General features: G+C 73.0%; 209 protein-coding genes, 1 tRNA gene, 1 other RNA gene, 3 pseudogenes and 1 riboswitch (1 of these 215 cut by a window edge). Of the genes and pseudogenes, 105 read left to right on the plus strand and 109 right to left on the minus strand.

Annotated features, from left to right (window positions below):
• The 5 genes from OG470_RS35230 to OG470_RS35250 form a co-directional block, all read left to right on the plus strand.
• On the plus strand, window positions 1–1188 hold the 3' portion of the coding sequence (locus tag OG470_RS35230; RefSeq protein WP_328418948.1) for a DEDD exonuclease domain-containing protein. 567 nt of this gene lie to the left of the window's left edge; the window shows 1188 of its 1755 coding nt (coding positions 568–1755); the start codon falls outside the window, past its left edge; it ends in the stop codon at window positions 1186–1188.
• Window positions 1189–1317: 129 nt separating this feature from the next.
• Window positions 1318–3111, plus strand: coding sequence for a RelA/SpoT family protein (locus OG470_RS35235; protein WP_328426810.1), 1794 nt, complete (start codon window positions 1318–1320; stop codon window positions 3109–3111).
• A 53-nt stretch (window positions 3112–3164) separates the two neighbouring features.
• Window positions 3165–3707: an NUDIX hydrolase gene (locus tag OG470_RS35240; protein WP_328418949.1), complete on the plus strand. Its 543-nt coding sequence runs from the start codon at window positions 3165–3167 to the stop codon at window positions 3705–3707.
• The gene (locus tag OG470_RS35245) at window positions 3704–4603 is read left to right on the plus strand and encodes a sugar phosphate nucleotidyltransferase (RefSeq protein ID WP_442931018.1); all 900 of its coding nucleotides are present in this window, start codon (window positions 3704–3706) and stop codon (window positions 4601–4603) included. Before OG470_RS35240 ends, OG470_RS35245 begins: the two co-directional genes overlap by 4 nt.
• A gap of 79 nt (window positions 4604–4682) precedes the next feature.
• Window positions 4683–4970, plus strand: a complete 288-nt coding sequence (locus OG470_RS35250) for an Lrp/AsnC family transcriptional regulator (protein ID WP_074313163.1) — start codon at window positions 4683–4685, stop codon at window positions 4968–4970.
• 93 nt (window positions 4971–5063) lie between these two features.
• Here the strand turns inward: OG470_RS35250 and OG470_RS35255 are convergent, their stop codons facing one another.
• From OG470_RS35255 to ctaE, 5 genes are all read right to left on the minus strand, one after another.
• A complete protein-coding gene (locus tag OG470_RS35255) occupies window positions 5064–5744 on the minus strand; it encodes a DUF4142 domain-containing protein (RefSeq protein WP_328418950.1) in 681 nt (226 codons plus the stop codon).
• A gap of 193 nt (window positions 5745–5937) precedes the next feature.
• Window positions 5938–7566, minus strand: a complete 1629-nt coding sequence (gene qcrB, locus OG470_RS35260) for a cytochrome bc1 complex cytochrome b subunit (RefSeq protein ID WP_328418951.1) — start codon at window positions 7564–7566, stop codon at window positions 5938–5940.
• On the minus strand, window positions 7563–8651 hold the full coding sequence (qcrA, locus tag OG470_RS35265) for a cytochrome bc1 complex Rieske iron-sulfur subunit (protein WP_328418952.1): 1089 nt from the start codon (window positions 8649–8651) through the stop codon (window positions 7563–7565). Before qcrA ends, qcrB begins: the two co-directional genes overlap by 4 nt.
• A gap of 64 nt (window positions 8652–8715) precedes the next feature.
• Window positions 8716–9549, minus strand: a complete 834-nt coding sequence (qcrC, locus tag OG470_RS35270; protein ID WP_328418953.1) for a cytochrome bc1 complex diheme cytochrome c subunit — start codon at window positions 9547–9549, stop codon at window positions 8716–8718.
• A 72-nt stretch (window positions 9550–9621) separates the two neighbouring features.
• Window positions 9622–10221: an aa3-type cytochrome oxidase subunit III gene (gene ctaE, locus OG470_RS35275; protein WP_328418954.1), complete on the minus strand. Its 600-nt coding sequence runs from the start codon at window positions 10219–10221 to the stop codon at window positions 9622–9624.
• Between the two features lie 108 nt (window positions 10222–10329).
• On the opposite strand from ctaE, the gene OG470_RS35280 reads away from it, so the two are divergent.
• From OG470_RS35280 to OG470_RS35295, 4 genes are all read left to right on the plus strand, one after another.
• Window positions 10330–11313 (plus strand): cytochrome c oxidase assembly protein, encoded by a 984-nt coding sequence (locus OG470_RS35280; protein ID WP_328418955.1) that lies wholly within the window; start codon window positions 10330–10332, stop codon window positions 11311–11313.
• Between the two features lie 160 nt (window positions 11314–11473).
• Window positions 11474–11869, plus strand: coding sequence for a hypothetical protein (locus tag OG470_RS35285; protein ID WP_328418956.1), 396 nt, complete (start codon window positions 11474–11476; stop codon window positions 11867–11869).
• An 88-nt stretch (window positions 11870–11957) separates the two neighbouring features.
• Entirely contained in the window at window positions 11958–13004 is a 1047-nt protein-coding gene (gene trpD, locus OG470_RS35290; RefSeq protein WP_328418957.1) for an anthranilate phosphoribosyltransferase, read from the plus strand.
• A gap of 122 nt (window positions 13005–13126) precedes the next feature.
• On the plus strand, window positions 13127–13333 hold the full coding sequence (locus tag OG470_RS35295; RefSeq protein ID WP_328418958.1) for a hypothetical protein: 207 nt from the start codon (window positions 13127–13129) through the stop codon (window positions 13331–13333).
• A gap of 187 nt (window positions 13334–13520) precedes the next feature.
• On the opposite strand, the gene OG470_RS35300 is transcribed toward OG470_RS35295, so the two are convergent.
• Both OG470_RS35300 and ctaC read right to left on the minus strand, forming a co-directional pair.
• Window positions 13521–13946, minus strand: a complete 426-nt coding sequence (locus OG470_RS35300) for a cytochrome c oxidase subunit 4 (protein WP_328418959.1) — start codon at window positions 13944–13946, stop codon at window positions 13521–13523.
• 9 nt (window positions 13947–13955) lie between these two features.
• Window positions 13956–14927 (minus strand): aa3-type cytochrome oxidase subunit II, encoded by a 972-nt coding sequence (gene ctaC, locus OG470_RS35305; protein WP_328418960.1) that lies wholly within the window; start codon window positions 14925–14927, stop codon window positions 13956–13958.
• Here ctaC and OG470_RS35310 point away from each other — a divergent pair.
• Window positions 14918–16309 carry a cysteine desulfurase family protein gene (locus tag OG470_RS35310; protein ID WP_442931019.1) on the plus strand — a complete coding sequence of 464 codons (1392 nt, stop codon included), beginning with the start codon at window positions 14918–14920 and terminating at the stop codon, window positions 16307–16309. The genes ctaC and OG470_RS35310 overlap by 10 nt on opposite strands.
• A gap of 91 nt (window positions 16310–16400) precedes the next feature.
• The gene (locus tag OG470_RS35315; protein ID WP_328418962.1) at window positions 16401–16634 is read left to right on the plus strand and encodes a sulfurtransferase TusA family protein; all 234 of its coding nucleotides are present in this window, start codon (window positions 16401–16403) and stop codon (window positions 16632–16634) included.
• A 100-nt stretch (window positions 16635–16734) separates the two neighbouring features.
• Here OG470_RS35315 and OG470_RS35320 read toward each other — a convergent pair whose 3' ends face one another.
• From OG470_RS35320 to OG470_RS35330, 3 genes are all read right to left on the minus strand, one after another.
• Window positions 16735–17712 carry a carbohydrate kinase family protein gene (locus tag OG470_RS35320; protein ID WP_328418963.1) on the minus strand — a complete coding sequence of 326 codons (978 nt, stop codon included), beginning with the start codon at window positions 17710–17712 and terminating at the stop codon, window positions 16735–16737.
• Window positions 17713–17922: 210 nt separating this feature from the next.
• Window positions 17923–18294 carry an iron-sulfur cluster insertion protein ErpA gene (gene erpA, locus OG470_RS35325; RefSeq protein ID WP_328418964.1) on the minus strand — a complete coding sequence of 124 codons (372 nt, stop codon included), beginning with the start codon at window positions 18292–18294 and terminating at the stop codon, window positions 17923–17925.
• Between the two features lie 181 nt (window positions 18295–18475).
• A complete protein-coding gene (locus tag OG470_RS35330) occupies window positions 18476–19615 on the minus strand; it encodes a glycerate kinase family protein (protein ID WP_328418965.1) in 1140 nt (379 codons plus the stop codon).
• Window positions 19616–19683: 68 nt separating this feature from the next.
• Here OG470_RS35330 and nadA point away from each other — a divergent pair, with 68 nt between their 5' ends.
• The 3 genes from nadA (at window position 19684) to OG470_RS35345 (ending at window position 23119) form a co-directional block, all read left to right on the plus strand.
• A complete protein-coding gene (gene nadA, locus OG470_RS35335) occupies window positions 19684–20883 on the plus strand; it encodes a quinolinate synthase NadA (protein WP_328418966.1) in 1200 nt (399 codons plus the stop codon).
• A gap of 212 nt (window positions 20884–21095) precedes the next feature.
• The gene (gene murA, locus OG470_RS35340; RefSeq protein WP_328418967.1) at window positions 21096–22451 is read left to right on the plus strand and encodes a UDP-N-acetylglucosamine 1-carboxyvinyltransferase; all 1356 of its coding nucleotides are present in this window, start codon (window positions 21096–21098) and stop codon (window positions 22449–22451) included.
• A gap of 74 nt (window positions 22452–22525) precedes the next feature.
• Window positions 22526–23119: a DUF3043 domain-containing protein gene (locus OG470_RS35345; RefSeq protein ID WP_328418968.1), complete on the plus strand. Its 594-nt coding sequence runs from the start codon at window positions 22526–22528 to the stop codon at window positions 23117–23119.
• A gap of 7 nt (window positions 23120–23126) precedes the next feature.
• Here OG470_RS35345 and OG470_RS35350 read toward each other — a convergent pair whose 3' ends face one another.
• Together OG470_RS35350 and OG470_RS35355 are read right to left on the minus strand one after the other, a co-directional pair.
• On the minus strand, window positions 23127–23435 hold the full coding sequence (locus OG470_RS35350) for an AzlD domain-containing protein (protein WP_328418969.1): 309 nt from the start codon (window positions 23433–23435) through the stop codon (window positions 23127–23129).
• Window positions 23429–24301, minus strand: a complete 873-nt coding sequence (locus tag OG470_RS35355; protein WP_328418970.1) for an AzlC family ABC transporter permease — start codon at window positions 24299–24301, stop codon at window positions 23429–23431. The genes OG470_RS35350 and OG470_RS35355 overlap by 7 nt, the downstream gene beginning before the upstream one ends.
• Window positions 24302–24367: 66 nt before the next feature.
• Here OG470_RS35355 and OG470_RS35360 point away from each other — a divergent pair, with 66 nt between their 5' ends.
• From OG470_RS35360 to OG470_RS35370, 3 genes are all read left to right on the plus strand, one after another.
• Complete coding sequence (locus OG470_RS35360; RefSeq protein ID WP_328418971.1) at window positions 24368–24928, plus strand: helix-turn-helix domain-containing protein; 561 nt, start codon at window positions 24368–24370, stop codon at window positions 24926–24928.
• A gap of 385 nt (window positions 24929–25313) precedes the next feature.
• Window positions 25314–30038 carry a WG repeat-containing protein gene (locus OG470_RS35365; RefSeq protein WP_328418972.1) on the plus strand — a complete coding sequence of 1575 codons (4725 nt, stop codon included), beginning with the start codon at window positions 25314–25316 and terminating at the stop codon, window positions 30036–30038.
• 45 nt (window positions 30039–30083) lie between these two features.
• Complete coding sequence (locus OG470_RS35370) at window positions 30084–31082, plus strand: aldo/keto reductase family protein (protein WP_328418973.1); 999 nt, start codon at window positions 30084–30086, stop codon at window positions 31080–31082.
• 64 nt (window positions 31083–31146) lie between these two features.
• Here the strand turns inward: OG470_RS35370 and OG470_RS35375 are convergent, their stop codons facing one another.
• Window positions 31147–31944, minus strand: a complete 798-nt coding sequence (locus OG470_RS35375; RefSeq protein WP_328418974.1) for a site-2 protease family protein — start codon at window positions 31942–31944, stop codon at window positions 31147–31149.
• Window positions 31944–32144 carry a hypothetical protein gene (locus OG470_RS35380; protein WP_007463228.1) on the minus strand — a complete coding sequence of 67 codons (201 nt, stop codon included), beginning with the start codon at window positions 32142–32144 and terminating at the stop codon, window positions 31944–31946. The genes OG470_RS35375 and OG470_RS35380 overlap by 1 nt, the downstream gene beginning before the upstream one ends.
• A 146-nt stretch (window positions 32145–32290) precedes the next feature.
• Between OG470_RS35380 and OG470_RS37450 the strand changes: the two genes are divergently transcribed.
• The 4 genes from OG470_RS37450 (at window position 32291) to OG470_RS35400 (ending at window position 38275) form a co-directional block, all read left to right on the plus strand.
• Window positions 32291–34132 carry a protein kinase domain-containing protein gene (locus tag OG470_RS37450; protein ID WP_442931020.1) on the plus strand — a complete coding sequence of 614 codons (1842 nt, stop codon included), beginning with the start codon at window positions 32291–32293 and terminating at the stop codon, window positions 34130–34132.
• A 59-nt stretch (window positions 34133–34191) separates the two neighbouring features.
• Window positions 34192–36150 (plus strand): bifunctional adenosylcobinamide kinase/adenosylcobinamide-phosphate guanylyltransferase, encoded by a 1959-nt coding sequence (locus OG470_RS35390; RefSeq protein WP_328418975.1) that lies wholly within the window; start codon window positions 34192–34194, stop codon window positions 36148–36150.
• Window positions 36140–36913, plus strand: coding sequence for an adenosylcobinamide-GDP ribazoletransferase (locus OG470_RS35395; protein WP_328418976.1), 774 nt, complete (start codon window positions 36140–36142; stop codon window positions 36911–36913). Before OG470_RS35390 ends, OG470_RS35395 begins: the two co-directional genes overlap by 11 nt.
• A gap of 66 nt (window positions 36914–36979) precedes the next feature.
• Entirely contained in the window at window positions 36980–38275 is a 1296-nt protein-coding gene (locus OG470_RS35400) for a DUF2314 domain-containing protein (RefSeq protein WP_328418977.1), read from the plus strand.
• A gap of 30 nt (window positions 38276–38305) precedes the next feature.
• Here OG470_RS35400 and gcvT read toward each other — a convergent pair whose 3' ends face one another.
• Window positions 38306–39436: a glycine cleavage system aminomethyltransferase GcvT gene (gene gcvT / locus OG470_RS35405; protein WP_328418978.1), complete on the minus strand. Its 1131-nt coding sequence runs from the start codon at window positions 39434–39436 to the stop codon at window positions 38306–38308.
• A 162-nt stretch (window positions 39437–39598) separates the two neighbouring features.
• Between gcvT and OG470_RS35410 the strand changes: the two genes are divergently transcribed.
• Window positions 39599–41173 (plus strand): leucyl aminopeptidase, encoded by a 1575-nt coding sequence (locus OG470_RS35410; RefSeq protein WP_328418979.1) that lies wholly within the window; start codon window positions 39599–39601, stop codon window positions 41171–41173.
• Between the two features lie 54 nt (window positions 41174–41227).
• Here OG470_RS35410 and OG470_RS35415 read toward each other — a convergent pair whose 3' ends face one another.
• Window positions 41228–41557, minus strand: coding sequence for a hypothetical protein (locus OG470_RS35415; protein WP_328418980.1), 330 nt, complete (start codon window positions 41555–41557; stop codon window positions 41228–41230).
• A 177-nt stretch (window positions 41558–41734) separates the two neighbouring features.
• Between OG470_RS35415 and lpdA the strand changes: the two genes are divergently transcribed.
• Entirely contained in the window at window positions 41735–43126 is a 1392-nt protein-coding gene (gene lpdA / locus OG470_RS35420) for a dihydrolipoyl dehydrogenase (RefSeq protein ID WP_328418981.1), read from the plus strand.
• A 67-nt stretch (window positions 43127–43193) separates the two neighbouring features.
• Window positions 43194–45014 (plus strand): 2-oxoglutarate dehydrogenase, E2 component, dihydrolipoamide succinyltransferase, encoded by a 1821-nt coding sequence (gene sucB / locus OG470_RS35425; protein ID WP_328418982.1) that lies wholly within the window; start codon window positions 43194–43196, stop codon window positions 45012–45014.
• A gap of 107 nt (window positions 45015–45121) precedes the next feature.
• Here the strand turns inward: sucB and OG470_RS35430 are convergent, their stop codons facing one another.
• A complete protein-coding gene (locus OG470_RS35430; RefSeq protein ID WP_328418983.1) occupies window positions 45122–46057 on the minus strand; it encodes an SDR family NAD(P)-dependent oxidoreductase in 936 nt (311 codons plus the stop codon).
• A gap of 148 nt (window positions 46058–46205) precedes the next feature.
• On the opposite strand from OG470_RS35430, the gene OG470_RS35435 reads away from it, so the two are divergent.
• From OG470_RS35435 to OG470_RS35445, 3 genes are all read left to right on the plus strand, one after another.
• Window positions 46206–46775 (plus strand): TetR/AcrR family transcriptional regulator, encoded by a 570-nt coding sequence (locus OG470_RS35435; RefSeq protein ID WP_328418984.1) that lies wholly within the window; start codon window positions 46206–46208, stop codon window positions 46773–46775.
• Window positions 46776–46820: 45 nt separating this feature from the next.
• Window positions 46821–48158 carry a low temperature requirement protein A gene (locus tag OG470_RS35440; protein ID WP_328418985.1) on the plus strand — a complete coding sequence of 446 codons (1338 nt, stop codon included), beginning with the start codon at window positions 46821–46823 and terminating at the stop codon, window positions 48156–48158.
• A gap of 91 nt (window positions 48159–48249) precedes the next feature.
• Entirely contained in the window at window positions 48250–48756 is a 507-nt protein-coding gene (locus OG470_RS35445) for a hemerythrin domain-containing protein (protein ID WP_328418986.1), read from the plus strand.
• A gap of 23 nt (window positions 48757–48779) precedes the next feature.
• Here OG470_RS35445 and OG470_RS35450 read toward each other — a convergent pair whose 3' ends face one another.
• Window positions 48780–49190 carry a MerR family transcriptional regulator gene (locus OG470_RS35450; RefSeq protein WP_328418987.1) on the minus strand — a complete coding sequence of 137 codons (411 nt, stop codon included), beginning with the start codon at window positions 49188–49190 and terminating at the stop codon, window positions 48780–48782.
• A 56-nt stretch (window positions 49191–49246) separates the two neighbouring features.
• On the opposite strand from OG470_RS35450, the gene OG470_RS35455 reads away from it, so the two are divergent.
• Window positions 49247–50245: an aldo/keto reductase gene (locus OG470_RS35455; RefSeq protein ID WP_328418988.1), complete on the plus strand. Its 999-nt coding sequence runs from the start codon at window positions 49247–49249 to the stop codon at window positions 50243–50245.
• A 26-nt stretch (window positions 50246–50271) separates the two neighbouring features.
• Here the strand turns inward: OG470_RS35455 and OG470_RS35460 are convergent, their stop codons facing one another.
• A complete protein-coding gene (locus OG470_RS35460; RefSeq protein ID WP_328418989.1) occupies window positions 50272–51123 on the minus strand; it encodes an NmrA family NAD(P)-binding protein in 852 nt (283 codons plus the stop codon).
• A 321-nt stretch (window positions 51124–51444) separates the two neighbouring features.
• Between OG470_RS35460 and OG470_RS35465 the strand changes: the two genes are divergently transcribed.
• Window positions 51445–52344 carry a TIGR01777 family oxidoreductase gene (locus tag OG470_RS35465; RefSeq protein ID WP_328418990.1) on the plus strand — a complete coding sequence of 300 codons (900 nt, stop codon included), beginning with the start codon at window positions 51445–51447 and terminating at the stop codon, window positions 52342–52344.
• A 103-nt stretch (window positions 52345–52447) separates the two neighbouring features.
• Here the strand turns inward: OG470_RS35465 and OG470_RS35470 are convergent, their stop codons facing one another.
• Complete coding sequence (locus tag OG470_RS35470) at window positions 52448–53665, minus strand: extracellular catalytic domain type 1 short-chain-length polyhydroxyalkanoate depolymerase (RefSeq protein WP_328418991.1); 1218 nt, start codon at window positions 53663–53665, stop codon at window positions 52448–52450.
• Between the two features lie 207 nt (window positions 53666–53872).
• On the opposite strand from OG470_RS35470, the gene OG470_RS35475 reads away from it, so the two are divergent.
• Complete coding sequence (locus OG470_RS35475; protein ID WP_328418992.1) at window positions 53873–55699, plus strand: DUF2079 domain-containing protein; 1827 nt, start codon at window positions 53873–53875, stop codon at window positions 55697–55699.
• Window positions 55700–55760: 61 nt separating this feature from the next.
• Window positions 55761–56402 carry a lipoyl(octanoyl) transferase LipB gene (gene lipB, locus OG470_RS35480; protein ID WP_328418993.1) on the plus strand — a complete coding sequence of 214 codons (642 nt, stop codon included), beginning with the start codon at window positions 55761–55763 and terminating at the stop codon, window positions 56400–56402.
• 97 nt (window positions 56403–56499) lie between these two features.
• On the opposite strand, the gene aspS is transcribed toward lipB, so the two are convergent.
• The gene (aspS, locus tag OG470_RS35485) at window positions 56500–57816 is read right to left on the minus strand and encodes an aspartate--tRNA(Asn) ligase (protein WP_328426813.1); all 1317 of its coding nucleotides are present in this window, start codon (window positions 57814–57816) and stop codon (window positions 56500–56502) included.
• 456 nt (window positions 57817–58272) lie between these two features.
• On the opposite strand from aspS, the gene lipA reads away from it, so the two are divergent.
• Window positions 58273–59268 (plus strand): lipoyl synthase, encoded by a 996-nt coding sequence (gene lipA / locus OG470_RS35490; protein ID WP_328418994.1) that lies wholly within the window; start codon window positions 58273–58275, stop codon window positions 59266–59268.
• A gap of 99 nt (window positions 59269–59367) precedes the next feature.
• A complete protein-coding gene (locus OG470_RS35495) occupies window positions 59368–60975 on the plus strand; it encodes a hypothetical protein (protein ID WP_328418995.1) in 1608 nt (535 codons plus the stop codon).
• Window positions 60976–61036: 61 nt separating this feature from the next.
• Here OG470_RS35495 and OG470_RS35500 read toward each other — a convergent pair whose 3' ends face one another.
• Window positions 61037–63934 carry a helix-turn-helix transcriptional regulator gene (locus OG470_RS35500; protein WP_328418996.1) on the minus strand — a complete coding sequence of 966 codons (2898 nt, stop codon included), beginning with the start codon at window positions 63932–63934 and terminating at the stop codon, window positions 61037–61039.
• 107 nt (window positions 63935–64041) lie between these two features.
• Window positions 64042–64209: a hypothetical protein gene (locus OG470_RS35505; protein WP_328418997.1), complete on the minus strand. Its 168-nt coding sequence runs from the start codon at window positions 64207–64209 to the stop codon at window positions 64042–64044.
• A 207-nt stretch (window positions 64210–64416) separates the two neighbouring features.
• Here OG470_RS35505 and OG470_RS35510 point away from each other — a divergent pair, with 207 nt between their 5' ends.
• Window positions 64417–65103 carry a DUF4191 domain-containing protein gene (locus tag OG470_RS35510; RefSeq protein WP_328418998.1) on the plus strand — a complete coding sequence of 229 codons (687 nt, stop codon included), beginning with the start codon at window positions 64417–64419 and terminating at the stop codon, window positions 65101–65103.
• Between the two features lie 235 nt (window positions 65104–65338).
• Here the strand turns inward: OG470_RS35510 and OG470_RS35515 are convergent, their stop codons facing one another.
• Window positions 65339–65737, minus strand: a complete 399-nt coding sequence (locus tag OG470_RS35515) for an RDD family protein (protein ID WP_328418999.1) — start codon at window positions 65735–65737, stop codon at window positions 65339–65341.
• A 262-nt stretch (window positions 65738–65999) separates the two neighbouring features.
• On the opposite strand from OG470_RS35515, the gene glnA (OG470_RS35520) reads away from it, so the two are divergent.
• From glnA (OG470_RS35520) to OG470_RS35530, 3 genes are all read left to right on the plus strand, one after another.
• Complete coding sequence (gene glnA / locus OG470_RS35520) at window positions 66000–67424, plus strand: type I glutamate--ammonia ligase (RefSeq protein ID WP_328419000.1); 1425 nt, start codon at window positions 66000–66002, stop codon at window positions 67422–67424.
• A 121-nt stretch (window positions 67425–67545) separates the two neighbouring features.
• A complete protein-coding gene (locus tag OG470_RS35525; protein WP_328419001.1) occupies window positions 67546–67911 on the plus strand; it encodes a PadR family transcriptional regulator in 366 nt (121 codons plus the stop codon).
• Complete coding sequence (locus tag OG470_RS35530; RefSeq protein WP_328419002.1) at window positions 67908–68882, plus strand: hypothetical protein; 975 nt, start codon at window positions 67908–67910, stop codon at window positions 68880–68882. The genes OG470_RS35525 and OG470_RS35530 overlap by 4 nt, the downstream gene beginning before the upstream one ends.
• A gap of 51 nt (window positions 68883–68933) precedes the next feature.
• On the opposite strand, the gene mptB (OG470_RS35535) is transcribed toward OG470_RS35530, so the two are convergent.
• On the minus strand, window positions 68934–70454 hold the full coding sequence (mptB, locus tag OG470_RS35535; protein WP_442931021.1) for a polyprenol phosphomannose-dependent alpha 1,6 mannosyltransferase MptB: 1521 nt from the start codon (window positions 70452–70454) through the stop codon (window positions 68934–68936).
• 14 nt (window positions 70455–70468) lie between these two features.
• The gene (mptB, locus tag OG470_RS35540) at window positions 70469–71869 is read right to left on the minus strand and encodes a polyprenol phosphomannose-dependent alpha 1,6 mannosyltransferase MptB (protein ID WP_328419003.1); all 1401 of its coding nucleotides are present in this window, start codon (window positions 71867–71869) and stop codon (window positions 70469–70471) included.
• 44 nt (window positions 71870–71913) lie between these two features.
• Between mptB (OG470_RS35540) and OG470_RS35545 the strand changes: the two genes are divergently transcribed.
• Window positions 71914–73536: a hypothetical protein gene (locus OG470_RS35545; protein WP_328419004.1), complete on the plus strand. Its 1623-nt coding sequence runs from the start codon at window positions 71914–71916 to the stop codon at window positions 73534–73536.
• 5 nt (window positions 73537–73541) lie between these two features.
• On the opposite strand, the gene OG470_RS35550 is transcribed toward OG470_RS35545, so the two are convergent.
• Both OG470_RS35550 and OG470_RS35555 read right to left on the minus strand, forming a co-directional pair.
• The gene (locus tag OG470_RS35550; RefSeq protein ID WP_328419005.1) at window positions 73542–76607 is read right to left on the minus strand and encodes a bifunctional [glutamine synthetase] adenylyltransferase/[glutamine synthetase]-adenylyl-L-tyrosine phosphorylase; all 3066 of its coding nucleotides are present in this window, start codon (window positions 76605–76607) and stop codon (window positions 73542–73544) included.
• Window positions 76607–77374, minus strand: coding sequence for a type 1 glutamine amidotransferase (locus OG470_RS35555; protein ID WP_328419006.1), 768 nt, complete (start codon window positions 77372–77374; stop codon window positions 76607–76609). Before OG470_RS35555 ends, OG470_RS35550 begins: the two co-directional genes overlap by 1 nt.
• A 122-nt stretch (window positions 77375–77496) precedes the next feature.
• Here OG470_RS35555 and OG470_RS35560 point away from each other — a divergent pair, with 122 nt between their 5' ends.
• A complete protein-coding gene (locus OG470_RS35560) occupies window positions 77497–78432 on the plus strand; it encodes a S66 peptidase family protein (RefSeq protein ID WP_328419007.1) in 936 nt (311 codons plus the stop codon).
• A 30-nt stretch (window positions 78433–78462) separates the two neighbouring features.
• Here OG470_RS35560 and OG470_RS35565 read toward each other — a convergent pair whose 3' ends face one another.
• Window positions 78463–79347, minus strand: coding sequence for a Vgb family protein (locus tag OG470_RS35565; protein ID WP_328419008.1), 885 nt, complete (start codon window positions 79345–79347; stop codon window positions 78463–78465).
• A gap of 229 nt (window positions 79348–79576) precedes the next feature.
• Here OG470_RS35565 and OG470_RS35570 point away from each other — a divergent pair, with 229 nt between their 5' ends.
• On the plus strand, window positions 79577–80116 hold the full coding sequence (locus OG470_RS35570) for a hypothetical protein (RefSeq protein WP_328419009.1): 540 nt from the start codon (window positions 79577–79579) through the stop codon (window positions 80114–80116).
• A gap of 122 nt (window positions 80117–80238) precedes the next feature.
• Here OG470_RS35570 and OG470_RS35575 read toward each other — a convergent pair whose 3' ends face one another.
• The 4 genes from OG470_RS35575 to glnA (OG470_RS35590) form a co-directional block, all read right to left on the minus strand.
• Window positions 80239–80622 (minus strand): VOC family protein, encoded by a 384-nt coding sequence (locus tag OG470_RS35575; RefSeq protein WP_328419010.1) that lies wholly within the window; start codon window positions 80620–80622, stop codon window positions 80239–80241.
• Between the two features lie 124 nt (window positions 80623–80746).
• Complete coding sequence (locus OG470_RS35580; RefSeq protein WP_328419011.1) at window positions 80747–81442, minus strand: helix-turn-helix transcriptional regulator; 696 nt, start codon at window positions 81440–81442, stop codon at window positions 80747–80749.
• A gap of 36 nt (window positions 81443–81478) precedes the next feature.
• Window positions 81479–81904, minus strand: a complete 426-nt coding sequence (locus OG470_RS35585; protein ID WP_328419012.1) for a DUF350 domain-containing protein — start codon at window positions 81902–81904, stop codon at window positions 81479–81481.
• Window positions 81905–81993: 89 nt separating this feature from the next.
• The gene (gene glnA / locus OG470_RS35590; protein WP_328419013.1) at window positions 81994–83343 is read right to left on the minus strand and encodes a type I glutamate--ammonia ligase; all 1350 of its coding nucleotides are present in this window, start codon (window positions 83341–83343) and stop codon (window positions 81994–81996) included.
• A gap of 372 nt (window positions 83344–83715) precedes the next feature.
• On the opposite strand from glnA (OG470_RS35590), the gene OG470_RS35595 reads away from it, so the two are divergent.
• The 3 genes from OG470_RS35595 (at window position 83716) to OG470_RS35605 (ending at window position 87987) form a co-directional block, all read left to right on the plus strand.
• Window positions 83716–85473 (plus strand): NAD+ synthase, encoded by a 1758-nt coding sequence (locus tag OG470_RS35595; protein WP_328419014.1) that lies wholly within the window; start codon window positions 83716–83718, stop codon window positions 85471–85473.
• Between the two features lie 158 nt (window positions 85474–85631).
• Window positions 85632–86477 carry a 3-methyl-2-oxobutanoate hydroxymethyltransferase gene (gene panB / locus OG470_RS35600; protein ID WP_328419015.1) on the plus strand — a complete coding sequence of 282 codons (846 nt, stop codon included), beginning with the start codon at window positions 85632–85634 and terminating at the stop codon, window positions 86475–86477.
• A gap of 259 nt (window positions 86478–86736) precedes the next feature.
• The gene (locus OG470_RS35605) at window positions 86737–87987 is read left to right on the plus strand and encodes an HNH endonuclease signature motif containing protein (RefSeq protein ID WP_328419016.1); all 1251 of its coding nucleotides are present in this window, start codon (window positions 86737–86739) and stop codon (window positions 87985–87987) included.
• A gap of 170 nt (window positions 87988–88157) precedes the next feature.
• Here the strand turns inward: OG470_RS35605 and npdG are convergent, their stop codons facing one another.
• From npdG to OG470_RS35625, 4 genes are all read right to left on the minus strand, one after another.
• Window positions 88158–88856 carry an NADPH-dependent F420 reductase gene (gene npdG / locus OG470_RS35610; protein ID WP_328419017.1) on the minus strand — a complete coding sequence of 233 codons (699 nt, stop codon included), beginning with the start codon at window positions 88854–88856 and terminating at the stop codon, window positions 88158–88160.
• Between the two features lie 288 nt (window positions 88857–89144).
• Window positions 89145–90575 (minus strand): RNB domain-containing ribonuclease, encoded by a 1431-nt coding sequence (locus OG470_RS35615; protein WP_328419018.1) that lies wholly within the window; start codon window positions 90573–90575, stop codon window positions 89145–89147.
• A gap of 163 nt (window positions 90576–90738) precedes the next feature.
• Window positions 90739–91605 carry a histone gene (locus OG470_RS35620; protein ID WP_328419019.1) on the minus strand — a complete coding sequence of 289 codons (867 nt, stop codon included), beginning with the start codon at window positions 91603–91605 and terminating at the stop codon, window positions 90739–90741.
• 82 nt (window positions 91606–91687) lie between these two features.
• Complete coding sequence (locus tag OG470_RS35625; protein WP_252417750.1) at window positions 91688–91891, minus strand: hypothetical protein; 204 nt, start codon at window positions 91889–91891, stop codon at window positions 91688–91690.
• Between the two features lie 198 nt (window positions 91892–92089).
• On the opposite strand from OG470_RS35625, the gene OG470_RS35630 reads away from it, so the two are divergent.
• On the plus strand, window positions 92090–93364 hold the full coding sequence (locus OG470_RS35630; protein WP_328419020.1) for a M48 family metalloprotease: 1275 nt from the start codon (window positions 92090–92092) through the stop codon (window positions 93362–93364).
• Between the two features lie 59 nt (window positions 93365–93423).
• On the plus strand, window positions 93424–93921 hold the full coding sequence (locus OG470_RS35635; protein WP_328419021.1) for an NUDIX hydrolase: 498 nt from the start codon (window positions 93424–93426) through the stop codon (window positions 93919–93921).
• Between the two features lie 11 nt (window positions 93922–93932).
• Here the strand turns inward: OG470_RS35635 and OG470_RS35640 are convergent, their stop codons facing one another.
• The 4 genes from OG470_RS35640 to OG470_RS35655 form a co-directional block, all read right to left on the minus strand.
• On the minus strand, window positions 93933–94910 hold the full coding sequence (locus OG470_RS35640) for a hypothetical protein (RefSeq protein ID WP_328419022.1): 978 nt from the start codon (window positions 94908–94910) through the stop codon (window positions 93933–93935).
• Entirely contained in the window at window positions 94904–95236 is a 333-nt protein-coding gene (locus tag OG470_RS35645) for a PadR family transcriptional regulator (protein ID WP_328419023.1), read from the minus strand. The genes OG470_RS35640 and OG470_RS35645 overlap by 7 nt, the downstream gene beginning before the upstream one ends.
• A gap of 20 nt (window positions 95237–95256) precedes the next feature.
• The gene (locus OG470_RS35650) at window positions 95257–96129 is read right to left on the minus strand and encodes an AraC family transcriptional regulator (protein WP_328419024.1); all 873 of its coding nucleotides are present in this window, start codon (window positions 96127–96129) and stop codon (window positions 95257–95259) included.
• Between the two features lie 103 nt (window positions 96130–96232).
• Window positions 96233–96805, minus strand: a complete 573-nt coding sequence (locus OG470_RS35655) for a GNAT family N-acetyltransferase (protein ID WP_328419025.1) — start codon at window positions 96803–96805, stop codon at window positions 96233–96235.
• A gap of 66 nt (window positions 96806–96871) precedes the next feature.
• Between OG470_RS35655 and OG470_RS35660 the strand changes: the two genes are divergently transcribed.
• Window positions 96872–97747, plus strand: coding sequence for a transglutaminase domain-containing protein (locus OG470_RS35660; RefSeq protein ID WP_328419026.1), 876 nt, complete (start codon window positions 96872–96874; stop codon window positions 97745–97747).
• Window positions 97748–97753: 6 nt separating this feature from the next.
• Here OG470_RS35660 and OG470_RS35665 read toward each other — a convergent pair whose 3' ends face one another.
• Together OG470_RS35665 and OG470_RS35670 are read right to left on the minus strand one after the other, a co-directional pair.
• Complete coding sequence (locus OG470_RS35665) at window positions 97754–98701, minus strand: redoxin family protein (RefSeq protein ID WP_442931022.1); 948 nt, start codon at window positions 98699–98701, stop codon at window positions 97754–97756.
• Window positions 98702–98707: 6 nt separating this feature from the next.
• A complete protein-coding gene (locus OG470_RS35670) occupies window positions 98708–99934 on the minus strand; it encodes an epoxide hydrolase family protein (RefSeq protein WP_328419028.1) in 1227 nt (408 codons plus the stop codon).
• An 856-nt stretch (window positions 99935–100790) separates the two neighbouring features.
• Between OG470_RS35670 and OG470_RS35675 the strand changes: the two genes are divergently transcribed.
• Window positions 100791–101636: an MOSC domain-containing protein gene (locus OG470_RS35675; protein ID WP_328419029.1), complete on the plus strand. Its 846-nt coding sequence runs from the start codon at window positions 100791–100793 to the stop codon at window positions 101634–101636.
• A gap of 65 nt (window positions 101637–101701) precedes the next feature.
• Here OG470_RS35675 and rnpB read toward each other — a convergent pair.
• Window positions 101702–102117, minus strand: an RNA gene (rnpB, locus tag OG470_RS35680) — RNase P RNA component class A.
• 152 nt (window positions 102118–102269) lie between these two features.
• On the opposite strand from rnpB, the gene OG470_RS35685 reads away from it, so the two are divergent.
• Window positions 102270–103031, plus strand: coding sequence for a sulfite exporter TauE/SafE family protein (locus OG470_RS35685; protein WP_328419030.1), 762 nt, complete (start codon window positions 102270–102272; stop codon window positions 103029–103031).
• Between the two features lie 35 nt (window positions 103032–103066).
• Here OG470_RS35685 and OG470_RS35690 read toward each other — a convergent pair whose 3' ends face one another.
• The gene (locus tag OG470_RS35690; RefSeq protein WP_328419031.1) at window positions 103067–104299 is read right to left on the minus strand and encodes an MFS transporter; all 1233 of its coding nucleotides are present in this window, start codon (window positions 104297–104299) and stop codon (window positions 103067–103069) included.
• Window positions 104300–104353: 54 nt separating this feature from the next.
• Between OG470_RS35690 and OG470_RS35695 the strand changes: the two genes are divergently transcribed.
• Window positions 104354–104839 (plus strand): MarR family winged helix-turn-helix transcriptional regulator, encoded by a 486-nt coding sequence (locus tag OG470_RS35695; protein WP_328419032.1) that lies wholly within the window; start codon window positions 104354–104356, stop codon window positions 104837–104839.
• A gap of 118 nt (window positions 104840–104957) precedes the next feature.
• On the opposite strand, the gene mctP is transcribed toward OG470_RS35695, so the two are convergent.
• The 9 genes from mctP to OG470_RS35735 form a co-directional block, all read right to left on the minus strand.
• The gene (gene mctP, locus OG470_RS35700) at window positions 104958–106607 is read right to left on the minus strand and encodes a monocarboxylate uptake permease MctP (RefSeq protein WP_328419033.1); all 1650 of its coding nucleotides are present in this window, start codon (window positions 106605–106607) and stop codon (window positions 104958–104960) included.
• Window positions 106607–106849: a DUF3311 domain-containing protein gene (locus OG470_RS35705; RefSeq protein ID WP_328419034.1), complete on the minus strand. Its 243-nt coding sequence runs from the start codon at window positions 106847–106849 to the stop codon at window positions 106607–106609. The genes mctP and OG470_RS35705 overlap by 1 nt, the downstream gene beginning before the upstream one ends.
• Before the next feature lie 241 nt (window positions 106850–107090).
• A complete protein-coding gene (locus tag OG470_RS35710) occupies window positions 107091–109547 on the minus strand; it encodes a M14 family zinc carboxypeptidase (protein WP_328419035.1) in 2457 nt (818 codons plus the stop codon).
• A 107-nt stretch (window positions 109548–109654) separates the two neighbouring features.
• Complete coding sequence (locus OG470_RS37455; protein ID WP_386984225.1) at window positions 109655–109783, minus strand: putative leader peptide; 129 nt, start codon at window positions 109781–109783, stop codon at window positions 109655–109657.
• Between the two features lie 42 nt (window positions 109784–109825).
• On the minus strand, window positions 109826–110950 hold the full coding sequence (locus OG470_RS35715) for a bifunctional RNase H/acid phosphatase (protein ID WP_328419036.1): 1125 nt from the start codon (window positions 110948–110950) through the stop codon (window positions 109826–109828).
• Window positions 110951–110953: 3 nt separating this feature from the next.
• Window positions 110954–111691 carry a zinc ribbon domain-containing protein gene (locus tag OG470_RS35720; RefSeq protein WP_328419037.1) on the minus strand — a complete coding sequence of 246 codons (738 nt, stop codon included), beginning with the start codon at window positions 111689–111691 and terminating at the stop codon, window positions 110954–110956.
• Complete coding sequence (locus OG470_RS35725) at window positions 111681–112517, minus strand: Nif3-like dinuclear metal center hexameric protein (RefSeq protein WP_328426817.1); 837 nt, start codon at window positions 112515–112517, stop codon at window positions 111681–111683. The genes OG470_RS35720 and OG470_RS35725 overlap by 11 nt, the downstream gene beginning before the upstream one ends.
• 129 nt (window positions 112518–112646) lie before the next feature.
• Window positions 112647–113219 (minus strand): flavoprotein, encoded by a 573-nt coding sequence (locus OG470_RS35730; RefSeq protein WP_328419038.1) that lies wholly within the window; start codon window positions 113217–113219, stop codon window positions 112647–112649.
• A gap of 16 nt (window positions 113220–113235) precedes the next feature.
• Window positions 113236–114465 (minus strand): helix-turn-helix domain-containing protein, encoded by a 1230-nt coding sequence (locus OG470_RS35735; protein WP_328419039.1) that lies wholly within the window; start codon window positions 114463–114465, stop codon window positions 113236–113238.
• Window positions 114466–114714: 249 nt separating this feature from the next.
• Here OG470_RS35735 and OG470_RS35740 point away from each other — a divergent pair, with 249 nt between their 5' ends.
• Complete coding sequence (locus tag OG470_RS35740; RefSeq protein WP_328426819.1) at window positions 114715–115386, plus strand: bifunctional DNA primase/polymerase; 672 nt, start codon at window positions 114715–114717, stop codon at window positions 115384–115386.
• A 263-nt stretch (window positions 115387–115649) separates the two neighbouring features.
• On the opposite strand, the gene OG470_RS35745 is transcribed toward OG470_RS35740, so the two are convergent.
• Genes OG470_RS35745 through OG470_RS35765 form a run of 5 tightly spaced genes read right to left on the minus strand, consistent with a single transcriptional unit; the run spans window position 115650 to window position 121914 of the window.
• Window positions 115650–116372 carry an FAD:protein FMN transferase gene (locus tag OG470_RS35745; RefSeq protein WP_328426821.1) on the minus strand — a complete coding sequence of 241 codons (723 nt, stop codon included), beginning with the start codon at window positions 116370–116372 and terminating at the stop codon, window positions 115650–115652.
• Window positions 116373–116421: 49 nt separating this feature from the next.
• Window positions 116422–117006: an FMN-binding protein gene (locus OG470_RS35750; protein WP_328419040.1), complete on the minus strand. Its 585-nt coding sequence runs from the start codon at window positions 117004–117006 to the stop codon at window positions 116422–116424.
• A gap of 11 nt (window positions 117007–117017) precedes the next feature.
• Window positions 117018–118436: a ferredoxin reductase family protein gene (locus tag OG470_RS35755; protein ID WP_328419041.1), complete on the minus strand. Its 1419-nt coding sequence runs from the start codon at window positions 118434–118436 to the stop codon at window positions 117018–117020.
• A complete protein-coding gene (locus tag OG470_RS35760; protein ID WP_328419042.1) occupies window positions 118433–119815 on the minus strand; it encodes a DUF1501 domain-containing protein in 1383 nt (460 codons plus the stop codon). Before OG470_RS35760 ends, OG470_RS35755 begins: the two co-directional genes overlap by 4 nt.
• Before the next feature lie 8 nt (window positions 119816–119823).
• Window positions 119824–121914, minus strand: coding sequence for a DUF1800 domain-containing protein (locus OG470_RS35765; RefSeq protein ID WP_328419043.1), 2091 nt, complete (start codon window positions 121912–121914; stop codon window positions 119824–119826).
• A gap of 430 nt (window positions 121915–122344) precedes the next feature.
• Between OG470_RS35765 and OG470_RS35770 the strand changes: the two genes are divergently transcribed.
• Window positions 122345–122602 (plus strand): DUF3040 domain-containing protein, encoded by a 258-nt coding sequence (locus OG470_RS35770; RefSeq protein ID WP_074313327.1) that lies wholly within the window; start codon window positions 122345–122347, stop codon window positions 122600–122602.
• 4 nt (window positions 122603–122606) lie between these two features.
• Here OG470_RS35770 and OG470_RS35775 read toward each other — a convergent pair whose 3' ends face one another.
• The 4 genes and pseudogenes from OG470_RS35775 to OG470_RS35785 all read right to left on the minus strand — a co-directional run bounded on the left by OG470_RS35775 (window position 122607) and on the right by OG470_RS35785 (window position 127507).
• Window positions 122607–123545 carry an SWIM zinc finger family protein gene (locus tag OG470_RS35775; protein ID WP_328419044.1) on the minus strand — a complete coding sequence of 313 codons (939 nt, stop codon included), beginning with the start codon at window positions 123543–123545 and terminating at the stop codon, window positions 122607–122609.
• A pseudogene (locus OG470_RS35780) lies at window positions 123542–126109 on the minus strand (SNF2-related protein); the annotation flags it as partial. The gene OG470_RS35775 and the pseudogene OG470_RS35780, both read right to left, overlap by 4 nt.
• Window positions 126110–126216: 107 nt before the next feature.
• Window positions 126217–126892, minus strand: a pseudogene (locus OG470_RS37460) (ATP-dependent helicase); the annotation flags it as partial.
• Window positions 126893–126985: 93 nt separating this feature from the next.
• On the minus strand, window positions 126986–127507 hold the full coding sequence (locus OG470_RS35785; protein WP_328419046.1) for a DinB family protein: 522 nt from the start codon (window positions 127505–127507) through the stop codon (window positions 126986–126988).
• 82 nt (window positions 127508–127589) lie between these two features.
• Between OG470_RS35785 and OG470_RS35790 the strand changes: the two genes are divergently transcribed.
• Window positions 127590–127796, plus strand: a complete 207-nt coding sequence (locus OG470_RS35790; RefSeq protein ID WP_328419047.1) for a hypothetical protein — start codon at window positions 127590–127592, stop codon at window positions 127794–127796.
• Window positions 127797–127804: 8 nt separating this feature from the next.
• Here OG470_RS35790 and OG470_RS35795 read toward each other — a convergent pair whose 3' ends face one another.
• Window positions 127805–128947: a polysaccharide pyruvyl transferase family protein gene (locus OG470_RS35795; protein WP_328419048.1), complete on the minus strand. Its 1143-nt coding sequence runs from the start codon at window positions 128945–128947 to the stop codon at window positions 127805–127807.
• A 234-nt stretch (window positions 128948–129181) separates the two neighbouring features.
• Here OG470_RS35795 and OG470_RS35800 point away from each other — a divergent pair, with 234 nt between their 5' ends.
• Window positions 129182–130477 (plus strand): glycosyltransferase, encoded by a 1296-nt coding sequence (locus OG470_RS35800; RefSeq protein WP_328419049.1) that lies wholly within the window; start codon window positions 129182–129184, stop codon window positions 130475–130477.
• Here the strand turns inward: OG470_RS35800 and OG470_RS35805 are convergent.
• On the minus strand, window positions 130362–131294 hold the full coding sequence (locus OG470_RS35805; protein WP_328419050.1) for a phosphatidylglycerol lysyltransferase domain-containing protein: 933 nt from the start codon (window positions 131292–131294) through the stop codon (window positions 130362–130364). The genes OG470_RS35800 and OG470_RS35805 overlap by 116 nt on opposite strands.
• Window positions 131295–131350: 56 nt before the next feature.
• On the opposite strand from OG470_RS35805, the gene OG470_RS35810 reads away from it, so the two are divergent.
• On the plus strand, window positions 131351–131983 hold the full coding sequence (locus OG470_RS35810) for a Pr6Pr family membrane protein (RefSeq protein WP_328419051.1): 633 nt from the start codon (window positions 131351–131353) through the stop codon (window positions 131981–131983).
• A gap of 153 nt (window positions 131984–132136) precedes the next feature.
• A complete protein-coding gene (locus OG470_RS35815) occupies window positions 132137–133072 on the plus strand; it encodes a phosphotransferase family protein (protein WP_328419052.1) in 936 nt (311 codons plus the stop codon).
• A gap of 70 nt (window positions 133073–133142) precedes the next feature.
• Here the strand turns inward: OG470_RS35815 and OG470_RS35820 are convergent, their stop codons facing one another.
• Complete coding sequence (locus OG470_RS35820) at window positions 133143–133772, minus strand: HAD-IA family hydrolase (protein WP_328419053.1); 630 nt, start codon at window positions 133770–133772, stop codon at window positions 133143–133145.
• A 192-nt stretch (window positions 133773–133964) separates the two neighbouring features.
• Between OG470_RS35820 and OG470_RS35825 the strand changes: the two genes are divergently transcribed.
• Complete coding sequence (locus tag OG470_RS35825; protein WP_328419054.1) at window positions 133965–134711, plus strand: SDR family NAD(P)-dependent oxidoreductase; 747 nt, start codon at window positions 133965–133967, stop codon at window positions 134709–134711.
• 65 nt (window positions 134712–134776) lie between these two features.
• On the opposite strand, the gene OG470_RS35830 is transcribed toward OG470_RS35825, so the two are convergent.
• The 3 genes from OG470_RS35830 to OG470_RS35840 are packed head-to-tail and all read right to left on the minus strand — an operon-like array spanning window position 134777 to window position 136431.
• Window positions 134777–135574, minus strand: coding sequence for an alpha/beta fold hydrolase (locus tag OG470_RS35830; protein ID WP_328419055.1), 798 nt, complete (start codon window positions 135572–135574; stop codon window positions 134777–134779).
• A 22-nt stretch (window positions 135575–135596) separates the two neighbouring features.
• A complete protein-coding gene (locus OG470_RS35835; protein WP_328419056.1) occupies window positions 135597–136145 on the minus strand; it encodes a hypothetical protein in 549 nt (182 codons plus the stop codon).
• 34 nt (window positions 136146–136179) lie between these two features.
• Entirely contained in the window at window positions 136180–136431 is a 252-nt protein-coding gene (locus OG470_RS35840; RefSeq protein WP_328419057.1) for a hypothetical protein, read from the minus strand.
• Between the two features lie 80 nt (window positions 136432–136511).
• On the opposite strand from OG470_RS35840, the gene OG470_RS35845 reads away from it, so the two are divergent.
• Both OG470_RS35845 and OG470_RS35850 read left to right on the plus strand, forming a co-directional pair.
• Window positions 136512–136928, plus strand: a complete 417-nt coding sequence (locus tag OG470_RS35845) for a tetratricopeptide repeat protein (protein WP_328419058.1) — start codon at window positions 136512–136514, stop codon at window positions 136926–136928.
• Window positions 136929–137018: 90 nt separating this feature from the next.
• Window positions 137019–137915 carry a hypothetical protein gene (locus OG470_RS35850; RefSeq protein ID WP_328419059.1) on the plus strand — a complete coding sequence of 299 codons (897 nt, stop codon included), beginning with the start codon at window positions 137019–137021 and terminating at the stop codon, window positions 137913–137915.
• Between the two features lie 88 nt (window positions 137916–138003).
• Here OG470_RS35850 and OG470_RS35855 read toward each other — a convergent pair.
• From OG470_RS35855 to OG470_RS35875, 5 genes are all read right to left on the minus strand, one after another.
• Window positions 138004–138075 (minus strand) — tRNA-Val (locus OG470_RS35855).
• Between the two features lie 81 nt (window positions 138076–138156).
• Complete coding sequence (locus OG470_RS35860; RefSeq protein ID WP_328419060.1) at window positions 138157–138621, minus strand: peroxiredoxin; 465 nt, start codon at window positions 138619–138621, stop codon at window positions 138157–138159.
• Window positions 138622–138709: 88 nt separating this feature from the next.
• Window positions 138710–139147 carry a DUF3052 domain-containing protein gene (locus OG470_RS35865; protein ID WP_328419061.1) on the minus strand — a complete coding sequence of 146 codons (438 nt, stop codon included), beginning with the start codon at window positions 139145–139147 and terminating at the stop codon, window positions 138710–138712.
• A 112-nt stretch (window positions 139148–139259) separates the two neighbouring features.
• Window positions 139260–141758 carry a thiamine pyrophosphate-dependent enzyme gene (locus tag OG470_RS35870; protein WP_328419062.1) on the minus strand — a complete coding sequence of 833 codons (2499 nt, stop codon included), beginning with the start codon at window positions 141756–141758 and terminating at the stop codon, window positions 139260–139262.
• A gap of 51 nt (window positions 141759–141809) precedes the next feature.
• On the minus strand, window positions 141810–142298 hold the full coding sequence (locus tag OG470_RS35875) for a MarR family winged helix-turn-helix transcriptional regulator (RefSeq protein WP_386984692.1): 489 nt from the start codon (window positions 142296–142298) through the stop codon (window positions 141810–141812).
• A 229-nt stretch (window positions 142299–142527) separates the two neighbouring features.
• Here OG470_RS35875 and OG470_RS35880 point away from each other — a divergent pair, with 229 nt between their 5' ends.
• Window positions 142528–144180, plus strand: coding sequence for an alkaline phosphatase D family protein (locus tag OG470_RS35880; RefSeq protein ID WP_328419063.1), 1653 nt, complete (start codon window positions 142528–142530; stop codon window positions 144178–144180).
• 52 nt (window positions 144181–144232) lie between these two features.
• Here the strand turns inward: OG470_RS35880 and OG470_RS35885 are convergent, their stop codons facing one another.
• Window positions 144233–144637 (minus strand): YjbQ family protein, encoded by a 405-nt coding sequence (locus OG470_RS35885; RefSeq protein WP_328419064.1) that lies wholly within the window; start codon window positions 144635–144637, stop codon window positions 144233–144235.
• Between the two features lie 224 nt (window positions 144638–144861).
• Here OG470_RS35885 and aceE point away from each other — a divergent pair, with 224 nt between their 5' ends.
• Window positions 144862–147600 (plus strand): pyruvate dehydrogenase (acetyl-transferring), homodimeric type, encoded by a 2739-nt coding sequence (aceE, locus tag OG470_RS35890; RefSeq protein WP_328419065.1) that lies wholly within the window; start codon window positions 144862–144864, stop codon window positions 147598–147600.
• Window positions 147601–147783: 183 nt separating this feature from the next.
• On the opposite strand, the gene OG470_RS35895 is transcribed toward aceE, so the two are convergent.
• Window positions 147784–148233 (minus strand): SRPBCC domain-containing protein, encoded by a 450-nt coding sequence (locus tag OG470_RS35895; RefSeq protein WP_328419066.1) that lies wholly within the window; start codon window positions 148231–148233, stop codon window positions 147784–147786.
• Window positions 148234–148420: 187 nt separating this feature from the next.
• On the opposite strand from OG470_RS35895, the gene OG470_RS35900 reads away from it, so the two are divergent.
• The 3 genes from OG470_RS35900 to gltX are packed head-to-tail and all read left to right on the plus strand — an operon-like array spanning window position 148421 to window position 152503.
• A complete protein-coding gene (locus tag OG470_RS35900) occupies window positions 148421–149770 on the plus strand; it encodes a GH1 family beta-glucosidase (protein WP_328419067.1) in 1350 nt (449 codons plus the stop codon).
• On the plus strand, window positions 149767–151044 hold the full coding sequence (locus OG470_RS35905) for an MFS transporter (protein WP_328419068.1): 1278 nt from the start codon (window positions 149767–149769) through the stop codon (window positions 151042–151044). The genes OG470_RS35900 and OG470_RS35905 overlap by 4 nt, the downstream gene beginning before the upstream one ends.
• 49 nt (window positions 151045–151093) lie before the next feature.
• Window positions 151094–152503 (plus strand): glutamate--tRNA ligase, encoded by a 1410-nt coding sequence (gene gltX, locus OG470_RS35910; RefSeq protein ID WP_328419069.1) that lies wholly within the window; start codon window positions 151094–151096, stop codon window positions 152501–152503.
• A 65-nt stretch (window positions 152504–152568) separates the two neighbouring features.
• Here the strand turns inward: gltX and OG470_RS35915 are convergent, their stop codons facing one another.
• Complete coding sequence (locus OG470_RS35915; RefSeq protein ID WP_328419070.1) at window positions 152569–153186, minus strand: copper resistance CopC family protein; 618 nt, start codon at window positions 153184–153186, stop codon at window positions 152569–152571.
• A 240-nt stretch (window positions 153187–153426) separates the two neighbouring features.
• Here OG470_RS35915 and OG470_RS35920 point away from each other — a divergent pair, with 240 nt between their 5' ends.
• Window positions 153427–154077, plus strand: coding sequence for a hypothetical protein (locus OG470_RS35920; protein ID WP_328419071.1), 651 nt, complete (start codon window positions 153427–153429; stop codon window positions 154075–154077).
• A 144-nt stretch (window positions 154078–154221) separates the two neighbouring features.
• On the opposite strand, the gene OG470_RS35925 is transcribed toward OG470_RS35920, so the two are convergent.
• The 3 genes and pseudogenes from OG470_RS35925 to pyrE form a co-directional block, all read right to left on the minus strand.
• The gene (locus OG470_RS35925) at window positions 154222–154548 is read right to left on the minus strand and encodes a hypothetical protein (RefSeq protein ID WP_328419072.1); all 327 of its coding nucleotides are present in this window, start codon (window positions 154546–154548) and stop codon (window positions 154222–154224) included.
• Window positions 154549–154650: 102 nt separating this feature from the next.
• Window positions 154651–155189, minus strand: a pseudogene (locus OG470_RS35930) (hypothetical protein).
• Between the two features lie 137 nt (window positions 155190–155326).
• Window positions 155327–155869, minus strand: a complete 543-nt coding sequence (gene pyrE, locus OG470_RS35935) for an orotate phosphoribosyltransferase (RefSeq protein WP_328419073.1) — start codon at window positions 155867–155869, stop codon at window positions 155327–155329.
• Window positions 155870–155989: 120 nt separating this feature from the next.
• On the opposite strand from pyrE, the gene OG470_RS35940 reads away from it, so the two are divergent.
• From OG470_RS35940 to OG470_RS35975, 8 genes are all read left to right on the plus strand, one after another.
• Window positions 155990–157195, plus strand: coding sequence for a sensor histidine kinase (locus OG470_RS35940; RefSeq protein ID WP_328419074.1), 1206 nt, complete (start codon window positions 155990–155992; stop codon window positions 157193–157195).
• Entirely contained in the window at window positions 157192–157902 is a 711-nt protein-coding gene (locus OG470_RS35945; RefSeq protein WP_328419075.1) for a response regulator transcription factor, read from the plus strand. The genes OG470_RS35940 and OG470_RS35945 overlap by 4 nt, the downstream gene beginning before the upstream one ends.
• 21 nt (window positions 157903–157923) lie before the next feature.
• Window positions 157924–159228: a PucR family transcriptional regulator gene (locus OG470_RS35950; protein ID WP_386984281.1), complete on the plus strand. Its 1305-nt coding sequence runs from the start codon at window positions 157924–157926 to the stop codon at window positions 159226–159228.
• Window positions 159229–159306: 78 nt separating this feature from the next.
• On the plus strand, window positions 159307–160476 hold the full coding sequence (locus OG470_RS35955) for an acyltransferase domain-containing protein (protein WP_328419077.1): 1170 nt from the start codon (window positions 159307–159309) through the stop codon (window positions 160474–160476).
• Complete coding sequence (locus tag OG470_RS35960; RefSeq protein ID WP_328419078.1) at window positions 160473–161417, plus strand: beta-ketoacyl-ACP synthase III; 945 nt, start codon at window positions 160473–160475, stop codon at window positions 161415–161417. Before OG470_RS35955 ends, OG470_RS35960 begins: the two co-directional genes overlap by 4 nt.
• An 86-nt stretch (window positions 161418–161503) precedes the next feature.
• Complete coding sequence (locus OG470_RS35965; RefSeq protein ID WP_053653162.1) at window positions 161504–161743, plus strand: acyl carrier protein; 240 nt, start codon at window positions 161504–161506, stop codon at window positions 161741–161743.
• Window positions 161744–161745: 2 nt separating this feature from the next.
• Window positions 161746–162972 carry a beta-ketoacyl-ACP synthase II gene (gene fabF, locus OG470_RS35970; protein ID WP_328419079.1) on the plus strand — a complete coding sequence of 409 codons (1227 nt, stop codon included), beginning with the start codon at window positions 161746–161748 and terminating at the stop codon, window positions 162970–162972.
• 59 nt (window positions 162973–163031) lie between these two features.
• Window positions 163032–164420 (plus strand): acyl-CoA carboxylase subunit beta, encoded by a 1389-nt coding sequence (locus tag OG470_RS35975; protein WP_442931235.1) that lies wholly within the window; start codon window positions 163032–163034, stop codon window positions 164418–164420.
• Between the two features lie 46 nt (window positions 164421–164466).
• Here the strand turns inward: OG470_RS35975 and OG470_RS35980 are convergent, their stop codons facing one another.
• Complete coding sequence (locus tag OG470_RS35980; protein ID WP_328419081.1) at window positions 164467–164685, minus strand: hypothetical protein; 219 nt, start codon at window positions 164683–164685, stop codon at window positions 164467–164469.
• A gap of 104 nt (window positions 164686–164789) precedes the next feature.
• Here OG470_RS35980 and OG470_RS35985 point away from each other — a divergent pair, with 104 nt between their 5' ends.
• Entirely contained in the window at window positions 164790–166658 is a 1869-nt protein-coding gene (locus OG470_RS35985) for an NAD-binding protein (RefSeq protein ID WP_328419082.1), read from the plus strand.
• A gap of 58 nt (window positions 166659–166716) precedes the next feature.
• Here the strand turns inward: OG470_RS35985 and OG470_RS35990 are convergent, their stop codons facing one another.
• Together OG470_RS35990 and OG470_RS35995 are read right to left on the minus strand one after the other, a co-directional pair.
• Complete coding sequence (locus OG470_RS35990) at window positions 166717–168459, minus strand: glycoside hydrolase family 3 protein (protein WP_328419083.1); 1743 nt, start codon at window positions 168457–168459, stop codon at window positions 166717–166719.
• 97 nt (window positions 168460–168556) lie between these two features.
• Window positions 168557–169048, minus strand: a complete 492-nt coding sequence (locus OG470_RS35995; RefSeq protein ID WP_328419084.1) for a DUF3145 domain-containing protein — start codon at window positions 169046–169048, stop codon at window positions 168557–168559.
• Between the two features lie 308 nt (window positions 169049–169356).
• Between OG470_RS35995 and OG470_RS36000 the strand changes: the two genes are divergently transcribed.
• Entirely contained in the window at window positions 169357–169686 is a 330-nt protein-coding gene (locus tag OG470_RS36000; protein WP_328419085.1) for a hypothetical protein, read from the plus strand.
• A gap of 87 nt (window positions 169687–169773) precedes the next feature.
• On the opposite strand, the gene OG470_RS36005 is transcribed toward OG470_RS36000, so the two are convergent.
• The gene (locus OG470_RS36005; RefSeq protein ID WP_328419086.1) at window positions 169774–170487 is read right to left on the minus strand and encodes a carbonic anhydrase; all 714 of its coding nucleotides are present in this window, start codon (window positions 170485–170487) and stop codon (window positions 169774–169776) included.
• A gap of 94 nt (window positions 170488–170581) precedes the next feature.
• Between OG470_RS36005 and OG470_RS36010 the strand changes: the two genes are divergently transcribed.
• From OG470_RS36010 to OG470_RS36030, 5 genes are all read left to right on the plus strand, one after another.
• On the plus strand, window positions 170582–171526 hold the full coding sequence (locus OG470_RS36010; RefSeq protein ID WP_328419087.1) for an alpha/beta fold hydrolase: 945 nt from the start codon (window positions 170582–170584) through the stop codon (window positions 171524–171526).
• Between the two features lie 107 nt (window positions 171527–171633).
• The gene (locus OG470_RS36015; RefSeq protein WP_328419088.1) at window positions 171634–173748 is read left to right on the plus strand and encodes a HelD family protein; all 2115 of its coding nucleotides are present in this window, start codon (window positions 171634–171636) and stop codon (window positions 173746–173748) included.
• 106 nt (window positions 173749–173854) lie between these two features.
• Window positions 173855–174772, plus strand: a complete 918-nt coding sequence (locus OG470_RS36020) for a cation diffusion facilitator family transporter (protein WP_328419090.1) — start codon at window positions 173855–173857, stop codon at window positions 174770–174772.
• A gap of 143 nt (window positions 174773–174915) precedes the next feature.
• Window positions 174916–175047: riboswitch (cyclic di-AMP (ydaO/yuaA leader) on the plus strand.
• A 5-nt stretch (window positions 175048–175052) separates the two neighbouring features.
• Window positions 175053–176117: a coiled-coil domain-containing protein gene (locus OG470_RS36025; protein WP_442931023.1), complete on the plus strand. Its 1065-nt coding sequence runs from the start codon at window positions 175053–175055 to the stop codon at window positions 176115–176117.
• Window positions 176118–176235: 118 nt separating this feature from the next.
• Entirely contained in the window at window positions 176236–176811 is a 576-nt protein-coding gene (locus OG470_RS36030) for a hypothetical protein (RefSeq protein WP_328419092.1), read from the plus strand.
• A 112-nt stretch (window positions 176812–176923) separates the two neighbouring features.
• Here OG470_RS36030 and OG470_RS36035 read toward each other — a convergent pair whose 3' ends face one another.
• The gene (locus OG470_RS36035; protein WP_328419094.1) at window positions 176924–177391 is read right to left on the minus strand and encodes an SRPBCC family protein; all 468 of its coding nucleotides are present in this window, start codon (window positions 177389–177391) and stop codon (window positions 176924–176926) included.
• A 173-nt stretch (window positions 177392–177564) separates the two neighbouring features.
• Between OG470_RS36035 and OG470_RS36040 the strand changes: the two genes are divergently transcribed.
• Window positions 177565–178542, plus strand: coding sequence for a PfkB family carbohydrate kinase (locus tag OG470_RS36040; protein ID WP_328419097.1), 978 nt, complete (start codon window positions 177565–177567; stop codon window positions 178540–178542).
• The gene (gene surE / locus OG470_RS36045; protein ID WP_328419099.1) at window positions 178539–179366 is read left to right on the plus strand and encodes a 5'/3'-nucleotidase SurE; all 828 of its coding nucleotides are present in this window, start codon (window positions 178539–178541) and stop codon (window positions 179364–179366) included. The genes OG470_RS36040 and surE overlap by 4 nt, the downstream gene beginning before the upstream one ends.
• A gap of 40 nt (window positions 179367–179406) precedes the next feature.
• Here surE and OG470_RS36050 read toward each other — a convergent pair whose 3' ends face one another.
• The gene (locus tag OG470_RS36050) at window positions 179407–179769 is read right to left on the minus strand and encodes an STAS domain-containing protein (RefSeq protein ID WP_130403378.1); all 363 of its coding nucleotides are present in this window, start codon (window positions 179767–179769) and stop codon (window positions 179407–179409) included.
• A 363-nt stretch (window positions 179770–180132) separates the two neighbouring features.
• Between OG470_RS36050 and OG470_RS36055 the strand changes: the two genes are divergently transcribed.
• Window positions 180133–180276, plus strand: coding sequence for a hypothetical protein (locus OG470_RS36055; protein WP_328419101.1), 144 nt, complete (start codon window positions 180133–180135; stop codon window positions 180274–180276).
• A 136-nt stretch (window positions 180277–180412) separates the two neighbouring features.
• Window positions 180413–180820, plus strand: coding sequence for a hypothetical protein (locus OG470_RS36060; protein WP_328419103.1), 408 nt, complete (start codon window positions 180413–180415; stop codon window positions 180818–180820).
• A gap of 174 nt (window positions 180821–180994) precedes the next feature.
• Here the strand turns inward: OG470_RS36060 and OG470_RS36065 are convergent, their stop codons facing one another.
• The gene (locus OG470_RS36065) at window positions 180995–183682 is read right to left on the minus strand and encodes a cellulose binding domain-containing protein (protein ID WP_328419105.1); all 2688 of its coding nucleotides are present in this window, start codon (window positions 183680–183682) and stop codon (window positions 180995–180997) included.
• 346 nt (window positions 183683–184028) lie between these two features.
• Here OG470_RS36065 and OG470_RS36070 point away from each other — a divergent pair, with 346 nt between their 5' ends.
• The 3 genes from OG470_RS36070 (at window position 184029) to OG470_RS36080 (ending at window position 185824) form a co-directional block, all read left to right on the plus strand.
• Entirely contained in the window at window positions 184029–184715 is a 687-nt protein-coding gene (locus tag OG470_RS36070; RefSeq protein ID WP_328419108.1) for a BON domain-containing protein, read from the plus strand.
• A 66-nt stretch (window positions 184716–184781) separates the two neighbouring features.
• Window positions 184782–185279, plus strand: coding sequence for a redoxin domain-containing protein (locus OG470_RS36075; protein WP_328419110.1), 498 nt, complete (start codon window positions 184782–184784; stop codon window positions 185277–185279).
• The gene (locus OG470_RS36080) at window positions 185276–185824 is read left to right on the plus strand and encodes a DsbA family protein (protein WP_328419112.1); all 549 of its coding nucleotides are present in this window, start codon (window positions 185276–185278) and stop codon (window positions 185822–185824) included. The genes OG470_RS36075 and OG470_RS36080 overlap by 4 nt, the downstream gene beginning before the upstream one ends.
• A 39-nt stretch (window positions 185825–185863) precedes the next feature.
• Here the strand turns inward: OG470_RS36080 and OG470_RS36085 are convergent, their stop codons facing one another.
• Complete coding sequence (locus OG470_RS36085) at window positions 185864–188662, minus strand: LuxR C-terminal-related transcriptional regulator (protein ID WP_328419114.1); 2799 nt, start codon at window positions 188660–188662, stop codon at window positions 185864–185866.
• Window positions 188663–188809: 147 nt separating this feature from the next.
• On the opposite strand from OG470_RS36085, the gene OG470_RS36090 reads away from it, so the two are divergent.
• The 4 genes from OG470_RS36090 (at window position 188810) to serS (ending at window position 193139) form a co-directional block, all read left to right on the plus strand.
• Complete coding sequence (locus OG470_RS36090) at window positions 188810–189250, plus strand: hypothetical protein (protein ID WP_328419116.1); 441 nt, start codon at window positions 188810–188812, stop codon at window positions 189248–189250.
• Window positions 189251–189316: 66 nt separating this feature from the next.
• Window positions 189317–190573 (plus strand): saccharopine dehydrogenase family protein, encoded by a 1257-nt coding sequence (locus OG470_RS36095; RefSeq protein ID WP_328419118.1) that lies wholly within the window; start codon window positions 189317–189319, stop codon window positions 190571–190573.
• 25 nt (window positions 190574–190598) lie between these two features.
• Window positions 190599–191741 carry a DNA polymerase III subunit beta family protein gene (locus tag OG470_RS36100; protein ID WP_328419120.1) on the plus strand — a complete coding sequence of 381 codons (1143 nt, stop codon included), beginning with the start codon at window positions 190599–190601 and terminating at the stop codon, window positions 191739–191741.
• A gap of 114 nt (window positions 191742–191855) precedes the next feature.
• Window positions 191856–193139 (plus strand): serine--tRNA ligase, encoded by a 1284-nt coding sequence (gene serS / locus OG470_RS36105; protein ID WP_328426828.1) that lies wholly within the window; start codon window positions 191856–191858, stop codon window positions 193137–193139.
• Between the two features lie 9 nt (window positions 193140–193148).
• Here the strand turns inward: serS and OG470_RS36110 are convergent, their stop codons facing one another.
• Genes OG470_RS36110 through OG470_RS36125 form a run of 4 tightly spaced genes read right to left on the minus strand, consistent with a single transcriptional unit; the run spans window position 193149 to window position 197880 of the window.
• Window positions 193149–194024 (minus strand): cytochrome c biogenesis CcdA family protein, encoded by an 876-nt coding sequence (locus tag OG470_RS36110; protein ID WP_442931236.1) that lies wholly within the window; start codon window positions 194022–194024, stop codon window positions 193149–193151.
• A 32-nt stretch (window positions 194025–194056) separates the two neighbouring features.
• Window positions 194057–194674, minus strand: a complete 618-nt coding sequence (locus OG470_RS36115; protein WP_328426830.1) for a TlpA family protein disulfide reductase — start codon at window positions 194672–194674, stop codon at window positions 194057–194059.
• A gap of 48 nt (window positions 194675–194722) precedes the next feature.
• Window positions 194723–196189 carry an NADH-ubiquinone oxidoreductase-F iron-sulfur binding region domain-containing protein gene (locus tag OG470_RS36120; protein ID WP_328419124.1) on the minus strand — a complete coding sequence of 489 codons (1467 nt, stop codon included), beginning with the start codon at window positions 196187–196189 and terminating at the stop codon, window positions 194723–194725.
• Window positions 196186–197880, minus strand: a complete 1695-nt coding sequence (locus OG470_RS36125) for a hypothetical protein (RefSeq protein WP_328419126.1) — start codon at window positions 197878–197880, stop codon at window positions 196186–196188. Before OG470_RS36125 ends, OG470_RS36120 begins: the two co-directional genes overlap by 4 nt.
• Window positions 197881–198168: 288 nt before the next feature.
• Between OG470_RS36125 and OG470_RS36130 the strand changes: the two genes are divergently transcribed.
• A complete protein-coding gene (locus OG470_RS36130) occupies window positions 198169–199614 on the plus strand; it encodes an alpha-amylase (RefSeq protein WP_328419128.1) in 1446 nt (481 codons plus the stop codon).
• 71 nt (window positions 199615–199685) lie between these two features.
• Window positions 199686–200597: a L,D-transpeptidase gene (locus tag OG470_RS36135; protein ID WP_328419130.1), complete on the plus strand. Its 912-nt coding sequence runs from the start codon at window positions 199686–199688 to the stop codon at window positions 200595–200597.
• Window positions 200598–200608: 11 nt separating this feature from the next.
• Here the strand turns inward: OG470_RS36135 and OG470_RS36140 are convergent, their stop codons facing one another.
• From OG470_RS36140 to OG470_RS36155, 4 genes are read right to left on the minus strand one after another with little or no spacing between them, the layout of a single operon-like run.
• The gene (locus OG470_RS36140; RefSeq protein WP_442931024.1) at window positions 200609–201253 is read right to left on the minus strand and encodes a response regulator transcription factor; all 645 of its coding nucleotides are present in this window, start codon (window positions 201251–201253) and stop codon (window positions 200609–200611) included.
• Window positions 201250–202386, minus strand: a complete 1137-nt coding sequence (locus OG470_RS36145) for a sensor histidine kinase (RefSeq protein ID WP_328419132.1) — start codon at window positions 202384–202386, stop codon at window positions 201250–201252. The genes OG470_RS36140 and OG470_RS36145 overlap by 4 nt, the downstream gene beginning before the upstream one ends.
• Window positions 202387–202412: 26 nt before the next feature.
• Window positions 202413–203219, minus strand: a complete 807-nt coding sequence (locus OG470_RS36150) for an ABC transporter permease (protein ID WP_328419134.1) — start codon at window positions 203217–203219, stop codon at window positions 202413–202415.
• A gap of 1 nt (window position 203220) precedes the next feature.
• Window positions 203221–204120, minus strand: a complete 900-nt coding sequence (locus OG470_RS36155; RefSeq protein ID WP_328419136.1) for an ABC transporter ATP-binding protein — start codon at window positions 204118–204120, stop codon at window positions 203221–203223.
• A gap of 336 nt (window positions 204121–204456) precedes the next feature.
• On the opposite strand from OG470_RS36155, the gene OG470_RS36160 reads away from it, so the two are divergent.
• Window positions 204457–205311, plus strand: coding sequence for an alpha/beta hydrolase (locus OG470_RS36160; RefSeq protein WP_328419138.1), 855 nt, complete (start codon window positions 204457–204459; stop codon window positions 205309–205311).
• 40 nt (window positions 205312–205351) lie between these two features.
• On the plus strand, window positions 205352–206503 hold the full coding sequence (locus tag OG470_RS36165; RefSeq protein WP_328419140.1) for a site-2 protease family protein: 1152 nt from the start codon (window positions 205352–205354) through the stop codon (window positions 206501–206503).
• Window positions 206504–206643: 140 nt separating this feature from the next.
• Here the strand turns inward: OG470_RS36165 and OG470_RS36170 are convergent, their stop codons facing one another.
• Together OG470_RS36170 and OG470_RS36175 are read right to left on the minus strand one after the other, a co-directional pair.
• Window positions 206644–207927, minus strand: a complete 1284-nt coding sequence (locus OG470_RS36170) for an FAD-binding protein (protein ID WP_328419142.1) — start codon at window positions 207925–207927, stop codon at window positions 206644–206646.
• Window positions 207924–208697 carry a hypothetical protein gene (locus OG470_RS36175; RefSeq protein WP_328419144.1) on the minus strand — a complete coding sequence of 258 codons (774 nt, stop codon included), beginning with the start codon at window positions 208695–208697 and terminating at the stop codon, window positions 207924–207926. Before OG470_RS36175 ends, OG470_RS36170 begins: the two co-directional genes overlap by 4 nt.
• Window positions 208698–208798: 101 nt before the next feature.
• Between OG470_RS36175 and OG470_RS36180 the strand changes: the two genes are divergently transcribed.
• Window positions 208799–209236 carry a hypothetical protein gene (locus tag OG470_RS36180; protein WP_328419146.1) on the plus strand — a complete coding sequence of 146 codons (438 nt, stop codon included), beginning with the start codon at window positions 208799–208801 and terminating at the stop codon, window positions 209234–209236.
• 34 nt (window positions 209237–209270) lie between these two features.
• On the opposite strand, the gene OG470_RS36185 is transcribed toward OG470_RS36180, so the two are convergent.
• Window positions 209271–210200, minus strand: coding sequence for an LLM class F420-dependent oxidoreductase (locus OG470_RS36185; protein ID WP_328419148.1), 930 nt, complete (start codon window positions 210198–210200; stop codon window positions 209271–209273).
• 99 nt (window positions 210201–210299) lie between these two features.
• Between OG470_RS36185 and OG470_RS36190 the strand changes: the two genes are divergently transcribed.
• Together OG470_RS36190 and OG470_RS36195 are read left to right on the plus strand one after the other, a co-directional pair.
• The gene (locus tag OG470_RS36190; protein WP_328419150.1) at window positions 210300–210611 is read left to right on the plus strand and encodes an ArsR/SmtB family transcription factor; all 312 of its coding nucleotides are present in this window, start codon (window positions 210300–210302) and stop codon (window positions 210609–210611) included.
• Window positions 210612–211142: an SRPBCC family protein gene (locus tag OG470_RS36195; RefSeq protein ID WP_328419152.1), complete on the plus strand. Its 531-nt coding sequence runs from the start codon at window positions 210612–210614 to the stop codon at window positions 211140–211142.
• A 21-nt stretch (window positions 211143–211163) separates the two neighbouring features.
• On the opposite strand, the gene OG470_RS36200 is transcribed toward OG470_RS36195, so the two are convergent.
• From OG470_RS36200 to OG470_RS36210, 3 genes are all read right to left on the minus strand, one after another.
• Window positions 211164–212195 carry a hypothetical protein gene (locus OG470_RS36200; protein ID WP_328419154.1) on the minus strand — a complete coding sequence of 344 codons (1032 nt, stop codon included), beginning with the start codon at window positions 212193–212195 and terminating at the stop codon, window positions 211164–211166.
• On the minus strand, window positions 212195–212464 hold the full coding sequence (locus OG470_RS36205) for a hypothetical protein (RefSeq protein WP_328419156.1): 270 nt from the start codon (window positions 212462–212464) through the stop codon (window positions 212195–212197). The genes OG470_RS36200 and OG470_RS36205 overlap by 1 nt, the downstream gene beginning before the upstream one ends.
• Window positions 212465–212932: 468 nt before the next feature.
• Entirely contained in the window at window positions 212933–213868 is a 936-nt protein-coding gene (locus tag OG470_RS36210) for a GHMP family kinase ATP-binding protein (RefSeq protein ID WP_328419158.1), read from the minus strand.
• 124 nt (window positions 213869–213992) lie between these two features.
• Here OG470_RS36210 and OG470_RS36215 point away from each other — a divergent pair, with 124 nt between their 5' ends.
• Entirely contained in the window at window positions 213993–214562 is a 570-nt protein-coding gene (locus OG470_RS36215) for a dihydrofolate reductase family protein (RefSeq protein ID WP_328419160.1), read from the plus strand.
• 10 nt (window positions 214563–214572) lie between these two features.
• Complete coding sequence (locus OG470_RS36220; protein WP_328419162.1) at window positions 214573–215514, plus strand: GNAT family N-acetyltransferase; 942 nt, start codon at window positions 214573–214575, stop codon at window positions 215512–215514.
• On the opposite strand, the gene OG470_RS36225 is transcribed toward OG470_RS36220, so the two are convergent.
• From OG470_RS36225 to OG470_RS36235, 3 genes are all read right to left on the minus strand, one after another.
• Window positions 215509–218166 carry a LuxR C-terminal-related transcriptional regulator gene (locus tag OG470_RS36225; RefSeq protein WP_328419164.1) on the minus strand — a complete coding sequence of 886 codons (2658 nt, stop codon included), beginning with the start codon at window positions 218164–218166 and terminating at the stop codon, window positions 215509–215511. The genes OG470_RS36220 and OG470_RS36225 overlap by 6 nt on opposite strands.
• A 237-nt stretch (window positions 218167–218403) precedes the next feature.
• Complete coding sequence (locus tag OG470_RS36230) at window positions 218404–219741, minus strand: amidohydrolase family protein (protein ID WP_328419166.1); 1338 nt, start codon at window positions 219739–219741, stop codon at window positions 218404–218406.
• A gap of 26 nt (window positions 219742–219767) precedes the next feature.
• The gene (locus OG470_RS36235) at window positions 219768–220496 is read right to left on the minus strand and encodes an Atu4866 domain-containing protein (RefSeq protein ID WP_328419168.1); all 729 of its coding nucleotides are present in this window, start codon (window positions 220494–220496) and stop codon (window positions 219768–219770) included.
• A gap of 132 nt (window positions 220497–220628) precedes the next feature.
• Between OG470_RS36235 and OG470_RS36240 the strand changes: the two genes are divergently transcribed.
• A complete protein-coding gene (locus OG470_RS36240; RefSeq protein WP_328419170.1) occupies window positions 220629–221456 on the plus strand; it encodes a helix-turn-helix domain-containing protein in 828 nt (275 codons plus the stop codon).
• 41 nt (window positions 221457–221497) lie between these two features.
• On the opposite strand, the gene OG470_RS36245 is transcribed toward OG470_RS36240, so the two are convergent.
• On the minus strand, window positions 221498–222430 hold the full coding sequence (locus OG470_RS36245) for a DMT family transporter (protein WP_328419172.1): 933 nt from the start codon (window positions 222428–222430) through the stop codon (window positions 221498–221500).
• A 104-nt stretch (window positions 222431–222534) separates the two neighbouring features.
• On the opposite strand from OG470_RS36245, the gene OG470_RS36250 reads away from it, so the two are divergent.
• Window positions 222535–223428: a LysR family transcriptional regulator gene (locus OG470_RS36250; RefSeq protein ID WP_328419174.1), complete on the plus strand. Its 894-nt coding sequence runs from the start codon at window positions 222535–222537 to the stop codon at window positions 223426–223428.
• A 30-nt stretch (window positions 223429–223458) separates the two neighbouring features.
• Here OG470_RS36250 and OG470_RS36255 read toward each other — a convergent pair whose 3' ends face one another.
• Together OG470_RS36255 and OG470_RS36260 are read right to left on the minus strand one after the other, a co-directional pair.
• Window positions 223459–224439: a hypothetical protein gene (locus OG470_RS36255; protein WP_328419176.1), complete on the minus strand. Its 981-nt coding sequence runs from the start codon at window positions 224437–224439 to the stop codon at window positions 223459–223461.
• A 172-nt stretch (window positions 224440–224611) separates the two neighbouring features.
• Window positions 224612–224842, minus strand: coding sequence for a hypothetical protein (locus OG470_RS36260; RefSeq protein WP_328419178.1), 231 nt, complete (start codon window positions 224840–224842; stop codon window positions 224612–224614).
• Window positions 224843–225006: 164 nt separating this feature from the next.
• On the opposite strand from OG470_RS36260, the gene OG470_RS36265 reads away from it, so the two are divergent.
• The 4 genes from OG470_RS36265 to OG470_RS36280 are packed head-to-tail and all read left to right on the plus strand — an operon-like array spanning window position 225007 to window position 226657.
• A complete protein-coding gene (locus OG470_RS36265) occupies window positions 225007–225348 on the plus strand; it encodes an ArsR/SmtB family transcription factor (protein ID WP_328419180.1) in 342 nt (113 codons plus the stop codon).
• Window positions 225349–225573 carry a hypothetical protein gene (locus tag OG470_RS36270; protein ID WP_328419182.1) on the plus strand — a complete coding sequence of 75 codons (225 nt, stop codon included), beginning with the start codon at window positions 225349–225351 and terminating at the stop codon, window positions 225571–225573.
• Window positions 225570–226160 carry a CDP-alcohol phosphatidyltransferase family protein gene (locus tag OG470_RS36275; protein ID WP_328419184.1) on the plus strand — a complete coding sequence of 197 codons (591 nt, stop codon included), beginning with the start codon at window positions 225570–225572 and terminating at the stop codon, window positions 226158–226160. Before OG470_RS36270 ends, OG470_RS36275 begins: the two co-directional genes overlap by 4 nt.
• The gene (locus OG470_RS36280) at window positions 226157–226657 is read left to right on the plus strand and encodes a hypothetical protein (protein ID WP_328419186.1); all 501 of its coding nucleotides are present in this window, start codon (window positions 226157–226159) and stop codon (window positions 226655–226657) included. The genes OG470_RS36275 and OG470_RS36280 overlap by 4 nt, the downstream gene beginning before the upstream one ends.
• A 77-nt stretch (window positions 226658–226734) precedes the next feature.
• On the opposite strand, the gene OG470_RS36285 is transcribed toward OG470_RS36280, so the two are convergent.
• The gene (locus OG470_RS36285; protein WP_328419188.1) at window positions 226735–227019 is read right to left on the minus strand and encodes a hypothetical protein; all 285 of its coding nucleotides are present in this window, start codon (window positions 227017–227019) and stop codon (window positions 226735–226737) included.
• Window positions 227020–227059: the final 40 nt, after the last annotated feature.

Raw genomic sequence — 227059 nt, forward strand, 5'->3', positions numbered from 1 at the left:
CTGCACGGGCTGATCGGCCGGCTCGGCGGGCACCGGGTGGACACCGTCGGCGACGCCATCGAGTTCGCCCGGGCGGTCACCCCGACCCAGCGCCGCAAGCGGCACCTGGCCGAAGGGCTGCCCAAGGTCCCCGGGGTCTACATCTTCCGGGCCGCCGACGACCGGCCGCTCTACGTCGGCACCTCCGGCGACATCGCCACCCGGGTGCGCAGCTACTTCACCGCCGGGGAGAAGCGGGCCCGGATCTCCGAGATGCTGGCGGCGGCCGAGCGGGTCGAGGCGGTCGAGTGCGCGCACTCGCTCGAGGCCGAGGTCCGCGAGCTGCGGCTGATCGCCGCGCACGCCCCGCCGTACAACCGGCGGTCGAAATACCCGGAGCGGATGGTCTGGCTCAAGCTGACCGACGGCCCGTACCCCCGATTGTCGGTGGTCCGTGGCCTCTCCCCCACCGACACCGCCTACCTCGGGCCGTTCACCTCCCGACGGGCTGCGGAGCTGGCCGCCGCGGGCTTCCACGACGCCGTTCCGCTGCGCCAGTGCACGCACCGGCTCTCGCTGCGGACCGTCACGCCGGCCTGCGCGCTGGCCGAGCTGGGTCGCTGCCCGGCACCCTGCGAGCACAAGATCACCCCCGAGGAGTACGACGACCGCGCCGCCGCGCCGTTCCGCACCGCCACCGCCAGCGACCCGCAGCCGGTGGTGGACGCGCTGCTGGCCCGGATCGACGTGCTCTCCCGCGACCAGCGCTACGAGGAGGCCGCGGTGGTGCGGTCCCGGCTGGCCGCGGTCCTGCGCGCCACCGTGCGGATGCAGCGGCTGGCCGCGCTGACCGGGATCGTCGAGCTGGCCGCGGCCCGGCCGGCCGCCCGTGGCGGCTGGGAGCTGGCCCTGGTCCGGCACGGCCGGCTGGCCGGCGCGGGGGTGTCCCCGCCGAGCGTCCACCCGCGACCCACGCTGAACGCCATCCGGGCGACCGCCGAGACGGTGCCGGGCGGGCACGGACCGGTGCCGGCGGCCACCGCCGAGGAGTCCGAGCGCATCCTGTCCTGGTTGGAACGACCGGAGACCCGGCTGGTGGAAATGTCCTCCGGTTGGTCCTCGCCGGTTGGTGGTGCGGGCCGGTTCCGCGACCTCCTGGCGAAGGCCGAAAACGGAGGGTCCCACCAACTCTCGACCGAACGCTCATGACCAAGTGACCGATCGGACTACGTCGGCTCCCTTAGGCTGTTGGAGAAGTGCAGTCCTGCCCGATTCGTGGGCCTGCTCCCGACCGCCGGGTTTCGGCGGCCGCGGAGCCGGGGTGAGGAGGTGTCCCTCGTGGACGTCGACGCCGGACACGGCGCCGCCCTGGGGGGCGCCCTGCCGACCCAGTCGGGTGAGCTGCCGCTGGCCCGCCGGCTGCGGTCGCTGCTCACCTGGCCGACCGCCGACTCCGACCCGGTCACGCAGCTTGTCCGGACCCATCGGGGCATCCACGCCGGCACCGATCCCGCGGTGCTGCGCCGGGCGTACACCATCGCGGAAAACATGCACCGCGGGCAGTTCCGCAAGAGCGGTGAGCCCTACATCACCCACCCCCTCGCGGTGGCGCAGATCTGCGCCGAGCTGGGGATGGACACCATCACCCTGGTGGCGGCGCTGCTGCACGACACGGTGGAGGACACCCGCTACACGCTCCAGGCGCTCTCCGAGGACTTCGGTGGCGAGGTGGCCCACCTGGTCGACGGGGTGACCAAGTTCGACAAGGCGTTCTACGGCAAGGCCGCCGAGGCGGAGACGATCCGCAAGATGATCGTGGCGGCTGCCAAGGACGTCCGGGTGCTGATCATCAAGCTGGCCGACCGGCTGCACAACATGCGCACCCTCGGTGTGCGCTCCGCGGCGTCGCGGGAACGGATCGCCCGCAAGACCCAGGAGGTGCTGGTCCCGCTCTGCGACCGGCTGGGCATCCAGACCCTCAAGCGCGAGCTGGACGACGTGGTGCTGCTGCACCTGGAGCCCGACGAGCACGCCCGGCTGGCCCGGCACGTGCACGATCGGCCGGGTTGGGACGCGTACCTCGAGTCGGTGGTCACCCGTGCCCGGGTGGCGTTGCGTCGCAGCCGGGTCGACGCCGAGGTGAGCCCCCGGCCCCGGCATCTCTACTCGATCTGGAAGGACACCATCGCCGGCGGCCACGCCGCGCCGTACGACCTGCCGCGCATCTCGGTGGTGGTCGACGGCCCGGCCACCGACTGTTACGCCGCGCTCGGCGCCATCCACGGCACCTGGCGACCGGTCCCCGGCCGATTCAAGGACTTCATCGCCTCGCCGAAGAACAACCTCTACCGCTCGCTGCACACCAGCGTCTGCGGCCCGCAGGACCGCACGGTGGAGGTGCTGATCCGCACCGAGGAGATGCACCGCTCGGCCGAGTACGGCATCGCCGCCGACTTCCGCTTTCCACGCACGAGCAGCGGCAGCGCGGCGGCCCGCGCCGAGCAGCTGGACTGGCTGCGGCGGGTGCTCGACTGGGAGCCGGACGCCGCCGACCCGGCGCAGTTCCTCGAGTCGCTGCGCTGCGACCTCGCCGAGGGGCAGATCCAGGTCTTCTCTGACGGGCGGCAGGTCGTACTGCCGGCCGGTGCCACGCCCGTCGACCTCGCCTACGAGCTGGGCAGCCAGCGGGGCGACCACTGCCTCGCCGCCCGGATCAACGGCCGGCTCGCGCCGCTGAGCTCCGAGCTGGACGAGGGCGACGTGGTCGAGATCTTCACCGAGAACGACGGGGACAACGGCTTCGAGGCCGGGGTGGCGCCGCGCGGCCCACGCCGGGAGTGGCTCGACTTCGTCAAGTCGCCGCACGCGCAGATGCAGATCAACCGGTGGTTCGCGGAGCACACCGAGCCGGGCATCACGATCAGCGACAAGGTCCGCCTCGGCCGGGCCACCATCGGGCTCGCCCTGCGCCAGCACAACCGTGGCCTCGCCAGTGACCTGCCGCTGCTGCGCCTCTCCGAGGAGCTGGGCTACCCCGACCTGGAGACCCTGCTGGTCGCGGTCTTCGACCGGGTGATCGAACCGGACACCGTGGTCCGCCAGCTCATCGACCTGGTCGACCATCGGCAGTGACCCGCCGGGCCCCAGCGCGTCCGAACGACATTCGTGACCACTAGCCTGGAGTCATGATCCCCCGCTCCCGCGCCACCGGTCGGGCCATCTTCTACCAGGCTTTCTACCGGCTGCCCCTGCCGGTGCGCCGCCGCCTGGTCCGGCTGGCCGTGCCCAAGTACATCGTCGGCGCGGTCACCCTGGTCCGCGACGCCGAGGCGACGGGTGCGGGGCGGTTGCTGCTGCTGCGCCAGCCGCCCGGCAAGGGGTGGTCGTTGCCCGCCGGCCTGCTGGATCGGGGCGAGGCCCCGGTGGTGGGCGCGGCCCGCGAGCTGTTCGAGGAGAGCGGCATCCGGCTCCCACCGTCCCGGCTGCGCCCCGCGGTGCCGAACGCGGTCGTGCACGCCAAGGGCTGGGTGGACGTGGTCTTCGAGACGGAGGTGCCGGCCTCCGACACCGAGCTGGTGGTCGACGGCGGTGAGGTCTTCGAGGCCGCCTGGCACCCGCTCGACGATCTGCCCAAGCTGACCTGGCCGACGGCCCGGCTGCTCGCCTACTACGACATCGGGCCGCTGGCCGGGCAGTTCCCGCCACCGGTACCCGACACGATGCCGTGACCGCAGCGGCCGGCGTGCCGGCGACCGACGGCCGGCCGGGCGACCGGCGGGCGGAGGTGTGCGCCGTGGTGCTGGCCGCGGGCGAGGGCACCCGGCTGCGACCGCTCACCGAACGGGTGCCCAAGGCGCTCTGCCCGGTGGGCAACGTGCCGCTGCTGGACCGGGCGCTGGCCCGGCTGGCCGGGCTCGGCCTGACCGGTCCCGGACGGGTCGCGGTGAACGCCTGCTACCTCGCCGACCAGGTGGTCGCGCACGTCGGCGACCGTGCTCACCTGTCGGTGGAGCCCGGCGACCCACTCGGCACGGCGGGCGGGGTGGCCAACCTGCGGGACTGGATCGACGGCCGGCCGGTGCTGGTCGGCAACGCCGACGCGTACCTCGCCGACCCGGCCGCTCCCCCGGGCACGGACGTGGCCGCCCTGCTCGACGGCTGGGACGAGCACCGGGTACGCCTGCTCGGTCAGCCCGCCGCGAACCCGGCGGCGCCGGGCACCTTCGCCGGGCACTGCTTCACCGGCTTCTCGCTGCTGCCCTGGCGGCTTGTCCGCGACCTGCCGGTGGTCTTCTCCGACCTCGTACGCGCGGTCTGGCGGCCGGCCGAGGCGGCCGGCGCGCTGGAGGTGGTGCCCTACCCGGGCACCTTCTACGACACCGGCACCCCCGCCGACTACCTCGCCGCCAACCTGCACGCGGCGGCGGGCGGCACCCTGGTCGACCCGTCGGCCACAGTGACCGGCCGTTGCGTGGAGTCGGTGGTCGGCGCCGGTGCACGGGTGCACGGCGACGTACGGCGCACGGTGGTCTGGCCGGGCGCGACGGTACGCGCCGACGAACGACTACGCGACGCGATCCGGGCCGGGGACGGCTGCACCGTGCCGGCCGGCGCGCAGGGCTGAGCCCCGACGGCTCCCGCCTCCAGGCCCGGGCGGAAACATCTAGCATGGGCGACGACGCCGACGAACGGAGAAATGCCCCGTGATCACCGCGATCGTGCTGATCGACTGCGCCACCGACGCGATCCCCGAGGTGGCGGAGAACCTGGCCAACCTCCCCGGCGTCAGCGAGGTCTACTCGGTGGCCGGGCACGTCGACCTCATCGCCATCGTCCGGGTCCGCGAGTTCGACCAGATCGCCCAGGTCATCGCGGGCAGCATCTCCAAGGTGCCGGGCGTGCTCAACACCGAGTCGCACATCGCGTTCCGGGCGTACTCCCAGCATGACCTGGAGGAGGCGTTCGCGATCGGCCTGGCCAGCGCCGACTGACCCCGCCGGCCACGCCGACCGCCGGGTCGGCCGCGCCGGACGCACGGCGGCCGGTCCACCCCGCGGGTGGACCGGCCGTCTGCTGCCGTTACGTCAGCTCTCGCTCGGAGCCGGCGTCTCGGTGGTGCCACCGCCCGGAGCCGGCGACTCGGTCGTGCCGCCCGGAGCCGGGGACTCAGTGGTGCCGCCCGGAGCCGGCGTCGAGGTGCCGCCCGGGCTGGGAGTACCGCTGGCGCTGGTTTGCGGGACCGGAATGCCCAGCTGGTTGGCGAGCTGGACCAACTCGTCGTAGTGCGTCTGCAGGATCGGCAGGGCGGTCTGGGCCAACTGGACCACCGACTGCTCGGAGCCCTGCGAAATCTCCGTCTGGGTGGCCTGGATGGCCTGGACGTGACCGGCCAGCTCACTGGTCACCCAGAGCCGGTCGAACTCCGCGCCGCTGGCGTTGTTCAGCTGGTCGATGACGGCCTGCTGATCGGCGCTGGGCTCGTTCGGCAGTTCCACCCCGAGCTGGGACGCGGTCTGCTGCACCGTCTGGTCCAGCTGGGTGTGGTCGGTCTTCAACATCGCGCCCAGGTCCTTGACCCCCTGGTCCTGGCCCTTCTGCTGGGCCAGGTCACCGGCGGTGATTTCGAACAGGTTGACCTGGTGCACCGCCTGCAGATACTGGGTGTCCTGCGTCGACGGCTGTGCCGCGGCCTGCGCGGCCGCTGCCGGCGCTACGCCGACCAGTACCAGCGCGGCCAACAGGCCGAGGCGTTTGATACCCAACATGCTTCCCCCCCTTGAGACGTTGGACCGCACGGATACCCGGCTCACCGGGGTTATTCCTGCGATCGCCCGTCGCGCGGGGTCGACCGGTCCCGCCGTGGCCGTCCGACTCCTGACCGGATGGGTGGTGGACGCCGATACGGCGTGGCGCCCGCCGGAATTCCGGCGGGCGCCACGTAACGCTGCGGTCGGGGGGTCAGCGGCGGCTCTCGCCGCTGCTGATCTCCTCGCGCTCGGGTCGGGCCTCGACCGGCGGGTGCCCCGGCGAGACCGGTGCCTCGACCGGCTTCTCGATCGGGTAGAAGAAGCCCCGGATCGCCGGGCCGAGGGCCCCGAGCCGGTTCATCTTCTTGGGCACCACCCAGCCGACGTACTCCAGCTCGCCGTGGCCGTCGTGCCCGTCCGCCGCACTGAGCGGCTGGTGCACCTCGACGAACCGGCCGTCCGGCATACGCCGGATGATGCCGGTCTCCACGCCGTGCGCGAGCACCTCCCGGTCGTGCTGCTGCAGACCCAGGCAGAGCCGGTAGGTGATGTAGTACGCCACCGGCGGGACCAGCAGCAGGCCGACCCGGCCCGCCCAGGTCATCGCGTTCAGGCTGATCTGGAGCTTGTCGGCGATAACGTCGTTGGCGCCGGAGAGCGTCAGCACGATGTAGAACGACACCGCCATGGCGCCGACCGCGGTCCGGGCCGGAACGTCACGGGGCCGCTGGAGCAGGTTGTGGCTCTTGCGGTCCTTGAGGTGCCGCGCCTCCAGGAACGGGTACATCGTCGACAGGCCCACCAGGATGCCGGGCAGCACCACCGTTGGCCAGAACAGCGGCGGGATGACGTACCCGTCACCGAGCGGGATGTTGATCTCCCACGCTGGCATGAGCCGCGTCGAGCCGTCGAGGAACATGACGTACCAGTCGGGCTGGCTGGCGGCCGAGACCACCCACGCCTCGTACGGGCCGAACAGCCAGATCGGGTTGATCTGGAACAGACCGCCCATCAGCGCGATGACGCCGAAGACGACCATGAAGAAGCCGCCCTGCTTCAGCGCGTACCGCGGGAACATCCGCTCGCCGACCACGTTGCCGTTGGTCCGACCGGGGCCGGGCCACTGGGTGTGCTTCTGCTTGAAGACCAGGCCCAGGTGGACGCTGATCAGCGCGACCAGCAGACCCGGGATGAGCAGCACGTGGGCGATGAAGAACCGGCTGATGATGATCGTGCCGGGGAACTCCCCGCCGAAGATCGACGAGGTGACCCAGGAGCCGATCACCGGGATTGACAGCATGATCGCCGAGGCGATCCGCAGGCCGGTGCCGGACAGGCCGTCGTCCGGCAGCGAGTAGCCGGTGAAGCCGGCCAGGAAGCCGACCCAGAACAGCAGCGAGCCGATGATCCAGTTGGTCTCCCGCGGCTTGCGGAAGGCACCGGTGAAGAAGACCCGCAGCATGTGCACGACGATCGCGGCCATGAACAGCAGCGCCGCCCAGTGGTGCATCTGCCGCATCACCAGACCGCCACGGACGTCGAACGAGATGTCCAGGCTGGAGGCGTACGCGGCGGACATCGGCGTGCCCTGCAACGGGGCGTAGCTGCCGTCGTAGACCACCTCGGTCATCGCCGGCTCGAAGAAGAAGGTCAGGAACACACCGGTCAGCAGCAGCACCACGAACGAGAACAGCGCGATCTCGCCGAGGAGGAAGGACCAGTGGTCCGGGAAGACCTTGTTCAGCAGCCGACGAAGCGGGGTGGCCACCTGGAAGCGGTCATCCACTCCCACCGCGGCCTTGCCCGGCGTCGCCGCAAGGTCAAGCTTTCGACGCTTCATGGCCGCTCCCAGAAATCAGGCCCGACGGTCTCGGTGTAGTCGGACTTCGCCACGAAGAAGCCCTCGGAGTCCACCTCGATCGGCAACTGCGGCAGCCGCCGGCTGGCGGGGCCGAAGACGGGCCGGGCGTTGTCGGTGATGAGGAACTGGGACTGGTGGCACGGGCAGAGCAGCCGGTTGGTCTGCTGCTCGTACAGGCTGGCCGGGCAACCGGCGTGCGTGCAGATCTTGGAGAACGCCGCGTAGTTGCCCCACATGTAGTCGCCGTGGCCGACCCGCTCGTTGGCCTGGCGCGAGGTCATCGCGTCGGAGTCCCGCAGGTGGATCAGCAGCGTCGGCGAGTCGGCGTGCTTGTTGCTCACGCCGTGGTCAATGCCCGGGAAGACGGTCAGCTGACCACCGGCGCTGATGTCGGCCGGGCGGATCGGCCGGCCGTCCTCGCGAACCAGCCGGATCCGCTGGCCACCTTCGGCCGAGGCGAACCCGGTGGTGAACATCTGGTTGTTCTTGTGCGGCTGGGAGATCAGACCGCCGACCAGCGGCGCCGCGACCACCGCGCCGACCGGCGCGAGACCGGCCAGCAGCGAGATGCCGAGCAGCGGGCGACGCTTCACGCCCAACTCGTCGGCCATGTAGAGCATGGTCTGGCCGGTGATGGTGCGGCTGTCCTCGTCCACCGCGCCCTCGTGCCGGTCCTGGATCGAGACCTCCTTGGGCAGCAACTTCTTGCCCCAGGTCAGGATGCCGAAGCCGACGGCGAGCAGGGCCACGCCGAGGGTGGCGCCGAGCAGCGGGGTGTAGAACTTGTCGCCGCCACGGCCCGGCTCGTACTGCCACGGCCACCAGATGTAGATGGCCAGGAACGCGGTCGCCGCCAGGCCGGTGATCAGGAAGAACCCTGCCACCACCCGGGTCAGCCGGCGCTCGGCCTTGGTGCCGGGCAGCACCTGCGGCTCGTAGTGGACGATCTCGATGTCGTCCCGGCGCGCGCCCTCACGGACGACGTCGAACCGGGTCACCCCGGGCGCGTTCAGGTCGAGCGGCTCCTGGCCCTGCGGGGCCTGGTGCTCGGTGTGCGTGCTCATGCCGTCACCTCGCTACGGGTGGCGCCGAGCGGCACCACAGCACTGAATCGGATGATCCGCTCGGTCACGACTTGCCCGCAATCCACAGGCTAGCGAAGACGAGCGCCACGATGCCAACCAGGAAGATCGCCAGGCCCTCGGTGGACGGCCCGTACCGGCCGAGGTTGAACCCACCCGGGTCCTGGTCGTGCTTCAGCGTCTCCTGGATGTAGGCGATGATGTCGGCCTTCTGCTCCGGACGGAGCTGGTTGTCACCGAACACCGGCATGTTCTGCGGGCCGCTCAGCATCGCCGCGTAGATCTGCCGGTCGGTCGCCGGGTGCAGGCTCGGAGCGAACTTGCCCGAGGAGAGCGCGCCACCGCCGCCGCCGAAGGCGTGGCACTGCGAGCAGTTGATCCGAAACAGCTCACCACCGGCCGCGACGTTGGCGTCCTGGGCGAGGTCACCCTCCGGCACGATCGGGCCGCCACCGAGCTCCTGGATGTACTGAGCCAGCTGGCGGGTCTGCTCGTCGGTGAAGAGCGGGGGCTTGCGGTGTGCCTGGGCCTCCTGCCGGACCATCGGCATCCGGCCGGAGCTGACCTGGAACTCGACCGAGGCGGCGCCGACGCCGACCAGGCTCGGTCCGCGGCCCTCGACGCCCTGGGCGTTGCGTCCGTGGCAGGTCACACAGCTCACGTCGAACAGCGCCTTGCCCTCGGCGGCGGCGCCGGTCATCGGCGGGTTGTCCTGCGCCTGCACACCGGGGGCGAAGACGGTGTAGGCGCCGCCGGCGAGCATCAGCGCGGCGAACAGCCGAACCGCGGCACCCAGCCGGCGGCGGCCCCTGCTGCGCGCGGCGGGCCGCCCGCGCAGGCGCGCGAGCAGACCGCCTCGGCGGTCGTTGTCAGAAGTCATGAGCTGTGTCCTTAACCGGTTGGACCTTGTCTCAGGGGACGGAGCAGCGGCGCGGTTCGTGACGCGCCAAGATCACTGAAGCCAGTAGATCATGGCGTACAGCCCGATCCACACGACGTCGACGAAGTGCCAGTAGTACGACACGACGATCGCCGAGGTCGCCTGCGCCGGTGTGAACCGGCCCATGGTCGTACGGACCATGAAGATGATGAAGGCGATCAGGCCGCCGGTCACGTGCAGGCCGTGGAAGCCGGTGGTCAGGTAGAACACCGAGCCGTAGCCGTCTCCGTTGATCTTGACGCCCTCGTGCACCAGCTCGCGGTACTCGTTCAGCTGGCCGAGCACGAAGATCAGACCCATCACGAAGGTGACGGTGAACCAGCGCCGCAGCGCGTGCACGTCACCCTTTTCCGCCGCGAAGACGCCGAGCTGGCAGGTCACCGACGAGAGCACCAGGACCACCGTGAACGTGGTCGCGTACGGGATGTTGAGGTGCTCGGTGTGCTTCTCCCACTGCTCCGGCGCAGCCGCGCGGATCGAGAAGTACATCGCGAACAGCGCCGCGAAGAACATAAGTTCGCTGGAGAGCCACACGATCGTCCCGACGCTGACCATGTTCGGTCGGGTCAGAGAGTGGATCCGGCTCTTGTCAATGGCTGGGGCCGCAGTCACGCCGTCATTATTGCCCCTGACCGGGGCCGGCGATCAGCGGGGTGGCAAACCCACGCCTTCCGTGGCCCGAGCGTCGGGGTCCGGTTCGCCTGGCCTAGCCTGAAAAGCGTGCTGCACGTCGATCCGATCTTCGCCGCCACCTCGGCCGTCCCGGCCGCAGTGCTCGCGGCCACCCCGGCGGGCCCGGCGCTGGCCGCCGGGGGCGAGGCGACCCCTCCCCCGTTCACCGTCGGCACGGTGCTGACCGAGACCCGGTTGGACAGCTGGCTGGCGCTCGGCCTGGTGCTCGCCGCCGGCCTCTACCTCTATGGGGTGCACCGGCTGCGCATCCGTGGCGACCGCTGGCCGGTCTCCCGTACCGTCTTCTTCCTCGGCCCCGGCCTGGGCGGCATCGCGCTGGTCACGGTCAGCGGGCTGCACGCGTACGACACCGCCCTGCTGTCGGTGCACATGGTCCAGCACATGGTGCTGTCCATGGTGGCGCCGATCTTCCTGGCACTCGGCGCACCGATGACGCTGGCGCTGCGGACCCTGCCGGTCGGGGCGCGCAAGCGCCTGCTGGCGATCGTGCACAGCCGCGTCGCCCGGGTCTACAGCTTCCCGCTTGTGGCGTTCGCCATCTTCGTGGTCAACCCGTTCGCGCTGTACTTCAGCGACCTGTACCGCTTCACCCTCGAACACGCCTGGGCGCACGAGCTGGTGCACGCGCACTTCATCCTGACCGGCTGCGTGTTCTTCTGGCCGCTGCTCGGCCTCGACCCGCTGCCGGGCCGCTGGCCGTACCCGGCACGGGCGCTGCTGATGCTGCTGTCCGTGCCGTTCCACACCGTGCTCGGGCTCACCATCATGCAGAGCAGCACGCTCTTCGGCGGCGACTGGTACCCGTCGCTCAACCTGAGCTGGTCCGACCCCTGGGACGACCAGGTGGTCGCCGGCGGCATCCTGTGGGCCGGCGGTGAGTTCGTCAGCGTCACCATGCTCGCGGTCCTGGTGGTGCAGTGGGTCAAGCAGTCCGAACGCGAGGCCCGCCGGATCGACCGCGACCTGGACCGCCAGGAGGCCCGCGAACGCGCCGCCGGCACCCCGGCCTGAGCTTGCACCGCCGGCACCCCGGCCTGAGCTTGCACCGCCGGCACCCCGGCCTGAGCTGCGACGACGGTACGCCAGACGGCCGGCGACGGGCGGGATGTCGACTGCGTCACGTGGACCGGTACGATCGGCGGGCAGCTACGAGGTGGGAGCCAGTCCAGCCATGAGCGATCGTCTTTGCACCGTCCTGCTCTACAGCGACGACCCGCAGGTCCGTAATCGGATGCGGATGGCCGTCGGCACCCGGCCCGCACCCGGGCTGCAGATCGAGTTCGTCGACGCGTCGACCTACGCCGAGACAATCCGGCTCGTCGACGACTACGAGATCGACCTCCTGCTGCTCGACGGTGAGGCGAGCCCGGGCGGCGGTATGGGCATCGCCCGACAGATCAAGGACGACCGGGACGACGCGCCCCCGACCTGCCTGGTGATCGCCCGCGCTGCCGACCGATGGCTCGCCGCGTACGCCGAGGTCGACGCGACGCTGGTGCACCCGCTCGACCCGGTGACCACCGGCAGCACGGTGGCTGAGCTGCTGCGGACGCACGCACCCGCCTGACGTCCCCGCTCTCCGGCACCGCCACGGCGCCGGAAGAATCGGCGCCGGTTCCAGCCCACCCGCACTTCGCATGCTCGGGAGGCCCGCCATGGGCGATCGGACCTGGCCGCACCTGCTCAACGCGCTGCTGCGCGGCGACGAGCTGTCCACCGCCGACACCGCCTGGGCGATGGGCGAGATCATGGCCGGCTCGGCGGGCGCCGCGCAGGTCGCCGGCTTCGCGGTGGCGCTGCGGGCCAAGGGCGAGACCTCGGCCGAGCTGGCCGGGCTGGTCGAGACGATGCTGAGCCGGGCGGTCCCGGTCGACCTCCCCGAGGAGCTGCGTTCCACCGCACTGGACGTGGTGGGCACCGGCGGTGACCTCGCCCACACGGTCAACATCTCCACCATGGCCGCGCTGGTGGTGGCCGGCGCCGGCGTCCGGGTGGTCAAGCACGGCAACCGTGCCGCGTCGTCCTCCTGCGGCACCGCCGACCTGTTGGAGTTCCTCGGCGTTCCGCTCGACCTCGACCCGGACGCGATTGTCCGCTGCGTTACCGAGGCGGGCATCGGGTTCTGCTTCGCGGCCCGGTTCCACCCGGGCATGCGGCACACCGGGCCGATCCGGCGAGAGCTGGGCGTGCCCACCGTGTTCAACTTCCTCGGCCCGCTGACCAACCCGGCCCGGCCCCGCGCCGGCGCCGTCGGCTGCTTCGACCCGCGGATGGCCCCGGTGATGGCCGGCGTGTTCGCCGCTCGCGGCGACTCGGTGCTGGTGATGCGCGGCGAGGACGGGCTGGACGAGTTCACCACTGCCGCACCGACCCGGGTCTGGGCGGCCCAGGGCGGCACCGTACGCGAGGCCGTGCTGGACGCGACGGACCTGGGGGTACCCCGGTCCACCCTCGCGGATCTGCGCGGCGGTGACGCCCCGTACAACGCCGGCGTGGCCCGTCGCCTGCTCGCCGGCGAGACCGGCCCGGTCCGGGACGCGGTGCTGGTCAACGCGGCGGCGGCGCTGGCCACTCAGGGCCCGCTCGACGGCGACCTGACCGAGGCGCTGCGTGCCGGCCTGGACCGCGCGGCCGAGTCGATCGACTCCGGCGCGGCGGCCGCCACCCTCGACCGGTGGATCGAGACCGCCACCACCGCCTGACTCGCCCCGCAGTGGGGATTTGTCGGACCCGCGTGGGAAACTACAGCCGAGTAGTTCTCCGCTTCCGTTTGTGCGTTGCTGTCGCGCCGGGGGCGAGCCGCCCGAAGTGAGAGGAGACGCCCGTGTCGTCGGACCGCGAGCTCTACTGCGACGTCTGCGAGGGCGTGGCGCCGTTCGAGGTGCCGCCCTGCGTCGACGGCCACGGCACCGACTGTCCCGAGCTGATCTGCACCCGCTGCGGCACCGCTGTGGTGATCGCCACCTTCACCTTCCGCGTCACCCGGCTGGCCGACCGCCGACACCGCCAGCCCACCCGCCACGCCGCCTGACCCCGCCACGGCTCGATCGACTCGGTGTCGGCGTGGGCGCGGTATCCGGCCGCGCTGTCACCCGCGGATCGGCGACGTGGAGTTGATCACCCGAGCCCGCCGGGCTCGAGCACGACGAAGGCCCGCTCCCCCACCGGGGAACGGACCTTCATGGCGCTACGGGTCGCGGCTACGGCGACCGGGTGAATCAGTGCTCAGCGGTACGCCGGGTGCCGGTGTAGTACTCGAACAGCAGCCCGCAGGCGGCGAAGATGACCGCCAGCAGACCGGCGCCGACCAGCCAGAACTGCCAGAACACCAGGCCCATGCCTGCCGTCGCGGCGGCCAGCGCCAGGCCGAACGGCCAGTAGCTGCCCGGGCTGAAGAAGCCGACCTCACCGGCGCCGTCAGCGATTTCGGCGTCCGGACGGTCCTCGGGACGCAGGTCGATCCGGCGGGAAACGAACCAGAAGAAGCCACCGCACATCGTGCAGAGCAGGAAGGACAGCAGCAGGGCCACCGTGCCCACCCACTCGACGCCACCGGCCTCACCGGCCGTCCAGGCACCGTAGAGGATGGTCGCGCCGCCCAGGAACGTGGCAATGATCAGGAAGATGCGCCACTCGGTCTTCATCCCGCTGCCTCAGCTTCCCGTGCCGGCCGGAGCGTTGTCCGGGTTGAAGTTGCTGTGCGTCCGCCGGGTGTCGAACGGCTCGGTGGTCTCCGCGTACGGCTTCTCACCGATCTGGATCAGTGCGTCCTGGGTGGACTTGCCGCCCTGCTTGGCCGCCAGGAACTGGTCGTACTGCTCCGGCGAAACCACCCGCAGCTCGAAGTTCATGAACGCGTGGTAGCTGCCGCACAGCTCGGCGCAGCGGCCGACGTAGGCGCCCTCGGTCTCCAGGCTGGAGACCTCGAACACGTTGCGGATCTTGCCCGGCATGACGTCCCGCTTGAACAGCAGCTCCGGCACCCAGAAGGAGTGGATGACGTCGCGGCTGGTCTCCTCGAACCGGATGGACCGGTTGGTCGGGAGCACCAACACCGGGATGACCTCGCTGGTGCCGAGCGTCGACGCGGTGGTCTTGGCGTCCGGGCCCTGCCCGTCGCGGTAGTTGAACTGCCAGTTCCACTTGAAGGCGACGACCTCGACCGTGACGTCGGGGTTCTTCGTCAACTTGTCCACGTCGGTCTGCACGATCGCCGTGTAGTAGAAGAGCACGGAGACGATCAGGATCGGCGCGATGGTGTAGAGGAACTCCATCGGCATGTTGTAGCGGGTCTGCACCGGCAGCGCGTTGCCACGCTTGCGGTAGCGCACGACACACCAGAAGATCAGGCCCCACACGAAGATGCCGACCGCGAGGGCTGCGATGCAGGAGGCTATCCACAGGTCGTACATCCGCCGGGACTCGGCCGAGATGCCGCCCTGCGGCCAGCCGAAGCCGTCGAACGCCCTGCCAACGTCACAGCCCGTGAGCAGGACCAGCAGCGCGACGCCACCGAGACCGAGCCCGGCCACCCGACCAGCACCACGCCGTCGGCGTCCACCGACCCCTCGGGAAGCGCTGTGCCGTACGGCCGACGGCCGTACCTCCGAACTCCTTGCGACCACCTGGTCCTGCCTCCCTAGCGCGCCGCGGTGCGTCTTTCGTCAGCACCGGCGGCAAAGGCGTCACCGACGGTCGCAGATTACTCGACCATGACGGACTCGACCGTGGTGGGGTCACTGTCCGCCCCCATCGGGGGGATCCTGGGCATACCGCCGCGATAGCGTTTGGATCCGTGAGTGCGAGGAGTGAGCCGGGGTTGCAAGCCCCGCAGTCGCGAACAAAAGGCGGATCAGTGAGTGCACCCTCGGTCTACCTGGACGCGGCGACCGCCGCGCCGCTGCACCCGGTCGCCCGGCAGGCGCTGATGGCCGCCCTCGACGACGGCTGGGCCGACCCCGGCAAGCTCTACACCCAGGCCCGTCGGGCCCGGCAACTGCTCGACGCCGCCCGCGAGGCCACCGCGCAGACGCTCGGCGTCCGCGCCGACGAACTGTCCTTCACCCCCAGCGGTACGACGGCCGCCCACGGCGCTGTGCTCGGTGGCCTGGCCGGGCGGCACCGGGTCGGGTCCACGCTGGTGCACTCGGCGATCGAGCACTCCGCCGTGCTGCACGCCGCGGAGCGGCACGTGGCAGCTGGCGGCAGCGCCAACCCGGTGCCGGTCGACCGGCTGGGCCGGCTGGACCTGACCGCCTGGTCGGACGCGGTCCAGGCCCCCGGCGTCGCGCTGGCCGCACTGATCACCGCCAGTCACGAGGTGGGCACCGTACAACCGGTGGCCGAGGCGGCCGCCGCGTGCGCCGACGCCGGGGTGCCGCTGTACGTCGACGCCGCGCAGTCGGTCGGCCGGGTACCCCTGCCGGCGGGCTGGTCGGTGCTCAGCGCCAGCGCACACAAGTGGGGCGGCCCGCCCGGGGTGGGGTTGCTGGCGGTCCGCAAGGGCACCCGCTGGGAGTCACCCTGGCCGGCCGACGAGCGGGAGGGCGGACGTACCCCCGGCTCGGTGAACCTGCCCGCGGTGGTGGCGGCGGCGGCGAGCCTGCGCGCGGCGGCGGCCGACGCCGCGGCCGAGGAGAGCCGGCTGGCGGCGCTGGTGGATCGGATCCGGGCGCGGGTGCCGGCGGAGGTGCCCGACGTCGAGGTGGTCGGTGACCCGGTGCTCCGGCTCCCCCACCTGGTGACCTTCTCCTGCCTGTACGTCGACGGCGAGGCGCTGCTGCACGCGCTGGACCGGCGCGGCTTCGCCGTGTCGTCCGGCTCGTCCTGCACCTCGTCCACGCTGCGCCCGTCGCACGTGCTGGAGGCGATGGGGGTGCTCTCGCACGGCAACGTCCGGGTCAGCCTGCACCGGGAGACGACCGAGGCGGACGTCGAGAGGTTCCTCGCCGAACTGCCCGGGATCGTCGCCGACCTACGCGCCGAGGCCGGGGTGGTGGGGCTGTGACCGCTACCGCTCCCCCGGCGCCGCGCGGGCGGGCCACGGGCGGGACGGCTACGGGCGGGACGGCACGGCGTGGGAACGGGAGAATGGGGCGGTGACGATGCCGGACGAGGTCCTCGACTGCCGGGGCCAGCGCTGTCCGCTGCCGGTGATCGCGGCGGCCCGACGGATGCCCCAGGTGCCGGTCGGCACGGTGGTCCGGGTGCTCGCCGACGATCCAGCCGCCGCGGTGGACATCCCCGCCTGGTGCCGGATGCGCGGTCAGGAGTTCCTCGCCGCCATCACCGGCCCCGACGGCCCCGCCTACGACATCCGCCGCGCCCACTGACCCGCCGCACCCCGCGATCTCGCAGTTCCGCCCGGCGAAACGCACCTGAAGCGCGGATCGGCGTCACAACGTGCAAGACCACGGAGTGCGGGGGTACGGGTCAGGGCAGGAGGTGGGGGCGGATCTCGTCGGCGGCGGTGTCGCCGTAGGACTCGGCGAGGCGCTTCACGAACAGGTCGCGGCGGACCTCGTACTCCTGGGTGCCGACGGTCTCCAGGACCAGCGTGGCCAGCAGCGAGCCGACCTGGGCGGCCCGCTCAAGGCCGAGCCCCCAGGAGAGCGCGGTGAAGAAGCCGGCGCGGAAGCCGTCGCCCACCCCGGTCGGGTCGACCGCCCGGATCTCCCGCGCGATCGGCACGTGGATCGGGTCGATGCCGCGCCCGGCGATCTCCACGCCGTGCTTGCCCAGCGTGGTGACCCGCACCTTGACCAGGTCGAGCAGTTGGTCGTCGCTCAGCCCGGCCTTGCTCTGCAGCAGCGACTTCTCGTAGTCGTTGGTCATCAGGTACTCGGCGCCCTCGATCAGCGCCACCACGTCCTCGCCCGGCATCCGGGCGAGCTGCTGGGAGGGGTCGGCGGCGAACGCGTACCCGCGGGTGCGGCACTCGGCCGAGTGGCGCAGCATCGCCTCCGGGTCGTTGGCGCTGACCAGCACCAGGTCCAGCCCGCCGAGCCGGTCGGCGACCGGGGCCAGCTCGATGTTGCGTGCCTCACTCATCGCGCCGGCGTAGAACGACGCGATCTGGCACATGTCGGTGTCGGTGGTGCAGACGAACCGTGCGGTGTGGGCCACCTCGCTGATGTGCACGGAGTCGCAGTCCACTCCGTGCCGTTCCAGCCAGGAGCGGTAGTCGGCGAAGTCGGCGCCCACCGCACCGAGCAGCACCGGGCGCAGCCCGAGCTGTCCCATGCCGAAGGAGATGTTCGCCGCCACGCCGCCGCGGCGGAGCACCAGGTCATCCACCAGGAAGGAGAGGGAAACCTTGTGCAGTTGATCGGCGAGGAGCTGGTCGGCGAAGCGACCGGGGAAGCTCATCAGGTGATCGGTGGCGATCGAGCCAGTGACGGCGATCTTCATGTCAACCCTCGGGGTCGGGAGCAGGGCGCGGTCAGCCTACCGGCCCGGCCATCCGGCGGCGTCCGCTCGGTCGGACAACGGCAACCGCCCGGTAACCGCCCGGCGGGCGCCGTCCCGAGACCGCTCCCACCCCCGCTGGTCACCACTCCCACAACGACGGCGGGGCCGTCCCGAAGGACGGCCCCGTCGTGTTGGTGCGTATGGCGCGACTCAGTTGAACGAGTCGCCGCAGGCGCAGGAGTTGCCCGCGTTGGGGTTGTCGATGGTGAAGCCCTGGGCGTCGATCCGGTCAGCGAAGTCGATCGTCGCGCCGGAAAGGTACGGGGCGCTCATCCGGTCGACGACGACCTCAACACCACCGAAATCGGTGACGACGTCACCGTCGAGCGAACGCTCGTCGAAGAAGAGCTGGTACCGCAGGCCGGAGCAGCCGCCCGGCTGCACCGCGACCCGGAGCCGCAGGTCGTCGCGGCCCTCCTGCTCGATCAGGGCCTTGACCTTCTGCGCCGCGACGTCGGTGAGGACGACGGAAGTAGGGGCGGCCTGGGCCTCGGTCGACTCGGTCTGCGCTGGCGTGGTCACGTGGAAGTCTCCCTGCGCGGTATGGGTCCGGACGCACTGGCCAACGCCGCACGCCGTCCAGTGATTCCCGGTTGTGGTCCTTTTCCGATCGTACGCCGCGCCGGCCGGACTCACCCGCGTGGCGTGACCCCCGCCGCAGGTCGTCCCGGTCGCAGCCGGGTCGGGCGCGCGGCCTGAGCGCTCAGCGGCTCCACTGCCGGGCCAGTCGGGCACCCAGCTCGCGCAGCCCATCGCTGGGCCGGCTCATCGCGGCGGCCAGCCCGCCGCCCTCCTCCCCGCCGAAGTGGTCGACCAGGCTGTACGCGTCGGTCACCCCCGCCGAGGCGGCCTCCCGCCGGCCGGTGCTCACCTGCCCGGCCACCACCACGCAGGGGACCCCCCGGTCCCGGGCGGCGCCCGCCACCCCGGCGACCACCTTCCCGCGCAGCGACTGGTGGTCGAAGGACCCCTCACCGGTGATCACGAGGTCGGCGGTGTCCAGTGCGGCGTCCAGCCCGGTGGCCCTGGTGACCAGGCCGATGCCCGACTCGCAGCCACCGCCCAGGGCGAGCAGGGCCGCGCCGATGCCGCCGGCGGCTCCGCCACCGGGCAGTCCGCCGAGCCCCGGCGGGCAGCCGGGCAGGTCCCGCTCCAGCACCGCCGCGAAGCGCTCCAGGGCGGCGTCGAGCAGCAGCACATCGGCCCGGTCGGCACCCTTCTGCGGGCCGAACACACTGCTGGCGCCGTGCAGGCCGAGCAGCGGGTTGTCCACGTCCGTGGCGGCGATCAACCGGGTGCCGCGCAGCCGGGGCGCGCCGTCCAGTGCGGCGACCGCGGCCAGCGCCGCTCCGCCGTACGGCAGGGCGCGGCCCGCCTCATCCAGCGGGGTGACGCCGAGCGCCGTGAGCATCCCGGCGCCGCCGTCGTTGGTGCCGGAGCCGCCCAGCCCGATCACCACCGTCCGGGCGCCGCTCTCCACCGCGGCGGCCACCAGCAGGCCCAGGCCGTACGACGTGGTGGCCTTCGGGTCACGTTCGGCGGTGGCGAGCAGGTGCAGCCCGCACGCCTGGGCGCTCTCCAGGTAGGCGGTCGCGCCGTCGGCGGTGAGCAGGATCTCACCGGCCGCCGGCCGGCCCAGTGGGTCGACCGTCCGCACCGGCACCCGCCGGCCACCGATGGCCTCGGCGAGCACCTCCACGAAGCCCGGCCCACCGTCGGCGAGTGGCCGGATCAGCAGGTCGTCGTCGGCGGCGACGGTGCGCCAGCCGGCGGCCACCGCGGCGGCCACCTCCGGTGCGGGCAGGGTGCCGGCGAACTTGTCCGGACAGAGCAGCACACGCATGCCGAGCAGTGTGGCAGCCCACACCGACGGAAGCCGCGTCGCGCTCGCGCTGTGGGACCATGGACCACGTGACTTCGACCTGGGTGGAACCCTCCAACACGGCGACGGCTCTGCTGCTGCTCGGTCGGGGCAGCGACCCCGACACCGAGCGCGGCGTCGAGTGTCCGGGCGACCTGCCGGCGCCCAGCGACCCCGATCTGGTGGCCCGCGCCACGGCGGCGAAGGCGAAGCTGGGCAGCAAGGTCTTCGTGCTGGGGCACCACTACCAGCGCGACGAGGTGATCCAGTTCGCGGACGTGACCGGCGACTCGTTCAAGCTGGCCCGGGAGGCCGCGGCCCGTCCGGACGCGGAGTACATCGTGTTCTGCGGCGTGCACTTCATGGCCGAGAGCGCCGACATCCTCACCACCGACGCCCAGCGGGTGATCCTGCCCGACCTGGCGGCGGGCTGCTCGATGGCGGACATGGCCGTGCTGGGCCAGGTCGAGGCCGCCTGGGACACGCTGACCGAACTGGGCATCGCCGGCGAAACCGTGGCGGTGACGTACATGAACTCCTCGGCCGACATCAAGGGCTTCGTCGGCCGAAACGGTGGCGTGGTCTGCACCTCCTCCAACGCCAAGCGCGCCCTGGACTGGGCGTACGAGCAGGGGTCGAAGGTGCTCTTCCTGCCCGACCAGCACCTGGGCCGCAACACGGCGGTGCTGGAGATGGGCCTGTCGCTGGACGACTGCGTCCTCTACGACCCGCACAAGCCGGGCGGCGGGCTCACCGCCGAGCAGCTGCGGGACGCCAAGATGATTCTCTGGCGGGGGCACTGCTCGGTGCACGGCCGCTTCACCCTGGAGAGCGTCAACGACGTACGGGAGCGGGTGCCCGGGGTCAACGTGCTGGTCCACCCGGAGTGCCGGCACGAGGTGGTCACGGCCGCCGACTACGTCGGCTCGACCGAGTACATCATCAAGACCATCGAGGCGGCTCCGACCGGCTCGGCGTGGGCGCTCGGCACCGAGCTGAACCTGGTCCGCCGGCTGGCGCTGGCGCACCCGGACAAGCAGATCATGTTCCTGGACAAGGCGGTCTGCTACTGCTCGACGATGAACCGGATCGACCTGCCGCACCTGGTCTGGGCGCTGGAGGAGCTGGTCGCGGGCCGGGTGGCCAACCAGATCACGGTGGACCCCGACACCGCGTACCACGCGCGGGTGGCGCTGGATCAGATGCTCGCCCTGCCCGGCGCGGACACCCCGCCGCCGACCGCGAGCTGATCACTATCCGTAGCGTCGTTGGTACGCAAAAGTGCCTGATCACCGATTAATGCCACACACGCCGATGTGACCGAGTCGTTTTTCGTCACCGAGGGCTATGCTGCCGGAGCGACGACGCAAGCGGGCCGTTTCGATATGGCCGCATCCGGGGTAGCGACAGTGTTCAGACTCCCCACCATCAACACGGCAGCACCGACATGCTGGAGGTTGCGTTGACCGACGACGTCCTGGTCGTGCACGGAGGCACTCCGCTTGAAGGGCGGATCCGCGTGCGAGGCGCGAAAAACCTGGTTTCGAAGGCGATGGTCGCCGCGCTGCTCGGCGACAGCCCGAGCCGGCTGTTCGACGTGCCGAAGATCCGTGACGTCGAGGTGGTCCGGGGTCTGCTCGGCCTGCACGGCGTCAAGGTGACCGACGGCGACGAGGACGGCGAGCTCGTCTTCGATCCCGCGAACGTGGAGAGCGCCAGCACCGACCAGATCAACGTGCACGCCGGCTCCAGCCGGATCCCGATCCTGTTCTGCGGCCCGCTGCTGCACCGGCTCGGGCACGCGTTCATCCCGGACCTGGGCGGCTGCCACATCGGCCCGCGCCCGATCGACTTCCACCTGCAGGCGCTGCGCGAGTTCGGCGCCACGGTCGACAAGCGGCCCGAGGGGCTGCACCTGTCCGCGCCGAACGGACTGCACGGGACGAAGTTCGCCCTGCCGTACCCGAGTGTCGGCGCCACCGAGCAGGTGCTGCTGACCGCGGTGATGGCCGAGGGCGTGACCGAGCTGCGCAACGCCGCGGTGGAGCCGGAGATCATCGACCTCATCTGCATCCTGCAGAAGATGGGCGCGATCATCAAGGTGCACACCGACCGGGTGATCGAGATCCAGGGCGTGCCGAAGCTGCACGGCTACACCCACCGGCCGATCCCGGACCGGATCGAGGCGGCGAGCTGGGCCGCGGCGGCTCTGGCCACCCGCGGTCACGTCGAGGTGCTCGGCGCGCAGCAGGCCGACATGATGACCTTCCTGAACATCTTCCGGTCGGTCGGTGGCGAGTACGAGGTCACCGACGCCCGGCCGCCGAAGCTGGGCGATCTCGGCCAGGAGGGTGGCATCCGGTTCTGGCACCCGGGCGGCGAGCTGAACGCGGTGGCGCTGGAGACCGACGTGCACCCCGGCTTCATGACCGACTGGCAGCAGCCGTTGGTCGTGGCGCTCACCCAGGCCCGCGGGCTGTCGATCGTCCACGAGACGGTCTACGAGCAGCGGTTGGGCTACACCGAGGCGCTGAACTCGATGGGCGCCAACATCCAGGTCTACCGGGACTGCCTCGGCGGCACCCCGTGCCGCTTCGGCCGGCGCAACTTCAAGCACTCGGCGGTCATCGCCGGGCCGAGCAAGCTGCACGCCGCCGACCTGGTCATCCCGGACCTGCGGGCCGGCTTCAGCCACCTGATCGCGGCGCTCGCGGCCGAGGGCACCTCCCGGGTGTACGGCGTCGACCTGATCAACCGGGGCTACGAGGACTTCGAGGCGAAGCTCGCCGACCTCGGCGCGCACGCCGAGCGTCCGTAACCTCGAACACCTTCCGTTCGCGCCCGGTGCACCGCGATGTGCACCGGGCGCGAACCGTTGGCTACCCTTGCCGCGTGCCGTCGCTCTTTCGCCGCAAGTCCACCGACCTCGTCGACGAGGCCGTCACCTCGGTGACCCCCGAGGAAACCGCCGAGCGGTCCCGGGGCTACACCCCGGCCAAGGGTCGGGAGACGCCGAAGCGGCCGACCGTCGGCCGTCGCCCGGCCGGCCCCACCCGCCCCCTGAACAAGCAGGAGGAGCGGGAGCGCCGCCGTCAGTTGCGTGCCGAGGCCGCGTCGGAGTTCCGCCGCGAGGGCGGCCCCCGCGACCGCGGCCCGGAGCGGCTGCTGGCCCGCAACGTGGTCGACTCCCGGCGTACGGTCGGCACCTGGTTCTTCGGCGGCGCACTGATCGTGCTGATCGGGTCGAACGCGGCGATGCCGCCGCTGGTCCGGCTGATCTCCAACGTGCTCTGGGGCGCGCTGGCGCTGGGCGTGGTCGTCGACTCGGTGCTCATCTGCCGCAAGATCCGCAAGCTGATCCGGGAGCGCTTCCCGAAGACCGGCCAGCGGATGGGTTCGCTCTACCTCTACGCGATCATGCGCTCGATCACCTTCCGGCGGATGCGCGCCCCGGCCCCCCAGGTCAAGCTCGGCGACAAGGTCTGACCCCGGCTCAGGCCACCCCGAGCAGACGCAGCACCGCCGTGGTGGCGGCCGCGCCGACCACCACCAGCACGAACGGCACCCGCCGCCAGGCGAGCAGCACGCCGACCAGCACCCCGGCCGGGCGCGCCCAGCCGGCGAACCGGCCGGCCTCGGTCAGCGCCGCGGTGGCGGCCAGCGCGGCCAGCAGCGCGGCGGCACCCACCGGCAACAGTCGCCGGGCCCACTCCGGAAGTTCCAGCCGGTCCCGCAGCAGCACACCGGCCAGCCGGAAGCCATAGGTTCCGGCGGCCAACGCCAGGATCACCGCGATCAGCACGGCACCTCCCCGGTGCGCTCCACGCCGAGAGGTGCGGACGCGGCCGGGCGGGCCTGTTCGACGCCCACACGTGCGGACGCGGCCGGGCGGGCCTGTTCGACGCCCACGGGTGCGGCCGCGTCCGGGCGCGGCCCCTCCACGGTCTGCTCGACCCCGCCGGGCGCGGGCGGGGCGGGGTTGGCGTCGCCGGTCGGGGGCGGCCGACGGCGGAAGGCGATGGCAGCCGGGCCGGCGAGCGCGAGCAGCACCGGCAGCCCGGCCGGCAGCACCGGCGTGGCCACGACCGCCAGCGCGGCCCCGGCCAACGCCGCCTGCCGGGTGTCCCGGTCACGCAGGGACGGCAGCAGCAGCGCGATCAATCCGGCGGGGAAGGCGGCGTCCAGGCCCAGCGCGGCCGGGTCGCCGATCGCGTCGCCGGCGAGCACGCCGAGCAGGGTGCCGACGTTCCAGGCCAGGAAGAGCAGCGTGCCGGCCAGCCAGAACGCTCGCCGCCGAGCGTGGCCGGCCGGTTGGGCCAGGGTGAGCGCGGTCGTCTCGTCGGTCATCAGGTGACTGCCGAGCAGCCGGTGCCGCAGCCGGGGGCCGAGGCTGTCACCGAGGGCGAGGCCGAACGGCAGGTGCCGGGCGTTGAGCAGCAGCCCGGCCAGCACGGCGGCCAGTGGGCTGCCGGCGGCCACCAGGCCGACCGCCATGAACTGCGCGCCGCCGGCGTAGAGGACCGCGGACATGGTCAGGGTGGCCCACACGGGTAGCCCGGCGGCGACCGCCACCGCCCCGAACGAGGCACCCACCGCGATCATGGCCGCACCGAGAGCAAGCACGTCGCGAAGCATCCGGGCGTCGGCTGTTCGTTGTACCGTACGCATGGTTCACCATGGTGAACAGATGACCGGTGTTCGTCAAACCGAACGTAGATCCGATGGAGCGAACGCATGCCTCCCGAACCGGCCGCTCCCCTGGCCACCATCGCCGCCGCTCTACGCCGGGAACGGGACCGAGTCGGCATCTCGCTGACCGAGCTCGCCCGCCGGGCGGGAGTTGCCAAGTCCACCCTCTCCCAACTGGAGTCGGGGACCGGGAACCCGAGCGTGGAGACGCTCTGGGCGCTCGGCGTGGCGCTCGGCGTGCCGTTCAGCCGGCTGGTCGAGCCGGCCGACGACGGCATCCGGGTGATCCGGGCCGGAGACGGGCCACGGGTCCGCTCCGAGCAGGCCGACTTCACCGGCACGCTGCTCAGCGCCGGAGCGGCGCACCTGCGCCGGGACATCTACCTGATCGAGTTGGAGCCGGGCGCGGTCCGGGCCGCGGAAGGGCACACCCCCCGCAGCGTCGAGCACGTGGTGGTCGCCGCCGGCCGCCTGCGGGTGGGCCCCAAGGAGGGCACGGTCGACCTCGGCCCGGGCGACTACGCGACGTTCCCCGGCGACGCCCCGCATGCCTACGAGGCGTTGGTTCCCGGCACCTTCGCCGTACTCGTCATGGAACACCCCTGATCGAACGCGGCCGGTCCCGCCCGGGCCGCTTCACCGGCGGGTGGGGTATCGTCGGAAACCAGATTCTGTTATCGGCCCAAATGTCCGAAACAGTAGGATAACGTTTGCGCCCGTGGGCAGTACCACAGTGGCGGTGAGCGAGCCCACGCCGTTACCCTCCATCCGCAGCCACGCCCTGCCGGAATGGGCGACTTGACCGGCACGCGGGGCCCCAGCGCGACAATTTGCAACGAGGTGACAACGCCGTGAGCGAGCGGACGCGAGCCGGCCACCGGGGCGTGGCAGGCGGCGACCGGACGCCCCGCGGTCACCGGGGCGCGCACGCGGACGGCCCGCCTCCTTCGGAGATCGGCCGACCGGCCGGGCTTGGCGACGGGTTCGGCGGATGAACGGCCGCTACACCGACCGGTGGCGGGACCCGAACGAACCGTCCTGGGTGGTTGAACCGACCACCGAGTGGCATCCCCAGTTTCCCGGGCAGCGCTACCCCGGCGACATCGGCCTGTCCCACCAGCCGCCCCCGCCGCCGCGCGGCCGGGCGACCGTGGTCGGCCGTACCGAGGTGCCGCCGCTCGCACCCACCCGCCCGGACGGCACCTACCTCGGCCGGTCCTGGGCGGACGAGGAGCCGGCCGAGACGCCGGCCTACGGCCGGTCCCGGGGCGACGAGCGGCCGGCCGACGCCTCCGCCTACGGCCGGCCCGAGGCGGAGGCCCCGCATTACGACCACGAGCCGTACCGCCGGCCGCTGCCCGAGCCGCCTCGGCGCGACGATCGCCGTTCCCCCGAGTCCGACCGGCGGACCGCCTGGTCCGACCGGCGCCCCAGTGACGACCGGGGACCGGCCCGGGAGGCCGCCTGGCACCGGGACCAGCCCGCCGAGCGGTACGACACCCGCCGACCCCGGCACGAGCCGGCCGACCGGGACCGGGGGCACTCGTCGGCGCCACCGGTGTCCCCCGCACCGCGGACCCAGCCCGGCTGGGTGCCGGAGCCGGAGGAGGCGCCACGTCGGCGCGGCACGCAGGAGCGACCGGCCGCCGGATACGACCGGCACCCCGACGACGGGTACGGCAACCGGCCCAACCGGGGCCGCGACGGCCGGACGGCCGACGGCTGGGCCGCCGACGGGGCCGGCCAGTGGGCGCCTGTGGACGGTCGCTCGCTCTACCGCGACGACCGGTACCCCGACCGGGCCGCCGAGGACGCCCGCCGCCCCGAGCGGAGTACGGACGACGCGCGCCGCCCCGACCGGGCTTCCGACGACGCGCGGCCGGCGGCGCGAGCCCGCACGGACGCCGGAGTCGGCGCGCCCAGCGAGCGGCGGTACCAGCCCGACGAGCGGGTCAGCGCGCCGCAGACACCCGACGGTGGACGCCGCCGCCAGCCCGAACAGGAGACGCCTGGTCAACCACGCCGGGACGACGAGCGGCGTCGACCCGACGCCGACCCGCACCGGCAGCAGCCCCGCGACGCGGCGGCCCGCGCCGAGGCGTACCCGGACCGGCGCCCCCGCGAGGAGACCCGGCCGGATGCCTACCGCGAGGAGGCCTACCGCGAGCCCCGGTCGCAGCCGGGGCACCGACCGGACGGCGGCCTGCCCTGGCCACCGCCGGGTCCGGTGCGCCCGGACCGCACCCGCGAGGCGGGCTACCGCGCCGAGCCGCACCAGACCGCCGAACCGCAGCGCACCGCCGACTCAGGCCTCGCGTCGCGGCCGGCCACCCGGCCCGAGAGGCCACCGACCGCGCCGTCCCGGTACGACGACCGGCCGGCACGGCCCGCCGCCACGGCTCCGCCCGCACCGGCCACCTCCGGCCGGGCTGCCCCGGTCTCCCCGGAGCGACCGGTGTCGCCGGCGCCCGTCTCCCCCGCCGCGCCCATCCGGGACCGGCCCATCTCGGCCGCCCCGATCTCTCCCGCGCCGACTGACCACGAGCGCCGACCGGCGGACCACACCCCGCCCGGTCGCCCGGATCGGGACCGGCCGGTGTCGGCGGCCCCGGTCTCCCCGGCGACGGACGTACCCGTCTCGGGTCCGCCGGCCGCCCGGCTGCGGCTGGAGTACCTGCCCGCGCCGGTGGACCCGCCGCTGCCCGACGAGCGCCCCGGCCCGCTGCCTCCCGAGCACAGGACGCCGACCGAACCGGCACCGACGGCCGGCGCACGGCCCACCGCGCCGCCGCGTTACCCCGGTCCGGGCACCGGCGACCGCCCGGCCGACCAGCGGCCCGGCGGGGAGCCGACCACGGACCGCCGCCCGACACCGCCGGAGCGGTCTGCCCCGTCGGGGGACGCGCGCCCGCCGGTCGCGCCGCCGCCCACCTGGCAGGCCCCGGAACCGCCGGCCACCCGGCCGACCCCGGCACCCACGGCCCAGGCATCCGCACCCGCCGACCCGGCACCCACGGCGGACGCCGATCCGGTGCTTCCGATAGCTCCCGGCCGGCCGCGCCGCTACGTGCCACCCCCGCCGTCGTCGGAACCGCCGGTGGCGCCCGCTCCGGAGCCGGTCCAGGCTCCGGTCACCGGTGGACCGGCCGCCTGGTTCAGCCCCGCCCAAGCGGCGGAGTCCGACCAGGACGAGCCGGCGACGGACCGCCGACCGACCGACGATCGGCCTGCGGCCGACGGCCCGGCCGGCTCCTCGACACCCACCAGAGCGGAGCGCGACCCGTCGACACCGGTGACCGAACCGCCCGCCGACGGCTGGGCGACCGACCCGCGCCCCGATGCGACGGTCGAGCCGGCCATCGCGGCAACGGCACCGCAGGCCCAACCGGTCTCCGCACCGCCTGCGGGACCGGTCTCCGCACCGCCGGCCGAACCGGTCTCCGGCGACCGTGACCCCTGGACCGACGACATCGGCGCCGACCGGGAGTCCGCGGTCGGGTGGATACCGACCGAGGCGCCCGGACCGGTTTCCGCGCCACCGGCCCGCCCGGTCTCCGGACCGCCGATCCACCCGGTTTCGGCACCGCCGGTCCGCCCGGTCTCCGGTGCACCCCGCACCTGGGCGGACGACCTGCTCGACGACGCACAGCCAGCCGACGAGCCGACACCGACCGATGCCTCCCGGCCGGTCTCCGCTGCTCCGAGCGACGGAACGCGGCACTTCCAGACCGAACCCGCCGCCGAGGCCGACCACCAGTTCCCCGGCACGCCGAGCACGCCCACGTCCGACACACCTGCCGACTGGGAGGGCGATCACCTCGCCGACCCCGAGCCGCTGGACCGGCCGACATCGGCGCCGCCGGCGCCGATCGACGCGCAGGTGGACCGACCCGTCTCCGCACCCCCCGGAGCGGACACCGACCCGATCGAACGCGACCCGGCAGGCGAAGCGACCGCCGCGCCGCCCGACCCGCAGTCGGACGCGCCGGGCGGTCCGAGCACCGCCGGACCGGCGGCCGGTTCACAACCCGACGACTGGGCCGCTGTCGATGCGCCGCCGGCCCGACCGGCGCCGACCGACCACGACGCGGAGCACCCCGTCTCCGCGCCGCCCGTCTCCGCGCCGCCCGTCTCCGCTCCACCCGCGACGTCCGTCTCCGACCTGCCCGCACCGCCGGTCTCGGCACCGCCCGCAGCATCCGTCTCCGCTCCGCCGGCAGCGCCGGTGTCCGCACCGCCGATCTCCGCGGTACCCGTCTCCGCGCCGCCGATGTCCGCCACGCCGGTCTCCGGGCCGCCGGTCTCCGGACCGCCGGCCACAACCGTTCCCGAGCCGCGGAACGGGTCAGCCGAGGAGAGCATGCCGGTATCCGCGCCACCCGACACGGCGCCACCAGCGGCACCCCGCCGGACGCTGGCCGACCAGGGCGACCCGGAGCAGGTCCTTGCGGCGTACCGCTGGCGACTGGACCCGGTCACCCTGCGCGAGGATCTGACGGAGCCGGACGACCTACGGGCGATCCGGCGGCGGCTGACCGAGAAGTTGGGCTCGGCCACCGACAACCGGTCCCGCGCCCGGCTGCTCAGTCTTCGGGCGGTGGCCTCCCGGATCCTCGGCGACCTGGACGACGCGCTGGCCGACGGCCGGCTCGCCCTCACCTACGCCGAGGCCACCGGCGAGCTGCGCCGGACCGCGCTGGCCCAGGCCCGGCTGGCCCACGTGCTGCGCTGGCGCGGGGACTTCCCCGAGGCCGACCAACTCTTCGCCCAGGCCAACTCCGTCGAACTGCCCGACCGGCTGCGGGCCGCGCTGCACGAACACGCCGGTCGGTCCTGCTACGACCAGGGTCGGCTGATGGAGGCCTGCCAGCACTTCGAGCAGGCGCTCGACCTGCGCGGCGCCGGCGACGCCGACCTGCTGGACCGGATCCGGGTGGGCCTCGACGCGGTCACCACCCGGGCCGCGGCGGATGGCTTCGGGCCGTACCCCCGGGGTCGGGACGAGGTACTCGACCGCGACCGGCCCCCGCTGCCGGGGCGGGACGGACCGCTGTGGGGGTACACCGACGCGGACGGTGACCTGGTCATCCCCGCCCGGTACGCCGAGGCGCAGCCGTTCCACGACGGGTTGGCCTGGGTCCGCCGGCCGGACACCGACCGGTGGTCGTTGATCAACCTGCTCGGTACGACGGTGATCCCGCCGACCTACCGCGCGGCGCGCCCGTTCAGCGACGGCCTGGCCTGGGTGGCGGACAACGCGAACGGCTGGCAGGCGATCGACGCGACCGGGGAGGTGCAGGTTCGGCCCGGTTTCGCCGACGTGCGACCGTTCCGCCGTGGGGTGGCCGCGGTACGGCGCGAGGGGTGGGGTGCGGTCGACCGGACCGGCCGGATCGTGGTGCCGACCCGGCACCACGGCTTCGCCACCGAGCTGGCCGACGGCCAGCAGGTCGACGGCTTCACCGACGAGGGCCTCGCCGTGGTCGACGTGGCCGGCAGGCGCGGTGTGGTGGACCGCAGCGGCACCGTACTGGTCCCGCCGGCGCACCCGATGCTGGTCATCCACCCGGTGGCGTTCCTGGTCGGCAGCAGCACCGGGCGGTGGGGTGCGCTCGACCGGCGTGGCGAGCCGCTGATCGACCCTGTACACCGCGATCGTGACGCGGTGCTGGCCGAGATCGACCGGCTGCTCACCGACGCCAACCCGGTGCTCTGATCGGCCGTTCAGAGTCCCGTAAACCAGCAGGGCTAGGGTCCAGTCATGGAATTCCGACACCTGGGCCGCTCCGGCCTGATGGTCAGCGAGATCTCGTACGGCAACTGGATCACCCACGGTTCGCAGGTCGAGGAGGACGCGGCGTTCGCCTGCGTCCGGGCCGCCCTCGACGCGGGCATCACCACCTTCGACACCGCCGACGTGTATGCCGGCACCCGGGCCGAGGACGTGCTCGGCCGGGCGTTGCAGAACGAGCGCCGCGAGGGCCTCGAAATCTTCACCAAGGTGTACTGGCCGACCGGACCGGGCCGCAACGACCGCGGCCTGTCCCGCAAGCACATCATGGAGTCGATCAACGGCTCGCTGCGCCGGCTGCGCACCGACTACGTGGACCTGTACCAGGCCCACCGGTACGACCACAGCACGCCGCTGGAAGAGACGATGGAGGCGTTCGCGGACGTCGTGCACTCCGGCAAGGCGCACTACATCGGCGTCTCCGAGTGGAGCGCGGAGCAGCTGCGCGCCGCTCACCCGCTCGCCCGGGAGCTGCACATCCCGCTGGTCTCCAACCAGCCGCAGTACTCGATGCTCTGGCGGGTCATCGAGGCCGAGGTCGTACCGGCCAGCGAGGAGCTGGGCATCGGCCAGATCGTCTGGTCGCCGATGGCGCAGGGCGTCCTGTCCGGCAAGTACCTGCCGGGGCAACCGCCGCCGGCCGGTTCCCGGGCCACCGACGAGAAGTCCGGTGCCGGCTTCATCTCCCGGTTCATGACCGACGAGGTGCTGACCCGGGTCCAGCAGCTCAAGCCACTGGCCGAGCAGGCCGGGCTGAGCATGGCCCAGCTCGCCGTGGCGTGGGTGTTGCAGAACCCGAACGTCTCCTCGGCGATCATCGGCGCGTCCCGCCCGGAGCAGGTTCACGACAACGTGAAGGCGGCCGGGGTGAAGCTCGACGCCGAACTGCTCAAGGCGATCGACGAGATCGTCGAGCCGGTCACCGAGCGCGACCCGGCGAAGACCGAGTCGCCCGCTCAGCGGCCCTGACGCCAGTCCGGTCCGGTCGGCGCGGGTCCGCGCCGGCCGGACCGGGTCGGTCAGCCCGAGACGATCAGCCCTGCCAGAAGCGGATCAGCTCGAGGCCGGTGGCGTAGAGCCAGGAGGGCAGGCCGAGCAGGTCCCCCACCGCGAAGACCGCGTCGAAGAACCAGCCACCGATGCGCGGGTTCCACAGCAGCGCGAAGAGCAGCAGGAAGCCGAACGGGGCGAACAGGTCGTACATCCGGCGCCACTGCGGGTTGAGCCACGGCTGGATCATGTTGCCGCCGTCCAGGCCGGGGACCGGCAGCAGGTTCAGCACGCTCGCGGTGAGCTGGAGGAACGCCAGCAGCGCCACTCCGGCCCAGAACTCCACCGGGCCGCCCGACTGGGTGCCGAACCGTATCGCCACCACCAGCACCAGCGTGAACAGCACGTTGGTCGCCGGGCCGGCGAGGCTGACCAGGGTGTGCCGCAGCCGGCCCGGGATGGCGTGCCGATCCACCCACACCGCACCGCCGGGCAGGCCGATGCCGCCGAGCAGCACCACCGCCACCGGCAGCACGATCGACAGCAACGGGTTGGTGTACTTCAACGGGTTGAGCGTCAGGTAGCCGCGGTGGGCGATGTCCCGGTCGCCGGCGCGGTAGGCCACCACCGCGTGGGCGTACTCGTGCAGGCAGAGCGAGACCAGCCACCCGGAAACCACGAAGAGGAACACGTCGAACCGGACATTGCCGTACCCGTTCCAGGTCAGCACCCCGCTGACCGCGAAGAGGGCGACCAGGCTGAGGAAAATCGGGCTGGGCCGGAACGCCTCCCGCGGCACCCCGAGCACCAGCCGCTCCCCACCCGGCCGGTCGTAGCCCATCACTCGGCCGTGGGCAGCAGGCTCATCCGGTAGTCCACCCGGTCGTCCTCCACGAGCGCGACCGAAGTGACGCCGGACGCCGCGAGCTCCCGCCAGGTCTGACCGATCCAGGATTCGGCGTCGGCCTGGCTGCCGAACGACTCCGCCGGTCCCTCGACCGTCTGGCCGTCCGTGCCCTCGTACCGCCAGCTCCACGCCATGCCGCGTCTCCCCTCGCCGCTGAAGTCCCCGTGGGACGAACCCTCGCCAGCGTAGTCGGCCCGGCGTGGAACGACCGCTCGCTCGCCTTCGACCGCGACCCATGGGTTGATCGATCCCCGTCGGGGCCGGCCGGTACGGTGGCCCAGTGCTGACACGGGGAGTGCTGCTCGGCGACCGGTACCGGCTGGGAGAGCGGGTGGCGACGGGCGGGATGGGCGCGGTCTGGCGCGGCACCGACGTGATGCTGGAGCGCGAGGTGGCGGTGAAGGTGCTGCTGCCGTCGCTGGTCGCCGACCCGGAGTTCACCGCCCGGTTCCGGGCCGAGGCGCGGATGCTGGCGGCGCTGCGGCATCCCGGCGTGGTCGCCGTGCACGACGTCGGGCAGACCGCCCTCGCCGACGGCAGCCGGGTCGACTACCTGGTGATGGAGTACGTCGAGGGCGAGCCGTTGAGCGCCCGGGTGCGCGGGGTGGGTCGACTGGACCCGGCCACCACCATGTCGGTGCTGGCGCAGGCGGCGGACGCGCTGCACACCGCCCACCTCGCCGGCATCGTGCACCGGGACGTGAAGCCGGGCAACCTGCTGGTCAAGGCCGACGGCCGGGTGGTGCTGGTCGACTTCGGCATCGCCCGCTCGAGCACGATGGCCGGGCTCACCGCCGCGAACATGGTGCTCGGCACCGCCTCGTACATGTCCCCCGAGCAGGCCACCGGGCAGCGGGTCTCCCCCGCCACCGACGTCTACGCGCTTGGCGCGGTGGCGTACTTCTGCCTGGCCGGGCAGCCGCCGTTCGACGGCGACAACCCCCTCGCGGTGGCGCTGCGGCACGCCCAGGAGGAACCGGCGCCGCTTCCGTCGGACACCCCGCCAGCGGTGGCGGCGGTGGTCGCCCGCGCGCTGGCCAAGCGCCCCGCGGACCGCTACACCAGCGCCGCCGAGCTGGCCGGCGCCGCCGCCGACGCCCGCGACGCGACCCTGGCCAGCATCCCGCTCGCCGCCCGCCCACCGTGGGCGCTGGCCGCCCCCACCCCATCCGTCCCGGGCCCGACCCCGCCGGCCGTCGCGCCGCCCGCCCCGAGCCCCACCCCGCCGGCCGTCGCGCCGCCCGTCCCGAGCCCCACCCCACCGCCCGTCCTGGGACCCACCCCGCAGGCCGTCCCGACCCCGGCGCCGACGCCATCGGCCCCGCCCACGGACCCGCGGCCCCGAGCGGCCTTCGGGACCGAACCGGTGGGGACCGGGCAGACCCGGGAGGACCCGTTCCGGACCGGGTCGGCCCGGCGGCGCGGGCCACTGCTGGTCGGGGTCGGTGCGGTCGTCCTCGTCGCGCTGGTCGCCGGGGCCGTGGCGGCACTGCGGCCCGGCTCCGACCCTGGTGGAACGGACGGTCCGCCGGCACTGGCCGGCGAATCGGTGTCGGCCGCAGAGGTCCCGCTGCCGAGCGGGGACGCGACCAGCCCGGGGCCCCTGCCCAGCGGCACGCCGGGCGCCAGCCGGACCGCGACCGCCGCACCGACCGGCGCCAGCGGCCAGCCCGGCGCGCCGGGCAGCGGTGCCCCGGCCCCACGCACCACGGCGCCGGGGACCACGCCGACCGGGGGGGCCAGCGGCCAGCCGACGTCCAGTGGCAGCCCGGCGGGCCGGCCCAACCCGTACACGGCGGCGCAGGCGTGCGGCAGCGGCTACCAGGTGATCGACTCGGCGACGCTGACCGGCGGTGACGGTCGCCGCCGGGGGCGGGTCTACCTGCTGTACCACTCGGGCAACGGCAACAACTGCGTGGTCACCCTCAAGGACACCGCGGTCGGCACGCCGTCGGCGGCGTCGGCGTACCTGGAGGTCCAGGGACGGGCCCGCAGCACCGACAGCGGGTCCTTCGACTACTACGCCGGGCCGGTGCGGGCCAGCGCCGCCGGGAAGTGTGTGAAATGGGGTGGCGCCACCGGCGGGGTCAGCTACGGCAGCGGGTTCGAACACTGCGACTGATCAACCGCGAGCGCCGGGCCGGCAGGCAGCGGGACGCCGGGCGGCCTTAAGGTACGGGCATGTCCGTAGACGGGTGGAACACGGTCCTGGTGCTCGGCGGTATCCGGTCCGGCAAGTCCGAGTTCGCCGAGTCCCTGGTCACCGACGCACCGGTGGTCCGCTACCTCGCCACCGCGCCCGAGGGTGACCCGGACGACACCGAGTGGGCGACCCGGCTCGCCGCGCACCGCGCCCGGCGGCCGGGCAGCTGGACCACCGAGGAGACGGCGGCCGAGCCACGGCGTCTGGCCGACGTGCTCGCGTCCGCACAGCCCAACGAGACGCTGCTCGTGGACGACCTGGGCGGCTGGGTGACGGTGCTGCTCGACCCGGATCACCAGCCCGCCGACGACGTGGCGACGATCGCCGAGCTGGCCGAGGCGATCCGCACCTGCTCGGCGCGGGTGGTGCTGGTCAGCCCCGAGGTGGGGCTGTCACTGGTGCCGACCACACCGCTGGGCCGGGCGTTCACCGACGCGCTCGGCGCGGCCAACCGCGCGGTCGCCGACGCCTGCGACGCGGTGGTGCTGGTGGTCGCCGGCCAGCCGGCCTGGCTGAAGCCGGCCGTCGCGCCCGCGAGCACCGCCGGGGCCGCGCCCGCGAGCACCGGAGGTGCCGAGCCCGCGAGCACCGCGACCGTGACCGAGCCGGCCGGCTCCCGGGCGGTCGTCTCCGCGCCGGTCGTCGTCAGCCTGGCCGACACCGAGCCGACCCCCGAGGTGCAGCTTCCGGACGTGCTGACCCACGCGCCGCCGGTCGCCCCCAACCAGGAGCCGGGCAACCCCTGGGCCGCGCCCACCATGGCGCTGCCGATGGTGGCCACCGGACTGGTCATCCAGCCGGGCATGGAGCTGCCGATGCCCGACGAGTACACCGGCCCGCAGGCGGTGGACCGGCTGGCCACGCTGGACGTTCCCGGTGCCGGGCTGGGTGTGCTGGACCGGGTGGTCGGCTTCGCCGCCGCCACCCAGGGCACCTCGACCCCGGTCGCCTGGGGCTCGGTGCGGGTGCTGCTGTTGCACGGCGACCACGCTGGCGGGGCGTCCGCCGGCACCGTCGCCGGCGATTCGGCACGCCGGGCCGTGCAGGCCCGCGCCGGCCGGGGCGCGTTGGCCCGGCTGGCCGCCGAGAGCGGTGCCAGCCTGCAGGTGGTGGACACTCCGGCCGCGGCGCCGATGGAGGACCAGCCGGCGCTCGCGCCGGAGCAGGTGGAGTCGGCGCTGCGCTACGGCTGGAGGTTGGCCGAGCAGGCCGCCGACGCCGGCGTACAGCTGCTCGTGCTGGGCGCGTGCGGCGCTGGCACCGAGGCGGCCGCCGCGGCGGTGCTGGCGGCCACCGCGGGCGCGGAGCCGCAGGCCGTGCTCAGCCGGGTGATCACCGACTCCGGCGAGATCGACGACGCGGCCTGGATGATCCGCTGCGCGGCGGTACGCGACGCGCTGCACCGCACCCGTCGCTCGCCGCGCACCGCCAAGGACGTGCTGGCCGAACTGGGCGGCGGCGACGTGGCCGTGGCCACCGGCGTGCTGCTCGGCGCCACCGCCCGCCGGGTGCCGGTGCTGCTGGACGGGCCGGTCGGGCTGGCCGCCGGCATGGTCAGTCGCGATCTGGCCGGGCAGGCACGGCACTGGTGCCTGCTCGCCGACCACGGCGGGCACCCGGCGGTGCGGCTGGCCGCCGACGTGCTCGGCCTCACCCCGCTGCTCGACCTGCGACTGGACCTCGGCGAGGGGGCGAACGCACTGGTCGCGCTCCCGCTGCTGCGTTCGGTGCTGGCGCTGGCCGCTGCGCTGCCGGTCCACCCGTCGCTCGGCGGCGGAGAGCCGGAGCCGGCCCCCGAGGAGCCGGAGTACACCGATCCGGAGTACGCCGACCGGGAGTACACCGATCCGGAGTTCATCGAGCCGGAGCCGGACGGACCGGGCCCGGCCAGCACCGGGGCGGACGAGCAGCCGGCGTCGGGCTGGCGTGCCGGCTGAGTCGCGGCTCGTCGCGGGGGCCCGGCTGGCGGTTACCACGTTCACCACCCTGCCGGTACGGGCCGGGCGGATCGACCGCCCGGTGGCCGGCGCCGCGATGGCGCTCGCCCCGGCGGTCGGCGCGCTGCTCGGCGTACTGCTGGCCGGCGTACTGCTGCTGGCCGGTGCGCTTGCTCCCCCGCTGGTGGCCGCCGGTGTGACCGTGGGCGCCGCAGCCCTGCTCACCCGAGGGCTGCACCTGGATGGGCTGGCCGACACCGTGGACGCGCTCGGCTCGTACCGGCGGGGCGCGGCCGCGCTGGAGATCATGAAGAAACCGGACGTCGGCCCGTTCGGGGTGGTCGCCCTGGTGGTCGTCCTGCTGGTGCAGGCGGCGGCACTCGCCGAGCTGGCCGGGCGGTCCTGGCCGGCCTGCCTCGCGGCGGTGGTCGCGGCGACCGCCGCCGGGCGGCTGGGCGTGACGGTGGCCTGCCGGCGGGGCGTGCCGGCTGCCCGGCCGGACGGGCTGGGCGCCATGGTGGCCGGCACGGTCGGCCCCGCCGCGCTGGCCGCCGGCGCGGTCGCCGTCGTGCTGCTGGCGGTGCCCGCGGTGCCGGACCGGCCCTGGCAGGGGCCGCTGGCCGTCGCCGTCGCACTCGCCGTCGCGGTGCCGCTGCTCACCCACGTGGTACGCCGGCTCGGCGGGATCACCGGCGACGTGCTCGGCGCGACTGTCGAGGCGGTCACCACGCTGGTCTACGTCGGTCTGGTGCTGTCCGGCTGAACCCGTCGAGGCGGGCCGGGTAGCGTTCGCCTCGACAGCACCGGCGCGGCCACCGGGGGACAAAGAATGCTCATCACGGACGACTTCCTGCCCGTACCGGTCCCGGAGTCGCTCAGCGCGACCTACCTGGTGCCGATGGCGGGGCTACCGAAGGTCAGCACGAAGACCGCTGTGGCGGCGCTGACCGGCCGGCTGGCCGAGCCGGTGCACGGGTTGGCCCGGCAGATGCTGGACAGCCCGCTGATGAGCGTGGACACCCGGCCGATCGCGGAGTTCCCCGAGCTACCACCGGACCTGCTCACCGCGTTCGGCGCCACCGAGGCGCAACTGGCGCGGCTCGCCGCGGCAAGTCACCTGGTGGTGGTGCAGGCCGAGTACCGGCCCGGCTGGCCGCCCGCGCACGAGTGGGCGGCCCGCGCGGTCGCGGCTGCCGTGGCGGAATCCGTCGACGGCGACGTGGTGGACGTCTTCGGCCTGCAGTTCCTCGACCCGGCGACCGCGCTGCGCTCGCTCCCCGATGAGCAGGGCCGGATCCGGTTGGTGGACTGGGTGCTGGTGCCGTACTCCTCGGATGTGGAGGGTCTGTGGTTCACCACCAAGGGGCTGCGCCGCTTCGGGCTGCTGGAGTTGCAGACCCAGGGGGTGCCCGACCACCTCACCCGGGCCTGGGGCGCGGTGATGACCGGGGCGGCGCGACGACTGCTGCGGGACTGGACCGACGGGCTCAACGGCGAGGAGGTGCCGGCGTTCGTGCAGTTGCCGGTGCTGGCCACGGTGACCGGGCATGACATCGCGGTGGCGTACGGCAACCCGGACCAGCACGGGGCGACCGCCCCGGTGCTGCTGCGCCTTGAGTTGGACCCGGCGACCGACCCGGAGGCCGACTCGTTCCTCAGCCTGCGCCCGCCGCCCGGGCATCCCGGTCCGGACGGGCGCTACTACGCGGCCGCCTGCGCGACGCTGTTCGCCGGGATCCAGCCGGACGTGCGCTACGCGCGCTCCGGCGACGCGATGAGCCGGGCGGTCGCCACTGCCCGGGCCGCGCTGGGCGACGCCCGGACCCGGTTCGTCGCCGGTCACCTGCCGACGGAGTCACAGCTGGTGGTCAAGTACGGCCTGCCCGGCGACGACGGTCCGGAGTACGTCTGGGCGGGCGTCACGTCGTGGGAAGCCCCGGAGCGGATCGTGGGCGTCAGCGCCAGCGACGCGGCCACCGACCCCTCGGTGCGAATCGGCGTCCCGGTCGTGGTGGAGGCGACCGACGTGGTCGACTGGGCGGTGCTGGACGCCACCGGCGTCATCGAGGGCGGCTGGACCCAGGCCGTCCTCGACTCCGGCGAACCCCCGACCCCCACCCCCTGACCCCTCCCGGGGCCAGAGGTGGGGCAGCGGTTATTTGACTGAGGGGTTGACGAACGGGGGGCGGGTCACCTGCATGGGGGCCCGGCGGCCGCGGATCTCGATCTCGACGAGGTCGCCGTCGGCGAGCTTGGCGTCGGTGTCCAGCAGGGCCAGCGCGATGCCCTGCTTGCGGGTCGGTGAGAAGGTGCCGCTGGTCACCGTGCCGACCTGCGCGTCGCCGACGTGCAGGGTCATCCCGGGCCGCGGAATGGCCCGGTCGACGGCCACCAGGCCGCGCAGCGTACGGCGAGGGCCGGCAGCCTTCTCGGCGAGCAGGGCGTCGCGGCCCCAGAAGGCCGGCTTGTCCCAGCCAACCGCCCACCCGGAGCGGGCCTGCACCGGGGTGATCTCCAGGGACAGGTCCTGCCCGTGCAGCGGGTAGCCCATCTCGGTACGCAGCGTGTCCCGGGCGGCCAACCCGCAGGCACGCAGCTCGAAACTCTCGCCGGCCGCGAAGAGCGCATCCCAGACCGGGACCGCGTGCTCCGCCGGCACCACCAGCTCGTAGCCCAGCTCACCGGTGTAGCCGGTGCGGCAGACCGTCAGCTCCACCCCAGCCAGGCTGGCGGCGGAGAAGCTCATGTAGCCGTGCTCGGTGGGCAGGCCGAGGGCGGCCAGCAGCTCCGCCGAGCGCGGGCCCTGCACGGCCAGCACCGCGTACGCCTGGTGCTCGTCGGTGACGGTGATCTGCTTCGGCGCGGCGGCGCGCAGCCGGCGCACGACCTCGGCGGTGTTCGCGGCGTTCGGGATGAGGAAGACGTGGTCGTCGGCGTACAGGTAGGCGATGATGTCGTCCACCACGCCGCCGGTGGCGTCGTCGCAGCAGAGCGTGTACTGCGCCCGACCCGGACCGATCCGGCCCAGGTCGTTGCTGAGGCAGGCGTCGACGAACTCGGCCGCGCCGGGGCCGCTCACCCGGGCCTTGCCCAGGTGCGACACGTCGAAGACCCCCACCGCCGTACGCACCGCGGCGTGCTCCTTGAGCACCCCACCGCCGGCGTACTCCAGCGGCATCTCCCAGCCCCCGAAGGGGGCGAACTTGGCACCGAGAGCGGTGTGCCGCTCGTGCAGCGGGGAACGGCGCAGCCGGGTCTCGGCGGCGGAGGAGGTCACGTCGGTCATGGGTGGCAACTTACCGGGGGCAACGCCGCTGGTTAGCATCGGCGGGACCCTGTCAGCGCCATCGACGGGACAGCCCTGACGTCCGGCGGGTAGGTTCCGCCGGAGACCTTCATCGCCGGTACGCGACGACGCGGCCGGCCCGGCCCGCCCGGAGTAGCTTCAGTGACATCACCCCGCACCACCACCCTGAGCCTGGTCGACACCGACCCGGCGGAACTCGCCGTCGACGCGATCGTGATCGGCGTGCACAGCCAGACCGGAGAGCAGGACGCCACCAGCGGCCGCACCGGCACCCTGCTGCTCGCCAGCGGCGCGGAGAGCATCGCCGCCGCGTTCGACGGCAAGCTGACCGAGACCCTGGCGCTGCTCGGCGCGACCGGTGGCCCGGGCGAGGTGATCAAGCTGGCCACGCTGGGCACGATCACCGCCCCGGTGGTCGCCGCGGTCGGGCTCGGCCCGGAGCCCTCGGGTGCCGCCCCGGCCCCGGAGACGCTGCGCCGGGCGACCGGCGCGGCGATCCGAGCTCTGGCCGGCGCACCGAAGGTGGCCCTGGCCATGCCGCTGCCGGACGACGCCGACGCGCCGGCCGCCCTGCGCGCGGTCGCGGAGGGCGCGCTGCTCGGCGGGTACCGGTTCGCCGGCTACAAGACCCGGCCGCAGCCGGCCCGGCGGGAGCCGGTGGCCGAGGTGCTGGTCGCGGTGCCGGACGCCGGTGACGAGGGCGCCCAGGCCGAGATCAGCCGGGCGCAGGTGGTGGCCGGCGCGGTCCGGCTCAGCCGGGACTGGGTGAACACCGCGCCGAACGAGCTGCGCCCGCCGTCGTTCGCCGACGCCGTGGCCGACGCCGCCCGTGCCGCGGGCCTCGGCGTTGAGGTGCTGGACGAGGCGGCGCTGGTCGCTGGCGGGTACGGCGGCATCGTCGCGGTCGGGCAGGGTTCGGAGGCTCCGCCGCGGCTGGTGAAGCTGACCTACACCCCGCAGGGTGGCGGCAACGGCAAGCGGGTCGCGCTGGTCGGCAAGGGGATCACGTTCGACACCGGCGGCATCTCGATCAAGCCGGCGCAGGGCATGTGGGAGATGAAGTCCGACATGGCGGGCGCCGCCGCGGTGGGCGCCGCCATGCTGGCGATCGCCGGGCTCAAGCCGGCGGTGGCGGTCAGCGCCTACCTGCCGATGGCGGAGAACATGCCGTCGGGCACCAGCTACCGGCCGGGCGACGTGATCAGCATGTACAGCGGCAAGAAGGTGGAGGTGCTCAACACCGACGCCGAGGGCCGGATGATCCTGGCCGACGCGATCGCCCGCGCCTGCGAGGACGGCACCGACTACCTGTTCGAGACCTCCACCCTGACCGGCGGCCAGGTCATCGCGCTCGGCAAGCGGATGGCCGGCGTGATGGGCACCCCCGAGCTGTGCGAGCGGGTCCGGACGGTCGGCGACGCGGTCGGCGAGCCGGCCTGGCCGATGCCGCTGCCGGACGACGTGCGCAAGGGCATGGACTCCGACGTGGCGGACATCTCGCAGGTCAACGCCGGGATGGACCGGGCCGGTCACATGCTGCAGGGCGGCGTGTTCCTGCGCGAGTTCGTGACCGACGACGTGGCGTGGGCGCACATCGACATCGCCGGGCCGGGCTACCACTCCGGCGAGCCGACCGGCTACTGGACCAAGGGCGGCACCGGCGTGCCGGTCCGCACCCTGGTGCAGCTGGTCGAGGACGTCGCCGTCAACGGCTGACCGTCAGAAGACCGACGACCGGGGCGCCCCCACACGGGGGCGCCCCGGTCGCGTTCAGTACCGCTCGGGGCGGCGCTTGCGGCGCTCGTTGAAGTCGCGCATGCGCTGCGGGTAGCCCATCAGCCGGACGTCGTACACCGGGATGCCCATCCGGTACGCGAAGCGCCGGGCGCCGTCCGGGCCGTCGACGCGTCGGCGGGTCCACTCCCCGTCGTCGGCGATCAGGATGACCGTGGTCTCGGTCACCGTCGTCCGCGGCTCGATGAACGCCTCGACGCCGCGCCGGCTCCGGACAAAGTTCTCCAGATGGTCGAGGTCGCCACGATCGGCCGCGCGGTCGTGGCTCGACACACGCGCCTGTTTACGGCGGCGGAACAATCCCACCGGACCTCTCCCCCACGTTTGTCATCGATAACGGTGCCAAGGGTACGTGTCACCGACGTGTCGTTGGGCACCTCGGTACGCACCCTGTGCCCAGTGGTGACAAGATGACCGAGGTGGGGTGTGTCCCTGTTACACCTCTGTGACCCCCGATGCAGTGACGCGACCTGGGAGTTGGACGTGAGCGAGCCGAACGACGCAACCTTCGACATCGTCATCCTCGGAGGTGGCAGCGGCGGCTACGCGACCGCCCTGCGTGCCGTCCAACTGGGCCTGACGGTCGCCCTGGTCGAGAAGGGCAAGCTCGGCGGCACCTGCCTGCACAACGGCTGCATTCCGACCAAGGCGCTGCTGCACGCGGCGGAGATCGCCGACCAGACCCGCGAGTCGGAGCAGTTCGGTGTGAAGGCCGAGCTGGTCGGGATCGACATGGCCGGGGTCAACGCGTACAAGGACGGGGTGGTCTCCCGCCTGTACAAGGGCCTGCAGGGCATGCTCAAGGGCAACAAGTCGATCACCATCGTCGAGGGGCGCGGCACGCTGGTCGCGCCGAACACCGTCGAGGTGGACGGCAAGCGCTACACCGGCCGCAACGTGGTGCTGGCCTCCGGCTCGTACGCCAAGAGCCTGCCCGGCCTGGAGGTCGACGGCGAGCGGATCCTGACCAGTGACCACGCCCTGGTTCTGGACCGGATCCCCGCCTCCGCGATCGTGCTCGGTGGCGGTGTGATCGGCGTCGAGTTCGCCAGCGTGTGGAAGTCCTTCGGGGTGGACGTGACGATCGTCGAGGCGCTGCCCCGCCTGGTGGCCGCCGAGGACGAGGAGTCGTCGAAGGCGCTGGAGCGGGCGTTCCGCAAGCGGAAGATCAACTTCAAGGTCGGCAAGCCGTTCGAGAAGGTCGAGAAGACCGAGAACGGCGTCAAGCTGACCATCCAGGGCGGCGAGACCGTCGAGGCCGAGCTGCTGCTCGTCGCCGTCGGTCGCGGCCCGAACACCGCCAACCTCGGGTACGAGGAGCAGGGCGTCAAGATGGACCGCGGCTACGTGCTGACCGACGAGCGGCTGCGCACCAGCGTGCCGAACGTCTACGCGGTCGGCGACATCGTGCCCGGCCTCCAGCTCGCGCACCGCGGCTTCCAGCAGGGCATCTTCGTCGCCGAGGAGATCGCCGGCCAGACCCCGGCCGTGATCGACGAGGTCGGCATCCCGCGGGTCACCTACTCCGACCCGGAGCTGGCGTCGGTCGGCCTGACCGAGGCGAAGGCCAAGGAGCAGTACGGCGCCGACAAGGTGAAGACGTACAACTACAACCTGGGTGGCAACGGCAAGAGCCAGATCCTCAAGACCGCCGGCTTCGTGAAGCTGGTCCGGGTGGACGACGGCCCGGTGGTCGGCGTGCACATGGTCGGCGCCCGGGTGGGTGAGCTGGTCGGCGAGGCGCAGCTCATCTACAACTGGGAGGCCTACCCGGCCGAGGTCGCCCAGCTCGTGCACGCCCACCCGACCCAGAACGAGGCCCTGGGCGAGGCGCACCTGGCCCTCGCCGGCAAGCCGCTGCACGCGCACGCCTGACCACGACAACCCGCGGCGTCCGGCGACGGGCGAAGATCCCACCAGGGGAATGAAGGAGTCTCAGAAAATGCCGGTATCGGTCACCATGCCCCGGCTCGGCGAGAGCGTCACCGAGGGCACCGTCACTCGCTGGCTCAAGCAGGAGGGCGACACGGTCGAGGTCGACGAGCCCCTGCTCGAGGTCTCGACCGACAAGGTCGACACCGAGATCCCGTCGCCTGCGGCGGGCGTGCTGAGCCGCATCGTGGTCGGCGAGGACGAGACCGCCGAGGTTGGCAGCGAGCTGGCCGTCATCGCCGGTGAGGGCGAGTCGGCGGGTGGCGGCGAGGCCGCCCCGCAGGAGCAGCAGCAGGCCCCGGCCGAGTCGGTCGAGCCGGCCGCCGAGCCGACGGCCGCCGCCGAGGGCACCACCGCCGAGGTGGCCCAGGACGAGGCGCCGGCTCCGGCCGCCGCGCGTTCGGGCGAGGGCACCGCGGTGAAGATGCCGGCCCTGGGCGAGAGCGTCACCGAGGGTACGGTCACCCGCTGGCTCAAGCAGGTCGGCGACACCATCGAGGTGGACGAGCCGCTGCTGGAGGTCTCCACCGACAAGGTGGACACGGAGATCCCGTCGCCGGTCGCCGGCACGGTGCTGGAGATCAAAGTCCCCGAGGACGAGACCGCGGCGGTCGGCGCCGACCTGGCGATCATCGGCGTTGCCGGTGCGGCCCCCGCGCCGGCGAAGCCGGAGCCGAAGCCCGAGCCGCAGGCGGAGGCCAAGCCGGCGCCCAAGGCCGAGCCGAAGGTCGAGGAGCCGACCCCCGGCACGTCGTACAACGAGCCGGCCGCGGCGGCCGAGACCTCGGCGCAGCCGGCGAAGGCCGAGCAGGCCGCGCAGCCGTCCGCGCCGACCCCGACGCCGCAGCGCCCGTCCGCTCCGGCGCAGGGTGGCGGCGAGGAGGCCGCCGGTTACGTCACTCCGCTGGTGCGCAAGCTGGCCAGCGAGCACGGCGTCGACCTGTCCTCGCTCAACGGCACCGGCGTGGGTGGTCGGATCCGCAAGCAGGACGTGCTGGAGGCGGCCGAGAAGGCGAAGGCGGCCAAGGCCGCTCCCGCCGCGCCGCAGCCGGCCGCCGCCGCCGCGGCCCCGGCCAAGCCGGTCGCGAAGCCGCAGCCGAGCGGCAAGCGGGGCACCACGGAGAAGCTCACCCGGATCCGTAAGGCCATCGCCACGCGGATGCAGGAGTCGCTGCACGAGATGGCGCAGCTCACCACGGTGATCGAGGTGGACGTCACCCGGATCGCCAAGCTGCGGACGCAGGCGAAGGACTCCTTCCAGCAGCGGCACGGCGTGAAGCTGTCCTTCCTGCCGTTCTTCGCTCTCGCCGCCGTCGAGGCGCTGCAGACGTACCCGATCGTCAACGCCCGGATGGACCTGGCGGGCGGCACGATCACCTACCCGGAGGCGGAGCACCTCGGCATCGCCGTGGACACCGAGCGGGGTCTGCTGGTGCCGGTCATCCACAACGCCGGCGACCTCAACCTGGGCGGCATCGCCAAGCGGGTCGCGGACCTGGCCGAGCGGACCCGGACCAACAAGATCAGCCCGGACGAGATCGCCGGGGCGACCTTCACGCTGACCAACACGGGCAGCCGGGGCGCTCTCTTCGACACCCCGATCGTGCCGTCGCCGCAGTCGGCGATGCTCGGCACCGGTGCCGTGGTTAAGCGGCCGGTCGTGGTCAACGACCCGGATCTGGGCGAGGTCGTGGCGGTCCGGTCGATGGTCTACCTGGCCCTGTCCTACGACCACCGGCTGATCGACGGCGCCGACGCGGCCCGCTTCCTGGCCGCGGTCAAGGAGCGGCTGGAGGCCGGCAACTTCGAGTCGGAGCTGGGCCTGGCCTGATTCCGAGCCAACCGAAAGGGCGCCCCGGTCGTCGACCGGGGCGCCCTTTCGTCGTTCGTGGTGGGCAAGACGCCGGCCGGGTCGGAACCGGGCCGGTGCCGGAGGGCTCAGCCCTTGAGCAGCTGGGTCGAGACCTCCCAGAGCCGCTCGGCGGCCTCCGGGTCCAGCGCGTACTCCGCGACGCCGCGACGATCGCCGGGCTTGGCCGGGCCGGCCTCCTGGCTGTCCTCGAAGTACCGCCCGCCGACCCCGTCGAGCAGCGGCGACGCGGCGACCAGCACCGAGGTAGCGGCACCCTGCTCGGGGGTCTTCCAGGCCGCCGCGTTGCCCGCGCGCAACCGGTCGAGTTCCTCGTCGCTGACGTAGCGCTGGAGGTTGGTCCGGATCGCCCCGGGCATCAGCGAGTTGGCCACGATGCCGTCGTCGGCCCAGCGCCGGGTCGCCTCGACGGCGAAGAGCACGTTGGCCGTCTTGGACTGCCCGTACGCCTGCCACGGCTCGTACGCCCGGCGGTCGTACTGGATGTCCTCGAAGACCACCGGCGAGCGCAGGTGCGCGGCGGAGCTGACCGAGACGATCCGGGCCCCGTCGGCGGCGGCCAGCGCCGGGCGCAGTCCGGTGGCGAGCGCGAAGTGCCCCAGGTGGTTGGTGGCGAACTGCATCTCCCAGCCCTGGGGGGTCCGGCTCAGCGGCGCGGCCATGATGCCGGCGTTGTCGACCAGGATGTGCACCGGGCCGTCCCAGTTGGCCACGAAGTCGGCGACCGAGTCCTGGTCGGCGAGGTCGAGCGGGGCGACCAGGATCCGGTCGTTGCCGGTCGTGGCGGTGATGTCGTCGGCGACGCGCTGCCCGGCGTCGGTGTTGCGGACGGCCAGGGTGACCTGCGCGCCGGCGCTGGCCAGCGCGCGGGCGGTCTCCACGCCGATGCCCGACGACCCGCCGGTGACGATCGCCCGCCGCCCGCCGAGGTCCACGCCCTGGATCACGTCCATGGCGGTGGAGTCATGGGTGAACGGTGTGGTGATCGGGGTGCTCGTCGTCATGATCCATCCTTGTCCGGGTGGGGCGGACCGACCGGCCCGCCACTACGATGGAAGCGGAGGATCCTCCGCTACGGTCGAGACTAACCGGAGTTTCCTCCGGATACCACTGCGGGGTGCACCCGTCGGCCCTACCAGCCAAGGAGGAGACGTGCCGGAGACCGGCCCCCGCCCGCTACGGGCAGACGCGTTGCGCAACCGGGAGCGGCTGCTGGAGGCCGCGGTCCAGGCGTTTTCCCGCCCCGGGCCGGAGGTAACGCTCGACGCCATCGCCCGGGAGGCCGGGGTGGGCATCGGCACCCTCTACCGCCACTTCCCCACCCGCGAGGCGCTGGTCGAGGCGGCGTACCGCAACGAGCTCGGCAAGCTCTGCGAGGCCGCGCCTGAACTGCTCGACCGGTTGCCGCCGGATCGGGCGCTACGCGACTGGATGTCCCGGTTCATCGACTACCTCGCCACCAAGCGCGGGATGGCCGACGCCCTGCGCCTGGTGATCGCCGCCGGCGCCAACCCGTACGCGCAGAGCCGGGACCGGCTGCTGGAGGCGCTGGGCCGGCTGCTGGCCGCAGGCGTCGCGGCTGGCAGCGTCCGGGCGGACGTGGAAACCGGCGACGTGCTGGTAAGCCTGAGCGGGATCTCCCTGGCCGCCGGTGAGCGTGCCCAGGCCGACCGGCTGCTCGACCTACTGATGGACGGCTTGCGGCACCGACGAGCGGGCTGACCCGTTCCGGCCTCCGCCCAGGCTGGACGCTGCCAGAGTGGGTTCGTGGGTGGCTTCCGGCGGCGTGGGCAACTGGGGCCGGCCGTCCCGATCGCCCCCGGCGCACGGGTGGACAAGTTCGAGGTCTTCTTCGACCTGGTCTTCGTCTTCTCGTTCTTCATCATCACCCGCGCGACCGCCGCGAACATCTCCGGCCGGCAACTGCTGCACGCCGGCCTGGTCCTCGCCGTGCTCTGGTGGATCTGGGTGGTGCACAGCCTGGTCGCCACCCGGGTCCGGCTCGGCGAGGGCTACGTCCCGGTGCTCATGGTGATCGCGATGGTCGCCCTGTTCGCGTTCGCGCTGGGGCTGCCGCAGGCGTTCAGCGACCCGAAGGGAAGCGCCTCCGGCCCGATGCTGGTGGCCATCAGCTACGTCGTGGTCCGGGCCGTTCACATGATCCTGTATCAGCATGTGGTGCGGGACAGCCCGCAGGAGCGGCGGCAACTGCGGCGGTTCGCCCCGGAGCTTGCGGTGAGCATCGTGCTGCTGCTGGCCGCCGCGCTCATCCCGCCGCAGATCACCGACCCCGACCGGGCCGCCATGGTTCGCGACGGGCTGTGGATCGCTGTGGTGGTGGTGCAGTACGCCACCGGCTTCATCGTCGGCACCTGGGGCTGGGGGGTGACCAGCGCCGAGCACTGGACAGAGCGCTACGACCTCATCCTGATCATCGCTCTGGGCGAATCGGTGATCTCCACAGGGGTGGGCGGCAACCTGCTCGGCAAGCCGGTCACCTGGCCGGCGGTGGCGGCCGCCGCGCTCGGCATCGTGGTCACCGCTGCCCTCTGGTGGGCGCACTTCGACTTCATCGGGCCAGCCGCCCGGATCGCCCTGCACGCGGCGGAGGGTGGCCCCCGGGTGGCGATGGCCCGCGACGCGTACGCGTACCTCTACCTGCCGATGATCGCCGGTGTGATCCTCTTCTCCATCGGCAACGAGCAGGTCCTGCACAAGATCACTGACTCGGCCGGCGGGATCGCCGAAAAGGTCGAGGGACCGGCGGTGCCGATGCTCTTCGGCGGGTTGATCTGCTACTTCGCCACCAACATCCTGTTCCAGCTCCGCACCCTGCACACCGTCAGCTGGACCCGCGTCGGCGTCATCGTGGTGTTCACGGTGGCCCTCCCGATCGGTCAGCACCTGCCGGCGCTGGGTGCGCTCACCCTCGCGACCGTGATCTGTGTCGGACTGGTGGCCGTGGAGGTGATGGTGATGGCCAGCTCCCGGCACGCGCTGCGGGCCGTCGTCTTCCAGGAGCGGACCACCCACGAGGCCAACGAGGCCGCCTGGCGGGCCCGCTGGCACGACCTCAGGGAGCCGGACGACCCCACCACGCCCTGACCCCTCGGGATAGGATCCGGCCCAGCGTCGCGGTGCACCCGGCACGAAGGCCGCCGTGGGCATGGAGGCGCGGGGACAGCATGGGACAAACGTGCACCCAACCAGTTCACCGGCCGGCCGGCTCGCCGCCGTCGGCAATCAGATGATCGAGATCCACCTCTGGCTCAGCGCGGAGCTGGCCCGCCTCCGGGCGAGCCTCGACCCCGCCTCCCCCGGCGAGGTCCGCCCATCGCGGGACCTGCGGGCCCACTGCCTCACCTTCTGCGCCGCCCTCGGCCGGCACCACACCGGGGAGGACGCCGGCGCCTTCCGGCTGCTGGCCGACCAGGTCCCCGAGCTACGCCCCGTCATCGCCAACCTGATCACCGACCACGAGGTGGTGGCCGGGATCCTGGAGCGGGTCGAGGACCTGCTGGGCGATGTTACGGCGACGCCGGCGGCCCAACTGCGCGGCGAGCTGGACGGGCTGGCCGCGCTACTGGAGTCGCACTTCCGGTACGAGGAGAAGAGGCTGGTCAACGCGCTGAACGCGCTCACCGGCCAACCCGGGACGGCCGAGGAACTCCTCGGCCTGACCGCGCCGCAACCCGCCGACTGACGGCTGTTCGCCGCCCGAGCCGCCTACGAGCCGGGGCGGGCGGCTGCCGACGGCTGCCCCGTCTCCGGCCCCGGGCCGGGCAGCCGCTCGTAGAAGCGGATCTTCTCCCGGAGGTGGTCGTACTGGCGCTGGAGCAGGCGCATCTGGTCCTCGACCCGCACCGCGTGCCGTTCCAGCAGCGCCCGCCGCTCGTCGGTGGTGTGCTCACCCTCCCGGGCCAGCTGCGCGTAGCGGCACATCTGGGCGATCGGCATCCCGGTGTCGCGCAGGCAGCGGAACAGCACCAACCAGCTCAGGTCGTCGTCGGTGAAGACCCGCCGGCCGCCCGCCGTCCGGCCCACGTCGGCGAGCAGGCCGATCTTCTCGTAGTACCGCAGGGTGTCCAGGCTGAAGCCGCTGCGGCGGGCAGCCTCCGCGGGGGCGTAACCACTCATGTCCCGAGAGGGTAGTGCTTGACCTGGAGTGCACTCCAGGTTGGAGGCTGGTCCGCATGACGACGACACGGACGCTGGGACGCAGCGGCATCGAGGTGAGCGCGATCGGGATGGGGTGCTGGGCGATCGGCGGCCCGCTCTGGGGTGACGACGGGCAGCCGTTCGGCTGGGGCGAGGTGGACGATGACGAGTCGATCCGCACCATCCACCGCGCGCTCGACCTCGGGGTGACCCTGTTCGACACGGCCAGCAACTACGGCGCCGGGCACAGCGAGCGAATCCTCGGCCGGGCTCTGGCCGGGCGGCGGGACAGTGCGGTGATCGCCACCAAGTTCGGCAACGTCAGCGACGAGGCCACCCGGCGGGCGCTCGGCACCGACGCCAGCCCCGCCTTCGCGGTACGCAGCCTGGAGGACTCGCTGCGCCGGCTCGGCACCGACCACGTCGACCTCTACCAACTGCACATCAACGAGCTGCCGGTGCCCGCCGCGCTCGACCTGGTCGGCACCCTGGAGGACCTGGTCGGCCAGGGCAAGATCCGGGCGTACGGGTGGAGCACCGACGACCCGGCCTCGGCGGAGGCTTTCGCGGCGGCGGGCGCACACTGCGCCGCCATCCAGCACGACGAGTCGGTGCTGCGGGACAACGCAGCGGTGCTGGCGGTCTGCGACAGCTACGACCTGGCCAGCCTCAACCGTGGGCCGCTGGCGATGGGGCTGCTCACCGGGTCGACCCGGGCGGTCGGCGGGGACGACGTGCGCGGCCGGGCACCGGAGTGGCTGGAGTGGTTCACCGACGGACGCCCGACGCCGCGCTGGGCGGCCCGGGTCGAACAGGTCCGGGCGGCGCTCACCGCCGACGGGCGCACCCTGGCCCAGGGGGCGCTCGGCTGGCTGCTGGCGCGCAGCCCGCGCACCGTGCCGATCCCCGGCCTGCGCACGGTGGCCCAGGCCGAGGAGAACCTGGCCACCCTGGCGCTCGGCCCGCTGAGCGCCGAGGCGTACGCCGAGGTGGAGCGACTGCTCGCCGACCTGCGTCCGGCCCACGCGGCCTGACCACCGGGTCCACGCCCCGGGCGCCGTCAGCGGAAGTCGTCCGCGTGTTCGGCGGCCCACTGCCGGAACGTGCGCCCGGGGCGTCCGGTCACCTGCTCGACGTCCGGGGCGACCCAGCCGTTGCCGTCGGGATACCGCCCCATCTCCAGGAACCACTCGATCACCTCGGCGGGGTAGTCATCCTTCCAGTGCTCCCGGGCCTGCTCCGGGGTCAGCTCGTCGAACCGCACCGGACGGCCGATCGCCTCGCCGATCATCCGGACCGCGTCCCGGCGGCGGACCGGCTCCGGCCCGGTCGGCTGGTACACCCGGCCGGCGTGGCCATCGTCGGTGAGCGCGGCCAGGATGACCGCGGCGATGTCCGCCTCGTGGACCAACGCGCTGTTCCAGTCCCCGAACGGCGCCCGCACCACCCCCTCGGTCCGGATGCCGGCCGCCCAGTCCCGGGTGTTCGCCATGAACTCGCCGGGGAAGACGTGCGTCCACTCCAGGCCAGAGTTCTCGACGGCCCGGTGCAGGGGCCGGTGGGGTGCCTCGATCGGGTCGTCGTCCGCCCGGCTCGGATCGTTGTGACCGAGGTGGGTGACCCGGCGGACGCCGGCCTGCCGGGCCAGCTCCAGGATCTCCGCACCGGTGGTCAGCGGCCCGTACCCGTCCATCGCGACCAGGTGCATGCGCGTCACGCCGCGCAGCGCCGGGGCCAGCGTGTGCGGCCTGGCGAAGTCACCCGCCACCACCTCCACCCGGCGGGGCAGGGCGGCGGCCGCCGGCGAGGCGGGGTCACGCGTCAGAGCGCGTACCTCGTGGCCGGCGGCCACCAGTTGCCGGACCAGGCTGCCTCCGACGGTCCCGGTCGCTCCGGTCACCAGGATCGGCATGGTTCCTCCTCACGGGTTGCCCGACGGCGGGCATGGTGCGCCAACCCCGCCATTCGGGGGTGCACTCGGATGGCTCATGGTCAGTCAGATCGACGCCGGAAGCAATCGCGAACATTGCATTCACGTTCGCTCTGACCTGCGGAAACACGCCGACCGCCGAATGCGCGCGACAGCCTTTTTCGGCGCCTGGAACGCCCGTTGACCTGCGTTTTCCACGCCGCCCGTTGGATCCGCGCAGATTTCTTCGCCGGGTCGCTCCGCAGCCGGTGACGTCGGCCGCCCGACGCATCCACCGACGGCGTTCTGGGCGAAGATGAGGGCATGCGGATCCTTCTGGCCGGCGCGTCCGGCTTCCTCGGCACCCGGCTGGTCGACCGGCTCTCGGCCGACGGTCACCAGGTCACCCGGCTGGTTCGCCGGCCGGCGCGCGACCCGCGGGAGCGGCGGTGGGATCCGGCCGCCGGGCAGCTCGACCCGGCGACCGTCGCCGAGTCGGACGCGGTGGTCAACCTGGCCGGCGCGGGGGTCGGCGACAAGCGCTGGAACGACGACTACCGGCGGTTGATCCGTACCAGCCGGGTGGACAGCACCAGCACCCTGGCGACCACCATCGCCGGGCTGCCGGCCGCCGACCGGCCGCGGGTGCTGTTGAACTCCTCGGCGGTGGGCTGGTACGGCAACACCGGCGACCGGGTCGTCGAGGAGGACGCCCCGGCCGGTGAGGGCTTCCTCGCCGACGTCTGCCGGGTGTGGGAGGCCGCGACCCGGCCGGCGGAGGACGCCGGGGTACGGGTGGTGCGGCTGCGCACCGGCCTGCCGCTGCACCGCGACGGTGGGCTGCTCAAGCCGCAGCTGCTGCCGTTCAAGCTGGGCATCGCCGGCCGCCTGGGCAGCGGCCGGCAGTGGCTGCCGTGGATCTCGATGGCCGACTGGCTGGACGCGATCCGCTTCCTGCTGGACCGCGCCGACATCGCCGGCCCGGTGAACGTGGTGGGGCCGAACCCGGTCACCAACGCCGAGTTCACCCGGGAGTTGGCCCGACAACTGCACCGGCCGGCGATCATCCCGATCCCCGCGCTGGCACTCAAGGTGGTCCTCGGCGGCTTCGCCCACGAGGCCCTCACCAGCACCCGCGTCCTACCCGCCGTGCTCACCCGGGCCGGCTACCCGTACCACCACCCAGACCTCCGCACCGCCCTGCACGCCGCCCTCACCGAGTAACCCCACCGCCGTCGATCATGAAGTTATTGCCAGCCACCTCGGCGTGTCGTGGCAACAACTTCATGATCGAGGGGAGTCAGCGCCCGGGGGCGGGGTGGGGGGATTAGCAGCCTATTACCCAGTGGTTGGGGGCGGTCTGCTTGAGGGCGCTGGTGTAGAAGGTGTTGTAGAGGCCCATTCGCTGGTTGGAGCCGTTCGCGTAGGCGTAGCCGCCGGAGTGGTACGCGCGGCCGGCGGCCACGTGCGCGTAGTTGCTGGCGGTCACGCAGGTCGGGGGCGTGGTGGGGGTCGGCGTGGGGGTTGGGGTGGCCGTCGGGGTGGGGGTGGGGGTCGGGGTGGTTCCGCCGCCGTTCAGGCCGAAGAAGAGCGCGTCGCGGTACGTCGAGCAGATGGTGTCCAGGAAGTACGCGGCGGCGGTGCCGCACTGATCGGCGCCGGAGCCCGGGTCGACCGGGGTGCCGTGACCCATTCCGGAAACCCGATAGAGCCGCACGTCGTCGTTGCCGTACACCTCCAGGCTGGTGCCGGCGGGCAGCGATGACGTGCTGCTCGGGGTCTGCGAGACGCCCCGCACGTTGGTCCACTGGTCGCGCGACTCGGTGCCGTTGAGCGGGGCGACCGTCGTGTCCGAGGTGCCGTGCCAGACGGCCACCCTCGGCCGCTGGCCGGTGTAGCCGGAGTACGCGCCGCGGACCAGGTCGCCCCAGGCCGCCGGGCTCTTGTCCGCGCCCGGGTTCATGCAGCTGAACGCGTTGACCATGCTGCTGGCGCAGCGGTACGGAATGCCCGCGATGATCGATCCGGCGGCGAAGACGTCCGGATACGTGGCGAGCATGACCGAGCTCATCGCCGCACCCGCGGACAGGCCGCTGACGAAGACCCGGGCACCGTCCACCCCGAAGTTCGCCTTCGCGTGGTCGACCATCTGCTTGATCGACAGCGCCTCACCCTGACCCCGGGCGGTGTCCCCCGGCTCGAACCAGTTGAAGCAGCTGTTGGCGTTGTTGCCGGACTTCTGCTCCGCCACGATCAGCGCGAACCCCCACTGGTCGGCGTACTTGCGCCAGCCGGAGTTGGTGAAGTAGCCGGACGCGTTCTGGGTGCAGCCGTGCAACAGCACCACGGCGGGCGGGTTGGCCGGCAGGTTGTCCGGCCGGTACGCGTACATGGCCAGGTTGCCGGGGTTGGAACCGAAGCTGGCAACCGCGGTGAGGGTGGCAGCCTGGGCAGGCGCGGCGAGGGCGACGACGCCGGCGGCGGCGAGGACGAGCCCGGCGACCACACCGGTCAGCCGGGTGAGGAGGGATGAGGAGCGGCGCACGGCGGCCTCCCGGGGCGAAATGTGAACTGGGTCACGGTCGAATTGCCGAGACGTTACGTCGATGTGTCGCCGCTATGACATGGGGCACACTCACACATTCACCGACGTCAAGATGTGCTCCCGGTTCGGCCGTCCCGCGACGCGATGTGTGCCCGAAGGTTCCGTGTCTGACCGGCCGGTCCAGGTCCGGTTGGTAACGTCCGCTGCGTGCCGTCCTCCCCGTCGCTGGCCACCGGGCCCGCACCCGCGTCACCGCCGCACACCGTGCGGGACCGCCGGGCCGACCTGATCGTCGTGCTGGTGGCGCTCGCGCTCGCCGTCTGGGTGACCAGTGGGCTGTGGCGGGACCCGAACCTGCGCACCATCACCGTCAACTCCAGCGACCAGGCACTCTTCGAGTGGCTGTTGGCCTTCGGCGGGCACGCGGTCACCCACGGGGACAACCCGCTCTTCACGTACCTGATCAACGTCCCGGACGGGGTCAACCTCGCGGTCAACACCTCGATCACGGTGTACGCGGTGGTCTTCGCCCCGCTCACGTACCTGATCGGGCCGCCGGCGACGTTCCTGGTGATCCTCACCCTGAACCTGCTCGCCACCGCACTGGCCTGGTACTGGCTGCTCTCCCGGCACCTGGTCCGCAGCCGGCTGGCCGCCGGGATCGGCGGCCTGTTCATCGCCTACTCCCCCGGCATGGTCTCGCACGCCAACGCCCACCTGAACTGGACCGCGGGCTGGCTGGTGCCGCTGCTGATCTGGCGGCTGTTCGCGCTGCGCCGGCCCGGGCACTGGCTCCGGGACGGGGTGATCCTCGGCGTCCTGGTCGCGGTGGCCTTCTCGATCGCCGCCGAGGGCCTGTTCTTCACCGCGCTCGCGCTCGGAGTGTTCGTCGCCGTCTGGGCGGCACACCCGGCCCACCGGGCCGAGGCGCGGGCCGTGCTGCCCACCTTCCTGCGCGGGCTCGGGGTGACCGCGGTGGTGGCCGCCGCGCTGCTGTCGTACCCGCTGTGTCTGCACTTCGCCGGACCGCAGCGGTTCCACGGCACCGGCTTCGACCCCGTGACCCACTCCGAGGACATCGCCGCGTTCGCAGCCTTCCCGCGCCGCTCGCTGGCCGGTGAGGCCGGGCTGGGCACCTCGCTGGCACCGAACCCGACCGAGGAGAACTCGTTCTTCGGCATTCCGCTGCTGGTGCTCACCGTGGTCTGCTTCGTCGCGCTCTGGCGGCGGGCCGACGCTGGCCGCCGGGCCACCCTCTGGGCTCTGGGCGCCACCGCGTTGATCTTCACGGTGCTCTCCTTCGGGCCGGTGGCGAAGATCGACGGGCGGCGCACCGACCTGCCGATGCCGTTCGACCTGCTCGGGCAGTTGCCGGTGGTGAACGCCGCGCTGCCCGCCCGGCTGGCCCTGGTGGTCGCGCCGGTGATCGGGGTGCTGCTGGCGTACACCATCGACCAGTTGCGCGCCGCGCCGCCCCGGCACCGCTCCACGGAGTTGGCCTGGTCGCTCGGGTTCGCGGTGGCCCTGCTGCCGCTCCTGCCCACCCCGCTGCTGACCCACGAGCGGGAGCCCATCCCCCGGTTCATCACGGCCGGGACCTGGCGGGAGTACGTCTCCCCGGGCGGGGTGCTCACCCCGGTGCCGCTGACCGTGGACATCTACCCGGACGGTCAGCGCTGGCAGGCGTACGCGCTGTCGCACCGGCAGGGTGAGTTCGCCATCCCGGGCGGCTTCTTCCTCGGCCCCGGCGGCCCGGACGGACGCGGCCGGATCGGGCCGGTGCCGCGCACCCTGAGCGCGCTGATGGACCAGGCGGGCCGCACCGGAACGGTGCCGATCGTCACCGACGGCACCATCCGGGAGGTCCGCTCCGACCTGCGGCACTGGCGGATCGAGACGGTGGTGCTCGCCGACCGGGTGCACGGCGCGAAGTTCGACGTTGACGAGGAGGCGGTCCGGCGTACCGCCACCGCTCTGTTCGGTGAACCGCAACGGGTCGACGACGTCTGGGTCTGGCGCGTTCCGCCGGCCTGACCGGCCGTGGTGAGGCGGCTCACCAGGGATCGGAGCCGGTGGCCGGACTAGGCTCGGTGGCGTGACAACGACGACCTCCGGCCTGACGGCCGTCCGCGCCGGCCTGCTCGAGTACCAGGCCGCCTGGGACGAGCAGCGCCGCCTGCACGAGTCGGTGGTGGCCGGCGAACGCGGCGACACCGTGCTGCTGCTGGAGCACCCGAGCGTCTACACCGCGGGCAAGCGCACCGAGCCGTGGGACCGGCCGGCGGACGGCACCCCGGTCGTCGACGTGGACCGCGGCGGCAAGATCACCTGGCACGGGCCGGGGCAGCTCGTCGGCTACCCGATCCTCCGACTGCCCGACCCGGTGGACGTGGTCGCCTACGTGCGCCGCACCGAGAAACTGCTGATCGACGTGTGCGCCGAGTTCGGGCTGGCCGCCGGCCAGGTCGAGGGCCGCAGCGGTGTCTGGGTGCCCGAGGACGACCGGGGGCCGGCCCGCAAGGTGGCCGCCATCGGCATCCGGGTCGCCCGGGGCGTCACACTGCACGGCTTCTCGATCAACTGCGACTGCGACCTGACGTCCTTCGACCGGATCGTGCCGTGCGGCATCCGGGACGCCGGCGTCACCTCGCTCACCGCCGAGTTGGGCCGCCCGATCACCGTCGCCGACGTGCTCCCGGTCGTCGAGCGCCGACTGTCCACCCTGATCGAGGTGTAGCACCCGGCCGGCGGTGCGGTGCCGTCGGCTCGATCCGCCCGAATGACGACCCAGGGGCCCCTGTTCCGCCGAAGGCGTTGACAGGGGCCCCTGTTTGTCACGGGGTCAGCCGGTGCAGGTCGCGCGGGAACGCGGTGACCTCCCGGACGTTGGCCGCGCCGACCAGGCGGGCCACGAAGCGCTCCAGGCCGATGGCGAAGCCGCCGTGCGGCGGCATGCCGTGCTGGAACGCGTCCAGATACCCGGCGTACGGCTCGACCGGCTCGCCCCGGGCCGCCAACGCCGCCAGGTAGTCGGCGTGCCGGTGCAGCCGCTGCCCGCCGGTGACCAGCTCCAGGCCACGAAAGAGCAGGTCAAAGCCGTTGGAGTACGCCGGCCGGCCCGGGTCCGGATGGGTGTAGAACGGCCGCTTCGCCATCGGGTAGCCGGTGACGAAGAGAAACTCCGACCCGTGCTCGCGGCGGGCCCACTCCCCCAGCGCCCGCTCGTGGGCGGGCGCGAGGTCCGGCTCGTCGTCGGGTGCGCCGGCGATCTGCAACGCGTCGGTGAAGTGCACCGCCGGGATCTCCGCCGGCACGGCCGGCGCCTCGACGCCGAGCGTCTCCAACGCACCCGCGGCCCGCTCGCGCACCGCGCCCAGCATCCCGGCCAGGACGTCGCACAACACGCGCATCACGTCCCGGTGGTCGGCCACGAAGCCCAGCTCCGCGTCGAGCGAGGTGTACTGCGCGAGGTGCCGGACAGTGTCGTGCGGCTCGGCCCGGAACACCGGCCCCACCTCGTAGACCCGTTCGAAGACGCCGACCATCAGCTGCTTGTAGAACTGCGGCGACTGGGCCAGGTACGCGGGCCGGCCGAACCAGTCCAGCGCGAACACGTTCACGCCGCTCTCGGTCGACGAGCTGACCACCTTCGGAGTGTGGATCTCCACGAAGTCCCGGGCGTCGAGCGCGGCCCGGAACCCGGCCACCGCGGCCGCCGAGACGCGCAGCGCGGCCGACCGGGTGGGGTGCCGCAGCGCGGTCGGCGCGTGGTCGAGCTGGGTGGGCAGGCTCGCGGTGAGCGCCGGCCGGTACAGGTCGAACGGTGGCGGCACGGCGGGCGGGCCGAGCGGGCGTACCGTCGGGTCGGTCAGCTCGACCCCGGCGGACGTCGTAGCCGCCCCGGCTGTGGGCGCGGCGTGACTGTCCCGCGCGACCACCGTGGCAATGACCTCGACGACCGTCTCCTCGGTGAGTTTCTCCAGGTCGGCGCGGACGGCCGGGTCGGTGATGACGACCTGGGCCAGGCCGGCGGCGTCCCGCACGATCAGGAAGGCCACCGACTTCAGCAGCCGGCGGCGGTGTACCCAGCCGGCGATCCGCACAGTCGTGCCGAGGTGGAGGTGCAGGTGGTGGGAAAGGACGCGTTGCATGGTGGGCTGCTCCTCGGTCAATCGCGACGCCTTCGCCACCTCCCGGGCGGCGAAGCGTCGCATCAGCCCCACGGAGGTGTGGGCGAGCGGGAACCTCGCGGTGCCACCACACCTTCGCCCCCGCCGGAGCGGGAGCCTCGTTCGTCGCCTGATGACCGGGGCCAGCCGGGCGGGCTCTACTGGGCACGGGGGCGACCCGCAACCGTTCTTCCCGCAGCTCGGGAGGGTCTTCACGCACCGGCGCCAGACCGCCTCTCAGCACCGGCGGCTCTCTGCACTGGCGGGTCGGGGCGCTACTCGGCTCCGTCGTCGCTGTTGGCGGTGACCGTAGCACCCGACGTCCGTCGGTGTGACGCCCATTTTCGGCAGGGCGGTGTCCGGCGTCACAACATCTGCGGCGTGATGCCGGTCGCCTGACGCACATAGACGACGGCCGTCGGGCGTAGGCTCGTTTTCGTGACGATCGAGCACTCCGCGCCGACGACCGGCCAGGCAGCGCGCACCGCAACGGCCGCCCCCGAGGGGCGTCGCCTGCTGCGGATCGAGGCGCGCAACGCCGAGACGCCGATCGAGCGCAAACCGCCATGGATCAAGGTCAAGGCCAAGATGGGGCCGGAGTACACCCAACTGCGCGGGCTCGTCTCGCGCGAAGGGCTGCACACCGTCTGCCAGGAGGCTGGCTGCCCCAACATCTACGAGTGCTGGGAAGACCGCGAAGCCACCTTCCTCATCGGTGGCGACCAGTGCACCCGGCGCTGTGACTTCTGCCAGATCGACACCGGAAAGCCGGCCGAGTTCGACGCCGACGAGCCCCGCCGGGTCGCCGAGTCGGTGGTCTCGATGGGGCTGCGCTACGCCACCATCACCGGCGTCGCCCGGGACGACCTGCCCGACGGCGGCGCCTGGCTGTACGCCGAGACCGTCCGGCAGATCCACGCCCTCCAGGCCGGCTGCGGCGTCGAGCTGCTGATCCCGGACTTCAACGCCGTCCCCGAGCAGCTGGCCGAGGTCTTCGGCTCCCGCCCGGAGGTGCTGGCGCACAACGTGGAGACCGTGCCGCGGATCTTCAAGCGGATCCGGCCGGCGTTCCGCTACGATCGCTCGCTGGACGTGATCCGGCAGGCCCGCGCCGACGGCCTGGTCACCAAGAGCAACCTGATCCTGGGCATGGGCGAGGAGCGGGCCGAGGTCTCCCAGGCGCTCCGCGACCTGCACGAGGCCGGCTGCGAGCTGATCACCATCACCCAGTACCTGCGGCCCTCCCCCCGGCACCACCCGGTGACCCGCTGGGTCAAGCCGGAGGAGTTCGTGGAGCTGCGCGAGGAGGCCGAGGAGATCGGCTTCGCCGGGGTGATGAGCGGGCCGCTGGTGCGCTCGTCGTACCGGGCCGGCCGGCTCTACCGGCAGGCGCTCGACGCCCGCGCCGCCACCCCGGTCGCCACCGCCGGCTGAGCCGCACCACCGGCACTCCGACTTCCACCGCCCGGCTGAGCCGCGCCCGACCCGCCGGGCGCGGCACGCCGCGCGAGCGGTCGGTGCCATGATCGTGCGATGACCGTCGGGGTACGCCAGCAGCCGCATGGGGCGGGCAACCCGCGCCTCCGGCCCGGCGCACGCCCCGGACTGGTCGGCTGGCTCACCGGGCTGGCCCTGCTCGCCGGGGTGGGCTACCGGCTCTGGTTGCTGGGCCACGCCGCGCCACCGACGAACAGCGACGAGGCCACCATGGGGTTGGCCGCGCTGCACATCGCCCGGGGCGAGAACTTCCCGGTCTGGTTCTATGGCCAGCAGTACATGGGCACGCTGGAGGCGTACCTGGCCGCGCCGGTGTTCGCTCTGGCCGGCGGGCCGTCGCTGCTCGGCCTGCGGCTGCCCACGCTGGTGCTGTACGCGGTGTTCCTGCTGCTTGCCTGGCGGTTGACGGTGCGGCTGACCGGGGACCGCTGGTTCGGGCTGCTCGTGGTGGCGCTGCTCGCCCTCGGCTCCGACCGGGTCGTCAAGAACCAACTGATCGCCGGCGGCGGCTATCCCGAGATGAACGCCGCCGGGGTGGCGCTCGCCCTGCTCGCCCTGGACCTGGCCACCGGCCGGCCGGGGCGGCGGCTGGTCCGCTGGGCGGCGTGGGGGCTCCTGTCCGGCCTGATGCTCTGGGTCGACCCGCTGGTGCTGCCGTACATCCTGGCCACCGGGGCGGTGCTGATCGGGTTCTGCCGCCGGGAACTGCGCGGGGCGGCCGGGGCGCTGCTCGGGGCGGCCGCCGCGCTGGGGGCGGCCCCGCTGCTGGTGCACAGCCTGCTGACCGGCCGGAACCCGCTGCACGCGGTACTCGCCGCCGGCGGGGCGAACGCCACCGCGGGCTGGGCGGACCGGCTGCACGGCGGGCTGCTGCTCGGCCCGCCGCTGGGCATGGGCTTCTGCGCCCCCGGGCAGTGCGCCACCTGGCAGCTCTGGTGGGCGCTCGCACTGCCGGTGCTGCTGGCCGTCGCCGCCGGGACCGTCTGGCGAACGATGCGCCGGTCGTCCACCGCCCCGGCTGACCCGTCGCCCCGGGTCACGGCGGCGATGCGGCTGGCTCTCGCGCTGGCCGCGGTGGCCACCCTCGTCGCGTACACCGCGAGCAGCGCCGCCGGGCTCACCCCGGTGGAGAGTTCCCGCTACCTGTCCTGCCTGCTCATCTCCCTGCCGGCGCTGCTCTGGCCACTGTGGATGGCGGCCCGGCACCGAGCCGGGTGGACCGTCGTCCGGCCGGTCGCGCTGGTCGTGCTCGCTGCCACGTTGGGCACCACCGCCCACGCCACGTGGCAGGCGACGCAGACCGCCCCGGCGATCCGGGCCGCCGAGGCCCGGCACGCCGAGCTGGTGACCACCCTGCGGCAGCTCGGCGTACGGCACGTACGCGCCGGCTACTGGACCTGCAACCGGCTCACCTTCGCCAGTGGGGAGGACGTGATCTGCGCGGTCGTCGACGACACGCTGCGCCCCGGCTTCGACCGCTACCCCGCGTACCGGCGGGAGGTGGAGCGCGCGGCGGCACCGGCCTGGGTCGCGCCGGCCGACTCACCGCTGGCGACCCGGCTCGACGAGCGGCTGCGCGCCGCCCCGGGCAGCCTGGACCTGGTCACCCTGGACGGCTGGCGGATCTACCTGCCGCACGCCTGAGGGTGGCCGAGCCGCCCCGGCTCGCTCGTCAGCGGGGTGCCGAGCTGCCGCGGCTCGCTCGTCAGCGGGGTACGGCGGGCTCGGTGAGCAGGCCAAGGCGGTGCGCCAGGGCGGCGGCCTCCACCCGGTTGGTCACGCCCAGCTTGGCGATGATCCGGGACACGTGCACGCTGGCCGTCTTCGGCGAGATGAACAGCCGCTCGGCGATCCGGCTGTTGCTGTGCCCCTCGGCGACCAGGAGCAGCACCTCCCGTTCCCGAGCGGTCAGCAGATCGGTGCCGGGGCCGCCCTGGCCCGCTCCGCGCAGGCCGACCCGGCGGGCCAGCGTGGCGGCCGTATCGGCCAGCGGCGTCGCGCCCAGTCGCCGGGCGATCTCGGCGGCCTCGGTGACCGCCGCCGCCACCTCGTCCCGCTCTCCGGCCGAGGCGGCCGCCTCGGCCAGCGCCAGCAGTGCCCGGCCCAGCGGGTACGGCTGCCCGTCGGCGCGCCACGCGTCCACCGCCGCACGCCACGCCGGCAGCGCCTGATCACCGGCCGCGAGCAGCGCGGTGACCTGGGCGGCATGCGCCCGCGCGCCCGGATGCAGCGCGGGCAGATCGGCCGCGAGCGCCGCGACGGCGGCGGCCAGCTCCCGGTCGCCCACCCGGGCGGCGGTACGAGCGACGGCGCTGAGCACCGGCCAGCCCTCGCGGGGCAGCTGCGGCAGGCTCCCATCGGCCAGCGCGACGCGGGCCGCCCGGACCGCCTCGACCTTGTCGTCGGCGGCCAGCGCCGACTCGATCGCCAGCTCGTGCAGGGGCAGCCGATGGTTCGGCCACAGGTAGGGCCGGCCGAGGAAGGCCAGCGCCCGGTCGACCAGCTCGTCGGCGGCCGGGTGGGCCCGGGCCAGCCGCAGCCCGGCGCCCAACTGGAGCCAGTGCAGCCCGGTGACGCCGGACAGGTCGATCCGGGCTGCCTCCGCGCACACCGCCTCGGCCTCGTCCCACCGGCCCAGCGCGATCAGCGCCTCGGCCCGGTTGGACAACAGGTACGCCCCGGTGGAGCGGCTGATTCCCACTCGCCGCGCCTCGGCCACGCCGGCTTCGGCCGCCTGCGCGGACTCGGCGTAGCGACCCAGCTCGCAGAGCAGGTCCGACCGGTACACCATTGCGAGCACCAGGGTTGGCGCGTCACCGGACGCACGGGCGGCGGCCTCGGCCCGGCTCAGCTCGGCCAGCCCTCGCTCCAGGTCCCGCTCGCCGTGGCACAGCAGGGCGATCCGCGTGGGCAGCAGGGCCACGTCCTCGCCGAGCGCCTCAGCGTCCGTGGCGGCCTCGGCGGCCACCCGGGCGGCCTGCTGAGGGTCGATCTTGACCAGGTGGGCGGCGATGTCGGCGAGCAGTTGCACCCGCTCCACACCGGCCGGGCCGCCCGCCGCCAGCCGGTACGCCTCACCCAGCTCGCTGCTGCCGTCGCTCTTGCCGAGCAGGGCCAGCAGTCGACCCCGCTGGTCCTGCAGGCGGGCGGCGCGCAGCGGCGCGGCGTCGGCGTCCACCTCGGCCAGGCCGGCCCGGGTCAGGGTGATCGCACGGCTGAAGTCGCCCGCCGTGACGGCGGCGCCCAGGGTCTGCTCCAGCAGCGCCAGGTGGTCCATGCCGAGCCGGTCGGCGGCGTCGGGCACCAGCTCCCACAGCTCCAGCGCCCGTTCCAGCAGCCGGCGCTGCTCGGCGTAGGCGTACCGGTCGGCGGCGGCGCAGGCCGCGGCCAAGGCGGCGACCAGGGCTCGCGGATGGTCGTGCGCGGCGTACCAGTGGTGGGCGATCTCGGCCGGTGCCCGGCCCTCGGCGACCAGGTGCGGCTGGGCCACGATCGCGGCGGCGAAGCGGGCGTGCAGCCGGGCGTGCTCGCCGGGCAGCAGCTCGTCGTGCACGGCTTCGCGGACCAGCGCGTGTCGGAACTCGTAGTCGCCGTCCGGGTCGGCCACCACCAGCTGGGCGGCGACGGCGGCGCGCAGCGCGTCCTCCAGCTCCGCCTCGGGCAGCGCGGCGACCTCGGCGATCAGGTGGTGGGCGAAGCGGCTGCCGCCGGCCGCGGCGATCCGCAACACCCGCTGGGCCGGCTCGGGCAGCCGGTCCACCCGGGCCAGCAGCAGATCGCGCAGCGTCTCGGGGAGCGCGGCGCAGCCGAGCGGGTCGCCGGCGACGGCCAGCTCCTCGATGAAGAAGGGATTGCCCTGGGTACGGTCGTGAATGTCGTCGACGGCGCGGGCGGTCGGCTCGGCGCCGAGCAGGTCCGCGAGGATCGCGGCGGTGCCGTCGCGGTCCAACCGGCCCAGCTCGACCCGCTCGACGCCGCGGGCGCGGTCCAGCTCGGCCAGGAACGGGCGCAACGGATGCCCACGCTGCAACTCGTCGGTGCGGTAGGTGCCGACCAGCAGCAGCCGGCCCGGCCGGGCGGCCCGGACCAGAAAGCCGATCAGGTCCCGGGTGGAGCGGTCCGCCCAGTGCAGGTCCTCGATCACCAGCACCAGCGGCCGGGCGTCGGCGAGCCGCTGGAACAGCTCGGCGACCAGGTCGAACAGGTATCCGCGCGGGGCGTCGGTGAGCGGCGCGGCGGCCGGCACGGCCAGCGCCGCCGGCACCCGACCCAGCTCCGGCAGCAGCCGGGCGAACTCCGCCTCGTAGCCGGCGAAGACCTCGGCGCCGTCGGCGCGCAGCACCGCGCGCAGGGCGGCGGCGAACGGGGCGAACGGCAGGCCGGCCTCGCCCAACTCCAGGCACTGGCCGACCAGCACCCGGGCTCCGGTGTCGGTGGCCCCGCCCGCGAACTCCTCCAGCAGCCGGGTCTTGCCCACGCCCGCCTCGCCACCGACCAGCACTGTGCTCGGCTCCCCGGTGCGGGCGCGGGCCAGCGCGCCGCGCAGCGCGGCAATCTCGCGCTGGCGGCCGACGAGGACGGAGCTGGCGGCACGTACGGTCACGGGAACGAGCATGCCATGGCGGCCCACGCCGCCGGCCCCGCCGATCGGCCGGTGACCGAGTGGCGGGGCCGGCGACGGGACGGGCGCGGCGGCTGGGGCGGGCGCCGTCACCGGTGGTCGTCACCGGTGCGGCGGACCTGGCGCCGGCCTAGCCAGCTGCGGCCGGCCGGGCGTGACACCGAGCGGGCGAGTCGTTCCGCCGCCGCCTCGGCGCGCAGCTCAGCGGCGTGGGTACGGTGCAGGGAGAGCAGAAATTCTGCGTCGTTGCCGAACATGTCGGGCTCCTTCGTGGCGTCGTCATCTTTCTGCTGATGACTCTTCGCGCGAAGGCCCCACCCGGGCATGGGCACACCGCCTGATCTTCCCCGGTGCCACCCTCCTTACCCGCCCGCCAGAGACGCCTGAGGCGACGTAAGGTACTCAGCCGGCCGGCACCCGGACGCGGATCAACGGGGCCGACGGCGCCCACTAGACTCTCCGACATGGCAAAGCCCCAGGAGAAGGTCTCGTTCGGCCAGCGGCTGAAGCAGATCGGGATGGTGTTCAAGTTCACCGCCAAGCAGGACCGGTGGTTCGCCCCGCTGGTCGCCGCCGCGGTGCTCCTCCCGCTCGCCGTCACCGTGGTCGCGGTCATCCTCTGGAGCTGGATCTGGCTGCCGGTCGGCATCCTGTTCATCCTGCTCGCGGTGCTGATCGTGCTGAACCTGCGGTCCAACAAGGCGATGATGAACGCCGCCGAGGGCCAGCCCGGGGCGGCAGCGCAGATCATGGAGAACATGCGCGGCGACTGGCGGGTCACCCCGGCGGTCAGCTCCACCACCCAGATGGACATGGTCCACCTGGTGATCGGCCGGCCGGGCGTGATCCTGCTGGCCGAGGGCAACCCGCAGCGGGTGCGCGGCCTGCTCGGGCAGGAGAAGCGGCGGCTGTCCAAGGTGATCGGCTCCGCCCCGCTGCACGACTACGTGATCGGGCAGGACGAGGGCGAGCTGCCGATCCGCAAGCTGCGGACGACGCTGCTGCGGCTGCCCCGCGCGCTCTCCGGCAAGGACGTCAACTCGCTGGACAAGCGGCTGAAGGCGCTCACCGCCCGCCCGCAGATGCCCAAGGGCGCGATCCCGAAGAACATGCGGCCGCCGGGCAACTTCCGCCAGTCGCGGGGCCGCTGACCCCCCGCCGTACACCGAACGGAGCCGGACCTACAGGTCCGGCTCCTTTCCGTTACCCCACCGCGTCCCCGACCCTGGCCCCGCCCCTGGCCCCGGTGCGGGCGCCAAGATCGCGCTGGATGTAGTGGCCTGGAACACCAGGGATGCCACTACATCCTGGATCGAGCGCGATCTTGCCGGAGGCGTTCCTGATCGAGCGCGATCTTGCGGGTCGCGGTCCCTGGCACCGGGGGGGTCAGTTGCGGGGTGCGTCGACGATGACCGAGCCGGTGAGGCGGTCGTGCAGCCCACGGCGGTGCTCGTCCATGATCAGGGCGGGGACGACCAGGGCCAGCAGCAGGCCCCGGAGCAGCCCCTGGAACAGCCCGATCCGCCCGCCGTCGGCCCAGCTCACGCAGCGGATCTTCGTGATGTACATGCCCGGCGTCTGGGCGAACAGGCCGAGGAAGAGGCCGTACTCGAGGATCAGCACCAGCACCGGCGCCCAGCCGTCGCGCACCGGGTCGGCGAAGATGTTGGCCACCAGCAGGCAGAGCACCCAGTCGATGATCAGCGCTCCGAACCGCCGACCGAGGCTCGGCGAGGTGAAGGAGGGGTCGGTGGCGGGCGCTGCCGTGGCGTGCGGGTTGGTCACAGCGGTCAAGGGTATCCGCGTCGGGATCGGGGCTTTCGGGTGCCGCCCCTCGCCGCGTGCCTAATCGGGCTAATCGCATCAGATGTCATTACAATGGCACAGCCGGTACGGCGTTCGCGGCGGGCCGAAAGCGGTGGAAGAGCGTCGCTGACGCTCCGCGAGCGACGTAACACGGCAGAAACATCGGAGACATGGCCGGGCAACCGCTTGGGAATAGCGTCGCCAGAAGCCTAGCCACCCAGTGGACGTGCCAGGAGGACGTGTGTTCGCCAATCCCGAGGAACTGCTGCGATACCTCAAGAACGAGGACGTGAAGTTCGTCGACGTACGTTTCTGTGACCTGCCCGGCGTGATGCAGCACTTCAATCTGCCGGTCGAGTCCGTCAACGACGAGCTCTTCACCGACGGCCTCGCGTTCGACGGTTCGTCGATCCGCGGTTTCCAGGCGATCCACGAGTCGGACATGCTCCTGCTCCCGGACGTCGCCACCGCGTTCATCGACCCGTTCCGGGCGCAGAAGACCCTCGCCCTGAACTTCTTCATCCACGACCCGTTCACCCGCGAGGCCTACACCCGCGACCCGCGCAACGTCGCGAAGAAGGCCGAGGCGTACCTCGCGGCCAGCGGCATCGCCGACACCGCCTACTTCGGCGCCGAGGCCGAGTTCTACATCTTCGACTCGATCCGCCACGAAACCTCGGCGCACCAGTCGTTCTACTACATCGACTCCATCGAGGGCGCCTGGAACTCCGGCCGCGAGGAGCCGGGCGGCAACCGCGGCTACAAGACCGCCTACAAGGGCGGCTACTTCCCGGTGCCCCCGGTCGACCACTACGCCGACCTGCGCGACTCGATCGTGCGCCGGCTGGTCGACACCGGCTTCACTGTGGAGCGTTCGCACCACGAGGTGGGCACCGCCGGCCAGTCCGAGATCAACTACCGGTTCTCCACCCTGCTGCACGCCGCCGACCAGCTTCAGCTCTTCAAGTACATCGTGAAGAACGAGGCCTGGGCGAACGGCAAGACCGCCACCTTCATGCCCAAGCCGCTGTTCGGCGACAACGGTTCCGGCATGCACACCCACCAGAGCCTCTGGCTGGGCGGTGAGCCGCTGTTCTACGACGAGACCGGCTACGCGGGCCTGTCCGACACCGCCCGCTGGTACATCGGCGGCCTGCTGCACCACGCCCCGTCGCTGCTGGCCTTCACCAACCCGACGGTCAACTCGTACCGCCGGCTGGTGCCGGGCTTCGAGGCGCCGGTCAACCTGGTCTACTCGCAGCGCAACCGCTCCGCCTGCACCCGCATCCCGGTCACCGGCAGCAACCCGAAGGCCAAGCGCGTCGAGTTCCGGGTGCCGGACCCGTCGGCCAACGTGTACCTCGCCTTCTCGGCCATGATGATGGCCGGCCTGGACGGCATCAAGAGCAAGATCGAGCCGCCGACGCCGATCGACAAGGACCTCTACGACCTCCCGCCGGAGGAGTGGGGCGACGTCAAGCAGGTCCCGGGCTCGCTGCCGGCGGTGCTCGACTCGCTGGAGGCCGACCACGACTACCTGCTCGACGGCGGCGTCTTCACGCCGGACCTGATCTCCACCTGGGTCGAGTGGAAGCGGGCCAACGAGGTCGACCCGGTGCGTCTGCGCCCGACCCCGCACGAGTTCGCCATGTATTACGACTGCTGAGCTGCCTACGACTGCTGAGCAGTCGCTCCATCACCGGCCGGCCCGGCTCCGCGATCGCGGAGCCGGGCCGGCTGCTTTATAACGCCCCCCGATATACCTTCGTCTCCGATATATTGAGGCGGTGGACACACCGCTGCGCGAACCCACCTTCCTGATCCTCACCGCGCTCGCCGTCGAACCAATGCACGGCTACGGGCTGATCGGCGAGGTCGCCGCCCTCTCCGACCACCGCGTATCCCTCCGCCCCGGGACGCTCTACGGGGCGCTCGACCGGCTGGTCGACGCCGGCCTCGTCGAGGTCGACCGGGAGGAGGTGGTGGACGGCCGGCTGCGCCGCTACTACCGGCTCTCCCCCGCTGGCGACGCGACCCTGAGCGCCGAGACCGAGCGGCTACGTCGCAACGTCGAGGCCGCGACCGCCCGGCTGGCCGAGCGGGCTCGCGCCGCCCGGCCGACCACCCCACGCGTGGCCGGAGGGTTGGCATGACTGATCTTGAGCGCCGTTACCTGCGACTGCTGTCCGCCTACCCCGCCGACTACCGGCGCGCCCGTGGCGCCGAGATCGTCGGCACCTACCTGGACCTGGCCGCACCAGGTCGACGTTGGCCCTCGCCCGCGGACGCCGTCGACGTCCTGCGCGGCGGGCTCCGCCAGCGGGTGCGCGCCACCGGCGCGGCCGACCTGGTGCCGGGCGTACGCCTCGCGGCCGTCCTGGCCCTCCTGGCCGCCACTTCGCTCGCCGGGGTCTGGACGGTGCTGGAGCTACGCCCCCCACCGCCCGAGTTCGGCGATCCAGCCGCCGGGCCGTTCGTCTCGCTCGGCATCGTGGCATGGACCGCCTGGGGGCTCGCCGCGCTGGTGCATGCCCTGGCACCCGCTCGGTGGACCCGGCGCGCCGTCGCGCTCGCGGTGCTCCTCACGCTCGCACTCGTCCCCGCCGCCGCACTCACCGGCCTGCCGCGCCCGCCACTGTTCGTGCTGCTACCGCAGGTCGGGTTGGGCCTGGTCGCACTCGGCGCACCCGACGGGCTGCCGGCGCCGCTGCGAGCGATGCCGCTGGTGGCCGCCATCGGCGCCAACCTCGCGGGGACGAATCTGTTGCACCGGCATGTGTTCGCCGGGAGCTACTACACCTGGACGGTAGTCCCGGTCCTGCCGAGCGCCGCCGTGGTGGTGCTCGGCGTGGTGGTGCTACTCGGCGTGGGGCTGGCGCTGCGCGGCGACCACCGGGGCGGCTGGGCCGTCCTGATCCTGCTCACCCCGGTGTGCCTGCTGGCCCTGCAACCGCTGGCGGGGGCGCTGGACGGCATGCCGAGCAGGTTCATCCCGAGCTGGACGGCGCTAGCCGCGACGGCTGTCCTGGTGACACTGGTCGGCCCCGCACTGCTACCGCTGGCGCTCGCCCTGCGCACCCGCTGGACCCGGCTGGCCCGGACCCACCCCAGCCTCCCCCGCTGATCATGGGGTTGGCGGCCCTTTCAGAGATCGACAGCGCCGCCAACCTCATGATCAGCGCGGCCGGGGACGCCTGCCCGGCGGGGGATGCCTGCGCAGGAGGGTCAGGGTCACGGTCAGGAACAGGGCGGTCATCGCCACGGCGCCGGGGGCCTTCGTGAAGCGGGCCAGGTTGGTGCCGTCGGGCAGGGCGAGAAAGGCCGTCACCGCGGCCGGCAGCACGAACCACGTTGTCCGGCTGGGGGTGAGCGCGAGCAGCGCCAGTGGCCAGGTCGCGTACCAGGGGTGGAAGACCGGGGACAGGACGACGGTGGCGACCAGCGCCAGCGCCGCGCCACGCAGCGCCACCCGGGGTCGTGTCACCTCGGCCTGGGTGACCCGCTGGCCGACGCCGTTCACGTCGCGCAGCGCCCGCCAGGCCCGCCACCAGAGCCCCACCAGCACCCCGGCAAGCACCAGCAGCGCGACGGCCCGGACCACCGGCACCGCGTCCGGGTCACGGCCGATCAACGCGCCGGCGTAGTCCACGACCAGGCCGACCGCGGTGGGCGGGGACGTCCACTGCTCGGAGTCCCCGCTGCGGGTCAGCCCACCCACCCAGCCGAACCCGAGACCGGACAGCGCCGAGGTGACCAGCAGCACGGCCAGCAGCCCCCCGGCCAGCCAGCCGCCGTCGCGCAGCAGCGCCCGTACGGTGTACCGGCCGTGCACGCCGGCCAGCGCGGCGAACGGCACCACCACCACGGCGCTGGCCTTCACCGTGACCGCCAGCCCGAGCAGCGCCCCGGCGAGCAGCAGCGCCGCGGGCCGCCCCGGCCGGCGGACCACCACCAGCAGCCCGCACAGCAGCAGGCCCAGCATCACGGCATCGTTGTGCGCCCCGGCCACCAGGTGCACCCCGACCAGCGGGGCGGCCAGTGCCAACCAGGCTGCCCGTCGGGTCGGCACCCCCTCCGCCCGGGCCAGCCCGGGCAGGCAGAGCGCGGCCAGCAGCAGCCCCGCCACGGCGATCACCCGCAGCAGCACGACCGTGCCGGTGAGCCCACCGCCGAGTTCGACCGCGAGCGCCGCGAGCAGGACGAAGACCGGCCCGTACGGAGCCGGCGTGTCCCGCCAGATCGGTGCCACCGCGTCCAGCCACGGGCAACCCGCCGCCGCCACCCCCACCGCGTACGGGTCGATGCCGTGCGCGTACGTCCAGCCCTGGCAGGCGTACGAGTAGACGTCCCGGCTGCCCACCGGCGGCGCGATCAGCAGCGGCAACGCCCAGAGCCCGGCGGTGACGTACGCCCACCGGGTCGACGGGGCACCTTCGCGCAGTGACCACCACGCGCCGACCAGCAGCGCGGTGCCGACGAGCCAGCAGGTCAGCGTCGCCGGCCCGTCCGGGGACCGCCAGATCGACACCGGTGTCGCGCCGAGTGGGGCGTCGGGCCGCGCCCCGCCGAGGTACCCGGCCACGGTGAGCAGGACCGCGCCGGCCAGGCCGGCGTACCGGGCGGCGCCCGCCGCCAGCGGGCTCGGTGCCACGGCGAGATCGCGGGGTGGGGCGGGCGTGGCACCGGGATCGGTCACCGGCGCACCTTCCCTCAGTCGGCGGCGACCGGCTCGCGGGCCGCCCGAGCCGACCGTACCAACCGGATGACCAGCACGATCACCAACAGCGTCATCAGCGGAGCCCCGACCGACTTGGTGAACCGGGGCAGCCCGGTGCCGTCCGCCAGCACTAGGAACGACGAGACCAGGGCGACCACGATGAACCATCCGGTCCGCCGGGCGGTCGCCGCCAGCACGGCCAGCGGCCAGATCCAGTACCAGGGGTGGAACAGCGGCGCCAGGGCGACCGTGGCGGCCAGCGCCAGGCCGGCGTGCCACAGCGGCTCCCGGGTGCGGGCCCGCCACCAGAGCCAGACCAGCAGCACCGCCAGCACCGCCATGCCGATGGCCCGGGTGACCGGCAGCGCGTCGATGTGCCCGCCGAACGGCACCGCCAGGTAGCCGACGGTCTGCCCGACGGCGGTGGACGGCGACGTCCAGGCGATCACGTCGCCGCCGCGGGCGAGCCCGCTGACCCAGCCGAAGTCCAGCCCGGCGGCGAAGGTCACCCCGACCACGCCGGCGACCGCGCCGCCGACCACCCACCCGCCGTGCCGGATCAGCGCCCGGATCGAGTACCCGCCGACGATCGCGGCCAGCGCGGCGAACGGCACCACGACCATCGCGGTCACCTTGATCGCAGCGGCGAGTCCGAGGAGCGCGCCACCGGCGAGCAGCGGGCCGGGGCGGCCGGGCCGGGAGGCCACCACCGCCAGCCCGGCGACCAGCAGGCCGACCATCAGGGCATCGTTGTGCGCGCCGGAGACCAGGTGGATGGCGACCAGCGGGCAGGCCAGCGCCAGCCAGACCGCCCGACCGGCCGGTACGCCGGCTCGTCGGGCCAGCACCGGCAGGCTGACCGCGGTGAGCGCGACCCCGGCCACCGCGATCAGCCGGAAGGCCACGATCGCGGCGGTGAGCGATCCGGTGGCCTTGATCACCGCGCCGGAGAGCACCACGAACAGCGGCCCGTAGGGCGCCGGGGTGTCCCGCCAGATGTAGGAGATGGTGTCCAGCCAGGGGCAGGGCAGGGCCGATACGCCCTGCTCGTACGGGTTGATCCCGGCGGCGTAGCTGGCGCCCTGGCAGGCGTACGCGTAGACGTCGCGGCTCGCCAGCGGCGGCGCGATGAGCAGCGGCAACAGCCAGAGCCCGACGGTGACCAGCGCCCAGCGGGTCGACGGCACCGTGTCGCGCAGCGCCCACCAGGCGCCGGCCATCAGCGCGGTGCCGACCAGCCAGAGGGCGATGACCAGCGGCCCGTCCGGCCCCTGCCAGATGCTGACCGGGGTGGCGCGCAGGGGTGAGCCGGGCAGGGCGCCGCCGAGGAACGCGGCGACGGCGAGCAGCGCCGAGCCCGCCAGTCCGGTCCAACGCGCGAGGTGGTGAGGCACGCCGGACATGCTGCCAGTACGGTGGTCGCGGTACGGAGGTGGGCATGCGGCGCAGTCGGGTGGTGGCGGTGGCCACCGGTGCCGCCGCCGTGCTCGGCGCGATCTGGCTGGCCCTGCCACTGATGGGCTCGGACCTCGCCGCGCAGGTGGCACGCGCGGACTTCTTCGCCGCCCACGGCCCCACCCCGGTGGACCTGCGCTGGTACGGCGGGGTGCAACAGTTCGGCTACAGCCTGCTGTCCCAGCCGGTGATGGCGCTGCTCGGCGTACGGGTGACCGGCGCGCTGGCCCTGCTGGCGTCGGCCGCCGCGCTGGCCGCGCTGCTGGTCCGCACCGGGGTACCCCGACCGCTGCTGGGCAGCCTGGTCGGGGTGGTCACGCTGACCGGCAACCTGATCTCCGGTCGGGTCACCTACGCCCTCGGCGTGGCGTTCGGACTGGCCGCGCTGCTCGCGCTCACCCGAGGCGTACCCCCTGGCCGGCGGCTTTCGCCCGGGTGGCGCCTCGGGTTCGCCGCGGCCGGGGCGCTGCTGGCCTCCGCGACCAGCCCGGTGGCCGGCCTCTTCGTCGGCCTCGCCGGCGCCGCGCTGCTGCTCACCCGCCGGTACGCCGAGGGCCTGGCGCTCGGGATCGTGGCGGCCGTGCCGCTGGCCGCGACCGCGCTGCTCTTCGGTGACGGCGGCTGGATGAACATCAGCGACACCGACGCGCTGCGCGCGGTGCTGACCAGCCTGGTGGTGGCCGCGCTGGTCGCGTACCGGCCGGTGCGGATCGGCGCGCTGCTCTCCGCCGCCGGGGTGCTCGCCGCCGCCCTGGTGCACACCCCGGTGGGGTTGAACGCGACCCGGCTGGCGGTGATGTTCGCGCTGCCGGTGCTGGCCGCCGCCGCCCGCCCGCCGGCCTGGCTCACCATCCGGCTGGCCCGCCGGTCCGCCGCCCGGACCACGCCGTCCGGTGGCACGCGGCGGGCCCGGCTGCTCGGCGCGGTCGGCCTGGCCGCGCTGCTGGTGGCGGTCTGCGCTTGGCAGCCGCCGGTGGTCACCGCCGACCTGCGCAGCATCAGCGACCCGACCAGCGCGCCGGGCTACCACGCGCCGCTGCGCGCGTTCCTGGCCGGGCAGCAGCTCACCGGCCGGATCGAGGTGCCACCGACCCGCAACTACTGGGAGGCGGCCCGGCTGGGCGAGGTGCCGCTGGCCCGGGGCTGGCTGCGGCAGGCCGACATCGACCGCAACCCGCTGTTCTTCACCACCGTGCCCGGGGCGGCCGGCACCGGCGTAGCGCTGACTCCGGCGAGCTACCGGGCCTGGCTGGCGGAGAACGCCGTGCAGTACGTGGCGCTGCCGGACGCCCCGCTGTCCTGGGTGGGGCGGGCCGAGGCGGACCTGGTCGAGGGCGGGTTGCCGTACCTGACGCCGGTCTGGTCGGGCCCGCACTGGCGGGTCTGGGCGGTGGCCGATCCGACGCCACTGGTCGCCGCCCCCGCCGAACTGGTCCGCGTCGACGGCGCGGCGGTGACCTTCCGCGCCCCGACCGCCGGGCCGGTGGCGATCCGGGTCCGGCACAGTCGATGGCTGGCCGCGTCCGGTGGTGCCACGGTCGCCGCCGCCGGGGACTGGACCACCGTCACCGTCCCCCGCCCCGGCGAGTACACCGTCGGCAGCTGACGCCCCTACATCTCCAGCACGCGCTGGGCGGCGGCGCGGGAGCGGCGGCCGGTACGCAGGTACTCGTCGAGGAACTCCCCCGGGTCGTCCCGGCCGAGCAGCCGGACCACCCCGGCCAGCTCCACCCCGTGCCGGGGCAGTTGGTCGCCGGCCCGGCCCCGGACCAGCATCAACGCGTTGCGGACCTGCGCGGCCAGGGACCAGCCGGCGGCCATCTCCGCGGCATCCGACGCCTCGACCAGGCCGGCCTCGGCGGCGGCCGCGAGTGCGTCGAGGGTACGCGTGCCGCGCAGCGCCGGGACCGCGCCGGCGTGCCGGAGCTGGACGAGCTGCACCGCCCACTCCACGTCCGCCAGCCCACCGCGGCCCAGCTTGGTGTGGGTGGCCGGGTCGGCGCCGCGAGGCAGCCGCTCGGTCTCCACCCGGGCCTTGATCCGACGGATCTCGACGATCTGCTCGCGGGAGAGCCCGTCGGCCGGGTAGCGCACCGGATCGATCATCGCCTCGAACTCGGCGCCCAGGTCGGCGTCGCCGCAGACGAAGCGGGCGCGCAGCAGCGCCTGCGCCTCCCACACCCGCGACCAGCGGGCGTAGTACTGCGCGTACGCCGCGAGGCTGCGCACCAGGGGACCCTGCCGGCCCTCTGGGCGCAGGTCGGCGTCGACGCCGAGCGGCGGGTCGGGCGCGGGCACGCCGAGCAGCCGGCGCAGTTCCTCGGCGATCGCGTGCGCGGCGGCGCTGGCCGCGCTCTCGCTGCTTCCGGCGGGCGGGTCGTAGACGAACAGGACGTCGGCGTCGGACAGGTAGTTCGACTCGTACCCGCCGAGCCGGCCCATGCCGATCACCGCGAACCGCAGCCCGGGCGGCGCCGGCTGACTGGCCCGGGCGGCCCGCAGCGCGGCGGCCAGGGTGGCGTCGGTGACGTCGGCGAGCGCCGCGCCGACGCCGGTGATGTCGCCCAGCCCGGGCGCTCTCCGGGTGCCGCCGTCGGGACGGGTGGGGGTGGGTGCGAGCGAGCCGGCCCGGCAGAGCAGGTCGGCGCAGGCCACCCGGACCAGCTCCCGGCGGCGCAGCGCGCGTACCGCCCGGGTGGCCTCGACGGGGTCGGCGTGCCGGCCCGCCGCCGCGAGGAACCCATCCCGGAGCACCTCGGGTGAACGCGGCACCAGCTCGTTCTCCTCGGCCAGCAGCCGCAGCGCCTCCGGGTCCCGGGCGAGCAGGTCGGCGACGTACCGGGAGAGGGCGAGGACCCGGGCCAGCCGCCGGGCGACCGGGCCGCCGTCGCGCAGCAGCCGCAGGTACCAGGGGGTGCTGCCCAGCTTGTCGGAGACCTTCCGGTAGTTGAGCAGCCCCCGGTCCGGCTCCGGCGCGTCGGCGAACTCGCTGAGCAGCACCGGCAGCAGGGTCCGCTGGATGGCCGCGGTACGGCTCACCCCGCCGGTGAGGGCCTGGAGGTGGCGCAGCGCCCCGGCCGGGTCAGCGAAGCCGAGGATCTCCAGCCGATGCCGGGCCGCCTCCGGGGTGAGCCGCAACCCGTCGGCGGGCACCCGGGCCACCGACTCCAGCAGCGGCCGGTAGAGCAGCTTGGCGTGCAGCCGGCGTACCTCGGCGGAGTGGGTGACCCACTCGGCCCGGAAGCTCTCCACGGCGCTGCGCCCCGGCGCGGCCGTGAAGCCCAGCGCGGCGGCGAGCCAGCGCAGCGCGGCCGGCTCGGTGGGCACCGTGTGCGTCCGGCGCAGGCCCTGCAACTGGAGCCGGTGCTCGACGCTGCGCAGGAAGCGGTAGCCGCGCAGCAGCGCCTCGCCGTCGGCGCGGCCGACATAGCCGCCCGCGACCAGCGCGCGCAGCGCCGGAATGGTGCCGGGTGCCCGCAGCGTCTCGTCGCCGCGGCCGTGCACCAGTTGCAGCAGCTGGACGGCGAACTCGATGTCGCGCAGACCGCCGGGGCCGCGCTTGATCTCGCGCTCCAGCTCCTTCGGCGGGATGTGGTCGATGATCCGGCGCCGCATCGCGCGGACGTCCTCGACCGCCTCGGGCCGTTCGGCCGCCCGCCAGACCAGCGGCGCGAGCTGGTCGATCCACTCCTGGGCCAGCGGCAGGTCTCCGGCGGCCGGGCGGGCCTTGAGCAGCGCCTGGAACTCCCAGGTGCGCGCCCACCGCCGGTAGTAGGCCAGGTGACTGGCGAGGGTCCGCACCAGCGGGCCCCGGTTGCCCTCGGGGCGCAGCGCGGCATCCACCGGCCACGCGACGAGCCCGCAGATGTGGATGAGCCGGGTCGCCACCGTGGTGCCGGCGGCCAGGTCGGCGTCCTCGGCGCCCACGAAGATCACATCCACGTCGGAGACGTAGTTCAGCTCACCGCCGCCGCACTTGCCCATCGCCACCACGGCCAGCCGGGGACGCGCGGTGCCGGTCGGAAGCTCCGAGACGGCGATCTCGTACGCCGCGGCCAGCGTCGCGTCGGCCAGCGCGGACAGCGCCGCCATGGTCTGCTCCAGGCCGCGCCCGCCGGTCAGGTCCGCCGCCGCGATCCGCAACAGGGCCAGCCGGTACGCGCTTCGCAGCACCGCCACCGGGTTGCCGTCGCCGGCCGGTTCCAGCCGACCCTCAGCGGTCGGCGCGAGTCCGTCCGGGGCGGTGCGCAGCGCGGCGCAGTGCTCGGGGTGGGCCACCAGGTGGTCGCCGAGCGCCGACGAGGCGCCGAGCACCGCGATCAGCCGCCGCCGCAACCCGGGGTCGGCGTGCAGCTCCGCCAGCAGCGGCGACCGGGCCAGGGCGTCGCTCTCGGCGGTCACCGCGCTGGTCGCACCCAATCCGGTGCCGCCGTTCGCGCGGCGTTCGGCCTCCACGATGCGGTGCAGCTGACGCAGCGCCAGGTCGGGGTCGGCAGCTCGGGACAGCGCCGCCAGCAACTCCGTGGCCAACTCGTCGACCGGCTCCTGCTCTACCGGTCGCCACAGCCGCAGGCCGTCCGGGCCGAGCAGGTCGGCGGCGCGCGCCCCACCGTCGCCCTCGGCGGTGCCGAAGCCGTACCGGGCGAGCCGGCCCGGCGCCCTGGTCGGCCGGCTCATCAGTGCCCGAGCAGCGGCAGGCCACGCCGCGTCGTGCTGTCGTCCAACTCGCCGAGCGCCAGCGCGGCGAACCGCGCGGCGAACGGTTGCCAAACCTCCTCGACGTCCGCCATCACCGAGGCGCAGGCCGCGACCACCAGCTCCGGGTCGTAGCCCAGGTCGGCGAGGAGGGTCGAGTCGGCGGCCCAGTCGGCGATCATCGCGGTGTCGCACTCGATGTGGAACTGCAGCCCCCAGGCCCGGTCGCCGAGCCGGAACGCCTGGTTCGGGTAGCGGGTGGAGGCGGCCAGCAGGGTGGCACCCCGAGGCAGCTCGGTGATCTCGTCGGAGTGCCACTGGAGCACGTCCGGAATCAGCGGCACGTACCGGAACAGCGGATCGTCTCCGGCGGCGTCCCGCTTGCCGACCACGCCGGGGCCGACCTCCGGCCCGGACGGGCTGCGTTCGACCAGCCCGGCGTGCGCGGTGGCGAGCAGTTGCGCGCCCAGGCACACGGCCAGGGTCGGCACCCGGTACCGGACCGCCTTGCGGAGCAGCCCTTCCACCGCGGGGAACCAGGGTGCGCCGGGCGAGCCGTCCGGCAGCGGGTACGCCTGCTGGTCGCCGCCGAGCACCACCAACGCCGCGTACCCCTCCAGATCGGCGGGGAGCTCGTCGCCGGCGTGCGGGCGGACCACCCACAGCTCCAGCCCTGCCTCGGTCAGCCACTCACCCAGTCGGCGCGGGTCGTCCGTCGGGTCGTTCTCGATCACCAGCGCAGTTGCCACTCGTCGAGGCTAGCCGGTGCACCACGCGGCGCCACGCCCCGCCACGGTCCCGCACCGGGCGCCGCCGGGCGCCGCCGACGTGCGCGGCCCTCCGGACGGCGGGGTCGTTAGGCTCTGCGGTTGTGATCAGCGAGGACCGTGCCGCCGTCCGCCCGCCCGTGCTGCGCCCGGGTGACACGGTGCTGCTGGTGTCGCCGTCCGGGCCCACCTCCCCGGAACGGGTGGCGCGCGGGATGGAGCTGCTCACCGGCTGGGGCCTGCGGCCCGTGCCGGCGCCGAACGCGTACGCCCGGCAGGGCTACCTGGCCGGCGCGGACGAGCTGCGCGCCGCCGACCTGAACGCGGCGTTCGCCGACCCCCAGGTGCGCGGGGTGATCTGCACGCGCGGCGGGTACGGCGTCCAGCGGGTGGTGGACGCCATCGACATGGCCGCCGTCAGCCGCGACCCGAAGGTGGTGGCCGGCTTCTCCGACATCACCGCGCTGCAGTTCGCGCTCTGGCGGGGTGCCCGGTTGGCCGGCGTGCACGGCCCGGGAGCGGCCTGGCGGGACGAGCGCACCCCGCTGCGCTCGGCCGAGTCGCTGCACGCCGCGCTGATGACGACCGAGCCGGTGACGGTCGCCGCCGTACCCGGCGAGGAGACCTTTCCGGTACGCGTACCGGGCCACACCACCGGCACCCTGCTCGGCGGCAACCTGTGCATGATCGCCGCGTCGATCGGCACGCCGGACCTGCCCGACCTGACCGGAGCGGTGCTGCTGGTCGAGGACGTGCAGGAGCCCCCGTACAAGGTCGACCGGATGCTCACCCAGCTGCGCCGGGCCGGCGCGCTGGACGGCCTGGCCGGGGTCGCGGTCGGGCAGTTCACTGACTGCGCCGACGGCTGGGAGACCACGATCGCCGACGTGCTCACCGAACGCCTCGGCGACCTCGGCGTACCGGTGCTCGGCGGGCTGCCGATCGGCCACGGCCCCGGCCAGCTCACCGTCCCCGTCGGCACCCCGGCCACCCTCGACACCGACGCCGGCACCCTCACCGTCGCCCCCGCCGTCGTCTGACTTCCCTGGTCCCCGTGGCCGGCGACGTGCTCAGGGGGTGAGGCAGGCCAGGCGGCCGATTTCCAGCGCGGCGTGGACTGTGCCGTCGGACGCGACCGTCAGGCCGTGCGGCTCGGAGTTCGGGGTGGGCAGCTCGTAGGTGTCGACCCGGCCGGTCGGGTCGACGTGGCCGATCCGGTTGCCGGCCCACTCGGTGAACCAGGCGCCGCCGGCCGGATCGGCGACGATGGCGTGCGGCCGGGCCGTCCGGTCCGGCAGCGGGTACTCCTCGATCCGGCCGTCCGGGGTGATCCGGCCGACCTGACCGGCGGCGATCTCCACGAACCAGAGCGCCCCGTCCACGCCCGCGGTGATACCGACCGGCGCGGCACCCTCGGTGGGCAGCGGATGCACACGCACCACCCCGTCCATGCCGACCCGGGCGATCGCGTTCGCCTGGTTGAGCGTGCACCAGACGGCGTCGTCCGGCCCGGCCGCCACCATCGAGGCGAACGCGCCGGAGACCGGTAGCCGCACCTCGGTGACCACGCCGTCGGTGCTCACCCGGCCGACGGTGTCGGAGCTCATGCCGGCGTACCAGAGGGCGCCGTCCGGGCCCGCGGCGATGCCGCACGGGCCGGTGCCGGCCGGCAGAACGACCTCGCTCTGCTCTCCGTCGGTCGTGATCCGGCCGATCCGGTCGTCCCCGGAGCGGGTGAACCAGAGTGCGCCGTCCGGGCCGGGCGTGACGATCAACGGCCGGCTACCCGGGCCGCCGACCGGCCAGCGGCGCACCGAACCGTCCGCGGCCACCCGGGCGAGCGCGCCAGCGTGGACCAGGGTCAGCCAGAGCGCCCCGTCGGGGCCGGTCGTGATGCCGTACGGCCCGGCCTGCGGATCGCTGAGCGGGATTTCCCGGATCACGGTGGATGTCACGAGAGCTGCCTTCCGTCGATGGATTTCCGGTCGACCGGCCCGCGCGGCTCGGCCAGCCGGGCACGGCGAGCAATCACCTTTGCCCACCGGCCGTACCGGGGCAACAGGTTTGTCCCATTTCCCTGGCCGAATTGCCAGCCTGCGGACAGGTTCGCCACGGGTTGCACCCAGCCCAGCCGGTCACGGTCGGTAACGACATCGCAACACCACCGAGCACCTGGAGGAGAGCATGTCCCGCACCATCCGCAAGAAGCACCTGCTGGCCGGCCTGGCCACCGCTGGCGTCCTCGGCGTGGGCATCGCAGCCCCGACGATGGCGTTCGCCGCGGACGCCGGCACGCCGACCCCGAGCGCCAGCAGCACTGCCGAGAAGCCGGAGTCGAAGGCCGACCGGCAGGGCGAGTTCGCCGAGGCGCTCGCCAAGGAGCTGGGCGTCTCCACCGACAAGGTGACCGCCGCGCTGGACAAGGTCCGCGAGCAGAAGGACGCCGACCGTCCGGAGCGGCCGGAGCGGCCGTCCACCGAGGACCGCCAGGCCGCGCTCAAGGAGCGGCTGGACCAGGCGGTCGAGGACGGCAAGCTCACCCAGGAGCAGGCCGACGCGATCACCAAGGCCGTCGAGGCCGGCGTCTTCCCCGGTGGCGACGGTCACCGCGGACCGGGCGGTCACGGCGGACCGGGTAACGGCGGCCCTGGCGGCACCGGCGGCCCTGGCGGCACCGACGGCCCCGAGGGCACCGACAACCCCGAGGGTACGACCGGCAAGTGATCGTCGGCGGCGCCGCCCTGACATCGGGCGGCGCCGCCCCAGCCGGACCAGTTGCGGTGGCATGGCGGTGTCCGGGTTACCCGGGCACCGCCATTACGCCGAACCGGCGCCGGTCCCGACTGTCAGGATCCGGCGGGCACCGGCGGGGGCGTGAAGACCCCGACGTGGTTGCCGGCCGGGTCGAGCAGGTGGGCGAAGGTGAGCCCGTTGTCGTTCACCTTCACCGGCACCAGCACCTTGCCGCCGGCCGCCTCGGCCCGCTGGCAGGTCCCCGCCACGTCGTTCACCTGCACATAGAAGATCGCGTAGTTCGGCCCCTGCCCGCCGGTGCCCCGAATCGCGCCGCCGATCCCCTCGCCGGCACCACCCTCGGTCGTCCGGTACGACGCGCCGCCGGCGCCCTCCTCGGTGAAGGTCCACCCGAACAGGTCGCCATAGAACCGCTGCGCCACGTCTGACCGATCCGTGCCGATCTCGAACCAGGTCACCCCGCTGCTGGTGGTCATGTCTGGCCTCTCGTTTCCGCGCGCCGGCCGGTCGGCGGCGCCGTCAGGAGTCAGCCTCGACCCCGCCCGCGACACCGTCCTGTCGGTGTTTCCCCGGCAGTGCGGACGGATCCACCACCAGTTTTCAGACCAGGCTCAGCGCCCGGACCCGCTCGCGCGGGATGTCCAGGTCGGCCGGGCGCAACTCCCGGGCCACCACCACCTCGGGCAACGCCCGGACACTCCGGATCCGGTCGGTGCGGAAGCAGCGCAGCTCATCGCGCAGCCGGCACCAGGCGAGCAGATACCAGTGTCGGGGGTTGCCCAGGTAGCCGAGCGGCTCGACGTCGCGTACCGAGTCGGCGCCGTCCCGGTCGGCGTACCGGATGCGCAGCACCCGCCGCGCGACGACCGCGTCGGCGACGATGGCCGGGACGGGCGTGGCCGGCCCGTCGCCGATCAGGTGCACCCGGCCGGCGAGCCGGTGCGCCTCGGCCGCGTCGGCGGCCGGCAGCACCGCCACCAGCTTGCGCAGCGCGGTGGCACCCGGCGCGGCGAACGGCGTGCCGGCGAGCCGGTGCAGCGCGACGGCCATGGCCACCGCCTCGCCGGGCGTCAGGTTGACCGGGGGCAGGGTGCGGGCGCGGTCCACCACGTAGCCCCCGGTGCGCCCGGGCTCGGCCCAGATCGGCACCCCGGCCTCCTGCAACGCGCCGATGTCGCGCTCGATGGTCCGGCTGCTGACCTCGAAGCGCGCGGCCAGCCAGCGGGCGCTGCGCGGACGTGGCGAGACCGCGCGCAACTCCTCGACCAGGGCGTAGAGGCGGTCCGTGCGGTTCATGGCCCGCACGCTACGGACGGGGTACGACGACCGCGCTCAGGCGATGCAGGCGCAGACGATCAGCGCCGCTCCAAAATGGGTGGCGGCGCTGACCCGGGCCGCCGGATGCGGCTCGTCCGAGCAGATGATCTCGCCAAGCTTGCCCGGGGTGAGCAGATCGAGCACGAAGAAGGCCAGTGCCATGATGGCCAGCCCGACGAACCCGAACACCACGGTGGAGGCGAGCCCCTTGCCGAAGTCGCTGTAGCTGGTGAGGATCGCGGTGAAGACAATCCCGGCGATACCGAGCTGGTTGGCGGCCAGCAGCAGCCCCGCGTTGGCGTTGCGGCGCACCCAGATCAGCTCCCGCAGCCGCCCCGGTGTGAGCAGGTCGACCAGCACGAAGCCGGCCGCCATCAGCCCTACGCCGACGATCCCGAACACGACGCTCTGCCAGGCACCGCTGAGCAGATCCTCCAGCACCGACTGCCTCCCGAATCTCCGCCCGGAGGGGTACCGGCGCGGTGATCGAGACGATAGCGGCAGCACGGAACCGCGTCAGCCCCGCGTGGCTACAGCGCCAGGTAACGCTGCCGCTCGTACGGGGTGACCTCGCGGCGGTACTGCTCCCACTCGGCCCGCTTGTTGCGCAGGAAGAAGTCGAAGACGTGCTCGCCGAGCACCTCGGCGACCAATTCGGACCCGGCCATCACGTCGATCGCCTCGGCGAGGTTCTCCGGCAGCGCTTCGTACCCCATCGCGCGCCGCTCGGCGCTGGTCAGCGACCAGACGTCGTCCTCGGCGCCCGGCGGCAGCTCGTAGCCCTCCTCGATGCCCTTCAGGCCGGCGCCGAGCAGCACCGCGAAGGCGAGGTACGGATTGGCCGCCGAGTCCAGCGAGCGGACCTCCACGCGGGCCGAGTTGGGCTTGCCGTACGCGGGCACCCGGACCAGCGCGGACCGGTTCAGGTGACCCCAGCAGACGTACGCCGGGCTCTCGGTGATCCGGTCGGGCAGTGCCTGCGGGAAGAGCCGCTTGTACGAGTTGACCCACTGGTTGGTGACCGCCGTGTACTCCCGCGCGTGCACCAGCAGGCCGGCGATGAAGGACTTCGCCACCTTGGAGAGCTTCATCGGGTCGCCGCCGTCGTGGAAGGCGTTGCGCTCCCCCTCGAACAGCGACAGGTGGGTGTGCATGCCGCTGCCCGGCTGGTCGGTGAACGGCTTCGGCATGAAGCTGGCCTGCACGCCGGTGGAGAGCGCCACCTCCTTGACCACGTGCCGGAAGGTCATGATGTTGTCGGCGGTGGTGAGCGCGTCGGCGTAGCGCAGGTCGATCTCCTGCTGGCCGGGGGCGACCTCGTGGTGGCTGAACTCCACCGAGATGCCGATCCGCTCCAGCGCCAGCACCCCTTGCCGGCGGAAGTCCCGGGCGACGGCGTGGGTGGTGTGCTCGAAGTAGCCGCCGGTGTCCACCGGGATGGGCACCGAGCCGTCCTGCGGGCCGTTCTCCAACAGGAAGAACTCGATCTCGGGGTGGGTGTAGAAGGTGAAGCCCTTCTCGGCGGCCTTGGACAGCGCGCGGCGCAGCACGTGCCGGGGATCCGCCCAGGATGGCCCGCCGTCGGGCAGCAGGATGTCGCAGAACATCCGGGCGCTCTCGCCGCTGACCCCGCCCTCGAACGGGAAGACCTGGAAGGTGGTCGGGTCGGGCATGGCCACCATGTCCGATTCGAAGACCCGGGCGAAGCCCTCGATCGCCGAGCCGTCGAAGCCGATGCCCTCCTCGAAGGCCGCCTCCAGCTCGGCGGGTGCCACCGAGACGCTCTTGAGCGTGCCCAGCACGTCGGTGAACCACAGCCGGACGAACCGGATGTCCCGCTCTTCCAGCGTACGGAGGACGAACTCCTGCTGACGGTCCACTTCCACCCCTCGCAACACCTGTTTGCAATCGCCTGCCGGCCGGCCCGGCCTGACCGACCAGTCTTCATGTGCCTGGTTACGCCGACGTTACGCCAACGCCCGCCTGCCGTCCCGGCTGCCCGCCGCGGCGGCGGCCGGACCGGCGACGGTCCTGCTGTGGCGGTGGTCCTGCTGTGGCGGTGGTCCTGCTGTGGCGGTGGTCCTGCTGCGGCGGTGGTCCTGCTGCGGCGGCAGCGCCGCAGGTGCCCTCGGGCGGGCGGCGGCCCGGCCGCGAGCGCTGGCCCACCGGCGGTCGGCCGGCCCGGCGCGAGCGTGGCCGCCGTCTCCCGTTGGCATCGTGTCCGCCCCGACGGGCTGGGGCAAAATGAGGACATGCCCACCCTGCGTCTCGCCCTGTCCCAGGTCAACCCGAGCGTCGGCGACCTCGCCGGCAACGCCGACCTGGTCCGCAGCTGGACCCGCCAGGCCGCTGATGCCGGCGCCCAACTGGTGCTCTTCCCCGAGATGATGCTGACCGGGTACCCGGTCGAGGATCTGGTCTTCCGGCGTTCCTTCGTCGCCGCGTCCCGGGCCGCCCTGGAGCAGCTCGCCGCCGACCTCGCCACGGACGGCCTCGGCGAGTTGCCCGTGGTGGTCGGCTACCTGGACGCCGACGGGCCGCCCCAGGTCAGCGAGCACGCCGAGCCGGGTCGGGGCGCCCGCAACGCCGCCGCGCTGCTGCACCGGGGCGTGGTGGCCGCCCGCTACTTCAAGCACCACCTGCCCAACTACGGCGTCTTCGACGAGGACCGCTACTTCCTGTCCGGCGACATGCTGACCGTGGTGCGGATCGGTGGGGTGGACGTCGCGCTGACCATCTGCGAGGACCTGTGGCAGGCCGGCGGCCCGTTCGCCGCCGCCCGGCAGGCCAGGGTCGGCCTGGTGGTCAACATCAACGGCTCGCCGTACGAGCTGAACAAGGACGACATCCGGCTGCCGCTGGTCCGCCGGCGGGCCGCCGAGGCGGGCGCCGCCATCGCGTACGTCAACATGATCGGCGGGCAGGACGAGCTGGTCTTCGAGGGCGACTCGATGATCGTGGCCGCCGACGGTGAGCTGCTCACCCGGGCCCCGCAGTTCGTCGAGCACCTGCTCGTGCACGACGTGGAACTGCCGGCCGCCGGCGCGCCGCCGGCCGAGGAGACCGTCGCGGACGGTATGCGGGTGGTGCACAGCACCCTGGACGGCATCCCGCCCACGCCGTCCGGCCCGGCCGCCACCGGCGGGCTGATCGAGCCGGTGGCCGACGAGGCCGAGGTGTGGCACGCGTTGGTGCTCGGCCTGCGCGACTACGTCAACAAGAACAGGTTCCCGTCGGTGGTGCTCGGCCTCTCCGGCGGCATCGACTCGGCGGTGGTGGCCGCGCTGGCCGTCGACGCGCTCGGTCCGGACCGGGTGGTCGGGGTGTCGCTGCCCAGCCAGCACTCCTCCGAGCACTCCCGGGAGGACGCCGCCGACCTGGCCAAGCGCACCGGGCTGGACTACCGCACCGAGCCGATCCAGCCGATGGTGGACGGTTTCCTGGCCAACCTGTCGCTGTCCGGGGTGGCGGTGGAGAACCTCCAGGCCCGGGTCCGCGGCGTGATCCTGATGGCGCTGTCGAACCAGGAGGGCCACCTGGTGCTGACCACCGGCAACAAGAGCGAGCTGGCGGTTGGCTACTCCACGCTGTACGGCGACTCGGTGGGCGGCTTCAACCCGGTCAAGGACGTGTGGAAGACACTGATCTGGCGGCTGGCGAAGTGGCGCAACGCGGACGCGGCCCGGCGGGGCGCGACCTCACCCATCCCGGAGAACTCGATCGGCAAGCCGCCGAGCGCCGAGCTGAGCCCGGGCCAACTGGACAGCGACACCCTGCCCGACTACGACGTGCTGGACCCGATCCTGATCGGCTACGTCGACGGCGACCTCGGCCGGGACGGGCTGATCGAGTCGGGCCACGACCCGGCCGTGGTGGACAAGGTGCTGCGGCTGGTGGATACCGCCGAGTACAAGCGACGGCAGTCGGCGCCGGGCACGAAGATCTCGATGAAGGCGTTCGGCCGGGACCGCCGGCTGCCGATCACCAACCGGTGGCGCGAGCACGGCTGAGCCGTCCGGGGTGGGCGCCGGGTCGGTGGGCCGGTCCGGCGCCCTCGCCGCGGTGGAGTGACATCTTCCACTGCGCCCTGCCGTCATCCCTGCCTGCGATGCGACGATCGCGACAGAACCCGGGGACCGCGCAGGCGGCCTCGAGGAAGGAGACAGTGATGGTGGAGTCCACGCCCAACGAGGTGACCGCGCTGTACGGCGGCCCGGCCACCCGACGGGTCCGTACCCGCGACCTGATCGCCGCCAAGGAGCGCGGCGAACGGTGGCCGATGCTCACCTCGTACGACCAGTACACGGCGGCGATCTTCGACCAGGCCGGTGTCCCGGTGCTGCTGGTCGGCGACTCAGCCGCGAACAACGTGTTCGGCTACGAGACCACCCTGCCGGTCACCGCCGACGAGCTGCTCCCGCTGGTGCGGGCGGTGGTACGGGCGACCCGACAGTCGCTGATCGTCGGCGACCTCCCGTTCGGCTCGTACGAGGAAGGCCCGACGCAGGCGCTGCGTACCGCCGTGCGGTTCATGAAGGAAGGTGGCTGCCACGCGGTGAAGCTGGAGGGTGGCCGCCGCTGTGCCGCGCAGATCGCCGCGATCGTCGGCGCCGGCATTCCGGTGATGGCGCACATCGGCTTCACCCCGCAGAGCGAGCACACCCTGGGCGGCTACCGGGTGCAGGGCCGAGGCGATGCGGCCACCGAGGTGCTGGCAGACGCTCGGGCGGTTGCCGAGGCGGGCGCGTTCGCGGTGGTGCTGGAGATGGTGCCGGGTGAGGTGGCCAAGCAGATCACCCACGAACTGTCGATCCCCACCGTGGGCATCGGGGCCGGCCCCGACACCGACGCCCAGGTGCTGGTCTGGCAGGACATGGCCGGCCTGCGTACCGGCAAGGCACCACGCTTCGTGAAGCGGTACGCGGACCTGTCCGGCGCCCTCACCGACGCCACCCGCCGGTTCGCCGACGAGGTCCGCGGCGGCGAGTTCCCAGCCGCCGAGCACACCTTCTAGGACGGTCCGCGGCTCGCGTAGGTCCGCGGCTCGCGTAGGTCCGCGGCTCGCGTAGGTCCGCGGCTCGCGTAGGTCCGCGGCTCCCGTAGGTCAGCGGCTCGGACGGTCCACGGCGGCAGGGCCGGCCAGCACGACGCTTCAGTCGGCCGGCCGGCCCCGCCGCCGCACCGCTAACGGGCACCGGCAACGGGCGGAAGCCGCTGGCCGCCAATCGATCACCACCGCTGAAACTGTCGTACACCTGTTCCAGTCTTTGGTCGTGGTCGAGGAGTTGGCGCAGGCGGAGGGCGCGGTGGCGGCGTGCCTCGATGTGGCCACCTGGGCCGTCGCGGAGCATGAGCTGGTCGCGGCGCTCGACGCCGCGCACCGGCTCGAGCAGCGCCTGGCGGCGGTGCAGCTGGCCCTGGTGCGCGAGCTGGACGGTCGGGGCACAGCCGTCGCACAGGGCGCGTCCTCGACGGCGGTCTGGCTGCGCGACCGACTGCGGCTCACCGTCCCCGCCGCCCGTCGGCTGGTCGACCTCGCCGGCACGCTGGACGCCGCCGCCCCCGGGATACGTCGCGCGTTGGCCGACGGGGACATCAGCCTCGAGCAGGCCCGGGTCATCGGCGACACCGTCAGCACGGTGCACGCCGCCGCCGGCGCCGAGGCTGCCGACAAGGCCGTCGGCGTGCTGGTCGAGTGGGCGGGACAGTTCGATCCGGCACTGCTCCGCAGGCTACGCACGCGGATTCTCGACCACGTCGCTCCGGAGGTCGCCGAGGCTGCCGCCCAAGCCGCGTTGGAGGCCGAGGCCCACCGGTCGGCCCGAGACCGTCACGTCACACTGTCCGAGCTGCACGATGGCCGCCTCCGGCTGACCGGCAGCCTGGACGCCGAGGCGGCCGGCCTGCTGCGCGCCGCGATCGAGCCGTTGACCGCACCGTCGGGCCCGGACGACCCGCGCACCCCCGGGCAACGCCGACACGACGCGCTCGCCGACCTCTGTCGGCTCACCCTGCGCACCGGGGAGCTACCCGAGCATGGCGGCGAGCCCGCCCAGATCGTCGTCACCACCAGTCTCGACAGCCTGCTCCGGCAGCTCGACGCCGGAGCCCTGGACACCGGCCTCCAGCTCACCCCGGAGGCGGTCCGCCGGCTCGCCTGCGACGCGGCCATCCTGCCCGCCGTCCTTGGCAGCGCCGGCCAGGTGCTCGACGTGGGCCGGCAACGCCGGCTCGTCACCGGGCCTCTCCGGCGCGCGCTGGTCCTACGGGACCGCGGCTGCGCCTTCCCGGGCTGCGACCGCCCGCCCCGCTGGTGCGACGCCCACCACATCCGGCACTGGGCGAACGGCGGCGAGACGAGCCTGCAGAACGCGGTATTGCTCTGTGCACACCACCACCGGCACATCCATCGCGGCGACTGGACCGTCCTTCTGGGCGGCGACGGTCACCCGGAGTTCGTCCCGCCAGCCTGGCTCGATCCCGACCGACTCCCCCGCCGCAACCAGTACCACCGGCGGACGTGAGCACGACCGTTCAGCAACGCTCACACCTTCGCAGGCCAACGCTCCGGACACCGCCCGTCGAAGACCAGCCCGCGCGATCGGACCGACTCAGCGGTCCAGCAGCGGGCGCACCGACAACCGCGCCCAGAGCTCGCGGGCTCACCCGTGCGCAGGCACGCCGGCAGACAGGCTCAGAGGTCGGTGACGCGGATGCCGGCGTGGGCCTTGTAGCGCTTGTTGATGGCGATCAGGTTGGCGGTGAACGCCTCGATCTGGTGGGCGTTGCGCAGGCGGCCAGCGTAGATGCCGCGCATCCCGGGGATCCGGGCGGCGAGCGCGCCGACCACGTCGACCAGCTCGCGGTCCTCGGTGCAGATCAGCACGTCCAGGTCGATCCGGTCGACCTCGGGGTCGGCCAGCAGCGGGGCGCTGACGTGGTTGAACGCCGCGCAGACCCGGGAGTCGGGCAGCAGCGCGGCGGCCTGCTGCACGGCGCTGCCCTCGGCGACGGTCAGCGCGTAGGGGCCCTGCTTGTCAAAGCCGAGCGGGTTGACGCAGTCGATGACGATCGTGGCGGCGAGCGGCTCGGCGAGAGAGGCGACGGTAGCGGCGTGCCCGTCCCACGGCACCGCGATGATCACGACGTCGCTGCGCCGGGCCACCTCGTCGTTGGCCGCACCGGTGATACTGACATCGGCCGGCATCCGGGGCAGCGCGGCGATCTCGGCGGCGGACTCGGCGGCCCGCTCCGCGGAGCGGGAGCCGATCAGCACCGTCTGCCCGGCCCGGGCGAGGCGGTAGGCGAGACCCCGCCCCTGATCGCCGGTGCCACCGATGATGCCGACCGTCAGCCCGGACACGTCGGGCAGCGTGCTCGCGTCGTATGCCATGGGCTCATCCTCGCAAACCGCCCGGTCCGGCAGCAGCGTCAGCCGCTGTGACAATTCCCGCTGCCCGCCCGCCGCGCTGCCAACTCGTCGGCTCGGGATCCGACCCGGACGCCACCACCGGCCGACCCCGCCCACGCGCCCCGACGACGACCCACGCCAGGAGCGAACTGCCGCTCCAGGCCAACTCGAACAGGACCCGCCGGCAACCCGTCCAGACCAGCTCGAACAGGATCGTGCGGGTAGCCGGTTCGGTCCACGCCAACGCGAAAAGGGCCGCCGGCAACCCCTTCAGGCCAGCTCGAACAGGATCGTGCGGGTAGCCGGGTCGGCGGTTACCAGCCGGACCCGGACTCGTTCACCGAGCGGCAGTTGGCCGAGGCAGCGGCCGCGTACCGGCGGGGCGTCCAGGGCGACCGTGCCGCCGGGCGGGCGGGGGCGGGAGCGGCCGTTGGGCGGGGCGTCCACGTCCAGTACCGCCGCGTCGAAGGTCTCCCCCACCCGGTCCGCCAGCAGCACCGCTTCGGCCAACTCGACCGCACCCCGGCTGGCCGCCGAGGCGGTCCGGTCGGTCGTGGCCATAACCTCGGGCAGCCGAGGCAGCGCGGCGCGCGCCCAGTCGGGCACCGGCCGGCCCGCGTGCAGGGCCAGGCAGACCTCGGTGGCGTACCGGTCGGCGAGGCGCCGCAGCGGCGCCGTGACGTGGGCGTACGCGGCGGCCACCCCGCCGTGCTCCGGCTGCTCCGGCGGCGTCCCGTCGAACGCGGTGTAGGCCGCGCCGCGCATCAGCTCGGCTGCCTGGTCGATGAACGCGGCGGCGCGCGGCTGGGCGGGGTCCAGCCCGACGATCACCTCGCCCGGGCCAACGCCGTCCGGCCAGTGCACGCCCAGCGGCGCGGCGGCGGCCCGCAGCCGCTGCACGGCCTCCGGCTTCGGAGCCGGCATGGTGCGCAGCAGGCCGACCCGGCCGGCCAGCATGATGTCGGCGGCGGCCATCCCCGTCAGCAGGGAGATCTGCGCGTTGTGCTCCTCCATGGGCACCGGCCCGCGCAACACCAGCCGCCAGCCCTCGCCGTCGGGTTCCACGTCCTGCTCGGGCAGGGGCAGGTTGATCGCGCCACGACGCAGTCCCCGAGCGGTCAGCCGGTCACCGATCTCGGGCAGCAGCGCGATCGGGTCGGGCAGCCGCCCGCCGTCCGCCGCCGCCTGCACCCCGGAGTAGTCGAGTTTGGCCCGGCTGCGGACCAGGGCGCGTTCCAGCTCGACGGCCACCGTGCCGCCGTCGGCGTCCAGGTCGATGGTCCAGACCACCGCGGCCCGGTCGTCGTCGGGCAGCAGACTGGCCGCGCCCTCGCTGAGCGTCAGCGGGTGCAGCGGCACGTGGCCGTCGGGCAGGTAGATGGTCTGCCCTCGCCGCCAGGTCTCCGCCTCCAGCGCGCCGCCGGGGCCGACGTGCGCGGCGACGTCCGCGATCGCATACCGCACCCGATAGCCGCCACCTGGCCGTCGGGCGAGGTGCATCGCCTGGTCCAGGTCCCGGGACGTGGCCGGGTCGACCGTGACGAACGGTACGTCGGTACGGTCGACGGGCGGTCGCGGCGGCGCGGCGGCCGCCTCGTCAGCCTCGTGTTGCGCGGCGGCCGGGAAACCCTCGGGCAGGCCGAGCTCGCGGCGCAGCGTGCCGAAGTCGATGCGGGGCGCGAGTACGCGTCGGATGACCACGGGTCAATCCTGACAGTGCCGCCGGTGATCCGCTTCCGGTGACCGGCCGAGATATCCGCCGACGCACCGGGCGAACCGCGGCAGACCCGCCGGAGTGCCGCGTCGGGCCTGCCGGTGAACCGCGTCGGCCCTGCCGGGCGATCCTGTGCCGGACGGCCTGCGGTCAGCCGGTCGCCTTCCGCGCGGTGGTCCGCGTACCGCGGGGGGCGGTGGCCCGGGCGGCGGTCGGACGGGCCGGCGACTTGCGGGCGGTCACCTTGCGCGCCGGCGCCTTGGCCGCGACGGTCTTCTTCGCCGGGGCCTTCTTCGCCACCGCCTTGCGGGCGGCGGTCGACGACGTGCCGGTCGACTTCGCGGCCGGGGCCTTCTTTGCCGCGGCCTTGCGTGCGCCGCCGCCAGGGCGGGTGGCCGCGGTCTTCTTCGCTGTCGTCTTCTTCGCCGTACCCGTGGTCTTCTTCGCCGCAGCGGTCGTCTTCTTCGCCGGAGCCTTCTTGGCGGCCGTCTTCTTCGCGGTGGACGCCTTGGTCGCGGTCTTGCGCGCCGGTGCCTTCGCCGCGGTGGTGGCCTTCTTCACCGCCGAGGCGGTGGTCCTCTTCGCGGCGCTGGTGGTCTTCTTGGCCGCGCTGGTGGTCTTCTTGGCCGCGCTGGTGGTCTTCTTCGCCGTACCCGTGGTCTTCTTCGCAGCGGCGGTGGTCTTCTTCGCAGCGGATGCCGGGGTCCGCTTCGCGGTGGCGGTCGTCTTGCGGGTGGCGGTCGAGGTCTTCGCTGGCGCCTTCTTGGCAGCGGTGGAGGCCTTGGTGGTGGCCTTCTTCGCGGGAGCCTTGGCGGCCGTGGTGGTCTTCTTGGCCGGGGCACGCCCCGCCCCGCCGGCGGCCTTCCGGGCCGGCGCCTTCGCCGCCGCCGCACCCGCGGTGGACTTGCGCACGGGGGTGGTCCGGCTCGCTCCCGTGTTCCGCTCCGCCGCGGCGGTCTTCTTCGCGGTGGTACGCCGGGCGGCCGGGCGGGTGGTGGCCTGCTGTGCTTCGGCCATCTCGGTTCCCTCCTTGGGGACGTGCTCTCGCGTGTCTCCTCGCGGAGCACTGAGTACCTCGGCGCGGGCCGTCCCGCGCCGTCTACCTGTCCTCCCCGGCCCAACGAGCGTCCTCGGCCTCCCACGCCTCGTTACGCTCCTGCACTCGTTGCAGGGCGTTCTCCGCGTCGGCCGCCGAGTCGTACGGGCCGAGGACGTGCTTCGCCGGGCACACGTCGGCGTCCGTCTCAACCCGGTGGTGCCGGGTGCACCAGTAGAACTGCCCACCACGTCCGCTGTCGCTCATGGGAATCACTGTGCACCGCGAACCGACCGGCCGCCACCGGATCACGCAAGTCACCGACCTTCTCCACAGTAGAGCCGGTTACGGCGCCCCGGGCCGGAACACCGAAAGAAAGCCCAGGCCGGGACACTTCGCCCGCCACCGGCCGTCGGCTGAACGGCCAGTTCCCGCGTACGGCGACGCGGGGCAGGATCGGTCCCCGTGATCAACACGGTGACCGGCACGGGGGCGTGCCCGGGGTGTGGGGCCACGACGGCGTCCGTACGCGACGCGCTGCCCTGGTGCCCCAACTGCGAGTGGAATCTGGACACGTACGACCCGATGCGGCGCGAACGCGAGTTCGGCTGGACCTGGGTCGACCGGTGGACCTACCGGATGGCGTTCCGGGCGACCGGTCGGCAGTTCACCCGGCTGGTCGGGCGACCGCTGGGCGCCAGCGGGTCCGGTGGCGCCCGGACGGTGACCGCGGTGGCGTCGCTGGTGCTGGTCGCGGTGGTACTCGCGCTCGCGGTCACCGGCGTATGGCTGATCGTGGCGTTCCCGTTTCCCAACCTGGCGATCCTGCCGGGGGTCGCGATGGTCGGCCTGGCGGTCGCGCTGCGGCCCCGGTTCGGCCGGCTCGACCCGGAGTTGGAGGTGCTCTCCCTGGACCGGGCGCCGGAGCTGTTCGCGCTGATCGGCGAGGTGGCCACGGCGATCGGGGCACCGATGCCGGACGTGGTCGGCGTCGACGGCGACATCAACGCGTACGCGGGTGCGGTCGGGTTGCGCCGCCGGAAGGTGCTCTGCCTCGGGCTGCCGTTGTGGGGCTCACTCACCGCCGGCGAGCGGGTGGCGTTGCTCGGCCACGAGCTCGGTCACTTCGTCAACGGTGACCCACGCCGGGGCCTGCTCACCCAGCCCGCGTTCACCATGCTCGGCTCGGCCGCGGACCTGTTCCGGCCGGTGCGAACCAGTGTCGGCGCTGGGCTGGTGGAGATGGTGGGCGACGCGCTGGGCCGGGCGTTCCAGTGGGTGGTGTCCCGGGTTCTGTTCGTCGCCTACCTGCTGCTGGTGAGCGTGGCGCTGCGGGACAGCCAGCGCGCCGAGTACCTCGCCGACGAACTGGCCGCGCGGGTGGCCGGCTCGACCGCCGCGACCGATCTGCTCGACGCCCTGCTCGCCGCCGAGTCGATGGCGCTGGCGGTGCGCCGGGAGACCCGGGCGGGACACGGCCCGGACCGGTGGCGTTCGGCGTTGGCCCAGGCCCGCGCCGCGAGCGCCGATCGGCTGCCGCTGCTGCGCCAACTGTCGGTCCGTGACGAGGCGTCGCTGTTCGCCGCCCACCCGCCGACCGGACTGCGCCGCCGGATGCTCACCGGCCGACCGTGGCAGGACCCGGCGGTGGTGCTCACCGAGGCCCGAATGGAGCGGATCGACGCCGAACTCGCCAGGGAGTACGAGCGCTTCCGCCGTACCGTCAGCTGGTCGGCCTGACACTCGACGCGGGGTCGCGGGACGGCGATGGTCGCGGAGTCGCGGCCTATGATCGCCGGATGGCGGTACCGGACTACATCCTGCGGATGCGCAAGCACGTCGGTCACGACCTGCTCTGGCTGCCCAGCGTCAGCGCGGTGGTCCGCAACGACGCCGGTGAGCTGCTGCTCGGTCAGCGCGCCGACGACGGGCGTTGGTCGGTGATCAGCGGGTTCGTCGAGCCGGGCGAGCAGCCGGCCACCGCGCTGGTCCGCGAGGTGCGGGAGGAGACGGGTCTGGACGTGGTGCCGGTGCGGCTGTCCAGCGCCGTCTCGCACCCGCACACCTACCCCAACGGGGACCGCTGCGAGTACCTCAACCTCGGCTTCGTCTGCCGGGTCGTCGCTGGCACGGCCCGGGTCAATGACGACGAGTCGCTGGCCGTGCGGTGGTTCCCGATGGGCCGGCTGCCCGAGCTGGACGCGCACGCCCTGCTGGTCATCGCCTACGCGTTGCGCGACAACCAGTCGGCCGGTTTCCTGCCGCTGGGCACCACGTGGGACGACGTGCCCAGCTGAGCCTGCGTGGGTCAGGCCGGCGACGAGGTCGGGGCCGGCGCGAGGGCGACCGGCGCAGTGGGCGCCGACCGGGCCGCCCGGATGGTGTACGCGAGCGCGTAGGGCGTGCACGCCAGGTAGATCATGGGCTCCACCAGCACCTCGTTGGTGATCAGGAAGATCTCCCACGGGATGGGCCGGGGCAGGCCGAAGTTCCAGTCGGTCCAGCAGGCGAAGAGCCACAGCGGCGCGGAGATCCGGTCGACGGTGCCGGGTGGCATCTCACCGATCCCCGGGCCGGCGCCGGTGCCGCCCGGGATGCTGTCGACCACGGCGAGGATGACCGCGAGGTCGGCGGCGACGAGCGCGCCGAGGACCCCGAGCCACCAGGCGGCCCGGACCCGGTCCCGCGCGGCGAGACCCGCCGCGGCCCAGAGGACCAGCGTCAGTCCAGCCAGCCAGAACAGCAGACCGGGTACGGACAGGGCGAGGCTGTCGGCGTTGGTGGCGTACAGGAGCAGGACCGCGGCCGCACCGACGGGGAGCACCACGCCGAGCGCGATACGCAGCGAGCCGTCGAGCGCGGTGTGTCGGGCCCAGCGCGCGGCGAACACCGCCAGCAGCACCGCCAACCCGACGGTGAGCGAGGCCCAGAGCGGCCTCTGCGCCCGCGTCGACCAGCTCACTCCCATCGTCACCAGCCAGGTCTCGACCGGGTTCATCGCCAGCGCGCTGGCCACCACGATCCCGATGCAGGCGAGTGGGGCCAGGAGCAACGCGGCTGCGGTACGGCGGGCCCGCCGGTGCATCATGGCGCGGTCGACGAGCGGGGCGCCGGCCCGGCTGACGGCGAGACTCACGGCGAAGCCCACCATCCTCGTCCGGTGACCGCTCGCGGCGAGCACGTGCAACTCGGCGTCCCACTCGCGGCGCAGGTCGTCGCGCAGGTCGGCCGGCCAGCGTCGCGCGGCGATCGCCAGCAACACCTCGGCGGCGCGGCGGGTCACCATGCCGGTGCCTCGGTGGGCCCGGCGCCGCCCCACGATGGACGAACGTCGGGGATGGCGGCCCGCAGGTCGGCAATCGCCCGGCGGGCTTCGGCCACCCCTTCGGCGGTGAGCCGGTAGTAGCGGCGGGCCGGCCGGCCCGCCGCTACCGGGTCGATCGCCTCCCAGTCGGCGGCCAGCCAGCCGGCCGCCCGCAACCGGTGCAGCACGGGATAGAGGGTGCCGCTGGCCAGGCCGGTCAACCGCATCAGGTCCAGCCCGTACCGCTCCGCCTCAGGCTCGGCGAGCAACGCCGCCAGCACCTTGGCGACCGGAATGGTGATCCGCATCCCAACACTGTATCGGAACTCTACATAGGGGTGGGTACCCGTTCGACGGGAATCCACAGCTCCGCGTCCGCCTGGCCGCCGTCCGCGGACACCCGTACCCGCGAGATCTCCGGGCCGGGCCGGCTGCGGTACGGGTTGGACGGGAACCACTGGGTGAACACGTCCCGCCACAGGTACTGCACCGCCTGCGGGAACGCACCGGAGGTGGTGAAGACCGCCCACGTCCCGGCCTGCACGGGCAGTGCGTCCAGGTCCTCCGGCGGCGCGGCGGCGGTGACGACCCCGTGCCAGTAGTCCAACTCGGTGCCCTCCGCGCGGCTGTCGGCGAGGTTGTCGCTGACGTTGACGATCCCGGCCGGCTCCTGATCCGAGAGCGCCTCGATCCGCTCTGCCGTCTCCCGGTCGATGCTCCGGATGAACGCGACGATCGCCGGGTTCATCCCCTCGTGCACCAGCGGAACCCGGGCCTTGCGCCCCACCAGGGCGAACGCGTCCTTGCTGACGATTCGATATTCCATGCTGCCGCTCCCTTCAACGGTGAGTCGGAAGGACATCCGGGGCTGGGCGCGCAGCGCGGCCCCCGTACGCCGGGCCTCGCCGGGTGTCACGCCGTGCACGGCGTGGAACGCCCGGGCGAACGCCTCTGCCGAGCCGTAGCCGTAGTGCACCGCGATGTCGAGCAGCGTCCGCTCCCCCGCCAGCACGTCCGCCCCGGCGACGGTGAGCCGACGCCGACGGATGTACTCCGACAGCGGGATGCCGGCCAGCGCGGAGAACAGCCGTCGGAAGTGGTACTCCGACGTCAGCGCGATCCGCGCCAGGTCGGCCACCTCGATTCGTTGGTCGAGGTGCCGCTCGATGTACGCCATGGCCTCGTTGAGCCGCTCCAGCACCCGGGTCTCCTTCCCTTTCGAGCACCGACGCTAGGCGGCGGGGCGGGCCGCCCACCCGACATCCGGTGCCCACAACGGTCGGGTGCGCGCGGAGTCGCCGGTGTCAGCGGGTCGGCTGCTGCATGATCCAGGTGGGCAGCGGGTCTGACACGGAACGCACCACCTCCCAGCCGGCGCGGCGGTACAGCTCGACGTTGGCCGGGTTGCTGGTCTCCAGGATCGCCGGCAGGCCGTCCGCGGAGGCGCGATCCAGCCCCGCCCTCATGACGAGACGGCCCCAACCACGTCCGGCGCTGTCGGGGTGGGTGCCCAGGACGCCGAGATACCAGAACGGGAACGCCGGCAGTGCGGCGTGCACGGCCTCGTCGTAGGCCTGAACGCGAGCTAGCACCTCGGCGGGGTAGTGAGCGGCGAGATCCCCTTCCGGCGATTCGTGGCCGGCTGCCGGTGGCTCCCAGATGGCGACCGAGGCACCGCCACCGATCGTCCAGATCGTCGCCTTGTGCACCCGCTTGTCGAAGAGGTGCCCGAAGAAGGCGGCGGCGTACCGCGGATAGGTTTCCTCGTCCGGGAACAGGTGCCGCAGGACGGGATCCTTGATGAACGCGGCGACCAGTGAGCCGATCACCGTGTCATGGTCCGCAGGGGTGGCGATGGTGATCTCGGGCGCTGTCACAGCAGTCGACCCTATCCCGGCCCGGCACCTTGACCCTGACACGGTGGCAGGACGAAGACTCGTCTCATGGACATCGACGACTACCGGAGACACTCCCCGTACAGCGACCCCGGTCGGCACGCCGCACTGCTCGACGCCGTGCCCCCCGCCATCGCCACCGTGGCGGCGACCGCCCGCAACGTGATCGTTCACTACCGGGCCGGTGGCGTCGAGCTGCCCACCGAGCGGCTCGACGAGGTGAACTGCCGCTGGGTGGACCGCATCCTAGACACCGACCAGTCCCGATTTTCCCTGCCACTGAGCGCCGAGCGTCCGACCGCCGACCGGGTAGCCGGCTGCTGCCGGGACCACGCGCTGCTCTCGGTCGCGGTGCTCCGTCAGCACGGCATCCCCAGCCGCAGCCGGGTCGGCTTCGCCTCCTACTTCACGCCCGGCTGGCACCACGATCACGTGCTGGCGGAGTACTGGAACGGCGAACGTTGGGTCTGGGCCGACCCGGAAATCGATCCGGCCGGCGACTGGCGGTTCGACGGCTACGACATCGACCCGGCGGCAGGGCTCTTCGACTCGGCAGCGCGGGTGTGGTCGGCGTACCGGGCCGGGGCGATCGACCCCGACGTCTACGGCGTGGCCCCGGAATCGCCGATCCGCGGTGCGTGGTTCATCTACGACTACGTCCTGCACGAGCTCGCCCATCGGCAGAAGGACGAGCTGCTGCTCTGGGACGGGTTCGACGCGATGACCGACGACTTCGCCGATGCCGACCTCACGCTCGTCGACGAGATCGCCGCGTTGCTGCTCGCCGCCGACGACGGCGACGAGGCCGCGGAGAAGGCGCTCGCCGACCGGTACGCAACCGACACCCGCCTGCGCCCCGGCTCTCAGATCCGTACCATCTCACCGTTCTCAGGCACCGTCAGCACGGTCGACCTGCGTCGCTGATCGGGCCTACCCGAACGTGAAGGCGTACGCCTCGGCGCCGGGCTCGCCGAACGAGATCTGCAGGCTCCGTTCGCGGACCGCGTCGTGCTGGCGTACGAGCTGGTAGAGGCGGCCGTCCTGGAGTACGCCGTTGCCGTCTTCGTCGACGTCGACGCCGTGTGACGCGCCCGGTGCTTCGCCGTCGAGAAGCACCCGGAACGGGATCGGCTGTCGCGCCCCGGGAGACAGCACGAGATGCGCGTCGCGTGCGTGGAACCGGAAGGCGATGCTGCCGCCGGGCCGGTCGAGCACGACGTTCTCCGGCCCGATCGTCCACTCGCCCGCCAAGGCCCACTGGTTGAGGACCAGGCTCTCCGGCAGCTCGTAGACGCGGCGTTCGTCGAGCGCGGCGGCGTTCGTCGACGCGAAGTGCTCGCCGCGACTGAAACCGAGGTACGTCTCGGGCGTACGCAGGTTGTCCCAGTCGGCCGCTGCCTCCGGGCCGAGGCCTTCGACGGGAACGGGCTCGCGCTCGATGCCGAGCAGCTGCTGGAGAACGCGCTCGGACTGCTCGTAGCGCCCCTCGCCGAAGTGGTCGTCGCGGATGACACCGTCCGCGTCGACGAAGTAGAGCGCCGGCCAGTAGTGGTTGTCGAAGGCGCTCCAGATCGCGTAGTCGTTGTCGACCGCGACCGGGTAGTCGATTGATCGCGCCGCGACCGCCCGGCGGACCCAGTCGACGTCGTGCTCAAACGAGAACTCCGGCGTATGGACTCCGATGACGACCAGACCGTCGCCTCCGTACGCCTGCGACCAGGCGCGGACGTACGGCTCCTGGCGCAGCCAGTTGATGCACGTCAGGGTCCAGAAGTTCACGAGGACGACGCGGCCACCCAGCTCGGCGGGGCCGAGTGGCTCGGAGTTGAGCCACCCGGTCGCCCCGCCGAGCGACGGCATGTGCGGACGGTCGGACACCGCCATCTAGCGAAGCGACCGGAAAGCGGTGCGAAGCTCTTCGGAGAAGATCTTTGGCTGTTCCCAGGCCGCGAAGTGCCCGCCCTTGTCGAGCTTGTTGTAGTAGATGAGGTTGGGATACGCCTGCTCGGCCCAACTCTGCGGAGCCTCATAGAGCTCATCGGGAAAGACGCTCACGGCGACCGGGATGGAGACGCCCTTGGCGGCGAAGAAGGACAGCTTGTTCTCCGCATAGAGACGAGACGCGGAAATCGCCGTGTTCGTCAGCCAGTAGAGCGAGATGTTGTCCAGGACGTCATCGCGGGTGAGGCCCTCGGTGCCTCCTTCGAAGACCCGCGCGATCAGCGCCATACTGGCCGCATCGTGGTCGAGCAGGAAGGACGCCAGGCCGACAGGGGAATCCGCCAAGCCGGTCAGCGTCTGCGGGCGCGTCGCCATCATGAGGGCATAGGCGACGTGCTTCCAGACGTAGTCCAACTCCTCGGCCGCACGCATCTCGTCGGCGGACAGATTGGACGGCAGCGAACCCATGGCGTTGTTCGCTCCGGTGGTGTCACCCTGGAACAGACTGTCGATCTCGGGCGGCACCGCGCCAGCCATGTTGGTGTGAATGCCGAGCAGTTCCGGTGGCGCCTGCAGCCCCATCAGATCCACCACGACCGCACCCCAGTCGCCACCCTGCGCGACGAATCGCGTGTAGTCGAGACGCTTCATCAGTTCGATCCAGGCAGCCGCAGTCTTCTCCGGACCCCAGCCCGGCGAGGTCGGCTTGCCCGAGAAGCCGTGGCCGGGCAGCGATGGGATCACCAGGTGGAAGGCGTCCGACGCGCTCCCGCCGTGCGCCGTGGGGTCGGTGAGCGGCTCGATGATCTTCATTTGCTCGATCACCGACCCGGGCCACCCGTGCGTGACGATGAGCGGCAGCGCATCCTCGTGCTTCGAGCGGACGTGGATGAAGTGAATGTCCAGCCCGTCGATATTGGTCATGAACTGCGGTAGGGCGTTCAGCCTCGTCTCGATCTTGCGCCAGTCGTACTCCTTCTCCCAATAGCGCGCGACGGCCTGAATCGTCGCTAGCGGCACGCCCTGCGACTGGTCGTCAACAGTTTCCTTTTCCGGCCAGCGCGTGGCTGCGATGCGCCTACGCAGGTCATCAAGGTCCGCCTCGGGGATTTCCACCGTGAACGGCCGAATCTCCGTGGTGCCTGGACGCGTCTTGGTTTTGACAGCCATGCGTGCTTCCTCTCTGTCTGAGTTCGCGCCTCGCGAGGCGAATCATGAGGTGAAGGCACTGCCCGGACTTATGTGCCAGCTCAAGATGGGCACGCCGCCGCCATATCTCGGAGCCTAGAACGCCGCACCCCGGCCTCGTGGCCATACGAGCAGTCCCCCGCCCGTAACCGGATTGCCAGGAGCCCGGAAAGCCTGAAACATCCAAGCCGTGTACGTCGTCGCCCAGTGGGTCCGCGCCTCGTGGACCAAGCAGTCCCGCGGAGGCCAACAGGCCGTCCGCCGCAACCGTCTGCCGGTCGCGTTCGCCCTACCGGAGAGCGGCGCACCCTGCACTCACGAGGTCACGATGCATGAGGCGGACGGGTTCCAGCCACAGGCCGACCTGCGCGCCGGGCCACCGTCCCGCGACGTGGTCCGCCTCGACCTGGCCGACGGAATGCTCCGCGTCGACCTAGTCCCGTCCTCCTGGGGTATGCCCCGCCGCCATCGCCGTCCACCCGCCGTACGACTCGCCCCGGCGAGTGGACGCGCTGGCACATCAACTACCGCTTCACCGGCCATCGCAGCGGTAACTGGCACTACCGGCTGGACACGTTGAACATCGCGCACGGCCCGGTCCCCGTCGGCATCTTCCTCACCGAACCCCGGCGGGTCGTCGACGAGCGCGCACACCTGCGGTGACCGGGCCGGCCTGACAGTCGGTTGGTTCTGGGCTGGGTGCGACGGATGAGTCAACTTGGACGTCGGATTGAGCCGGGACCAGGGGTGGAACCTGACGACAACCGGGGTCGCCTGGTAACGGGCGGCCGCCGGAGCGGGGCACCGGCGTCACGCCGCGTCGTGTCATCCTGACCGAATGCGAGTCGCCTCGATTCACACGTACCCGGTGAAGGGGTGCCGCCGGATGGACCGCGACAGGGTGCGGGTCGAGCCGTGGGGCCTGGACGGCGACCGGCGCTGGCTGATCGTGGACAACAACGGCGTCGGCCTGACCCAGCGCCAGCACCGGGAACTGGTGACGGTGCGGGCGGTATCCCGGCCGGGCGGGCTGACCCTGGACGCGCCGGGCCTGGCCCCACTCGATCTGGCCGAACCGACCGGCGGCGAGGCGATCCAGGTCCGGGTGTTCCGGGGGCGGCCGCCCTCACCGGTACGCGCCGCCGGCCCCGAGGCGGACGATTGGCTCAACCGGCTGTTGGGGCGCACCGCCCGGCTGGTCTGGCTCGGTGACCCCACCGGCAACCTCGTTCCCTGGCCGGTTCCGGCCGGCTCCGGTGCCGAGGTGAGCTTCGCCGACGGCACCCCGCTGCTGCTGGCCAACACCGCGTCGCTGGACGCGTTCAACGACTGGCTGCTGGAGTCGGGCAGCACCGAGGGGCCGCTGCCGATGATTCAGTTCCGCCCCAACGTGGTGGTCAGCGGTGCCGCACCGTGGGCCGAGTGCGAGTGGGTCGGCCGGCGGATCAGGATCGGCGGGGCCGTGTTCCACGGCGCCAACGAGTGTGGCCGCTGTCTGGTCGCGACGATCGACCAGGAGACCGGGGAGCGGGGGCGGGAGCCGCTATGGATGCTCGCCGCACGACGGAACATCGGCCAGAAGCTCCTCTTCGGTCTCCAGATGACGGTGCGGGCCGAACCGGGCGGACCGTCCCGCGAAGGTCGCACGGTCAGCGTCGGTGACACCGTGGAGGTGCTGGACTGACCGGGACGGTCCGCTCGGACGTTGTTGCGCTGCTGCAGGTGGTGCGGCTCTGAGCTGGTGGGCGACGGACGAGTCGACCTGTACGCCGGATTCTGTGCGCGGCGCGTACCCCGAAGGGTTTGCGCCGGCGGCGGCCATCCATCTCGGCCTGCCGTTGCCGGCAGGCTCCAGCGGCCTACCCGCAGACATCGGGCGGGCAGCCCTCAAGCGTCTGCGCGGGGTCGTCATCTTGCGGTGACGGCCCTTACTTGGCCTTGCTCCGGGTGGGGTTTACCTAGCCACCCCGGTCACCCGGGGTGCTGGTGGGCTCTTACCCCACCGTTTCACCCTTACCGTCCCCGATGGGGTCGGCGGTCTGTTTTCTGTGGCACTATCCCGCGGGTCACCCCGGGTTGCCGTTAACAACCACCCTGCCCTGTGGAGTCCGGACGTTCCTCGGCGGCGGGCCGAAGCCCGCCGACGCGGCCGCCCGGTCGACTCGTCCGTCGCGCTCTCATCCTAACGACGAACGGTCCGCCGGTATTGCCGCCCCGCCTGGGCAAGATCGCGCAGGTCAGGGGCGGTTGGGGAGGTCGCCGGGCCGGGGAGTCCGGCGTGCCCGCCCGACCAGGCGGGGGCTAGCCTCGTGGGGCTATGGATCTCTCCCACGCCGCGCTGCTGCTCGCCGCCGGTCTCGCCGCTGGCACGGTCAACGCGGTGGCCGGTGGCGGTTCGCTGATCACCTTTCCGGCGATGATCGCGGTCGGGCTGCCTCCGGTGCCGGCGAACGTCAGCAACTCCGTCGCCGTATTCCCCGGATACCTGGCCAGCGTGGCGGGCAGCCGGGCGGATCTGCCGCGTGGTCGGGCCCTGGCCACACTGGTGCCCACCACGGTCGTCGGCACGATCCTCGGGGCGTTGCTGCTGCTGGCCACCCCGGCCCGCGCGTTCGAGCTGGCCGTACCGTTTCTGGTGCTCGGCGCGACCGCGGTGCTCGCCTTCCAGGACCCACTGCGCCGGCTGGTCGGCCACCCCCGGGACCTGTCGCCGCGCCAGCGGACGGTCTCGGTGCAGACGATGGTCGCGCTGGGCGCGGTGTACGGCGGGTACTTCGGCGCGGCGCTCGGGGTGATGCTGGTCGCCGGGCTGGCCCTGGTGCTGGACGCGACGCTGGCCCGGGTCAGCGCGATCAAGAATCTGCTCTCGGCGGTGGTGGGGTGCACCACGCTGGTGGTGTTCGCCCTCTTCGGGCCGGTGAACTGGGCCGCCGTCGCGGTGGTCGCCCCGGCCACGCTGGTCGGCGGGTACGCCGGCGCCCGGGTGGTCCGCCGGCTGCCGCCGGCGCTGCTCAAGACGCTGATCGTGGTGTTCGGGACGGTGATCGGGCTCTACCTGCTCTGGCGCGCGCTGACCTGACCCCGGCCGACGATCAGCCTGACCCCGGCCGGCGATCAGTACGCCTCACCGACCGGCTCTTCCGGGGCGTGCTCGGTGTCGGCGGCGGCCCGGTTCCAGCGGGACCAGAGCACCCGTTCGCCGTAGCCGGCGGCCATCAGGTGCGCGAAGGCGAGGTAGACCAGCACGCCGACGGTGAGCACCCCGAAGCCGACCCAGTACGGCAGTGACAGCGAGTGCTCGGCGAGCTTGCCGGAGATGATCGGCGCTGGCGCGGCGGCACCCCAGCGGATCAGGTTGAACGCGCCGGTGGCCACCCGGCGGTCGCTGGAGCCGAGGCCGAGGGCCAGGTCGGTGAGGTTGGCGTTGGCCAGCCCCATGCAGAGCCCGGAGAGCACCAGCACCACCAGCGCCTCGGCGGTGCTGGTCGAGGTGGCGAAGAGGACCATGCAGACCAGCAGGCCGGCGATGGCGATGCCGACGGTCTGCACCGCGCCGATCCGGTGGGCCAGGCGGTGGCCGACCACCAGGATGCCGGCGGCCAGGCCGAGGCCCCAGCCGGTGAACGCCAGCCCCAGCGGGATGACGTCCAGGCCCAGGAAGAGCGGCGTGTAGCCGAGCACCACGAAGAAGACGAAGTTGTACGCGGCGGTCACCACGCAGAGCGCGATGAACGCCGGCTGGCGGTAGGTGGAGAAGATCTGGCCGACGCGTACCGGGGGCTGCCGGTTGGTCGGCTCGCGCAGCTTGCGGGCGGCCACACCGAGGGCGAGGACCATGAACACGCCGCAGACGAAGAACGGCAGCCGCCAGCTGACCTCGCCGAGCAGGCCGCCGATCAGCGGGCCGACGGCGAAGCCGAGACCGAGGGCGGTTTCGAAGAGGCCGACCACCCATTCCCGGTCGACGGCCAGGTTGACCAGCACCACCATGGCGGTGGCGAAGAACATCGCGTTGCCCAGCCCCCAGACGCCGCGCAGCACGGACAGCTGCACGATGTTGTTGCTGAGCGAGGCGAGGATCGCGGCCACGCCGACCACGGAGACGCCGGTGATCAGCACCGGCTTGAAACCAAACCGGCCGCTGGCCAGCGTCGCCGGGATCATGCCGACGGCCATCACCGCGATGTACGCGGTGAACAGCAGCTCGACCTGCCAGGCGGTGACCCCGATCGCGTCGCCGATGACCGGCAGGATCGGGTCGACGACGGCGATGCCGGCGATGGCGAGGAAGGCCACCAGTGTGGTGGCGTAGATGGCACTGCGGTTCGGTTCGGAACGCCGATCCACTCCGACTCCTCAATTAGCTGTATGGTACAGGTACTTATCTTGTATCATACAGCTATGAGCGATGACCCCTACCGGGCCAGCGATGCCGACGCCGACGAGGTCACCCTCGGCCAGATCGAGACCGAGGTGGCCCTGCTGCTGCGCCTCGGCGAGGCGACCCGGCGGGCCACCGGCACCGCCGAGCACCGGGTCCTCGACCGGGCTGCGTACGTGATCCTGCGCCATCTGGACGCCGCCGGTCCGCAGAACGTCTCCGCGCTCGCCGCCCGGCTCAACCTGGACGGCTCGACCGTGACCCGGCAGGTGTCCGCGCTACAGCGGGACGGTCTGATCACCCGCAGCCCGGACCCGTCCGACGGCCGGGGCACGGTCATCTCCCCCACCGCCACAGGCCTGCACCGGATGACGGCAGTGCGGGCCGCACGGACCCGGCTCTACGGCGACATGCTCGCCGACTGGCCCACCGAGGACCGGGAATCCCTGGCGCTGATGCTGCGCCGCCTCAACGAGGCTCTGGAATCCCGCAACCGCCCCCGCTGAGCCCGCCGCAAGCCAGGCCAAGACGCGCTGGGCCCAGGACGCACCAGGCCAACAAGAAAGGACGGGCCCCTCATCAACGCCTGGCGTCGATGAGGGGCCCGTCCTTTCGCGAGGGGCGCTAGGCGACCGGTTCGCGGGCCGAGTCGGCGCCGCGCTCGGTACCCGGGGTGACCCGGGGGTCACCCTCGTCCGCGGAGTAGTCGTCCGGAGTGGTCCCGTCGACTCCCTCGTTCGCCTTGGCCGCCCGCAGGACCAGCGTCAGCAACGCCGCGACCGCCAGGTTGACCAACACCGCCACGATGCCGACGTAGATCGTCTTGGGGGTGTCGAAGCCGAACTTCTCCAGCGGGAACGCCGAGCCGCCGAAGTGCTTCCGGGTCGGGCTGGCCACCTGGTAGAGCATCCACATGCCGAGCCCCATCCCGGCGGCCCAGCCGGCGATCAGCGCGGTCCGGTGGAACCAGCGCGTGTAGAGGCCCAGCGCCACCGCCGGCAGCGTCTGGAGGATGATCACGCCGCCGATGAGCTGGAGGTCGATGGAGAACTGCGGGTCCAGGAAGACGATGCAGGCCACCGCGCCGACCTTGACCACCAGCGAGGTGATCTTCGAGACGTTCGCCTCCTGCGCCGGGCTGGCGTCCCGCTTCAGGTACTCCTTGTAGATGTTGCGAGTGAAGAGGTTCGCCGCCGCGATCGACATGATCGCCGCCGGCACCAGCGCGCCGATGCCGATCGCCGCGTAGGCGACTCCGGCGAACCAGTCCGGGAACTGCTGGTCGAAGAGCAGCGGCACGATGGTGTTGTTGTCCACACTGCCGTCCGACGCTCCCGGCAGCGGCTTCACCCCGGCCGCGATGGCCATGTAGCCGAGCAGCGCGATCAGCCCGAGCAGCAGGCTGTACGCCGGCAACGCCGACATGTTCCGCTTGATCACGTTCCGGTTCCGGCTGGCCAGCACACCGGTGATGCTGTGCGGGTACAGGAACAGCGCCAACGCCGAACCGAACGCCAGCGTGACGTACTGGAGCTGGTTGTTGGCGTTGAGCAGGACGCCGTCGTTCGGGTTCGGTGACGCCTGGAACTTCGCGTCGGCCGCGTCGAAGATGTCTCCCCAACCGCCGAGCTTGTAGGGCAGGTAGATGACCGCCACCAGGATCACGATGTAGATCAGGCTGTCCTTGACGAACGCGATCAGCGCCGGCGCGCGCAGCCCCGACTGGTAGGTGTACGCGGCCAGGATGGCGAACGCGATGATGATCGGCAGGTGTCGGGCCAGGGTGCTCTCCCCGGTCACGCCCATGGTCTTGAGGACCGCCTCGATGCCGACCAGTTGCAGCGCGATGTAGGGCATCGTGGCCACGATGCCGGTGATCGCGATCAGCAGCGCCAACACCGGGGAGTCGAAGCGCTTGCGGACGAAGTCGGCCGGGGTGACGAAGCCGTGCCGGTGCGAGACCGACCAGAGCCGGACCAGCACCAGGAAGACCAGCGGGTAGACGACGATCGTGTACGGCACGGCGAAGAACCCGGCCGCACCGGCCCCGAACATCAGCGCGGGGACCGCCACGAAGGTGTACGCCGTGTAGAGGTCACCGCCGACCAGGAACCAGGTGATCCAGCCACCGAAGCTCCGCCCGCCCAGCCCCCACTCGTCGAGGTGCGCCATGTCCTTCGGCGCCCGCCAGCGGGCGGCCACGAAGCCCATCGCGCTGACCAGCAGGAACAACAGGGAAAAGACGATGATCTCGGTGAGATGATCACGCCACATCACCGCTCACCCCGCTTCTTTGTCAACTGGTAGACCAGCGTCGTGGTGGAAACGCCGAGCAGGATCCAGGCCAACTGCAGCCAGTAGAAACGCGGGAACCCGAAGATCCGGGGTGAGTCGCCATTGAAGAAGACCGGGATCAGCGGCACCACGATCGGGATGAAGAGCAACCAGTTCCAGGGGCTGTGGTCCTTCGCCCTGGTTGGCGCCGTGGTGGTCGCCTCCGGTTCGGGTGCAGCCATCTGACACACCTCCGGGAAGTCGTAACAAGCGATGTAACGGCCGGAGGCTACGACCCTGTGACCGCTGTCACGATCGGTGCGCGGAAAGCGCTGCGCCGAACGGCGTCCGTAGTGCGCCGAGCGGCATCAACCGGAGTACCCGGTGACGGACCGAACTGGCGGGCCCGGCGACGGCGTGGGGCCCGGGTGCAGTCGGCACTCGGGCCCCACATCGGCCGGTCGTCAGCTCACCCGGTCGGGGTCACCGCCGGGCCGCCCAGAGCAGGGCCCGGCCGAGTTGCGCCTGAAGGCCCTTGGGGTGCAGGCGGAACGTCGGGTCGGTGCCGAACAGCACCACGCCGTTTCCGGCGGCGGAGACGCCCCGCACGATGCTGGCCTGGTTGGCGGCCGCAGCCTGCCCGTTGGCGCCGTCGGTGGCCCACCAGCCGGACAGCAGCGGGTCAGCGGCGTACGACTGCTCGACCTCGAAGTTGGCGCCGAGGTTGGTGAACCAGACGGGCTGGCTGATGAACGCGTGCGGGATGGCCGAGGTGGTGACCGGTCCCCCGTTGTTCACGATGTTGGCCACCCCGCTGGCCAGGCTCGGCGCCGCGGTGGCGGTCACGGTCAGCAGCGCGGCGGCGTTACCGAAGGACGCCCCGGCGGTGCCCAGGCCGACCACTCCGCCGCCCCGGGCGAGGAAGCCGTCCAGGGCGGCCCGGTTCTCGGCGGTCAGGTTCGCCAGGTTGACGTTGTCGGCGACCAGCAGCACGTCGACGTCCTCGGTCAGCGTGCCGGCCAGCGTCGCGGCGGTCACCGCACGCGCCTCGAATCCCAGGTCGGCGAGGGTGTCCCGCTCCTCGACCGAGCCGAGGTAGCCGACCACGACCCGGTCCAGCGGGGTGCCCCGCCAACCCCTGGGCGCCGGTTCGAAGCTGACGGCGCGGGCCTGCACCTCGGCGCGGGCCAGCTTGCGGTTGGCCGGGGTGCCGGGGACGACCACCGACCCGTCCGCGAGCCGGTGCACCGCGACGCCCTTGGCCAGCAGCGAGTTCACGGCGAGCAGGTCGGCGGCGTCCCGCAGGTCCAGGCGCAGGTCGGACCGGCCGGCGGGCAGCGTGCCCTCGGCCCGCCCGTCGTAGGTCCGCTCCAGGCGTACCCCGGGCAGGGTGTTCCACAGGACGTCCACGGTGGCGCCCCAGGTCAGCCCCTGGCTCCAGGCGGCCGGGCCGGCGTAGAGGTCGTCCACCCGGTCGGTGATGTCCGCGCCCGGTTCGAGCAGCGAATTGACCAGGCCGCGCTTGGGCTGGTGCATGTCGACGACGTACGAGCCGGCTTGGTAGCTCTTGCCGCCGGCGGTGAACGCCTTCTTCGCCCGCCACACCCGGCCACCGCTGCCGATCAGTAGGTCGACCAGACGGGCCGCGGCCGGCTCGGAGCGCTGCCCGGTGCCGGTCGGGATCACGTACGAGCGGGGGAAGGTGGTGTTGTAGTTGTCCTCCGGGCCCCAGCCCGGCACGTAGCCGTCGGGGATGTCGCGCAGCGGCTCACCGGCCAGGCCACGGCGGTAGACCTCGGCCTGGTCGTGCAGCACCTCGGCCCGGTGGTCCTGGATGTAGCGCAGCGAGGTGCGGATCGCCACCTCGTGCACGTCGGTGTTGATGCCGGACCGACGGACCCGCTCGGCGGGGGTGAGCGTGCTGCCGCGCGGGTTCAGCGGCGCCTCGATGGTGTACGGGATGCTGCTCTGCAGCATGGCGAACGACGGCACGTAGATCGGCGGGAAGTCGTCCCACACGCCCGGCTCGTCGTCGCGGAACGGGATCCGGGCCCGCTGGGTCTCGGCGTAACCCAGACCGCGCAGGCCCTGCTCGATCGCCAGGGCGTTCGGCAGGCCGTGCTTGATGTACAGGTCGTACTCGTTGTTGACGTTGTGCGGCGGGGTGCTGGGGTGCAGCAGGGTCGGGTTGACGTACCCGTGCAGGTCCAGCGTGATGATCGGCTTGGTGTCGATGATCAGGTCGCGGATGAGGTTGGTCTCGGGCTGCGCGACGATGGTCAGGTCGCGGTTGAGGTCGTAGCCCGCCGCGTTGGCCCGGGTGCCGGCCACCCGGCCGTCCGGGTTGGAGGTGATGTTGAAGACCAGCCGGTTGCGCCGCAGCAGCGTGGCCACCTCGGGGCTGCGGTCGGTGGCGAGGTCCTCGATGACCCGCAGCGCCGCGTCGGTGCCCTCCCACTCGTTGCCGTGGATGTTGGCGTTGACGAAGAGCGGGGTCTTGTAGCCGGCGAGCAGCTTCCGGTCCCGCTGCGCCCGGGCCGGCTCGTCCTCGATGAGCCGCTTCCAGGTCTCCTGCTGCCGGGCCTCGGTACGGCTCTCCGGCGCGGTCACGGTGACCGCGTACAGGTCGTAGCCGCCGGCGGACTTCCCGGCGACCCGGGCGGAGACCCGGTCGCTGGTCCGCTGAAGGGCGTTCAACTTCGGCGCGATCTCGTCGTACGGGAGGACGCCGATCGGGATGGACGCGTCGGCCGGGTTGTCCGGCCAGAGCGGGAGGGTGCTCTGCCGGGGGTAGCCCCGGACGTCGGAGAGGTCGACGGCGCGCGGCGGCACGGTGGGCAGCGCGGTGGCGGACGCCGGCCCGGTCAGGGCCACGGTGGCGAGCAGCGCGGCGCTCACCACGGTCGCGGCGAGCCGGGGTAAACGTCTCGTGGACAACATGGACGGATCTCCTGTCGGGAGGTACGCGCAGGCGGACGCGCCGCGGGGCCGGAGACCAGCGGTGAAGGGAAACGCCTGCAGCGTGCGAGGAAGGGAGGAACCCGGCGTCAGATGGAGCGTCGACAGGCGGCGCTGGCGACGCGCAGGAGGTCGATGTGACCCCGCTTCGTCAGATGAACGCTTCGCACGAAACCGATCTTGAGTCGGGCGGCATCCACTGTCAACAGTTTCCACACTGGTTGGAGCCGCCGAGCTAAAACCCTCCCGACAGGTGGGAATTAGTCGATCGTGGCGAGGTGTGCGGTGTCGTTGACCGTGCGCACCGCGACGCCGCCGTCGGGCCACATGTCGAGCACCGAGATGCCGGCCGCGTCCAGGAAGAGCCGGTGCAGGAAACCGTCGCCGGCCGCGAGCGCATCGCGCAGCATCAGCTTGATCGGCGAGACGTGCGAGACGACCACCACGGTCTCAGCGGGGTACGCCTGGAGCAGCCCGGCGATGACCCGGTGACAGCGCTCGGCCACGTGGGTGAACGACTCGCCACCCGGCGGGGCGATCCGGGGGGAGGCGAGCCAGGCGTCCATCTCCCCCGGCCACTGCTGGCGCACCTCGGCGAAGGTGCGCCCCTCCCAGTCCCCGAAGTCGCACTCGATCAGGTCGTCCTCGGTGCGGACCGGCACGTCACCGAGCGCCCCGGCGATCGCCGCCGCGGTCTGCGTACACCGGGACAGCGGTGAGCTGAGCACGGCCGCGACGGACGGGGCCAGCGCGGCCACCCGGGCGGCGGTGGCCCCGGCCTGGGCCCGGCCGCGCTCGGAGAGCGGCACGTCGCCGCGGCCGGAGTAGCGCCGCTGCTCGGTGTACGCGGTCTCGCCGTGCCGGACCAGGATCAGCCGGGTGGCGGTGAAGCTCGGTCGCGGCTCCCAGGAGGCCGGTGCGGTCGCCGGGTCGCTGCCGGCGACCGGGGCGGCGGTTGCCACCGCGGGCCGGCCGGCGGCGGCGTCCATCGCGGCGTTGGCCAGCGCGTCGGCGTGCCGGTTCTGCTCGCGCGGGATCCAGGCGAACCGGACCGCGGCGAACCGGCCCACCAGCCCGGCCGCCTGGGCGGCGAGCGGTCGCAGACCGGGATGCTTGATCTGCCACCGGCCGCACATCTGCTCGACCACCAGCTTGGAGTCCATCCGGACGTCCACCTCGGCGGCACCCAGCTCGGCGGCGGCCGTCAGCCCGGCGATCAGCCCCTGGTACTCGGCGACGTTGTTGGTCGCCGTACCGAGCGACTCGGACCGTTCGGCGAGCACCTCGTTGGTCTCCGCGTCACGCACCACCGCGCCGTAGCCGGCCGGACCCGGGTTGCCCCGGGACCCGCCGTCGGCCTCGACGACGACCACGCGCGGCGCCACGACCTACAGACCCGACTCGTTGGTGCGGACCATGATCCGTCGGCAGTCCTCGCAGCGGACCACGTCGTCCGGGGCGGTCTTGCGGATCCGGGCCAGGTCGGCGCCGGAGAGCTCCAACCGGCAGCCGCCGCAGCGGCCCGCCGTGAGCAGCGCCGCGCCCAGGCCGGTGTCCTGGCGGATCTTGTCGTAGAGGGTGATCAGTTCGCCTGGGAGGTCGTCGGCGAGCGGCTGACGGGCCCCCCGCTTGAACTCCTCCTCCTTGGCGATCTCGGCCAGCGCGTCGTCCCGGCGCTTCTCGGTGGCGGCCCGCTTCTCCCGGGTGTCGGCCAGCCGCTGCTCCACGCCGTCCAGCACGCTTTGCGCGGTCTCCCGCTGCTCCATCAGCTCCAGCTCGGCGTCCTCCAGGTCGCCCTGGCGCCGGTTCAGCGAGACCAGCTCGTGCTGGAGCGCCTCCAGCTCCCGGGCCGGGCCGGTGCCCGCGGCCAGCCGGTTCTGGTCCTTCTCCTTGCGGGCCCGAACCTGCTCGACGTCCTTCTCCAACCGGGCGATGTCCCGGTCCAGGTCGTCGACCGCCACCTGGGCGCGGACCCGCTCGTCCTCCAGCGACGACAGCTCCCGGGCCTGCGCCTCCAGCTCGGCCCGCTCCGGCAGCGAACGCCGGCGGTGGGCGAGCTGGGCGAGGTTGGTGTCGATCGCCTGGAGGTCGAGCAGGCGGCGCTGCACCTGGGGGTCAGCCTTCACGGTCGGGCTCCTTGTCGTCCACAGCGGGTGCGGCGGCGTGTACGGTCCACGGGTCGGTATCCAGGTCGGACACCAGCGTCTCGACGCCCGGCGCCTCCCGCAGGAGGGCTGCCAGATCGTCCAGCCACGGTCGTTCGGTCGCCCAGTGGGCGGCGTCGATCAGGGCGGGACCGTCGGCGGCGAGGTGCTCGCTTGCCGGGTGGTGCCGCAGATCGGCGGTGAGGAACGCGTCCACCCCGGCGGCGGTCGCGGCGCCGAGGAAACTGTCCCCCGACCCGCCGCTGACGGCGAGGGTACGAACCATACGCCCGGGATCCCCCGCGGCGCGAACTCCCCAGGACGTGACGGGGAGCACGGCGGCGGCGTGCCGGGTCAGCTCGGCGAGCGTCATCGGACGGGGCAGCTCGCCGATCCGACCGATGCCCCGGTCGTCGCCGTGCGCGGGCGACCCGGGCGCGGGCCGCTGCAGCGGCCGCAGGCCGGTCAGCCCGAACCGGGCGGCGAGGGCGTCCGAGACCCCCGGGGACGCCACGTCGGCGTTGGTGTGCGCCACGTAGAGCGCCACCCCAGCCCGGATCAGCTGGTGGATGATCCGCCCCTTGAACGTCGTCGGGGCGACCGAGGAGACCCCGCGCAGCAGCAGCGGGTGGTGCGCAACGATCATGTCGACGCCGGCGGCCAGCGCCTCGGCGACCGTCTCCGGCACCACATCGACCACGCAGAGCACCCGACGGACCGGGGCGGACGGCTCACCGAGCACCAGGCCCACCCGGTCCCACTCCTCCGCCCAGACCGGCGGGTAGCGCCGTTCCAGCTCGGCCACCACGTCGGTCACCGTGGGGGTGGATCCGCATACGCTCACGGCGGGCCAGCTTACCGGCGCGGAGGCCATCGGGCGGCGACGCCCGGCCCGGCCGCGCCGGTCGGGTGGCGGGCCGGGCGGGCGGTCTGACCGCTAGGCGGCGCTCCAGGAGATGGCGCGCAGCGTGGTCAGCGGCATCGACCAGGGGAACGCGTGCAGGTACTGCTCGCCGGTACCCGGCGGATGCAGGGCGACCACGTGATCACCGAAGAGCACCGTGACGCCCCACTCGGCCAGCCGGGCGATGCCGGCCCGGAACGCCGGGTGGGCGGCCATCGCGGCGTTGGTGTACGGCACCGCCACGATCGGAAGGCCCTTGCCCTGCGCCTCGACCAGCAGCCCGAGCGCCAACGTGTCGGCGATCCCGGCCGCCCACTTGTTGACCGTGTTCACGGTGGCGGGGCAGACGATCATCGCGTCGGCGGGCGGCAGCACGTCCGGATCACCGGGGTTCTTGTAGTGCGTCCGCACCGGGTGGCCGGTCTGCCGGGCCAGGGCGGGCCTGTCGACGAACTTGGCGCCGTCCGGTGTGACGACCACGCACACCTCCCAACCATCCTGCTGGGCCAGGTCGACCAGGCGCCCGACGTGCCGGGCCAGCGGCGAACCGCAGGCGATGACATAGAGCACTTCGCGGTGCCCGCTGATGTGCGGTGAACCGGCCATCAAACCGGCTCCACGCTCATACCCCTACTCCCATGTGCTCAGCCAACTCCGCTACCGGAGAAGGCGGCGCACCACGTGTGCGACGCAGGATGTCCGACATCACCTCGTGCGCGATCGGCCGGCAGCGGATCTCCGACGGAGCGAGCCGGTCGCCGCGCAGCAGCATCTCGCCGGCGTTCGCCACGTCGCCCATCTGGGCGAAACCGCGGGCGATGTCGAGCAGGTGGTGCGCGCGACGTTCGGGCAGCAACGCGTTGAAGGAGGGCTCCACGATGCGCAACTGATGCACCTCCACCGCCCGACCCCCGTCGCCCAGCTCCACCGCGGCGGCGGCCCGGTGCAGCTCGACGTTGGTCGGGCCGAACGAGGTCCAGTAGTGGTTCTGGTCGCCGCCGAGCAGGGTGGCAGCCTCCTCGGCGCCGTTGATCAGGTCGTCGACGGTGGCCGAGTCACCGATCCGGGAAGCGGCCATGGCGCCCTGGAGCAGCAGCATGCCGTAGACGGAGAGCCGCGCCGGGGAGGCGTCGTTGCCACCTCCGGGCGCGAGCCGGTTGGCGATGTTGACGTTCAGCTCCAGCGCCGGGCGGGCCCGGCCCATCGCGACCAGGGCGTTGCACACGCGGGTGGTGGCGATGCCGGCCAGCAGTTGGTCATCGGCCCGCTGGGCCACCGCCATCGACCGGTCCGCGGCCAGCCAGGCCAGCTCGCACTCGCCGAGCTTGCGCAGCACCGAGGAGGCGATCTGGTAGACCTGCCCGAGCAGGTGTGCCGCCTCAGCGGCCTGCTCCCCGCCGTAGCTGGCGTCGGCCGCCTGGGCGTCGCGCAGCAGCTTCGGCAGCGCGCGGGTGAGCATCCCGTAGCGGCCGTACTGGTAGGTGAGCCAGGCGTGGTTGACGGCCTTGCGCATGTCGTCCAGCGGCGGCGGGTACGGCGCCGCGTCGAAGTACGCGCTCATCGAGTCGTACCGCTCCAGCGCCGCCCGGATCTCCTGCACCTCGACCTGGTCGATGCAGTTCAGCGCATCGGTACGCCGCTCCGGGTCCTTGCCCATCAGCAGCTGCACGTCCACCTGGAGGATGTCGGCGATCTCGTAGAGGACCGAGAACTTGTCCAACCGACGGACGCCCCGCTCGACCTTGTCCACCCAGCTCTTCGACTTGCCCAACCGGTCCGCGAAGACCTGCTGCGACATCTTGCGTCGCCCCCGCCAGTAGGCCACTCGCCGCCCTACGGGTAGCTCGTCCATCTCCCCATCCCTCCCCTGCCGCCCCGGCCAATCAGGCCCGGGCGATGTCCGCGGGCGTGGCGAAAGTCATCCATGTTCAGGTTTTGCCTGGTCGCACAGCTAGTGCGTCAGCCATACAGCCAGTCCTCGTACTTTTCGTGCAAGTTGCACGAGCCGTTTCGTCAACCTCAACGATCGTGGGTTACGGCAGTGACGGCGCTCGACATGCGACCTGGCGTTCGCCGGGCCCGACGAGGGGAGATGGCAAACATGTGGGGGAACGTCGCACCGCGCGTCGCCGAACTGTCGCCGCTGGAAAGAGTCCGGCTGCGCCGGGTCGCCGTGCGGTACGCCGCGCACGGGTGGGAGGTCACCCCGGGGGCCTGTCTGGCCCGCAGCCGGTTCGTGTGCGGCCGGGCCGGCTGCCCCACCGTGGGCTGCCATCCCGCCCTGGAGAACTGGGAGCTGGCGGCCAGCGCCGACCCGGCCCGGGTGGCCAACTGGTGGCGGGCCCGCCCACACGGCGTGCTGCTGCCGACCGGTCGGGCCTTCGACGTGCTGGAGGTGCCCGCCCACCTCGGCCAGCTCGTGCTCGACGCGGTGCAGACCCATCCGGCCGGCACCGGCGTACGCGGACCGGTGCTGGTCACCCCCACCGGGCGGTGGATGTTCCTGGTCCGCCCCGGCGATCCGCTCCGGCCGGAGCTGGAGCACTGCTTCCACGTGGTCCGGCACGGGCCGGGGTCGTGGATCCCGGCACCGCCCACCCGGCTGCCAGAGGGGACGGTGCGCTGGGCGGTCGCCCCGGAGCAGGCCCGCTGGCAGCTTCCGGATTCCTACCTCGTGCAGAACACGCTGATCGAGGCGCTGCGCGCCACCGGGGTGACCCTCGCCCCCGACCTGCTCCCTGGTCACCTGCCGCTGCCACGGCGCGGCATGTGAACCGGCCCCGGTGGGCGATTCCATCCGGTGGCCGACAGCGTCGCCGAGGCGTCGGTCCTCGTTGACAGTGAGACGGCGCGAACGCGCGCCACGAACGGGGGAACGATGTCCACGGACGACCGAGCGCCTCATCCCGGCGGCACCGAACCGCCCCGGCGCAGCCACCCACGACACCGGTGGGCCGGCACCCGCCCGTCCGGCTCGCGCCCCGGCCGTCCCCGCCCCACCGGTTCCCGTCCCGCTGGCACCCACCGCCCGCTCCGCTAGTCCGTGCGGGGCATGCCGGCGGAGACGAACTGGCGGGCGTCGTCGGTGATGACGGCGTGGGTGTGGTCGGGAAGACGGTCCAGCCAGCCGATCCCGGCGACCCCCATGGCAAGCGCCGCGGTGGCGTAGGCGTCGGACACCCCGAGGTCGGTGCCGACCACGGTGACGGATCGCAGCCCACCGGCCGGCGCGCCCCGGCGCGGGTCCAGCACGTGTCGACCCCGCTCATAGACCCCGGACGTGGCCACGGCCAGATCGGTCCCGGCCAGCACCAGGCAGGCCGCCATCGGGTCCCAGGGGTGCCGAATGCCGATCCGCCACGGCTCGCCGGACGGGGAGAAGCCGCGTACCCGCACGTCACCGCCGGCGTTCACGCAGTGGTTCGCCGCGCCGGCGGCGAGCAGCCGGTCCGAGGCGACCTGTGCCGCCCAGCCCTTGACGAACCCGGACGGGTCGAGCCGGCCGGTGGCGTACGCGTCGAAGAACCCATCGGTGGCGCCCCACAGGTCGGCGCAGGCCTCCAACACGAACCGCAGGTCCGCCGACGCCTCGGAGAGCAGCACCTCGCCCCGGTCGAAGCGGCACACCTCGCTGTCCGTCCGGTACGTGCTGAACCGCGCGTCCACCTCGCGCATCCAGGCGAAGACCTGGTCGGCCAGCTCGCGCAGCCGCGCCGGTGGCAGGTCGTCGGCGAGGTCCAGGGTGATGGCCGTACCCATGATCTGCTCGACCTGGCACAGCCCGGGTCGGGTCATCGTCGCCGGCACGTCAGAACGCCTCCTCGATCGCGCCTCGCAGCGACTGCTTGTAGGAGTTGCTGGTCTCGGTGGCACCGGAGACGGTGTTGAGGTTGGCGCTCTGCTTCTGCACCACCTCGCCACCGGTGCCGTTGTACCTGTCCCGGACGTCACCGCTGTGGATGTCGGACTCGCCCCCGCTGGGCAGCGACAGCGAGATGGCCTCGATGATCCGGGTGCCGGAGACCACGATCTGCACCTGCACGTACCCGTACTCGTTGTCCACGCCCGGCCCGGTGACCCGGCGGGTGGTCGGCTGCGGCGCCTTGGTGGTGGTCCGCGGTGCGGTGGGGGCCTTCGCGGTGGTGCGGGTGCCGGACGGGCGGGCGGTGCTCTTGCTCGGCTTGGGCGACGACGGCGCGTTGGGAGCCACCGACGGCGTCGGTGCGACGCCCACCGGGGCGGCGCTCGGGTCGACACCCTGCGGGGTGGGGTTGACCGACTGGCCGACAGGCAGGTCCTGGGCGACCTGGGAGGTGCCCGGCGAGCCCTTGAGCACCACCAGCGCGGTGGTGCTGGCGGCCAGACCGGTGATCGCGAGGAACGCGCGACGCATGGGATGCCTTCCTACAACTCGAAGGTGGCCAGGTGGATCTGCCGGCGGGGGACGCCGGCCCGGCGCAACGCGCGCACCGACTGCTCGACCAGCCCGGGCGGCCCGCACAGGTAGACGTCGCGCCGGGCCACGTCGGGCACCAGTTGCCGCAGCCCGTCCGGGCTCATCAACTGGCGGGGGCCGGGGTCGTCGCGGGAGCCGATGACGTACCAGACCGAGGTGTCCCGGGCCTGGGCCAGCCAGTCCAGCTCATGGCTGAGCAGCACGTCGGCCGGGGTGCGGGCCCGGTAGATCAGCGCGGCGCCCGGCGGCAACTCCTCCAGCATGGCCCGGATCGGGGTGATGCCGCTGCCGCCGGCGATCAGCAGCGCCCGGTCGCCGATCCGGTGCGCCGCCGTGAAGGTGCCCGACGGGCCCTGCGCCCAGACCCGGGTGCCCGGGTCCAGGTCGCGCAGGTCGGCGGTGTGCGAGCCGACCACCTTGACGGTGAGGCGCAGCCAGCGGCCGTTGGCCGCAGCGGAGACGGAGAACGGGTGCGACTGCCACCAGCAGCCCCGGGTGAGGAAGCGCCAGCGGAAGTACTGCCCGCCGAGCATCGCCAGCCGGCCCAGCCGCTCACCGGTGAGGTAGATGGAGATGGTGTCCGGGCTCTCCGCGACCACGTCGGCGACCCGCAGCCGGTACCGCAGGTTGAACGCCAGCGGCGCGATCACCCGACCCCAGAGCAGGGCGGCGACCACCAGCACGTAGAGGGCGATCCAGCCGGTGCGCACCGGCCCGGGCTTGTACAGCTGCGCACCGTGGCTGAACTGGTGCCCGAAGCCGAGCAGCAGGATCAGATAGCTGGACCAGTGCAGCAGGTGCCACAGCTCGTAGGGCAACGCCCGGCGGATCGCCCGCACGCTGCTGAACCCGACCAGCATCATGATGCCGGTGGCGACGAACGCCGAGACCATGTCCTCGTAGTCGTCGAGCAGTACGCCGACCTCGGCGAACACGGAGTGGTTACGCAGGTCCGCGTAGCCGACCAGGATCAGCGACATGTGCGCCAGCACGGCGACCAGCAGGGTCGCACCGACGTCGCGGTGCCAGCGGGCCAGTTGTTCGCCGCCGATCCACCGCTCCAGCACCGGCAGCCGGCTCATCATCAGCACCTGCACCAGCAGCAGGTAGCCGGCGACCAGGCCGGTGATCCGGCCGGCCGCGGTCACGGTGGCCGCGGTGGTCTTCAACGAGCCGGCGGGGGTGCCCAGCCACCACGGCAGCACGCTGGCGAGCAGGCCGACCAGGAGCAGCACGGCCAGCAGCCGCCGGCCGCCGGGTCCGCGCCGGTCCGGGATCGGCGGGGGTACGGGCTCAGCCGTCCGGCCGCCGTGCCGGGACGAGGTCCCGGTGCGGCGGCCGGCGGCGTGGGTGTGCGAATGCGTCACGCGTACAGCTTCATCGGGGCGTACTTCTGGCGGGGGAAGACCTTGTCCACCTCCGCGTTGGTGAGCCCGAACCGGCCCTGCGCGACCGCGCCGTAGACGTTGAACATGTTGTTGTACTCGGGCACGTCACCGGAGTCCAGCTTGTCCAGGCCGTTCCAGGTGCCGAGCAGCGAGCCGGCCAGCTTCTTGCCGGACAGCAGGGTGACCACCCCGCCGTGCCCGTGGTCGGTGCCGCCGCCGTTGGAGCCGACCCGGCGCCCGAACTCGCTGGACACCATGATCGTCACGTCGGCGGCCTGCGGGCCGAGGTCGGTGAAGAACGCGGCCATGGCGCTGGCCAGCTCGTTCAGCCGGCGGTGCAGTTGGCCGCCCTCGCGGGTGCCCTGGTTCTCGTGGGTGTCGTAGCCACCCATGCCGACGGTGGCGACCCGTACGTTGGCGCCACCCTTGATCAGCTGGGCGAGCTGCTTGAACGCGTTGCCGACGCCCTCGTACGTGACCCCCGCGGCCGGCTGGTACGGCTTGGCGGCGAGCTTCTGCGCCGTGGCCAGCGCGCCCATGCCCTCCTGCACGGCCTCCTCGACCGGGTGGTTGATCCCGGTGAAGAGCCCCTTGATCGCCTTCTCGGTGGCGGCCCGGAACCGCTCGTCGCCGTTGAGCCGCAGCGAGCCGACGTTGTTCAGCGAGAGCGCGCCGTTGTTGCCGACCAGCGAGCGGGGCAGCGTGCTGCCGATGCCGACGCTGCGGAAGGCGGTGCCCTTGCCGAGGTTGTCGACCAGGCCGTCCAGCCAGCCCCGGCCGCCGGTCTCGTTCGGCAGCCCGCCCAGGTTGCAGGCGTCCGCGGCCTGGAAGTGGCTGCGCGACAGCCGCTCGTCGGAGACCGCCGGGATGAAGCCCAACTGGCCAGCCTTGAGCCACTGCTCCAGCGGCTTGAACGCGCTGGTCAGCTTGAAGCCGCGGCCCAGGGCCAGCGAGTCGTTGCCGAGCAGCAGGTCGGGGCGGGCTTTGGCGAGCACCGCGTCGCCGTCCGGTGCGACCAGGCTCAGCCCGTCCAACCCGCCGTAGAGGAAGACGTGGATCAGGGTGCCGGTCTTGGTCGCCGCGAACGACGCCGAGGTGGTGACGAACTGGGCGGTGGCCAGCGCGGTGGCGGTGGCCGCGGCACCGGCGACGAAGGTCCGCCGGGTGACACCGCGACCGTCCTGCTGGGCCTCCTCCAGGTCCTCCAGGGTGCGGTAGCGGTCGGCCTCGGCGGCGTTCTCGGCGGCGACGAGGTCGGCCTCCGCCCGCAGCAGCGCCTCGGCCGGGTTGTCGGCCAGCCGCCGCAGGTCGGGGCATTCAGGGTGCAGGGGGAAAGAGTTGTACACAGTCTTCTCCATCGGGTGCCTCACCGGAGGTGGTGCTGGGGGGAAGCGAGGATCGCCCGCGCGACGGCGGTGATGGCCCCGTTGAACGTGGCGTCGACCTTGGCGTTCGCCGGTACACCGGCCACACCGAGGACCAGGTTCTTCTCGCGGGCGGTCAACTTCTGGTTCACCAGCCGCTGGGCGAGCGCGTCCACGTACGCCCCGGCGGTGGCCGGTGGCTTGGCGACCAGCTTCTCCGGCGCGGTGTACGTGAAGACGGTGCGGTAGCCGGCGAGGAGTTCACCGGCCTCGTTCCAGCCGTTGACCATGGTGCCGGCCGAGGTCCAGGCGACGTAGACGTCCGGGTAGCCGTCCGGGGTGGGCTGGCCCATCGGGTACTGGCCCAGCTCGCGCAGCTTGTCGTGAATCTGCCGCAGGCCGCGGGCGTACGGGGTGCGCTTGCTGTCACCGTTGTTGTGCTTCGGCGACGCGTCCGGCGAGACGCCCAGGGTGCGGTACGTGGCGGCCAGGTACTCCATCGGCCGGCGCACCTTCTGCCCCACCGCGGCCCAGAACTCCGAGGAGCTGAACAGCGTCATCAACACCGGCTTGATCATGCCGTTGTTGGTGGAGTACGTCTTGGCCATCCGGTCCACCAGGGACTTCGGCGGGGTGTCCGAGACGAACCGGGTCGCCAGGCTCTGCGCCACGTACTTCGCGGTCGACGGGTGCAGCGCGATGTAGGTGATGTACGCGTCGATCGCGGCTTCGGCCTTCTTCGGGTCCGACGAGTTGTTCGCGTGCGTGAAGGTGAGGATCTTCACCTTGCCGACGTAGTGCTGCTCGGGCCTGAAGACGTACTTGCCGTCCTGGACGCCGCGGCCGGTCTGGAGCAGGGCTGCCTGGCGCACGTCCGGCTCCTTGTAGCCGCCGTCCACGCCGACCGAGTAGAGCTCCAGGTTCTCCCGGGCGAGGTTCTCGTTGATCGCGTCCTTGCGGGAGTCCTTCTGGTTCAGGTAGATCAGCAGCGCGGGGTGCTTGTTCGCGGCGACCAGCATCTCCGGGTAGCTGCCCAGCGCGTGCGCCCGCACGACGTCCTTGTCGAACGAGTTGCGGTACACCTCGCCGCCGTCGAAGTCGGCGGCGACGTGCAGGAAGTCGTTCCAGAAGTCGACCATCACCTCGAACAGCTGGCGCTTGGACCAGATCTGCCGCGCGATGGTGGCGTCGACCATCTCCCGCTCCGGCTGGGCGCCCTGGTCGTTGAGCGTGTCGCGCTGGTCGCGCAGCTGCTGCACGGTGAGCTTCTGGGTGGGCAGCTCGGCGAGCTTCAGCTCGGCCTTGCTCGGTTCGAGCTTGTCCGGGTCCAGTTGCGCGCGGATCCAGCCGTCGATGCCCAGCTTTTTGATGTCGGCGACCACCGCGGGCGTCGCCCCGAAGGTGGCCCGCCGGGCCAGGTGCAGGATCGGGTCCTTGGCCAGCACCGTCTTGACGGTCACCTTGGTCTCCGCCGCGGCCGCGGCCGGGCCGGAGAAGGTGCGCCCACCGGTGGGCGAGTTCTTCTTCAGCGCCTCGCCGGCGCGGGAGCCCATGTAGCTCTCGTTCTGCTCGGTGTAGGTGCGCACCGTGCTGGGCTGCTGGCCGCTGGGCCGAGCCGCGGTGCCGTCGGTGACGGTGCTGCCGGTCGCGTCGGCCGCCGCCTCGTCACCGAACAGGCTGCGGAACTGCGGGGTCATGGCGAGTGCCGCGCCACCGGCGACGACGGCGGCGGTGCCGCCGAGCGCCACGATTGCCTTGCGCCGGCCGACCTTGCGGCCCGGCTCGTCGTCATCGTCCAAGGTGGGCAGTCCGGTGCCGGCCGGCCGGGCCGGGGCCGGGCGGCCAAGACCCTCCGGGCCGACCCACTGCGGTCCACGCGGGGCGGGAGCGGGGTGTCCGGCGTGCGCGTACCCGTCGGCGTACTGCTCGCGCGGGTCGGCCTGCGGGTAGCCGCCCTGGTAGGTGTGGGGCGAGTCGTGCCCGTACGACGCGGACGGGTTGTGGTCGCCGTACCCGTCCGAGGTGTGGTGCTGGCGTCCGTCCCAGCCGCGGTCGTCCCGCGGTCGACGTGGTGGCACATTCTGGTCGGCCATGTACCAATCCCGATTTCTGATGAGCGCCGAAAGCTGCGACCGAGCAGGTGCGGCAGGTGCGGCGACTGTTGCCTGAGGGGTTGCTACGGCAAAGTAACCAAGGCCTCAGGTGCCTTCAAGGTGGGCGGAAGACCCCCGTGAGGGCACTTAAGACACCGCTCAGCGCCGCGTTGGCGGCGGGCCGCGTACCGGCGCCGAACCCGGACCTTCCCAGCAGCGCGGACGTACGGCAGCCGGGTACGGATCGGACCGCGTCGCCGTGTTTGACACATTCAGCGTCGTTGTCCACCACAGGGAAATTTAAGGTCCGGATAAGCGGTACGTGAGGTTGCCTCGGGACCGAGGAAAGTAGCAGCAACGGGTGAGCGTGAGCCGCCGCAACAGCGGGTATGCCGCCGAACCGCTGAACGCGTGAGGGGAAGGCAGCGCCATGCTCAGCAAAGAGGATCAGCGCAGGTTCGACCAGATCACCCGTCAGCTCCGCGAGAGTGACCCGGCTTTCTTCAACCGGCTGGACCATCGGGTCCGAGCCCGCAGGGGCCGTTACCTGATGTTGTTGACCATCGTGCTGTGGGCGTCGCTACCGGCGATGACCGTGTTCGCCGGCCGGCTGGCCGGTGCGATCTGCGCGGTGGTACTGGTGGCCAACGCCGCGATCATGTGGCGGTTCCGCCGCCGCTGGACGTGACGGCTCACCGGTCGGTCGGGCCGAGCGCCCGGTACGCCCGGCGCAGCCGTTCGAGCAGTCCCGGCCCGCCGATTGCCGGCGCCGGCGGGCCGAGCTGGCGCAGCAGCAGATCCGGCCCGGTCGCCAGCCGGGGTGGCCGATCGGGCAGCGGCACCGGCGGCAGCCAGAACCGGTCCACCGCCTCCGCCAGGGAGGTGGCCGACAGCCCGGCGAGCGCCCGGGCCGCGCCGGCCGGCGGTGCGGCGACGCCCACCGCGGACCCGCCTCCGTCCGGAATGGACTGCGTGTCCGGGTCGGGCGACGCGGTGACCGGTCCGGGCGACACCGGTGCGCCGGTGGCCTCGGCCCGCCGGGTCCGGAGCCGGTCGAGCAGCTCCGCGCGAGCCCGGCCGCGCCAGTGCAGCAGCTCGAACGGGTCCGCGTCGAACGCCTCGGCCAGCAGGTAGAAGGTGGCCGCGAGGTGCTTGCACGGCACCGCGAAGTCGGGGCAGCTGCACCGCTGGGTCAGCTCGTCCACTCCGGTGGGGAAGAGCGGCGCACCGGCGGCGACGAACAGCTCCTCCAACTCGTCGGGGAGGTCCCCGGCGAGTAGTCGGGCGCTGAAGAACGCCTGCCCGGCCAACTCCTCCTCGATCCGGGACCAGAGCCCGGCCGGGAACGGCGCCAGCGCGATGGAGACCTGGTACGGCTGCGGCCGGGAGCCCTGGACCACGGCGCTGACCAGCCCGGGTGCGATGTCGAGCTTGAGCACCTGCCCGGCCCGCGCGTACGACCGGCCACGGGTCAGCCGGGTGCCGAGCGCGAACGACTCCAGCACCTCCAGAAAGCGCCGCGACCACCAGGACTGGCCGATCGCGCCCCGGGCGCTGCGCGCCCGCAGGCCGCCGTCGACCCGCCGGGGACGGCCGTAGTCGGCGAACCGGTCACCGGACGGCTGACTCACTCCACCACCGCCCCGGCCTCCAGGGTGAACAACTCACGCAGTTGCCCGGTGGACAGCTCGGTGATCCACTGCTCGCCGGTGCCGACCACCCGCTCGGCGAGGCTGCGCTTGTCGGCGATCAGTGCGGCCACCTTCTCCTCCACGGTGCCGGCGCAGACGAACTTGCGTACCTGCACCCGCCGGTGCTGCCCGATCCGGAACGCCCGGTCGGTGGCCTGGTCCTCCACCGCCGGGTTCCACCACCGGTCCACGTGCACCACGTGGTTGGCGGCGGTCAGGGTGAGACCAGTGCCGCCGGCCTTGAGGGAGAGCACGAACAGCGGTGGCCCGTCCGCCGACTGGAACCGCTGCACCATGGCGTCCCGCTCGGCCTTGCCGAGCCCACCGTGCAGGAACAGCACCTCCCGGCCGAACCGTGCGGACAGGTGACCGCGCAGCATGGCGCCGAACTCGGTGTACTGCGTGAACAGCAGCGCTCGCTCCCCCGCCGCCAGCACCTCCTCCACGATCTCGGTCAGCCGGGCCAACTTGCCGGAGCGGCCGTCCAGCGGCGAGCCGTCACGCAGCAGTTGGGCCGGGTGGTTGCAGACCTGCTTGAGCCGGGTCATGGTGGCCAGCACCAGCCCTCGGCGTTCGATGCCGTCGCTGGACTCGATCTTGGCGAGCATGTCGTCGACCACCACCCGGTACAGGGCGGCCTGCTCGGCGGTGAGGTTGCAGAGCACCTCCATCTCCAGCTTCTCCGGCAGGTCGGAGATGATCGAGGAGTCGGTCTTGAGCCGGCGCAGCACGAACGGACCGGTGATCCGGCGCAGCCGCTCGGCGGCCTCGGCGTCGCCGTTGCGCTCGATCGGCTCGGCGAATCGCTTGCGGAACGTCGCGGCCGGGCCGAGCAGGCCGGGGTTGGCGAACTGCATGATCGACCAGAGGTCGGCGAGCCGGTTCTCCACCGGCGTGCCGGTGACCGCCACCCGCTGCCGGGCGGGCAGCGCGCGGACCGCCTCGGCCTGCCGGGTCGACGCGTTCTTGATCGCCTGCGCCTCGTCCACCACCACCCGGTGCCAGTCGATGCCGGCCAGGTCGACGGCGTCGCGGGCGGCCACCGAGTAGGTGGTGAGGACCAGGTCCGCGCCGTGCGCGGCCGCCGTGAACTCCGCCCCCCGGGCCCGCTCCGCCCCATGGTGGACGTGCACGCGCAACCCCGGGGTGAACCGCGCCGCCTCCCGCTGCCAGTTGCCGACCAGCGACATAGGACAGACCAGCAGGGTGGGCCCGGCGTCCGGCGGGTCCCCGGCGAGCAGCGCGAGCAGCTGCACGGTCTTGCCCAACCCCATGTCGTCGGCGAGCACGCCGCCCAGGCCGAGCGACCGCAGGAAGGCCAGCCAGGCCAACCCCCGTCGCTGGTACGGCCGCAGCGTCCCCTGGAAGCCCGGCGGCGGGTCCATCGGGGTGAGTCGACGCTCGACCGCACCGGCGAGCAGGTCGCCCAGCGCCCCGTCGGCGGTCACCTCCAGCACCGGCAGCGAACCGGTGTCCGCGCCGTCGGCCAGCCCGAGGCGGAGCAGGTCGGCGACGGTCAGCTCGCCGGCTGACTTGAGCAGGCGCAGCCCGGCGGCGAGCCGCCCCGGGTCCAGCTCCACCCACCGGCCGCGCAGCCGCACCAGCGGGGTCTTCATCTCGGCCAGCGCGGCCAACTCCTCGGCCGACAGCGGCTGGTCGCCGAGTGCCACCTCCCAGCGGTAGTCGACCAGGGCGTCCAGCCCGACCCCTGCGTCGGCGCCGGCCACCGTGCCGGGCGCGGTCCGGCTGCGGGCGCGCAGCCGGGCGCCTAGCCGCGCCGACCGGCGCTGCCACCAGGACGGCAGCAGCACCCCGAAGCCGGCCGCGTGCAGCACCGGGGCGCCTTCGCTGAGGAACCGGTGTGCTCCCTCGACGTCCAGCTCCATCGCCTCGGGCGCGGCGGTCCGCAGCGCGGCGTCCAGGTCCGGCCAGAGCCGGCTGGCTCGGCCCAGCTCGGCGAGCAGGGTCTCCTGCGGGCTGGCCGCACGACCGCCCAGGCCACCGAGCGTCTGCGGCGCTCGCCAGACCTGCCCTGCGTCGACGTGCAGGCTGGGCTCGTCGGCCGCCTGCAACCCGAACTCCAGCCGCCACCGCCCACCGCCGGCCAGCTCGCCGACGACCGGGCCGCCGTCGGAGAGGGCGCTGTCGGCCGGGCCGGTTGCGACCTGCTCGGCCCCGGTGCCCGCCGAGCCGGCGGGGCCGATCGTCGGCGGTCGGGTGGCCAGGATCGGTTCGGTGACCTCGTCGGGGGCCGGTTCCACCAGGCGGAAGCTGGCCCGGACCGGACCCCCGGCGGCGTCGCGCTGCCAGGCGTCCAGTTCGCTGCGGAGGGTGGCCAGCGCCGCCGCGTCGACGGTGAAGTCGCGGCGGGGGCCGGCGAGCGCGGCCAGCCAGGCCGGCGCCGGGCCGCCCGGCCGCAGCCCTCGGGCCAGCGTGGTGGTCGCGAGTGCGGCGCGGGCGGCGGCGTCGGTCAGCGCGTCGAGCGCGTCCGCGACCAGCACGCCGGCCGTCAGCTCGGTGCCGTCGGAGCGCGGCGCGGTGGACGCGATCCCGTCCGGCGCGGCAGCAGCGGCCGGTGCTGTGGCAACGGCAGCAGTGGCGGCCGGCGCAGTTACAGCAGCTCGGGCGGCGGGCGGCAGGGCCAGCGCCAGCGACCGCGCCCAGCCGGCGTCGGTGCCGGTCAGCAGCGGTCGCCAGACGGCGAGCGCCGTCACCTGCGCGCCCGCGTCCGCCGACGGCGCTCCGCGTCCAACGGCCGGTGGGCGCGGCGGCTCGGCCACGCCAGCACCCGACATCGCGGTGCCCACCGTCGTGCTGACGCCGGGTAGGACACGGCCCCGGGCCACCAGGTCGGCGGCGAAGTCGGCCAGCTCGGCGAGGTGGCGCAGGGTGGCCCCGGGCACCGCCGGGAGGTCGTCCAGGGCACGCAGCAGCGGCAGCGCGTCGTCCGGGGCGTACACCAGCACGGGGACCCGCCACCCGGCCAGGGTGAGCCGGCCACGGGCCGGCGGCGCGACGGCGGTCCGGATCAGCTCGGGTGAGTCAGTCGGCGCGCCGGCCCTGGTGGGCAGGGTGAGCAACACGGTGTCCGGACGGGCCGGCTCGGCGGCGTCAGCGAGGGCGGTGGCCAACGCGGCGTGCCCGGCGGCGAAGGGGTGCGGGCGCTCCCGGGGCGCCCGGCCTGGGCGACGCGGCGGGGCAGCCGGGGCGGCGCTGTCCTCGGCCCACACAGCGAGGCCGGCGGTCGAGCCGTCACCGGGCAACCACAGCCCGTGGATGACCAGCACATGCTCCCCCTCGTCGCCGCCCGTGCCCAGGATAGGCGGCCCCGATGGGCCAACGACCGCACCCACCGGCCGACGCGTACCGCCCGCGTGAGCTCAGAACGCGCCGGTCTCGCCGTCGGTCAACTCCCGCAGGATATCGGCGTGCCCGGCGTGCCGGGCGGTCTCCTCGATCAGGTGGACCAGGATCCAGCGCAGCGACACCTCACCGAGCTGCGGGTGCGGCACCACGTGATCGAGGTCGAACCGCGCGGCGACCGCCCGGGACCGGGCACAGGCCCGCTCGTACGCCTCGGCGAGCCCGTCGACGGTGTCCTGCTCGTCGAGCGTGAAACTCAGCACCGCGTCCTGCTCCGAGGTCAGGTAGACGTCGCCAGGCTCGGGAGCCAGCAGCGCCGGGAACCAGTTGCGCTCGACCAACGCCAGATGCTTGACCAGCCCGGCGACCGTGGTCACCGAGGGCACCATCCGGCGGGCGGCCTCGGCGTCGGACAGGCCGCGCAGCTTGCGCAGCACCACGCCACGGTGAAAGTCGAGGAACGATTCCAGTACGGCACGCTCGTCGCCGGTGCGGGCGAGCACCGGGCCGAGCGTCGGATCGATGGAAGGCTCCGCCATTCGCCGACCCTAGCCACGCGCCTGCCGTCCCGCTGCCCCGCTATCCGCTGCGAGGTGGCCGCGCGACGGGCAGGATGGGCGCATGGCTTCATCCGTGCAGATCCTCCTCGTCGGCGGCACGGCGGACGGGCAGAGCGTCACCGTCGAGTTGGACAGCAACGGCCGTCCACCACTGACCCACCATCACCTCGGGTCCGGTGGGCTGGCCGAGGCGCAGATCTACGAGTTGGAGTCCGCCCGCGAGGACGACCGCGAGTGGCGCTACCGGTGGACCGGCCCGGCGGTGTGACCGCCGGCTCAGGCCCGGGTGAGGGTGTGGCTGCGCAGGCTGTCCAGCACACCGCGGGTGACCTCGGAGGTGCCCCGGGCCAGCTCGCAGACCTCGGCCACCCGTCGGGCGGTGGCCTCGGCGCGCTCCTCCCGTTCGTCCCAGAGCTGGTCGACCTCAGCCAGCAGCGGCCCCTCGACCTCCCGCTCCACGCCACGCAGCGCCGGCACGCCGAGCCGCTGGGCCAGGTCGAACACCTTGCCGGCGTACGGCAGCGGCAGGAACGGTGTGCCGACCATCGCCGCGAAGATCAGGAAGTGCAGGCGCATGCCGACGGCCAGGTCGAAGTGGCGCATCAACCCGAGCACCTGCTCGGGTGAGTAGGTGCCGTGCAGGATCCGTCCCCGGTCGGCGGCGACCATGTGCGACAGCACCCCGTGGGCGTGCCGGATGTCGTCGCGTTCCATCGGCACGAACAGCACGTACGCGTCGATCCGGTGCACCAGGAAGTCACCGATCTGGGCCAGCAGCCGGTGGTAGCCGTCCACGTCGAGGCGTTCGGCGGCCCGTCCCGGCTCCCGCACGCTGATCCCGACCAGCCGCTTACCGGCCGGCACCCCCTCCTCGGCCAGCAGGTGGGGCGGAAAGTCCTCCGGCTGCAACAGGAACGCCGGGTCGGCGGTGACCGTGATCGGGTTGAGCAGCCCGGCCTCCTCCAGCACCATCCGGGACTCCTGGTCGCGAACGGTCAACTGGACCGCGCTGGAGAGCGTTTCGCGGACCATGCCGGTGTCCACCCCGTCGCTGAGCGGCCCGACCCCCACCGCGTACGTGATCAGGGGCAGGCCGCGCTCCTGGGCGACCCGGACCACCCGAAGGTAGCGGCGGGCCTCCCGGTCGTAGAGGATTCCGCCACCGCCCAGGATGAGCAGGTCGAGCTGGGCCAGGACCAGGGCGGAGTCGGTGCGGCTGACGCCCTCCCACGGCACCGCCTCCACGTCGGGGTGGGCGGCCCGGGTGTGCTCCGGGTGGCGGGAGAAGACGATGATCCGGGCATTCGGCTCCTGCTCGCGCAGATCGGTGAGCAGGCCGGTGAGGATCGCCTCGTCGCCGAGGTTTCGGCCACCGTACGAGCCGAGCACACCGATGGTCAGTCCGGCGCCGTGCGTCATCCGTCGCTCCTCCCCAGGTGCGGTCCGGGCCGGGTTCCCGCTGGGTAGGTGAACAGTCCTGCCGGGGAGACCCTCCCGGCCGGTCGCGGCTCGCGGACCCCGAACCGGGACAGTTCCACCTCGGTGAGCTGAATCATCCGTCGTGCGTGCCCGCGTCCCCGGTGTGCCGGATCCACCTCGATGTTCTGGATCCAGGGGACGGCCCGGCGAGCACGACCCGGCGATGATGGCGGGGTGCGGATCGCCCACGTCAGCGACAGCCATCTCGCCAACCCGGAGGGTGTGGCCACCTCGGTCGGCACGACCGTGGCGCTGCTGCGCGCCGCCGGCCACCAGGTCGTCCTGCACTGCCCCGGCCCGCTGTCCCAGCGGCGCCGCCGGGAGGGTGAGGTGCCGTCGCTGCCGGTGCCGACCCGGCCGTACCGACTGGCGCCGCCCAGGCCACCGGACGTGCCGGTCGACGTGGTGCACGTGCACACCACCGGCCCGCTCGGCATCGCCGGGCTGCGCTGGGCCGCCGGGCGGGGCGTACCCGCCGTGCTCACCTGGCACACCGATCTGGTGGCGTACGCGGCGCACTATCCCGAGGTGCCGATCGGCGCCGCGTACGCCGGCCTGCGGCTGGGCCTGCGCTGGCGGGCTCGGGACCTGTGGGCGCTGGCCCGCCCCGGGCCGGCCCGACAGGCCCGGCTGGCCGCGCTCGGGCGGTGCCTGCTGGCGCACACCAGCGTGCTGATCGCCCCGTCGGCGAAGACCGCGGCGCTGATGGCCCCGATGGCCGGCCGTACCCCGATCGTGGTGCTGCCGACCCCGGTCGCCGCGCCGGGCGCCGACGCCGACGACCGGCGGCGGCTGCGGGCCCGGCTGGGCATCGCGGCGGATGCGCCCGTGCTGCTCGCGGTGGGCCGTGCCACCCCGGAGAAGGACCCGGAGCTGCTGCTGGGCGCGTTCGCCCTGGTCCGCCGCGAGCTGCCGGCGGCGCGGCTGGTGCTGCTCGGGGCGGGGCGGCACCGGCTCGCGGTCCGCCGGACGGCCCGCCGGCTCGGCGTGGCCGACGCACTGCACCTGCTGCGCCCGGTGCCGCGCGACCGGGTCGGCGCGCACTACCGGGCGGCGGACGTGCTGGCGTTCCCCTCCCGCACCGACACCCAGGGCCTGGTGCTCAGCGAGGCCGAGGCGTACGGACTGCCGGTGGCCATGGTGGACGCCGCGCTGGCCGAGCGGCCCGGTACCGGCACCACGCGGCCGGTCGCCGAGCCCACCGCGGCGGCGTTCGGGGCGTTGCTGACCCGGCTGCTGACCGAGCGGGAGCTGCGGGCGGCGGTGGTCCGGGACGGCCGGGCGGCGGTGGCGGCCTGGTCCGGGCCGCGCTACCTGGCCGAGCTGACCGCGTTGTACGCGACGCTGCCGCCCGTCACCGCAGCGGACGCGACGACAACCGGCCCACCTGGGCCAGCACCAGCGGGAGCTGCCATCCCCGAGGCGCGGCGAGGTGACGCGGGGACCAGACCGGCGCGAACTTCGCCTTGAACCGGCGCAGCCCGCGGAAGCGGTACCAGCGCTCGCCGTACGCGTACACCGCCCGGCCCAGCCGGCACAGCGGGTCCGCGCCGGTCAGCCCGGACAGCGGGGCCAACCCCAGCTCGACACTGGCCAGGCCCCGGTCCCGGGCCGCGTGCAGGACCTCGACGAGGAGGTGGTCCATCGCCGTGGGTGGCGCGTCCGGGTGGTACCGCAGCAGGTCCACGCCCCACCTGTGCGGCGTCGGCAACAGCGCGGCGAAGGCCACCACCCGCGCCCGCTGCCGCAGCACCGCGACCGGTAGTTCGGCCAGGTAGTCGGGGACGAACCCGCCGAGTGAGAACGACATGTCCGGCCGCCCGGCCAGCCAGGCATCGGAGACCGGGCGCAGTTCGTCGAGCAGGCCGGCGCCGGGCAGCACGGCGAACGACAGGTCGTCGCGGCGGGCCAGCCGCCGCCAGTTGCGGCGCAGCGCCCCACGCTCCGGCCCGGTCAGGGCGAAGTCGGCCAGCGGCACGCTCGCCGACTCCCCCACCGGGTGCACGGCGAGACCCAGCCGGCGCAGCTCGGGCAGGAGCGGGTCGCCGACGTGGTACACCGCCGGGCGCCGGCCCGCCCTCCGGGCCGTAACGAAGAAGTCGGCCAGCAGTTCGTACCGCTCGGCGGTCGACCCGACCGGTGGGCCGAACGCGATCCACGAACGGCCGCACACCCCGTACATCAGGAAGCTGGCCCCGGACGGCGAGAAGTGGAACCGCTTGTCGCCAAGCAGCGCGAGCGCCGAGTCCGGCTCCCGGTCGGTGTCGGCGGCCAGGATCGCCCGCACCCGGTGCAGTTGTTCGTCGTGGCGTCCGTCGATGCGGCGATGGTAGCGTCCGCCGCGTGTCCGGCCGGGTCCTGCGGGTGAGCGCCGCCGTGGTGGTCGCCGTCGGGCTGGTGCTCTCCGTGATCGCCGCGCGCGACGAGCCCGTCGAGCTGCTGTTCTACTTCACCGTGCAGGTCAACCTGGCCTACCTGGTGGCGCTGCTGGCCGGCGGCGACCGGCTGCGTACCGCGCTCACGGTCTACCTGGTCGGCACCGCGCTGGTCTTCGTGCTGGTGCTGGCCAACCCGTGGAGCGGCTACGCCATGGTGGCGACCACCGAAGCCCGGGGGCCGGTCTCGGATGCCGGCAACCTGCTGCTGCACGCGGTGGCGCCGCCGCTGGCCGCCGCGGAGTGGCTCGCCCGCCGTCCCCGAGCGGCCCTGCGCCCGGTGTACGCGGTCAGCCTGCTCGGCTATCCGTTGGTGTGGCTGACGGTGATCCTGGTCCGTGGCGCCCTCGGCGGGGACGAGGACCGCTACCTCTACCCGTTCCTCGACGTGCCCCGACTCGGCTACCCCACGGTCGTCCTCAACGCCCTGCTCTTCGCCCTGACCCTGCTCCTGATCGCCCTGACCGCCGTCCACCTGACCCGCCCTCCTCCTCCCCCCTCCCCTTCCCCCGTACCCCCGGCCGATCCCACCCCTCGGTGATCATGAGGTTGACGGGCGATTCGATCTCGGCGAGGCACGCCAACCCCATGATCACCGGGGCGGGGGGCGGGCGCGGGCGGGAGGGGTGGGGTGGGGTGGGGTGGGCGGGGAAATGGGTTGTCTGGCGGGGTGGGCGGGCCGCACCGTGGGGGGATGACGGAGCGGATCACTGCGCGGATCGGTTGGACGGACCTGCCCGAGCGGGTCCGGGCCACGGTGGAGGAGATCATCGGTGATCGGGTGGTCGAGGCGGTGTCCCAGCCGGGCGGGTACTCGCCTGGCACCGCCGATCGGGTCCGTACCGCGACCGGGCGGCGGGCGTTCGTCAAGGCGATCAGCCCGGCGCAGAACCCGGACAGCCCGGTCATGCACCGCGCGGAGGCCCGGACCGCCGCAGCGCTGCCGGTCTCGGCGCCGACGCCCCGCCTGCTCGGCTGCCACGACGACGGCGAGTGGGTGGCGCTGGTCTTCTCCGATGTGGACGGTCGGCACCCGACCACGCCGTGGCGTACCGACGAGCTGTCCCGCGTGCTGAGGGCCCTGGAGGCGATGGCCGTCGCACTCACCCCGAGCCCGGTGGCGCACGTGCCGACCGCCGCCGAGCGGCTGGCCTGGGACTTCGCCGGCTGGCACCGGATCGCCGCCGAGCCGCCGGATCGGCTGGACCCGTGGGTTCGGGCGCACCTGGACCAACTGCGCGCCGCCGCCGACCAGGGGATCGCCGCGCTGACCGGTGACACGCTCTGCCACGTGGACGTACGGGCCGACAACCTGCTGGTCGACGCTGCCGGCACGGTCACCGTGGTCGACTGGCCGTGGGCCTGCCGAGGGCCGGCCTGGCTGGACACCGCGTTGCTGCTGGTCAACGTCCGGCTGCACGGCGGGCACGACACCGAGGCGCTGCTGCGCCGGTTGCCGCTGACCGCCGGTGTCGACCCGGCCACGATCACCGGGTTCTACGCCGGGTTGGCCGGCTTCTTCGCGGACGGCGCCCGGCGTCCACCGCCGCTCGGCATCCCCACCGTCCGCGCGTTCCAGCAGGCCCAGGCCGACGCCCTGCTTCCCTGGCTGGCCCAGCGCCTCCCCTGACCCGACTCGTCCGGCTGTTGTCGCGCCGCCGGGTCGTGGAGACCGTCGCTGACGTGCTCGACCTGACTGGTCAGGGTGTCGCCGGGGCCGACTCCAGCCGGTGTGCCAGTTGCGCCAGGTCGTCGAGGCGCAGATCGCCGTCGAGGCCCTTCAACGCCGCGGTCATCGCTCCGGCCGCGCGCCCTGCCCGCAGTCCCACCTCGGCGTCCTCGACGACCAGGCATCGCGCCGCGGGCACGTCGAGCAGCTCGGCGGCCCGCAGGTAGCCCTGCGGATCCGGCTTGCCCACGCTGACGTCCTCCACCGTGACCAGCACGGGCGCAACGATGCCGGCCGCGCCGAGTCGGGCCTCGGCCAGCCGGGCGTCGGCGCTGGTCACCACCGCCCACGGCAACTCCAACCGGGCAAGTGCCACCAGCAGGTCGTGGGCACCGGGGGTCGCCGTCACGTCGGACAGGTCGTCGTACTGCAACGCCAACTGCCGCGCCGCCGCCGCTGCGACCGCGACGTCGTCGAGCGAGGGCAGTAGCCGGCGAATGGTCTGGTCGGCGGGTCTGCCGTGCGCGATCGCCAGCGCCGCCGCAGGGGCGACGCCGTACTCGGCCGCCCAGGTACGCCAGGCCCGCTCGACAGCGGCGTCGGAGTCGACCAGGGTGCCATCCATGTCGAACAGCACCGCGTCGATGCCGGACAGATCCACGACCACGCACCTCCAATAAGCTCGTCTCACGAGGATATGGGGCGAAAATTCCGGCGACCGGGCCGGCCTCGACGACGTCACCAGCGAAGCCGCCCACACGGCGTCGAGGTAGCGGAAAACGGACCTCGGGGTGCGAGCGAGGCGTCCGATGGCCGCCAGACGGCGGGTCGGCGCGGCGACATGATCATTCGCATGACGACGATGACACTTGACGGCAAGGTCGCCCTGGTGACCGGGGGTTCCCGGGGCATCGGGGCCGGTATCGCACTGCGCCTCGCACAGGATGGGGCCGACGTGGCGCTGACCTACCGGCAGAACGCGGAGCAGGCCGCGATCGTGGTGAAGCAGATCGAGGCACTGGGCCGGCGGGCACTGGTCATCCAGGCCGACGGCGCCGACCCGACCGCCGTACGGGACGCGGTCGACCGGGCAGCCGCCGAGCTGGGCCGACTGGACATCCTGGTGAACAACGCCGCGGTGTTCCTGGTCGGCGCCATGGGCGAGCTCGGCACGACGGAGGTGGAGCAGACGATCGCCGTCAATATCCGGGCGCCGTACGTCGCCGTACAGGCGGCGCTGCGGCACCTGGGCGACGGCGGGCGGATCATCAGCATCGGCAGCAACGTCGGTGAACGGGCGGTCTTTCCCGGGCTGGCGCTCTACTCGATGAGCAAGACCGCCCTGGTCGGGCTGACCCGGGGCCTGGCCCGCGAGCTGGGCCCCCGGGGCATCACCGTCAACCTGGTCAACCCCGGGCCCACGGACACCGACGCCAACCCGGCGGACGGGCCGAACGCGGCGGCCATCGCCGGCTTCACCGCCGTCGGCCGCTTCGCTCGCCCCGCCGACATCGCGGCCACCGTCGCACACCTGGCCAGCCCGGAGGCCGGCTACGTGACCGGTGCGGTGGTCAACGTGGACGGCGGCTTCACCAGCTGAGGACACCGGGCGCGCCGGGTCACCCCGGCACGCCCGGCACTCAACCATCTCCCGTGGCGGGCGGGTCAGGCGGGCGCGCCGACCTGGTGGGTGAGGAACGGCAGCACCGCCGCCGGCAGGGCCGGAGCGCCGACGATGTCGTAGTGCGTGTGCCCGGGCAGCACGGCCAGCCGGGCGGCCGGACGGTCTGTGCCGTCCCAACCGGCGTCGCGGTGCCCGCCGCCGAGCAGCCCGAAGAACTCCGCCACATGACTGGTCGGGATCGAGTCGGCGTCGGCGAAAACCAGCAACGTCGGGATGACCAGCCGCGCCACCTCGGCGGACCAGTCGTAGTCGCGGCGCAGCAGGTCACCGGTCTTGGCCCAGAGTTGCGGCCAGTCCTGCGGGCGCGGGGCGACCCGCTCGTAGAGCTGGTGCGGCGGCGTGCCGCGCATCTGCTCGCCGACCCGCTCGTCCTGGCTGGCCATGGCGGCCAGCACCTCCGGATACCAGCCGGCCTGTTTGCACGGCGTGGAGACCAGCACGAGCCGGCGCACCAGCGCCGGATGTTGGATGGCGGTACGCAGCGCGACACCGCCGCCCAGCGAGTAGCCCAGCACGTCGGCCGAGGACAGGTCGAGGTGCCCGAGCAGCGCGGCGATGTCGTCGGCCATCGACTCGTAGCGCAGCGGGCGGTCGATGTCGGCAGTGCGCCCGTGGCCCTGGAGGTCGACCGCCACGACCCGCCTCCGCTGGCTCAGCGCCGGCACGATCGGGGCGAGCATCTCCACCGACCCGTAGCCGCCGTGCAGCAGCACCAACGGCTGGCCGTCGCCGTGCGACTCGTACCAGAGCCGCAGCCCGTTGACCTCGGCGTAGCTCACCCGGCACCCCCGTTCGTCGGCGTCACCCGTCCCGATCCAACACCGGGCGTACGACATCGACGAACGAAATCCGGCTATTCGTCCGTACCTCGATCGCGGCCAGCCAGCGCTCCCGGTGCCGCTCGCGCAGCGGCACCGTCGCGTCGCCCGGCTCGCCACCGAGCCGGCGCTGGTCGGCGTACTCCGCGGTGACGCTGGTCAGCACCGACCGGGCCGCCGACGCGACCTCCTCCGGGCCTTCCAGCAACACCAGGTTGTACGCCTCGTCCACGGCGCGCATCGCCGCGTACGCCTCGTCGTAGCCGGGCGCCGGCTCGTCCCCGCCGGCCTCGACCCACCGCCGGTCCAACCGGCGGTACGCCTGGTCGCAGGCGCTCAGGAACCCGACGTACGCCTCCCGCCGCAGCTCGTCCCGGTGCGTCGCCCGCCGCTCGGCGTTCTCCTGGCGGGCGACGGTGAGCTGGTGAGCCAGTTGCCGACGGGTGCTGAACGAGCCGACCAACCCGGTCAGGGCTGCGGCGGCCAACGTGGACAGTGCGGTGATCAGCGCGACGGCGACGGTGTCCTGCACCCGCCCATCATGGCGTTACCAGGAGCACGGGCCGTCATCGGGAGCTGCCGACGCGGGCCGACCTGGCGCGACGCATCCCCCGGGCTGTCCGCAGGATGACCTGATGCACCAGCACGCCGCCGCCGGCGTTGGCCACGGCCAGTCCGGACGCGCCGAGCAACCCCACCTCGATCTGCATCGCGTGAGTGCCGAGCAGCAGGGCTGGCCAGAGCAGCGCGGCGGCGATGAGCGTTGAGCGCCACCACCGCCCGAACGCCAGACCGAACAGGATCATCGTCGGGATCATCGGAGCCCTCCGTCGTCCCTCCCACCGTACGCCCGCCGGCCGATTCCCGAATCACTCGGCACCTGCTGGACGACCTGCCCATGGCGGAGCGGCCCGACGACCATTTCCAGGTCGACCCCGCGAAGTGGTCCTTCTACGCCATGGACGCCTACCGGCTCGCCGAGGACGACACCCGGACGGAGCGGTACGCGGCCGAGGTGATCTGGGCCGCAACGGCACCGGACGGCGTCGAACGGTCGCCGATGCGGGTGGCGGAAGCTCGATTGACACTGGCCGCCACCGCAGCGCGCGCCGGAGAGCTCGAATTGGCCGTCCACACCGGCCTGAGGGCGTTCGGTGCCGGTCGCCGCTCACTTCCGTCGCTGCTGCTCATCGCCGGCGAGGTGGACGCCGAACTGCACCGCCGGTACCCGCGCGAGCAGGCCACCGCCGAGTTCGAAGGTGCCCTGCACGTCCTGCGAGAGACGGTGCTGGGCAACGGCTCGTCGGTGCGATGAGGCCTCGCGGATCCCCAGGTCACGGGGTCACGCCCACCGCACTGGCTTGGTACAGTCGCGCTTCCCCTTGATCGAATAAAGGACATCCGCATGGCCGACACCGGGCCTGAACCTGACACAAACCAGACTCCGGTTCCGGATCAGACTGCGGGAGCGGCATCCAGCCCCCAGGACGAGCAGGCACCGGAGACGGGTCCGGGTACGGCTCCTGACTTCGCGCCGGCCACCACCACCTGGGTCCCGACGCCACCGCCGCCGGCCCAGCCCAACCAGACCGGCATCATCGTCGCCGCGGTCGCGGGTGTTGTGGTGCTGGTGCTGATGGCCTGTGTCGGCCTGGTCGGCGGCATTTTCCTGCTCCGCGACGGGGAGACCCCGGTCGCCAGCCCGGCGTCCCGGGCGCCCCTGCTGCCCACGACCGGCGGCAGCCCCACGGCGAGCGGTCAGCCCGACCAGAGCGAGGAGCCAGTGGCGCAGGGGCCGCAGGCCAGCGCGTACCCGGCGGAGAAGGTCGAGGACCTGAACCGGGTGTGCGACGAGGACATCTACTACCCGGAGCTGCCGAAGCGCGCCGGCAAGGCGCCGCACCCGGTCGTCCTGCTCCTCTCGGACACCCCGGGCCTTCGCTACAAGGACGACGGCTACTACTACGACCTGGGCCTGTCGAAGAAGGTCGAGCAGACGTGGGCGTCGGAGGACCCCAGGAAGGTGCAGATGGTGGCCTGCCTCGACCGGGTCAGCACCGGCTCGACGATCCGCAACTGCAAGTTCGACGACCCGAAGCCGCAGACGCTGCCGCTGGTGCGGACCGGCTGGCGACTTCGGGTGTATGAGGCCGCGACCGGGCGCAAGCTGCTGGACAAGGCCATGAACGGCGATGACCAGAAGTGCCCGTACGTCGTCATGGTCGGCGCCGACAAGAAGATCTACGCCGAGGTCAGCGATCGGGCGGCGATCGCGGCACTGCGCAACCTCGTGAACAAATAACGGAGCTGCGTCGCCGGGCGCATCCTCGGCCGTGACAACTGTCGGTCACGGCCGAGATCGAGCTGGTGTTCGTGTTGACGATGAAGGGTGGGCGCGGCAGGTTTCGAACCTGCGACCCCCCGCTTGTAAGGCGGGTGCTCTCCCACTGAGCTACGCGCCCGGAACGCCCGTACGGCGGGCCGGAGGCTGGCAAGCTTACCCTGCTCGCCGCCGGCCCGGGCGCACGGCGTACCCCGGGTGGTCAGGCCGCCGCCTCGGCGAGGGCCTTGCGCCAGCCCCGCTGGTCGCGGGCCTGCCCCGGGCCGTTCAGCTCGGCGAAGCGGACCACGCCGGCCTTGTCGATGACGAAGGTGCCCCGGTTGGCGACGCCGGCCACGTCGTTGAAGACCCCGTACGCCTGGGCGACACCGCCGTGCGGCCAGAAGTCGGCCAGCATCGGAAACTGGTAGCCCTCCCGGTCGGCCCAGATCTTGTGGCTGTAGACCGAGTCGACGCTGACCGTCAACACCTGGACGTCGTCGTTCACGTACTCGTCGAGGTTGTCTCGCACCTCACCCAGCTCGCCCTGGCAGGTGCCGGTGAAGGCGAGCGGGTAGAAGACCAGCAGCACAGTCCGCTTACCCCGGAAGGCCGAGAGGCGGACCTCCTGGTTGTTCTGGTCCTTCAGCACGAAGTCCGGCGCCTCGGCGCCAACCTCGACGGGCATGCGAACTCCTCGGATCGAGTCAGGAGATGACGGCACGCCAGCCACACCCGGCGGTGCGGACCGCCGGGCGCGAAGGGCAAAGGTTGGGCTACTTCTTGCCCTTGACCCCTCGGCGCAGCACCAGGCGGGCGCCGCTCCAGTCCCGGCCGGCGTTGACGGTCGAGGTCTGCTGGAGCCCTGCGGTGGGCGCGGACTCCGCGACCTCACTCGGCTCGACGTGCCCCTCACGCCCTGCCTTCGGCGTGAGTAGCCACACGACCCCGTTGTCGGCCAGCGGGCCGAGGGCGTCGACGAGAAGCTCGAAGAGGTCACCGTCGCCGTCGCGGTACCAGACCAGAACCGCGTCGACCACCTCGTCGGTGTCCTCGTCGACCAGCTCTCCAGAGCGGTCGGTCAGGGCGTCCCGGAGATCCTGGTCGACGTCATCGTCGTACCCCATCTCCATGACGACCATCCCCGGTTCGATCCCGAACCGGTCCGCCAGGCTGCGTACCCCGTCGGCGGCCTGACCAGCGGTCGCGCTCACTGTCGCGTGCCTCCTCATCTCGTCCCTGCTCGCGGCGTCGGTGCGACGCCGTCAGGCAAAGTCCACACAGTTGTGCGTCCGCGCGCAAGTGGCGCACCGGGTGGAACGGAATTTACCGTGCCAGCAGCGTACGGGCACCGTCGGTAATGGCTTCCGCGGAGACCAGAACCTGACGTGCTGCTGGACCTAATGGTACAAACGAGTCAACTCCTGCCACACGTCGCGCGGCACCGACATATCCGGCGTCGACCAGTGCGGCGATAACTCCCTCGCCGACACCGCCGGAACGGCGTGTCTCGTCCACCACCAGCACCCGGCCGGTCGCCGAGGACTCCCGGATGATGTCGGCCACCGGCATCGGGGCCAGCCAGCGCAGGTCCACGACCCGGGTGCCCACCCCCTCCTCGGCGAGGACGGCCGCGGCCCGCAGCGACATCCGCACCCCGTTTCCGAAGGTGATGATGGTCAGGTCGTCGGCCGACCCGATGCGGTAGACCCGGGCCCGGCCGATCGGCACGTGCCCGGCCACCCAGGCGCCCGGCTCCGGATAGCCGGCCGACCACTCACCGTCACCCTCCGCGTACAGGTCGCGGGTGTGGTAGAGCGCGATCGGCTCCAGGAACACGCAGACGCTGCCGTCCACTGCCGCGCTGGCCAGGCAGGTCCGCAGCATGGGCGCGGCGTCGTCCGGCCGCGCCGGCACCGCGACCACCAGACCGGGCACGTCCCGGAGTACGGCCACCGAGTTGTCGTTGTGGAAGTGCCCGCCGAACCCCTCCTGGTACGCCAGCCCGGCCACCCGCAGCACCATGGGGTTGCGGAACGCGCCCTGCGAGAAGAACTGCATGGTGGCCGCCTCGCCACGTAGCTGGTCCTCGGCGTTGTGCAGGTACGCCAGGTACTGGATCTCCGGCACCGGCAGCATCCCGGCCAGCCCGGCGCCCAGCCCCAGCCCCAGCACCGAGGTCTCGTCGAGCAGGGTGTCGAAGACCCGGGCCGGACCGAACCGGTCGCGCAGGCCCTTCGTCACCCCGTACACGCCGCCCTTGGCGGCCACGTCCTCGCCGAAGATGGCCATCTGCGGGTGGTCGAGCATCCCGTCGGCGAGCGCTGCGTTGATGCTCTGCGCCAGGGTCAACGGGCCGGCCAGTTCCGGCAGCTTGCCCCCGAACGCCTCCTCCCGGGCGCCCGCGCCCGGGCCGCTGGCCCGGGCCGCCGCGTCGGCCACCGCCCGTGCCACCCGCACCGGCCGGCGGGGCGCCAGCGCCGACACCACGTCGGCCGCGGAGGACAGCTTCGGCTCGCCCAGCACCTGCTCGGCGAGCCGGCGTACCTGCCAGCCGGTCTCGTCGTACCGGGCCAGCAACTCCTCGCCCGTGGCCACGCCGGTGTCGACGAGCAGCCGCGCGGTGGCGGCCACCGGGTCCCGGTCCAGGTCCGCGGCGAGTTCCCCCGGGCTGCGGTACGCCGACTCCGCGTCGGCCCCGGCGTGCCCCATCAGCCGGACGGTGCGCAGGTGCAGCACGGCCGGCCGCCGGTGCCGGCGCACCCAGGCCGCGGCCTCCGCCGCCACCGCGTACGCCTGCACCGGATCTGCCCCGTCGGCGGTCAGGTAGCGGATGCCCGGCTTGGACCGCAGCGTGGCCTCCACCCAGCCTTCCGGGGAGCGGACGCTGATGCCCAGCCCGTTGTCCTCGCAGACGAAGAGCACCGGGATGCGCAGCCCGGCGTGGTCGTACCAGCCGGCGGTGTTGAAGGCGGCGGTGGCGCTGGCGTGGTTGACCGAGGCGTCGCCGAACGAGCAGACCACGATGGCGTCCGGTGGCCACGGGGCGTGCGTGGCGCCGCTGCCGACCCGCACTGCGGCACCGGTGCGCCGCCCGGCGCTGTCCAGCCGGCGCAGCCGCTCCACCGCCAGTCCCATCCCGACCGCCCGGGGCAGGTGCGAGGCGATGGTGGAGGTGGTCGGGACGATGGCCAGGTCGGCCCGGCCGAACACCTTGTGCCGGCCACCGGCGATCGGCTCCTGACTGGAGGCGACCATCCCCCGCAGCACATCCCGGGCGGCCTCCGCGTACGCCGCGAACCCGCCGGTGGGCAGTGCCGTGGCCCCGGCCGGCTCGGCTGCGGGCTCGGATCCCAACGGCTCCGGCTCGGCGGGCGACTCCTGGTCGGCAGGTGACTCCGGGTCGGCGGTGGGGGCCGGGTCGGCGGTGGGGGCCGAGTCGGCGGCGGGCACCGGCTCGCCGGTGGGCTCCGGCTCGGTGGCGGCCTGGGCGGCGCGCACGCAGTAGAAGGCGCCGGAGCGGTAGTGCAGCAGCGCCGGATCGGTGGGGCGCAGCGCGGCGGCGACCGCCGCGTTGCCCTCGTGCCCGGCCGAGCCGATCGTGTAGAAGCCCTCCCCGAAGCTGCGCAGCCAGCGGCTTGCCAGGTCGAGCTGCCGGCTGGTGACCTGCGCGTCGAAGAGATCCAGCAGTTGCGCGCCGGTCAGCGGGGCGTCGTCGGTGACCGGGTCGGCGGGGTCACGCCGCCGCTCGGCGGCGGGAAGGGCCGCCAGCGTCTCCCGGAAGCGGTCGTCGAGATCTTGCGGGGTGGTCACGTCGCACAGCATTACCGACGGAAGCCCTGGTCGCCCAGTGGGACACGGTCGGCGCGGGTCGACTCACTCCGGGCCGCAGGGCTCCGGACAGCCCCCGTCGGACACCTTCCACACCAGGTCGCGCAGGGTGTCCAGCTCCTGGTCGGTCAGCCCGGCCAGGAGTCGGGAGTCGGACATCACCTCGGTCACCCGGGCGCGCACGTCGCGGCCTTTCACGGTCACCACCAACGTCTTCTGCCGCCGGTCGGCCGGGTCGGTGCGACGCTCGACCAGGGCGGCCTGCTCCAGCTTGTCGACCAGCGCCGTCACGTTCGACCGGTCGCAGCCCAGCCGCTCGGCGAGGTCGCGGGCCGGCAACGGGCGGTCCGGGTCCAGCTCGTGCAGCGCCCGGGCCGCCGCCGGAGTGAGCCCCAGCTCGGCGAACGCGGAGCCCTGCCGATGCCGCAGCGCGGCGGTCACGTGCGCCATCCGGCGCACCACGTCGGCGGCGAGGCCGGCACGGTCCACCGGCCCACCTGCTCCGGGAACGACCTCCTGCGCCACGGCGCCCATCGTACGCATCGCGTCGGCCGCCCAGCTCACCGATCAGGTTCGGTCACGCCGGCCGGGCGGGCGATGCCGGACGCGGCCCGGGCGAGGGGCAGCGGCCCGGGTACGGATCGATCGCGGTGATCGGTGTTCGACTGCCGGCGACGGGCCAGGGCCCTCGCCTTTACCTGGCGGCCACCGGGGCTCGCGAGGCTCCCGGAGTCACGAAAGATCGGACCCTGGGGAGGAATCCGTGTCACTGTCCCGACGTACCATCCTGCTGTCCGGCGCCGCGCTCGGCGCCGCCGGCGCGGTCACCGGGCTGCCGGTGGCGGCCGCCGCGGCGGCGGCCCGCCGGCCACTGACCTACCCGTTCACCCTCGGCGTGGCCTCCGGCGACCCGGACCACGACGGGTTCGTGCTGTGGACCCGACTGGCCCCGCAGCCGCTCGCCGAGGACGGCCTCGGCGGCATGCCGGACCGCGACGTCCCGGTGCACTGGGAGCTGGCCGCCGACGAGCGGTTCCGGCACGTGCTGCGGCGCGGGGTCGCGGTCGCCCGCACCCGCTCGGCGCACAGCGTGCACGTGGAGCTGGCCGGCCTGCTGCCCGGCCGGGAGTACTTCTACCGGTTCCGCGCGGAGCGGCACCTCTCGCCGGTCGGACGCACCCGTACCGCGCCGGCGCCGTGGACCATGCCGGCCGCCCTGGCGATGGGCTTCGTCTCCTGCTCCCAGTACGAGCACGGCTACTTCACCGCCTACCGGCGGCTGGCCGAGACCGAGCCGGAGCTGATCCTGCACCTGGGCGACTACCAGTACGAGTACGCCCCGGACACGTACAACGTCCCGGGTGGCAACCCGCGTGACCACGAGGGGCCGGAGACCCGGACGCTGGCCAACTACCGGCAGCGGCACGCCCAGTACAAGACCGACGCCGACCTGCAGGCGGCGCACGCGGTGGCGCCCTGGGTGGTGGTCTTCGACGACCACGAGGTGGAGAACAACTGGGCCGACGAGGTGCCGGAGGCGCCGGACCCGGAGTTCCCGGCCCGGCGGGCGGCGGCGTTCCAGGCGTACTACGAGAACATGCCGCTGCGGCGCACCTCGATCCCGCGCGGCATCGACATGCAGCTCTATCGGCGGGTCCGCTGGGGGCGGCTGGCCACCTTCCACATGCTCGACACGCGGCAGTACCGCGACGACCAGGCCTGCGGCGACGGGTACGACGCCTGCCCGGCGGCCTTCGACCCGGCCCGGTCGATCACCGGGGCGGAGCAGGAGGCGTGGCTGCTGGACGGCTTCCGCCGCTCGGACGCCCGCTGGGACATCCTCGGCCAGCAGGTCTTCTTCGCCCAGCGGGACAACAACGCCGGCCCGCTCACCGTCACCAGCATGGACGCGTGGGACGGCTACGTCGCCTCCCGGGATCGGATCACCCGGGGCTGGCTGGCCGCCGGGGTGCGCAATCCGGTGGTGCTGACCGGCGACGTGCACGCGCACTGGGCCAGCGACCTGAAGCTGGACTACGCCGACCCGACCTCGCGCACCGTCGGCAGCGAGCTGGTCTGCTCGTCGATCACCTCGGGCGGCGACGGCGCGGACTCGGCGTCCGGCTCGCACCCGTGGTTCCCGTTCAACCCGCACCTGCGCTTCCAGAACAACCTGCGGGGGTACGTGAGCACCACGATCACCCCGGGGCAGCTCGCCGCCGACTTCGACGTGCTGCCGTACGTGAGTCAGCCGGGCGCGCCCGCGTACACCCGTGCCTCGTTCGTGATCGAGGACCGGGTGCCCGGCCTGCACCAGACGGCCGACACCCCGGTCCCGTCGGCGGCCCGCATGGCCACCGACGCCGGGGCGGACGAGGGCCGGCGCACGGTGGAGCGGGAGACCACCCGCCCCTGACCCACCCCGGTCGGGCCCGCCGCTCACGTCGCGAGCGGTGGGCCCGTCCCGGTCAGGCCGGGAGGAAGGAGAAGCGGACCTGGCGGGTGGGGTTGTCGCCGTTGGTGTCGACCAGGCAGAGGGACTGCCAGGTGCCCAGGGCCAGCCGCCCGCCGAGCACCGGCAGCGTGGCGTACGGCGGGACGAACGCCGGCAGCACATGGTCCCGGCCGTGGCCGGGCGAGCCGTGCCGGTGCCGCCAACGGCCGTCGGTGGGCAGCAGCGCGTCGAGCGCGGTGAGCAGATCGTCGTCGGAGCCCGACCCGGTCTCGATGATCGCCAGGCCGGCGGTGGCGTGCGGCACGAAGACGTGCAGCAGGCCGTCGCCCTCGTTGGAGACGAACCCCTGGGCCTCGGCGGTGATGTCCCGGACGGCCGGCCGGGACCCGGTCTGGACGGTGATCACGTCACTGCGCATACGTCGCATTCTGCCGCAGTGCGGATTCAGGAGCCGCCACCACCGAGCAAGCCCGGCGCGCGACAAGGGGGCCGAACGAGAGGTGAACGGCGGTCGTAGCGCTAAGTTACCGACGGGTACCTGTGTTCAGCGTCGCGTCCGGGGCACCTAGACGTGACGAGGGGTGCCACCAGGGGGCAGGATGGCGCTAGAGACCTATCCCACACACAACCGAGGGAACGCCTGTGGCTACGGAACGCAAGCGCCCGGTGATCAGCGACGGCCTACCGAGCCAGCTTCCGGACATCGACCCTGAAGAGACCAGCGAATGGGTCGAGTCGCTTGACGGTGTCATCGACGAGGGCGGCGCCAAACGCGCCCGCTACGTCATGCTGCGCCTGCTGGAGCGGGCCCGTGAGCGCCAGGTCGGGGTTCCGCCCCTGACCACGACCGACTACATCAACACCATCCCGCCGGAACGCGAGCCGTGGTTCCCGGGCGACGAGCACGTCGAGCGGCGGATCCGGGCCTACGTCCGGTGGAACGCCGCCATGCTGGTGCACCGGGCGCAGCGCCCGGAGATCGGCGTCGGCGGGCACATCTCCACCTTCGCCAGCTCCGCGTCGCTCTACGAGGTGGGCTTCAACCACTTCTTCCGGGGCAAGAACCACCCGGGCGGCGGCGACCACATCTTCTACCAGGGCCACGCCTCCCCCGGCATGTACGCGCGGGCGTTCCTGGAGGGCCGGCTCAGCGAGCACCAGCTCGACGGGTTCCGCCAGGAGTTGTCGCACCCCGGTGGTGGGCTGCCCTCGTACCCGCACCCGCGGCTGATGCCGGACTTCTGGGAGTTCCCCACCGTCTCGATGGGCCTCGGCGGGCTCAACGCGATCTACCAGGCCCGGTTCAACCGGTACCTGCAGCACCGGGGCATCAAGGACACCTCGCAGCAGCACGTGTGGGCGTTCCTCGGCGACGGTGAGATGGACGAGCCCGAGACGCTGGGCGCCATCGGCCTGGCCGCCCGCGAGGAGCTGGACAACCTCACCTTCGTGATCAACTGCAACCTTCAGCGGTTGGACGGCCCGGTCCGTGGCAACGGCAAGGTGATGCAGGAGCTGGAGTCGTTCTTCCGGGGTGCCGGCTGGAACGTGATCAAGGTGGTCTGGGGCCGCGAGTGGGACCCGCTGCTCGCCGCGGACACCGACGGCGCCCTGGTCAACCTCATGAACACCACGACCGACGGCGACTACCAGACCTACAAGGCGGAGTCCGGCGCGTACGTGCGGGAGCACTTCTTCGGCCGTGACGCGCGTACCCGCAAGATGGCCGACCCGCTCAGCGACGACGAGATCTGGAACCTCAAGCGGGGTGGGCACGACTACCGGAAGCTCTACGCGGCCTACAAGGCGGCCACCGAGCACACCGGTCAGCCGACCGTCATCCTGGCGAAGACGATCAAGGGCTGGACGCTCGGCTCGCACTTCGAGGGCCGCAACGCGACCCACCAGATGAAGAAGCTGACGCTGGAGGATTTGAAGACCTTCCGCGACCGGCTCTACCTGGACATCCCGGACTCGGCGCTGGAGGAGAACCCCTACCTGCCGCCGTACTACAACCCGGGTGAGAAGTCCGAGGAGATCCAGTACCTCAAGGAGCGGCGCGAGCAGCTCGGCGGTTACCTGCCGTCCCGGCGGACCAGCACCAAGCGGCTGGCCATCCCCGGTCCCGAGCGGTTCGCCGACGTCAAGCGTGGCTCGGGCAAGCAGAAGGTGGCCACCACGCAAGCCTTCGTCCGTCTGCTCAAGGACGTGATGAAGGACAAGGAGTTCGGCAAGCGCTGGGTGCCGATCATCCCGGACGAGGCCCGCACCTTCGGGCTCGACTCGATCTTCCCCACCGCGAAGATCTACTCGCCGCACGGCCAGCGCTACACCTCGGTCGACCGGGAGCTGTTCCTGTCGTACAAGGAGTCGACCACCGGGCAGATCCTGCACGAGGGGATCAACGAGGCCGGTTCGGTCGCCTCGTTCACCGCGGCCGGTTCGGCGTACGCCACCCACGACGAGCCGATGATCCCGATGTACATCTTCTACTCGATGTTCGGGTTCCAGCGGACCGCCGACGGGCTGTGGGCCGCGGCTGACCAGATGGCCCGGGGCTTCCTGCTCGGCGCCACCGCGGGGCGGACCACGCTCAACGGTGAGGGCCTGCAGCACGAGGACGGGCACTCGCTGCTGATCGCCGCCACCAACCCGGCGGTGGTCGCGTACGACCCGGCGTTCTCGTTCGAGATCGCGCACATCATGGAGAACGGCCTGCACCGGATGTACGGGGATGCGCAGGAGAACGTCTTCTACTACCTGACGGTCTACAACGAGCCGACCCTGCAGCCGGCCGAGCCGGCCGACGTGGACGTGGAGGGCCTGCTCAAGGGCATCTACCGCTACTCGCCGGCACCGCAGGTCGACGGCCCGAAGGCCAACGTCCTCGCCTCCGGCACCGGCATGCAGTGGGCGCTCAAGGCCCAGCAGTTGCTCGCCCAGGACTGGGGGGTGGCGGCCGACGTCTGGTCGGTGACCTCCTGGACCGAGCTGCGCCGCGACGCGGTGGCGGCCGAGGAGTTCAACCTGCTCAACCCGGGCGCCGAGGCGAAGGTGCCGTACATCCAGCAGAAGCTCGCCGACGCGGACGGGCCGAAGGTCGCGGTCAGCGACTGGATGCGGGCGGTGCCGGACCTGGTCGCCCGCTGGGTACCTGGTGACTACACGTCGCTCGGCACCGACGGCTTCGGCATGTCGGACACCCGGCACGCGCTGCGCCGGCACTTCCACGTCGACGCCGAGTCGATCGTGGTTGCCACGCTGCGGCAGTTGGCCCGCAGCGGCGCGGTGGCGGCCACCGTGCCGGCCGAGGCCGCGAAGAAGTACGCGATCGACGACGTCAACGCCGCCCCGGTCGGGGAGACCGGCGGCGACAGCTGACCCAGCACCACCCAGGAAGGGCCCGGCGCACCCGCGCCGGGCCCTTTTTGGTGCACCCGCACCCTCGCCCCGTGCTCCCCGATCGACCGGGCGGACGGCGGGTGAGATGGGGCGGCGGCGGTCCGGGGTCCCTGGCGGGGACCCGGGGCCACCGCCGGGGCGGGTGACGCCGGGGTTCGGCGGTCAGCCGACGGCGGCCAGGTCGGTCAGCCGGGCGAGCGAGTCCTCGAGGTCGGCGCCGACCCGACGCAGCCCGAGGCGCAGCAGGGCCGCCTTGACCGGACCGGCCGGCCAGCGGACCACGATGAGCCGCACGATGGTCCCGCCCTCCTCCTCCTCATCGGGAGTGAGCTGGACGTAGATCTCGGTGCGCGCCTCCGCACGGGCACCGGCGCCCTTGGCCCGTTCCCGCCAACCGATCAAGGTCGGCTCCTGGTAGGCGATCACCTCGGCCTCATGCGCCGAGCCGCGCCCCGCCTGGACCAACTGCCGCCGGCCGAAGCCCTCTCCCGAGAGCACTTCGGCCGCGCGGACCCCCGCCAGCCAGGCCGGCAACTGCTCGGCCCGCTGTACGACGTCCCAGACCACTTCAATCGGCGCCGCCACGTGCGCACTTCGTTCCACGAGGATCATTTCCGTCTTCCTCCAGTGAGGACATCCCACGATATCGGCACTCTATGCGCAAAATTGGACGTACTTGGACGGGTTTGGAAAAAGACACGCCGATCAACCATTGCGCATCTCGCCATCCCGGCCTATGGCGCATTCATTCGGAGCGCCCTAGAGTCCCGAGCACATTTCACGTTGACCGGGAGGGCGCATGTCGACCGCACCGATGCCCGAGTTCCCCGCCGGCTTCCGCTGGGGCGTCAGCACGTCCGCCCACCAGATCGAGGGGGCCACCACAGCCGACGGACGCGGGCCGTCCATCTGGGACACCTTCGCGCACTCCCCGGGCCGGATCAGCGACGGCAGCACCGGCGAGGTGGCCTGCGACCACTACCACCGGCACACCGAGGACGTCGCGCTGCTGGCCGGGTTGGGCGTCTCGGGATACCGGTTCTCCATCGCCTGGCCCCGGGTACAGCCCACCGGCTCTGGCGCGGCCAACACGGCCGGCCTGGACTTCTACGACCGGCTGGTGGACGACCTGCTGGCCGCCGGCATCGACCCGGTGGCCACCCTCTACCACTGGGACCTGCCCCAACCCCTCGAAGACGCCGGTGGCTGGCTGCACCGCGACACCGCCGCCCGGTTCGCCGAGTACGCCGAGAAGACCGCCGCCCGGCTCGGCGACCGGGTCCGGCTCTGGATCACCCTCAACGAGCCGTTCGTCCACATGAGCTTCGGCTACGGCCTGGGTGTGCACGCCCCCGGCCGGATGTTGCTCTTCGACGCCTTCCCGGTCGCCCACCACCAACTGCTCGGCCACGGGCTCGCGGTCGCCGCACTGCGGACCCGCACCGCCAGCCCGGTGGCGATCGCCAACAACTACTCCCCGGTGCGGGTGCTCGGTGACAGCGACGCCGACCGGGCCGCCGGGGAGGCGTACCAGGCGCTGCACAACCGGCTCTTCACCGACCCGCTGCTCGGCCGCGGCTACCCGGAGCTGCCCGGCTTCGACGCCAGCGTGATCCACCCCGGCGACCTGGACACGATCGCCGCGCCGATCGACGCGCTCGGGGTCAACTACTACAACCCGACCGGTGTACGGGCCGCCGAGGAGGGCTCGCCACTGCCGTTCGAGCTGGTCCCGCTGGAGGGCTACCCGCGCACCGCCTTCGACTGGCCGGTGGTCCCCGACGGGCTGCACGACCTGCTCGGCTGGCTGCGCGACACGTACGGCGACGCGCTGCCGCCCATCGAGATCACCGAGAGCGGCTGCGCGTACGACGACACCCCGGACCCGGACGGACGGGTGTCGGACCCGGACCGGATCGCGTACCTCGACGGGCACCTGCGGGCGGTGCGGGCCGCCATCGACGACGGGGTGGACGTACGCGGGTACTTCGTCTGGTCGCTGCTGGACAACTGGGAGTGGGCCGAGGGGTTCACCAAGCGCTTCGGTCTGGTGCACGTCGACTACGCCACTCAGACCCGCACGCCGAAGTCCTCGTACACCTGGCTGCGGGACGTGATCGCGGCCAGCCGGCCGGGGTCGGCCCGGTGACCACCCTCGACCCGACCCCGGCGTCGCTGCCGGCCGCGCTCGCCGAGCCGACCGTGCCGGTGCGGCGCGGCTGGATCGGGTTGATCTTCGCGGCCAACCTCGGGGTGTGGATGGCGTTCTTCACGCCGATCCAGGTGCTGTTGCCGCAGCAGGTCGAGCAGATCGCGCCGGGCGACAAGGAGACCATGCTGGCGGTGGTCACCGGCCTGGGCGCGCTGGCCGCGGTGCTGGCCAACCCCCTCGCGGGCGCGCTCTCCGACCGGACCTGCCTGCGGGTGGCCGGCCGGGAGTTCGGCCGCCGGCACGTCTGGACCGCCGGCGGCGCACTGGTCGGCGCGGCGGCCCTGATGCTGCTGGCCCAGCAGCGGACCATCCTGGGTGTCGCCCTCGCCTGGGTCGCCGCACAGGTCTGCTTCAACGCGATGCTGGCCAGCCTCACCGCGGCCATCCCGGACCGGGTGCCGGTGGTGCAGCGCGGCGGGGTCTCCGGCTGGGTGGGCATCCCGCAGGCGCTCGGGCTGGTGCTCGGCGCGGTGCTGGTCACCGCCGTCGTCACCGGCAACGCCGCCGGCTACCTGGCCATCGCGGTGGCCATCCTGCTGCTGTCGCTGCCGTTCGCGCTGTTCACCACCGACGACCCGCTGCCCCGCGCGCACCGGCCGGCGCTGCGGGTGCGGGCGCTGCTGACCTCGATGTGGATCAACCCGCGCCGGCACCCGGACTTCGCCTGGGCCTGGATCACCCGGTTCCTGGTCCAGCTCGGCAACGCGCTCGGCACCCTCTACCTGCTGTACTTCCTCACCGACGGGGTGCGCCACCCCGACCCCGAGGGTGGCCTGCTCGTGCTGATCCTGCTCTACACGCTCGGCATGATGCTGACCGCGGTGGTCGCCGGCCGGCTGTCGGACCGCTCCGGGCGGCGCAAGATCTACGTGATCGTGTCTGGGCTGATCATGGCGGTGGCGGCGCTGCTGCTCGCGGTCGCGCCGGTCTGGCCGATGGCGATCGTCGCGGCGCTGCTGCTCGGCGCCGGGTACGGCGTCTACCTCGCGGTGGACGCCGCGCTGATCACCCAGGTGCTGCCCCGGGCCACCGACCGGGCCAAGGACCTCGGCGTGATCAACATCGCCAACTCGGCGCCGCAGGTGCTCGGCCCGGCACTCTCCGCCCCGCTCGTGGTCCACCTGGGCGGCTATCCGACGCTCTACGCGGTCACCGCCGCGGTCACCCTGGTCGGCAGCGCCCTGGTCGTCAAGATCCGCTCAGTCCCGTGAGAGGGGGCCGTGGCGAAAAGCGGTCGCCGACCGCCGTAGGCTGGGGCACGTGACGGTACGTGTGCGCTTCGCCCCCTCCCCGACCGGTATGTTCCATGTCGGCGGCGCCCGCTCGGCGCTGCAGAACTGGATCTACGCCAAGCAGCAGGGCGGGGTGTTCGTGCTGCGCGTCGAGGACACCGACGCGGCCCGCAACAAGCCCGAATGGACCGAGGGCATCCTCTCCGCGCTGGACTGGATCGGCATCTCCCGCGGCAGCTACGAGGGGCCGTACTTCCAGTCGCAGAACGCTGGCGAGCACCGGGCCGCCGCCGCCCGGCTCTACGACTCGGGCCGCGCGTACTACTGCGACTGCACCCGCGAGGACGTGCAGGCCCGCACCGGCTCGCAGTACCAGGGCTACGACGGCTACCACCGCGACCTCGGCCTCGGCCCGGGTGAGGGGCGGGCGCTGCGCTTCCGTACGCCCGACGAGGGCGCGACCGTGGTGGTCGACCTGATCCGCGGCGAGCCCACCTTCGAGAACCGCCTGATCGAGGACTTCGTCATCGCCCGGGGCGACGGTTCACCGGTCTTCCTGCTGGCCAACGTCGTCGACGACATGACCATGGGGATCACCCACGTGATCCGGGCCGAGGAGCACCTGCCCAACGCTCCCAAGCAGCAGCTGCTCTGGGACGCCCTCGGGGTCAAGCCGCCGATCTGGGCACACGTGCCGGTGGTGGTCAACGAGAAGCGGCAGAAGCTCTCCAAGCGCCGCGACAAGGTCGCCCTGGAGGCGTACCGGGACGAGGGCTACCTCGCCGACGCGATGCGCAACTACCTGATGCTGCTCGGCTGGGCGCCCTCCGGGGACCGGGAGATCGTCCCCTGGTCGGTGATCGAGGACGAGTTCCGGCTGGAGGACGTCAACGCCTCCTCGGCGTTCTTCGACGAGAAGAAGCTGCGCGCGTTCAACGGCGACTACATCCGTGCGCTGCCGGTGGCCGAGTTCATCGACGCCTGCCAGCCGTGGCTGACCGGCACCGGGACCATCGCGCCGCCGCCGTGGCAGCCCGAGGAGTTCGACGCCGAGGCGTTCGCTGCCGTGGCGCCGCTGGCCCAGACCCGGATCACGGTGCTCAGCGAGATCGTGCCGAACGTCGACTTCCTGTTCCTGGCGTCACCGTTGATCGACGAGGCCGCCTGGGCCAAGACCATGAAGGACGGCTCGGCCGAACTGCTGGACGCCGCCATCGCGGCGTTCGACGCGCTGGAGTCCTGGGACGCCGAGTCGCTGAAGTCGACGCTGGAGGCGGTCGGCGCCGAGCGCGGCCTCAAGCTCGGCAAGACGCAGGCGCCGGTCCGGGTCGCGGTCACCGGTCGCACCGTGGGCCTGCCGCTGTTCGAGTCGCTGGAGGTGCTCGGTCGCGAGCGCGCCCTGACCCGGATGCGCGCCGCCCGGCTCCGCCTGGTCTGACCGTCGGCCGCCAGCCAGCCAGGCTGGTGCCCGGCCGGCCAGCCGCGCGTGGTGTTCGCCGTCGGTCAGCGGCGCCGGGCTCGGTACCGCCGCTGCAACCCGACGACGAACGCGCCCACCAGCAGAGCCGCCGCGACCGTCCACAGCCAGCCGCGCAACTGGCTGCTCTCCTGGGCGGTCGGCACCGGGGTGCCCGCCGGAGTCGCGCCGACGGTCGCGGTGGCGGCGGGCGTCCCCGAGGGCGCCACCTCTGCGGTCGGACCCGCCGCCGCGGCGGTCGGTGCGATGCCACCGGCGGGCGCGGACGGGTCGGCGGCCGTGCCGGTGGTGAGGGTGAACCGCACCTCGCCCTTCACCGGATGCCCGTCACCGGAGGCGACCTGGTAACCGACGATGTAGAGCCCTGCGGCACCGGGCCGGAACGGCACACGCACCCGGCTGCCGTCGAAGACCGGCGGGCCGCCAGCGACCACATTGTCCGGTCCGGTTACTGTGATCTTCGTCGTGGCCGGGGCCGGCTTGGCCAGGAAACGGAGCTCGATCCGGGTGGGCGCGGTGGCCACCCGGGCACCGTCGCGCGGGTCGCTGCCCGTCAGTGAGTTGTGCGCAGCCGCCGGCGTCGCCGGAACCAGCAACGACACACCGAACGCCACGCCGAGCACCACTGGCACGACCCGCGCCAAACGTGTAACCCTGCCCCCCATGAACCCCTCCGTAAGGGTACGATCCGCCCGCTGATCAAACAGCTCCTCATTAGTCGAGCAGAGATCGCAGATAGTTCCAATTACTGTTCCACAAGCTGTAAATCATCGACGTTCTGCGACTCTGTGAGAGTGGCTCCGACCGCCCGGTCGGTCCCGCCACCGACCAATCGATCCGGACGTCACGGCGAAGCCATCCATCGAACGGGGCGAGGAGGCGGGATGGTCCGACAGATGAGGCGCTGGGCCGCCGTGCTGACCGGCACGCTGACGGCGGCACTCCTGTCGCTCGGCACCGCCGGCCCGGCAACGGCGGCACCGAAGCCGGCACCGGCCGGGGTGGACATCACCGGCGTGGGGCTGTCCGAGCCGCTGCGGCTGCGCGCGGACACGCAGCCCACGCACGTGGTGGCGGTCATCGACCAGGTCAACTTCCTCGGACGCACCGGCCAGCCGACCGGGCCGAAGGCGGCCAACCTCGGTCCGAAGTACACCGTCGTGGTGCTCGTCGGGGAGACGCCGAAGCAGACCTACGACCTCTACCCCAAGGCCGTCGGCGGCCCGCGCATCCACCGGCCGGCGAAGCAGCCGGACGGGCGCAAGACCACCGCCGGTTGGTTCCTCGGCCGGCTCAGCATGTCCGAGACGCTGCGCACCGCCGGGGTGCCTCTGGAGCGGCAGTTCGACACGGTCAGCGGCGGCGTCGGTGGCGGCGAGCGGGTGCTCCCGGAGGACACTCTCGACCCGGCCAAGGACCTCGACGAGGCGCTCGGCGAGTTGCAGCGACTGCTGCTGCTCAACGTCGCGGTGATGTTGACCATCACGGTCGGCCTCGCCGGGATCGCGCTGCTGATCCGCCGCCGCACCCGCTGACCCACCGCCGGGCCCGCGCACTGCCGGTCGGACCTCCAGGATCAGCTTGCCCCGGCGTGGCCCGCCTCGACGAGGCGGCGCGCGTCCGCGGGCCCGCCCCAGCGGGACCGTGTCACGGCTGGCCGCCGCCGCACGGCCGGGTGGTCAGCACCAACGGCGCGGCGGGCGCTCCCGGCGGGTGGCCCGCTGCCGTGGCCGGACCGGGCCGTGCCGGTGCGCGCCCGCCCAGCCGGGCAGGTCGCTGAGGCAACCAGCGGCGATGTCGGGCTCCGGCTCGCCGAGGGCCGCCGGCTCGCCGGACCGCTGGCGCGGGAGCGAGATCTCCTCGTCGGGCCGAGCGGCGAGCGGCTCCGCCGGATGGGGCGGCACGCCGCCGACCGGCCGACGGTGCTTGGCAGCCGACTGCGGGTCGTGCCCCGGCCGGCAGGGCTCGCCCTGGGCGCAGCCGTGATCGGCCTCCCCGTGCGCCATCCCCGGTCTCCTCACGCTCGCACTCACCCCCGGGTGCTCCCCCGACGTGCCCTGACACCGTACTGGCCGGGACCGACGGGTCGTGCACGGCGTACCCCGGGGTCAGCGCTTCGGGCGGCGCGGGAACAGGGTCTCCCAGACCGGGAAGGCGACCAGCCAGATCACGATGGCGACGGTGAGCCTCTGAATCCAGCCCACCAGTTCGCGGGTCCTTTCCGCGTCGTTCACCCAGAGGATCGCGGCGCCGAGCAGACCGCAGGCGATGGCCCAGCCGAGCAGTGCCTTGGCCCACTCACGCCACTCGTAACGGGTCCGCGCCCAGCCGTGGCGGGGCGGCCGGACCGGTGGCGGACCGCCGGCGAACCGGTGGGCGAAGCGTTGGTCCGCCCAACGCACCATCGAGTGGCCGAAGGCCACCGAGAAGCCCAGGTAGGCGGCGGCAAGACCATGACTGAAGCCGGCGGTCGCGCCGCGGCGCAGGTCGATCACCGTCGCGGCGAGCAACGCCAGGTCCACCAGGGGTACGCAGACCAGCAGCGCCGCGCCCAGCCGTGGCCTGCGCAGCGGGTAGCGGGCCACAGCCCGGCGGCGAGCACCACCCAGAACCCGATCTCACATCCGATGATCACCGCGACCAACACGTCGACCTCCCCGTTCCGTCACCCAGCGTCGCCGCTCGGCGGGGTCCGAGCCTCGACGTGGAAGAGGAGATCCGGGTCCGTCCTTCGGTGGACCCGCCGCCGTTGACGGTCGGTGCGGGCGGCACCGCCGGAGCGGGTCAACGGGTCCGGTGGGCCTCCAGGTCGGCGCGGGTGAACAGTGCCCGCAGCGCCACGCCGTGCTCGGCCAGCAGGGCAGCGCCACCCTCCGCGCGGTCGATCACGCAGAGCGCGTGATCGACCCGGGCGCCCAGCTCGCGCAGCTGCCCGGTGGAGCTGACCACCTGCCCACCGGAGGTGACCACGTCCTCGACCACCAGCACCCGTCGGCCGGCCAGCTCCGCCCCCTCGGCCAGCCGGGCCGTGCCGTACGGCTTGGCGGTCTTCCGGACGAAGGCGCAGGGCAGCCCGGTGTGCCGGCCGAGCGCGGTCACCACCGGGATCCCGCCCAGCTCCAGTCCAGCCAGCACCTCGGTGCCGGTCGGGACCAGGGGCGCGAGGTGGGCGGCCACCCGGTCCAGCAGGCGGGGATCCGCCTCGAACCGGTACTTGTCGAAGTACTCGTCGGCGGTCCGCCCGGAGCGGAGCACGAACTGTCCGGTCAGCCGGCAGGTGCTGTCGATCTCTCGGGCGAGTGCGGCTGTGGTCTCTGCGGGAGTCATGATGATCATTCTGGCCGGATCGGCGCGTGGTGGGCGTACCCCTTTCGGCGCATGCCGGGGCCGGCCAGGTCGTCCCGGGGGCGGAGTCCGACGGTCGGCGGCTGTGGTGGGATCGGGGGCATGCGACCGCCACCGTGGCTCGGCTCCGGCACCCGCGGCCGGGACCTCACCCTGGCCGGCGCGTCGCTGGCCGGCGGCCTGGTGCTGTGGGCCCTCGGTTGGCAACCGCAGATCCGCCCGCACCCGGAGGTGCCGCCCGCGCTGTACCTGCCGCCGCTGCTGGCGATGTGCGTGGCCGTGGGCCTGCGCCGCGTCGCCCCGCGCACCAGCCTGGCCGTCGGCACCGGGGCGCTGGTCGTGGACACCGCGCTCGGCGGCTCGCTGGGGACGATCCTGATCTACACCCAGGTGCTCTACGACGCCTGCGTGTACGGCCCGCCACGGCTGTGGCGGTGGCTGCTGCGGGTGACCATCGGGCTGAGTCTGGTCGGCGCGGTGGTCGGCGTGCTCATCTTCGACCAGTGGCGTGGGGTCGCCGTCGGGGTGCCGGTGGTGCTCGCCGGCCTGCTGCCGGTGCTGACCGGGGTCAGCGTGCGGCAGTACCGCGACCAGGCCGCCGCCGAGCGGGCCCGGGCCGAGCAGACCGCCCGCCTGGTCGAGCTGGACCGCTGGCAGGCGGTCAGCGCCGAGCGGGCCCGGATGGCCCGGGAGCTGCACGACCTGGTCGCCAACCACCTCAGCGCGGTTGCCATCCACGCCACCGCCGTGCTGTCGGTGAAGGGGTTGGACCGCGGCCAGGTCGAGTCGGCGTTGCGGGTGATCCGGGAGAGCAGCGTGCAGGGCCTGGCGGAGATGCGGCAGATGATCGAGCTGCTGCGGGAGCCGGGCTCCGGCGGCGGCCGGGCGCCGGGGGCCGGGGGCGGCGCGCTGCCGGAGGCGGTCACCGCGCGGCTCGCAGAGGCGGACCGGCTGGTCGAGCGGATCCGGGCCGCCGGCCTCGCGGTGCGGGTCCGCACCGACGGCACGCCGGGCCCGCTGCCGGTAGGGGTGGATCTCGCGGCGTACCGGATCGTGCAGGAGTCGCTGACCAACGCGCTCAAGCACGGCGCGGGCGAGGCGGAGCTGACCATCGCGTACCGGCCGGCGGAGGTGGTGCTGACGGTGGAGAACCCGGTCCGCCGGGGCGGGGCCGGGCTGCCCGGCGCCGGTGCCGGGCTGATCGGCATGCGGGAGCGCGCCACGCTGCTGGCGGGCCGGTTCAGCGCCGGACCGCACGACGGCCGCTGGCAGGTCCGGGCGGCGCTGCCCACTCGGGAGGACGGATGACCGCGTCGGCCCGGGAACCGGCTGGCGTCGGCGCTGCGGAGCCATCGGTACGGGTGGCGCTGGCCGACGACCAGCCGGCGGTACGGGCCGGGCTGAGGCTGATCCTGGCCGGCGCGCCGGGCGTCGAGGTGGTCGGCGAGGCGGGCGACGGCGACGAGGCGGTCCGGCTGTGCCGGGAGCTGCGCCCCGACGTGGCGGTGCTCGACATCCAGATGCCGCTCCGGGACGGGATCGCCGCCACCCGGGCGATCGTGGCCGAGGAGCTCGCCGACGTGCTGGTGCTCACCACCTTCGACCTGGACGAGTACGTCTTCGGCGCGCTGCGCGCTGGCGCGGCCGGTTTCCTGCTCAAGGACACCGACGCCCCGGGGCTCGTCGCGGCGGTGCGGACGGTGGCGCGCGGTGACGGGTTCATCGCCCCGGCGGTGACCCGCCGGTTGATCGCGGCCTTCGCGGCCACCGCGCCGGGCGCGTCGGCGGCCACCCGGGCGGCGCTGGAAACGCTCACCCCGCGCGAACGCGACGTGCTGGCCTGCCTCGGCCTGGGCCTGTCCAACCAGCAGATCGCCGACCGGCTCGTGATGGCGGAGAGCACCACCAAGACACACGTGAGCCGGATCCTGGCGAAGCTGGACCTGCGCAGCCGGGTGCAGGCCGCGATCCTGGCCCAGGAGCTGGGCCTGCCCGCCCCTGCCCCGCCGTCCTGAGCCCGGACCAGCCAGCCCGGCGTGAAGATCCAGGTCAGGACGTGCCAGGCTGGTGGTGTGGGGAGTACGCCGGGCGGTGGGGAGCTGACGGCCACGCTGCGCCGGATCGAGCGGGCAGCGGGGTCGCTGGCCACTGCCAGCGTCGCCCGCATGGACGAGACGCTGCCCTGGTTCCGCGCCCTGCCGGCCGACCAGCGCTCCTGGGTGATGTTGGTGGCCCAGGCCGGCGCTCAGTCGCTGGTGCAGTGGCTGCGCGAGGGCGGCGGCACGGCGGACAGCACCCAGGAGGTCTCCGACGAGGTCTTCGCCGCCGCCCCGCAGGCGCTGGCCCGGTCGATCACCCTTCAGCAGACCGTGGCGCTGATCAAGGTGACCATCGACGTGGTCGAGGAGCAGGTGTCACACCTGGCCGCCGAGGGCGAGGAGCACCAATTGCGCGAGGCGGTGCTGCGCTTCTCCCGGGAGATCGCGTTCGCCGCGGCCCGGGTGTACGCGCGGGCGGCCGAGTCACGCGGCGCGTGGGACGCCCGGTTGCAGGCGCTGCTGGTCGACGCGCTGCTGCGCGGTGACTCGCCGGACGTGCTGGCCAGCCGGGCCGCCGCACTGGGTTGGGCGGACGCGCCGCCGGTCGCGGTGGCGGTGGGCCGCTCCCCCGGTGGCGATGTCTCCGCCGTGCTGCACGTGGTCTACCGGCTGGCCCGCAGGATCGGCGTGGAGGTGATCGGCGGGGTGCACGGCGACCGGCTGGTGATCGTGCTGGGCGGCGCGGCGGACCCGCTGGCCGCCACCGGCAAGCTGCTGAGCGCGTTCGGCGACGGCCCCGTGGTGGTCGGTCCGGCCGTACCCAGTTTGGACGAGGCCACGGAGTCGGCGCGGGCCGCGCTGTCCGGCTTCCGGGCGGCGCCGGCGTGGCCGACCGCTCCGCGGCCGGTGCTGGCCGCGGAGCTGTTGCCGGAGCGGGCGCTCGCCGGCGACGCTGAGGCCCGCCGCCGGTTGCGGCACGACGTGTACGCGACGCTGGTGCGCGCCGGTGGCGAGCTGCTGGAGACCCTGGACGCGTTCCTGGCTGCCGGTGGCACGTTGGAGAGCGCCGCCCGTGCGTTGTTCGTGCATCCGAACACGGTGCGGTACCGGCTGCGCCGGATCGCCGACGTGACCAGCTTCTCGCCGCTGGCTCCCCGGGACGCGTTCACCCTCCAGGTGGCGCTGACCGTCGGCCGGCTGGATCCGGTGGTCTCGGTAACCTCGCCCGTCCCGACCCAGACATTGACCCCGGCCGTCCGGAAATCCGCCCAAACCGGCGACGACCACCGCCGATCTTTGTAGGAACCCTCCAAAGGTCCTAGTGCGGTTTGGTCGGGGCCGGCACAGCGTTACCCACGCGTATCCGGGAGAGTCATAGGCGTGCTCGCCGTACTTAGTCCCGGCCAGGGTTCTCAGAAACCCGGCTTCCTGACCCCCTGGCTCGACCTGACCGGCACCGAGGCGCGCCTGCGCTGGTGGTCAGCGTTGGCCGGGGTCGACCTGCTGCACCTCGGCACCGCTGCCGACGCCGACGAGATCAAGGACACCGCCCGCACCCAGCCACTGCTGGTCGCCGCGGCCCTCCTCGCCGCCGAGCACCTCCCGCTGTACGACGTGACGCTCACCGCCGGGCACAGCGTCGGCGAGCTGGGCGCCGCCGCGCTGGCCGGGGTGCTGCCGGCCGAGGCCGCGATCACCCTCGCCGGCGTGCGCGGCCGGGAGATGGCTGCCGCGTGCGCGCTCGAACCGACCGGGATGGCGGCCGTCCTCGGCGGCGACCCGGACGAGGTGCTCGCCGCGATCGCCGCAAACGGGCTGCACCCGGCCAACCGCAACGGCGCCGGGCAGATCGTCGCCGCCGGTGCGCTGGACGGGCTGGACAAGCTCGCCGCCGATCCGCCGGCGAAGACCCGGATCATCCGGCTCCAGGTGGCCGGCGCGTTCCACACCCCGTACATGGCCCCGGCCGAGACCGCGCTGGCCGCCGTCGCCGCCGGGATCACCCCGGCCGACCCGGCCCGGATCCTGCTGTCGAACCTTGACGGCGCTGCCGTCAACCACGGCCGGGACATGGTGCAGCGCCTGGTCCGCCAGGTCACCGCCCCGGTGCGCTGGGATCTGTGCATGCGCACGCTGGCCGACCTCGGGGTGACCGGCGTGATCGAGCTGCCCCCGGCCGGCACGCTCGCCGGGCTGGTCAAGCGAGAGCTGAAGGGCGACCGCGCCCCGGAGATCGTCACCCTGAACACCCCGGACGACCTGCCGGCCGCGCGCGACCTGATCGCCCGGCACGGCATGGCGCCCAGCCACGAGCCCACCATGCAGTTCCGCGTGGTGGTGGCACCGTCCGCCGGCACCTTCGCCCCGGCCGATGACCTGACCGAGGGCGAGACGATCCGCGTCGGCCAGGTCATCGGGCACGTCGGCACCCGCCAGGGGCCGGTCGAGGTGGCCGCGCACCAGGGCGGCGTCCTCACCGAATGGCTCGCCCACCACGACGACCCGGTCGCGCCGGGCCAACCGCTCGCCCGCATCGGAGGACACTCATGACTGGCAGTCGCATCGTCTCGATGGGGCACTACCAGCCCTCCCGGGTGGTGACCAACGACGAGATCGCCCAACTCGTGGACACCAACGACGAGTGGATCCGGGACCGGGTCGGCATCGTCACCCGGCGGATCGCCGACAGTGAGACGGTGGCCGACATGGCCACCGCCGCCGCCGGCAAGGCGCTGGCCAACTCCGGCCTGACCGCCGCCGACATCGACCTCGTCGTGGTCGCCACCTGCTCCTCGGTCGACCGCAGCCCCAACGTGGCCTGCCGGGTCGCCGCCAAGCTGGGCATCACCGCGCCGGGCGCGTACGACGTCAACACCGCCTGCTCGGGCTTCGGCTACGCGCTGGGCACCGTCGACCACGCCATCCGGGCCGGGGCATCGCGCAACGCGATCGTCATCGGCGCCGAGAAGCTCTCCGACTTCACCGACTGGACCGACCGCTCCACCTGCATCATCTTCGCTGACGGCGCCGGCGCGGCGGTGGTCACCGCGACCGCCGACGACGAGCCGGCCGGGATCGGTCCGGTGATCTGGGGTTCGGTGCCGGAGAAGAGCGACGCGGTCCGCATCGAGGGCTGGCGGCCGTACATCCAGCAGGAGGGGCAGGCCGTGTTCCGCTGGGCCACCACCGCGCTGGCGCCGCTGGCCCTGCAGGCGTGCGAGCGGGCCGGGGTCGACCCGTCGGAGCTGGCCGCGTTCGTGCCGCACCAGGCCAACGGCCGGATCATCGACGGCATCGCCAAGCGGCTCAACATTCCCAACGCGATCATCGCGAAGGACATCGTCGAGTCCGGCAACACCTCGGCGGCGAGCGTGCCGCTGGCCCTGTCCAAGCTGGTCGAGCGGCGGGAGGTGCCCTCGGGCGCACCGGTGCTGCTGTTCGGCTTCGGCGGTGGCCTGACCTACGCCGGTCAGGTCGTCCGCTGCCCCTGAAGACCCCCTCCGGCGCGTACGCGCCGAGGAGTGGCGGCTGGCGACGCCGGCCGCTGGAGAACCCCCGATGAAAGGAACCAACCGCAATGACCCGTGACGAGATCACCACCGGCCTCGCCGAGATCCTCGAAGAGGTTGCCGGGGTGAACCCGGACGACGTGGCCGAGGGGAAGTCCTTCACCGACGACCTCGATGTCGACTCGCTCTCCATGGTGGAGGTCGTGGTGGCGGCCGAGGAGAAGTTCGGCGTCAAGATCCCGGACAACGAGGTGCAGAACCTCAAGACCGTCGGAGACGCGGTCAGCTACATCGAGGCGCAGTCCTGATCATGAGTCGTCCTGACGTCGTCGTCACCGGGCTCGGCGCGACGACCCCGCTCGGCGGGGACGTCGCGTCGACCTGGGACGCAATGCTCGCCGGCCGCTCCGGGGTGAGTGCCCTCACCCAGGAGTGGGCCGCGCAACTGCCGGTCCGGATCGCCGCCCAGCTGGCCGTGGATCCGTCCGAGGTGCTGGACCGGGTCCGGCTGCGCCGGCTGGACCGCTCGGAGGCGATCGCCATCATCGCCGCGCAGCAGGCCTGGGCGGACGCCGGCCTGGCCGACTCCGGCCTCGACTGGGAGCGGCTGGCCGTCAGCGTCGGTTCCGGCATCGGCGGCGCCACCACCCTGCTCGCCCAGGACGACATCCTGGAGGCATCCGGGCCGCGGCGGGTCTCCCCGCACACCATCCCGATGCTGATGCCGAACGGTCCGGCCGCCTGGGTCGGGCTGGAACTGGGCGCCAAGGCCGGCGTGCACTCGGTGGCCAGCGCCTGCGCCACCGGCGCCGAGGCCATCGCGCTCGGCCTGGACATCATCCGCGCCGGCCGGGCCGACGTGGTGGTGGCCGGCGGCACCGAGGCGGTCATCCACCCGCTGCCGATCGCCGGGTTCAGCTCGATGCGGGCCATGTCGACCCGCAACGACGACCCGGAGCGGGCCTCCCGCCCGTGGGACAAGGGCCGCGATGGCTTCGTCCTCGGCGAGGGCGCCGGCATCGTGGTGCTGGAGCGGGCCGAGCACGCCGCCGCCCGGGGCGCCCGGGTGTACGCGCGCCTCGCCGGCGCGGGGATCACCTCCGACGCGTACGACATCGTGCAGCCGCACGCCGAGGGCGAGGGCGCCGTCCGGGCCATCGCGAAGGCGATCGCGGACGCGGACGTGGCCAAGCGGGACATCGTGCACGTCAACGCGCACGCCACCTCGACCCCGGTCGGCGACATGCTGGAGATCGGCGCGCTGCACAAGGCGCTCGGCGATCACCCGGTGCTTGCCGCGACCAAGTCGATGACCGGTCACCTGCTCGGTGCGGCCGGCGCGTTGGAGTCGATCGCCACGATCCTCGCCATCCGCGACGGTGTCGTTCCTCCGACGATCAACCTCGACGACCCGGAGGACGGCCTCACCCTGGAGGTGGCCGCCCAGAAGGCGCGCCACATGGAGATCCCCGCCGCGTTGAACAACGCGTTCGGCTTCGGCGGCCACAACGTGGCTCTCGTCTTCACGCGGGCCTGAAACCCACAGCCTTGGAGGCTGACGTGACCACCACCGCCGTCGGTGCGGACACATCCATCGTGGACTACCGGGATCCCGAGGTCCGGCTCCGGGCCCTGTTCGACGCCGGCTCGCTGCGCCTGCTGGCATCCCGGGACAGTTCCGGGGTGCTCTGGGCGCGCGGCGAGATCGAGGGCACGCCGGCCATCGCGTACGCCACCGACGCCACCCGGATGGGCGGCGCGATGGGCACCGACGGGTGCCGGCACGTCGTCGACGCGATCGACACCGCCGTCCGGGAGCGGGTGCCGGTGCTGGGCCTCTGGCACTCCGGTGGTGCGCGGCTGGCCGAGGGCGTGGTCGCGCTCGACGCGGTGGGGCAGGTCTTCGCGGCAATGGTCCGCGCGTCGGGCCGGGTGCCGCAGATCTCCGTGGTGCTCGGGCCGGCGGCGGGTGGTGCGGCGTACGGGCCGGCGCTGACCGACATCGTGGTGATGAGCGGCGCCGGGCGGATCTTCGTGACCGGGCCCGAGGTGGTCCGTAGCGTCACCGGAGAGCAGGTCGACATGGAGCGCCTGGGTGGCCCCGAGCCGCACGGCCGGCGCTCCGGGGTGGTGCACGTGACCTGCGTCGACGACGAGGCGGCGATGACCGAGTCGCGCAAGCTCGCCGCGCTGCTCGGCCACCAGGGCCGGCTCTCCCCCGACGACGTGCCGGCCACCGACGCCGACGGGCACGACCTGGCGGCCAAGATGCCGGCCGAGACCAACCGGGCGTACGACGTCAAGCCGGTGGTCAAGGCGCTGCTCGACGCCCCTGGTGTGGAGTTGCACGCCAAGTGGGCGCCGAACGTGGTGACGACGCTGGGCCGGTTCGGCGGCCGGACGGTCGGTGTGATCGCCAACAACCCGCTGCGCCTGGGTGGTTGCCTGGACGCGTCCAGCGCGGAGAAGGCGGCCCGGTTCGTGCGGATGTGCGATGCGCTGGGCGTGCCGCTGATCGTGCTGGTCGACGTGCCCGGCTACCTTCCCGGCCTCGGTCAGGAGTGGGACGGCGTGGTGCGGCGCGGTGCGAAGCTGCTGCACGCGTTCGCCGAGGCGGTGGTGCCGCGGGTGACCCTGGTGACCCGCAAGGCGTACGGCGGCGCGTACATCGCGATGAACTCCCGCTCGCTGGGTGCCACCGCGGTCTTCGCCTGGCCGAACGCGGAGGTCGCGGTGATGGGTGCCAGCGCGGCGGTCAACATCCTGTACCGCAAGAAGCTGGCGGCCGCTCCGGCGGAGGAGCGGGAGACGCTGCGCGCGCAGCTGATCGAGGAGCAGACCCGCACGGCGGGCGGGGTCAACCGGGCGCTGGAGATCGGCGTGGTGGACGACGTGATCAAGCCGGCGGAGACCCGCCGGCGGATCGCCGAGGCGCTGGCCGCCGCTCCGGCCGCCCGCGGTGCGCACGGCAACATCCCGCTGTAGCGGTGTGCGAAAGGGCCCCTTCTTGTGAAGGGGTCCTTTCTGACGTTCAGGCCCGGTTGCGGGGGTGCTGTTTGGCGGTGCGCTCGTTGCCCCGGCGGTAGTTGCCGGTCCAGCGGGCCATCACCAGCTGCGGGTCGTCGTCCACCTCGGCGAGGAACTCCGCCGCCCGGCCGCCGCGCAGCGTGGTGGCCACCCGCCCGTGGTGCGTGATCACCACCGTGCCGTCGGCCCGTTCCACCCATTCGAAGTCCCGCGCCTGACTCATGGCCGCGACCGTGCCAGACCCGGGGTGGTCGGCGCGACCGGTTTCCCGACTCCCGCCCACCGCAGGGACCCGGCGGACTGGTTGCCGACGGCTACCATGCGGGCGTGCCCGACGAGAGCGCGGACGGCGTCGATCTGGATTCCGGTCGGCGGTTCGTGGTCTGCGGGGACAACGCACTGGCCCGCCGGCTGGTCAACGAACTGGTCGACCGGTACGGCGTGGCGGTGACCGTGGTGTTGCCGTCGCTGACCGACAACCACGCCCCGGACATCGCCGAGTTCGCCGCCGAGGCCGCCGCAGACCTCCGCCCCGAGGTGGTGGTGGCCCGCCGGCTGACCAGCGAGGTGCTGCAGCGGGTGGGCGTGTGCGGGGCCGCCGCGGTCGCGCTGGTGAGCGCGGACGACGTGGCCAACGTGGATGCCGCGCTGATCGTCCGGGAGTTCGATCCGGATGTGCGGATCGTCGTGCGGCTGTTCAACCCGGTGCTCGGCGAGGGCGTGGCGACCATGCTCGGTGACTGCGCGGTGCTGTCCGGGTCGGAGATCGCCGCTCCGGCGTTCGTGGCCGCGACGCTCGGCGATGACACGCCGACCTACCTGCGGTTGCCCGACGACGAGCTGCTGCGAACAGCCAGCCGCGCCGCGCTCGACCCTGCCACGGCGGACGTGGTCTGTGCGCTGGCCGACACCAGCGGCCCCGAGCCGGTCACCCTCCCCGCGGACGAGGACGCAGCCGACCTGGTGCTGGTGCGGGCGTACGGCCGCCGGCGGTCGGCGCCGGCCCCACCGCGCCGCCGGCTGCTGCGGACCGCCCGGTTGGTACTCGGCCGGCGCCTGCGCCTGGCGCTGGGCGCGACAGCCGCGGTGCTCGCCGTTGGCAGCGTGCTGCTTGGGCAGGCCCGGGACCTGGACCCGGTGCAGGCCGGCTACCTGACGCTGCTGACCGCCCTGGGCAGCGCGGACGCGGACCCGGCCGGATCACCGGTGGAGAAGATCACCGCCCTGCTGCTGGTGGTCACCGGCGTGGCGCTGGTCCCCACGGTGACCGCGCTGGTGGTCGATTCGGTGGTGCGGGCCCGGCTGGCGGTTGCGGCCGGTCGGCTCACCGACCCGCTCGACGACCACGTGATCGTGGTCGGGCTGGGCAACGTCGGCACCCGGGTGGTGCAGGAGTTGCACTCGTTCGGCCTGACCGTGGTGGCGGTGGACCGGGCGACGACGGCCCGTGGCGTGGCGGTGGCCCGGGAGCTGGGAATTCCGGTCCTGATCGGCGACGCGTCCAGCCCGGAGACGTTGCGGGCGGCGTCCGTGTCGACCTGCCGGGCGCTGGTGGTGCTCTGCGCCGACGACGTGACCAACCTGGAGACCGCGCTCCTCGGGCGCTCGCTGCACCGCGCGGCGGCGGGCGAGACGGCGGCTCCACTGCGGGTGGTGCTGCGGCTGTTCGACGAGGGGTTCGCGCAGCGGGTGCAGCGCGCCTTCGGGATCAACCACTCACGGAGTGTCTCCTACCTGGCCGCACCAGCGTTCGCGGCGGCCATGATGGGCCGTGAGGTGATCGACACGATCTCGGTGGGGCGGCGCGTCCTGCTGGTCGCCGAACTGCCGGTCGGGGCCGGCTCGGATGTGGAGGGCACGTTCTGCCCGCAGATCAGCCGTCCGCGCGAGGCCCGGGTGATCGCCATGCGAACTGGCCGGGTGGGGCAGACCATCTGGACCCTGCCGCAGCGGCGGCCACTGGTGCGCACCGACCGGCTGCTGGTCGTTGCCACCCGGGCCGGGTTGGCGGCCCTGCTGGCACGGACGGTGCCGAGCGACGATCCGCCGCCGATGTCGCCGGGCACGGTCGGTGGGACGCCGTTGCGGTTGCTCACCCCACCGGCGCCACGCCGGACGGGCACGGACACCGCGCCGCCACGCCCGCCCACCGGTGATGCCGCCATCGACCGGCCGGTGGCCGGGGACGGCCGCTGACCCGGAGGGGCGGTGCCGCCCAGGTGCTGCCGGCGGCCGGCGCAACCGGCGCGATCGGTCAGGCCGCGCAGGTGGTGGCGGGCAGCCCGGGTACGGCCACCGGGGACCGGCCGCCGGGGCGGGCCTTGCCGGCCAGCACGGCGGCCAGCGCGGTCATCGACGCCCGGCTGGAGGAGTACGTGGCCAGCAGCGTCGGCGACGCCGCCGTGGCCAGGACGTACGGGGTGTCCATGGCCACGGTGACCGCGGCGTCGGCGCGCAGGTCGCCGGTGCCGTCGCCGTAGCCGACCAGGTGCACCACCGTGCCGCCGCTGGGCTTGACCGGCACCCCGGCGGCGGTCAGCGCGGCGGTGAGCGCGGCCCGGGTGCCGTCCCGGCCGCCGGACGAGGTGACGGTGACCGGTCCGCGCACCGCGCCACCGCAGGCGCCCTTCAGCACGGTGACGGCGCCAGCGGCCAGCGCGTCCGCCGCCGCGCGGTGCGCCGGGGCGTTGAGCGTGGACATCTGCGCGGGCGGGAGCGCCGCCAGCCGGAACTTCATGGTCAGCACCCGGGTGACCGCCTCGACCAGCCGGGGCCGGGCCAGCGACCCGCCGCGCAGCGCGGCGAGCAGCCCGTCGTACGCCTGACCGACGTTCGGGGTCATCAGGATCAGGTCGTTGCCGGCGTTCAGCGCCCGGACGGCGGCCTCGCCGGGCGCCCAGCGCTTCGCCGGCGGCATGTTCATGCCGTCGGTGATCACCACGCCCTTGAAGCCGAGCTGACCACGCAGCACGTCGGTGAGCAGCTTGTGCGAGAAGGTCGCCGGGGTGCCCGGGTCGATGGCCCGCGCGTCCAGGTGGCCGGACATCACCGCCATCGCCCCGGCGTCGATCCCGGCGGTGAACGGCGGCCACGCGCCGCTCTGCAGCGCAGCCGCGGACTGGCTGAGCACGGGCAGGTCCTGGTGCGAGTCGTCGGCGCTGTGGCCGTGTCCCGGGAAGTGCTTCAAGGTGGCCGCGACCCCGGCCGCCTGCAGGCCACGGACCGCGCCCCCGACCTGCGCGGCGGCCTGCTTCGGGTCCGCGCCGTACGACCGGGAGCCGATCACCGCGCTGCGGGTGGCCAGCACGTCGGCCACCGGAGCGAAGTCGACGTTGATCCCCATGGCGGCCAGCTCGGTGCCGGCGGCCCGCCACGCGGCCTCAGTGAGCGCCGGGTTGCCGGCCGCCCCGGCCGCGAGGGCGCTGGGCAGCACGGTGACCCCGTCGGTGACCCGGGTGACAACGCCGTACTCCTGGTCGGTGCCGATCAGGAAGGGTGCCGGGCCGGCGGCGAGCCGGCCGGCGGCGGCGCGCAGCCCACCGGTCAGCTCGTGCACCTGCTTCGGGTTGTCGACGTTGCTGGTCTCCTGGTTGCCCTTGGTCGGGTCGTCGGCGCTGAACCCGACCAGGATCAGCCCGCCCAGCCGGTACTTGGCGATCATCTCGGCTGGGGTGTCGACCCCGGCCAGCGCCCGGTTGCCGGCCGCAGAGCCGGGTGAGACCTTCGTCGCCGAGTCGCCGTAGGCGTACGGCATCAGCACCTGGCCGACCAGATCCTCGTCGGGCAGCGTGGCGACCAGCGCGGCGGCCCGTACGGCCGGGTCGGCCGGGTCACCGGTCGGTGTCGCGCCGGGAGCGCTTGGGCCGGCGGACGTACCGCCCGGGCCGGGCGTCGGGGCGGGGCGGTCCGGCGAACCCGAGCAGCCGGAGACGAGAAGGGCGGTCAGGGCGGCGACGGCGACGCTTGCGCGGCGCGGGCGAATCGACACGTCGCCCATCCCACCAGTTCACCCTTATCGGGGCAACTTGACCTTACTGGCCAGCCGCCCCGCGTCACCGCCCCGACGACGTGCGGGCAGGTGGCCGGGTGCCGGGTCAGCCGACCCGGGTGAGCAAGGTCACCGGGGCGCCGTCGCCGGCGTACCGGTAGGGCTCCAGGTCGGCGTCCCACGCGGTGCCGAGCGCCTTGTCGAGGGCGTGCGCCAGCGCCTCCGGGGCGCGGGCGCCGGTCATCAGTGCCCGCAGCCGGTCCTCGCCGAGTTGGATGTCGCCGGCCGCACCGACGGTGGCCCGGAACAGGCCGCGTGCCGGCACGTACATGAAGCGCTCGCCGTCGGCGCCGGGACTCGGCTCCTCGGTCACCTCGAAACGGATCATGGGCCACTGCCGAAGGGCAGCAGCCAGCTCGGCGCCCGTCCCCGGACGACCGGTCCACCCGCATTCGGCCCGGCGTACGCCGGGGTCGACGGGCTGAGCCGTCCACTGCAGGTTGACCGGCGCGGCTAGGACGCGCGCGATCGCCCACTCGACGTGCGAGCACACGGCGAGCGGGGTCGAGTGGACGTATACGACGCCACGCGTTGGCACGGTGACCTCCCGGAGAGCGAGGTGCGTCTTCCCCTACGACCTCGTCCACCCAGGTGGTTGCTGCAACACATGATGACTCGTGTGACGGATGTTGCGCCAGGGAATCGGAAAAATCGCCGGTCGGAATAGCCGGACGGGTGGTCTCCGTTACCCCTCAGGACACCGCGACGACCAGCATGATGTCGTGGTCATGTACAGTTCCATCGGCGGCTTCTGCCGCGTTTCACCTTCGCGGGCCGACCCAGTGTCGCCCCGCACACAGCCCCCGGACGTCCAGTCCTCCCGTACGTCTTGCAAGGAGTACCTCCGTGGCGAGCAACACCTCTAAGACCGCGCGCGCGTCCGTCCGGGCCGGCCAGGCTGGCCAGGGTGGCGCCCTCAGCGTGCTGGGCGAGTTCAAGTACCTCATCCCGCTCAACGGCGGCAAGCACGCCTACGTGCGGAACCTGACCAACGGCAAGACCGCGCACCTGCGCACCGACTCCGACGCTTTCGTCGAGGAGATCCGTGTGCTGGCCGCCGCCGGCCACGCCGCCAAGATCCGGGCGGAGATCAACAACCTGGCCGAGACCCACCCGGGTGACGGCTGGGAGGCGACCGAGAAGCGCCTGGTCGCGGCCGGCGTCTTCGAGGGCTGAGCCCTCCCCCACCGCATCATCGGAAACCGCCCGCCGGGAGTTCCCGGCGGGCGGTTTCGCGTCCGGCCCCGCCGGAGTGACCGGGGTTCAGGCCGGGTCCAGCAGGGCGACCTCACCGGTGGCCAGGTCGTAGAGCCCGCCGACCACGGCGACCTGGCCGGCGGCGACCGGCCCCACCAGCAGGTCGTCGGCGCGCAGGGTCTGTACCGTGCGCCGGACGTGCCGGCGGATCGCCAGCGGATGCACCGCCGGATCGTTCAGCCCCGCCTCGGTCACCGCCGGGGCGATCTCGTCCACCAGGTGCGCGAGTGAGCCACCGGGACGCACCCCGCTGCGCAGCGCGTCCACCGCGGCCTCCACCGCGCCGCACCGTTCGTGGCCGAGCACCATCACCAGCGGTACGCCGAGCTGGCCGACCACGTACTCGATCGAGCCGCACACCGCGCGGTCGAGCACGTGCCCGCCGGTGCGGATCACGCAGATCGCACCGAAGGTCTGGTCGAAGATCGCCTCCAGTGGCACCCGCGAGTCGATGCAGCCGAGCACCACGGCGTACGGCTGCTGGTCGCCGGATGCGGCGGCCGCGGCGGCTGTCACGTCGTGACCGTGCACCGGCTGGCCGCTGACGAACCGCCGATTACCGGCGAGCAGCTCGGCCAGCGCGGCGCGGGGCGTACCCCCGGCCTGTCGCCCCTGTGCGGAAGGTCCGCCCAGCGGCGGGCCGGGCGTTGCCCCCGACGACCCCATGCCGTCCAGCTTGGCCCGAGCCGGGCTGCCACGGGCGCGGTCGGGAATGTTCACACGGACGCGATTGACGTGGTGCGATGGCGGGTAGCCGGTGTTACCGCCGGGTATCCCGGTGCTCGTGGTACCGGACGGCCCTGGGGAGGTGGCGATGCCGGAGCGGTTCGAGGTCGGTCTGCCTGATGAGGTGCGGCTCCACGTCGAGGCGACGGGGCCGACGGATGCCCAGGTCACCGCCATTCTGCTGCACGGTTGGACACTGGACGGGCGCAGCTGGCACCGCCAGGTCGACGCGCTCACCGAGCCGGCCGGCGGCGCGGTGCGGGTGATCACCTATGACGCGCGGGGGCACGGCCGGTCCAGCTGCATGGCGCTGCCCACGGCCACCCTGGCCCAGCTCGGCGACGACCTGGCCGCGGTGATCGACGCGGTGGCGCCGGTCGGGCGGGTCGTCCTGGTCGGGCACTCGATGGGCGGCATGACGATCATGGAGTACGCGCACCGCCACCCCGCGCACTTCGCGGCCCGCACCGCCGGCCTGGTCTTCGTCTCGACCACCGCCGAGGGGCACACGCACACCGTCTACGGGCTCTCGCCGCGGATCGCCCGGCTGATCCGGCTGGCCGAGACGACCGGCGCCGGAGTGCTGGCCCGGTGCGGCTCGTGGCGACCGCCCCGGGCGCTGCTACGCGCTCTGCAACCGAGCATCCGGTGGATGCTCTTCGGCGACCGCTGCGAGCCGGCCGACATCCGGTTGGTGACCTCGGCGGTGGCCCGCGCCTCGCTGCGCTCGATCGGCGGGTTCCGCGCCTCGATCGGCACCCAGCACCGGCTGGACACCCTCGCCGCGCTCGCCCACCTGCCGGCGGCCGCCCTGGTCGGCGACCGGGACCGGCTGACCCCACCGCCGTGCGCCGAGTCGATCGCCGAGGTCCTGCCGGCCACCGAGTTGACCGTCTGCCCGGGTGCTGGGCACATGCTGATGATGGAACGTCCGGACGAGGTGAACGCAGCGCTGACCGGCGTCCTGCGCCAGGTGCTCGCCGAGCCGTCGCCACCCGCGAGCGGCGCGAGCGTCATCGGGGCGGGTGCCTGACCACGTTCCCGCACCTCGGGCGCGGCGGGCCTGGCCGAGGGCCGTACCCTTCTGCGGTTGGCCCGCGCGGTTCGCGCCGCTTGCCGGCGACATCGAAGGAGCGTGCGTTGACCGACCAGACCACCCTGGAGCAGGAGATCGCCGTCGAGCAACGGCACCTCGACCGGGTGTACGCCCGACTGGCCGAGTTACGGCAATCGGCGGTCCGCGCCGAGCGGGACGGCTACCGGATGGCCCGGGTGGGCACGTTCGGCGCGCTGGTCGAGCGCGACGCGATGGTCTTCCACGCCGCGCAACGGCGGCACACCCTGGACGCCGAGCACGAGGGGCTGGTCTTCGGCCGGCTGGACCTGCGGGACCGACAGGTGCTGCACGTCGGGCGGCTCGGCATCCGCGACGAGGACGCCACCACGCTGGTCGTCGACTGGCGGGCGCCGGCCGCCGCCGCCTTCTACCAGGCCACCCCGGCCCAGCCGCAGGGCGTGGTGCGCCGCCGCACGATCCAGTCCCGCAACGAGCGGGTCACCCGGATCGAGGACGACCTGCTGGACCCGACCGCCGCCCCGGAGGGGATGACGGTGGTGGGCGACGGCGCGCTGCTGGCCACCCTGTCCCGGGCCACCGGCCGGGGCATGCGCGACATCGTGGCGACCATCCAGCAGGAGCAGGACGAGGCGATCCGGTCGCCCGGCTCCGGGGTGACGATCGTCGCCGGCGGCCCGGGCACCGGCAAGACGGCGGTGGCCCTGCACCGGGCCGCGTACCTGCTCTACTCCGACCGCAGCCGGTACGCCGGGGGCGGCATCCTGGTGGTCGGCCCGTCCTCGGTCTTCGTCGAGTACATCGCCTCGGTGCTGCCCTCGCTCGGTGAGGACACCGCGACCCTGCACTCGCTGGGCACCCTCTTCCCGGGGATGACCGCCACCCGCACCGACCCGCCCGAGGTGGCCTCGGTGAAGGGCTCGTTGCGGATGCGCCGGGTGCTGGAGCGGGCGGTCCGGGACGCGGTGCCGGGTGGTCCGGGCGAGCTGCGGCTGCTCTACCGGGGCGGACTGCTGCGGCTGGACCGGGCCGAGCTGGACGGGATCCGGGACCGCGTGCTGCACCGGGGCGCCCGACGCAACGAGGTACGCCGGGCCGGTTTCGACGGGGTCTTCGCCGCGCTCTGGGCGCAGGCCCGGCGGATGAACCTCCGACTGCCGGAGCAGCCGGCGTTCGAGGCGGAGATCGCCGAGCGGCCGGAGTTCCGGGAGTTCCTCAAGGCGTGGTGGCCGCGGCTGCACCCCCGGCACGTACTCGGCTGGCTGGCCCGGCCGGACCGGCTGCACCGGTACGCCGGCGGGATCCTCTCCACGGCGGAGATCCGGCTGCTCAGCGCCGCGTACCAGGGCCTGGACGACGCCGGGCTGACCATCGCCGACGTGGCGCTGCTGGACGAGTTGGACGCGTTGCTCGGCAAGCCGGCACAGCCGGCCCGGGCGCGGCGCGACCCGTTCCAGCTCGCTGGCGGGGTTCGCGAGCTGAGCACCTTCGCCGACCGGCAGCGGGCCGCCCGGGCGTCGGCCCGGGAGCGTCCGGCGGACTACCGGGAGTACGCGCACGTGGTGGTGGACGAGGCACAGGACGTCTCGCCGATGCAGTGGCGCATGATCGGCCGGCGCGGCCGGTTGGCCTCCTGGACCGTGGTGGGCGATCCGGCGCAGACCGCGTGGACCGGCGACCCGGAGGAGCTGGACCGGGCCCGTGACCACGCGTTGGGCCGGCGCAAGCGGCACGATTTCACGCTGACCACCAACTACCGCAACTCGTCGGAGATCTTCGCGGTGGCGGCGGCGGAGATCCGCCGGCTCTACCCCGACCTGCTGCTGCCGACAGCCGTCCGCTCCACCGGGGTCGATCCGGTCGAGCTGGTGGTGCCCCCCACCGCGCTGGAGACCGCGATCGTGGAGGCGGCCACCGGCCTGCTGGCCGAGGTCGAGGGCACGGTCGGGGTGATCACGCCGGTCCCCCGCCGCGACGAGGTCGCCGGTTGGCTCGGCGTGCTCGGCGCGCCGCGGCTGCAGGTGGTGACCAGCCTGGAGGCCAAGGGCATGGAGTACGACGGGGTGGTGCTGGTCGCCCCGAGCGAGATCCGGGCGGATCCGGGCGCGGGCGTGCGCACCCTCTACGTCGCGCTCTCCCGGGCCACTCAGCGGCTCACCACCATCGACCCGATCGGCTGACCTGCGGCGGTAGCCCTCACCGGGCGACCGCCGGCCTTACACTTGCATACATAGCGATGTGCGCATACATTTGACCAAATCCGGACCGACGGCGGAGGGTGGTTTCGTGGGCGCAGGTCATGACCACCACCATGCGTCGGTCGCCAACGCCGCGCACCAGCACCGGGGCCGACTCTGGACGGCGTTCGGGCTGCTCGCCGCCCTGATGGTGGTCGAAGCGGTGGCCGCCTTCCACACCGGCTCACTGGCCCTGCTCTCCGACGCCGGGCACATGTTCACCGACGTGCTCGGCATCGGGATGGCGCTCGCCGCGATCACCGCCACCCAGCGAACCACGGGCGACCCGCAGCGCACCTTCGGGCTCTACCGGCTCGAGGTGCTCGCCGCACTGGCCAACGCCGTCCTGCTCTCCGGCGTGGCGGTCTACGTGGTGATCGAGGCGATCGGCCGGTTCGGCGACCCGCACGAGGTGCTGGCCGGCCCGATGCTCGCGGTGGCCACGCTCGGCCTGCTCGCCAATCTGGCCGCCTTCGCCCTGCTCCGCTCGGGTGCCCGGGAGAGCATCAACCTCCAGGGCGCCTACCTGGAGGTGCTCGGCGACCTGCTCGGCTCGCTCGGCGTGATCGGCGCGGCGCTGCTCATCCAGGTCACGGACTGGTGGTGGGCCGACCCGCTCGTCGCGGTCGCCATCGGCGTGTTCATCCTGCCGCGCACCTGGCGGCTGGGGCGGGCCGCGGTCCGCATCCTGGTGCAGGCCGCCCCGGAACACCTCCAGGTGACCGCCGTGCACGACCGGCTGGCCGCGGTGCCCGGCGTGGTCGAGGTGCACGACCTGCACGTCTGGACGCTCACCTCGGGCATGGAGGTGGCCTCCGCACACCTGACGATGGCGCCCGACGCGGAGGTCGGCGCGGTGCTCACCGCGGCGCGTACCGCCCTGCACGAAGACTTCCGGATCGAGCACGCGACGTTGCAGATCGAGCCCGGCGCCGCCCCTGGGGCCTGCGGTTCGATCCGGTGGTAACGCCTTTTTCTGGAGCTTTCCTCAACTTCGCCCGAATTTACCGTGACGACGCACGCACCGTCCGTCACATCGGCTGCATCAGTCCCACCGGCCCCGGTAGGCTCGGTCCCGGCCTCCACCCAGCGGCGCCCTAACGGCGCCGGTGGCGGCCGCCGCCTAATCGCCCGAGCGGGCGAACCGGGGAACCATGTTCCTGGGGTGCATCCGCGTCAGCGGTAGGGATCTTCCGTCCCGAACCCGTCAGCTAACCCGGTCGGCGGCTGACGGAAGGACATGCGTAGTGGCACCAGCACGACCGCCCGCCGCCCGATTGGCGGCCCTGATCGTCGCGATGCTCGCCCTCGGCGTCGCACTCCCGGCCGGCGCCGCCTCGGCCGCTCCCCAGACCGCCCTGCGGGCCGCCGCGGCACCCGACGGCGACGAGGAGGGTGGCACCCCGGCGCTGCGGGCCCAACTGGAGGCGGCCAGCAAGGGCTACCTGGACGCGAAGCGCGCCCTGGACACCTCCGTCCAGCGGCAGCAGCAGCTCACCACCCAACTGAAGACCACCGAGACCGAGCTGACCGAACGCAGCGGCAAGGTCGGCGAGATCGCCGGGGTGGCCTACCGCACCGGCCGGCTCGGCACGATGTCGGCCTTGCTCAACAGCAACACCCCGGAGGGCTTCATGGACCGGGCCGCCGCGCTGGACGCGGTCGCCGCCAACGAGGACCGGGTGCTGCGCGAACTGCTCGCCACCAAGGACGAGGCCAACCGCACCCGGGTGGCCCTGGACGGCGAGATCCGCGAACAGCGCAAGCAGGTCACCGTGATGGCCAAGCGCAAGGACCAGGCCGAACGGGCCCTGAAAGTGGCCACCACCAAGCCCCAGACCACGGCCGACAGCGGCTCCAACCGGGGCACCTCCGCCGCCAACGCCCAGGCCGCGCCGCGCAACTCCGACGGCTCCTGGCCGTCCGAGTCGTGCAGCGTCAACGACCCCACCCCGGCCACCGGCTGCATCACCCCGCGCACCCTGCACGCGCTCAACCAGGCCAAGGCCGCCGGCTTCACCCGGTACGTGTCCTGCCACCGCTCCGGCGGCTCCGGTGAACACCCGAAGGGCCGGGCCTGCGACTTCGCCGCGCAGACGAACGGCTTCGGCGGGGACGCCACCGGCGGCGACAAGACGTACGGCAACAACCTGGCCGCCTACTTCATCCGCAACGCCGACCGGCTCGCCGTGCTGTACGTGATCTGGTACCGGCAGATCTGGCTGCCCAGCAGCGGGTGGAAGTCGTACAGCGGGGCGGGTGGCGACCCGTCCAGCGACCACACCAACCACGTACACCTGTCGGTGTACTGACCCGACCCGGCCGGCGCCCCGCTGAGCGGGGCGCCGGCCGGAGTACGTCAGCGGGCGTACCCCGGATGTCGCCGGCGGTCGGACGACCCCGGCCGGGTCCGGCGGCAGCATCGCTCGTATGCGTCGACTACCGCCCACCGCCCGCAAGGCGCTGCTCACCCTGCACCTGGTCACGTCGCTCGGCTGGCTCGGCACCGACCTGGTGCTGCTCACCCTCGGCGTCGCGGCGCTGCGCGGTGCCGACCCGGCCGTCGTCTACCCGGCCGCCGCGTTGGTCGGCACCGTGCTGTTCGCTCCGCTGAGCGTGCTGGTCTGGCTGGTCGGCGTGGCCAGCGCAGTGCTCACCCCGTGGGGCCTGCTGCGCTACCGCTGGGTCCTGACCAAGCTGGTGATCACCACGGTGATGGTCGGCCTGGTGCTGTTCCTGCTCACCCCGAACCTGCGGCACGCCGGTGCGCTGGGCGTCGCCCTGCCCGCCCGGGATCGCGCCGACCTGGTGATCGCACCCGCGGTGTCGACCAGCCTGATGATCATTGCGACGGTGCTCTCCACGTACAAGCCGTGGGGGCGACGACCGGTCGCGCGGCCCACCGCCGCCGGCCGGACCGGCCGTGATCGGCAGGGCGCCGGGCCCGGCGCACGGCCCACCATCGAAGGCCGGGCCGCCCATGATCGCGCTACAACCAGGATGTAGTGGCCTCCAAGCCGAAGCAGGCCACTACATCCAGGATCGAGCGCGATCATGGCGCGGGCGCGGGCGCGGGGCGCGGCGCGGGGCGCGGTGTGAGCGGGGGCGCGGGGTGGGGTCAGGTGGGGGGTGGGGGGTCGTCGGGGCGGTCCAGGGCCGCGCCGAGGCGGGTGGCCAGGGCCAGGTGGGCCGCGCGGGCCTGGCGGAACGCGTACCGAAACAACCGAGCTGGTGCGGTCAGGGTGATCTCGACATCGATCCGGACCAGGCCGTCCGGCTCGGCACGCAGCCGGGTGTGGTTGTGCACCGTGGTGGCCGGCCACTGGCGGGCCACCGTGACGATCTCGTCGTCCTCGCTGATCAGCACGTCCGCCTGGTAGGTGGTGCGAAAGTGCAGCGGGCCGGCCACCAGCCGGTCGCTGATCGCGTAGCTGGCCCGGGCACCGGGCCGTGGCGGCAGCCTGCGGACCCGGACGATCAGCGGGTGCAGCTCGCCCTGCCGGGTCAGGTCGCTGAGCAACGCCGCCGCGTCAGAGGTTGAGGAGCGGGCCTGAACGGTGTAGCTGAAGGTATCGCTCCTGAGCACACCGTCTCCTGCCGTCGATGGTCGCCCGATCGTCCCGTACCCCGGTCGGGCTGGCAACGCCCGGAGGGACACCGGCCGATGCGATGCCGTTCGGGGCTTCCGTCGCACTAGGGTCGGTTAGCGAGTAATCACCGGCCGTGACGAGGGGCGGAAATCATGAACGGCTACGACCGGTGAGCGGACACGTGATGGTCTTCGCGCCCACACCGCAGCTGACGGTGACCGTCGACCAGCCGAGCGACCATCCCGAGCTGCACCTGCACCCCGGCGGGCAGGGCGTCTGGCAGGCCCGCATGGTGATGTCGCTCGGCGTCGACGTGGTGCTCTGCGCCGCACTCGGCGGCGAGATCGGCCAGGTGTTGGAGCCACTGCTGGTCAGCGAGGGGGTGGACCTCAAGGTGGTGGTCCGCGACTCCGGTAGCGGGGGGTACGTGCACGACCGTCGGGACGGGACCCGGCAGGAGATCGTCGACGTGCCCGGGCAGCCCCTGAGCCGGCACGAGCTCGACGAGCTGTACAACCTTGCCCTCGGCGAGGGCCTGCGGGCGTCGGTGAGCGTGCTCAGTGGCCCCAACGAGCCGTGGCTCGTCCCGGCCGATCTGTACCGGCGCTTCGCCGCCGACCTCGGCGCCAACGGCGGCCGGGTGGTGGTCGACCTCTCCGGCGATCACCTCGGCGCGGTGCTGGACAGCGGGGTGTTCTTCCTCAAGGTGAGCCACGAGGAACTGATCCGCGACGGCCGTGCTCGCAACGAGGACCGTACGGAGTTGAGCCGGGTGATGTACGACCTGCACGCCTCCGGCGCCGAGACGGTGGTGGTGAGCCGGGCCGACGAGCCGGCGCTGGCGCTCATCGACGGGGAGCTGTTCGAGGTGGAGATGCCCCGGTTGGAGGCCGCCGACCCGCGTGGAGCGGGCGATTCGATGACCGCTGGGGTGGCCGCCGTGGTGGCCGGCGGCGGAGACATCCGGACCGCCATCCGCACCGGCGCTGCCGCTGGGGCGCTGAACGTGACCCGGCACGGCCTGGGCACCGGGCGGTTGGACTCGATCACGGGCCTGGTGGAGCGGGTGCGGCTGGTTCCGGCGGACAGCCGTCAGCAGGAGCGGACCACCCCCGACGAGCTGGCCGACCGGGCGGTCGAGCGATGACGCTGCGGGTGCTGGTCACCAACGACGACGGGATCGCCGCACCGGGCATCCAGGCGCTGGCCTGGGCGGCGGCGCAGCGGGGCCTGGACGTGGTGGTGGCGGCGCCGCTGGAGGAGGCGAGTGGCACCAGCGCCGCGATGAGCGCCATGGAGCAGGACGGGCGGGTGGTGGTGCACGACCACCCGCTGCCGGAGCTGGCGGGTGTGCCCGCGTACGGGGTCGGCGGCTCCCCCGGCTTCATCACGCTGATCGCGCTGCACGGCGCGTTCGGCCCGCCGCCGTCGGTGGTGCTCTCGGGCATCAACCGGGGCGCCAACGCCGGCCGCGCCGTGCTGCACTCCGGCACGGTGGGTGCCGCCTTCACCGCCGCCACGAACGGCTGCCGGGCGATGGCGGTCTCGCTGGACGTACTCTCCGCGGGCGAGGCGACGGCCGCCAGCGGTGGTGCCGCCGTGGACGCCGCCGCCCTGGTACGCGACGCCGAGCGGCACTGGAGCACCGCCGCGCGGGTCGCCCTGGACCTGCTCCCCCGGCTGACCGCCGCGCCGCTGGAGAGCGTGCTCAACGTCAACACCCCGGACCTGCCGCACGGGCGGCTGCGCGGGGTGCGCCGGGGCACGCTGGCCAGTTTCGGTCAGGTGCAGATGACGGTGGCCGAAGCCGGGCACGGCTTCGTCCGCACCTCACTGGAGGAGCCGGGGCAGGCCGCACAGCCCGGCACGGATGTGGCGCTGCTGGCCGCCGGGTACGCCTCGGTGACGGCCATCCGGGCGGTCACCGAGATGACCGACGTCGACCTGACCGGTCTGGAGAAACAGCCCTGACGCGGGCGATGCCCCGGAGCTCGGGCACCGGGAGCGGCGCTCACGCGCCGGGGAGCACCTCGGGAGTGGCGGCGCCAGCGAAGTAGGGCTCCGGGGCGCCGAAGAGACCGAGCAGGCCGGTAACCCAGAGCTGCCGGTGCACGAACCGGCTCGGCTCGGTGACCACCAGCTTGACGCCGCTGACCTCGGCGGTCTGGAAGCCGGCGACCATCGCGCTGATGCCGACCGAGTCGATGAACGTAACCAGCCTCATGTTCAGCTCGATGCGGAGAGGGCGACCCTTGGCCAGCACCTCGGCGATCGCCTCGCGCACCTCGTACGCGGTATCGACGTCGATCTCGCCCCGCGGGGCGATCTCCACGACACCACCGGACAGAACCGACTTCACGATCGACAGGCTCACGAGCACCTCCACCCGCCCGTCCCCCGGGCGCCTCATCAGTACGCGGGCCGCGACCGAGAGTATTCCTCCGACGGCCTCGGTCGCCACCCCTCGGGATGAGCAATTCGCGGATTCGAGCACATGAAGTCGCTCATCTCCACAATTTTTCGTTATCTGATCACTCGACGACCGGTCGGAGCCGACGCGTCGCCGGACCAGGGTAGCGGTCCCGGCCCGACACAGCCGACAACCGGCCTGCCGGCCGTGCCGGGCCCGTGTGACACCGGCGTGTCGTGCCTCGTCCATGCGACTCGGATCCGCCCTACGGTTGCCGACGCCGCCTAGCATCGATCCGGACACCCGTCGCGACGGAGAGGATCATCGATGATCAAGAGACTGGCTGGGCTGGCCGGCGTCGGCGTCCTGCTCGCCCTCGTACTGGCCTGCGGTTTCGGTGGCGGAGGCGATGATGACGACGACGATGACGATGACTTCGCCCGAGGCGTCGCCGTGGTGGTGCTGCACTGAGGCGGCCAGTGAGCTGTGCCGGCGCGTTTGCGCCCAGCCGGCACGGGGCACTGCCGGGTGAGCGAGCCGTGATGCGCTGGACAGACGCCGAAGTCCCACCTGGCCGGCGGCTCCGGCACCCGAGGAGGTAACCACGATGTTCGGAACCAACCTGCTGGACCGCCGCAGCAAGCCGGAGCGGATCGCGGACCAGGCGTGGGAGCACCTGGTCTCCGCCGTCAGCTCCGCGGGAGACAGCGTACGGGACACCGCCCGCTCGGCCCGTCGCAGCAGCAGCGGCCTGGCCGACGAGGCGGGTGACCTGGTGGGCTCCGCCGCCGACGAGGCGCGGCGCCGGGCCTCGCTGGCCTTCGACGCGCTCGCCGGCCGCCAGCCGGCACTGCCCTGGACGCTGCTGATCGGCGCGGCGCTGGTCGGCGCGGCGGTTGGCTGGGCCGTCGGCTCCGCCGCCCGGGCCGCCGGCAGCCGGGACGACCGCGCGGTGGACGACGTCGAGTTCGTCGACGTCGACCGCCCCAACACCCCCATCGGCCTGGACGGCTGACCCACCACGCACGCCATGGGCTCCGCTCGACCACCGGTCGAGCGGAGCCCATTTCCATTCCCAGCCCCGGCCGGGGTGGGGCCGATCCGCCGGGGCGCCGGATCCCTCAGGCAGCCCCGGCGGACCGGTGCAGGGGGTGATCCGGGCGCCGCCGACCGCGCCCGGACCACCCGGTCAGCGACTCGTGCAGGTGATGGTGGCCGGTGGCGTGTTGCTGCCGGTCCACGAGCCGAGGAAGCCGGCAGTGGTGCTGGCCCCGGCACCGAGCCCGCCGTTCCAACCACTGTCCCGGACGGAGACGACCGCGCCGGTCTGGGTGTACGTGCCGCCCCAGAGTTGGGTGACCCGCTGGCCGTCCGCGAAGGTCCAGCCCAGCGTCCAACCGGCGATGGGCGCGCTGCCCGGATTGCGCACCACCAGCTCGGCCTGGAAACCACCCGACCACGAGCCGGTCACCCGGTACGTCGCCGCGCATCCACCGGTGGGCGGCGGCGTGGTCGGCGGAGGAGTGGTTGGCGGCGGAGTGGTCGGTGTCGGGGTTGGCCCAGGGCCCCCGGTGCGGTCGGCGACCAGGATGCCGCGCCCGTTGGTGCCGAGGTAGACCCGGCCGTAGACGCGCGGATCCCCGGTCAGCGCCTCGGTCGGGTTGCCGTACTGGTGCCGGTCGTCGTTGATCCGTACCCAACTCGCGCCGCCGTCGTCGGAGCGGTGCACGCCGGGCTGACCGTCCACCGTGCCGTACAGGAAGACGGCGGGGTTGGTCCGCCCGGGCGCCGCCTTGCCGAAGCCGACGTTGCCGGCGGCGCTGACGCCAGCCAGCTTGGTGAGGCTGGCACCGGCGTCGGTGGACCGCCAGAGCCCGCCCGGCCCGGCCAGCCACAGCTCGCCCGCCCGGCCCGGCAGCGCCTTGAACCGCACGTCGGAGGTGGGCAGCCCGGTCGCCGCCGTGGCGGCGAAGCTCGCCCCGCCGTCGGTGCTCAGGTAGACCCGCCCGCCGCTGAAGCCGTAGAAGCGGTTCGGGTCGACCCGGTCGGACTCGACCGTCGCGTTGGCCGGGATACCGGCGGACGGCGTCCACGAGGTGCCGAACCCGACCGAGTGGACCACCGGCTGGCCGGCGTCGCCCGGCGCCCAGACGAACCGGCTGCCATCGGCCGCGGCGGCGACCGTGCCGCCGGCGTTGACCCCCGCCGGCTCGGTGCCCTGGAACCAGTTGGCGCCGCCGTCGGTGGAGAAGGCGACGTGGCTGTCGGCGGGTCGGTCGGCGTCGGTGAAGTTGCCGGCCCGGACCAGCACGGCCGGTCTGGTCTCGGCGTAGTCCAGGCTGGTGGTGGTCGTGAAGACCGGCTGGGTGAAGAGCATCGACGGGACCGCGTCCAGGTCGGTGTGCCGGAATCCGCCGATGTCGCCGAGCGCGCTGATCAGCGGTGCGACGCTGGGCGGGCTGACCAGATCGAGCACGGCGGTCTCCTCCAGCCCACGGGCCATCGGCCGGATCGTGAACTGGCCGCCGGTGTCCCACCTGGTGAGGTCCGTGGTGCCGTAGATGGTGGCGCCGGTGCCGTACATCATCCGGTTGGAGTCGTGCGGGTCGATCTCCATCGACTCGTTCATCCAGCCGAGCTTGGGTGCCTCCTCCGGCGGGGCCGGGTTCGTGCCGAAGGTCAACCAGGGCACCGAGCTGACGTCCATCGTGTAGCGACGGGTCTTCTCCGGGTAGTTGCTGAACTCCCAGATCCGGCTCCAGGTCGCCCCGCCGTCGGTGCTGCCGAAGAAGATCGCGTCCGGCCACCAGGAGACCTGGGTGGCCACCAGCAGCGTGTTCGGGTGCTGCCGGTCGATGGTCAGGCCGCTGTAGCCGAAGTAGGCGTCCGCGCTGGTGGACGGCACCGGGCTGATCCGCGTCCAGACCCCGGTGGACCGGGTGAACTTCCAGACGTCACCCTTGCCGCCGTCGTACGGGCCGCCGGTGTCGCTGGTGGCGATGTAGAGGGGGCCGCCGACCGGGTCGACGACGCCCTTGTGGGCCAGGTAGCCGGTGGGCTGGCCGGGGATGCGCGTCCAGCTGACGCCCCCGTCGGTGCTGCGGTAGACGGGGTTCTCCTTGTCCGCCACGCCCACGTAGATGGTCTGCGTGGCGGAGCCGGCGGTGCCCGTGCTCTTGTCGAAGCTGACCCAGGTCAGGCCCTGGTTCTGCCCGTTGTACCCGTTCGGGTCGCTGGGGTCGGCCCGGTAGTTGCCGGCGTTCGGGAAGGCGGTGACCCGGGCCCAGGTCGCGCCGTGGTCGGTGCTGCGCCACAGCCCGTGGCCGCCCTCGGCGCCGTAGTAGACGATGTTGTTCCGGTTGGGGTCGACGGCCAGCCGCTCCCCCATCGCCCGGCCCGGCATGTTGCCGCCGTTCTTGAACGGCAACTCGGTGACCTGCCAGGTGGCACCCTTGTCGGCCGAGCGCAGGATCGCGCCGTTGTTCGGGTCCCAGCCGTTGGTGTACATGCCGACCGCCGCGTACACCCGGTTGGTCTGTACGGGGTCGGTGGCGATGCTGACGACTCCGTTGTAGCCCCACCGGTCGGCGCCCACCCAGTCGAGCAACGGCGTCCACGACTGGCTGGCCTGCTCCCAGCGGTACGCCCCGCCGATGTCCGTCCGGGCGTAGATCAGGTTCTTCTCGGTGGGGTTGAAGACGATGCCGGGCACGAAGCCGCCGCCGTCGATCCGGACGTTCCGCCAGGTGTACGCCTCCGCGGCGGCCAGGGCTGAACCGGCGACCGGGGCCGAACCGGCGGCGGTGAACGGGATCGCCACGACGGCCGTGGCGACAGCCAGCGCGGACACGACCGCACCGGCGAGACTTCTCCGCATCTGCGGTTCCTCTCGGGATGGACGCCCGGGGACGGGGTCGACCGGGTGGTGACGTCGTCGCCCGGGGGACGGGCACGACGCTGGGAACGGGCTGGAGCTGCCCTGGCTCCCGCCACCCGACGCGACGGCTCCCGCGATCGAGGAACGCGATTACCGTAACCGATCCCTGACCACTTTGGAAGCGCTCCCACCATCGATGCCCATGCCCCTGCACGGGCACCCGGCCGTGCCGTCACCCGCTCAGGGCGAGGCCGAGTCACCCCGGGCGGCGGCAGGCTCTACCAACGGCGGACCTCCGGCCCCGGCCGTCGCCCGGTCCGCCACCCACGCACCCGAGGAGGGACAGATGGCCATCGCGACGATCAGCCGCACCGACCAGGACATCCAGTCCGCCGTACTCGACGAGCTGACCTGGGAACCACGGGTGCAGCCGCACGAGATCGGCGTGACCGTCGCCGAGGGCGTCGTCACGCTGACCGGGCGGGTGGACAGCTATGCGAAGAAGTGGGCCGCCGAGCGGGCCGCGCACCGGGTCGTCCGGGTCCGGGCGGTCGCCAACGACCTGGCCGTGCGGCTGCCCGGCGGCGCCGAGCGCGCCGACCCCGATCTGGCCGCAGCGGCCGGTAACGCGCTGGAATGGGACGCGTTCGTACCCATCGAGAAACTCCAGGTCACCGTCTCGGCCGGCTGGGTGACGCTGCACGGCGAGGTCGAGTGGGAGTACCAGCGGCGGGCCGCCGAGCGGGCAGTCTGCCGGCTGAACGGCGTACGCGGGGTGAGTAACGGCATCACCGTCCGCCCGGCCGCCCCGCCGGACGGCCGAAACGTGGCCGACCGGATCGTCGACGCGCTCGCCCGGGCCGGGGCCACCGAAGTCGAGCGGATCAGCGTCCGGGTGCACGGCGACACGGCGATACTCGCCGGGCTGGTGCACTCGATGCCCGAGCGGGCCGAGGTGGAGCAGGTGGTCTGGTCCGCGCCGGGCATCCGGGAGGTGCAGAACCACATCGCGGTCGCCCCGGGGCTGGGCTGAGCGCAAGCGCGGAACCACCCGGGGCGGGTGAGCCGGCCTCACCCGCCCCGGGAGCAGGCTCGGGGCATGAGTGATCCGAACGGGCTGATCCAACCGGGGCGCCCGGCGCCCCGCTTCACCGTGCCGGGCACACCGGACGGGCGTCTGACCAGTCCCGAGCAGTTCCTCGGACGGCCGGTCGTGCTCGCCTTCTACCCCGCCGACTGGAGCCCGGTCTGCGGCGACCAGATGTCGCTCTACCAGGCGGCGGCACCGGTGTTCGACCAGTACCAGGCGGTGGTGCTCGGCCTCTCGGTGGACAGCATCTGGTCGCACCGGGCGTTCGCGGAGAGCCGGGGCATCACGTTCCCGCTGCTGTCCGACTTCGAGCCCAAGGGCGAGGTGGCCCGCCGGTACGGCGCGTACACCCCGCAGGGCGAGGCGGCCCGGGCACTGGTGGTGCTCGACCCGGCCGGGACGGTGGCCTGGAGCCACCTGTCCCCGCCCGACGTCAACCCGGGCGCGGACGGCATCATCGACGCCCTGGACCGGCTCACCGCCGATCGGAAGGTGGCCGCCGGATGACCACGCCACTGCAGGTCACCGCCCGACTCCGCGACCCGGTGACCGAAGATGACCACGTCCGGGGGCCGGCAGACGCGGCGGTGACCATCGTCGAGTACGGCGACTTCCAGTGCCAGTTCTGTGGCGCCGCGTACCCCAACCTGCACGAGATGCTGCGGCAGCGGGCCGACACGGTGCGGATGGTGTACCGCTACTTCCCGATCGCCAACGTGCACCCGTACGCCGAACGCGCCGCCGAGACGGCCGAGGCCGCCGCGGCCCGGGGCAGGTTCTGGGAGATGCACGACTGGCTCTACGAGCACCAGGACCAACTGGACCCGGTGCACCTCTCGCTCGGCGTCGAGCAGCTCGGGCTGCCGCCGGACGAGCTGAACGCGGAGGTGGAGAACTGGGTGCACGCCGACCGGGTACGCCGGGACTTCGTCGGCGGGATCCGCAGCGGGGTGAACGGCACTCCCACCCTCTTCGTCAACGAGGTCCGGCACGAGGGTGGATACGACCTGCCCGACCTGCTGGCCGCGGTGGACGCTGCCGCCAACCCCTGACCCCGGACGCGGCGCGGCGGCCGACGACCCGCCCGTCGCTCAGATCAGCCGCAGCTCACGCGCCCGCCGGACCGCCTCACGCCGGCGGGTCGCGTCGAGCTTGCGGTAGATGTTGCGCACGTGGGTCTTCACCGTGTTGACCGAGAGCGACAGCTCGCTGGCGATCTCCACGTTGGACAGGATGCTCTGCAGGTAGCGCAGGATGGTCAACTCCCGCTCGGTGAGCGGCTCGTCGAGCGTACCCCCCGGTTCGGCCGCCGGCCGGGCCGTGGTCTGCTCGGCGCCCCGGATCAGGTCGCTGACCAGTGAGAAGTGTGCGGTGCCCGCATCGAGGTGCGCGGCCAACAGGTCCCGCACCGGCGGTTCGGCACGGGTGAAGACCCGCCGGCAGCCCTGCGGACCGGCCAGGTCGAGCACCTGCTCCAGGATCCGGCCGGCCCGACGCCCATCCCCACCCCGCTCGGCCAGCACCGCGTCCAGCAGTCCGGCGTCCAGGCGTACCGGCAGGGGCCAGGCCGCGGCCGGCAGCGCCTGCCAGTCCGGCAACGCCCGCCCGGCGGCGCCCGCGTCCCCGGCCCGCAGCTCCACCCGGGCCAGCGTGACCGCGAGTGCCGGAGCGGCCCCGTCCTCGGTGGCACCCGCCAGCAGGTCGCGGGCGGTGTCCAGGTCGCCCCGCTCGGCACGCAGGTCGGCCTCGGCGGCGCGCAGCAGGCTCGCCAACTCGGCGGCGGCCGGCCGGTCGGTCAACGACTCCCGGGCCCGGACGAGCAGCCGCTGGCCAGCGGCCGGGTCGCCGGCGTCGCGGTGCAGTTGGGCCCGACACAGCGCGGCCACCATGGCGGCCACCGGCTCGCCGGGCGGTCCCGCCGACCAGTCGTCCCCCGACTCCGCCTGCGCGGAGCCGGCAGGGCCGGTCGCCGGGGCGGCAAGGGCGAGGTTGGCCGCGGCCTCCTCGGACTGGTCACGATGCAGCGCCACGAGGGCCAGCGCCAGGTAGGCGTAGCCACAGTCGAGCCGGCAGGACCAGCCCTGGCGGGGCGGCGTGCCCAGCACGTCCCGGGCGGCCTGCTCGGCCGCGCGCAACTCGCCGCGCACCGCGAGAAGCAGCGCGCAGCGGCTCGCGGCGACCAGCTCCGTACGGGGCCGACCGGCCTCCCGGGCCGCCGCCCGGGCCCGGACGAACCGGGCGTGGGGCAGCGCACCGCCGGCCAGCTCGACCAACCCCAGCGCGGTACCCGTGAAGGCCCGCAGGTCCGCGTCCTCGGCAGCGCTGCCTCCCACGACGGTCTGCGCGGGGTTCGGCACACCGGTCGGCGTCGCCCCGGGCGGACGGGTCCGCAGCAGCCGGGCGGCGGCGGCCCGGACCTCCACCGGATCGTCGGCGAGCCGGGCCACGGTCAACTCCAGCGCGGTGGCCAGTCGCAGGAAACGGTCCCGGCGCGGCATCGGCAGGCCACCGGCGTACGCGGCGGCGGTACGCAGGTGACCGGTGGCCGCTGGCAGGTCACCGGCGTACGCCCGCTCGGCGGCGCAGGCCAGGGCAACCTCGGGATCGACGCGGACGACCTCCGGCGGTGGGGACCCGGGCGCCGGGCCGCTCACCGGCTCGCGGTCGTACCGGGTCAGCTCCGGCCAGTGCGCGACGAACAGGTCGCCGGCCCGATTCCACCGGCCGGCGGCCAGCGCATGCCAGAGCCCGTCGGCCGGGCGCCCGTCGCCGGCGTACCAGTCGGCCGCCCGCGCGTGCAGCTCGCGCAGCTCGTCGGCGGGCAGCCGGGCCAGCTCGGCCCGGAGGAGGTCGGCCAGCAGCGGGTCACAGCGGTACCAGGGCGGGCGGCTGTCCTCCCGGTGGAGCAGACCGCCAGCCCCGGCCAGGTCGGCCAGCACCCGCCCGGCGTCGGCGCGGCCGGTCAACGCCTCGGCCAGGTCGGCGCAGACCGTCTCGGCGAGGGCGGTGCGGCGCAGCAGGTCCCGGTCGGCCGGCTCGATCTCGGCGAGCACCTCCTCGTGCAGGTAACCGGCGATTTCCGGTTGGTCGCCACCGAACTGCCCCACCCAGCGCTCCGGGTCCGGCTGCCCACGCAACGCCAACGCGGCGATGCGCAGCGCTGCCGGCCAGCCACCGCTGCGCTCGCGCAGACGGTGCACGGCGGTGGCCGGCAGCGGCGCGCCGTGCGCGGTGAGCAGGTCGGCCACCTCGTCGTCGGTGAAGGCCAGCTCGTCGGGGCCGATCTCGGTCAGCTCGCCGGCGAGGCGCAGCCGGTGCAGGGCCAGTGGCAGCCCGGCCCGGGCACCGACCACCAGGTGCAACCGCTGGTCGGCGTGCCGGAGCAGGAACTCCAGTCCGGTCAGCGCCGCCGGGTCGGCGACCCGGTGCAGGTCGTCCAGGACCAGCAGCACCGGTCGGTCGGAGGCGGCGAGCGCGGCGGCCAGTACTTCCAGCTGGTCGGGGCGTGGCGCCCGGTCGGGTACTGGCGCCAACGGGCCGTCGTCCGCCGGCCCGGTGGCCGCGCGCAGCGCCGCCGCCAGGTACGCCCAGAGCCGGTCGCCGTCGTCGCCAGCCTCCACCGACACCCACGCCGGCCCCGGTCCGGCCTCGGGCGTGCCAGCGGCCAGCCGTACCCAGGAGGCGAGCAGAGTGGTCTTGCCCCAGCCGGCGGGGGCGGCAACCAGGGTGACGGGTCCTGCGCTGCCCTCGTCGAGACTGCGCAGCAGCCGGGGCCGGGCCACCACCGGTTCGGGCGGCACGGCCGGGGTCAGCCGGGACGCCAGCAGCGGCGGGTCGGCTGGGCGCCCCGGCGCGGTGCCCACCCGCGCGCGATCCTGCTGTTCCGGCACCCGGCACCCACCCCCATCGACGCGTTCCACCCCCCGGTCGGCGAGCGGTTACCCGGCCCGCACCGGTTCACCCCTTCCGGGCGAGCCCGCTTCACCCGGTGCCGACCGACGGTCGAGGGACGTGGACCGGAAGGACGGGTGGGGCCGATGGGACGGCTGGTGCGGGCGGGATCCGCCCTCGGCGGCGCGGCGCTGGTCGGGGCGGCGCGGCTGCTCCGCGTACCCCGGTGGCGCGGCCGGACCGGCGCGGACGGCGACCCCGCCGCGCGGGCCCGTTGGGAGGTCGTGACGGTGGGCCGGCCGCCGGAGCGGGTGCTACCTGGCGGCCGGTGGCCCGAGCCGCTGCGCCGCCTCGACGGCGCGGTCGAGGTGCGCATGCGGCCGGCGCCGGGCGACCGGGGCACCGAGCTGGCCGCCCGCCCACTGGCCGGCGCCACCCCGACCGTGGGGCTGGCCGCGCACCTGGTCGGCGATGATCCGGGGCTGCTGGTCCGCCGGACGTTGCGTCAGGTCAAGCAGCACATCGAGACCGGCGAGGTGCTGCGCGCGGACCGGTCCGCCCTGGACCGCCCCCCACACGCCGGGTGAGGACGCCCCCCAGATTCACCTCTGTCATGATCTTCCGTCCGGGGCGCTGGGTGGCAGACTCTGGGAATGGCTGGCGAGCGGACGTACGACGTGGTGCTGTTCGGCGCCACCGGGTTCACCGGAGGGCTGACCGCCGAATACCTGGCCCGGCACGCGCCACCCGGGCTGCGCTGGGCGCTGGCCGGGCGCAACCCGGATCGCCTCGCCGCCGTGCGGGGCCGGCTCGCCACGATCGACCCGGCGCTGGCCGAGTTGCCGCTGCTCACCGCCGACGCGACCGACGCCGACTCGCTGGGCGCGGTGGCGGAGAGCGCCCGGGTGGTGGCCAGCACGGTCGGTCCGTACATCCACCACGGGGAGCCGCTCGTCGCCGCCTGCGCCCGCGCCGGCACCGACTACCTGGACATCACCGGTGAGTCGGAGTTCGTCGATCTGATGTACGTCCGCCATCACGCCGAGGCGACCCGCACCGGCGCGCGGCTGGTGCACACCTGCGGGTTCGACTCCATCCCGCACGACCTGGGCGTCTGGTTCACCGTCAAGCAGTTGCCGGCCGACGTGCCGATCACCGTGGACGGCTACGTGCGCGCCGGCGGCCGGTTCTCCGCTGGCACGTACCACTCCGCGCTCACCGCCTTTTCCCGCACCGGGCAGGCCAGCCGGGCGGCCCGGGACCGCCGGGCGGTCGAGCCGCGCCCCACCGACCGTCGGGTTCGGGCGGTGCCCGGCCGGCTGGCCCGCTCAGCGGAGCTGCGCATCTGGACCGTGCCGCTGCCCACCATCGACCCGCAGGTGGTCCGCCGCTCGGCGGCGGCCCGCCCGGAGTACGGCCCGGACTTCCGCTACCGGCACTTCGCCGCGGTGAAGCGGCTGCCGACGGTGCTGGCCAGCGCGGCGGGGCTCGGCGCGCTGGTCGGGCTCGTGAAGTTGCCGCCCACCCGGCGCTGGCTGCTCGGCCGGCTCGCCTCCGGGCAGGGGCCCACCGCGCAGCAGCGGGCGGCGTCCTGGTTCCGGGTCCGCTTCGTCGGCACCGGAGGCGGGCAACGGGTGGTCACCGAGGTGGCCGGCGGCGACCCGGGATACGACGAGACGGCGAAGATGCTCGCCGAGTCGGCGCTCTGCCTGGCGCTGGACGAGCTGCCGCCGACCACCGGCCAGCTCACTCCGGTCGCCGCGATGGGCGATGCGCTGCTCGACCGGCTCATCCGCGCCGGGCTCACCTTCCGGGTGCTGAAGCAGGGGGCGACGGCGCCGGGTTCGGAAACAGCGCCGAAGCCGGGGCCGGAGGCGGCGCCGAAGCCGGAGGCCGGGGCGCCGGCTTGACCCTCGACCGGGTCGAGGGGGCAGGATGCCCGGCGTGGAGAGCGACCTGCACAGCATCGGCGAGCTGGCCCGGGCCAGCGGCCTGACCGTCAGCGCGCTGCGCTTCTACGACTCCGCGGGCGTGCTGGCGCCGGCCCTGGTGGACCCGGTCACCGGCTACCGCTGGTACACCGACGAGCAGATCGCCCCGGCCCGGCTGGTGGCCGGGCTGCGCCGGGTCGGTATGCCGGTGCCGGAGATCGCCGCGGCGGTACGCGCCGAGCCGGCGACGGTGCACCGGCTGCTCGACACGCACCTGCGCCGGCTGTCGGACGGGCTCGCCGACGCCCGGCGGGAGATCACCCGGCTCCGGGCGCTGGTCGACCCGGTGCCGCCGGCGACCACCACGCTGCTGCTCTCCCCCGCCGAGCTGGCCGCCGCCGTCGACGCGGTCCGCTTCGCCGTCGGCGCCGACCCGGAGTTGCCGGTGCTCTCCGGCGTGCTGCTCGACGTCGAGCCGGACGGCGTCCGGCTGGTCGCCACCGACCGGCACCGGCTCGCGCTGGCCCGGGCCGGGGCCAGCGTCGACGGGCCGCCGGTGCGGGTGCTCGTCGGAGTGGACCTGGTCGATCGGCTCCGCACGCTGCTCGACGCCGCCGACGCCGGGCCGGTGCGGCTGACCGTGGCCGGCGCGGACCTGCGGGTCACGGTGGCCGGCCGGACGCTCGCGGGCACGGCCCTGCCCCACGACTTCCCCGACTACCGCCGGCTGCTGCGCGAGGCCGTCGGTGAGCGGCCGGGCGCGTACCGGATCCCGGTGGACGTGGCGGCGCTGCGGGCGGCGCTGACCGACCCGGCGGCCCCCACGGTGGCCCGCGAGTACGGCGGTGAGCCGCTGGCGGTCACCGTGCTCGGCCTCGACGACCGGGGCGGCCTGCGACTGCTCCCCGCCGCCGACATCCGCGCCGCCGACCTGTCCGCCGCCGGCCTGTCCCCGGACCCACTGGCGGGCCCCGACCCGGCGGGCGAGCTGCGGGTCGGGGTGAACAGTGGCTACCTGCTGGACGCGTTGGACGCGGCCGGCGCATCGCAGCTGGTGCTGGAGCTGGACGGGCCGATCGCGCCGCTGGCCGTACGCCGCCCGGACGATGCGGACACCTTCTCCGTGCTGATGCCGATCCGGCTCTGAACCGCCCCGTGTGCTCGCGGGCGGTGGGCTCGCGCTCCCCGTCCCGGCCCGACGGGGGCGCGACGGTAGCATCTGGTGGTCCACCTGACCCCGGACGGAGGCGTACGGAGCAGCATGCTCGACATGGAGTTGATCCGGAAGGATCGCGAGGCGGTGGCGACCGCGCTGGCGAAGCGACTGGATCCCGCCGAGGTCGAACGGGCCCTGGACGAGATTCAGCGGCTCGACCAGGAGCGGCGCGCCCTGATCACGGAGATCGACGCCGAGCGGCAGCGCCGCAAGGCGGAGGCCCGGGCGTACGCGCAGGCGAAGCGCGCCGGCACCGAACCGCAGGCCACCGCGCCGGAGGCCGAGCGCAAGCAGCTCGCCGAGCTGGAGTCCCAGTTGGACGAGGTGCAGGCCCGGCTGCGTGACGCGATGAGCGAGCTGCCCAACCTGCCCAGCGATGACGTCCTGCCCGGCGGCAAGGAGGCCAACCGGGTCGTCAAGACCTTCGGTGAGCCGCCGGCCATCGAGAAGGTCCGCGACCACGTCGAGCTGTCCCGCGCGCTGGGCCTGGTCGACTACGAGCGCGGCGTCAAGCTCGGTGGCTCCGGCTTCTGGATCTACACCGGAGTCGGCGCGCGGCTGGAGTGGGCGCTGCTCAACTACTTCATCGACCAGCACATCAAGGCCGGGTACGAGTTCCTGCTCCCGCCGCACCTGCTGCTGGACTCGGCCGGCTTCGCCGCCGGGCAGTTCCCGAAGTTCTACGACGACGTCTACCACCTGGACAGGGAGTCCGCCCCGCGCGGGCAGTTCCTGCTGCCCACGTCGGAGACGGCGATCCTCGGCGCGTACCAGGACGAGATCCTGGAGACCTCGAAGCTGCCGCTGAAGGCGTTCGCCTACACCCCGTGCTACCGGCGGGAGTCGGCCGGCTCGCACTCTGACGAGCGTGGCACGGTGCGCGGGCACCAGTTCAACAAGGTGGAGATCTTCCAGTTCACGCTGCCGGAGCAGGCCGACAGGGCGTTGGAGGAGATGCTCGCCCACGCCGAGAGCCTCGTCGAGGGGCTGGGCCTGCACTACCAGCGCACGCTGCTCTCCGCCGGTGACGCCAGCGCGTCGATGAAGAAGACCCTCGACATCGAGGTGTGGATGCCGAGCACCGGCAAGTACAAGGAGGTCTCGTCGGTCTCCTGGGCCGGCGACTACCAGGCCCGCCGGGCGGCCATCCGCTACCGGGAGCCGGGCGGCAAGCAGACCCGCTTCGTGCACACCCTCAACGGTTCGGCGCTGGCCACCAGCCGGCTCTTCCCGGCCATTCTGGAGCAGTACCAGCAGGCCGACGGCTCCGTGCTGATCCCCGAGGTCCTCCGCGACCGGATGGGCACCGACCGGCTGACCCCCCGCTGACCCCAACCGTCAACGTCCCGCCGATCGTGCAGTTTCGGTCTCCGGCATGGAGCGCTCCGCGGCTTCTGCCGGGGTAGCAACTGCACGATCGCGGAGGCGGGCGCGGCGGGTCAGGGCTGCCGCCAGCAGGAGGACCGCGAGGGTGGCGGCCAGGACGGCGGGGCCGGTGGTGTCGAGGGTGTCCGCGAGGGCGTGCTGGACCCGGGACGCCGTCTGGATCACCGGGTCTTGTAGTGCGTTGCGCTGGCCGGCGGCCAGCCGCAGTTCGTACCAGCCGTACCAGGCGACGTAGCCGCCGGCGACCAGCAGCACCAGGCCGCTGAGCCGGGGCACCAGCGCGCCGGCAACCCGCAGCCGGGCCACCAGCCCGTCGCGCAGCAGCGCCACCCCGAGCGCGGCGACCGCGACCACCAGCCCCATCCCGAGGGCGTACGCGCCGAACAGGGCCAGCCCGCGCCCGGTCGAACCGGACTGGAGGCTGGTCACCACGATGGCCAGGAACGGTGCGATGGCGCAGCCGAGCGAGGCCAGCGCGTACGCCGCGCCGAACAGCGCCATCGACGGCCAGGACCGGGTCAGCCGGGGCGCCCGGGCGGACCAGCCGGGGGCGGGCAGTCGCCGGCCGGCGAGCAGCCAGCACCCGGCCACCACCAGCAGCAGCCCGAGCACCACGGTCAGCCACGGCAACCGTGGCCGCAGCCAGCCGGCCAGCGGCGCGAGGGCCAGGCCGAAGGCGCCGAAGACCAGTACGTACCCCAGGGTCAACCCCACCGCGGCGGTCAGCGCGCGACCGACCGCGCCGCGGGTGTCGGTGGCCCCGGCGACCAGCAGCGAGAGGTACGCGGGCAGCAACGCGAAGCCGCACGGGTTGACCGCGCCGAGCATGCCGGCGGTCAGCGCGAGCAGCAGCGGGGCGGTCACGCCCCGGCCAGCGCGGCGACCCGGGCGGTGAGTGCCTCGCCGTCCAGGAAGCCCTGGTGGACGACCTTGCCGTCCCGGTCGATGATCACGAAGATGCTCTGCTCGGTCACCTTGAACCGGCGCCAGAGCGCACCGGCACGGTCCTCGATCTGCGGCGTCCCGGCGAGGTCGAACTCGGTGACGAACTCCTGCATGGCCCGCCGCTCGCCGAGCCCGGCGACGCCGACGATCGGCACGGTGTCCCGGTACCGGGGCGCGATCTCGGCCACCGTCCAGGCCTGACTGGCGCAGGTGGCGCACCACGGCGCCCAGAACCACAGCACGACGGGCCGGCCGGCCAGCTGCGCGGCGTCGAACGCGGTGCCGGCGAGGGTGGTCCCGGTGAAGCGCAGGGTGTCCGGCACCCGCGCCGGAGCGGCGGTCGGCGCGATGGCCGGGGCACTTGCCGGCGCTCCCGGAGACGTGGTCGAGGCCGGCGCGGATCCGGCGGCTGCCGCTCCGGACGGCACCGTGCCGGTGCAGGATGCCGTGCCGAGCAGGGCGACGACGAGCGCCCCGGCAGCGGCGGCGCGGGGTACCCGCCCAGCCGTTGTTCGCCCCATGCCCATCCGCATCTCCATTCGACAGTGAAGAGACCCCGCTGCACGAGGCGTGAAGGTGCCCTACTCGGCCTTGGCGAGCCGGAGGGCGAGCTCCGGGCAGACCTTGACGGCCTTCAGCGCGCCCTCCCGCAGCCAGGTCGGCACCGGGGTGGTCGGGAAGGCGGGATATCCGTTGCCGTCGAGCCGGATGAAGTCCGGCACCACGTGCGCGCAGAGCCCGTGCCCGTCGCAGCGGGACCAGTCCAGGGTGAGCTTCTGCGGGTTGGAGTCGGGTGCGCCCGGCAGCCCCATCACGCCCTTGACCCGCCGGCCGCAGCCGTCGCCGGTGCTGTGCAGCCGCAGATCGTCGGCGAAGACCTCGATAGCGGAGAGGGCGAACCGGGCGGTGCCGTCCGGGTGGCTGCACGCTCCCCGGCCCTTCACCTCGCCGGCGGCGGCCCGCACCACGTCCGCGGGTTGGCTCCCGGCGACCGCCAGGTCCACCGCGCGGGCCAGGTCCGGCAGGCCCATCTTGCACGGTCCGCACTGTCCGGCGGACTCGCCGGCCAGGTAGCGCACCACCTGGGCGGCCTCGCCGAGCGGGCAGGTGTCGACGCCGAGCGGAACTATGATGCCCGCGCCGAGGGTGCCACCGACCGCCGCCAGGCCCCTACGGGAGATCTCCGCCCGGTCCGCCGCCTCCGGGGTGATCCACTTGCCGTGATAGCCGCCCATCAGGATGCCCGGGCCGTCCGGGACCTCACACAGGTCGAGGATCTCGCGCAGCGGGGTGCCGGCCGCGCACTCCACGACCGCGGGCCGGGCCGCCGCGCCGGTCACGGTGAGCAGCACGGTGCCCGGCTCGTCGTCGGTGCCGAGCGCCGCGTACTCGTACGGGCCGAGCCGGGCGGCGACGGCGAGCTGGGCGTACGTCTCGGCGTTGGAGAGCAGGGTGGGCAGGCCGCCGACGCCGGAGTCGCTGGAGCGCTTCTTGGTGCCGGGCGGGATGTGCGGCAGCCCGTTGATCCCGTTGACCAGCGCGCCGCCCTCGCCGGAGATGAACCGGTGCGGCACGGTGACGATGGTGGCCGACACCGGCATCCGCCGCTCCGCCAGCGCCTCCATCAGCGAGTCCCGGCCCACCCCGTCGTCGGCCACGCCGATCACGATCTCCTCGGCGTCCAGCGCGTACGCGGCCAGCGCCGCGCCGTCCAGGATCAGGTGCGGGGCGCGGGTCAGCAGCACCTTGTCCTTCCAGCTGGCCGGCTCCCCCTCGCTGGCGTTGACCACCACGACGGCAGCGAGGTCCTGCCGCTCGCAGGACTCCAGCACCGCGCGCAGCTTGCGGGCGAACGGGAAACCCGCCCCGCCCTTGCCCTTGAGCTGCATGCCCTCGGCGAGCCGGAGAAGCTGGGCCGGTTCCATCGGGCCGATCGGCCCGTGCACCTCCTCGTGCGCGGCCAGGTCCAGCCGGCCGAACTCCGCGAAGCCGGCGGTCAGCCGTGGCTCACCCACGCAGGCCACCGGGGGCACGGTCGTACGCATCACTTCGCCTCACCCCGCAACCCGGCCCAGTACGCCCCGTCCACGGCGTCGGCGCTGGCCTTGCGGCGCTTGGACCGACCCTCGCCGGCGGCCCGCCGTGCCCGCCGCGACGCCAGGTCGACCAGGGTGGGGGTGTCGTCGACGGGCGGTGGCACCTCCTCCGGCACGTACCGGGCCGGCGGGCGCCAGTAGTCCGGCTCCTCCGGCAGTTCGTCCTCGACGCTGTGCCGGCCGCTGCCGCTGCGCGGCGCCGCCGAGATCGGGCCCGCGGAGATCGGCTCGGCGGACACCGGGCCAGCCGAGATCGGCTCGGCGTCCTGCCACCGGAGCGGGCTGTCCCACGGCTCCTCGGGCTCGTCGACCAGCCGCTGCGGCGGCGCCGAGTACCTGCTGCCGTCGTCGTCGGTCCGGGACCGGCGGGCGGACCGCTCACCGGCCGGCTCCTCGACCGGCGCGCCACCCCGCCGCCGCCTGGCCGGGGCCTCGTCCCGGTCCCGGGTACGCTCGCCGCGCCGTCGGGCCACCGGCTCGAACTCTTCCTCGTCGCGCCGACGGCTGACCGGCTCGAACTCCTCCTCGTCGCGCCGACGGGTGACCGGCTCCTCCGCGCCTCGGCGGCCCGACCGGCGGGTCGACGGCTCCCGCTCGTCGCGCCGGCCGCGCGCAGCCCGTTCGGTGTCCCGCCGGGCCGCCGGCTCCTCGTCCCGCCGGCGCCGGCTGGGCCGGACCGGCTCGGTGAGCGAGCCCGGCTCGGGCACCACCGGCACCGTGAACCGCTCGGGGTCGCGCCGCCGCGCGCCGGCCGGCGCCGTCCACGAGGCGGTGGTGGCCTCCGCCCAGGCGGGACGCTTCTCCTCGCCGCTCTCGCGGCGGCGGCCCAGCCCGGCCAGCAGCGATCGGCCGCGGCCCTCCTCGCCGGCCCGGCCAGCCATCGCCGTGTTCCGCACCGCGGCCTGGTGCTGCTCGCGGCTGCGTCGGCCGACGGTGACCGAGAGCCGGACCAGCAGCGCCAGCACGACCAGCAGGATGCAGCCGAGGTAGCTGAGCACCACCCAGGAATTCGCGACCCGGCCGGCGTTGAGGCCGTGCAGCACGGCGAACGGCCAGGCGACGTACGCCGTGGAGTGCAGCGCGCGCCACAGCCACTTCGGACCGATGCCGGCGAAGCGGGCCCGGATGATGCCGGTCCAGATCACGCTGACCATCAGCAGGGCGGCCACCGTGCCGAGCCCGACGTAGAGCCCTCCGCCGCCCACGAAGGGCACCAGGGCGTCGGTCGGTGCCGCCCGACCGGTGGCGATCTTGGTGAGTACGTGGAAGGCCAGCCCGGCCACGCCCAGCACACCGAAGGCCCGGTGCGCCGACTGCAACAGCACCCGGTGCGAGATGCGCAGCACCAGCCGGTCCGTGGCGAGCAGGCCGAGCATCACGGTGAGGCTCAGCGCCACCAGCGCGATGACGCCGGCGAAGAACTCCGTGAAGAAGAACCCGTACGCGTACGCCGTCTGCCCAGCCCCGGTCAGCATGATCGCCGCCCAGAGCGCGGCGAGCAGCGACGCGATCAGCATGGCGGTCGCCGACCGCGACCGGGTGCGTACCCCCCGACTGCTGGCGCCGGTCCGGACGGTGGCCGCCTTCTGGTTCTGCTTTGCCCGGGCCATCTGCTCCTCGATCGTCTCGCGGCGGCGTACCACCGGCCGACCCCTGCTCCCCCATCCAGTACGGAACGGCGGGGTTCGCGGATCACCCCGGGGTGGAAATTTCTCGGGCGGATCGAACCAACCGACGCCGGGACGCGTGTAGCGGCGGCGCGGGTAGGCGCACCATCGGCCGAAATGGACAGTGACAGATGTCCATGCATTGACAGTCACTGCAACACGCTTGTAACCTTTCGGAAAATTTCAGCCTGGCTTGCAAGAACCCGGCAAGCAGGCTCTCCCCCGCCGCGCCACCACCCACCCCCGCCCCCGTCAGGAGTCCCGATGCACCGACGTCGACGCGGCTCGGCGATCCTCGCCCTCGGCCTGGTCGCCAGCCTGCTCGTCCCCCTCACCGTGACGGCTCCCCCGGCCGTCGCCGCCCCGTCCGGCGGCAAGAAGGTCATCGTCCAGCTCTTCGAGTGGAACTGGCCCTCGGTGGCCAGCGAGTGCCAGAGCACGCTGGGCCCCAAGGGCTACGGCTACGTCCAGGTGTCACCCCCGCAGGAGCACGTGCGGGGCAACCAGTGGTGGCTGGCGTACCAGCCGGTCAGCTACCGGGTCGAGTCCCGCAAGGGCACCCGCGCCCAGTTCCAGTCGATGGTGAACACCTGCCACGCGGCCGGGGTCAAGGTGATCGTCGACGCGGTGGTCAACCACATGTCCGGCCAGGACAACGGCGGCACCGGCTGGGCCGGCTCGTCGTACTCCCACTACGACTACCCGGGCATCTACCAGACGCAGGACTTCCACCACTGCGGGCGCAACGGCGGCGACGACATCGCCAACTACAACGACCGGTACGAGGTGCAGAACTGTGAGCTGGTCAACCTCTCGGACCTGAAGACCGAGTCGGACTACGTCCGCACGAAGATCGCCTCGTACCTCAACGACCTGCTCTCGCTGGGCGTGGACGGCTTCCGGATGGACGCCAGCAAGCACATGCCGGCCGCCGACATCGCCGCCATCAAGGGCAAGCTCTCCCGCTCCGCGTACATCGTGCAGGAGGTCATCTACGGCGCCGGCGAGCCGGTCCAGCCGACCGAGTACACCGGCATCGGTGACGTGCACGAGTTCCGCTACGGCAAGGACCTGGCCCGGGTCTTCCGCTCCGAGCGGCTGGCCTACCTGCAGAACTTCGGCACGGGCTGGGGGCACCTGCCCAGCGGGCCCTCCTCGGTGTTCGTGGACAACCACGACACCCAGCGCGACGCCGGTGGGGTGCTCACCTACAAGGATCGCGGGATCTACGCCCTGGCGAACGCCTTCATGCTGGCCTGGCCGTACGGCTCGCCGACGGTGATGTCCAGCTACACCTTCAGCAACCGGGACGCCGGCCCGCCGTCGGACGGCGCCAACAAGACGCTGAACACCACCTGCTACTCCGGCTGGGAGTGCGAACACCGCTGGCCGGTGATCGCCAACATGGTCGGCTTCCGCAACGCCACCGAGGGCGCCGGCGTGGCCAACTGGTACGACAACGGCAACAACCACATCGCGTTCAGCCGCAGCGGCAAGGGCTTCATCACGGTCAACGACGAGGACTCCGCAGTGAACGGTCGCTCGTACTACACCGGGCTGCCCGCCGGCCGGTACTGCGACGTCATCCACGGCACGTACGCGGGCGGCACGTGCAGCGGTCCGGTGATCACGGTGGACGGTAGCGGTTGGTTCCCCGCCAACGTGCCGGCACACGACGCCGTGGCCATCCACATCGGCGCGCGAGTCTGAGCCGCCGGGGGCCCCCGGCCGGTATCGCCGAACCGGGGGCCCCGGACTGTCCTCCACCGTAGAGTGGTTTGGTGCCGTTTGACCGATTGACTCCGTACCGCCGTCGAGGCGCATGGGTGGCCGCCGCCGTCGCCGTGGCCGCGTTGCTCATCGCCGCGCTGCTGGTCGGCCAGGCCCTCACCCCCCGTTCGGCCACCCCCGACCGACCGGCCGCCGCCGCGTCCGACCCGACGCCGAGCAGCGTCGAGCAGAGCCCCGAGGAGCAGGTGCTGCCGGCCGCGCCCGCCCCGGCCGGGCTACCGGTGATCGACTACGACCCCGCTCCCCGGGGATTCCCGGCCGATCCGGCCACCATGGACACCACGCCGCTGACCGAGGGCGCACACCCGACGCGGCGGATCGCCGCGTACAACGCGCCCGGCGGGCGCCCGCTGGCCTTCCTCGAACCGACGCTCGCCGGTGTCGAGCTGACCGTGCCGATCGCCCAACGGCGGGCCGGCTGGACGGCCGTCCTGCTGCCCTCGGCCAACCGGCGGATCGCCTGGCTGCCGCCCGGCGGGTTCGACACCGTGGCGCTGCGCGACCAGATCGTGGTGGAGCGCAAGACGCACCGGCTCACCTGGTACCGAGCCGGCAAGGCGATGCGCACCTGGCAGACCAGCCTCGGCCAGCGTGGGCAGGAAACCCCGCTCGGTCGGACCTTCATCCTGGGCCGCACCCCGCCGCCGCAGGACGTCTACGGCGGCGTGGACATCTACGCCCTCGGCTCGGTGCCCGACGACCCGGAGTCGGTGCCGACCGGGCTGCGCGGCGCGCACATCGGGCTGCACACCTGGTACAACGACGACGACCTGGGCGAGAACACCACCAACGGCTGCATCCGGGTGACCCCCAGCGGCCAGCGGGAACTGCTCGCCGAGGTCCGCCCCGGCAGCAGCCTGGTGGTGGTCGACCGACTGCCCACCCCGCCCCCGACCGCCTGAAACGGCAGCCGTCACTCGCCGAGCAGCCAGCCGTTCTGCTCGGCGATCCGGACCGCCTCGGCCCGGTTGCGGGCGCCGGTCTTGCCGATCGCCGCCGACAGGTGGTTGCGCACCGTCCCCTCGGACAGGTGCAGCGCCCCGGCCAGGTCCGCGACCGTGCCGCCGCCCCGGGCCGTCCGCAGCACCGCGGTCTCCCGCTCGGTAAGCGGGCTGGCCCCGGTGGCCAGCGTCTCCGCGGCCAGCGTCGGGTCGACCACCCGCAGGCCGGCGTGCACCCGGCGGACCGCGTCGGCGAGTTGCCGGGCCGGGGTGTCCTTGACCACGAAGCCGTTCGCGCCGGCCTCCATCGCCCGGCGCAGGTAGCCGGGCCGGCCGAAGGTGGTCACCACCAGCACCCGGCAGGCCGGCAGAGCGGCCCGCAGCGCGGCGGCCGCCGCAATCCCGTCCAGGCCGGGCATCTCCACGTCCAGCAGGGCCACGTCGGGCGTGGTCCGGCGGGCCTCGGGCACCACCTCGTCGCCCCGGCCGACCTCGGCCACCACGGTCAGGTCGGGCTCCAGCGAGAGCAGTGCGGCCAACGCGCCACGGACCAGTGCCTGATCGTCGGCGAGCAGCAGCCGGATCGGCACGGACTGCTCGCCAGCGGGGCCGGTCACCGGGCCTCCCCTGGCGCGTGCACCCGCAGCAGGAAGCCCGTACCGTCCGGACGGCGACCCACCGTCACCGCGGCGTCCAGCCGCCGCGCCCGCTCGCGCAGACCGACCAGGCCGTGTCCGGCAGTGTCGGCGTCGGGAGTGGACGGACCCCGGCCGTCGTCACTCACCTCGACCCGATCCGGGTACACCCGGATCGTGCAGCACCGCGCCGCGCTGTGCCGGACCACGTTGGTCACCCCTTCCCGTACCGCCCAGCCGAACAACCGGTCCCACTCGTCCGGCAACGCCGGCACCTCGGCCGGCAACTCCGCCGCGATGCCCGCCGCGGCCAGCGCCGAACGGGCGCCGGCCAACTCACCGACGAGGGTCACCTCGCGGTACGCCCCGACGGTCTGCCGTACGTCGGACAACGCCGCCCGGGCCAGCGCCTCCACCTCGGCGATCTCGATGGCGGCCCGCTCCCGGTCCACCTCGATCAGCCGGCCGGCCAGCTCGGCCTTGATCGCCACCACGGTCAGCGAGTGCCCCAGGATGTCGTGCAGGTCGCGCGCGGCACGGGCCCGCTCCTCGGCGACCGCGAGCCGGCCGATCTCCTGTTGGGCGGCCTGGAGTTCACCGTTGCGCTGGGCCAGCCGGGACACCCCGAACATGGCGAACGAGGCGAGCAGCACCGCGAACACGATGGTGCTCTCCGCCTCCCAACCCGGCACCAGCGAGGACGCCACCAACGGGGTCACCGCGCAGACCACCACGGACGCCAACGCCTCCCGTGACGGCAGCAGGAACACCGCCGCGGCGGCCACGTACACCAGGGTGGCCAGCCAGTCCCCGTCGGTGCCCGGGATGCTGACCAGGCCCACCGCGAGCAGCAGCAACAACCCGGCCCGCGCCCGGCGTACCGGGATCGGCCGCAGCGCCTGGCGTAGCTGGCGGGCCCACTGGAACAGCAGCACGTAGCCGACGCCGAAGGCAACCAGGGCGGCCACGCCGAGCACCCGTCGCCACAGATGTGGCTGGTGCAGCGCGGTGGCGAGCGGCACGTTGAGGAAGAACAGCCACACTGCGGCCAGCAGCCAGCCGGTGAACCGCCAGTGGCGGCTCACCGGCCGGGGCTGACCCGTCGAGAGGTCCATCGCGTCCACGCTAACGGTCGGAGTGGTCAGACCCGAGCGGTGTCCCGGCGGAACAGCCGGGCCGCGCCGATGCCGAAGACCAGTGCCCAGAAGGCGATGTTGGCCACCCCGGCCATGCTCACCCCGTCCCCGGTCAGCGGGGCGCGGGACAGCTCGCCCATGCCGTACACCGGGGTGAACCTGGCGACCTGCTGGAGCACGTCCGGCAGCACCTCGACCGGGACGAAGAGCCCGCCGAACATGGCCAGCACCGCCAGGATCGGGCCGATGAACTGCATGACGTTCTCGGCCGGCACCAGGTAGCCGATGAAGAGCCCGAACGCGGCGAAGACCAGCGAGCCGAGCCAGGCGGCGAGCCCGGCGAGCAGCCAGACGTGCGCCGGGATGCGGACGCCGGCGGCGGCGCCGACCAGGAACTCGACGACGACCGCCAGCAGGCCGAGGGCCATCGCGGTGATCAGCTTGGTGGCCACGTAGGCGGTCGGTCGCAGCGGGGTGAGCCGCAACTGCCGGCTCCAACCCAACGCCCGCTCGGTGGCCACCGCGCCGCCGGCGCTGGTGGTCGCCACCATGGCCGCGTACACCGCCAGGCTGATCATGACGTACGCCGTCACCGGGCGGCCGTTGTCCAGCGTCTGCCCGCCCTGGGGCAGGCCGAAGATGAGGAAGAAGGCACCCGGCATGATCAGCGTGAAGGCGAGGGTACGGCGGTTGCGCAGCACCCGGCGCAGCTCGATGCCCAGGACGGCCGGGGCGAAGCCGCCCAGGGCGGGCAGCCGGCGGTCCGGCCGGTCGGTACGGGTGGCGGCGGGGGTGGCCGGCAGGGTGGTCATCTCAGACTCCGGTGTGCTCGGTGGTCAGGGCGAGGAAGGCGTCCTCAAGGTTGCGGGAGGTGATCTCCACGTCCCGGGCGGCGGTCCGGGTGAGCAGGTGTCGGGCGATCGCGTCCGAGTCGCCGGTGCGCACCAGCACGCTGTCGCCGCGCACCTCCACGGCGTCCACGTCGGGCAGTGCGGCGAGCGCGGCCTGGTCGGCGCCGGGCAGGGTGGCCCGGACCGTACGGCCGGCGGCCAGGTTCTTGATCTCCGCGGTGGTGCCGTCGGCGACGACGCGCCCCTGCCGCACCAGCACGATCCGGTCGGCGTACGCGTCCGCCTCGTCCAGGTAGTGGGTGGCGAAGATGACGGTCCGTCCGGCCCGCGCGTCGCGGCGCAGCGCCTGCCAGAAGTCCCGTCGACCCTCCACGTCCATCCCGGTGGTCGGCTCGTCGAGCACCATCAGGTCCGGGTCGGGCAGCAGGGCCAGCGCGAAACGCAGCCGCTGCTGCTGGCCGCCGGAGCAGCGCCCGACCACCCGGTCGGCGAGGTCGGCGATGCCGGCCCGCTCCAGCACCTCCGCGGCCGGGCGGGTGTGCCGGTAGAAGTGGGCGGTCATCCGGACCGTCTCGCCGACGGTGAGGTCCTTGAGCAGGCCACCGGTCTGGAGCACGGCGGCGACCCGGCCCCGGGCCACCGCGTCGTCCGGGGTGCCGCCGAGGATGCGGACCGTGCCCGTGTCCGGGCGGGCCAGGCCGAGCAGCATGTCGATGGTGGTGGTCTTGCCCGCGCCGTTGGGGCCGAGGAACGCCACCACCTCGCCGGGCTGCACCCGCAGGCTCAGCCCGTCGACCGCGGTGACCGCGCCGAAGGTCTTGGTGAGGCCGTTCAGCTCGACGGCCGGAAGCGTACTGGTCATGGCATTGATGCTCCGGCGGCGCGGGGGCTGGTACCCGGAGCGGTCGTCACGTTCCGGCCGTGACATTTGTCAGGGGCCGTCCCGGCGGTCACGGCCTGGGCGACACGGAGCGTGACGTCCACGGGGGCGAACACCGCAACGAGCGTGATGACTGTGAGGCATATTTATGCCGCACAGTCATCACGCTCACCGGCGCAATCGCCTCCGAGCACGACACGCCGGGTCCGGACCGGTCCGAGGCGCAGCGGCGGTGTGCAGCCGTCCTGCCAGCGGAGGATTTCCGCGCGCGGCAGCGGGTACCCGCCGGCCGGGACGCCGCGACACCGGGAGGACGCGATGGGTGCCACGCCGCAGGGCCGGGCCGACACGGTCGTGCTGATCCACGGGCTCTGGATGACCCCGCGCAGCTGGGAGGGGTGGGCGCAACGGTATGCCGCCCGGGGTCTGCGAGTGCTCGCGCCCGCCTGGCCCGGAATGGACCGGGAGGTCGAGCAGTTGCGCGACGATCCCACCCCGATCGCTCAGCAGAGCGTCGCGACGATCGTCGCGCACTACGACCAGATCATCCGAGGGCTGCCCCAACCGCCGATCATCATGGGGCACTCGTTCGGTGGCCTGATCACGCAGCTTCTGGTTGACCGGGGCCTCGGCGCGGCAGCCGTGGGGGTACACCCCGCGCAGGTCAAGGGGGTGCTGAAGTTGCCGCTGAGCACGCTGCGCTCCACGTTCTCGATCCTGCGCAACCCCGCCAACCGGCACCGGGCCGTCCCGTTCACACCGGAGGACTTCCACTACGCCTTCGGTAACACGATGACCCGCGCCGACTCCGATCGGGCCTGGCGGCGCTACGCCGTCCCGGGCGCCGGGCGGGTGCTCTTCGAGGGTGCCTTCGCCAACCTCGACCCGACGTCGCCGACGAAGGTGGACAACGGCCGCAACGACCGCGCGCCGCTGCTGCTGATGGCCGGGGAGCTCGACCACGTGGTGCCGCCGTCGGTGGTCCGCTCGAACGCCGGGCTCTACCAGAAGTCCCGGGCGCTCACCGCGTACGAGGAGTTCCCCGGACGCTCGCACTTCACCGTCGGGCAGGACGGCTGGGAGGAGATCGCCGACTACGCGTTGGACTGGGCGCTGCGTGCGGCGGCGCTGCCCCGCGAGGCGACCATCGCCAGCGAGACCCCGCGTCGCTGAACCGTGGCATGAGCGGACCGACCGGGGGTAACGGGGAGGGATGAAGGCGAGCTTCCGGCTTGGCCGGATCGCGGGGGTACCGGTCGGTGTCAACTGGAGTGTTCTGGTCATCTTCGCCCTGATCGCCTGGGGGCTGGCCGCCAACCAGTTCCCCCGCTCGTACCCCGACCGCTCCCCGGTGGCGTACACCCTGGCCGGGCTGGCTGCGGCGGTGGTCTTCTTCGTCGGCCTGCTCGCCCACGAGGTGTCGCACGCCGTGGTGGCCAAGCGCAACGGGCTGACGGTCGACGGCATCACGCTCTGGCTGTTCGGCGGGGTGGCCGAGCTGAAGGGCGAGCCCCGCGACCCGGGCGCGGAGCTGCGGATCTCCGGGATCGGCCCGCTGGTCAGCCTGCTGATCGGGGCGTTCTTCGGCGCCATCGCGGTAGTGCTGGCGCTGGCCGGGCAGGGTGGGCTGCTGCTCGGGGTGATGGCCTGGCTGGCCGGCATCAACGTGCTGCTGGCGGTCTTCAACGTGCTGCCGGCCGCGCCGCTGGACGGCGGTCGGTTGCTGCGCGCCGCGGTGTGGAAGGCGACCGGTGACCGGACCCGGGCGTCGGTGGTCGCCGCCCGGGCCGGCTGGGTCCTCGGCGCGCTGTTGATCGGCCTCGGGCTCTGGCAGTTCCTGTCCGGAGTCGGCTTCGGCGGGCTCTGGCTGGCGCTGATCGGCTGGTTCCTGATCGGAGCCGCCGGAGTGGAGGAACGGCAGGCCCGCGCCGGCAGCGCGCTACGCGGGATCCGGGTCGGCGACGTGATGACTCCGCAGCCGCAGACCGCCTCGGCGGACATGACGGTCGCTGACTTCGTGGACCACTACCTGTTCGCGTACCGGCATTCGGCGCTGCCGCTGACCGCGGAGGGCCGGCCGACCGGCCTGGTCACCCTGGATCGGGTGCGGGGCGTACCGGCCGACCGACGGGCGTCGACCACGCTGGCCGAGGTGGCCTGCCGGGCCGACCAACTGGTCCTCGCCCAGCCCGGTGAACAGCTCAACGACCTGCTCCCCCGGCTCAGTGAGTGCGCCGACGGCCGCGCCCTGGTAGTGACCGACAACGGTCAACTCGCCGGAATCATCTCGCCCAGCGACATCAGCCGAGCCGTCCAACGAGGCAGCCTCCGCACCAACCAACCCACCCCCACCGCACCCGGCTAACCCACCCACCCACCCGCCCACCCACCCCGCCCAACCACCCGGTGATCATGAAGTTAGCGTCACGACACGCCGCCATCGACACCGCTAACTTCATGATCACCGGGGGATGGCGGGGGCACGGAGAGGGGGAGGGGTGGGGTTTAGCGGGGGAAGTAGTGGTCCAGGAGGCTGGTGCGGAGTTTGCCGGATGGGTCCAGGTGGGTCAGGAGGGTGGTGAAGTCGGTGTGGCGGGGGTAGCGGGCGGCCAGCGCAGTCGGGTCGGTGACGAAGACCTTGCCCCAGTGTGGGCGGAAGGCGAACGGGGCCAACCGCTCCTCCATGGCGGTCAGCACCGGTAGCACCGCGGCGGTGTCGGCGATCCAGGTGAAGTGCAGAACGAAGCTGTCCCGCTGGTGGTTCGGGCTGAGCCACAGCTCGTCCGCCGCCACCGTACGCAGCTCGCAGACCTGCAGTACCGGGGCGATCAGGTGCGCCACGTCGTCCAGGGCGGCGAGCGCGTCGGCCGCCGCCGCGCGCGGCACGTGGTACTCGGACTGGAGTTCGTCGCCGTTGCTCGGGGTGAAGCCGAGCTTGAAGTGCGGCAGCCGCTCGTGCCACGGACCCGGCACGCCGAGCTGCGGGGTGCAGTTCTCCGGCGGCATCCCGAGCACCGGGTGCCGCGGCTGGTCGGCGGCCGTGGTGCCGAGCCAGTCCGCCGGGGGCGGCGGTTGGTCGGCCAACTGCTTGCGCCACACCTCGCGCAGTCGCGGCCCCCGCCAGTCGGTGAACGCGCTCACGCTGTACGCCGAGCCGAGCGCCTCGTCCAGCGCTTCCCGGTGCAGGTCGAGCCGCACGTACTGGCGCACCTCGAAGGACGGCACCACGTCCAGGGTGACCCGGGTGACCAGGCCGAGCGCGCCGAGCCCGACCACCATGCCGGCGAACGTGTCGCCATCGGTGTCGCGGTCGACGTGCAGCAGGTCGCCGTCGGCGGTGACCAGCTCCAGGGCGGCGACCGAAGTGGCCAGGTTGCCGTGAGTCTGGCCGGAGCCGTGGGTGGCGGTGGCCACCGCGCCGGCCACCGAGATGTGTGGAAGTGAGGCGAGGTTGGCCAGGGCGTACCCCTGGGCGTGCAACTGTCGGGCGACGTCGCCGTAGCGCAGGGAGCCGGTGACGGTGACCCGCGCGCGCTCGGGGTCCACGTCGATCACCGGGGGCAGCCCGGCCAGGGTGACCAGGTCCCCTTCGGTGTCGCCGAACCGGTTGAAGGAGTGCCCGGTGCCCACCGCCCGGATCCGGGCGCTGCCGGCGACCAGCCGGCGCAGCTCGTCGGTGGAGGTGGGTCGGTGGAAGGCCCGGGCGGCGTAGCGCACGTTGCCGGCCCAGTTGTGGCGCGGGACGCCGGCAGCGGTGGCCGGCGGGCCACCCTGTTCCGACGCGGTCACGTGGCGATCTCCCGATCGGTGGACGGGTGGTCGGCCAACGCGGCGACGAGGGCGTCCAGCGCCGCGTCGACCTGGAGCCGGGCGTAACCCCGCTGGGCGACCGGCAGGCCGGCCGCGGAGACCCGTTCGATCTCCGCCCGAGCCTCCTGCCGGGTCGGCACGTCCCCGGACACCAGGGCGTTCTGGCCGCGCCGGATCAACTGGTCGACCTGGTCCATCCGGTAGCCCCGCAGGCTCGCGGTGAGGTCCGGGTCGGCGAAGGCGGCGCGGCGCAGCGCTGGCAGGTCCACGAACCGGTCGCCGGCGTACTGGCTGAGCGCGGCGGACACCTGCTCCGGCTGCTCCCGGACCTGGTCGAGGACGAGCAGCTCGACAGCGGGCCGGCCGTCGAGCGGATGGCGGGCGGTCACCGGTGGCCCCAGCGTCACACCCGGCGCGGGCACCAGCAGCAGTCGCGGCGGCTCCGGACGGCCGTCCCGCCGGGGCGGCTCGTCGAGGACCAGCGCGTCGACCTCGGCCCACCGGATCGTCCGTCGCAGGCCCGGCCGCCGGATGGTCAGCCCGTCCGCGCCGATCCCGAACCGGAACGGCCGCAGCGCGCTACCCAGCGCCACGACGCCGAGCACGACGGCCCCCACCGCGACGATCGTCCGTAGCAGGGCGCCTTCGTGGGGCAGGGCCAGCAACACCACCCCACCAAGTACGCAGGCCAGGGCGAGCACCCGGGCTCCCCGACTCCGGCGCAGTTCCACGCTCGGACCCCCGTTCATGACCGTGGCGTCGGTCCCAGCATCCTCTGACAGACCGGGCTCCACGGATACCGGACGATCGGGCACGGTTGTTCTCGCCATCGTCGGGGAACCCTACGCCCATGAGCACTTACCGTGATCCGGCCCCGCGGGGCGACGTCTTCCCTTCCGAAGAGGAGTTGGACCCGACCGGCAGTGGGGTCGAGCCGGCCAGCGCGCCCACGGTCGGCGCGTTGCCGGGCCATCCGGCGCCAACGCCCGGTCCCCGACCCACACCGGCACCCGCGCCGGCCCCGACGCCGGTGCCGGCACCCGGACCGCCGCCGCGTGCCCCCGGCGCCGGGGCGCAGTCGATCGTGACCCGGCACCTGGACGGCTCGGTGGAGGTGGTCACCGACCTTGACGGCGACGGCGTCGCCGACATCGTGCAGGTCGACCTCAATGGAGACGGGACAACCGACGTCACCTATGTGGACAGTGATCGCGACGGCCGGCTGGACACCGTGCTGCGCGACCCGGGCCTGGTCGGGACGGGCGGCGGGGCGCACCGGGCGGCGTGAGACCGCGTTCCGCGAGCGCGCCCGGCCGCCGGGCTCAGAGCTTCGCCATCACCTCGCTGGCGACCAGCTCGAGGTGTTCCAGATCGGTGAGGTCCAGCACCTGGAGGTAGATCCGCTGGCTGCCGATGTCCGCGTACCGCCCGATGGTGTCGAGGACCTCGGCGGGCGTACCGGCCAGGCCGTTGGCCCGCAGTTCGTCCGGGTCGCGGCCGATGGCGGCGGCCCGGCGGGCCACCTCGGCGTCGTCGCGCCCGCAGCAGAGCACCAGGGCGTTGGACCAGACCAACTCGGCCGGGTCCCGGCCGATCTCGGTGCAGGCCGCCCGGACCCGGTCGAACTGGGCCGTCGTGTCCGCCGGTGAGGCGAACGGCAGGTTGAACTCGTCGGCGTAGCGGGCGGCCAGCCGCGGGGTGCGCCTCGGGCCCATCCCGCCGAGCAGGATCGGCGGGCGGGGCTGCTGCACCGGCTTGGGCAGGGCGGGCGAGTCACTGATCGGGTAGTACCGGCCGGCGTGGTCGAACCGCTCCCCCGCCGGGGTGGCCCAGAGCCCGGTGATGACCTCGAGCTGCTCCTCCAGCCGGTCGAACCGCTCGCCGAGGGGCGGGAACGGAATGCCGTACGCGGTGTGCTCGTCGGCGTACCAGCCGGTGCCGATGCCCAGCTCCACCCGGCCGCCGCTCATCTGGTCGACCTGCGCCACGGTGATCGCCAGCGGGCCGGGCAGCCGGAAGGTGGCGGCGGTCATCAGGGTGCCGAGCCTGATCCGGCTGGTGTCCCGAGCGAGCCCGGCCAGCGTGGTCCACGCGTCGGTGGGGCCCGGTTCGCCGGTCACCGCCCCCATCATGAGGTAGTGGTCGGACCGGAAGAACGCACCGTAACCGGCGTCCTCGGCGCAGCGGGCCACGGCGAGCACCTGGTCGTAGCTGGCACCCTGCTGAGGTTCGGTGAAGATCCGCAGTTCCATGATCCGAGCATAGGGACCGGGCTTCGGTGCCGCTCCGGGACGGCAAGCACACCCTCATATGCCTTGACAGTCATATGCCCAGAGAGGCATATTCGGTCCGTGACCCTCGACGCGTTCACGATCCTCGCCGAGCCCACCCGGCGCCGGATCCTCGACCAGCTCCGCGACGCCGAGCACAGCGTCGGCCAACTGGTGGACAGCCTGGGGGTCAGCCAGCCGGCCGTCTCCAAACACCTGCGGGTGCTCCGCGAGGCCGGCTTCGTCTCCTGCCGGATCGCCGCCCGGCAGCGGATCTACCGCCTCGACCCGGGCCCGCTGCGGGCGGTCGACGGGTGGCTGGACCCGTACCGCCGGCTGTGGAACCGGCATCTGGACGCCCTGGAACGGCATCTCGACAGTCAGGAGCAGTGAATGGACCGCGACGCGTTCCGCCCCAGCCCACCCACCGAGGTGCGCGCCGAGCCCGCCGACGGCGGCGCCACCCTGGTCTTCGTCCGCGACCTTCGGCATCCGCCGGCCACCGTCTGGGCGGCGCTGACCGATCCGGCCCGGCTCGCCGAGTGGGCACCTTTCCTCGCCGACCGGGACCTCGGCTCCCCCGGTTCCGCCGTGCTCACCCTGATCGACGGCGAGACCACCACGCCGACCACGGCGACGGTACGCCGGGCCGAGCCGCCGCACCTGCTGGAGTACACCTGGGGCGACGACCTGCTGCGCTGGGAGCTGAGCCCGCTGGGCACCGGCACCCGACTCACCCTGCGGCACACGGTCGCCGACCCGGGCATGCTGCCGATGGTCGCGGCCGGCTGGCACCTCTGCCTCGACGTGGCCGACCGGCTGCTCGACGGCGACCCGGTCGGCCCGATCCGGGGTGCCGAGGCCAAGGACTTCGGCTGGCCCGAGCTGCGCGACGCGTACGCCGAACGACTCGACCAGGGCTGAGCCGCCGGGCCGGCGGCCCGGTCAGACGTACGGCCGGGTGGCGTACGCGGTCCGGAGCGCGGCCAACCCGGCCGCTTTCGGCGACAGGGTGCCGGAGTTGAAGTAGTTGGTCCGGGCGATCCGTGGCCCACGCTCGGCGTTGAGCTTGGCTATGGCCGCCGGGACGGTGGCGATCCAGGCGGGTTGGTTCGGGATCTCGGCCGAGCGCACCCCCCACTCCGCGATGATCACGGGCCGGGACAGCGCCACCGGGCCGAGGTCCGCCACCGCCCAGTCCTTCGTGCGGCGAAACCGGGACAGCGCGGTGTCGTTGGCGTTGGTGGCGTAGGCATTCCATTGAAGGAAGTCAAGCCGGGACATCAGCGACTCCGGGTGGGTGCGCTGGAAGCAGGCCCGGTCGAAGCCGCCGAGACCAATCGAGAACGTCGTGCCGGCGGGCAGCGTCCGCGCCTTGAACCAGGTGAGGATGTAGTTCATCGCCTGCACCGCCCGCGCGTCCGACTCGGCCCAGGTGTACGCCTTGCCGTCCTCGGTGGTGCCGAACTCGTGGTCGGTGTCCAGCTCCGAGGCGAGCTGGATGTTCACCGCGAACCCGAGCGTGCGGTACTGCGCCAGGGCGCGGTGGAACAACCCGTCGCACTGGCCGTTGATCACCTGGCTGTATCCGTACGCCCTCGGCCAGGCGGTGCCGGGGCGCTGTTGGATGGTCATCGACGGCGCCGGGACGGTGTAGTTGGTGCCGTCGACGGTGAAGCTCTGCGGCCCGTTGTTCGGGGCGCCGTAGTGCTTCAACTCGAGGACCATGTTCATCTGCACCCCGGCCTTGCCCAGATTGATCAGCCAGGGCCGGTTGTAGCCGGGGAAGATGTACCCGTCGGCGAAGCTGCGGTACTGGGTGAGCGAGCGGAAGTTGCCGCCGGCGATGTCGGCGGTCGGGTCGGCGCCTCCGGAGAGGTAGTAGCCGCCGAGCACCGGCTGGCTCATGGCGTAGTCGGCGGTGGCGGTGGCGGTGTTTCCGGCGACGTCACGGACCTGAACGGTGACCCGGGGCATCACGCCACCGCCCGGTACACGGCCACCGCGCCGTTGTCGGAAACCCGGGTCCAGGTGCGCCCGGAGTTGTCGGTGACGGTCAGGGAGAGCGGGTCGATGACTGCGGTGACCTTGACGGGGGCGCTGCTGTTGCCCTGCGCGTCGGTGACCACGATGGTGACGGTCAGCGGTTTGGTGTCGGCGTCGGAGTAGGTGACGGTCAGCAGCATCTGCTCGCCCGGTGCGTACACGGGTGCGTTCAGGGCTGCGATCGCGGTGGGAGCGGCCATGTCGGGCCTTCTCTCTGGTTCGGTCGCCGGCCGGAGTGCGGATGAGCGACGCCGGACCGGGCGGGGTCCTCAGTGCGAAGAGGCCGGCGGGGGCACGGGCGCGGTGGCGCAACCGGTGGGCGGCGGCACGCGGCTGCCGGCGGGTGATGACGTCCTTGTCCCGGTGGGCGGTGTCACCGCTGCGGGCGCCCGGAGCGGCGTGGACGGCAGCCACGGGTGGGCCGTACGCGTGGTCGGGCCGGCGGCTGCGCCGTGTCCGCCGCGGCGACGGGGCCGGGCTGGGTGAGGGCGGCGCCGGCGTGGACGGTGCTGTCCCACCGGGCCGGAGGACTGGGATGTGGCCCGCCATCCGTTCGCCTCTCCACCTGCCCCAACAGTGCTCTACCAGGGGCTTTACCGTCTTGTCCGGTTTTCGACACCGCCCTCGTACCCCGTGGACGGGTCCCGGGCCGGCCGGGTGTGTCAGCTCTACCCGGCGAGTTCACCGGTGCCGAGCGACCGGTGCACGGTCACCGTGCCGGGCAGCGCGACGCACGCCGCGCGCACGTGGTCGATCTTCGCGGCGCGTTCCGGGTCGTCCCGGTCGAGCAGGACGCCGAGGGCGGTGCCGCTGTGCGCGATGACCAGGCCGTAGCCGTCCACCTCGCGGCAGAGCCGGTGCAGCACGTCGAAGTGCCGGCGCGGGCGCAGTTTGCCGTTCAGCACGGCGCTGCGGGTGGTGACCTCGCCAACGGCAGGAAGGTCGCCGGCGCGTACGGCCGCGGTGAGCGCGGCCAGCAGCCGCGCGTACTCCCGCTTGTCGGCCTCGTCGAACGGCTTGGGGATGCGGTTGAAGCGGATGGTGTCCACCGCGCCGCCCTCGTCGTGCGCCACCACGGTGAGCGGGGGCAGCACGCCGATCCGTTCCCGCAGCCGCACCTCCCGGTGATGGAAGGCGACGATCCCGTCGTACATCACACCGTCGGAGGGCTCGATCCGGCGCAGCAGCGACTCGATGGTGCGCTCGCTCAACGTCCTGCCGAACGCGTCGCCGACCGCTCGAGCGGTGGCCACCAGGTCCGCCGACGAACTGGCGTAGCCCTTCCCCTCGGCCAACCCGCCGCCCAGCTCCAGCACCCCACCGCCGGGAAGGCCGAACAGGTCCATCATCGTGGCGGCCAGCCGGGCCGACTTCCGCTTGTGTTGCGGGAAGACCCGGATCCGGGCCAGCTCGCTGGACGGCCAGAAGGTGGCGGTCGCCCACTGCGCCATCGGGAACGTCACCAGGAAATCCCGGTCGGCGTCGGGTAGCACGCCCTGCAACAGCTCACCGAAGGTGCCGAACGCGGTGCCGACGCCGAGTCGGCCGGTGGCCGCCGGCAGCACATCCGGGTCGGCCGTGCACGCCACCTCGCCCGGTCTCACGATCAGACTCCCCCGTTGCGTCGGTTGCCGCCGGTCACGTTACGTCGCTGCTACCGATGCCGGGCGCGGCTGACCAGACTAACGTTCCAGCAGTCAACATCATCTTTGGGAAGCAGCTTCTGACGTGCGAAAACTGACCTACTACATCGCCACCAGCCTGGACGGCTTCATCGCCGGGCCGGACGGGGAGTTCGACTTCTTCGCGTTCGAGGGAGATCTGGCGGCCGCCATCCTGGCCGACTACCCCGAGACCATGCCAACCCACGCGCGGGAGCCGCTGGGGATCGCCACAGCGGCGAACAACAGGTTCGACACCGTCCTGATGGGCCGCGCGACCTACGAACCGGGCCTGGCCATCGGCGTCACGAGCCCGTACGGCCACCTGCGGCAGTACGTGTTCTCCCGGACGCTGGAGCAGCGTGATGCGGCGGTGGAGATCGTCGCCGGCGAGCCGGCGGAGTTCGTCCGCGAGCTCAAGCACCTGGACGGGATGGGCATCTGGCTCTGCGGCGGCGCGACGCTCGCCGGCCAACTGGTCGATGAGATCGACGAGCTGATCATCAAGCGTTACCCCGTGGTCCTCGGCTCCGGCATTCCCCTGTTCCGGGCGCCCTTCGCCGTGACGGGCTTCGCGCTGGCCGACACCCGGGTGTTCAACACCGGCGCGACCATTTCCACCTATGTCAAGCACTGAAAGAGGGCCGATGTTGTTCCGCGCCACCACCGGGGCCGATCTCGACCGGGTCACCGGCTTCTCCATCGACGACGCGGTCAGCGCGATCGACGCCGACCGCTACCTGGACGAGTTGGGCCAGGGGATGTACCGGCCGGAGTGGACCTGGATCGCCGAGGTCGACCAGCGGGTGGTGGGCCGCGCGCTGTGGTGGGGGCAGGCGTCCAGCGCGCACCCGGTCGCCCTGGACTGTCTGCACGTCGAGGCGTCTGTCGACGACCGTGCGGCCGTCGCGGCCGACCTCCTCGGCGCGGGGCTGCGGGCCTTCGCGCAGCAGGGTGCGCCGAAGCCGCCGCTGTACAACCTGACGCTGCCCAACGACTGGCGCGCCGATGAGTCCGTCTCCGCGGCGGTGGCCTGGCGGCGCAGAGCGGCGCTGGCGGTCGGGCTGACCGACGAGGTGGAGCGGCTGCGGCTGGAGTGGACGCCGGAGGTCGGGGTGCCCTCGGCCAGCGGCAGGCTCGTCTTCTCGACGGGCTCCGACGAGGAGTTCCTGGACGTGTTCCGTCGGATCGCGGTGGGCAGCCTGGACACCGAGACCCGCCGGAACCTTGCGGTCAAGGGCCCGGAGCTCACCGCCCGGGAGGAGATGGACTTCTACCTGGACTGCCCGGGCGAGCGGGCGTGGTGGCGGCTGGCCCACACCGCCGATGGGACGCTCGCCGGGCTGGCGATCCCGTCCGCGACACCGTACAACCGCAATGTCGGGTACCTGGGCGTGGTGCCCGAGCTGCGCGGGCACCGCTACATCGACGACGTCCTCGCCGAGATCACCCGGTTCCACGCCGAGCAGGGGGCCGAGCTGATCACCGCCACCACCGACACGACGAACGTGCCGATGGCCGCGGCGTTCGCGCGGGCCGGTTACCGCACCGCGCAGATCCGGCTGCTCTACTCGGCTCCGGAGTCATGAGGCGAGCACCGTGGCGAGGTCGGTGCGGGAGGTGACACCGAGCTTGGGGAACGCCCGGTACAGGTGGTGCCCGACGGTTCGTGGGCTCAGGAACAGCTGCGCGGCGATCTCCCGGTTGGTCGCGCCCGTCGCGGCCAACCGGACGACCTCGCGTTCCTGAGGGCTCAGCCGGCTGAGCGGTCCGCCCAGGGACGGTTCCGCCGCGTCGCCGCTGGCCCGCAGTTCCGCCCTGGCCCGGTGGGCCCACGGCTCGGCGCCGAGCGCCGTGAAGGTGTCGAGTGCGTCCCGCAGGTGGCCGCGCGCTTCGAGTTTCCGGCGTGCGCGGCGCAGCCACTCCCCGTAGAGCAGCCCGGTCCGGGCCTGGTCGACAGCGCTGCCGGCCCGGTGTAGCCGGACGGCCGACCCGAAATGCTGCTCAGCCTCGCCGTCCGATGCGGTCAGGGCACGACAGCGGTGGGCCAGCGCGGCGAGCGCCGGGCGACCGGTCGTCTCGGCCCACTCGTCGAGGAGACGCACCGGTTCGGCGGCCCGCTCGGGTCGCCCGGCGCGCACCGCCGCTTCGACGAGATCGGGCAGCAGGAAGACGCCGAACAGCGGATGACCGGATGCCGCCCGCGCCGCCTCGAACCGCTGCAGCGCAGCGTCCGCGCGGCCGAGGCCGAGGTCGAGCAGGCCCAGCGCCCACAGGGCGTCCGCCGTTGCCCGGCCGATTCCACGTGGCTGGGTGTACGACATCGCGTCCCGCGCCAGCCGACGGGCCTGCTCCTCCTCCCCGCGTACCGCCGCCAGGGTCGCCAGGACGGCGCGCAGGTGGGCGGCCCGGTGCGCCAGGTCGTACCCCTCGGCCAGCCGGAGTCCCTCGGCTGCGTGCATGGACGCGGCGTCGTGCTGCCCGAGGGTCAGCTCCACCCGGGCGAGCAGGTGCAGCGCGGTGGGCAGCCACCCACCCATGCCGCTGTCCCGGCAGTGGTCGACGGCCTCGGTCGCGATCTCGTACGCGGCCTCGTCATCGGCGGTCAGGTGGCAGTAGATCCCGGTCATCAGGCGGTCCATGAACCCGGTGTCGGTGCGACCGCGCGCCGCCACGAGTGGTCGGAGCGCGCGCAGCGCCCCGGGCACATCGCCGGCGAACAGGCAGCCGGGCACGGCCAGCACCGGCTCCGCGGGGGCCTGGGCCGCTACCGCCGCGATCAGGTCGGCGTTCCCCGAGGAGAACGCAGCGTGCAGGGCGTCCACCAGCAGCGCGGGGAGTTTGTCCGGCCGGCGGGGACCGATCTGGTTGGCGCAGTCGAGCAGTATGCGGCCGGCGACGTCCGGGCTGCCGTACCCGAGCTCTACCACCGCCCGGACCCGCGCGAGGTCCGCGGCCAGGCCGGGGTCCTGCGACGCCACCTCGACCATCGCCGCGAGCCGACCGCCCCGCTCGTCCTGGCCCGCGTCGGCGGCGGCCTGCGCGGCGGCGATGAACCGGCGCGCCCGGTCCTCCGGCTCGGCCGTGAGTTGGGCTGCCCGCTCGTACGCCGCGGAAGCCGACGCGAGCGCCTGCCGGCCGCCGGCCCAGACCGCGACCCGCTCCAACTCGTCGGCGACCCGGTCGTCCGGCCCGGTCGCCGCGGCGGCCAACTGCCAGGCGCGCCGATGCGCGTGCTCGGGTGCGACGAGTACCGCCGCCATCGCCTGGTGCGCGGCGACCCGGCCGGCGAACGGGCTGCCCTGGTACGCCGCGTACCGGATCAGCGGATGCCGGAAGCGCAGCACACCGCCGGTCAGCACGATGAGATCGGCGCGCTCGGCAGGCTCCAGGTCACCGACCGTCGCGCCCGCGGCCCGCAGGATCAGGTCGAGTGTTCCGGTGTCGTCCGCGGCTGCCATCAGCAGCAGCGCCCGGGTGGCCTCGGGGAGCCGGCGGATCTGATCCTGGAAGGCGTCCAGGACCCGGTTCGAGGGCGCGGACAGCGTCAACGGGCTGAGCTGACCGGCGCGCTGTGTCGGAGTCAGTGCGGCGGAGAGTTCCCGCAGCGCGAGCGGGTTGCCCTGCGCCTCGTCCAGGATCCTCTCCCGGACGTACGGCGGCAGGTCCACGACCAGTGCCGCGGCGGCCTCCTGGTCGAGCCCCGCGAGGTGCAGCGTGGGAAGCCCGACGACCCCGGCCACGCCGGCGGTGTCCCGGGCGGCGAAGATCAGCACGACGCCCTCGACCTGCAAACGGCGGGCGGCGAACGTCAACGCGTCCACCGATGCCCGGTCGAGCCACTGCACGTCGTCCACCAGGCAGAGCAGCGTCCCCTCGCCGGCCGCCTCCGCCAGCATGGTGAGCACGGCCAGGCCGATGACGAAGCGGTCCCGCACCGTGTCGTCGGTGAGCCCGAAGACCGCCCGCAGTGCCCTGGCCTGGGGGCCGGGCAGCTGGTCGACGAGGTCCATGACCGGCAGGAACAACTGGTGCAGGCCGGCGAAGGCCAGCTCGGTCTCCGACTCCAGGCCATCGATCCGCAGCACCCGCATCCCGGACGCGCGAGCGGCGGCGTAGTCGAGCAGCGCGGTCTTGCCGATGCCGGCTTCGCCGTGGATCAGCAGAGTGCTGCTCGCGCCGTCCACGGCAGCGTCCAGCATCCGGTCGATCTGGTCGCGCTCGACCGCCCGGCCCTGCATCACGTACCCCCGTCGTCACCGGTCCCGCCGGCCGCCGTAGCGCCGACGCGACGCCGTGCAGCCGCCCGCCGAACCTCGGAGGCGCAGGTCATGAACCTAGCCGATTGCATTTCTTTCGCCGCGCCGAGCGTCTGGGCGTCAGCGGCGGCCGACTCCGCGCGCGCCGCGGGTCGGGCGGTGGCCCGGCCCGCGGCGTCGGTCGTTCCGGGGCCGGACGCATCCGCCGCGAGTCGCGGATCACCCCGAGGCGACGGCCTTCAGGATCGCGTCGCGGGACGCGGTCACCTCCCGGCGCAGCTCGTCCAGGTCCACGCCGACCAGGTGCCCGCCCGCCTTGCGAATCCGTCCGGCCACCACGACGGTCTCGATGTTGCGGGGGTCCGCCCCGAGCACCAGGGTGCCGACCGCGTCGTTGAGCGGCATCGTGTTGATGTCATCGGCCCTGACCACCAGCAGGTCCGCCTGCTTGCCCGGGGTGAGGGAGCCGGTCACGTCGCCGAGTCCGTTGGTACGGGCCCCCTGCAGCGTGGCGAAGTCCAGCACGTCGCGGGTGGTGATCCGGTACGGCACGGTGTCCGTGCCGTAGGCGGCGTCTACCGCACGCATGCGCTGGATCGCGTGCACTGCTCGCATCTGGGTGAACATGTCGCTGGCCAGTGCGACCTCCACGTCGATGCTGAGCCCGGGCCGGATACCGGCGGCCAGCGCCTCCTCGATCGCGGGCACCGCCGTCTCCAGACCGATCTGCGCGTCGGAGGTCGGCGCCAGCGACACGGTCACCCCGGCGTCGCCCATCGCCCGCCACGCGTCCGCAGTGAGGCCGGTGGCGTGGATAAGGGTCAGGCCCGGGTCGAGCAGGCCGTCGGCGGCCCAGCGCAGGATCGCCGCAGAGGACGGCGCGCCGAACACCGCGTCGATACTGACACCGAGGCCGAGATCGTGGGCGACGGCCGCGAGTTCCCGCCCGTAGGCCAGTGCCGGGCCGGCGATCTCATCGGTGGCCAGCGCTGCGAGGCGCAGCGTCACCAGGCCGTCACTAACCCCGTGGTACGCCCCACGCAGGCGTTCCAGGTCGCCGGGCCACTGGCGGTCCCAGTCGCCGAAGTGTGGCCCCATCGATGCGTGCACGCCCCGGATGCCGGTGTCGACCAGCGCCTGGATCGCCGCGTCCGAATGCGCCGCCGTGCGGGAGTTGTGCGAGAAGTCCAGCATCGTGGTGATGCCGGCATCGAGGGCGGTGAGCGCGGCGAGGCGGGTGCCCACGTACATGTCGTGCGGCGTGTATGCGGGCGCGACCCTGGCCAGCGTCGACATCACGTACTCCCCCAGGTCGGTCACGTCGGGGATGCTGCGACGCAACTGCGCCTGCCAGGCGTGCCGGTGGGTGTCGACGAATCCGGGGCTGACGATCCGCCCGGCCGTGTTGATCACGGTGGCGCCCGCCGCTTCCGGATGCGACCGAAGGTCGGGGCCGACCGCGACGATCCGGTCCCCGCGTACCAGCACGTCACCTCGCTCCAGGTCGCCGATTCGCGGGTCCATCGTGACGACCGTGCCTCCGGTGAACAACAGCATTGGGGTGTCTCCTTCGCTACGTGTGGTCACTGCTGGTGGAACACGTATCCGGCGTGGTGCAGCACGCCGTCGGTGAACAGGCCATACGCCCAGAAGCCCAGGTCGTCGTGGTAGACGATCCGGTCGCCGTCGATCCAGAACGACCCCTGGTACGCGTGTGGCCGACCACCCCGTGTCTCGTCGTACCGGCCGTCGGCGGTGAGTTCCTGGTGCACGAAGCCGCTCTCATCGATCCACATGCCGAGGTACGGGCTCTGCTCCGACCGCGGGCCGACGTCGGGCTCGATCGGGGCGGGCGTGAGCCGGCGGCCGTTGAAGAGCGCGATCTCACCGTCGACGACGATCGCGGCTGCCTGTTCCGGCCACCAGACGATCATCTCCAGGACGGACGCGCCCGAGGTCCGGTCGGCGACCACGGCGAAGGTGGCAGGGTTACCGGGCGTGAGCGCGCCGACCCGGTCGGCGGGGCGGGCGCGCAGGCCGGCGACGGCGACACCGTCGATGACCGCCGGCACGATGGTCAGTCCGGTGCAGTCGACGACGATCGCGCCGTCGTCCTCGGCCGCAGTGTGCAGGCCCGGCCCGACTCCGACGATCACCTCGCCGTCGAGCAGCAGGTCGGCGGCAGAAAGGTCACCAATCGCCGGGTCGAGCGTGTGGATGGTGGCGTTGACGAACATCAGTGGGCGACGCCGGTCACCGGTATTCGCGGTGATCCTCGCCAGCACCGCCTCGTCGAGCATCGGGATGCTCACGACGTACCTCCGAAAGGGGTTGGGGTTTGGTCCTCCCACCGTCGGACGTATCGGGGCCGGCAACCAGACCGGGCGTAACCGGGGTGCGGCGCACCCTGCCTGGTCGAAGCCAGCCTGGTTACCGTTGGTGGCATGCCAACCACCGCGCTCGGGACGTTCCTCACCGCTCGGCGTGCCCGGCTCACGCCGGGCGACGTCGGCCTCGTGTCCAGCGGCGTCCGGCGGGTCGCGGGTCTGCGCCGCGAGGAGGTCGCGGTGCTGGCCGGGGTGAGCGTCGACTACTACACCCGTCTGGAGCAGGGACGGGAGCGCAACCCGTCAGCTTCGGTGCTGGACGCCGTGGCCCGGGCGCTGGACCTCGGACCGGACGCCCGCGACCATCTCTTCCGACTGGCGGACATATCGCCCGGCAGCGCGCCGGGTCCCGCCCGGCCCCGGGTCGAGCAGAGCCTGCGGGAACTGCTCGACGCCTGGCCGGACACTCCGGCGATCGTCATCGACCGGCGGCTCGACCTGCTGGCCCGCAACGCGCTGGCGGATGCGTTCTACGCGGACTTCGCCGAGGCGGACAGCATCGTCCGGATGACCTTCCTGGACCCGGCTGGCGGCACGTTCTTCGTCGACTGGCAGCGAGCCGCCGAGGCGTGCGTGGCGAACCTGCGCCTGGCCCTCGGCCACGACCCGCACGACCGGCGGGTGCGGGAGCTGGTCCAGGAGGCGGGTGCGGCCAGCCCGGAGTTCCGCCGGCTGTGGGCGCGCAACGACGTGCAGGGCAAGACGCACGAGACGAAGACGTTCCGGCACGGCGCGGTGGGCGAAATGACGCTGTCGTATCACACGTTCGACGTGCGGGGCGCTCCCGGCCAGCAGTTGATCGTGTACCGCGCGGAGCCGCGCAGCCGAAGCGCTGAGGCGCTTCGGCTGCTGGGCACGCTGGCCGCCAGCAACTGGCCCATGTGAGGCTTTCCGTCAGGTCGCCGGCGAACTCCATCTGGATGCGGTCACTGGCGTACGTCCTGTTCCTGTCGCGGAAGGCGACGGATCACGTCTGTCGGTGCCGGCGGCCGGCTGTGTAGGCGGGTCAGACCGACCCCGACGAGCACGACCACCATCCCGATGGCGATCCGGAGGCCGAAGTCCTCGTCGAGCACGATGACTCCCAACGCCACCGAGACCACCGGCAGCAGATAGCCGACGGTCGCCGTGTTGGTGGCGCCCTCGGCGGCGATGTTCCGGTAGGTGAGGTGGAAGGTGGCTCCGGTGGCGACGACGCCCAGGATCACGACGGCGATCAGGGTCTTCGGCCCGATCTCGATCGACGTCAGACCGCCGGCCGGCAAGGTCACCGCGGTCAGGCCGGTCGCCGCGATGAGCTGCGCCGCGGACAGCGAGATGGTGGGGATGCCCTTGCCGACCAGGTTGCGGCCCATGTACGCGAAGCCGACGGCGTAGCTGGCCGCCGCGGCGACGATGGCGAGGGCGCCCCAGCCGATCGGCCCGGTCGTCTCCCACGGAGCGAAGATCAGCACGACCCCGGTGAACCCGAGGAGGAGCCCGCCCAGCCGGGCCGGCCGGAGTCCGCGCTCGGTTCCGATGACGACGCCGATCAGCAGCGACCACAGCGGGGTCGTCGCGTTCAGTGCGCCGGCCACCCCCGAGTCGATGGTCTGCTGGCCGATGCTGAACATGGCGAACGGCAGTGCGTTGCAGAACAGGGCGGCCACGACGATGTGACCCCAGGTCCCCCGGCCCCGGGGCAACCGCCGGCCCGAGGCCAGGCATGCGACCAGCAGAGCGGCCGATCCGAGTACGCAACGGCTGAGGGTGACCTGGACCGGAGTCAGCGAGTCCAGGGCCAACTCGATCCAGAGAAAGGTCGATCCCCACAGCAGGGCGAGCACGCCCACCCGCGCCCACGCCCATGTCCTGCCCACGACACCGTCACCCCTGATCTCCTTGATCGGCCCCCATGAACGGTGCCGCACCCCAACCCGTAAGGACAAGCAAAAGATTTTGCACTTAAGTTAAGTTGTGCTACATGCTTGATGTGAGACGCATGCAGGTGCTGCGGGCGGTGGTCACCAGCGGGTCGGTGACCGCAGCGGCGGCGCACCTCGGCTACACCCCCTCCGCCGTCAGCCAGCAGGTGGCGGCCCTGGAAAAGGAGGCCGGGATCGCGCTACTCGAACGGGTCGGCCGGGGTGTGCGGCCCACGGCGGCCGGTCAACTGCTCGTCGGGCACGCGGCCGTCATCAGCCAGCACGTGGCCCAAGCGGAGACCGCGCTGGCCGACCTGCGCTCGGGGCGGACGGGCCGGCTGACTGTCCGCTATTTCGCCTCGGTCGGCCCGACCCTGCTGGCACCCGCCCTCGCCCGACTCCGGCGCGAGCATCCGGGCGTGGCGACAGACCCCAAGCTCAGCGATCCGGATGATCCACTGCCGGAGGTGGAGCGGGGCAACGCCGACCTGGCCATTGTGGTCCGCCGACCGAGCGACGAAATCCGCCAGGGCATCCGTGTGGTGCACCTGCTCGACGACGTGTATCAGGCTGTGTTGCCTGTCGGACACCCGCTCGCCGCACAACAGGTGATCGACCTGGCCGACCTCGCCGGCGAACCGTGGGTCGGTAGCGAACCGCCCGGCCCCTGCCTGGAGCCAATCACCGACGCCTGCGCCGCGGCAGGCTTCAGTCCGGATTTTGTCGCGAGGTCGGAGGACTACGCCACGGCCCAGGGATTCGTCGCAGCCGGCCTCGGAGTCAGCCTGATCCCCCGACTCGGGCTGGGCACCCGCCATCCCGGCGTCGCCACCCGCCCGGTCCGCCGTCCAGAGCCGATCAGGAGGATCTACGCTGCGGTCCGGGAGATCTCACTGGCCCAGCCGGCACTGCGCGCGCTGATCGACGCCCTCCTGGACGCCACCAAGGAGTGACACGTGAGCGTCCCGGGTACCAGCCTGGTGCTATTCGCCCTTGGTCGGTGCGGGCGAGCGGCCGCGGTAGCCGATGGCGCCCTCGCCGACCCGCTGGTAGGTGCCGACGAATGCGTCGCCGGGGCCGGTGAACGCGACCGTCCCGGTGTTGCCGCGCTTGTCCCGCCAGCTCGCCCTGGCCAATGGCAACGAGTCGGCACCGATCGCGAAGGTGATCCCGTTCGAGCGGTACCAGCCGCCGCCCCATCCCTCCTCCGTGTGGTACCAGTGTTTCGCCATGCCGGCGTCGGGGTGATCGGCCCGCCACCGCCCGGTCAGCGAGCCGCGCAACTCGTGCGGCGACTCCGCACCAGCCGGCCGGCACCAGCCGTAGAAGCCGTCCAGTTCGGCGGTGAAGGTGACCGCGTACTCCGCGCCGGAAGCGTCTGCCCAGGCGAGGTGGTCGAGCAGGCTCTGCTCGCCGCGGTCCACGTACGCGATGACCGTCGGACCGGGCTGCCACGCGCCGCCCATGGCCTGCATGCGGGTCGAGTACCGGAGCACCGGTTCCTCGGCCTCGCGCTGGTCCATGGCCCGCGCGGACCGGCCCCGGTCGAACACGGCGTCGATGGTGATCCGGTTGAGCCAGAGCATGCTGCGGGCGTCAACGGCACTGGCCAGCCGGAGCTTGTTCGCGCCCGGCCGCAGCCGGCCAGCAGGTATGGCGAAGTCCATGTGCTGAAAGAGGTCTCCCCCGCCCGGGATGTGCCAGCCGTGCACCAGGCACCGATCGTTGACGGAGATGTCGAGCGGCGCGAACCCGACCGCACTGCCCAGCTTCGACACCAGCGCCACGATCCCCAGGGTGGCTTCCCCGTTGGCGTCCGCCGCCGGAACGTCGAACGTCATCTCCACGGAGCCGTCGGCGTCCAGCTTGAGATGTCCCCCGGCCTCGGTGCCGCGGTTGATGCTCAGGACGGCATTCGCGGTCGACGCCGGTTTCTGGGCGAAAGTCACGTAGGTCGGCTGCATCGCGCGATGCTATCCGCCGGGCAAAAGGGCAGAGCCCGGCCTCGTCAGGGCAACCAGGCCGGTGCATGCTCGGCCGGTCAGCCCTCATCGTTGACCGTCGCCCGCTCACCTCTCGTGCCGGCTGGTAACCGTTCGACCCGATTGCTACTGGCCCGTCGATGGCCCGGGCGGCTCACCCCACCAGGTTCAGGACCCCCAGGACAATCGACAAAGCGATCGCGACCAGCGTGATGCCGGCGACGGCGCGCATGACTGTCCGGGTGGCTCGGCTGCCTCCGGTGCCCTCAGCAAGGCGGCCCATCATCTCCGTCCGCGCGTCGATGGAGTACGGGTTGGTGCTCGTATCCACGTAGCTGCGCTTCAGCCAGTCGCGATCTGGATTCGGGGCCTGAGTCGTGCCCATGCACCCAGTGTGGGCCGTGGCGCAGGGAGCAGGAAAGACTCCGAACGGAGCACGGATCTCGCACATGGGTCGGTGAGGTCTTGCGCCTCGCGCGTCGGTCCGCTTCGGAGTTGACGGACGCGCTTGCTCATGCCAATAATAGTTGGCATGAGCCAAGGTGAGCTATGGGAGAGCTGAGCGGCGATCGGCTGATCGAGGTCCTTGCCACTCTGGCCAGTCCGCACAGACTGCGTGTGCTCGCCGCACTGACCGGCGGACGCGCCTACGTCTCACAGCTCGCCCGCGATCTGGGCATCAGCCGCGCACTGCTGCAGGTGCACCTCAAAAAGTTGGAAAAGGCCGGGCTGGTCACCGCGCATCTGGAGTTGTCCGAGGACGGCAAGGCACTCAAGTACTACGAGGCCACGCCGTTCTCGCTGCACCTCACGCCCGACGTGGTGGCGGCTGCCGCCACGACCCTGAGCAACGCCGGAGACGGCGACGCCGTACCGAAAGGAAAAATCTAGATGGACGTCGGCTCGGTCTTCCTCGTCGTCATCGCCGCCCTGCTCATCTCGGTTGTCGGGTATGCGGGCGTCCGCAAGCGGGCTACGGTGTCGGCCGAACTGCAGCGGCAGTACGCCGAGCAGGCCGCCGAAACACAGCGCCTGCTCACCGACGTGAGCGCGCAGCTGGCCGATCTGAACCGGCGCACCGCGGACATGCAACGCATCCTCAAGGACGCCGAATGACCGCCCTCGGCCTCAGTCCGCCGGTCACGCTACTCAACGTTCCCAACGCCATCACCGCCGTACGAACGACCGGCTCCGTCGGGCTCGCCGTGGCAGCGCTGACCCACCGCAGCGCCCACCTGCTCGTCGCCGCGTACCTGATCTACTGGATCGGTGACATCCTCGACGGCGTCGCCGCCCGGGGGCTGGGACAGGAGACGCGCACCGGCGCGGTCTTCGACATCGTCGCGGACCGTGCCTGCACGTCGGCCTGTGCCGCCGCACTGGTCGTGCTGCGGCCCGCCACCGCCCTGCCGGTCGCGGTGTTCCTCGTCCAGTTCATGGTCATCGACCAGTTGCTGAGCCTGATGTTCCTGCGCTGGCCGCTGCTGAGCCCGAACTACTTCGCCTGCGTCGATCGGCGCATCTACCGGTGGAACTGGTCTCCGCCGGCAAAGGCGCTGAACACCGCCGCGGTGGTGATCCTGGCGATCTTCGCGCCGATGGCCGCGGCCGTCACGTTCGCCCTCGGGGTCGCCGCGGTGAAGGTCGTCTCGTTGGTCTGCGCCGCCAAGTTGCCGGCGGGCCTGCCGCACACCCGGCCATGATCGCAGTCCTGGCGGCTGCGGCCGTCGGGCTCCTGTCGGCTTTCCTGCCGTTCACCCCGGCCGAGCCGTACCTGATCGCGGTCGTAGCGACGACCGGCACGCCGCCCGTGGCGCTCGGCGTAGCCGCCGCAGCCGGTCAGACTGCCGGCAAGGCCCTGATCTTCCTCGGTGCGCGCGGCGCGATCCGCTCGACTTGGCTACAACGCCGGCTCAGCAGACGCCCGTCCACCGCGCCGGAGCCACCAGGCCGACTGGGCGCGATGCTCGCGCGTCCGAAGGCGGTCGGTGCGCGACTCGTCGAGGTGATGGAACGCCCCCGCCAGGCGACCGGGGTGCTGCTGGTCAGCGCCGTCACCGGATTTCCACCGCTGCTGGCCGCCAGCGTCTACCTGGGCCGCACACCCATGCGCCCGGTCGTCTTCGCGGCGACGTGCCTGCTGGGCCGAGCGATCCGCTTCGCAACGATCGCGCTGGCCCCGCAGCTCGCCGACTACTAAACGGTGGCCGCCGGCCCGGCATCGACATGGACACTGTCCCGGCACCGACACAACAGCTGGGGCAAGATCGGGTGCGCTCATCTGGCGCCAGCCGACTCCGGCGGATGGGGTCGTCGTCCCGGCACCGGCGGTGGAGGGAGGGCCACGCAGGCCCACCGGTCTGGTGATCGGCCACCGCGCCACGCCGACCAGACCTCAAGCGCCTCACGCACCAGGCTGACTTCAAGCAGGTAGTCAGACCGCTGGTTCTCATCGTCCACCACGGCCGCCGCGCGTGCCTCCGGGGTCCAGGGTCGGCCGGCGTAGATCGTCGCCTCATCGGGGAGCTGGTCTAGGCGCTCCACCAAGTCGATCAACCGCATACTCACACCTTCAGTCTGGAAGGACGACGACCACTGGCCC

This window comes from Micromonospora sp. NBC_00389, assembly GCF_036059255.1.
Taxonomy (GTDB): Bacteria; Actinomycetota; Actinomycetes; order Mycobacteriales; family Micromonosporaceae; genus Micromonospora.

Excerpts from the sequence above, each read along its gene's own strand:
- OG470_RS35240 (WP_328418949.1), top strand. The coding sequence starts at position 3,165 with ATGATCCCCCGCTCCCGCGCCACCGGTCGGGCCATCTTCTACCAGGCT.
- OG470_RS35255 (WP_328418950.1), bottom strand. The coding sequence starts at position 5,744 with ATGTTGGGTATCAAACGCCTCGGCCTGTTGGCCGCGCTGGTACTGGTC.
- qcrB (WP_328418951.1), bottom strand. The coding sequence starts at position 7,566 with ATGAAGCGTCGAAAGCTTGACCTTGCGGCGACGCCGGGCAAGGCCGCG.
- qcrA (WP_328418952.1), bottom strand. The coding sequence starts at position 8,651 with ATGAGCACGCACACCGAGCACCAGGCCCCGCAGGGCCAGGAGCCGCTC.
- qcrC (WP_328418953.1), bottom strand. The coding sequence starts at position 9,549 with ATGACTTCTGACAACGACCGCCGAGGCGGTCTGCTCGCGCGCCTGCGC.
- OG470_RS35285 (WP_328418956.1), top strand. The coding sequence starts at position 11,474 with ATGAGCGATCGTCTTTGCACCGTCCTGCTCTACAGCGACGACCCGCAG.
- trpD (WP_328418957.1), top strand. The coding sequence starts at position 11,958 with ATGGGCGATCGGACCTGGCCGCACCTGCTCAACGCGCTGCTGCGCGGC.
- OG470_RS35300 (WP_328418959.1), bottom strand. The coding sequence starts at position 13,946 with ATGAAGACCGAGTGGCGCATCTTCCTGATCATTGCCACGTTCCTGGGC.
- OG470_RS35320 (WP_328418963.1), bottom strand. The coding sequence starts at position 17,712 with ATGAAGATCGCCGTCACTGGCTCGATCGCCACCGATCACCTGATGAGC.
- OG470_RS35330 (WP_328418965.1), bottom strand. The coding sequence starts at position 19,615 with ATGCGTGTGCTGCTCTGTCCGGACAAGTTCGCCGGCACCCTGCCCGCA.
- OG470_RS35355 (WP_328418970.1), bottom strand. The coding sequence starts at position 24,301 with ATGCGTACGGTACAACGAACAGCCGACGCCCGGATGCTTCGCGACGTG.
- OG470_RS35360 (WP_328418971.1), top strand. The coding sequence starts at position 24,368 with ATGCCTCCCGAACCGGCCGCTCCCCTGGCCACCATCGCCGCCGCTCTA.
- OG470_RS35365 (WP_328418972.1), top strand. The coding sequence starts at position 25,314 with ATGAACGGCCGCTACACCGACCGGTGGCGGGACCCGAACGAACCGTCC.
- OG470_RS35370 (WP_328418973.1), top strand. The coding sequence starts at position 30,084 with ATGGAATTCCGACACCTGGGCCGCTCCGGCCTGATGGTCAGCGAGATC.
- OG470_RS35375 (WP_328418974.1), bottom strand. The coding sequence starts at position 31,944 with ATGGGCTACGACCGGCCGGGTGGGGAGCGGCTGGTGCTCGGGGTGCCG.
- OG470_RS35380 (WP_007463228.1), bottom strand. The coding sequence starts at position 32,144 with ATGGCGTGGAGCTGGCGGTACGAGGGCACGGACGGCCAGACGGTCGAG.
- OG470_RS35390 (WP_328418975.1), top strand. The coding sequence starts at position 34,192 with ATGTCCGTAGACGGGTGGAACACGGTCCTGGTGCTCGGCGGTATCCGG.
- OG470_RS35400 (WP_328418977.1), top strand. The coding sequence starts at position 36,980 with ATGCTCATCACGGACGACTTCCTGCCCGTACCGGTCCCGGAGTCGCTC.
- gcvT (WP_328418978.1), bottom strand. The coding sequence starts at position 39,436 with ATGACCGACGTGACCTCCTCCGCCGCCGAGACCCGGCTGCGCCGTTCC.
- sucB (WP_328418982.1), top strand. The coding sequence starts at position 43,194 with ATGCCGGTATCGGTCACCATGCCCCGGCTCGGCGAGAGCGTCACCGAG.
- OG470_RS35430 (WP_328418983.1), bottom strand. The coding sequence starts at position 46,057 with ATGACGACGAGCACCCCGATCACCACACCGTTCACCCATGACTCCACC.
- OG470_RS35450 (WP_328418987.1), bottom strand. The coding sequence starts at position 49,190 with ATGAGTGGTTACGCCCCCGCGGAGGCTGCCCGCCGCAGCGGCTTCAGC.
- OG470_RS35455 (WP_328418988.1), top strand. The coding sequence starts at position 49,247 with ATGACGACGACACGGACGCTGGGACGCAGCGGCATCGAGGTGAGCGCG.
- OG470_RS35460 (WP_328418989.1), bottom strand. The coding sequence starts at position 51,123 with ATGCCGATCCTGGTGACCGGAGCGACCGGGACCGTCGGAGGCAGCCTG.
- OG470_RS35465 (WP_328418990.1), top strand. The coding sequence starts at position 51,445 with ATGCGGATCCTTCTGGCCGGCGCGTCCGGCTTCCTCGGCACCCGGCTG.
- aspS (WP_328426813.1), bottom strand. The coding sequence starts at position 57,816 with ATGCAACGCGTCCTTTCCCACCACCTGCACCTCCACCTCGGCACGACT.
- OG470_RS35495 (WP_328418995.1), top strand. The coding sequence starts at position 59,368 with ATGACCGTCGGGGTACGCCAGCAGCCGCATGGGGCGGGCAACCCGCGC.
- OG470_RS35505 (WP_328418997.1), bottom strand. The coding sequence starts at position 64,209 with ATGTTCGGCAACGACGCAGAATTTCTGCTCTCCCTGCACCGTACCCAC.
- OG470_RS35510 (WP_328418998.1), top strand. The coding sequence starts at position 64,417 with ATGGCAAAGCCCCAGGAGAAGGTCTCGTTCGGCCAGCGGCTGAAGCAG.
- OG470_RS35530 (WP_328419002.1), top strand. The coding sequence starts at position 67,908 with ATGACTGATCTTGAGCGCCGTTACCTGCGACTGCTGTCCGCCTACCCC.
- OG470_RS35545 (WP_328419004.1), top strand. The coding sequence starts at position 71,914 with ATGCGGCGCAGTCGGGTGGTGGCGGTGGCCACCGGTGCCGCCGCCGTG.
- OG470_RS35550 (WP_328419005.1), bottom strand. The coding sequence starts at position 76,607 with ATGAGCCGGCCGACCAGGGCGCCGGGCCGGCTCGCCCGGTACGGCTTC.
- OG470_RS35570 (WP_328419009.1), top strand. The coding sequence starts at position 79,577 with ATGTCCCGCACCATCCGCAAGAAGCACCTGCTGGCCGGCCTGGCCACC.
- OG470_RS35575 (WP_328419010.1), bottom strand. The coding sequence starts at position 80,622 with ATGACCACCAGCAGCGGGGTGACCTGGTTCGAGATCGGCACGGATCGG.
- OG470_RS35580 (WP_328419011.1), bottom strand. The coding sequence starts at position 81,442 with ATGAACCGCACGGACCGCCTCTACGCCCTGGTCGAGGAGTTGCGCGCG.
- OG470_RS35595 (WP_328419014.1), top strand. The coding sequence starts at position 83,716 with ATGCCCACCCTGCGTCTCGCCCTGTCCCAGGTCAACCCGAGCGTCGGC.
- panB (WP_328419015.1), top strand. The coding sequence starts at position 85,632 with ATGGTGGAGTCCACGCCCAACGAGGTGACCGCGCTGTACGGCGGCCCG.
- npdG (WP_328419017.1), bottom strand. The coding sequence starts at position 88,856 with ATGGCATACGACGCGAGCACGCTGCCCGACGTGTCCGGGCTGACGGTC.
- OG470_RS35620 (WP_328419019.1), bottom strand. The coding sequence starts at position 91,605 with ATGGCCGAAGCACAGCAGGCCACCACCCGCCCGGCCGCCCGGCGTACC.
- OG470_RS35625 (WP_252417750.1), bottom strand. The coding sequence starts at position 91,891 with ATGAGCGACAGCGGACGTGGTGGGCAGTTCTACTGGTGCACCCGGCAC.
- OG470_RS35635 (WP_328419021.1), top strand. The coding sequence starts at position 93,424 with ATGGCGGTACCGGACTACATCCTGCGGATGCGCAAGCACGTCGGTCAC.
- OG470_RS35640 (WP_328419022.1), bottom strand. The coding sequence starts at position 94,910 with ATGGTGACCCGCCGCGCCGCCGAGGTGTTGCTGGCGATCGCCGCGCGA.
- OG470_RS35645 (WP_328419023.1), bottom strand. The coding sequence starts at position 95,236 with ATGCGGATCACCATTCCGGTCGCCAAGGTGCTGGCGGCGTTGCTCGCC.
- OG470_RS35660 (WP_328419026.1), top strand. The coding sequence starts at position 96,872 with ATGGACATCGACGACTACCGGAGACACTCCCCGTACAGCGACCCCGGT.
- OG470_RS35670 (WP_328419028.1), bottom strand. The coding sequence starts at position 99,934 with ATGGCTGTCAAAACCAAGACGCGTCCAGGCACCACGGAGATTCGGCCG.
- OG470_RS35675 (WP_328419029.1), top strand. The coding sequence starts at position 100,791 with ATGCGAGTCGCCTCGATTCACACGTACCCGGTGAAGGGGTGCCGCCGG.
- OG470_RS35685 (WP_328419030.1), top strand. The coding sequence starts at position 102,270 with ATGGATCTCTCCCACGCCGCGCTGCTGCTCGCCGCCGGTCTCGCCGCT.
- OG470_RS35695 (WP_328419032.1), top strand. The coding sequence starts at position 104,354 with ATGAGCGATGACCCCTACCGGGCCAGCGATGCCGACGCCGACGAGGTC.
- mctP (WP_328419033.1), bottom strand. The coding sequence starts at position 106,607 with ATGTGGCGTGATCATCTCACCGAGATCATCGTCTTTTCCCTGTTGTTC.
- OG470_RS35705 (WP_328419034.1), bottom strand. The coding sequence starts at position 106,849 with ATGGCTGCACCCGAACCGGAGGCGACCACCACGGCGCCAACCAGGGCG.
- OG470_RS35710 (WP_328419035.1), bottom strand. The coding sequence starts at position 109,547 with ATGTTGTCCACGAGACGTTTACCCCGGCTCGCCGCGACCGTGGTGAGC.
- OG470_RS35730 (WP_328419038.1), bottom strand. The coding sequence starts at position 113,219 with ATGGCCGGTTCACCGCACATCAGCGGGCACCGCGAAGTGCTCTATGTC.
- OG470_RS35735 (WP_328419039.1), bottom strand. The coding sequence starts at position 114,465 with ATGGACGAGCTACCCGTAGGGCGGCGAGTGGCCTACTGGCGGGGGCGA.
- OG470_RS35740 (WP_328426819.1), top strand. The coding sequence starts at position 114,715 with ATGTGGGGGAACGTCGCACCGCGCGTCGCCGAACTGTCGCCGCTGGAA.
- OG470_RS35745 (WP_328426821.1), bottom strand. The coding sequence starts at position 116,372 with ATGGGTACGGCCATCACCCTGGACCTCGCCGACGACCTGCCACCGGCG.
- OG470_RS35750 (WP_328419040.1), bottom strand. The coding sequence starts at position 117,006 with ATGCGTCGCGCGTTCCTCGCGATCACCGGTCTGGCCGCCAGCACCACC.
- OG470_RS35760 (WP_328419042.1), bottom strand. The coding sequence starts at position 119,815 with ATGGAGAAGACTGTGTACAACTCTTTCCCCCTGCACCCTGAATGCCCC.
- OG470_RS35765 (WP_328419043.1), bottom strand. The coding sequence starts at position 121,914 with ATGGCCGACCAGAATGTGCCACCACGTCGACCGCGGGACGACCGCGGC.
- OG470_RS35770 (WP_074313327.1), top strand. The coding sequence starts at position 122,345 with ATGCTCAGCAAAGAGGATCAGCGCAGGTTCGACCAGATCACCCGTCAG.
- OG470_RS35785 (WP_328419046.1), bottom strand. The coding sequence starts at position 127,507 with ATGGCGGAGCCTTCCATCGATCCGACGCTCGGCCCGGTGCTCGCCCGC.
- OG470_RS35790 (WP_328419047.1), top strand. The coding sequence starts at position 127,590 with ATGGCTTCATCCGTGCAGATCCTCCTCGTCGGCGGCACGGCGGACGGG.
- OG470_RS35795 (WP_328419048.1), bottom strand. The coding sequence starts at position 128,947 with ATGACGCACGGCGCCGGACTGACCATCGGTGTGCTCGGCTCGTACGGT.
- OG470_RS35815 (WP_328419052.1), top strand. The coding sequence starts at position 132,137 with ATGACGGAGCGGATCACTGCGCGGATCGGTTGGACGGACCTGCCCGAG.
- OG470_RS35825 (WP_328419054.1), top strand. The coding sequence starts at position 133,965 with ATGACGACGATGACACTTGACGGCAAGGTCGCCCTGGTGACCGGGGGT.
- OG470_RS35840 (WP_328419057.1), bottom strand. The coding sequence starts at position 136,431 with ATGATCCCGACGATGATCCTGTTCGGTCTGGCGTTCGGGCGGTGGTGG.
- OG470_RS35845 (WP_328419058.1), top strand. The coding sequence starts at position 136,512 with ATGGCGGAGCGGCCCGACGACCATTTCCAGGTCGACCCCGCGAAGTGG.
- OG470_RS35850 (WP_328419059.1), top strand. The coding sequence starts at position 137,019 with ATGGCCGACACCGGGCCTGAACCTGACACAAACCAGACTCCGGTTCCG.
- OG470_RS35860 (WP_328419060.1), bottom strand. The coding sequence starts at position 138,621 with ATGCCCGTCGAGGTTGGCGCCGAGGCGCCGGACTTCGTGCTGAAGGAC.
- OG470_RS35870 (WP_328419062.1), bottom strand. The coding sequence starts at position 141,758 with ATGCTGTGCGACGTGACCACCCCGCAAGATCTCGACGACCGCTTCCGG.
- OG470_RS35875 (WP_386984692.1), bottom strand. The coding sequence starts at position 142,298 with ATGGGCGCCGTGGCGCAGGAGGTCGTTCCCGGAGCAGGTGGGCCGGTG.
- OG470_RS35885 (WP_328419064.1), bottom strand. The coding sequence starts at position 144,637 with ATGCGCAGTGACGTGATCACCGTCCAGACCGGGTCCCGGCCGGCCGTC.
- OG470_RS35895 (WP_328419066.1), bottom strand. The coding sequence starts at position 148,233 with ATGATCCTCGTGGAACGAAGTGCGCACGTGGCGGCGCCGATTGAAGTG.
- OG470_RS35900 (WP_328419067.1), top strand. The coding sequence starts at position 148,421 with ATGTCGACCGCACCGATGCCCGAGTTCCCCGCCGGCTTCCGCTGGGGC.
- OG470_RS35920 (WP_328419071.1), top strand. The coding sequence starts at position 153,427 with ATGGTCCGACAGATGAGGCGCTGGGCCGCCGTGCTGACCGGCACGCTG.
- OG470_RS35925 (WP_328419072.1), bottom strand. The coding sequence starts at position 154,548 with ATGGCGCACGGGGAGGCCGATCACGGCTGCGCCCAGGGCGAGCCCTGC.
- pyrE (WP_328419073.1), bottom strand. The coding sequence starts at position 155,869 with ATGACTCCCGCAGAGACCACAGCCGCACTCGCCCGAGAGATCGACAGC.
- OG470_RS35940 (WP_328419074.1), top strand. The coding sequence starts at position 155,990 with ATGCGACCGCCACCGTGGCTCGGCTCCGGCACCCGCGGCCGGGACCTC.
- OG470_RS35945 (WP_328419075.1), top strand. The coding sequence starts at position 157,192 with ATGACCGCGTCGGCCCGGGAACCGGCTGGCGTCGGCGCTGCGGAGCCA.
- OG470_RS35960 (WP_328419078.1), top strand. The coding sequence starts at position 160,473 with ATGACTGGCAGTCGCATCGTCTCGATGGGGCACTACCAGCCCTCCCGG.
- OG470_RS35965 (WP_053653162.1), top strand. The coding sequence starts at position 161,504 with ATGACCCGTGACGAGATCACCACCGGCCTCGCCGAGATCCTCGAAGAG.
- fabF (WP_328419079.1), top strand. The coding sequence starts at position 161,746 with ATGAGTCGTCCTGACGTCGTCGTCACCGGGCTCGGCGCGACGACCCCG.
- OG470_RS35980 (WP_328419081.1), bottom strand. The coding sequence starts at position 164,685 with ATGAGTCAGGCGCGGGACTTCGAATGGGTGGAACGGGCCGACGGCACG.
- OG470_RS35990 (WP_328419083.1), bottom strand. The coding sequence starts at position 168,459 with ATGGGCGACGTGTCGATTCGCCCGCGCCGCGCAAGCGTCGCCGTCGCC.
- OG470_RS36010 (WP_328419087.1), top strand. The coding sequence starts at position 170,582 with ATGCCGGAGCGGTTCGAGGTCGGTCTGCCTGATGAGGTGCGGCTCCAC.
- OG470_RS36030 (WP_328419092.1), top strand. The coding sequence starts at position 176,236 with ATGCGTCGACTACCGCCCACCGCCCGCAAGGCGCTGCTCACCCTGCAC.
- surE (WP_328419099.1), top strand. The coding sequence starts at position 178,539 with ATGACGCTGCGGGTGCTGGTCACCAACGACGACGGGATCGCCGCACCG.
- OG470_RS36055 (WP_328419101.1), top strand. The coding sequence starts at position 180,133 with ATGATCAAGAGACTGGCTGGGCTGGCCGGCGTCGGCGTCCTGCTCGCC.
- OG470_RS36060 (WP_328419103.1), top strand. The coding sequence starts at position 180,413 with ATGTTCGGAACCAACCTGCTGGACCGCCGCAGCAAGCCGGAGCGGATC.
- OG470_RS36065 (WP_328419105.1), bottom strand. The coding sequence starts at position 183,682 with ATGCGGAGAAGTCTCGCCGGTGCGGTCGTGTCCGCGCTGGCTGTCGCC.
- OG470_RS36070 (WP_328419108.1), top strand. The coding sequence starts at position 184,029 with ATGGCCATCGCGACGATCAGCCGCACCGACCAGGACATCCAGTCCGCC.
- OG470_RS36075 (WP_328419110.1), top strand. The coding sequence starts at position 184,782 with ATGAGTGATCCGAACGGGCTGATCCAACCGGGGCGCCCGGCGCCCCGC.
- OG470_RS36080 (WP_328419112.1), top strand. The coding sequence starts at position 185,276 with ATGACCACGCCACTGCAGGTCACCGCCCGACTCCGCGACCCGGTGACC.
- OG470_RS36090 (WP_328419116.1), top strand. The coding sequence starts at position 188,810 with ATGGGACGGCTGGTGCGGGCGGGATCCGCCCTCGGCGGCGCGGCGCTG.
- OG470_RS36095 (WP_328419118.1), top strand. The coding sequence starts at position 189,317 with ATGGCTGGCGAGCGGACGTACGACGTGGTGCTGTTCGGCGCCACCGGG.
- OG470_RS36100 (WP_328419120.1), top strand. The coding sequence starts at position 190,599 with ATGCCCGGCGTGGAGAGCGACCTGCACAGCATCGGCGAGCTGGCCCGG.
- serS (WP_328426828.1), top strand. The coding sequence starts at position 191,856 with ATGCTCGACATGGAGTTGATCCGGAAGGATCGCGAGGCGGTGGCGACC.
- OG470_RS36110 (WP_442931236.1), bottom strand. The coding sequence starts at position 194,024 with ATGCTCGGCGCGGTCAACCCGTGCGGCTTCGCGTTGCTGCCCGCGTAC.
- OG470_RS36115 (WP_328426830.1), bottom strand. The coding sequence starts at position 194,674 with ATGCGGATGGGCATGGGGCGAACAACGGCTGGGCGGGTACCCCGCGCC.
- OG470_RS36130 (WP_328419128.1), top strand. The coding sequence starts at position 198,169 with ATGCACCGACGTCGACGCGGCTCGGCGATCCTCGCCCTCGGCCTGGTC.
- OG470_RS36145 (WP_328419132.1), bottom strand. The coding sequence starts at position 202,386 with ATGGACCTCTCGACGGGTCAGCCCCGGCCGGTGAGCCGCCACTGGCGG.
- OG470_RS36150 (WP_328419134.1), bottom strand. The coding sequence starts at position 203,219 with ATGACCACCCTGCCGGCCACCCCCGCCGCCACCCGTACCGACCGGCCG.
- OG470_RS36155 (WP_328419136.1), bottom strand. The coding sequence starts at position 204,120 with ATGACCAGTACGCTTCCGGCCGTCGAGCTGAACGGCCTCACCAAGACC.
- OG470_RS36160 (WP_328419138.1), top strand. The coding sequence starts at position 204,457 with ATGGGTGCCACGCCGCAGGGCCGGGCCGACACGGTCGTGCTGATCCAC.
- OG470_RS36165 (WP_328419140.1), top strand. The coding sequence starts at position 205,352 with ATGAAGGCGAGCTTCCGGCTTGGCCGGATCGCGGGGGTACCGGTCGGT.
- OG470_RS36175 (WP_328419144.1), bottom strand. The coding sequence starts at position 208,697 with ATGAACGGGGGTCCGAGCGTGGAACTGCGCCGGAGTCGGGGAGCCCGG.
- OG470_RS36180 (WP_328419146.1), top strand. The coding sequence starts at position 208,799 with ATGAGCACTTACCGTGATCCGGCCCCGCGGGGCGACGTCTTCCCTTCC.
- OG470_RS36185 (WP_328419148.1), bottom strand. The coding sequence starts at position 210,200 with ATGGAACTGCGGATCTTCACCGAACCTCAGCAGGGTGCCAGCTACGAC.
- OG470_RS36195 (WP_328419152.1), top strand. The coding sequence starts at position 210,612 with ATGGACCGCGACGCGTTCCGCCCCAGCCCACCCACCGAGGTGCGCGCC.
- OG470_RS36200 (WP_328419154.1), bottom strand. The coding sequence starts at position 212,195 with ATGCCCCGGGTCACCGTTCAGGTCCGTGACGTCGCCGGAAACACCGCC.
- OG470_RS36205 (WP_328419156.1), bottom strand. The coding sequence starts at position 212,464 with ATGGCCGCTCCCACCGCGATCGCAGCCCTGAACGCACCCGTGTACGCA.
- OG470_RS36220 (WP_328419162.1), top strand. The coding sequence starts at position 214,573 with ATGTTGTTCCGCGCCACCACCGGGGCCGATCTCGACCGGGTCACCGGC.
- OG470_RS36225 (WP_328419164.1), bottom strand. The coding sequence starts at position 218,166 with ATGCAGGGCCGGGCGGTCGAGCGCGACCAGATCGACCGGATGCTGGAC.
- OG470_RS36230 (WP_328419166.1), bottom strand. The coding sequence starts at position 219,741 with ATGCTGTTGTTCACCGGAGGCACGGTCGTCACGATGGACCCGCGAATC.
- OG470_RS36240 (WP_328419170.1), top strand. The coding sequence starts at position 220,629 with ATGCCAACCACCGCGCTCGGGACGTTCCTCACCGCTCGGCGTGCCCGG.
- OG470_RS36250 (WP_328419174.1), top strand. The coding sequence starts at position 222,535 with ATGCTTGATGTGAGACGCATGCAGGTGCTGCGGGCGGTGGTCACCAGC.
- OG470_RS36255 (WP_328419176.1), bottom strand. The coding sequence starts at position 224,439 with ATGCAGCCGACCTACGTGACTTTCGCCCAGAAACCGGCGTCGACCGCG.
- OG470_RS36260 (WP_328419178.1), bottom strand. The coding sequence starts at position 224,842 with ATGGGCACGACTCAGGCCCCGAATCCAGATCGCGACTGGCTGAAGCGC.
- OG470_RS36265 (WP_328419180.1), top strand. The coding sequence starts at position 225,007 with ATGGGAGAGCTGAGCGGCGATCGGCTGATCGAGGTCCTTGCCACTCTG.
- OG470_RS36270 (WP_328419182.1), top strand. The coding sequence starts at position 225,349 with ATGGACGTCGGCTCGGTCTTCCTCGTCGTCATCGCCGCCCTGCTCATC.
- OG470_RS36275 (WP_328419184.1), top strand. The coding sequence starts at position 225,570 with ATGACCGCCCTCGGCCTCAGTCCGCCGGTCACGCTACTCAACGTTCCC.
- OG470_RS36280 (WP_328419186.1), top strand. The coding sequence starts at position 226,157 with ATGATCGCAGTCCTGGCGGCTGCGGCCGTCGGGCTCCTGTCGGCTTTC.
- OG470_RS36285 (WP_328419188.1), bottom strand. The coding sequence starts at position 227,019 with ATGCGGTTGATCGACTTGGTGGAGCGCCTAGACCAGCTCCCCGATGAG.